Genomic DNA, 229,031 nt, shown 5'->3' with positions numbered 1-229,031 from the left:
GCCGTGCGTCGCCCGGCGTGGGCGGCCGTCTCGCCGCCGCGGGGCGGCTGGGCGCACGCGGGCGACGTCGATGCGGAGGCGGTGCGCTCGCTCGCCGCGCAGGCGGCGGCCGACGTCGAGGCCGCGCTGCCGCGCTCGCCCGGCGAGGCGGTGCGGCGCCGCGCGGAGCGCGCGGTCTGGGCGCGCGCGGTCGACCCGAGCGGGCTGACCGCCGGGCAGGCGGCGGCGCTCGTGGCCATGCGCTTCCTCGGGGAAGCGCCGGTGCGGATCACCGAGGCCGGCGGGTGGATGCGCGCCTCGGGGCACGCCGGCGAGGTGCTCGCCCGCTAGCCGGACGCGGCGTCAGTCGAGGCCGAGCAGCTCGGCGAGCCCCTCGGGCACGAGCGTGAGGTCGGGGTCGGCGCGGTGCTCGGCGGTCAGCCACCACACCGGATGGCCGGCGTCGGTCGTGCACGGCAGGATCGCCTCCGCATCGACGTGCACCTCGAAGACGAACACGATCTCGTGGCGCAGGCCCTGCGGCAGCCGCAGGGGGCTCTCGAGCACGCCGAGCAGCCGCGGCTCGACCGCCTCGAGGCCGAGCTCCTCGCGCAGCTCCCGCACCACCGCATCCGCCGCCCGCTCGCCGAGGTCGATGCCGCCGCCGGGCGGCCGGGCGTAGGTGCGCCCCTCGACGCCCGCGCTCGTGACGAGCAGCCGCCCCGCGGCGTCGCGGATGGCCGCGACCGCGATGGCGCGCGGCCCGTCGTGGGTGCCCGAGATCTGCAGCCTCACGGCGTCACAGCACCGCGAGCTCGGGGATGGCGCCGAGCTCCTTCGCCAGGCCGCCGCCGTTCGACGACCACACCCACGGGTGCATCGACCGCGTCTCGGCGTGCTTGCGGCCACCGGCCAGCACCGCCTCCTGCGTCGACAGGGCTCGGATCGCCACGGCGCGCACGTTCTGCGGGTGGGCGTTCGCGAACTCGCCGTAGAGCTCCTCGTCGTGCTGGCCGTCGTCGCCGACGAGCAGCCACTGCATGTGCGGGAACTCGCGCGCGAGCCGCCGCAGCTGCGCGCGCTTGTGCTCCTTGCCGGAGCGGAAGAAGCGGTCGTGCGTGGGCCCCCAGTCGGTCAGCAGCAGGCTGCCCGCGGGGTAGAGGTTGCGCGAGAGGAAGCGCGTGAGCGCGGGCGCCGCGTTCCAGGCGCCGGTCGAGAGGTAGATGAACGGGCTGCCGGGATGCTGCTGCGCGATGCGCTCGTAGAGCACCGCCATCCCGGGGACCGGCGTGCGCCCGTGCTCGTCGAGCACGAAGGCGTTCCAGGCGGCGAGCAGCGGCCGGGGGAGCGACGTCACCATCACCGTGTCGTCGATGTCGCTGACGATGCCGAAGCGCGTGGCGGGATCGACGACGAAGACCGGCGCGACGACGGGCGCAGAGCCGGGCACCGACACCGTCACCTCCTGCCAGCCGGGATCGAGGCGGATGGGCACGATGGCGTCGAGCACGCCGCCGCGGTCGGCGGTCACCACGTGCCGCACGCCCCCGCCCTCGATCGTGACGTCGACGTCGTTCAGGGAGAGCGACGTGAACGAGCGCCAGCCGCGCACGTCCTCGTACTGCGCGCCGCGCTCGCCGCCGGGCTCCACGAGCAGCACGCGCGCGAGCACGCGCACCCAGCCGTCGCCGCCGTACCCGGGGTAGGCGACGATCGCGGGCAGCCGGCCGGCGCGCAGCGCGATGGCCTCGCGCTGCTCGTGCAGCCAGTCCTCGACGCGCGCCGCGGTGTGCTTGATCGGCTCAGGGATGCGCGCGAGCGGATCGAGCTCCTCCATGCGTGACCTCCCGAGCCGTGGATGCGACTCGACCCTACTCGGTGGGCGCGGGCGCGATGAGGTCAGGCCCCTGCTCGCGCACGCTGCCCACCCGTCGGTCGACCGGGTGCAGCGCGAGCGAGGCGACGACGTCCGGCGCCTCGGCGACGACCGCCTCGAGGGCGGCCTCGCCGTCCTCGGTCGGGTCGAGCCACGCGTCGCGCAGCTCGGGCGAGACCACGAGCGGCATGCGCTCGTGGATGCCGGCGAGCTGCCCGGCCGAAGCCGCGGTGAGGATGCTGGTCGAGAGGAGCCACGTGCCGTCGGGCTGCTTCCACCACGCGTACAGGCCGGCGAACGCGATGGGCGCGTCGCCGTGGATGTAGAACGGCGTCTTCTCGTCTCCGGCGCGCCGCCACTCGTACCACCCGTCGGCCGGCACCAGCGCGCGCCGCTCGCGCACCGCATCCCGGAACATCGGCTTCGAGGCCGCGGTCTCGCTGCGGGCGTTGAAGGCGCGCTGGCCGACGGAGACGTCGTCGGCCCACGCGGGCACGAGCCCCCAGCGGGCCGACTCGAGCCGTCGCGCGGGCGGCGCGTCGTCGCGCGGCCGAGGCTCGACGACGATCGGCACCTGCGTGGTCGGCGGGATGTTCCAGCTCGGCTCGGGCAGGTCGGCGCCCGCCTCGTCGATCTCGAAGAGCGCCACGAGGTCGGGCGTGGGGGTGGCGAGGACGTAGCGGCCGCACATGGATGAAAGGGTCTCACCTCGCGGCGCCGCCATGCGAGATGATGTGCCCATGAACGATCGCAGCGACGACGGGCCGTCAGTCCCGTCGGTCACCGTCCGCCACGAGCCGGTGCAGGCCCGGGCGGCGCAGCGCGTCGAGGCGCTGCTCGACGCCGCGGCGGCGGTCGTCGTCGAGCACGGCATCGAGCACCTGACGACCGCGCTGGTCGCCGAGCGCGCCGGCGCGTCGATCGGCACCGTCTACCGCTACTTCCCCGACCGCGTCGCGGTGCTCGTCGCGCTCGCGGAGCGCAACCACGAGCGGATGCGGCACGCCGTCGGGCGGGTGCTGGCGATGCCGCACGAGACCTGGCAGGAGGCCGCGGAGGCGCTGTTCGACACGATGATCGAGATCTTCCGCGAGCTGCCGTCGTTCCGCTCGCTGCGCGCGGGCGAGGGGCTCGACCTCGGTCCGCAGCACCGCGAGCCGGTCGCGCCGCAGTTCGCGGCGGTCGTCGAGGCCCACGTGCGGGAGCGCTGGGGGATCGAGCTCGACGACGCCGGCCGCATCGACCTGGAGAAGGCGATCGGCGGGCTCGACGCGCTCGTGACGTACGCGTTCCTGCACGACGCCGACGGCGATGCGCGCTACCTCGAGCTCGGCCGCGAGTGCGCGCTCCGGCACCTCACGGCCGCCTTCGGCGAGGCCTGAGCGACCCCTCCCTCGGGGACCCGGGAGGTATCAGACAGCGCTCGGCGTGTCTTTGCCGATCGATGGGCGACCGGCGTTGAATGGAGGGTGTCGAAAGGCGGCCCATGCCCATCGTTCCCCTCGCGCAGGAGCTCGATCCGCTCGTCCTGTCCCAGTGGCAGTTCGGGCTGACGACGGTCTACCACTTCCTGTTCGTGCCCATCACCCTGGGCATGGTCTGGCTCACGGCGGGCTTCCAGACCGCGTGGGTGCGCACCGGCAACGTCGAGCACCTGCGGCTGACGCACTTCTTCGGGAAGCTCTTCCTCATCAACTTCGCGATCGGCGTCGCGACGGGCATCGTGCAGGAGTTCCAGTTCGGCATGAACTGGTCCGACTACTCGCGGTTCATCGGCGACGTCTTCGGCGCCCCGCTCGCCTTCGAGGGGCTCATCGCCTTCTTCTTCGAGGCGACGTTCATCGGCCTGTGGATCTTCGGCTGGAACCGGCTCTCGCCCAAGGTGCACCTGCTCACGATCTACATGACGGCGCTGGGCACGATGGCGAGCGCCTACTTCATCCTCGCGGCGAACGCCTTCATGCAGAACCCCGTCGGGTTCGTGATCAACGAGGACCGGCAGCGCGCCGAGCTGACCGACATCGGCGCGGTGCTCACCAACCCCGTCGCGCTCGCGTCGTTCCCGCACACGATGTTCGCCTCCGTGATGGTGGCGGGCGCGGTGATGGTCGGCGTCTCGGCCTGGCACCTCAAGCGCGGCCAGCACACCGGGATGATGCACCGGTCGCTGCGCGTCGGCCTCTGGAGCGTCGTCGGCGGCGGCATGCTCACCTTCATCACCGGCGACATGGTGTCGCTCGCGATGGTCGCCGCGCAGCCGATGAAGATGGCCGCTGCCGAGGCCCTCTACGACACGGCCTCCGGCTACGACGCATCCTTCTCCCTCTTCAGCCTCGGCACGCCCGACGGCGAGCACGAGATCTTCTCGGTGCGCGTACCCTACCTGCTCGCGCTGCTGTCGACGCACGACCCGCTCGGCACCGTCGAGGGCATCAACGATCTGCAGGCCGAGTACACCGCCCTCTGGGGCGAGGCCGACTACACGCCCATCATCTGGGTCACGTACTGGTCGTTCCGCTGGATGATGGGCCTCGGCTTCCTCTCGTTCGGCATCGCGCTCGTGGGCCTGTGGCTCACGCGCAAGGGCCGCGTCGACCTGCCGCGCTGGGTGTGGACGGTCGCGATCTGGAGCCTGCCGCTGCCGCTGCTGGGCATGACCGTCGGGTGGATCTTCACCGAGATGGGCCGGCAGCCGTGGCTCGTCTTCTCGCAGATGCGCACCGAGGACGGCGTGAGCCCGGGCGTCACCGGCGGCGAGGTGCTCACCTCGCTCATCGCCTTCACCCTCATCTACGGCATCCTCGGCGTCATCGAGTTCCGCCTCATGCAGCGCGCGGCCCAGCGCGGCCCGGCCGACGCCCCCGAGCTCGACGAGACCGGCAGGCCCGCGCAGCCGGTGACGGTCTACTAGGAGGCGGCGATGGACCTCTCGCTCATCTGGTTCCTGCTCATCGGGTTCATGTTCGTCATGTACTTCGTGCTCGACGGCTTCGACTTCGGCGTCGGCATGAGCCTGCCCGTGCTCGGGCGCTCCGAGACCGACCGGCGCCGCATCATCAACGCCATCGGGCCGGTGTGGGACCTCAACGAGACCTGGCTCATCGTGGCCGGCGCGAGCCTCTTCGCCGCGTTCCCCGAGTGGTACGCGACGATGTTCTCGGGGTTCTTCCTCGCGCTCCTCGTGCTGCTGCTCGGCCTCATCGTGCGCGCGGTGTCCTTCGAGTTCCGGCATCAGCGCGACTCGGCCCGCTGGCGCGCGGGCTGGGACCTCTGCATCGTCGTCGGCTCCGCCATCCCGGCGCTGCTGTGGGGCGTCGCGTTCGCGAGCCTCGCCCAGGGCCTGCCGATGGAGCCGCACCAGGGCGGAGCGCTCATGACCGGCGGCCTGCTGTCGCTGCTGAGCCCCTACGCGCTGCTCGGCGGCATCACGACGCTCGGGCTCTTCCTGGCGCACGGCGCCGTGTTCCTCGCGCTCAAGACCGACGGCGACCTCAAGCAGCGCGCGCACGCGCTCGCCGGCCGGGCGCTGCTCGGCACCGGCGTCGTCGCCGTCGTGTTCCTCGCGTGGACGGTCGCCCAGAACCCCACGCCGCTCGTCGTCGTGCTCTCGGCGCTCGCCGCGGTGGCGCTCGTGGGCGCCTGGCTCATGAACGGCGTGGGCCGCGACGGGCGCGCGTTCGCCCTCACCGCCGCGACCGTCGCCTTCGCCGTGCTCGCGCTCTTCGGCTCGCTGCTGACTCGCGCGGGCGGGCCGTTCGTCATGCCGGCGTCGAACCCGACCGCCGACTTCGTCGGGCTCACCGTCGCGAACGCCTCCTCGAGCCCCTACACGCTCGAGGTGATGACGTGGGCGGCGCTCATCTGCCTGCCGCTCGTGCTGGCCTACCAGGCGTGGACCTACTGGGTCTTCCGCCGGCGCGTCACCGTCGCGGCCGTCGAAGCGGCAGCGCACTGACCGAGCCGAGCCTCCCGATCGCCGACGTGCCGAGGGCCCACCGGCCGCAGCCGCCCGCGCGCGCCAGCCGCGCCCCGCTCGATCCGCGCCTGCTGCGGCACGCCCCCGGCGCGCGAGCTCACCTGCTGCGGGAGGGGGTCGTCGCGCTCGTGCAGACGGGCGCGATCGTCGCGTTCGCGTGGTTCGCGGGGCACGCGATCGGCGCCGTCGTGCAGGGAGCGCCGCCGGCGTCGGTCGTGCCCGACGTCGCGCTCGCGGCGGTCGCCGTGCTCGTGCGGGCCGCGACCGCGTGGCTGTCGGGCTCCCTGGCGCCGGCAGCCGCCGCGCGAGTGCAGTCGCAGCTGCGCACCGCGGCGCTCGCGCGCATCGGCGAGCACGGCAGCCCCGCCGGGGCCGCCGACACCGCGACGGCGCTCGGCCGGGGGCTCGCTGCGCTCGACGGCTGGTTCGGCCAGTTCCTGCCGCAGCTCGTGCGCACGGTCGTCGCGACGCCGATCGTGGTCGCGGCGCTGTGGCTGCAAGACCCCTTCAGCGGCATCGCGGTGCTGCTGTGCCTGCCGCTCATCCCCGTCTTCATGGTGCTCATCGGCCTCGCGACCGAGCGGCTGCAGCGCGAGCAGTGGGCGTCCACCGCCAAGCTCGCCCGCTCGTGGCTCGACACCCTCGAGGGGCTCGCGACGCTGCGGCTGTTCGGCCGCGACCGGCGCGCGGCCGCGCGCGTCGACGCGCTGAGCGACCAGCACCGCGAGCGCACGATGGCGGTGCTGCGCGTCTCGTTCGTGTCGTCGATGGTGCTCGAGCTCGCCGGTGCGCTCTCGGTGGCGCTCGTCGCCGTCTCGGTCGGCATCCGACTCGTCGAGGGCGACATCGCGCTCGGGCTCGCCTTCAGCGTGCTCATCCTGGTGCCGGATGCGTTCTGGCCGGTCCGGCAGGTCGGGGCCGCGTACCACGCGTCGACCGAGGGCCTCGAGGCGTCCCGCGCGGTGCTCGACCTCATCGAGGCGCCGGCGAGCACCGTGCGGCCGGCGCCCGCCGCGGGGCCCGGCCTCGTCGTCGAGTCGCTCGAGGTGCGCCGCGGGGAGCGCTGGCTGCCGCCGGTGTCGCTGCGCGCGATGCCCGGCGAGCTCGTGGTGCTCGCCGGGGCGTCGGGCGCGGGCAAGTCGAGCGCCTTCGCGGGGCTGCTCGGCCTCGCCCCGGCGCGCGGCCGGGTCGGCCTCGACGGCGCGGTGCCGGATGCGTCGGCGCTGGCCTGGGCGCCGCAGGGCGCCTGGGACGCCGTGGTGACCGGCACGGTGCGCGACAACGTCGCGCTCGGCCGGCCCGACGCATCCGGCAGCGCCGCCGGATCCGACAGCGCCGCCGAAGTCGACCGCGCCGTCGAGGCCGCGCTCGCCCGCGCCGGCATCGCCGTCGACCTGCAGGCCCGGCTCGAGCCGGCGACCGGCGGCTCGCTGGGGCTCTCGGGCGGCCAGGCGCAGCGCGTGGTGCTCGCGCGGGCGCTCCACCGCGTCGCGACCGGCGCCGCGGTGCTGCTCGCCGACGAGCCCACGAGCGCGCTCGACGCCGACAGCGAGCTGCGGGTGCTCGAGGGGCTGCGCGCGGCGGCCGACGACGGGGCGATCGTGCTCGTCGCGAGCCACCGGCCCGCGGTGATCGCGGCCGCCGACCGGGTCGTGCGACTGGGCGCGGAGGTGGCCGCGTGACCGGCCGCGAGGTGCTCAGGACCCTCGGCCAGCGGCGGCGCATGGCCGGCGGCATCGCGGCGGCGGCGCTCACCGCGACGCTCGCGATCGCGCTCATGGCCACCGCCGGCTGGCTGCTCGCCGCCGCGTCGTCCCAGCCGCCGATCCTGCACCTGCAGATGGCGATCGTGGGCGTGCGCGCCTTCGCCATCGGGCGCGCCGCCGGTCGCTACCTCGAGCGGCTCGTCTCGCACGAGGCGGCGTTCCGGATGCTCGGCTCGGCCCGGCGCGCGGCCTTCGACCGGCTGCGGCCGGTGGCCCCTGTCGGGGTCGGCCGCTCGAGCGAGCTCATGCCGCGGCTCGTGGGTGACGTCGACCGGCTGCAGGACTGGCCGCTGCGCGTCGTCGGGCCGCTGACGGCGAGCGGGATCGCGGTCGGGCTCGCGATCGCCACCGTCGCCTGGATCCTGCCCGCAGCCGGGGCGGCGCTGCTCGTTGCCGTGGTCGTCGCGGGCGGGCTCGCGGCGCTCGTGACCGCGCGCATCGCCGGCAGCGCCGACGCGGCGCTCGGGCCGCTGCGGTCGCGGCTCGAGGCGGCGCTCGTCGACCACGTGCGCGCCCTCGACCTGCTGCGCGCCTACGGTGCGGAGCGCGAGCGGCGCCGCGCGCTCGAGGCGCTCGACGCCGAGCTCGTGCGCCGCGCCCGCCGGCACGCGCTCGCCGCCGGGGCGGGAGCCGGGCTCATCGCGCTCGCCGCCGGCGGCAGCGTGCTCGCCGCCGTGCTCATCGCGGCCCCGGCGGTCGCGGAGGGCGGCCTCTCGGGCCCGCTCGCCGCGCTCGTGGCGCTCATCGGGCTCGCGGTCTTCGAGGTGTGGGGCGCCGCGCCGCCGGCGGTGATCGCCTGGCGCGAGTCGCACGCCGCCGCCGAGCGGGTCGCCGAGGCACTGCCCGATGACGCCTCGGCGGCCGCCGTGCCCGCCGACGGCGGAGACGCGGTGCCGCCGTCGGGCGCGCTCGAGCTCTCCGGCCTGCAGGCCGCGTGGCCCGGGCGCGCACCCGCCTTCCGGCCGGTCGACCTCGTCGCGCAGCCGGGCGAGACGGTCGCGGTCGTCGGCCCCTCGGGCGCCGGCAAGTCGACCCTCGCGCTCGCGCTCGTGCGGCTGCTCGAGTCGACCGGCGGCTACCGCATCGGCGGGCGCGATGTGCGGGGCATCGACCCGGACGCGCTGCGTCGCTCGGTGCTGCTGGTCGAGCAGCGCCCGCACATCTTCGACGAGGACCTCGAGCAGAACCTGCGCTTCGCCCGCGACACCGCCGACGACGCCGAGCTGTGGGCGGTGCTCGAGCGGGTCGGCCTCGCCGACTGGGCGCGCGAGCGCGACGGGCTCGCGACGCAGCTTGGGGAGCGCGGCGGCCTCGTCTCCGGCGGGCAGGCGCAGCGCATCGCGCTCGCCCGCGCGCTGCTCGCCGACGTGCGCGTCCTCGTGCTCGACGAGCCCACCGCATCCGTCGACCGCGAGCTCGCCGAGCCGATGCTCCGCGACATCCTCCAAGCTGCCCGCGGCGACGGCCGCATCGTGCTCGCCATCAGCCACGCGCCCCTGCCGGCCGACCTCGTCGATCGCACGGTCGCGGTGCGCGCCGCGTGAGCGCGGGGCGGGCTCAGTCCTCCATGTGGCGCGCCTCGCCCCGCGAGACGAGGTGCTTCACGAGCCACACGAGCAGCAGGAACGCGACGACCGCCCCGACGAGCACGAAGCCGGCGCCGTGGAGCTCGTCGGCGAGCTCGCGGTACGTGCCGCCGGCGAGCCAGCCGGCGGTGGCGTAGGCGCTCGCCCACAGCACGCATGCGGGGAGCGTCCACGCGAGGAAGCGCCGGTACGGCATGCCCGCGCCGCCGACGATGAGCGGCACGAGCGAGTGCGCGACCGGCAGGAACCGCGAGAGGAAGATGGCGATCCCGCCGCGGCGGGAGAGGTAGCGCTCGGTGCGGCGCCAGCGCTCGGAGGCGCGCGGCCAGCGGCGGGCGAGCCACCGGTCGATCGACGGCCCGAGCCACCGGCCGATCGCGAAGCCGATGGTCTCGCCGCAGAGCGCGCCGACCACGGTCGCGCCGATGAGCGCGAGCCACCACGGCCACTCCTCGACGGCGAGCGCCGCGATGATGACGATCGTGTCGCCGGGCACCACGAGCCCCAGCAGCACGCTCGTCTCGAGCAGGATCGCGAGCCCGGCGATCAGGGTGCGCAGCCACGGGTCGATCGAGCCGATCGTCTCGAGCGCGACGTCGATGAGGTCGTCGATCACGGCCGGCCCGCCGGCCTCGTGCGGGCAGCCTCGAGGCGCGCCCGCCAGGCGGCGGCCCGGCTTCCCGAGCCGGTGTCGACGGGGGCGAGCGCGGGGCCGCCGTGCCATGCCGACACGACGCGGATGCCGCGCAGCGCGTTCGCGAGCCACACCTCCGCGCCCGCGAGGTCCTCGGGCCGCGCCCGCTCCTCGCGCAGCGCGACGCCCGCCTCCCGGGCGAGCTCGGCGAGCACCGCGGCGGTGACCGACGGCAGCCGCGGGATCGCGGCATCCGGCAGGCGGAGCGCGTCGCCGCGCCACCACACGAGCGCCGACCAGGCGCCCTCGGCGACGAGCCCCTCGTGCGTGAGCACGGGCTCGACGTCGGCGCCCACGCGGGCCCGCTCCTCGGCCTGGAGCTCGCCGAGCGCGGCGAGGTCGGGGCCCTTGCGCAGCGGCAGCGTGCGCGGGTCGCGCGACGCGGTGACGACCTCGACCGTGCCGCCCGCGGGCGGCGGCGTGCGGAGGCGCAGGCGGATCCCGGCGGGGGTCAGGTCGAGGCGCGGCGACCAGCGTCCGACGGGCACGAGCTGGGCGACGGCGTCGGCCGCGGCGAGCGCGTCGTGCCGGCTCCCGCCCGCGTCGGCCACGGCATCCGCGAACCGCGCGCGGTGCCGCTCGAACGCCAGCACCGCGCCGTCGACGCTCAGCCACGAGTCGGCGGCGAGGGTGGCGCCGACCGGCTCGTCGACGGGGGAGAAGCGGGTGCCCGTCCAGGCGCGCACGCCGCCGTCCCCGCTCATAGGATGCACCTTATGCCAGCGACCTCTGCGGCTCTCCTGCCGCACCTCGGCGCTCGGTGGACGGCTCCGGTCGAGACGAGCGCGGAGGCGGCGTTCGCCGCCCTCGAGGCCGCGGCGGCCGACGTCGTGTGGCTCGACTCCTCCTCGTCGGGCGCCCATGTGATCGGCACGGGCGAGCACGTGCTCGTCGTGCGCGACGGCGCCGCGACGCTCGACGGCGAGCCGCTCGAGGCCGCCGACGCGGTGGCGGCGCTCGAGGCGGCACGCGCCGTGCTGCCGGGCGCGTGGGTGGGCTGGCTCGGCTACGAGGCGGGGGTGCGGATGCTCGGGCTCGAGCCCGCCGCGGGCCGCTTCCCCGAGGCGGCGTGGCTGCTGCTCGACCGGTGGGTGGTGGTCGAGGGCGGGCGAGCCCAGCTGCAGTCGCGGCTCGGCGAGCCCTGGGCGCTGCCGCCCGCGCCGCCGGTCGCGCTGCCACCGATCGCGCACGTCGACGCGCATCGGCTGCGCTGGCGCGACGACGACGCCGGCTACGCCGAGAAGGTCGAGCGCTGCCGCGAGCACATCCACGACGGCGACTCGTACGTGCTGTGCCTCACGACCGCCATCGAGGCGCCGCCGCTCGACATGGTCGCGACGCACGCGCGGCTGCGCGCCGCGAGCCCCGTGCACCACGGCGGGCTGCTGCGCATCGCCGGGGTGACGCTCTCGAGCGCGAGCCCCGAGACGTTCCTCCGCGTCGAGCACGGCGTCGCCACCACGCGGCCCATCAAGGGCACGCGCCGCCGCGGCGCCGACGACGACGCGGCGCTCGCGACCGAGCTGTTCGAGAGCGAGAAGGAGCGCGCCGAGAACGTCATGATCGTCGACCTGTGCCGCAACGACCTGCAGCGCGTCTGCGTGCCTGGCACCGTCGAGGTGACGAGCCTGCTCGGCGTCGAGACCTACCCAACGGTGCACCAGCTCGTCTCCACGGTGCAGGGCCGGCTGCTGCCGGGCCGCGGGCCGCTCGACGCCGTGCGCTCGCTCTTCCCCGCCGGCTCGATGACGGGCGCGCCGAAGCGCCGCACGGTCGAGCTGCTGCAGGCGCTCGAGGGCGCGCCGCGGGGCGTGTACGCCGGATGCTTCGGGCTGGTCGCCGGGGAGTCGTGCCAGCTGGCGATGACCATCCGGGGCGTCGTCGCCGACGCGGCGGGTGCCCACATCGGCGTCGGCGGCGGTGTGACGGCGCTGTCGGAGGCGGCGTTCGAGGTCGACGAGCTGCACGTGAAGGCCGCCGCGATGCTCGCGTCGCTCGTGCCGCTCGGCGCCTGAGCCGCGCGCGCTCGGGGCCGCGCTCAGGCGGCGCGGAGCGACTCGGCCAGGTCGACGAGCTCGTCGAGCTCGACCGTCCAGCCGGCGGCGAGCGCGCGCAGCGCCTCACGGCGCGTCGCGTCGTCGCCCTCGAGCGGGAAGCCGTGCTCGACGAGGTGCACCTGCGTCGAGCCGTCGACGTCGCGCAGGGTGATCTCGACCGTCGACGCCCGCTCGGAGAGGATGCCTTCGGCCCAGTCGAAGACGAAGCGCGACTCGGGGTCGAGCTCCTGCACGCGCGCGGCGAGCACGACCTCGCCCGACCACGCGAAGCGGCCGGTCGCGCCGGCCACGACGCCGTCGGGGAAGGCGGCGATGTCGCCGAGCCAGCGGGCGAGCAGCTCGGGCTCGGTGAGGCAGCGCCAGACGGCGCTGCGCGGCGCGTCGACGGCGACGATGCGGGTGACGCGCGCTCCGGGCACGTCGACGGTCGCGGGCGGGTTCTCGAACTCCGGCACCGACGACCTCCCTCCGAGGCTCGCTGCCCCGCTCGCGCTCGATTGTGTCACGAGGTGCCCGGCACGGGTCGCCGTAGACTCGGAGGATGTGCGGCCGCAACCGGCCGACGCCACCCAGGAGCCTTCAGTGACCGACGAGACCTACGACTTCGCCCGCATCCAGCAGCGTTGGCTGCCCGTGTGGGATCGCCTGCGCCCCTTCGCGACCGACGACGAGACCGACGCCCGGCCGCGCAAGTACGTGCTCGACATGTTCCCGTACCCCTCCGGCGACCTGCACATGGGCCACGCCGAGTCGTACGCCTACGGGGACGTGCTCGCGCGCTACTGGCGCCAGCAGGGCTTCAACGTGCTGCACCCGATCGGGTGGGACTCCTTCGGCCTGCCGGCCGAGAACGCGGCGATCAAGCGCGGCGTCGACCCCAAGGCCTGGACCGAGTCGAACATCGAGCAGCACAAGCGCTCGATGCGGCAGTACGCGACCGCGTTCGACTGGGACCGCATCCTGCACACCTCCGACCCGGCGTACTACAAGTGGAACCAGTGGCTGTTCCTCGAGCTGTACAAGGCGGGCCTCGCGTACCGCAAGCCGTCGAACGTCAACTGGTGCCCCAAGGACCAGACGGTGCTCGCGAACGAGCAGGTCATCGACGGCCGCTGCGAGCGCTGCGACACCCCGGTCGTGAAGAAGAAGCTCACGCAGTGGTACTTCAAGATCACCGACTACGCCGACCGGCTGCTCGACGACCTCAACCAGCTCGAGGGCCGCTGGCCCGAGAAGGTGCTGCGCATGCAGCGCAACTGGATCGGCCGCTCCGAGGGCGCCGAGGTCGAGTTCGAGATCGAGGGCCACCACTCGCGCGTGCCGGTGTTCACGACCCGGCCCGACACCCTCTACGGCGCCACGTTCATGGTGGTCGCCCCCGACTCCGACCTCGCCGCCGAGCTCGTCGCGGGCGCCCCGGCGGAGGTGCGGATGCGGTTCCAGGCCTACCTGGACGACGTCGGCCGCATGACCGAGATCGACCGCCAGAGCACCGAGCGCGTGAAGACGGGCGTCGACCTGCAGCGCTTCGCCATCCACCCGCTCACGGGGGAGCGGCTGCCCGTGTGGGCCGCCGACTACGTGCTCGCCGACTACGGCCACGGCGCCGTGATGGCCGTGCCCGCGCACGACCAGCGCGACCTCGACTTCGCGCGCGTGTTCGACCTGCCCGTCAAGGTCGTGGTCGACACGAACGCGCCGGTCACGGGGGTCATGCCGGCGATTCCGCTCGACGAGCACGGCAACGCCGTGCTGCCCGACGACCTGCCCGCGCTCGACCCGAAGACGACCGGCGAGGCGCTCACGGGCGACGGCCGCATGATCAACTCGGGCGAGCTCGACGGGATGTCGAAGCAGCACGCGATCGGCCGCATGGTGCAGCTGCTCGAGGCGAAGGGCGTCGGCCGGGCCGCGAAGTCGTTCCGGCTGCGCGACTGGCTCGTGAGCCGGCAGCGCTACTGGGGCACGCCCATCCCCATCGTCCACACGGCCGACGGGCAGGAGGTGCCGGTGCCGCTCGAGCAGCTGCCCGTGACGCTGCCCGACTCGGCGGGCCTCGACCTGTCGCCGAAGGGCACGAGCCCGCTCGGTGCCGCCGACGACTGGGTGAACGTGCCGTCGCCGATCGACGGCAGCCCGGCGCGCCGCGACCCCGACACGATGGACACGTTCGTCGACTCCTCCTGGTACTACCTGCGGTTCCTGAGCCCGAACGACGACACCCAGGCCTTCGACCCGCGCCAGGTGGAGCGCTGGGCGCCCGTCGACCGCTACGTGGGCGGCGTCGAGCACGCCATCCTGCACCTGCTGTACGCGCGCTTCATCACGAAGGTGCTGTTCGACCTCGGCCACGTGCCGTTCACCGAGCCGTTCGAGTCGCTGCTCAACCAGGGCATGGTGATCCTCGACGGCGCGAAGATGTCGAAGTCGAAGGGCAACCTCGTCACGCTCTCGGAGGAGCTCGAGCAGTTCGGCGTCGACGCCATCCGCCTGTCGATGAGCTTCGCCGGTCCCCCCGAGGACGACATCGACTGGAAGGACGTCAGCCCCACCGGCGCGCAGAAGTTCCTCGCGCGCGCCTGGCGGCTGTCGAAGGAGCCGCTCGCGCGGGCCGGCACCGACCCGAAGCCGGGCGACCGCGCGCTGCGGCGCGAGACGCACCGGTTCCTCGCGGATGCGCCGGGCCTCATCGAGAGCCTGAAGTTCAACGTCGTCGTCGCGCGCCTCATGGAGCTGACGAACGCCACCCGCAAGGCGGTCGACTCCGGTCCCGGCGCCGCCGACCCGGCGGTGCGCGAGGCGGTGGAGACGATCGCGCTCGGCCTGTCGCTCTTCGCGCCGTACACGGCCGAGGACATGTGGGCGAACCTCGGCTTCGAGCCGTCGATCGCGAACGCCGGCTGGCGCAAGGCCGACCGCTCGCTGCTCGTGGAGCAGTCGGTGACGGCCGTCGTGCAGGTGAACGGCAAGGTGCGCGACCGCGTCGACGTGCCCGCCGACATCGCCGACGCCGACCTCGAGCGCACCGCGCGCGAGCTGCCGGGCGTCGTGCGCTCGATCGGCGACGCCGAGGTGCGCCACGTCGTCGTGCGGGCCCCGCGCCTCGTGAACTTCGTGATCGGCTAGGGGCCCGGCTCCGCTGGTCGAGCCGCGCGGCGCAGCAGCGCGAGTCGAGACCACCCGCGCCGCCTCCGCTGGTCGAGCCGCGCGGCGCTTCCTCCGTTGGTCGAGCCGCGCGGCGCTTCCTCCGTTGGTCGAGCCGCGCGGCGCAGCCGCGCGAGTCGAGACCACCCACCCCGCCTCCTCCACAGCCTCCCGCCCCGCCCGCACCCGCCGGCGGGGCGCGGCCGTACCGTGCCCGGATGGCCAGTGGGGATGGGCGGCTCGCGGATGCGCGCTGGCGGCTGGGCGCAGGGGCCGCCGTGCTGCTCGTGCTCGGCGCCGTCGCGGGCGGCGTCGCGCAGCGGATGGTCGTCGACGCGCAGCCGGCCGCGATCGTGCCCGCGCCGGTCGCGACGGCCTCCGCCGAGCTCGTCGTCGACGTGCAGGGCGCGGTGGCGGAGCCCGGCGTCTACCGCCTGCCGGCGGGCGCCCGCGTGCTCGACGCCGTCGCCCGCGCCGGCGGCACGGTCGACGGGGCCGCGCCCGGCGCGCTCAACCTCGCGCGGGCGGTGGTGGACGGCGAGCAGCTGGTGGTGCCGACCGCCGAGGAGCAGGCGGCGCTCGCCTCGGCCGCGCCGGAGGAGGGCGGGCTCGTCTCGCTCAACCGCGCCGACCAGTCGGCGCTCGAGACCCTGCCGAGGGTCGGACCGTCGCTCGCGACCGCGATCGTCGCGCACCGCGACGAGCACGGCCCCTTCACCGACGTCGCGCAGCTCGACGACGTGCCGGGCATCGGGCCGGCGCTGCTCGCGACCCTCACGCCGCTCGTGACGCTGTGAACGCGAGCCCGGGCTGATGCGCGACCTCCGGCTCGCGCTGCCGGTCGCTCTCGCGTGGGCGGTGCTGGCGGCGCTCAGCCCGCACGCGGCGGCGGTCGGCCCGGCGGCGGTCATCTGCGCGCTCGTGGCCGGCGCGTGCCTGCTCGGCGCGCGTGGGGCATCCGCGCGCCGTCCCGACAGCCGCCTCGCAGCGGCGCTCCGCTCCGCGGGTGTCGGGGCGGCGCTCGCGGTGCCGCTGCTCGCCGGCGCCGACGCGGCGGCCGCGGCCGCGCTCGACGAGTGCGACGCCCTGTCGCTGCTGGTGCTCGGCGAGGCGGCGCCCGCCGAGGTGCTTGTCACCGGGTGCGACGGCGGCGGCATCGTGGGCAGCGCCGTGCTGCTGCGCACCGAGGCGCCGCTGCGGATCGGCGCGACCGCGACCGGCGGCTGCGACGCGTGGCTCGACGGCATCCGCTGGCTCATCACGTGCGAGCGGCTCGAGGGCGAGGAGCCGCCGCCGTGGGCGTCGTGGGCGGGAGCGCTGCGTGACGGCCTGCTCGGCGCCTCGGCGCAGCTGCCCGGCATGGGCGGCGAGCTGCTGCCGGGGCTCGCGATCGGCGACGAGCGGCGCGTGAGCCCCGTGCTGCGCACCGCCATGCTCGACGCGGGGCTCAGCCACCTCACCGCCGTCTCCGGCGCCAACTGCGTCATCGTCGTGGGGGCGGCGTTCCAGGCCGCCGCTGCGGCCGGCGCGCGCCGCTCGGTGCGGGTCGCCGTCGCGGGCGCTGCGCTCGCGGGGTTCGTCGTGCTCGTCACGCCCGAGCCGTCCGTGGTGCGGGCCGGCACGATGGCGGCGATCGCGCTCGTCGGCATCGTCACCGGACGCCGCGCCGGCGCCATCGCCCTGCTGGCGCTCGCGGTGCTCGTGGTGCTCGCCGCGCAGCCGCACCTCGCGACGAGCGCGGGCTTCGCGCTCTCGGTGCTCGCCACCTGCGGCCTCATCGTGCACGCCCGCCCGATCGCCGCCTGGCTCGCGCGCGCCGTGCCCATGCCCCTCGCCGCGCTCATCGCGGTGCCCGCCGCGGCGCAGCTGTGGTGCCTGCCGGTGCTCGTCGGCCTCGACGCGCGCGTGAGCGTCGTCTCGGTGCTCGCCAACCTGCTCGCGGGCCCCGCGGCGCCGATCGTCACGGTGGTCGGCCTCGCCGCGTGCCTCGCCGCGCCGCTCGCGCCGGCGGTCGCGACGGGGCTCGCGTGGATCGCGTGGCTGCCGGCCGCGTGGATCGCGCAGGTCGCGATGGTCGCGCAGCAGCTCCCGGCGGCGCAGACGCCCTGGCCGGCCGCGCCCTGGGGCGTGGCCGCCGCATCCGCCATGCTCGCGCTCGTCGTCGCCGCGCACGCGCGGGGTCGGCTGGGGCGCGGCATCGCGGCGGCGCTCGTCGTCGCGCTCGTCGCCGGCTCGACCGCGGCGTGGCCCGCCGTGCGGCTCGGCGCGCTCGCCGACTGGCGCATCGCGCAGTGCGACGTGGGGCAGGGGAGCGCCACGGTCGTGCGGCACGGCGGCGCGGTCGTGCTCGTCGACGCGGGCCAGGAGCCGGCGCGCATCGACGGGTGCCTTCGGATGCTCGGCGTGCAGCGGATCGACCTGCTCGTGCTCACGCACTTCGACGCCGACCACGCCGGCGGGGCGCCCGCGCTCGTGGGCCGGGTGGGGCTGCTCGTGCACGGGCCGGTCGACGATCGCGCCGCCCCGCTCGTCGCCGAGCTCGCGGCGGCGGGCGCCGCGACGCAGGAGGCGCGCCGCGGCGACGCCTGGCAGGCGGGGGAGGTGCGGGTGGATGCGCTGTGGCCGATGGGCGAGCTGGAGCCCGGCAACGACGCGAGCGTCGCCGTCGCCATCGACCTGCCGGGCGAGGGCCTCGAGCTCGTCGTGCTGGGCGACCTCGGCGCCGAGGCGCAGTCGCGGCTGCTGCGCACCGGGGTGCCGCGGGCCGCCGTCGTGGTCGTCGCGCACCACGGCTCGGCCGACCAGCTGCCGGCGCTCTACGGCCGTCTGGGCGCCGCCGTCGGGCTCGTCGGCGTGGGCGAGAACGAGTACGGCCACCCGACGGATGCCGCGCTCGCGGTCGTGCGGGACGCGGGCGGCGTCGTGCTCCGCACCGACGAGCTCGGCACCGTCGCGCTGTCGGTCGGCGGCGAGCAGGCCGGCGAGGTGCGCGTCTGGTCGGAGCGCGTGGGCGCCCCGCCGTAGGCTGGGGGCATGGCGGCGAGCATCCCGAAGATCGGCTGGGAGCAGATCTCTCCCGCGCCGCTCGTGCTGGTCTTCGGCAAGGAGTCGTACCTCGCGGGCCGCGCCCTGCAGCGGCTCCGCGCGCTGCTGCTGCTCGAGGATCCCGAGCTCGAGGTGCACGACGTCGACGCCGGCCAGTACAGCGACGGCGCACTCGAGCTCATCGCGAGCCCCTCGCTGTTCGACGAGCCGCGCCTCATCCGCGTCGAGAACGGCGTCAAGGCGACCGACGCGTTCATCGCCGACGCCCTGCGCTACCTGGCCGCGCCCGTCGACGGCACGACCCTCGTCATCCGCCACGACGGCTCGACCGTGCGCGGCAAGAAGATGCTCGACGCCATCCGCTCCACGCCGGGTGCGATCGAGGTGGTGTGCCAGCCGCTGAAGCGCGACGAGCTCGTGCCGTTCGTGCGGGCCGAGCTCCGCCTGCTCGAGCGCGACGCGACGCCCGGGGCGATCGCCGCGCTCGTCGACGCGTTCGCGTCCGACATCGCCGAGCTCGCGAACGCCGTGCGCCAGGTGGCGCAGGACACCGACGGCACCGTCACCGAGCAGGTCGTGCGCACCTACTACGCCGGTCGCGTCGAGACGACGGCGTTCGCGGTGGTCGACGCCGTGATCGCCGGCGATGTCGCGCGCGCCCTCGTCACGCTGCGGCAGGCGATCGCCACGGGCGCCGACCCGGTGCCGATCGTCGCCGCGTTCGCCATGCGCTACCGGCAGCTCGCGAAGGTCTCGGGCGCCGGCGGCGGCGACGGGCAGGCGGCGCGGCAGCTCGGCATGCAGGACTGGCAGGTGCGCAACGCCCGCCGCGACCTGCGCGGCCTCTCCGACGCGCTGCTGTGCGACGCGATCGAGGCGATCGCGCACGCCGACGCCGCGGTCAAGGGCGCGGAGCGCGACCCGCAGCACGCGGTCGAGCGCCTCGTGCGGCAGCTCGCGATCCGCCAGGCGGCCTGAGCACCGCTACGCCGATCCGCTCCAGGGCGCCGGCACGAGCACCCAGATCGCGACCGCGGGGCGGTCCTCCTCGACGCGCCACGTGTGCGGCTCGCGGCCGGGCAGCGTGAGCGCGTCGCCGGCGCGCACGACGACCGTGCGGTCGGCGAAGCGCACCGACAGCGTGCCCTTGACGACGTGGAGCACCTCGACGTCGCAGCTGATCGTGTAGAGCTCGCTGCCGCCGTGCGCGTCGGGCTCGAGCTCCGATCGCAGCACCTGCAGGCCCTCCTGGCTGCGGGGGGAGAGCATCCGCTCGTCCGCGCCGAACCCGCCGAGGTTGATCCTGGGCGCGTCGGCGTAGGAGATCAGCTGCACGTCGGGCTCGGCGAAGAGCGCGCCGACGGGCAGCGACAGCACCTGGCACAGCTGCACCAGGGTCGAGACGCTCGGGGAGGTCTCGTCGCGCTCGAGCCGGCTGAGGAAGCCCTTCGAGAGCCCCGTGCTCGTCGCCACCTGGCTGAGCGACATGCCCTGCGAGGTGCGGACCGCCCGCAGCTTCGCGCCGATGGCGAGCGCGGTCTCGTCGGCCGAAGGGTGGATCGCGCGCATGCTGCTCCTGCCTCGCCGGCCGTCCGCTTGACGCGGTCGGGGCCCCGGCGTACCGTGTGGTCAATCGTTGCGCCCAGAGTATCGAAAGTTGTCTAGCATGCAACCCTCTCCGAACGCCGCCAAGAGCCCGCGCGGACCGGTCGACGCGAGCGCCGTACCGCGCTTCGCAGGCATCGCGACCTTCGCCCGGCTGCCGCGCCTCGACGAGGTGGGGCGCGCCGACATCGCCGTCGCGGGCGTGCCGTTCGACAGCGGCGTGAGCTACCGCCCCGGCGCGCGCTTCGGCCCCGCGCACGTGCGCGAGGCGTCGCGGCTGCTGCGGCCGTACAACCCGGCGCAGGACGTGTTCCCCTTCGCCTCGCAGCAGGTCGCCGACGCGGGCGACCTGGTCGCGAACCCCTTCGACATCGCCGCGGCGGTCGCCGAGATCGAGGCCGGCGCGCGCGAGCTGCGCCGGCACGCCGACCGCCTCGTCGTCATCGGCGGCGACCACACGATCGCGCTGCCGCTGCTGCGCGCGGTGCACGCCGAGCACGGCCCCGTCGCGGTGCTGCACTTCGACGCGCACCTCGACACCTGGGACACGTACTTCGGGGCGCCCGTCACGCACGGCACCCCGTTCCGCCGCGCCTCCGAGGAGGGGCTCATCGACCTGACGGCGAGCATGCACGTCGGCACCCGCGGGCCGCTCTACGACAAGGACGACCTCGAGGACGACGAGCGCCTCGGATTCGCTGTCGTGACGAGCGAGTTCGTCGAGGAGCACGGCGCGGGGGCCGCGATCGAGCGGATCCGAGGCAGGGTGGGCGACGCGCCGCTCTACATCTCGATCGACATCGACGTGCTCGACCCGGCGCACGCGCCCGGGACCGGCACGCCCGAGGCGGGCGGGCTCACGAGCCGCGAGCTGCTGCGCATGCTGCGGGCGCTCGCCGACCTCCGGATCGTCGGCGCCGACGTCGTCGAGGTCGCTCCCGCCTACGACCACGCGCAGCTCACGGCCGTCGCGGCCAGCCACGTCGTCTACGAGCTGCTGAGCGCGATGGCGCCCCGCGAGGGAGCGTCCCGTGCGCACGCCTGATCGCGCCGAGGTCGAGGCGGCGGCCGACGCCATCGTCGAGGCGTTCGCCGCCACCGACGGCCCGCGCTACTTCGCCGCCTTCGCCGCCGACGCATCCTTCGTCTTCCACACCGAGCCGGCCCGGCTCGACGACCGAGCCGCGTACGAGCGCCTCTGGCAGGAGTGGGTCGACAGCGGCTGGCGCGTGGTCGCGTGCAGCTCGAGCGACCGCCTCGTGCAGCCGCTGCCGGGCGCCGCCGTCTTCACCCACACCGTCGACACGACCGTCGAGACGGGCGAGGGCCGCGAGTCGTACCGCGAGCGCGAGTCGATCGTCTTCGCCGTCGACGGCGACCGCCTGGTCGCCGTGCACGAGCACCTCTCGCCGCTCGGCTGAGACCCACCGACCCACCGCTGAAGGAGACCGATGTCGCTCTACTCCCGCCTCGAACGCCGACTGCAGGCGAACGCCGACGACGCCGGGCCGGTGCGCGGCACCTACGGCTCCGGGCGCATGCTCATGATCTGGCTCGCCGCCAACCTCGTCGTCACGACGCTGCTCACGGGCACGCTCTTCATCCCCGACGTGCCGTACGGCCTCGTGCTCGGCCTCATCATGGGCGGCACGGTGCTCGGCGCCGCCGTGCTCGTGCTGGTCGGCGCGATCGGCACTCGCACGGGCCTGCCGACCATGGCGCTCACCCGCGGGCCGTTCGGCATCCGCGGCAGCCTGCTGCCGCTCGCCGCCAACGTCGTGATCCTGATGGGGTGGAGCTGGGTGCAGGCGATGCTCGCCGGCATCTCGCTCGACTACATCGTCGCCTCCGTCACCGGCTTCTCGAGCCCGGTGATCTTCGCGGTGCTCTGCCAGACGATCGTGGTCGTGCTCGCGATCTTCGGCCACGCGGGCGTCGCCCGCGTCGAGCCGTGGTTCGCCGCCGTCATCCTCGCGATCGCCGCCTACGTCTTCGTCGTCGCCTTCTCGTCGTTCTCGCCGGCCGAGTTCGCCGCGATCCCCGGCACCGCCGAGCCGTTCTACACCCCGGGCCTGGTCTTCGACGTCGTGCTCGCGACCGCCATCTCGTGGACGGTGCTCTCGGCCGACTTCAACCGCTTCGCGCGCACCACGCGGGGAGGCGCGATCGGCTCGGGCATCGGCTACACGCTGTCGACGGTGACGGCGATGACGCTCGGCGCCACCGCGATCGGCTACGTCGTGCTGAGCGGCGGCGAGGCCGTGCCGTTCGACCCGGTGACCGTGATCGACCCGTTCGGCGCGATCTTCGCCGTCGCGATCTTCCTGTCGGTGATGGCGACGAACACGATGGTCGTCTACGGCATGGTGACGTCGGTCGTGAACGCGATCCCGGGCCGCCGCATCCCGTTCCTCGCGACCGCCCTCGTGCTCGGCGTCATCTCGATCATCGGCGCGACGTTCTTCGGGCTCCTCGAGCAGTTCACGACCTTCCTCGTGCTCATCAGCGCGCTCTTCGCACCCGTGTTCGCGATCATGATCGTCGACTACTACCTGCTGCGGCGCCGCTCCTACGACGCCGACATCCTCCGCCCGAGCGGCGGTCGCTACTGGTACCGCGGCGGCGTGAACTGGCTCGCGATCGGCAGCTGGGCGGTCGGCGCGACGCTCGCCTACGTGTGGGCGTACGTCTGGCCGCTGCCGATCGGCGCGACCGTGCCGGCCTTCGCCGTCACCTTCCTGCTCTACCTGTTCGTCTCGCTGCCGGGCCGCTCGAAGGGCGGGGCGCCGGCGCCGCACCTCGCCGAGACGGCGGATGCGCGCTGACCCGGCGGGCGCACCGGGGTCGCGCGCGCAGGCGAGCGGCCTGATCGACCTCAGCCACCCGATCGAGCAGGGCATGCCGGTCTACCCGGGCGATCCCGAGGTGCGCATCGCGCCGGCGCTGACGGTCGCGGCCGACGGCGTCGACGTGGCGCGGCTCGAGCTCGGCTCGCACACCGGCACGCACGTCGACGCGCCCTCGCACACGGTGCCGGGCGGGCGGACGATGGCGGAGGTGGCGCTCGACGAGCTCGTCGGCGACGCGATCGTGCTGCGCGTGCCGGGCCTCGGCGACGGCGAGCGCATCGACCTCGAACGGCTGGAGGCCGTGGCACCGCTGCCGGAGCACCTCCCGCCGATCGTGCTGCTCGACACCGGCTGGGCGCGATGGTTCGGCGATGCGCGGCGCCTCCGGCACCCGTCGCTCGCGGCGGAGGCCGCGGCCGAGCTGCTGCGCCGGGGCATGCGCGTGCTCGCCGTCGACACGCTGAGCCCCGACCCGACAGGGGAGGCGGAGGCGTCGTTCCCGGTCCACGAGGCCGTGCTCGGCGCCGACGGCCTCATCGTCGAGAACGTGCGCGGGCTCGAGCTCGTGCCTGATCGCGTGCGCGTGGGCTTCTTCCCGCTGCGGCTCGCCGGCGACGGCGCCCCCGTGCGCGCGGTCGCCTTCCCCGCCTGACGCCGCCCGGCGCATCCGATCGCCGGAGCCGCCACTCGATCGCCGGAGGCGCCACTCGATCGCCGGAGGCGCCACTCGATCGCCGGAGGCGCCACTCGATCGCCGGAGGCGCCACTCGGTGGGTGGGGGATGGGCCGGCGCGGTCAGGGCGGGCACGGGCGCGCACGACGAAGGGGGCCCCGTCCGGGACCCCCTCGCGTGCGTGCGGCTCAGCTCAGAGCGACGCGACCTGCTTCGCGATGGCCGACTTGCGGTTCGCGGCCTGGTTGCGGTGGATGACGCCCTTCGAGACCGCCTTGTCGAGCTTGCGGTTCGCCGCGGCGACCTTGACCTGCGCGGCCTCCTTGTCGCCGGCGGCGATGGCCTTGCGGGCCTCGCGCACAGCGGTCTTGAGCTCGCTCTTGACGGCGCGGTTGCGGAGGGTCGCCTTCTCGTTGGTGAGGATGCGCTTGATCTGCGACTTGATGTTCGCCATGGTGTCCTGTCCTGGTTCGAAGCGTGGTTGGCGGCGGCTCGTGCTCGTCAGAGCCCCGCCGCGACCCGACCCCGCGCGACGGGCGCGCAGGAGAAGGGGAAGCCAACGGATGACTCTACCAGCGGCCGCGGCCCGCTCGCAACGCGGCCGACCGCATCCGCTGTGGAAGAATGGGACCTTCCGCACCCAGCTCCACCGAGCCCATCCCGACGAGAAGGACCCGTGAGCCCCCGAGCCTCCAAGGCACTCGAGCCTGCCTCGACCGATCCGGCGAGGATCCGCAACTTCTGCATCATCGCCCACATCGACCACGGCAAGTCGACCCTCGCCGACCGGATGCTGCAGCTGACGGGCGTCGTCGACGACCGCTCGATGCGCGCCCAGTACCTCGACCGCATGGACATCGAGCGCGAGCGCGGCATCACGATCAAGTCGCAGGCTGTGCGCATGCCGTGGGAGCTCGACGGCGAGACCTTCGCGCTCAACATGATCGACACCCCGGGCCACGTCGACTTCACCTACGAGGTGTCGCGCTCGCTCGCCGCGTGCGAGGGCGCGATCCTGCTGGTCGACGCGGCGCAGGGCATCGAGGCGCAGACCCTCGCGAACCTGTACCTCGCGATGGACAACGACCTCGAGATCATCCCGGTGCTCAACAAGATCGACCTGCCGGCAGCCGATCCCGAGAAGTACGCGGCCGAGATCGCGCGGCTCATCGGCGGCGACCCCGACGACGTGCTGCGCGTGAGCGGCAAGACGGGGGAGGGGGTGGATGCGCTGCTCGACCGGGTGGTCCGCACCGTCCCCGCGCCGGTCGGCGACGTCGACGGGCCCGCGCGCGCGATGATCTTCGACTCCGTCTACGACGCCTACCGAGGCGTCGTCACCTACGTGCGCATGGTCGACGGCACGCTGCGGCCGCGCGAGCAGGTGGTGATGATGTCGACCGGCTCCAAGCACGAGGCGCTCGAGATCGGCGTCTCGAGCCCGGAGCCCATCCCGTCGAAGGGGCTGAGCGTCGGCGAGGTCGGCTACCTCATCACGGGCGTGAAGGACGTGCGCCAGTCGAAGGTCGGCGACACCGTCACGACCGTGAAGTCGCCCGCGACGACGCCGCTCAAGGGCTACGCCGACCCGAAGCCGATGGTGTTCTCGGGCCTCTACCCGATCGACGGCAGCGACTACCCGGTGCTGCGCGAGGCGCTCGACAAGCTGAAGCTCTCCGATGCCGCGCTCGTCTACGAGCCCGAGACCTCGGTGGCGCTCGGCTTCGGCTTCCGCTGCGGCTTCCTGGGGCTGCTGCACCTCGAGATCATCACCGAGCGCCTCGAGCGCGAGTTCAACCTCGACCTCATCGCGACCGCGCCGAGCGTGGTCTACCAGGTGCAGACCGAGGACCGGCAGACCCACATCGTCACGAACCCGAGCGAGTTCCCCGACGGCAAGATCCACTCGGTCATCGAGCCGATGGTGCGGGCGACGATCCTCGCGCCGAAGGACTACGTCGGCGCGATCATGGAGCTCTGCCAGACGCGCCGCGGCACGCTCGGCGGCATGGAGTACCTCTCGGAGGACCGCGTCGAGCTGCGCTACCGGCTGCCGCTCGGCGAGATCGTCTTCGACTTCTTCGACCAGCTGAAGTCGCGCACGCAGGGCTACGCCTCGCTCGACTACGAGCTCGACGGCGAGGAGGAGGGCGACCTCGTGAAGGTCGACATCCTGCTGCAGGGCGAGCAGGTCGACGCCTTCAGCGCGATCGTGCACCGCGACAAGGCGTACGCCTACGGCGTGCTCATGGCGGGCAAGCTGCGCGAGCTCATCCCGCGCCAGCAGTTCGAGGTGCCGATCCAGGCCGCGATCGGCGCGCGCATCATCGCCCGCGAGACGATCCGTGCGATCCGCAAGGACGTGCTCGCCAAGTGCTACGGCGGCGACATCACGCGCAAGCGCAAGCTGCTCGAGAAGCAGAAGGAGGGCAAGAAGCGCATGAAGATGGTCGGTCGCGTCGAGGTCCCCCAGGAGGCGTTCATCGCCGCGCTCTCGACCGGCGAGACGAAGAAGGACGCGAAGTGAAGGACGGATCGCAGTGAAGCCCATCCACGAGCGCGCCACCAACTACGGCGCCGTCGGCGCGACCGCCCACTTCGACTTCTCGCGCTTCCCCCCGAAGGGCTTCGAGGTCATCCAGCGCCGCGCGCGCATCGGCCACGGCCGGCCGCGCTACGACGCGGCCGTCGCGGCGCTGCGCACCTGGAAGGTGCAGCGGCTGTCGGGCATCGAGGTCGACGTCGTCGGCTCGGAGGAGGGCACCGTCTACCGCCCCGTCGGCTTCGACGGCACGGAGGCGACCCGTGCGGCGAGCATCGAGCCGCAGCAGGACTTCGGCCCCGACGGCGAGCCGTTCCTGCAGCCGGGCGACTCGATCGACCAGCGCGTGCGCGTGCTCGGCATGCAGATCCACGCCCCGATGCGCGTCATCGCGATCGAGGACGAGGAGAGCAGCCACGGCGTGATCCTCGGCACCCTCGAGGGGCACCCGGAGGCGGGCGAGGAGCGCTTCACGATCGAGATCGTCGAGGACGAGACCGTCTTCCTGCACTTCCGCGCGCTCGTGCGCGACGCGAAGTGGTGGGTGCGGCTCGGCTCGCCGATCGCGCGCGCGATGCGCCGCCGCTACCACGACCGCTACATGGACGTGCTGCGGTCGATCGACGTCCGCTGACGATGGGCAGGCTGCCGGAGGGCGAGACCGCGCCGGCCGACGGCGCGCTGCCGCAGGGCACCGCGGTCGACGCGCCGTTCGGCGTCTACGTGCACGTGCCGTTCTGCTCGGTGCGCTGCGGCTACTGCGACTTCAACACCTACACCGCCGACGAGCTGCGGGGCGCGACGCGCGCGGGCTACCCGGCCGACGTCGCCGCCGAGCTCGCGCTCGCCGGCCGCGTGCTCGGGGCGCTCGGCCCGGTGCGGCCCGCGCAGACGGTGTTCTTCGGCGGCGGCACGCCCACGCTGCTGCCGGCCGACGACCTCGTGGGCATGCTCGCCGGGGTCGCGGATGCGTTCGGCCTGGCCGAGGGCGCGGAGGTCACGGTCGAGGCGAACCCCGACTCGATCGACGCGGGCGGGCTCGCGCGGCTGCGCGACGGCGGCGTCACGCGGGTGTCGTTCGGCATGCAGTCGGCGGTGCCGCACGTGCTCGCGGCCCTCGACCGCACGCACGACCCGGCGCGCGTGCCGCAGGTCGTCGCGTGGGCCAGCGACGCTGGGCTCGAGGTCAGCCTCGACCTCATCTACGGCGCGCCCGGGGAGTCGCAGGACGACTGGCAGCGCTCGCTCGACGCGGCGGTCGCGATGGGCCCGGACCACGTCTCGGCGTACGCGCTCATCGTCGAGGAGGGCACGGCGCTCGCCCGCCGCATCCGGCGCGGCGAGCTCGTCGCGCCCGACGACGACGCGCAGGCGGCGATGTACGAGGCGGCGGATGCGACGCTCGGCGCAGCGGGATACACCTGGTACGAGGTCTCCAACTGGGCCCGCGGCGACCGCGTCGCCCGGCACAACCTCGCCTACTGGCGCGGGCACGACTGGTGGGGCTTCGGCCCCGGAGCGCACAGCCATGTCGGCGGCGTGCGGTGGTGGAACGTCAAGCACCCGGCGGCGTACCGCGACCGGCTGCTGGCCGGCGCATCGCCGGCGCTCGCGCGCGAGGTGCTCGACGACGAGACGCGGCGCGTCGAGCGGGTGCTGCTCGAGTCGCGCATCGCCGAGGGGCTCCCGATCGCGCTGCTCGACGACGAGGGCAGGCGCGCGGTCGCGGGGCTCGTCGCCGAGGAGCTCGTGGACGGCAGAGCCGCCCTCGCCGGCCGGGTGGTCCCGACGCTGCGAGGGCGGCTCCTGGCCGACGCCGTGGTGCGCCGGCTGCTGCCCTGAGCGGGCCTACTTCACCATCCGCCAGTTGAACGGGTAGCGGTACGAGCCGCCGCCGTTGACGCGCATCGCGCCGATGATCGAGAAGATCACCTGCAGCAGCGCCGGCACCCAGTAGATGCTGAGCAGCAGGAAGCCGATGCCGATGATGCTCGTGAGCGTGCCGATGACGATGAGGCCCACGGCGAGGATCGTCATGAAGATGCCGAAGTTCAGCGCCTCCTTCGACTCCTGCTTCGCGAAGGCGCTGCGGTCCTTGTAGATCATGTAGACGATGAGCGGGCCGATCCAGCCGCCGAAGCCGCCGGTGACGATGGTCGAGAGCCCCGACAGGTGCCCCCACATCCCGGCGTTCTTCTCGTCGACGGGCGACATCGGCGCGGAGGTCGCGTACTGCGGCTGGCCGGGCGCGCCGTACTGCGGCTGCCCCTGCTGGGGCGGGCCGTACCCGGGCTGCGGCTGCCCGTAGCCAGGCTGCCCGTAGCCCGCGCCCTGCTGGCCGGGAGCGCCGTAGACCGGCGCGCTGCCGGGCTGGGCGAACGGCTGCTGCGGGCCGCCCTGCTGGCTGTAGCCGCCCGGCTGCTGCGGGGCCGACGCGCCCTGGCCGGGCTGCGCCCACGCGGGCGGAGCCTGCGGCGCGGACGGCTGGCCGAGGTGGCTGCCCTCCGGCTGGTGCTGGCCGTGCTGCCAGTCCTGGCCGACCGCGGGCTCGTCGTCGGGCGTCCCGCTGAAGGCGGGCTGGCCGGGGGCCTGGTCGGCCGCCGGCGCGGTGAAGGACTGGGCGGGCTGGCCGACGCCGGGCGTGCCGGGCGCGGCGGGCGCGCTGGGGGCCGCGTGCTGCTCGTCCGTCACGGAGAAGCCCTCGGCGGGCTGGTCCGCGGGATCGTGCTGCCCCTCGCGGCGCGGAGCGTTGGGATCGGACATGACGTGCCTCTCGTGTCAGTTCGGACGGCACGCTGGGGCGTCCCGCTGTGCACATTGTGCGCCCGGGTGGCTGGGGATGGCATCCGAACCGCCGCGACCGGCCCCTCGGCGCGAGGCGGTAGGATTGGCAGTCAGCAGACGGGAGTGCCAGCGCGCGGGCGAGCGCCGCCGCGGCAGGGACGACGGGCGGTCGCCCGGACGACGAGGGGAGCGCGGCATGGTCTCGGATCGCGGCCTCGAGGTGCTGCGCGCGATCGTGCAGGACTACGTGGCGCTGCGGGAGCCCGTGGGCTCGAAGTCGATCGTCGAGCGGCACACCTTCGGCGTCTCGGCGGCCACGATCCGCAACGACATGGCGCTCCTCGAGGAGGAGGAGCTGATCGTCGCCCCGCACACCTCCTCCGGCCGGGTGCCGACCGACAAGGGCTACCGCGTCTTCGTCGACCGGCTGCAGCGCATGCAGCCGCTCACGGCGGCGCAGCGCGCCGCGATCCACCGCTTCCTCGACGAGTCGGTCGACCGCGACGACGTGCTCGCGCGCACCGCGCGCCTCCTCTCGCAGCTGACGAACCAGGTCGCGCTCGTGCAGGTGCCGCTCCGCCGGCCCGCGGCCGTGCGCCGGGTCGAGCTCGTGGCGATCGCCGAGACGCGGCTGCTCGCCGTGCTCATCCTCGACTCCGGTCGCGTCGAGCAGCGCCTGCTCGACGCGCAGCAGGCGATCGAGCCCGAGCAGGCCACGGCGCTCGGGCGGGCGTTCACCGAGACGCTCGCCGAGCTGCCGCCCAAGGAGGCCGCGTCCCGCCTCGCCGGCGCTGCCGCATCCGCCCCCGCATCCATCGCCCGCGCGACCGCCGCGGTCGCGCAGACGCTGACCGAGATGCTGCAGGCGGCGGGCGGCGACCGCATCGTGATCGCGGGCGCCTCGAACCTCGTGCGCGAGGAGCGCGACTTCCAGGGCACCGTGACCCCGGTGCTCGACGCGATCGAGGAGCAGGTGACGCTCCTGCGCCTGTTCCACGAGATGGGCGCCGAGGGCGAGGTCGCGACCCGCATCGGGCGCGAGCTCGCGGGACCGCTGGGGGAGGCGTCCGTCGTCGCCTCGACCTACAGCGCCGACGACAGCGAGGGGCACGTGGGCGTGCTGGGCCCGACCAGGATGGACTACGCAGGGAACATGGCCGCGGTGCGCGCAGTTGCGCGCTACCTGACGCGGCTGCTGAGCGAGGACTGAGTGACCGACCACTACGAGACCCTCGGCGTCGCACGCGACGCCGGCCAGGACGAGATCAAGAAGGCGTACCGGCGGCTCGCGCGCGAGCTGCACCCGGACGTCAACCCGAGCGCCGACGCGGCCGAGCGGTTCAAGGACGTCACGCACGCGTACGACGTGCTGGGCGACCCGCAGTCGCGCGCCGAGTACGACCGCGGCCCGAGCCTCGGCGGCGGTGCCTTCGGCTTCGGCGACATCTTCGAGCAGTTCTTCGGCGGCGGGCGCTCGGCCGGGCCGCGCTCGCGCCGGCAGCCGGGGCAGGACAGCCTGCTGCGCGTCGACCTCGAGCTCGCCGACGTCGTGTTCGGCGTGCACCGCGAGCTGCGCGTGCAGACCGCCGTGCTCTGCGAGACGTGCGACGGCGCGTGCACCGCACCGGGCACGAGCGAGGAGCGCTGCACGATGTGCGGCGGCTCCGGCCACGTGCAGCGCCAGGTGCGCTCGCTGCTCGGCAACGTCGTCACCACCCAGCCGTGCGCGGTCTGCCAGGGCTTCGGCAGCGTCATCCCGCAGCCGTGCCCCACGTGCGCCGGCCATGGCCGCATGCGCGCCGAGCGCACGATCCCGGTCGACATCCCCGCGGGCGTCGACACGGGCCTGCGCATCCAGCTCCCCGGGCAGGGCGAGGTCGGCGAGGCCGGCGGTCCCGCGGGCACGCTGTACCTCGAGGTCAACGTGCGCCACCACGACGTCTTCAGCCGCGCGGGCGACGACCTGCTCGGCACCCTCGAGGTGTCGATGCCGGATGCGGCGCTCGGGGCGCGCGCGACTGTGGAGGGCATCGACGGGCCGGTCGACGTCGAGGTGCGCGCCGGCACGCAGTCGGGCGACGTCATCACGATCGACGACCGCGGCGTGACGCGGCTGCGCGGCGCCGGCCGGGGCGACCTGAAGCTCGGCGTGCAGGTCGTGACGCCGTCGCGCATCGACCGCCGCACCGAGGAGCTGCTGCGCGAGCTGCGGGAGCGCACGAAGGCGCCCGCGCCGCACCTGGCTGCGTTCAAGCAGGGCCTGTTCGCGAAGATGCGCGACCGCCTGCGCCTCTGATGGCCCACTGCTACTGGCACGACGCGCTCGCCGGGAGCGCGGCGGGCGACGTCGTCACGCTCATCGGCGAGGAGGCCCACCACGCCGCGGTCGTCTCCCGGATGCGCCGCGGCGAGCGGGTGCTCGTGAGCGACGGCCGGGGTGTGCTCGCGGAGGGCGTCATCGAGCGCGCCGAGCCGCGCGCGGTCGACGTCGTGCTGCACCGGGTCGAGGAGGTCGCGGCGCCGCGCCCGCGCATCGGCCTCGCGCAGGCGCTCGCGAAGGGCGACCGCGCCGAGCTCGCGGTGCAGGCCTCGACCGAGCTCGGCGTCGACGCGATCGTGCCCTGGCAGGCGCGGCGCAGCGTCGTGCAGTGGCGGGGCGAGCGCGGCGACAAGGCGCTCGAGCGCTGGCGCCGGGTGGTGCGCGAGGCGGGGAAGCAGGCGATCCGTGCGCGGCTGCCGGAGGTGGCGGGCGTCGTCGACACGGAGGGCCTCGCCGCGCTCGCCGGCGACTGGCGGCTCGTCGTGCTCGATCCGGCCGCGCCCGGCTCGATCGCCGACGTGCCGGTCGACCGCGACGTGCTGCTCATCGTGGGCCCCGAGGGCGGCATCGATCCGGCCGAGCTCGAGCGGCTCGACGCGGCGGGCGCCGTGCGGGCGCGGATGGGCGACCACGTGCTCCGCACGTCGACGGCGGGCCTCGCGGGCATCGCGGCGCTGTCGATGCGACTCGGCCGCTGGTGAGCGGGCCGCGGGTAGGCTGGGCCCATGGCTGAGCAGACCGTGTTCGAGAAGATCGTCGCGCGCGAGATCCCGGCGGAGATCGTGCTCGAGAACGACCGCATCATCGCCTTCAGCGACATCCACCCGCAGGCGCCGATGCACGTGCTGGTGGTGCCGAAGACGGCGCGCTACCGCGACGTCGTCGAGCTCGCCGCCGGCGACCCGGAGCTGCTCGCCGAGATGGTGCAGATGGCGCAGGCCATCGCCCGGGAGCGCGCCGCGGGCGACTTCCGGCTCGTGTTCAACACCGGCGAGCTGGCGGGCCAGACGGTCTTCCACGCGCACGCGCACGTGCTCGCCGGCTCGCTCGGAGAGGGCTCGCTTGCCTGACGCTTCCCAGTCGATCGAGATCGACGGCATCGAGATGGTGCGGCTGCTCGGGCCGCAGGACCGGCTGCTCACGCGCCTCGAGCGCGAGCACCCCGACGTGCGGGTCGCGGTGCGCGGCAACCTCGTCACGCTCGAGGGGCCGGAGGACGACGTGCAGGTCGCGACGCGGCTCGTGCAGGAGCTCGTCGACCTCGTGCGCCAGGGCGCGAACCTCAGCCAGACCGAGGTCTCCGAGGGCTCGCGCATCCTCCGGCAGGACTCCACGCGCAGCCTCTCCGACGCGATCGGCGAGGTCATCCTCACCTCGCGCGGCAAGTCGATCCGCGCGAAGACCGAGGGGCAGCGCTCCTACGTCGAGGCGATCGACCACCACACCATCGTCTTCGGCATCGGCCCCGCCGGCACCGGCAAGACCTACCTCGCGATGGCGAAGGCGGTGCAGGCGCTCCACCGCAAGGAGGTCAGCCGCATCATCCTCACGCGCCCGGCGGTGGAGGCGGGCGAGCGGCTGGGCTTCCTGCCCGGCACGCTCACCGACAAGATCGACCCCTACCTGCGGCCGCTCTACGACGCGCTCAACGAGATGATGGACCCCGAGCTGGTGCCGAAGCTGCTCGCCACCGGGGTCGTCGAGGTCGCGCCGCTCGCCTACATGCGCGGGCGCACCCTCAACGACTCGTTCATCGTGCTCGACGAGGCGCAGAACACGAGCCCGGAGCAGATGAAGATGTTCCTCACGCGCCTGGGCTTCGGCTCGAAGATGGTCGTCACGGGCGACGCGACGCAGGTCGACCTGCCCGCCGGCACGTCGGGGCTCCAGGTCGCGCAGCAGGTGCTCGGCCGCATCGACGACATCCACTTCGCCATGCTCACGAGCGCCGACGTCGTGCGGCACACGCTCGTCGGCGAGATCGTCGACGCGTACACCGAGCACGACCAGCGGGCGATGGCGCGCCAGGCGCGGCAGTCGCAGCAGTCCCACCACGCCCGCCGCGGGAGGCACTGATGGCGATCGACCTGCTCAACGAGACCGAGGCGACCGTCGACGAGGCGCAGCTCGTGCGGCTCGTCGCCTTCGACCTCGAGAAGCTCTTCGTGCACCCCGACGCCGACGTGTCGCTCGTGCTCGTCGACGTGGCCGCGATGGAGCAGCTGCACGTGCAGTGGATGGACGAGCCCGGCCCCACCGACGTCCTGTCGTTCCCGATGGACGAGCTGCGGCCCGGCTCGCACGACCGCCCGACGCCCGCCGGGCTGCTCGGCGACATCGTGCTGTGCCCCGAGGTCGCGCAGGCGCAGGCGGCCGAGGCCGGCCACAGCCTCATGGCCGAGCTCCGCCTGCTCACCACGCACGGCCTGCTGCACCTGCTCGGCTTCGACCACGCAGAGCCCGCCGACCGCGACGAGATGTTCACGCTGCAGGACCGGCTCCTCGCCGGCTTCGAGGAGCACGACCGGGCCACGCCGGGGCGCATGCCCTGATGTTCGAGACCGTCCTGTTCGTCGTCGCGGCGCTGCTCATCGCGTTCGGCGCCTGGCTCGCCGCGTGCGACGCGGCGCTCGGCGTCGTCTCGCGCGCCGAGCTGCAGATGTCGGCGATGACCGCCCGCCGCTCCCGGGCGATGCTCGCGATCGCCGACGACCTGCGGGGCCACCTGATGACCCTGCAGTTCGGCCGCATCATGTGCGAGACGATCGCGGCGGTGCTCATCACCCTCGCCGTCGACTCGCTCGTGACCGAGTGGTGGATCACGTTGGCTCTCGCCGCGGGCGTCATGATCGTCGTCTCGTTCGTGCTCGTCGGCACGAGCCCGCGCGCCGTCGGCCGCACGCACGCGATCGCGCTGCTGCGCGCATCCGCCGGCTTCCTGCGCTTCTGGCGCGTGCTCATGGGGCCGGTCGCGATCCTGGTGGCGACGGTCGGCGACAAGGTCACGCCCGGCCGCCAGCGCGAGACGGCGTTCACGACCGAGGCGCAGCTGCTGTCGATGGTCGACGCGGCCGCCGAGTCCGACGTGCTCGAGGACGACGACCGCGAGCTCATCCACTCCATCTTCGAGTTCAACGAGACGCTCGTGCGCGAGGTGATGGTGCCGCGGCCCGACATGATCGTGGTCGACCGCGACACGACGGCGACGGATGCGCTGCGGCAGTTCCTCGACAACGGCCTGTCGCGCATGCCGGTGGTGGGGGAGTCGACCGACGAGGTCGACGGCATCCTGTACCTCCGCGACGTGGTGCGCAGCCGCACCTGGCGGCCCGACGCCACCGAGACCGCGGGCGAGCTCGCGCGGCCGGCGCTGCTCGTGCCCGAGTCGAAGAAGGCCGACGACACGCTCGCGCTCATGCAGGCCGAGCGCGTGCACGTCGCGATGGTCGTCGACGAGTACGGCGGCATCGCCGGCCTCGTCACGCTCGAGGACCTCGTGGAGGAGCTCGTCGGCGAGATCCACGACGAGCACGACCGCGGGCGCAGCGAGGTCGTGGAGGCGGGCGACGACGTGTGGCGCGTCTCGGCCAGGCTCCAGATCGACGAGCTCGGCGACCTGTTCGACCTCACGCTGGACGACGAGGACGTCGACACCGTCGGCGGGCTCGTGCAGAAGGAGCTGGGGCGCATCACCGAGGTCGGCGACGTCGTCCACGTGCACGGCCTGCGGATCGAGGTGCGCTCGCTCGACGGGCGCGGCCGGAACGCGGGCGAGATGGAGGTGTCGCGCCAGGTCGCGGCCGCCGCGGAGCCCGAGGGGGCAGCATGACCGAGCAGCAGCAGGGCCCGCATCGCAGCGGGTTCGTCACCTTCGTCGGCCGGCCGAATGCCGGCAAGTCGACGCTCATGAACGCGCTGGTGGGCGAGAAGATCGCGATCACCTCGTCGAAGCCGCAGACGACGCGGCACGCGATCCGCGGGGTCGTGCACCGCGACGACGCGCAGCTCGTCATCGTCGACACCCCGGGCATGCACAAGCCCCGCACGCTGCTCGGCAAGCGCCTCAACGCGGTCGTGCAGACGACGCTCGGCGACGTCGACGTCATCTGCCTCTGCGTCCCGGCCGACGAGCCGCTCGGCCCGGGCGACCGCTACATCGACCAGCAGCTCGAGGGCTTCCCGCGTGCGCGCAAGGTCGCGGTCGTGACGAAGACCGACGCCGCCTCGCGCGAGCGCGTCGCCGCCCAGCTCCTCGCGGTGACCGAGCTGCGCGAGTGGGATGCCGTCGTGCCGCTCTCGTCGGTCGCGGGCACCCAGCTCGACGTGCTCGTCGACGCGCTCGTGGGCCTGTTGCCGGAGGGCCCGCCGCTCTACGAGGCCGAGACGACGACCGAGGAGCCGCTCGACGTGCGCATCGCCGAGCTCGTGCGCGAGGCCGCGCTCGAGGGCGTGCGCGACGAGCTGCCGCACTCGATCATGGTGACCATCGACGACATCGTGCGCCGCGAGGACCGCGACCTCACCGACGTCTACGCCAACCTGTGGGTCGAGCGCGACAGCCAGAAGGGCATCATCATCGGCCACAAGGGCTCGCGGCTGCGCCAGGTCGGCGCGGATGCGCGGGCCGAGATCGAGCGCATCGTCGGCACGCAGGTGCACCTCGACCTGCGCGTCAAGGTCGCGAAGGAGTGGCAGGGCGACCCGAAGCAGCTCGGCCGCTTCGGCTTCTGACCCGGGCGCGCCACGTCACGAGCGCGATCGCGGCGATGAGCACCGCGATCGCCGACAGCACGATGCCCATGCCGGCGACCGGCGTCCAGCCGCTCTCGAAGCCCAGCACGACGGCGCGGTCAGGGTCGGCCGGGTCGACCGCGACCTCCACCGCGTCGCCCGCGCGCGCGACCTGCTCGTGGTCGGACTTCGCGACGACCGTGCGCTCGACCCCGTCGTGCCCGCGGTAGGCCACCACCACGTCGCGCTGCGACGCGCGCTGCGAGTCGGACGCCTCCACGACGGTGCCCGCGACCCGGTCGCCGGACGCGGCGAGCGCCTCGTCCGCCGCCACGCCGAGCTGGCCGACGACGAGCAGCGCGGGTCCCAGCAGCGCGAGCGCGGTCAGCAGTCGTCGGGGGCGGGGTCGTCGAGCGGGCTGCGGCACCGGGCGAGCCTACCTGCGGCCGAGCGGCAGAGCGCTCAGGCCGCGGCGCGGAAGAGGTAGTTGCGCGTGCCGAGCACGACGCGCTCCGCGGGCTGCCAGCCGTCATCGCGCCACGTGGCCATCGCGTAGCCGCGCTCGCGCAGCAGCGCCGCGACCTCGTCGGCGGTGCGGCCGTAGCGCGCGAGGTGGCGGTCCTCGATCTCGAGCAGCAGCGACGGCATGTCGCGCTCGAGCACCGCGGCGGCGCCGTGCAGCACCTCGGGCTCGAAGCCCTCGACGTCGGCCTTGATGAAGTGCACGCGCTCGATCGACCGCGCGGCGCACACGTCGTCGATGGTGGTGACGGGCACGTGGATGCGCCGGGTGGCGCCCGGGCGCGCCGGCACGGTCGTGGCGAGGCCGTCGGCGAGGTGCGCGTGGCCGCTGATCGTCAGGCCGAAGCGCACCGGCAGCACGAGCGGCAGGTGGCCGGCGGTGCGGCCCATGCCGGAGTCGGAGAGCCGGATGTGGCCGGCGCCGGTCGCGCGGCGCGCGGCCGACAGCAGCGCCCGCGGGCGGGGCTGGGGCTCGAAGCTGTGCACGGCGCCGTCCGGGCCGACGAGGTCGGCGAGCGGGATCGAGTACATGCCGTAGGCGGCGCCCACGTCGAAGCAGACGTCGCCGCGGCGCACGAGGTGGTGCAGGCCGCGGATCTCGGGCTCGACGAGCCGCAGCCGGGCGGCGGCGCGCATCCCGGCGGCGGCCACCGCGAGCCGGCTGTGCGCGCGGGTGCGCTCCGGCCGGTCGGGGGCCGTCTCGATCGCGGTGTCTTCCACGTGCCCTCGATCCTGGTCGGGAGCTGCACCGGTGCAGCGAGGCAGAGCCTATCCGGCGCGGCCGCACGCGCGCGCCAGGCGCGACCGGCCCGCGCGGGCGGCCTCCGCCGAGCGGATGATTCCCGGCGGGCGGGCCCGGCCCGCGCCCGACGCCGCCCTACGCTGGCGTGCGTGACCACCGCATCCGCCGTCGACCCCCGGCGCCCCGCCGGCGGCGGGCGCCTCGACCGGCGCACGCTCCGCGCGGATGCCATCCTCGCCGCGGTCACGCTCGCCCTCCTCGGGCTGCCGATGGTGCTGATGGCGGCGCTGCCGATCGACACCCCGTGGCTGCTCGCGGCGGTCGTCGCTGTCGCCATGGTCGGCGCGATCCTCGTGCGCCGCGCCCGCCCGGTGCTCGCGCTCGCCGCGCTCACCGCGCTCGGGGCCGTGCACGTGCTGCTCGCCGCGCCGCTCTTCCCGGTCTGGTTCGCGGTGCTCGTCGTGCTCTACTCGGCGGGCCGCTTCTCGCGCTGGCCCGGCCGGCTCGCAGCCTTCGCTCTCGCGCTCGCCGCGTCGCTGCTCGCGTCGTGGTGGGTGACCACCACGGGCGGGTTCGCGTCCCCCGGCGCGGCCGCGAGCGAGGTCGTGCGCCTCACGGCGATCCTCTGGATCCCGCCGATGCTGCTGTTCTCGATGGCGATCCTCGTCGGCTGGGGCGTCGCGGCGGCCGCCCGCACCGAGGCGGCGACGGTCGTCGCGCAGGTGTCGCAGCGGCGCGCCGACCAGGAGGAGGAGCGGGCGGCGCTCGCGCGCGACATGCACGACGTCGTCGCCCACTCGCTCGCCGTCGTCATCGCACAGGCGAACGGCGCGCGCTACGCGGCCGATCCGGCCGTGAAGGACGCCTCGCTCGAGACGATCGCCGGCACGGCGAAGCACGCGCTCGGCGACGTGCGGCTGCTGCTCGAGCAGCTGCGCCACAGCGAGGCGCCCGACCCGATCGCGTCGCTCGACGGCGTCGACGTGCTGGTCGAGCGGATGCGCGCGGCCGGCCTCGACGTGCGGCTGGAGCGGGCGGGCGGCCCGGTCGCGCTGCCGCGCACGGCCGACATCGCCGCCTACCGGATCCTGCAGGAGGCGCTGACGAACGCGCTGCGGCACGGCGACCGCGCCCAGCCGGTGCACGTGCGCCTGCTCGGCGGCGCCGGCGCGGTGATCGACGTGCACAATCGGATGCTCGCGATGCCCGGCCGCGCGGGCCACGGCGTTCGCGGGATGCACGAGCGCGCGCGGCTCGCCGGCGGAGAGCTGTGGTCGGGCATCGACGACGGGTGGTTCCGCGTGCGGGCGGCGTTCCCGGCGGGCATGCAGCACCCGTTGGCTGCCCCGGCGCAGGGAGGCCGCGCATGATCCGGGTGCTCATCGTCGACGACCAGGCGCTGTTCCGCAGCGGCATCCGCATGCTCGTCGAGTCGCAGCCCGACCTCGTGTGCGTCGGCGAGGCGGCCGACGGCGCGCAGGCCGTGCGCCTGGCCGACGAACAGCAGCCCGACGTGATCCTCATGGACGTGCGCATGCCCGTGCTCGACGGCATCTCGGCGACCGACCGGATCGTGCGGGCGCGGCCCGGCGCGCGGGTGGTGGTGCTGACGACGTTCGACCTCGACGAGGCCGCGGCGCGCGCGATCCGCGCCGGCGCATCCGGCTTCATCCTCAAGGACGCGGAGCCCGAGCTCGTGCTCGCGGCGATCCGCACGGTGCACGCGGGCAACGAGGTCGTCGCCGCGAGCGCGACCCGCGAGCTGTTCAAAGCGTTCGGCCGGCAGCGCCAGGCGGCGCCGGCCGCGTTCGCCGGGCTCACCGAGCGCGAGCGGCAGATCTTCTCGCTCGCGGCGAAGGGGCTGTCGAACACCGAGATCGCGCGCACCGAGTTCGTCTCCGAGGCGACGGTCAAGACGCACATCTCGCGCATCCTCGCGAAGCTGGGGCTGCGCGACCGCGTGCAGCTCGTCGTCTTCGCGTACGAGCACGGGCTCGCGGGCGAGGCGGCGTAGTCCCCGTCCCCGCGCCCGAGCGGCCGCGGCATCCTGCCCCGCGGATGGCGAGGGGTGTAGCCTGGACCCATGCAGAGCGTGCTGCTCCTTCCTCGCCGCGACGAGGCCTGAACCCCGGGCTTCCTCGTCGCGGAGGTCGTCCTGCCCGGACTTCAGGAGCAAGCGACAGGAGCGATCGATGAAGAACATGCAGCAGCCGTCCGGGATGCCGGCGCACCGCTACACCCCCTACCACGAGCAGATCAAGGTCGACCTGCCCGACCGCACGTGGCCCTCCACGCGCATCGAGCGCGCGCCCCGCTGGTGCGCCGTCGACCTGCGTGACGGCAACCAGGCGCTCATCGACCCGATGACGCCCGACCGCAAGCTCGAGATGTTCCAGCTGCTGGTGCGGATGGGCTACAAGGAGATCGAGGTCGGCTTCCCGTCGGCGAGCCAGACCGACTTCGACTTCGTGCGCAAGCTCATCGACGAGCGGCTCATCCCCGACGACGTCACCATCCAGGTGCTCACGCAGTGCCGCGACCACCTCATCCGCCGCACCTTCGAGTCGATCGACGGCGCGAAGCAGGCGATCGTGCACATCTACAACTCCACGAGCGCGCTGCAGCGCGACGTGGTGTTCCGCTCCGACCGCGAGGGCGTGAAGCAGATCGCGATCGACGGCGCGAAGCTGTGCCTCGAGCTCGAGGGCATGCTGAGCGGCACGCAGGTCTTCTACGAGTACAGCCCCGAGTCGTACACCGGCACCGAGCTCGACTACGCGCTCGAGGTCTGCAACGCGATCATCGAGGTGCTCGACGCGCGCCCCGAGCGGCCCGTCATCATCAACCTGCCGGCGACCGTCGAGATGTCGACCCCCAACGTCTACGCCGACTCGATCGAGTGGATGCACCGCCACCTGGCGCGGCGTGAGTCGGTCATCCTGTCGCTGCACCCGCACAACGACCGCGGCACGGGCGTCGCCGCGGCCGAACTCGGCTACATGGCCGGCGCGGACCGCATCGAGGGCTGCCTGTTCGGCAACGGCGAGCGCACCGGCAACGTCGACCTCGTCGCGCTGGGCCTCAATCTGCTGACGCAGGGCATCGACCCCGAGATCGACTTCTCCGACCTCGACGGCATCCGCCGCATCGCCGAGCACTGCAACCAGCTGAAGGTGCACGAGCGCAGCCCGTGGGCCGGCGACCTCGTCTACACCGCGTTCTCGGGATCGCACCAGGACGCGATCAAGAAGGGCTTCGAGCGGATGGCCGCGGACGCGGCCGCGCAGGGCCGGAGCGTCGACGAGATCACGTGGGCCGTGCCGTACCTGCCGATCGACCCGAAGGACGTCGGGCGCAGCTACGAGGCCGTCATCCGCGTGAACTCGCAGTCGGGCAAGGGCGGCGTCGCCTACCTGCTGAAGTCCGACCACGGGCTCGACCTGCCGCGACGCCTGCAGATCGAGCTGTCGAACATCGTGCAGTCCCGCACCGACAGCGAGGGCGGCGAGGTCTCGAGCGCCGACATCTGGCACATCTTCACCGACGAGTACCTGCCCGCCGGGCCGCACACCGCGGCCGAGCGGTGGGGCCGCTTCGAGCTGGTGGCGTTCGAGACGACCTCCTCGAACGACGGCGCGACGACCCTCACGGCGCGGCTCCGCGACGGCGAGAGCGTCCGCGAGGTGCGCGCCGCCGGCAACGGGCCGATCGACGCGATGCTGTCGCTGCTGCGCGAGGAGGGCGTCGAGGTGACGCTCACCGACTACGTCGAGCACACGATGGGCGCGAGCTCCGACGCGACGGCCGCCGCCTACATCGAGCTCGAGGTCGCGGGCGAGCGCGTCTGGGGCGTCGGCCTCGACCCGAGCTCGACGTCGGCGGCGCTGCGCGCGATCGTCTCGGGCGTCAACCGGGGCCTCCGCATCCACGACCGCAGGGCGATCCCGGTCGGCTGACCCGTGCCGACCTACCGCGACGAGGGAGTCGTCCTCCGCACCCACCAGCTGGGGGAGGCCGACCGCATCGTCACGCTGCTGACGCGCGAGCACGGCAAGGTGCGGGCGGTCGCGCGCGGCGTGCGGCGCACCTCGTCGCGGTTCGGCGGCCGGCTCGAGCCGTTCATGGTCGCCGACCTGCAGCTCGCGGTCGGCCGCAGCCTCGACATCGTCACGCAAGCGGTGACCCTCGGCTCCTACGCGCCGGTCATCGTCGCCGACTACCGCAGCTACACCGCCGCGACCGCGATGGTCGAGACCGCCGACCGGCTCACCGACGAGGACGGCTCGCGCCAGCAGTACCTGCTGCTCGTGGGTGCGCTGCGGTCGCTCTCACGCGGCGAGCACGACCCGTCGCTGACCCTCGACTCGTACCTGCTGCGCGCCCTCTCGGTCGCCGGCTGGGCGCCGTCGTTCGCCGACTGCGCCGTCACGGGCGAGCCGGGGCCGCACCGCGCGTTCGTGCCGCAGCTCGGCGGCATGGTCGCCGACCACGCGGCGCCGCCCGGGGCGATGCGCATCGACGCGCCGACGCTCGCGCTGCTCGGCGCCCTGCTCACGGGCGACTGGGCCGCGGCCGAGGCGACCCCGCCGGGCGTCCGCACCCGCGCATCCGGCGCCGTCGGGGCCTACGTGCAGTGGCACCTCGAGCGGGGCCTGCGCTCGCTCGAGCACGTCGACCGAGGAGCCAGGTGAGCGAGACGCGGCCCATCGACTGGACGGGCGAGCAGCCGCCCGCGTACCCGGCCGGCAGCCTGCCCGCGCACGTCGCGATCATCATGGACGGCAACGGGCGCTGGGCCAACGCCCGCGGCCTCACGCGCACGCAGGGGCACGCAGCCGGCGAGGAGCGCCTGCTCGACGTCGTCGCGGGCGCCCTGCAGGTCGGGGTGCAGCACCTGTCGGTCTACGCCTTCTCGACCGAGAACTGGAAGCGCAGCCCCGACGAGGTGCGCTTCCTCATGGGCTTCAACAAGGACGTGCTGCGTCGCCAGCGCGACCAGCTCGACGCGTGGGGCGTGCGGGTGCGGTGGGCGGGGCGCCGGCCGCGCCTGTGGCCGTCGGTGATCCGCGAGCTCGAGGAGGCCGAGCGGCGCACCGCGGGCAACACCGCGATGACCCTGCAGATGTGCGTCAACTACGGGGGCACGCACGAGATCGCGGATGCGGTGCGCTCGATCGCCGAGGACGTCGCGGCCGGGCGGCTCAAGCCCTCCGCCGTCGACGACCGGCTCGTGCGCAGCCGCATGTACAACCCGGACGTGCCGGACGTCGACCTCTACATCCGCTCCTCCGGCGAGCAGCGCATCTCGAACTTCCTCACGCTGCAGGGCGCCTACGCCGAGATGGTCTTCCTCGACCGGCTGTGGCCCGACTTCACGCGGCGCGACCTGTGGCACGCGCTCGACCAGTACACGGGGCGCGACCGGCGCTTCGGCGGCGCGGTCGACGCGCCGCAGCCGACCGGCTGAGCGGCGCTCAGCCCGCGGCGAGCAGGCGCTTGCGCCAGGGGTGGTCCTCGGCGATGCGCTCGGCGAGCCACGCGCGGGCCTCGGCGTCGAGGGCCGGGAGCGCCTCGTCGAGCCAGGCGACGTCGGCCTGCTCGGCCGCGGCGTACGCGAGCACGATCTGCGGCTTGGCGTAGCGGATGCCGTCGACCGCCATCAGCGCGTCGTCGAGCGGCATCGTGACGGCGGTGTCGCGGCGGAAGCGCCAGGACTCGCTGTCGCTCGGGTCGAGCAGCACCTCGTACTCCCACTGCCCGTAGGCGCTGCGGCGCAGCCAAATGCTCGTGGTGCCGAGCGGCAGCACGTCGGAGTCGTGGGGGAGGAGCGGCTTCAGCGCGCCCTGGAAGGCGCACCACAGCTGCCACTTGCCGCCGAGCCAGCCGCGCAGCAGGCTCAGCTCGCTGCGGGGGATGACGAGGTCGATGTCGCCGTGCGGGCGGCTGCGCTCGAGCGCGCGGTCGAGGGCCCAGCCGCCGCCGATCCACCAGGTGCCGGAGTAGCCGTCGAGGAGCTCGGCCGCGTCCGCGGGCCAGCGCTCGGCCCAGGCGCCATAGAGCTCTCGCTGCTCATCGCTCTGCATCGGCCCTCCTCGCCGAGTCCTTCGGGGCGCTCGCGCCCCAAGCCTCGACCCTATCCCAGCACCGCATCCGCGCATCGCCCCCATGCGCGAGGCACAGCGACCGGGAGCGCCTCGCCCGCTCGGTAGAATCGAGGTTCACGTGCCGCGCCCCAGCCAGGGGCGCCCGGCCGATACCGAGGAGCATCCGTGGCCCAGAACCGACTCGACGCCGTCATCAACCTCGCGAAGCGCCGTGGCTTCGTGTTCCAGGCGGGCGAGATCTACGGCGGCTCCCGGTCGGCGTGGGACTACGGCCCCCTGGGCGTGGCGCTCAAGGAGAACATCAAGCGCCAGTGGTGGAAGACGTTCGTGCAGGGCCGCGACGACATGGTGGGCCTCGACTCGTCGATCATCCTGCCGTCGGCCGTGTGGCAGGCATCCGGCCACGTCGCCACGTTCACCGACCCCCTCGTCGAGTGCCTGCAGTGCCACAAGCGCCACCGCCAGGACCACCTCGAGGAGGCGTACGAGGCGAAGAAGGGCCGCGCCGCCGCCTCGATGGACGAGATCACGTGCCCCGACTGCGGCACGACGGGCAAGTGGACCGAGCCGCAGCTCTTCTCGGGCCTCATGAAGACGTACCTCGGCCCGGTCGACAACGAGGCGGGCCAGCACTACCTGCGCCCCGAGACCGCGCAGGGCATCTTCGTGAACTTCTCGAACGTGCTCACCGTCTCGCGCAAGAAGCCGCCGTTCGGCATCGGCCAGGTCGGCAAGGCCTTCCGCAACGAGATCACGCCCGGCAACTTCATCTTCCGCACGCGCGAGTTCGAGCAGATGGAGATCGAGTACTTCACGCACCCCGACGAGGCCCCCGCGTGGTTCGACCGCTGGGTCGAGGCGTGCTGGGACTGGTTCGTCGACCTCGGCGTCGACCCGGCCAACATGCGCCGCTTCGACGTGCCCGAGGAGGAGCGCGCGCACTACTCGGCCGGCACGATCGACGTCGAGTACCGCTTCGGCTTCCAGGGCTCGGAGTGGGGCGAGCTCATGGGCATCGCGAACCGCACCGACTTCGACCTCTCGTCGCACTCGGAGGCCTCCGGCAAGGACCTCGTCTACTTCGACCAGGCCACCGGCGAGCGCTACACGCCGTACGTCATCGAGCCGTCGTTCGGCCTCACGCGCAGCCTCATGGCGTTCCTCGTCGACGCCTACGAGGAGGAGGAGGTGCCCAACAGCAAGGGCGGCACCGACACCCGCACCGTGCTCCGGCTCGACCCGCGCCTCGCGCCCGTCAAGGTCGCGGTGCTGCCGCTGTCGCGCAACGAGCAGCTCTCGCCGCTCGCCCGCGACATCGCCGCGCGGCTGCGCAAGCTCTGGGCGATCGACTTCGACGACGCCGGCGCGATCGGCCGCCGCTACCGCCGGCAGGACGAGGTCGGGACGCCGTACTGCGTCACCGTCGACTTCGACTCGCTCGAGGACGGCGCGGTGACGGTGCGCGAGCGCGACTCGATGGCGCAGACCCGCGTCGCGATCGACGACCTCGAGGCGCACCTGGCCCAGGGGCTCGTCGGAGCGTGACGAGCACCGTGAGCACGACCCCGGCGCTGTCGATCGGGCCCATCGCCCTCGACACGCCGGTCGTGCTCGCGCCCATGGCCGGCATCACGAACACCGCGTTCCGGCGGCTCTGCCGCGAGTTCGGCGCCGGACTGTACGTGAGCGAGATGATCACCTCGCGCGCGCTCGTCGAGCGCACGCCCGAGACGATGCGCCTCATCAGCCACCACGAGTCCGAGACGCCGCGGTCGGTGCAGCTGTACGGCGTCGACCCGCGCACGGTCGAGCAGGCCGTCGGCATCCTCGTCGACGAGGACCGCGCCGACCACATCGACCTCAACTTCGGCTGCCCGGTGCCGAAGGTCACGCGCCGGGGCGGCGGCAGCGCGCTGCCGTGGAAGCGGGAGCTGTTCGGCGCGATCGTGCAGCGCGCCGTCGCGCGCGCCGGCGACATCCCGGTGACCGTCAAGATGCGGAAGGGCATCGACGACGACCACCTCACCTATCTCGACGCCGGGCGCATCGCCGAGGACGCCGGCGTCGCGGCAGTCGCCCTGCACGGTCGCACCGCCGCCCAGCACTACTCGGGCACCGCCGACTGGGCCGCGATCGCGCGCCTCAAGGAGGCGGTCACCTCCATCCCCGTGCTCGGCAACGGCGACATCTGGCAGGCCGAGGATGCGCTGCGGATGGTGCGCGAGACGGGCGTCGACGGCGTCGTGGTCGGCCGCGGCTGCCTCGGCCGCCCCTGGCTCTTCGGCGACCTCGCGGCCGCGTTCGCCGGCAGCGACGCCCGGCACCGGCCGAGCCTCGGGCAGGTGGCGGATGCGTTCCGACGGCATGCGGAGCTGCTGGTCGAGTTCTTCGGCGAGGAGGACCGCGCCTGCCGCGACATCCGCAAGCACGTCGCCTGGTACTTCAAGGGCTACCCCGTCGGCGGCGACGCGCGTCGCGCGCTCGCGGCGGTCGAGTCGCTCGCGCAGCTCGACGAGCTGCTCGGCGGGCTCGACCGCGGCGTGCCCTACCGCGCCGAGGGCATCGAGGGGCAGCGGGGTCGCGCCGGCAGCCCCCGGCGCCCGGCGCTGCCCGACGGCTGGCTCGACAGCCCGGAGCTGAGCGCGGCGCAGCGGGCGGCGCTCATCGAGGACGAGAGCGACACCCGTGGCGGCTGAGCCGCGCCGGGCGGCGCCGAAGGGGTACGGCGACCACGACGTCGAGCGCTGGCTGCCCGAGACGCACACCTCCGCGCGCACCGACTTCGCGCGCGACCGGGCGCGGCTGCTGCACTCGAGCGCATTCCGGCGGCTCGGGCAGAAGACGCAGGTGCTCTCGCCCACGATGGGCTTCGACGACTCGCGCACCCGCTTGACGCACTCGCTCGAGGTGGCCCAGATCGGCCGCGAGATCGCCGCCGAGCTCGGGCTCGACCACGACGTCGTCGACACCGCGTGCCTCGCCCACGACATCGGGCATCCGCCCTTCGGCCACAACGGCGAGAAGGGCCTCAACGAGTGGGCGCTGGCGATCGGCGGCTTCGAGGGCAACGCGCAGACGCTGCGCGTCATCACGCGGCTCGAGCCGAAGGTGATCGACGGCCGCCCCTACGGGCTCAACCTGACGCGCGCGAGCGTCGACGCCGCGTGCAAGTACCCGTGGCCGGCCGCGACCGACGTCCACGACGCATCCGGCCGGGTGAAGTTCGGCTTCTACGCCGACGACCGCGACGCGTTCGAGTGGATGCGCCTGGGGGCGCCCGAGGGCAGGCCGAGCATCGAGGCGCAGGTGATGGACCTCGCCGACGACATCGCCTACTCGGTGCACGACTTCGAGGACGCCGTGGTCGGCGGCTACGTCGACGTGGCGAAGCTGCAGAGCCGCGTCGGCCACGACGAGCTCGTCTCGATGATGCTCACGTGGGTGGGGCCGGAGTTCACACGCGACGAGCTGCTCGCCGCCTTCGACCGGCTCGACGACCTCGACACGTGGCTGCGCTCGTTCGACGGCTCGCGGGCCGACCACGCGCGCCTCAAGAACCTCACGTCGAAGCTCATCGGGCGGTTCGCGAACGCGGCGATCCGGGCGACGCGCGAGAGCCACTCGGGGCCGCTCGCGCGCTTCGGCGGCACCGTCGAGGTGCCGCGCGAGGTGCGTGCCGAGATCGCGGTGCTCAAGGGCACGGCCGCGAGCTTCATCCTCGCCGAGCGCCGGCAGCCGATCTACGCGAGCCAGCGCCGCATCCTGCAGGAGCTGTGCGACGCGCTGCTGCGCATCGGCCCCGCCGCGCTCGACCGGGCCCACGCCGACGACTGGCGCGCCGCATCCGACGACGCCGGGCGCGCCCGCGTGGTGGTCGACCAGGTCGCAAGCCTCACCGACCGCGGCGCCTTCGCGTGGCACGAGCGCCACGTCGGGGACTGAGGGGGAGCGATGGCGGGCCGGATCCGACGCGCGGACATCGACGAGCTGCGCTCGCGCATCTCGATCGTCGACGTGGTCGCCGAGCACGTCACGCTGAAGACCGCGGGCGTCGGCAGCATGAAGGGGCTGTGCCCGTTCCACGACGAGCGCACGCCGTCGTTCCACGTGCGGCCGGCCGTGGGCCGCTACCACTGCTTCGGCTGCGGCGAGGACGGCGACGCCTTCCAGTTCGTGATGGCGATGGACCACACGTCGTTCCAGGAGACCGTGGAGCGCTTCGCCGCGCAGCTCGGCTACACGCTCCACTACGAGGACGGCAAGCCGCAGGAGGAGACGAGCGGGCGGCTGCGGCTGCTCGAGGCGTCGAAGGCCGCCGAGGCGTACTTCCGCGAGCAGCTGCTGACGCCGGGCGCGGCGCTCGGGCAGCGCTTCCTCGGCGAGCGCGGCTTCGACCTCGCCGCGGCCGAGCGCTTCGGCGTGGGCTTCGCGCCCGCGTCGTTCGACGCGCTGAAGTCGCACCTGCGCGGCCGCGGCTTCACCGAGGCCGAGCTGCTCGGCGCGGGCCTGCTGAGCGAGGGCCAGCGCGGCAGCTACGACCGCTTCCGCGGCCGGCTCATCTGGCCCATCCGCGACGTGGCCGGCGCCACCGTCGGGTTCGGCGCGCGACGCCTGGCCGACGACGACAAGGGCCCGAAGTACCTCAACTCGCCCGAGACGCCCATCTTCCGCAAGAGCCAGGTGCTCTACGGGCTCGACCTCGCGAAGCGCGACATCGCGCGCGGCCACGAGGCGGTCGTCGTCGAGGGCTACACGGATGTCATGGCGTGCCACCTCGCGGGCGTGACGACCGCGGTCGCGACGTGCGGCACCGCCTTCGGCGTCGACCACATCAAGGTGCTGCGGCGCGTGCTCGGCGACGTCTCGACGACCGACACCCGCGCGCTCGGCCGCGTCGTGTTCACCTTCGACCCCGACGAGGCGGGGCAGCAGGCGGCGGCCCGCACCTTCGCCGAGGAGCAGCGCTTCGCGGCGCAGACCTTCGTCGCGGTGCCGCCCGAGGGCCTCGACCCGTGCGACCTGCGCCTCGAGCGCGGCGACGACGCCGTGCGGCGGCTCGTGCAGCAGCCGCGGCCGCTGTTCGAGTTCATGCTGCGCCGCATCGTCGCCCAGCACGACCTCGAGACCGTCGAGGGGCGGGTCGCGGCGATGCGGCGCGCGGCGCCGGTGCTGCAGTCGATCCGCGACCGCGCACTCGCCGACGGCTACATGCGCACGGTCGCCGGCTGGCTCGGCGTGAGCCCCGAGGAGGTGCGCGCCGCCGTGCGGCAGACGGGGCCGCGGCCCACGCCGGGCGCGGGCGACGCCGGCCGCCCCGGCGGCGCGCCCGCGCATCCGCCCGCCGACGTGGCGCTCGGCCAGCTCGAGCGCGACCCGGCGTCGCGGCTCGAGCGCGACGCGGTCGCCGCGATGCTGCAGCAGCCGGCGGTGCTCGGCCGCGACCTGGCCGCGCGCGGCGCCTCCGCGTACGTCGCCAACCCGTCGCTCGCGGTCGTGCGCGACGGGGTGCTGGCCACGCTCGACGCGTTCGAGGCGAGCGACTTCTCGGAGCGGGTCGCGCAGGCGGTGCCGGCGGAGCTCGTGCCGCTCGTGCGCGCGCTGGCGATGTCGCCCATCCCGCAGACGTCGAAGGAGGGCGTCACCGCCTACGTGCGCGGCATCGTCGGCTCGCTCGTCGACCGCGACATCCTGCGGCGGAAGGCCGAGCTGCTCGGCAGCCTGCAGCGCCTCGGCGCCACCGACCCCGAGGCGTCGAAGCGGCTGCAGGAGCAGCTGCTCGCCCTCGAGCGCGAGCGGCGGTCGCTGCGCGCGGAGTAGCGCCTACGGCACGAGGAAGTTGATCTGGAAGTGCTCGAGCACGACCTCGTCGATGTGCTCGATGCCGCCCGTGTCCGGACCGCACGCGGCGCGGATCGCGCTCGTGGTCTGGCTCGACTGGAAGTTGCGCGCGAACCACGCCTCGGTCGAGCCGTCCTCTCGCTCCTCGAAGAGCGACAGCAGCACCACCGCGACGCCCTGCGACGCCGAGGGGGCCAGCTGGAACGTGTCGGCGTCCCAGTCGTCGGGCGAGCTGTCGGTGAGCGCAGCCAGCGTCGCCTCGGAGCTCTCGACCTCGTCGGTCGAGTCGATGTCCTGCTGGCCCTGGTAGGCCCAGAAGGTGCAGCCGGTCGCGCTCTCGACGACGTGGATGGTCGGGCCGAGCGGGAAGTCGGAGTCGGGCTGCGGTGCGAACGCGCTGTCGGTGGTGATGCTCGTCTCCCAGCCGGGCAGCGTGCCGGGCTCGAGCACGTCGCCCACCTCGAGCAGCTCGGGGAGCGCGCCGGCGTCGGGATCGGTGCCGGGCTCCGTCGACTCGGTCGGCGCGGGCGCCGGCTCGCTCGGCTGCGGCACCGACGGCGAGGGGTCGTCGATGACGGGCGGCACGTCGGGCGGGAGCGGCACGCAGCCGGCGAGCGCGAGCGCGGCCGCGGCGGTGAGGACGAGCGGCGCGAGGCGCGGGCGGCGGGGAAGAGAGGACATCGATGCTCCAGGCTCGAGCGGGCATGATGCTGGCACCGTAGCGCGGATCCCTGCAGGAACGGCAAGAACCTCGCCGTGCGACCCGCTGGCACGGCAAAGGCCCCGCCGTTCGGCGGGACCTTCTCGCTCCCCGAGATGGACTCGAACCATCAACCTGCCGGTTAACAGCCGGCTGCTCTGCCAATTGAGCTATCGAGGATCGCTGTGGGAGCGACGACAAGCGTAGCATCCCGTCCGGGCGGGGGTCACATCGGCGGGCGCCTCAGCCCTCGAGGTCGTCCTCGCCCGGCATCCAGGTCAGCCCCTCGACGCCCCACTTGTTGCGCTTGATCGCCTTCTGCACGCCCTTCGTGCCGAACGCATCCAGCCGGTCGGCGTAGAGGATGCCGTTCAGGTGGTCGAACTCGTGCTGCAGGATGCGCGCGAGCCACCCGGAGGCCTCGAGCTCGTAGTGCTCGCCGCGCTCGTCCTGGGCCCGCAGCAGCGCCCGCTCGGCGCGCAGCAGCGCGAAGCGCTCGCCGGGGATCGAGAGGCAGCCCTCCTCGTCGTCCTCGTCGGGGAGGCCGACGGGCAGCGGCGAGATCCACAGCTCCGGGTTCGCGGCGACGCCGCGCGTGCGGACGCCGTCGGCGTCGGTCCAGTCGTAGACGAACAGGCGCTTCGCGAGCCCGATCTGCGGGGCGGCGAGGCCGACGCCGGGCGCGGCCTCCATGGTGGCGAACATGTCGGCGACCAGCGCGGCCAGCTCGTCGTCGAAGGCGCGCACGGGGTCGGCGACGCGGTGGAGGACGGGCTCGCCCGTGATGCAGATGGGCAGAACGGTCATGTCGTCCAGGGTATCGACGGCTGCGGCGGTAGGTTCATCGGGTGCTCTTCACCGCCCTCGACGATCTCGCCGCAGAGATCTCGCTGACGCCGATGCAGGCGCTCGGGATCCCGGTCGCGATCGTGGGAGCGGTGTTCCTGTCGGTGGGCACGCAGTTCCAGCACCGCGGCGTCGGGCACTTCGAGGGCGGCGACCAGCGCGGCGCCCACCTCGGCGGCTCGGCGATGCTGCGCCTCGTGCGCAACCCCGCCTGGGTCGTGGGCACGCTGCTGCTCGGCCTGGCGATCGTCATGCAGCTGGGCGCGCTCGCCCTCGCGCCGCTCATCGTGGTGCAGCCGCTGGGCGCCGTCGCGCTCGTGGTCACCGCCATCCTCAACGCACGCCTGGCCGGCATCCGGCTCGACCACCGCACGATCCGGGCGATCGCGCTGTGCCTGACGGGCATCGGCATCTTCGTCACCGTGGCGGCCATCTTCGCCGTCGAGCGGCCCATCCGCGACCAGCAGCTGCTGACGGTGCTCGCCCTGCTCGTCGTCGCGCTCGCCGGGCTCGGCGCCGCCTGGTGGTGGTTCCGGCACCGCGCGAACGCGTTCTTCTACATCCTGGCCGCCGGCGTGCTCTACGGCTTCGTGGTGACGCTCTCGAAGATCGTCATCAACCGCATCATCTCCAGCCAGTTCGACTGGCTCACGATCGTGTGCGCCGTCGCGCTCGTGATCGCGATGCTCGTGGGCAGCTACGCCGTGCAGCTCGCGCACGCCTCCGGACCGCCCGACCTCGTCATCGCCGGACTCACCGTCATCGACCCGCTCGTCGCCGTGCTCATCGGCGTCACGGTGCTCGGCGAGGCCTCGGCGACCCCGCCGTGGGCCGTCATCGTGTTCGCCGCCGCAGGAGCGATCGCCGTCACGGGCGTCCTCCAGCTCGCCAGGCACCACCCACAGATCCGGACGCTGTCGACAGCGCCCGAGGAGGACCAATGACCGACCGGCCCCTGCGCATCCTCATCGCCACCGACACGTTCGCGCCCGACGTCAACGGCGCCGCGAAGTTCACCACCCGGCTCGCCGCGCGCCTCACCGCCCGCGGGCACGAGGTGCACGTCGTCGCGTCGGCGCTCGGCCGCGGCCGCCACGGCACGCGCGTCGAGGAGCACGAGGGCCAGCGCTTCAGCGTGCACCGCCTGCGGTCGCTGCTGTACCCGGGCCACGAGTGGCTGCGCTTCGCGTCGCCGTGGCGGGTCTGGCAGAACGCGGCGTCGCTGCTCGACGCGCTGCGGCCCGACGTCGTGCACTTCCAGTCGCACCTCGTGCTCGGCCGCGCGTTCTCGACCGAGGCCAAGAAGCGCGGCATCCGGGTCATCGGCACGAACCACCTGATGTTCGAGAACCTGATGGACCACTCCAACATCCCGCGCGCCCTGCACGCGCCCGCGGTCGACTTCGCCTGGGGCGACGCGGCGACGGTCTTCGGCCGGTGCGACGTCGTCACGACGCCGACGCGCCGCAGCGCCGACTACCTCGAGCGCAAGACCGGGCTCACCGGCGTGCACGCGATCTCGTGCGGCCTGCCGGGCGACGAGTACACGCCCAACCCCGAGCGCCAGCACGGCCGCATCGTCTTCGTCGGCCGCGTGACGACCGAGAAGCGCCTCGACACGCTCGTGCGGGCCGTCGCGCAGCTGCCCGACGACCTCGACTGGCACCTCGACATCGTCGGCGGCGGCGACCAGATCGACGAGCTCGCCGCGCTCGCCCGCGACCTGCACGTCGCCGACCGCGTCACGCTGACGGGCTTCGTGAGCGACACGGAGCTGCGCGAGCGGCTGCGCGCCGCCGAGGTCTTCGCGATGCCGTCGACGGCCGAGCTGCAGTCGATCGCGACGATGGAGGCGATGGCGACGGGCCTGCCGGTCGTCGCCGCCGACGCGATGGCGCTGCCGCACCTCGTGCGCGACGGCGCGAACGGCTGGCTCTTCCGGCCCGACGACGCGACCGACATGGCCGAGAAGCTCGAGCGCGTGCTGCGCCTGAGCGACGAGGAGTACGGCGCGTTCCAGCGCCACAGCCTCGAGATCGTCGCGCCGCACGACATCGAGACGACGATCACCGCCTTCGAGCGCCTCTACCGCGGCGAGGACATCCGCGACCCCGAGACCCGCGTGGAGCTCGCCGACTAGGATCGGCGGATGGGCCGGGAGGCCTCGGGGCGGTAGCTCAGCTGGTCAGAGCAGGGGACTCATAATCCCTCGGTCACGGGTTCAAGTCCCGTCCGCCCTACCGTGAAGACCCGCGCCGCGCTCAGCGGCGCGAGAGAAGATGCAGCCATGATCGACGAGGAGCTCCGAGCCGCGATGCGCGCGCGCCGCGAGGCGGCCGCTGCATTCCACCGCGATCGCCGGGACGGCGTCCCGGACCCCGCGTCGGTCGAGGAGCGCTTCGCTGAAGCTGTCGGCGCCGACCGAGCACCCGCGCTGTGGGAGCGGATCGCTGAGCTCTGGCGAGAGGCGCGAGCGGTGCCCGACCCGCCCGGCCCGATGCTGACCGTCTACGCGCCCCTGCTGCAGGCCTGGGCCGAGAGCCATCCCGAGGTGGACCCGGGGGAGCTCTCCCACATCGTCCACGCGCTGCTGTTCGAGCACCGGTAGGGCGACGCGGGCGCTGCGCGCCCCTACCGCTTCGTCGCGGAGGCGTCGATGCAGATGACGCCCTGGTTGCCGTCCTGGTCGGCGATCACGGTGAGCGATGGCGCGTCGCTGTCGTCGGCGACGGTGCCGCCCGCGGCGAGGGCTGCCGCGATGCGCTCCTCGGCCGCCTCGGGCGCGACGTAGACCTCCAGGTGGAACCGCTGCCGCGAGCCGGCGTGCTCGAGAGCATCGCCGAACCAGAGGTTCGGCACCCGGCCCGACGCATCCCGGATCTCGTCGCTCGGGGAGCCGTGGCCCTGCGCGTCGGCACGGCCGGTGAGGAGCGCCGCCCAGACCGGCGCGATCGCCGCCGACTGCGCGGTGTCGAGGCCGAGCTCGATGACGCTCACCGCGGCGGGGTCGGCCGTGAGTCGATGCTCGGCCGCGACCTCGGTGATCCGCCGCGCGAGCTCGACGTCCTGCTGCGTCACCCACTCGACGAGGTGCTCGGTGCCCTCGCCGTCGCGGTAGACCGCGTCGTCGCTGCTGAGCTTCAGGTCGACGTGCCCCTGCCCGATCGCGACGCTCGGGTGGTGCCCGACCGCATCGCCGGCCTCGCCCACCGCCGCGACGAAGCGCGCGCCGGTGCTGAAGCCGTCCACCAGGTAGCGGGCGTGGAGCCCCTGCGCGAGCTTGCGCCAGTCGGTCAGGTCAGCGGCGGCGATCTGCTCGCCCGTGAGCATGTCCATGGAGCGCGACACTACCCCCGGCGGCATCCCCAACGCGAACACTGTTCCTAGTCCGCGTCGGGGGGTTGCGCAGGATCGCCCTCGAGCCCCCTGCCGCGCGCCCGCGAGCACGTACGGTCGCCCCATCCCGCGCCTGCGGGGTACAAGCGCGAGAAGAGAGTCCCCATGCGTGTCCCCTCCCTGCTGGCCGCGACCGCGGTCGGCCTGGCACTGGCTCTGACGAGCGTCGCGCCCGCGCACGCCGGCCCGGCCGACCGCCAGATCGCCTGCTCCGGCCTCGGCGGCACCCTGAGCGGCAACGGCGCCAACCAGGTCTGCACCGTCATCAGCACGGTCGTCGTCGCCGACGTCCCGTCCGGCGAGCCGACCGTCGCCTACAGCGCCGACCGCCCCGTCGGCGACGCCGTCACCGTCGACACGTCGCTGCCCGTGCGGCAGCCCGATCCGTCGGTCGCGTTCGACGAGCGCGACGCGGGCGAGGCGACCGTCGTGCGCACCGAGCGCTCCGGCACGCCGGTCGTCACCGAGGAGGAGCGCGACGCGGCCCCCTCGACGAGCGAGGACGTCATCGTGCTCGGCACCCCGAGCTCGACCGACCGCACCGTGCTGGGCGCGTCGACGACGACGCAGGCGCCGGCGACGGTCGACTGCCGCCGGGTGAACGACGCTCGCGCCGCGAGGCCCGTCGAGCGGTGCGAGCGCGCGGTGCTGACGACCGTCACGACCCCGACGACCATCGTCACGACCACCACCACGCCGCGAGAGCTCGTCACGACCTCCACGCAGCCGCGCGAGAGCCTCATCACCACCATCACGCCCTGGACCGAGGTCTTCACGACCACCCAGCCGCGCCAGTCGTGCACGACGACGACCTACGCGACCCTCATCGACACGGAGACGACGCAGCAGACCGAGCGCACGCAGACCACGACCCAGCCGACCACGACGACGACGACCGTCACGACGGCGGTCTACGGGTTCCCGCGCGGCACGGACGTGCCCACGTCCGTCTCCTCGAGCGACGCCGTGACGACGGCCGCCGGCACACCCGAAGTGACGGAGGCCGTGGTGCCCGGCACCCCCGTCGTCACGACCGGCGTACGACCCGGGGCCGACGAGGCCGACGTCGAGTGCGACCCGATCGCGCCGATCGTCACCGCCGTCGACGGCGCCACCCGACAGCAGGTCGAGACGGGGGTCGAGGCGGCGGATGCGATCGTGACCGTGACGAGCGCGACGATCGACCCGCTCGTCGTCGACACCGAGTCGCCCGGCGCACCGGTCGTCACCACGTCGGTCGAGGGCATCGGCGAGACCTGCATGGCGACGCCCGCGGTCGCCGAGCAGCGCCGCAACCGCTGCTGACCCGGCGGCCCTGGGTTCCGCCATGCCACGTCGAGGGGCCTCCGCGCGCGCGGGAGCCCCTCGACGTGGCCAGCGGTCGTCGCCGCTTCAGCAGGTCTGGTACCGCGCCACGCGCTCCGACAGCGTCGGCGTCCCTCCGACGAGCGTCACATCCGGACGCTCGAGTCGCTCGATCTCGTCGATCACGATCGCGTGGACGCACGAGCGTGGGGCGAGGAGCAGCGGAATCGCCTCAGAGCCGGCGACCGCCGAGGCGGCGAGAGCATCGGGGAACAGCTCGCCGGACGCCACGTAGCCGGAGTCGGACGGCGCCGCGAGCTCCTGGCTCAGTCGAACTGCGGTCTCGTAGCGGTTCGCGCCGGCGATGCGGTCGATGGTGCGCCCGTCGTCGAGGCGCGCTGCGGTGAGATCGTCGACGGAAGGCGTGCCGCCGACCACTGTGACGTGCTGCACCCCGAGGGAGCCGAGCGCGCTCAGCGTGCTGGCGGGCGGCTGACGGTCTCCGTGCACGAGCAGCACCGGCGCGTCACGCGACGCGGCCAAGGGGCCGGCCGCCAGCGCATCCGGGAAGTTCCGTCCCGTTGCGACGAGCGCCTGCGTCGCGCCGCGGAACGCGTGCTCGGCGATCCTCGCGCTCGTCTCGTAGCGGTCGGCGCCTTGGATGCGCGTCACCGCGGCGAACTGCGCGAGTTGCTGCTCGACGGCCACTGACACCGTCGGGGTGCCGCCGACGAGCACGATCGACCGCGGCGCAAGGCGGCGCAGCTCTGCCGCGGTGGCGGCCGGCAGAGCGTCGCGCTGCGTCAGCAGCAGAGGCGCCTCGACGTGCGCGGCCGCTGCGGCTGCGCTCGGGGCGTCGGCGAAGACCTGGCCACTGGCGATGTAGACCTCCTCCGCACCGCCTGGGTAGTGCCGGCTCGACAGGCGGGCCGCTGTGTCGTAGCGATCGGACCCGGCGATCCGCGCCGGCACCGCGAGTCGCTCCACCCGGACGACGGCGCACTGCGGGAGGGAGTCCTCGCCCGCGGCGAACCCGAGCGCGGTCGCGCACACTCGGTGCGGCCCGTTCGAAGCGACGATCGACCAGGAGAAGCCGTGCGCGCCGGGCACGCCGTACGGAGCGAGGCTCGGCGAGGGGCCGGATGCCCGTACCGTGTCGCGGTGCACGCCGTTCGCCGACATCGCCACGGCGACCTGCTGGTAGACGTCGCTGCCGTCGAACGCCCAGCCCGAGAGCGTGATCGTGTCGTTCCGCACGGTCGCGGTCAGGCTTGCGGAGGCGTCGAAGCGGGCGTACGCGGCGTCGGTCGTCGTCGCGCCGCTCGCGAACCCTGCGAGGAAGCGCGCGCCGATCTGCCTGCCTGCGGGGTTGTGGTGGGTCCAGTCGCCATCGGTGAGCTGGAAGGACGTCGGCGTCATGCCGGCTGCGATCCGCTGCCGGTCGGTGGGGGTGGGGAAGATGCCGGCATCAGCCAGGGCGCCGTTGAGCAGGTACTCACCGAAGGGCGCCACGTGATCGCCGTAGGTCGCGCGGATGGCGGCATTGATCCTGACCCGGGCAGCGCCGTACTGAGAGCTGGTGCCGCCCCAGGCCGGAGACAGCGTCGCCACCCAGTAGGGCGCGCTGGAAGTGGCACGGTGCGCGGCGACCATCGCCGCGGTGTCGCGCAGCACCTGATCGACTTCGAGCACGTTGTTGACGCCAGGGCTGATGATCGAGACCGCGCCCGGCTGGGGAACCTCGAGCGAGACGATCGCCGTGCCTGTGGGTACCGTCGTCGCGCTGCCAGCGCTTGCGCGGACGAAGCGCCACTCAGCTCCGCCAGTGCCGCGCAGCAGCACGCCCTCCACGCCGGCGATGCTCGACCGCATGGTCAACCGGTCGAAGCGCTCGACGGAGACCGGCAGACCGCCGGGAGCGCCGATCTCGACGGCTCCGCTCGCGGGGATGGTGAGCGCACGTGCTGTCGACAGCCGGTAGGCGCCCATCTTCACTGCGATGGCGTACGAGCGGTGGCTCCCGACGGCGAAGTTGACGACGTCCAGCCCGGCGGGGAGCTCCTGCTGCAGCGGGGCCGGCGGGGCGGTGCCGCACATGTGGAAGATGATGGAATCGCCGTAGCACTGCACCGCGCTCGACGACTGCGCCGTGGCCGGCGGTGCCTGGGCCGCGACGAGGACAGATGCGGCCACGGCGGATGCCGCAACCCAGGTCAGAAGGCGCCGGAGCATGCTGAGTCTCTCTCACTTGGTCTCCTTCACTGTAGGGGAGCCCAGCGAGAGAGGCCAGGAGAGCGCGCCCGCACCACGCGGGCTCGAGGCGGCCGAGCGGCCGCCGAGCCGAACGCCGCCTGTCAGCGGAAGTCGTCCAGGTCGACGAAGCGGTAGCCGCGTGCCTCGACCTCGCGGATGATGGCCGGCAGCGCATCCGCATCGAGCGTGCTGCCGTCGGTCGGGTGCGAGCCGACGTGCATGAGCACGATCTCGCCGGGCTGCAGGTTCGCGAGCACCCGGTTCAGCACCGTCGTCGAGCTCTGGCCGCCGGAGGTGCCCTGCCAGCCGAGCGTGTCGACGGTCCACCGCACCGAGCCGTAGTCGAGGCACGTCATGATCGACTGCGTCCGCGCATCCCTCGCCCCGAAGGGGAACCGGAACCAGGGCCGCGGGTCGACGCCCGCCGTCGCGCGGATGGAGGTGTCGGCCGAGACGATCTGCGACCGCACCGCGGCGCTCGAGAGCGTCGTGAGGTCGGGATGCGTCTGCGTGTGGTTGCCGATCGGGTAATCGCGCCCGATCTCGGCCGCGCGGGCCGGGAACGACTGCGCCCAGGCGCCGGTGAGGAAGAACGTCGCGGGCGTGTCGGTCGAGCGGAGCGTCGACAGGATCGACGCGACCGCGTTCGCGTTGGCCCCCGCGTCGAAGGTGAGCGCGACGACCCGCTGCGACGTCGGCAGCTCGGTCCACTCCGTGCCGCCGAACGACAGCGGCACGCCGGGCTCGGTGCGGGCCGAGTGCGTGCTGAGCACCCCGTCGCCGCAGCGCCCGTAGATCGACGAGCGCGTCGCCGCGCCGGAGCCCGGCACCTCCTTGAGGTACCAGGTCGTGCCGCGCACGACGCCGATGCCGGTGCGGCCGTCGCCGTTCCAGTCGCCCGTCACCGGGATGTCGCCCGCCATGCCGTAGCCGAAGGCGAGGTCGGCGCCGCCGCCGCTCGCGGCGTTCCGCAGGTACCAGCCGCCCGCGCGCACGACGCCGATGCCGTCGCCCGCCGCGCCGTCCCAGTCGCCCGCGACCGGCGTGTCGCCGGGGCGGCCGAACGAGAAGGTGGCCTCTGCGACGCCGCTCGAGAGGCTGCTGCGCAGGTGCCACGTGCCGCCGCGCACGATGCCGATCCCGGTGCGGCCGTCGCCGTCCCAGTCGCCGACGACGGGCTTGTCGCCGTCCCGGCCGAACGAGACGACGATGTCGGCCGAGCCGCCGCTCAGGCTGTTGCGCAGGTACCAGGTGCCCGCGCGGAAGACGCCCGGCGTGCGGGACCCGTTGTCGTCCCAGTCGCCCATCACCTGCACGTCGGAGCTGCGCCCGTAGGTGAACGTGGGGCCGCCGGCGACGTGCCACTCGGAGCCGCGCGCGACGACCTGGCGGTCGGGCTCCGCGGCGACGGCCGGCAGCGCCGGCGACAGCAGGAGGGCGGCGACGGCGGCGACCGCCAGCGGCCGTCGGATGGACTTCCTGACGGCCTGCATCCTGTGCTCCTTCGGCCCGGTGGCTCTCATGATCCGCCTGGCCCCTGGCGCGGTCAAGATGCCGCCGCGGCCGTGCCGCGGCCTAGCATCGAGCCATGCCGCCGACCACGCCGTACCTCGCCGTCGACCTCGAGCGGATGCAGGTCAACATCGCGCGCGTGGCCGACGCCGCGTCGGCGCGCGGCCTCGCGCTCCGGCCCCACGCCAAGACCCACAAGACGATCGAGATCGGCCGGATGCAGGTGGCGGCGGGGGCGCACGGGCTCACGGTGGCCACGATCGGCGAGGCCGAGGTCTTCGCCGCCGCCGGGCTCGACGACCTCTGCATCGCCTACCCGCTGTGGATCGACCCGCCGCGCGCGGCGCGCCTCAGCGCCCTCGCCGCCCGCGGCGCCGCGATCTCGATCGGCGTCGACTCGGTCGCCGCCGTCGAGCGCGTCGCGCGGGCCGGCCTCGCCGGGCGCATCGCCGTGCGGGTCGAGGTCGACGCCGGCCACCACCGCTCCGGCTGCGCGCCGACCGAGGCGGGCGCGGTGGCCGCGGCGGCGGTGCAGGCCGGCATCGAGGTGGAGGGCGTGTTCGCGTTCCCCGGCCACGCGTACGCGCCGGGCGCCCGCGCGGAGGCCGCCCGCCAGGAGGCCGAGGCGCTCACCGTCGCCGTGCACAGCATGCGCGCGGCCGGCGCGACGCCGCTCGTGGTCTCGGGCGGCTCGACGCCGAGCTTCGCCGCCGCGCTCGAGATCGACTCGCCGGTCACCGAGCTGCGGCCGGGCGTGACCGTCTTCGGCGACGCGCAGCAGTGGGAGCTGGGCGCCATGGACGCGGCCGAGATCGCGCTGACCGCGCACGCCACCGTCGTCTCGCATGCCGGCGGCAGGCTCGTGCTCGACGCGGGATCGAAGGTGCTCGGCCCCGATCGCGCCCCCTGGGCCACGGGGCACGGGCGGCTGCTCGACCACCCCGACGCACGCATCGTGCAGCTGAGCGAGCACCACGCGGTCGCGGAGCTGGGGGAGGGGGATGCGCTCCCGCCGCTCGGCGCGACCGTGCGGCTGGTGCCGAACCACGTGTGCATGGCCGTCAACCTCGTCGACGAGCTGCACGTCTTCGACCGCGCGGGCGACGTCGAGCCGTCGGCCACGTGGCGCGTCGCAGCCCGCGGCCGCAACAGCTGAGGCGGCGCGCCCGCGCTCAGGGGCTCAGCGGCGCAGCGCCGCGATGGTTCGGGCGAGGCGCTCGATGCCCTCGCCGGTCGCCGGCCGGCCGTCGCGCTCGAGCGCCAGCAGCGGCACGCTCGTCGCGCCCGCCTGCGCGAGCGCGGCCGCGAGCCGCGCGACCTCGTCGGCCGACGCATCCGCCGGCACCTGCGAGAACTGCACGATCGCCGCCGGCACGGTGAGGCCGGCGGCCGCGCGCGCGGCGCGCACGGTCTCGACCGCCGCGCGCGTCGTCTCGACGGCGCCGGGATCGCCCAGGTCGCCGGCGAGGATCACGCCGTCGCCGAGCTCGCCCGCGAGCGCGAGGGTCTTGGGACCGCCGCCGCCGATGAGCAGCGGCGGCGCCTCGGCCGGCGGCCACCGCAGCTGCACGCGGTCGAGCCGCACGTAGCGGCCCTCGACCGACAGCTCGTCGCCGGCGAGCAGCGCCCGCAGCGCCTCGGCGTGCTCGCGCAGCAGCGCGAGCGGCGACGCGGCGCGCACGCCCGCCTGCCCCATCCACTCGAGCACGCCGTGGCCGATGCCCGGCAGGAAGCGGCCGGGGAACATGCGTGCGAGCGTCGCGACCTCCATCGCGGTCAGCGCGACGGCGCGGAGCGGCACCGGCATGAGCCCGAGCCCGACGCGCAGCCGCTCAGTGGCCGCGAGGACTGCGGCCGCGGGCGACACGCCCGACTCGGCGAAGCAGTCCTCCCACAGCCACACCTCGCCGACGCCGAGGCCCTCGGCAGTGCGGGCGAGCGGCACGATGCGCTCGGGCGGCACGTCGGGCGGGAGGATGAGGCCGAGCGCGGGGAGGGCGTCCATGGTGCGACCCTACGGCCGGCGCCTGACATCGGGCGAGCGCCCGGCGGCTCCGGCGCGGGAGTCCGCGTCGGCACCCGTCGGTAGGGTGGAGGCATGACCGAGACTGCCGTGCAGGCCGCCGCCGACGACGCCCGCAGCGCCTACGCCGCGTTCCGCCAGAAGCGCGATCAGGGCGTGCGGGGCCCGCAGGGCGCGATCGCGCTCGTGACGACCGCGTGGGTCTCCGAGCCCACCTCGATCGAGGGCGTGCCGGGCACCTGGGCGCCGTCGCCGACCGCCGACGGCCTGCAGGTGACGGCGGATGCGACGGCCGGGATCATCGTCGACGGCCAGACCGTCGACGGCGACGCGATCGTCTACAGCCACGACTCCATGACGCCCAGCTCGGTGCGCTTCGACGACCGGCGCACCGCCTTCGTGATCGGCCCCGACTTCCACGGCCGCTTCGCGCTGCGGGTGTGGGACGCCGAGGCCGCCGACGAGCGCGGCTTCACCGGCATCGAGGCCTACGACTTCGACCCCGCGTGGGTGAAGCACGGCACCTTCGAGCCTGTCGAGGGCGGCGTCGAGTTCGAGCACGGCAAGACGCAGGGCGGCTCGCTCCGCCGGGCCGTCTCGCCCGGCACGATCCGCTTCGAGCACGACGGCGCCGAGGTCGAGCTGCTGGCGCTGCCCGACGGCGACAGCCTCCAGATCGTCTTCGCCGACGCCACCACGGGCGACGAGACCTACGAGGTGGGCCGCTTCCTGTTCGTGAAGCCGCGCCACGACGGCTCGGTCGACCTCGACTTCAACCGGGCCATCGTGCCGCCGTGCGCGATGAGCGACCAGTTCAACTGCCCGATGCCCCCGGCGGGCAACCGGCTCCCGTTCCCGATCCGCGCCGGGGAGCGGCGGCCCGCCTTCGGCAAGGGGTGACCGCGCCCGGGGAATGACACGGTTGTCACTCCCGGCAGGCGTATGAGAGGATCGCTGGCATCGTCCGGATCGTTCGACCGATGGGGAAGTCGTATCGAACGAGGGAGAGACGATGACTGCTGCGAACACGCTCAGACGACGTCCCGCGACCACGACGGGGGTCGTCTGGATCCACGCGTCCCAGCGCGCCCTGCGCACCCACCTCGAGTGGGCGGTCGGCAGCGCCGTCGGCGACGCGCTCCGATTCGTCTGGCAGAGCCAGCCCGCGGAGCCCGGCGCCGAGCGCAGCGAGGTACACTGGTCGGGACCGGTCGGCACGGGCGCGGCGATCGCGAGCGCGCTCGCCGGCTGGCGCGACGTGCGCTTCGAGGTCACCGAGGATCCGGTGCCGGGCTCCGACGGCATGCGCTGGATGCACGCGCCGCAGCTCGGCATCACAGCCGCGCGCATCGACGCCGCAGGCTCCGTCGTCGTGCCCGAGGACCGCATCCGCGCCGCCATCGAGGCCGCGGGCCCCGACGCGCGCGCCCTGCTCGCCGAGCTCGACGACGCGATGGGCGGCCCGTGGGACCGCGACCTCGAGGCCTACCGGCACGCCTCCGACGCGTCGCCGGTCGTCTGGCTGCACCGCGTCGGCTGAGCCTCTCGGCTCCCCGGAACGGCTGAGGGCCCCGCTGCGTACAGCGGGGCCCTCGGCGTCGGCGGCCGGCGTCAGATCGAGCGGATCGCGATCACCGCGTTGTGGCCGCCGAACCCGAACGAGTTCGAGATCACGAGCTGCGGCTCGTCGCCGAGCGGCATCGGCTCGGCCGAGATGCGCAGCGGCGCGTCCGGGTCCTGCTCGGTGACGTTGATCGTCGGGGGCGCCTGGCGCTCGACGATCGCGAGCGTCGCGAACATCGCCTCGAGCGCACCCGTGCCGCCGAGCAGGTGGCCGTGGGCGGCCTTCGTGGCCGAGACGGGGATCTCGCGGATGCGCTCGCCGAAGATGCGGTGCATCGCGCGCACCTCGGCGACGTCGCCGACGGGCGTCGACGTCGCGTGCGCGTTGATGTGGGTCACGTCGTCGGCGGTCGCGCCGGCCGCGTCGAGCGCGAGCTGCACGGCACGGCTCGCGCCGAGGCCCTCGGGCTCGGGGGCCGTGATGTGGTGCGAGTCGGCGGTCACGCCGCCGCCGGCGAGCTCGGCGTAGATGCGGGCGCCGCGCGCGAGCGCATGCTCCTCGGTCTCGAGCACGAGCGCCGCCGCGCCCTCGCCCATGACGAACCCGTCGCGGGTGACGTCGTAGGGGCGGGATGCGGTGGCCGGGTCGTCGTTGCGGCGCGAGAGCGCCTGCATGGAGGCGAAGGAGGCGATGGTGATCGGGTGGATCGCCGACTCGCTGCCGCCGGCGATCACGACGTCGGCGAGGCCGGCCTGCAGGTGCTCGTAGGCGTTCGCGATGGCCTCGGTGCTCGAGGCGCACGCGGAGGCGACCGTGCGGGCGTAGGCGCGAGCCTCGAAGTGCATGGAGACGGCCGCGGCGGGGGCGTTCGGCATGAGCATGGGCACCGTCATCGGCATGACGCGCCGCGGGCCCTTCTCGCGCAGCGTGTCCCACGCGTCGAGCAGCGTCCAGACGCCGCCGATGCCGGTCGAGAAGTCGACGCCGAGACGCTCGGAGGGCACGTCGGGGGAGCCGGCGTCGGCGAAGGCCTCCTTGGCCGCGACGAGCGCGAGCTGGCTCGACGGGTCGAGGCGCTTGGCGACGGGGCGCTCGAGCACCGTGTCGGGGCGCACCTTCGCCTCGGCGGCGAACGTGACCGGCAGGTCGTACGTGGCCACCCAGTCGTGCTCGAGGCTGCGCGCGCCGGAGTCGCCGGCGAGCAGCGCCTCCCAGCTCTCGCGGGCGGTGCCGCCGAGCGGCGACGTGGCGCCGATGCCGGTGATGACGATCTTCTTCGTCATGGCTCTCCTCGCAGATGCAGCGTGCGGCCGGTCGCCCGGCCGCACGCGTGGTCTCGGCCCGTGGGGGCTCAGGCCGCCTGGGCGCCCGTGATGTAGTCGACGGCGTCCTGGACGGTCTTGAGGTTCTTGACCTCGTCGTCCGGGATCTTCACGTCGAACTTCTCCTCGGCGTTCACGACGATCGTCATCATCGAGATCGAGTCGATGTCGAGGTCGTCGGTGAACGACTTCTCGAGCTGCACGTTCTCGGTCGCGATGCCGGTCTCGTCGTTCACGAGGTCGGCGAGCCCTGCCAGGACCTCGTCCTTGGTGTAAGCCATCGGGTTGTCTCCTTCTGTCTGGTGGACGGGTTGCAGTCTAGGGGAGGACCACGACCTGGGCGCCGTATACGAGGCCCGCGCCGAAGCCGATCTGCAGCGCCAGCCCGCCCGACAGCTCGGGGTGCTCCTCGAGGATGCGGTGCATCGCGAGGGGGATCGACGCGGCCGACGTGTTGCCGGTCGTGGCGATGTCGCGGGCGATGACGACGGAGTCGGGCAGCTGCAGCTGCTTCGCGAACTCGTCGATGATGCGCATGTTCGCCTGGTGCGGGATGAACGCGGCGAGGTCGGCCGGCTCGACGCCGGCGGCGTCGAGCGTCTCTCGCGCCTTCTTCGCCATCTCCCACACCGCCCAGCGGAAGACCTTCTGGCCGTCCTGGCGCAGCGTGGGCCACGGCTCGCCGTCGCGCATCGAGCCGAGCGAGTTCGTCATCCGGATGGTCTCCCAGTGGGAGCCGTCGGAGCCCCACACCGAGGGGCTGATGCCCGGCTCGTCGGCGGCGCCGATCACGACGGCACCGGCGCCGTCGCCGAGCAGGAAGCTGATCGAGCGGTCGGTCGGGTCGATGATCTCCGAGAGCTTCTCGACGCCCACGACCAGCACGTGCTCGGCCATGCCGCTGCGCACGAGCGCGTCGGCCTGGGCGACGCCGTAGGCGTAGCCGGCGCAGGCGGCGGAGATGTCGAACGCGGGGGCGGGCGTGGCGCCGAGCCGCGCGGTCAGCAGGGCAGCCATCGAGGGCGTCTGCACGGTGTTGCTGATCGTCGAGACGATGACGGCGTCGATCTGCGAGCCCGTCAGGCCCGCGCGTTCGAGCGCCTCGCGCGAGGCGGTCTCGGCGAGGTCGACCGCCTGCACGCCCTCGCCGGCGCGCACGCGCGTGACGATGCCGGTGCGCTGACGGATCCACTCGTCGGAGGAGTCGATCGGGCCGACGAGCTCCTCGTTCGGCACCACGACCTCGCCGCGGGCGGCGCCCACGGAGAGGATGCGCGACCCGGCGCGGGTGGGGAGGCTTGCGAGGGTGGTCATGCTGCGGCTCCGCTCTCGAGCAGCCGGACGGCTGCGGGCAGGTCGTCGGGGGTGGTGATGCCGACCGCGGGCACGCCGCGCAGGCCGCGCTTCGCGAGCCCGACGAGCGCGCCGGCGGGGGCGAGCTCGACGATGCCCGTGACGCCGGCCTCCTGGAAGGCGGCCATGCAGCGGTCCCAGCGCACCGGGCTCGAGACCTGGCCGACGACCAGGTCGAGGAAGTCGGTGCCGGATGCGACGGCGCTGCCGTCCCGGTTCGTCCAGAGGGTGGTGGTCGGGTCGGAGGCCCGAGTGGCGGCGGCGCGCGCGCGGAAGCGCTCGACGGCGGGGGCCATGTAGCTCGTGTGGAACGCGCCCGCGGTCTGCAGCGGGATGACCCGCGCGCGCTCGGGCGGCGCCTCGGCGAGGGCCGCGAGCGCGTCGAGCGCGCCGGCGACGACGATCTGCCCGCCGCCGTTGTAGTTGGCCGGCTGCAGGCCGAGCTCGGCGAGCCGGGCCTCGAGCGCGGCCTCGTCGGCCCCGAGCACCGCGGCCATGCCCGTCGGGGTCTCGGCCGCCGCATCCGCCATCGCCCGCGCGCGCTCGCCGACGAGCGCCATCGCGTCCTCCGCCTCGAGCACCCCCGCGGCCACGGCCGCGGTGATCTCGCCGACGGAGTGCCCGGCGACGCCGCCCGCGAGGCTGGCGCTCTCGCCGAGCGCGTCGAGCGCGAGGATGCCGGCGGCGACGATGAGCGGCTGCGCGACGAGCGTGTCGCGGATGGTGTCGGCGTCGCTGACCGTGCCGTGCTGCACGAGGTCGACGCCGGCCGCCTCGCCGAGCGCGGCGAGCCGCTCGGGCACGCCCGGCAGCTCGAGCCAGGGGGAGAGGAAGCCGGGCTTCTGCGAGCCCTGGCCGGGAGCGACGATGACGATCACGTGCCTCATCCTCCCACCGCGCCCTTGCCGCGGACGGCATGGCGCGTCGGCTGCGGCGCACGCTGGGCGCGCTCCCGCGAGGCGTCGTGGATGGCGCCGAGGATGATCGCCGTGTGCAGCGCGAGCGCCTCCCTGGCGCCCGTCGCGTCCCAGCCGATGATCTCGCTGATGCGCTTCAGGCGGTAGCGCACGGTGTTGGGGTGCACGAAGAGCTCGCGCGCGGTCGCCTCGAGCGAGCGGCCGGTGTCGAGGTAGCACGCGAGGGTCGCGAGCAGGTCGCTCGAGTGGTCGCGCAGCGGCTGGTAGATGCTGCGCACGAGCTCCTGCCGGGCCAGCGGGTCGCCGGCGAGCGCCCGCTCGGGCAGCAGGTCGTCGGCCCGCACCGGGCGGGGCGTGCGCCGCCACGCGTCGGCGACGGCGAAGCCCGCGAGCGCCGCCTTGGCGCTGCGCGCCGCCTCGACGATGCTCGGCACGGCAGGGCCCAGCACCAGGTGGCCGTCGCCGAACGCCTCCGCGAGCTGCTCGGCGACCGCGATGAACTCGATCGGGCCGCTCGGGCCCTCCTCGTCCTCCGCGGCGGCGCGGCCGATGACGACGACGAGCCGGGAGCCCTGCACCCCGACCAGCACGTCGCATCCGGCATGCCTGGCCCGGCGGCGGATGATGTCGACGTCGAGCTGGCGCGGTGCGAGGCCCACGAGCACCGCGCACTCGCCGCGCCCGTGCCAGCCGAGCGCGGCCGAGCGGCTCGGCAGCTCGTCGTCGTGCTCGCCGGTGAGGATCGAGTCGACCACGAGCGCCTCGAGCCGGGCGTCCCACAGGCCGCGCGACTCGGCCGCGCGGGCGTAGACGTCGGCCGCCGCGAACGCGATCTCCCGCGAGTAGCGCAGGATCGGCTCGCGCATCGCCGGGTCGGCGTCGCCGATGCGCTCCTCGAAGACCGAGACCACCGTGCGGATCAGCTGCAGCGTCTGCTGCAGGCTCACGCTGCGCAGCAGCTCCCGGGGCGCCGCCGCGAAGACGTCGGCGGCGATCCACGGCTGCGCCTCGGGATCCTCGTGCCAGGCGATGAAGGACGAGATGCCCGACTGCGCGACGAGCCCCACCGCGCTCCGCCGCGAGGGCGGCATCGTGCGGTACCAGGGCAGCCGGTCGTCGAGCGCCCGCGTCACCTGCGTCGAGAGGTCGCCCGAGATGCGCCGCAGCCACGCGAGCTGCTGCGCCTGGAGCTCCGCCGCGGCGTCCAGCGCCGTGGCCTAGGCGTCCCCGCCGACGGTGCCCGACTCGCCGGCGTTCACGTCGTGGAGGCTGTACTTGTCGATCGCCTGCTGCACCATGCCGAGCGGCACCTTGCCCTGCTTCGCGAGCGCGTCGAGCGCGCGCACCACGACCGAGTGGCTGTCGATCGTGAAGAAGCGGCGGGCGGCGGCGCGGGTGTCGGCGAAGCCGAAGCCGTCGGCGCCGAGCGTCGCGTAGTCGCCGGGCACCCACTCGCGGATCTGGTCCGGGACCGCCCGCATGTAGTCGGTCGTGGCGACGAAGGGGCCCTCGGCCTCCGACAGGCGCTGCGTGACGTACGGCACGCGCGCCTCGCCCTGCGGGTGCAGGAAGTTGTGCCGGTCGGCGTCGAGGCCGTCGCGGCGCAGCTCGCTCCACGAGGTGACCGACCAGATGTCGGCCGAGACGCCCCAGTCGCTGCCGAGCAGCTCCTGCGCGTGGTGCAGCCACGGCAGCGCGACGCCCGAGCCGAGCAGCTGCACCTTGACCGGGTGGTGGTCGCTCGTCGAGACGCGGTGGATGCCGCGGCGGATGCCCTCCACGTCGACGTCGGCCGGCTCGGCGGGCTGCACCATCGGCTCGTTGTAGACGGTGAGGTACACCATGACGTCCTCGGGCGATTCGCCGTACATGCGCTCGAGGCCCATCTGCGTGATGTGCGCGATCTCGTAGCCGTAGGCCGGGTCGTAGGCGAGCACCGACGGGTTCGTCGACGCGATGAGCGGCGAGTGGCCGTCGGCGTGCTGGGTGCCCTCGCCCGCGAGCGTCGTGCGGCCCGCGGTCGCGCCGATGAGGAAGCCGCGCGTCATCTGGTCGGCGGCCGCCCAGATCGAGTCGCCGGTGCGCTGGAAGCCGAACATCGAGTAGAAGACGTAGATCGGCACGAGCGGCTCGCCGTGCGTCGAGTACGACGTGCCGGCCGCGATGAACGCGGCCATCGCGCCCGCCTCGTTGATGCCGACGTGCACGATCTGGCCGTCGGGCGCCTCGCGGTACTTCAGGAGCAGGTCGCGGTCGACCGAGGTGTAGTTCTGGCCCTTGGGGTTGTAGATCTTGGCCGTCGGGAAGAACGCGTCGATGCCGAACGTGCGCGCCTCGTCGGGGATGATCGGCACGATGCGCTCGCCCCAGCCCTTGTCGCGCAGCAGGTCCTTCAGCAGCCGCACGAACGCCATCGTGGTGGCGACCTGCTGCTTGCCGGAGCCCTTCTTCGGCATGTCGTAGGTCTTCGCCTCGGGCAGCGGGATGATCGTGTGCTTCGCGCGGCGCTCGGGCGTGAAGCCGCCGAGCTCGCGCCGGCGCTCGAGCATGTACTGGATCTCGGGCGAGTCCTGGCCGGGGTGGAAGTACGGAGGGTTGTACGGGTCGGCCTCGAGCTGCTTGTCGGAGATGTCGAGCTGCAGGTAGTCGCGGAAGGTCTTCAGGTCGTCGAGGGTGAGCTTCTTCATCTGGTGCGTGGCGTTCCGCGCCTCGAAGTGCTTGCCGAGGCCGTAGCCCTTGATCGTCTTCGCGATGATGACGGTCGGTTGGCCCTTGTGCTCGCTCGCCGCCTTGTAGGCCGCGTAGACCTTGCGGTAGTCGTGGCCGCCGCGCTTGAGGCTCCAGATCTCGTCGTCGGTCATGTCCTTGACCATCTCGGCGGTGCGCGGGTCGCGGCCGAAGAAGTGCTCGCGCACGAACAGGCCGGACTCGGCCTTGTACGTCTGGTAGTCGCCGTCGGGCGTGACGTTCATGAGGTTGCGGAGCGCGCCGTCGTGGTCGCGGGCGAGCAGGTCGTCCCACTCGCGGCCCCAGACGACCTTGATGACGTTCCAGCCGGCGCCGCGGAAGAACGACTCCAGCTCCTGGATGATCTTGCCGTTGCCGCGCACCGGGCCGTCGAGGCGCTGGAGGTTGGCGTTGATGACGAAGTTGAGGTTGTCGAGGCCGTCGTTGGCGGCGAGCTGCAGCGCGCCGCGCGACTCGACCTCGTCCATCTCGCCGTCGCCGAGGAAGGCCCACACCTGCGAGTCGGCGGCGTCCTTGATGCCGCGGTTCGCGAGGTAGCGGTTGGCCTGCGCCTGGTAGATGGCGTCGATCGGCCCGAGGCCCATCGACACGGTCGGGAACTGCCAGAACTCGGGCATCATCCGCGGGTGCGGGTACGAGGGCAGGCCGTGCGGCGCCTTCGACTTCTCCTGGCGGAAGCCGTCCATCTGCGCCTCGGTGAGGCGGCCCTCGAGGAACGCGCGGGCGTACATGCCGGGGGAGGCGTGGCCCTGGTAGAAGATCTGGTCGCCGCCGCCGGGGGCGTCGTAGCCGCGGAAGAAGTGGTTGAGGCCGACCTCGTACAGCGACGCGGAGGACGCGTACGTCGAGATGTGGCCGCCGACGCCGATGCCGGGCGCCTGCGCGCGGTGCACCATGATCGCCGCGTTCCAGCGGATCCAGCGTCGGTAAGTGCGCTCGATCTGCTCGTCGCCGGGGAACTCCGGCTCGCTCTCGGGCGCGATGGTGTTGATGTAGTCGGTGGTCGGCACCATCGGCACGCCCAGGTGCAGCTCCTTGGAGCGCTTGAGCAGGCTCAGCATGATCTCGCGGCCGCGCTGGGGGCCGTTCGCGGCGACCAGCTGCGAGAGCGACTCCTGCCACTCAGCGGTCTCGCTGGGGTCCGTGTCGTCCGTGTGGCCCGAGTAGGGGTCCTGGTCGTTCAGCACCGATGCTCCTGACGTCGTCTCCTGCGGCACCCCTGGGTGCGTGGCGCTCGCCCGTCCACTCTAGCCACCGGGCCGATCCCGCCAGCGCGCCCTCGTCGCCGCGCCCGCGACGCCTCTGCCAGCATGGAGCGCATGGCACTCCAGATCGGCGACGAGGCTCCCGACTTCACGCTCACCGACCACACCGGCGAGGCCGTCACGCTCTCGGAGCTGCGCGGCAGGCCGGTCGTGCTCGTCTTCTACCCGCTCGCCTTCACGGGCCGATGCACGGGCGAGCTCTGCTCGATCCGCGACGAGCTCGCCGACTTCACCGGCGCCGACGCCGAGGTGCTCGCGATCTCCGTCGACACGGCGGCGTCGCTCGCGGTCTTCGCCGAGCAGGAGGGGTTCGACTTCCGCCTGCTGAGCGACTTCTGGCCGCACGGCGCCGTCGCGCAGTCGTACGGCGCGTTCCTGCCCGAGCGCGGCATAGCGACCCGCGCGACCTACGTCGTCGACCGCGACGGCCGCATCGCGGCGCACTTCCGGGTCAGCACCTCCGAGTCGCGCGACATGGATGCGTACCGGGATGCGCTCGCGCAGGTCGCGTGAGACGGTAGAGCACCCCGGAGCCTGTAGCTCAGCTGGCAGAGCGCCACGCTTACACCGTGGATGTCGGCGGTTCGATCCCGTCCAGGCTCACCGAGCGCAGCCCGGCCCGCCCGCCGGGCCGCGTCGGCGCATCCGTCCCGCGTCCCTAGGATGGAGCGCATGACGAGCGTCGCCGATGTCCAGCGCGCGGTCGAGTCGCTCTGGCCCGCCGCGACCGCCGAGGACTGGGACGCCGTGGGCCTCGTCGCGGGCGACCCGGTCGACGAGGTGCGGCGCGTGCTGCTGGCCGTCGATGCCGTCGAGGCCACCGCGGCCGAGGCGATCGCGCGCGGCGCCGACCTGCTGCTCGTGCACCACCCGCTGCTGCTGCGCGGCGCGACGAGCGTCGCCGCGACGACCCCGGCCGGACGCGTCATCACGCGGCTCGTGCGCGAGCGCGTCGCGCTCCTCGCGGCCCACACGAACGCCGACGCCGTCGACCGCGGCACGAGCGGCGAGCTCGCCTCGATGCTCGGGCTGCAGGGCGCGACCCCCATCGTCGTGAACCGCGTCGACGACGCGAAGGGCCTCGGCCGCGTCGGCGACCTGCCCGAGCCCGTCGCGCTCGGCGACCTCGTGCGCACCCTCGCGGGCCTGCTCCCGCCGGTGGCTGGCGGCGTGCGAGCGGCGGGCGACCCGGCCCGCCGGGTGCGCCGCGTCGCGATCTGCGGCGGCGCCGGCGACTCGCTGCTGCGCGAGCGCGCGGTCGCGGACGCCGACGTCTACATCACGAGCGACCTGCGCCACCACCCCGCCTCCGACGCGCGCGAGCGGCACGCGGCCGGCGAGGGGCCCGCCCTCGTCGACGTCTCGCACTGGGCGAGCGAGTCGCTGTGGCTGCGGCCCGCCGCCGAGCAGCTGAGCGCCGCGCTCCCGGGCGTCGAGGTGGTCGTGAGCGAGACCAGGACAGACCCATGGGACTTCGCGGTCCCGCAGGAGGAGCACGCATGGCACTGAAGGCGACGAACGGCGACCAGCGGCTGCTGCTGACGCTGCAGGACGTGGACACCCGGATCATGCGGCTGCTGGCGAAGCGGCGCGCGCTGCCGCAGACCAAGCGCATCGAGGAGCTCGACGCGCAGCTCGCGGTGCTCGACCGGGCGGTGCTCGACCGGCTCGGCGCGCTCGACGACGCCTCGGCCGAGGTCCGCCGCATCGAGAGCGACGTGCAGCTCGTCGAGGCGCGCCTCGCGAAGGACCGCACGCGGCTCGAGACGGTGACCGACTCGAAGACGGCGACCGCGACCGAGCACGAGATCGTCACGCTCGAGCGCCGCCGCAGCACGCTCGAGGACCTCGAGCTCGAGGCCATGCAGGCGCAGGAGGACGCGGAGGCCGCGCTCGCCGCGGCGCGCGCCGAGGCCGGCGCCGCGCGCGCCGAGCGCGAGCGGCTCGCCGCGGAGCGCGACGAGCAGGCCGCGGGCATCGAGGCGGAGCTCGCCGAGGCGCGGGCCGAGCGCGACGAGCGGGCGGCCCCCGTGCCGGCCGACCTGCTGGCGCTGTACGAGCGCCAGCGCGAGCGCTACGGCATCGGCGCGACCCTGCTGCAGCGGCGCACGTCGGTGGCCTCCGGCGTCGAGCTCACGGCCTCCGAGCTGCACCAGATCCGGCAGGCGCCCGACGACGAGGTCATCCTCGACCCCAACTCCTCGGCGATCCTGGTGCGCACCGAGGACAGCGGCATCTAGGGTCGCTGCCGCGGGGATGGTCGCGATGCGTGTCGTGGACGTCGCCGATCGGGCGGCCTTCGACGCCTTCGTGCGGCTGGGCCTCGACACCCACGGCGGGCGGGCGGTGCCGCTGCGCGAGCGCCGCCTGCGCGACTGGTTCCGCGGCACCTCCTCGCATCCGCATCCGGTCTCGCTCCTCCTCGCGCTCGACGGCGAGCGGCCCGTCGGCCGCGCGGTCGTGCATCGCGACGACCGGCTCGACGCGCGCCTCGGCACGCGCGCGCAGGTGTTCGGCGCCATCGCCGCGACCGACGCGCCCGTCCTGCACGCGCTGCTCGACGAGGCCGATCGGCGCGCGCGCGCGAGCGGCGCGTCGGAGCTGTTCGGTCCGGCGCAGCTGCTGCCCGCCCAGTCCGGGGGCGCGGTGACGGGGGCGTTCGAGGAGCGCGGGTTCCTGGATGCGCCGTGGAACCCCGCGTGGGTGCCCGAGGCGCTCGAGGAGCGCGGGATGCGCCGCTGGTACGAGGCCGACACCTGGATCGTCGACGTGGTCGACGAGGAGGGGCCGAGCGACGCCGAGCTCGACGCGGCCGGGATCCGCATCGACGAGGTGACGCGCGTGGGGCTCGCGCAGGGCATGCGCGCCCTGCTGCCGCTGCTGAACGACTCCTTCGCGCAGCTGCCGTACTTCACGCCGCTCAGCAAGGCCGAGCTCGATGAGTGGACGGCCGGCATGTGGCTGCTGCACGAGGAGGGGCTGTTCCTCATCGCCCGCGACGAGGACGAGGTGCCCGTCGCCTTCATGCTCGCGGTGCTCGACGCGAGCCCCCTGCTGCAGCGCTCCGGCGGCCGGCTCGGACCGAGCGAGACCTGGTCGCTCGTCGCGCACCGGCGCGAGCTGCGGCGGGAGGCGGTGCTCGTGGTGCAGGGCGCCCGGCACGACGCGCAGGGTCGAGGCATCGTCACGCTCCTGAGCCGCCGCCTGCACGCCAACCTCGCCGAGATCGGCTGCGCGACGCTGCGCTCGACGCAGATCGGTCGCCTCAACCTCGGCTCCGCGCGCCAGTTCGCGCGCTTCGGCGGCCGGCCGCTCCACTCGACGGCCTACTACCGGGGCCCGGTCAGCGGCTGACGACGGCGCCGCGCGGTACCCTGGGGGCAGCGAATCGGTCGGCCAGGCGGCCGCGTCGCGGCGGTGGCCTAAGGGCCCCTGCCGCGCCGAGGAACGTCCGGGCTCCGCAGAGCAGGGCGGTGGATAACGTCCACCCGGGGCAACCCGCGAGAAAGTGCAACAGAGAGCAGGTCCACCTGCCGGGGTCTCGATCCCGGCAGGCCAGGAGTGAAACGGTGGGGCAAGAGCCCACCAGCGTCGCGTGCGAGCGCGGCGGCTAGGCAAACCTCGCCCGGAGCAAGACCAGACAGCGGATCACGGGGCTGCTCGTCCCATCCGCGGGTAGGTCGCTAGAGGGCTGCAGCGATGCATCCCCGAGAGAGATGGCCGTCCACGACAGAACCCGGCGTATCGGCCGGCCGGTTCGCCCTCGTCCGTCGAGCTTCCCCGAGCGCCGGGATCCCCCTCCGGGAACCCGCGATGCGGGGAAGCCCGACGTCGGTTCGAGCGGGGCGTCAGACGCCGCGCGCGAGCGCCGCGGCGCCGATGATGCCCGCGTTGTTGCGCAGCATCGCCGGCACGATCGGGGTGTCGAGGTGCAGCAGCGGCAGGAACATCTCCGAGGACTTCGAGACGCCGCCGCCGACGACGAACAGGTCGGGCGAGAAGATGAACTCGAGGTGGCTGTAGTAGCGCTGCAGGCGCGCGGCCCACGCCTCCCAGCTGAGGCCCTCGGTCTCGCGCGCCCGGTTCGACGCGCGAGTCTCGGCGTCGTGGCCGTCGAGCTCGAGGTGCCCGAGCTCGGCGTTCGGGATGAGCACGCCGTTGTAGATGAGCGCACCGCCGATGCCGGTGCCGAGCGTCGTCATGATCACGAGGCCCGACGCATCCTTCGCCGCGCCGTAGTGGTCCTCGGCGAACCCGGCGGCGTCGGCGTCGTTGACGAAGTGGATGTCGCGGCCGAGCGCCTGCTCGAACAGCCGTTCCGCCTCGAGCCCGATCCACGCCTTCGAGACGTTCGCGGCGCTCATCGTGCGGCCGTGGCGCACGATCGCGGGGAAGGTCACGCCGATGGGCGTGTCGGCCTCGACCTCGAGACGCCCCACGAGCTCGACCACCGCGTCGCGGATGTCGTCGGGCTCGCCGCCGACCGGCGTCGGCACCTTGACCCGGTCGCTCAGCAGCGTGCCCTCCGCCACGTCGACGAGGGCTGCCTTCACGCCGGTGCCGCCGATGTCGACGCCGACTGCCATGTGCTTGGACTTGGTCACGGCGACGATCCTGCCACGGATCGGATCACGCCGATGGCAGGGTGAGGATCTCGGCGCCCGTCTCGCGCACCACGATCGTGTGCTCGAACTGCGCGGTGATCGAGCGGTCCTTCGTGACGACGGTCCAGCCGTCGTCCCAGCCCTCCCACTCGTGCGTGCCGAGGGTGAGCATCGGCTCGATGGTGAACACCATGCCGGGCACGATCTCGGTGTCGTACCGGTCGGTGTCGTAGTGGGGGATGATGAGGCCCGAGTGGAACGACGTGCCCACGCCGTGGCCCGTGAAGTCGCGCACCACGCCGTAGCCGAAGCGCTTCGCGTACATCTCGATCGCGCGGCCGATCACGTTGACGCGGCGGCCGGGCATCGCGGCGCGGATGCCGCGGCGGAGCGCCTCCTCGGTGCGCTCGACGAGCCGCGCGACCTCGTCGGAGGCCTCGCCGACGACGAAGGTGCGGTTCGAGTCGCCGTGGACGCCGTCCTTGAACGCGGTGATGTCGATGTTCACGATGTCGCCGGCCTCGAGCACCGTGTCGTCGGGGATGCCGTGGCAAATGACCTCGTTGACGCTCGAGCACACCGACTTCGGGTAGCCGCGGTAGCCGAGCGTGGAGGGGTAGGCGCCGTGCCGGGTGACCCAGTCGTGGCCGATCGCGTCGAGCTCGTTGGTCGTGATGCCGGGTCGCACGGCCCGGCCGACGGCGGCGATCGCGTCGGCGGCGATCGTGCCGGCCGCGCGGATGCGGTCGATCGTCGCCTCGTCGTAGACGTCGCCCCCGACGTGCTTCGCGGGCGCCGGCCGCCCGACGTACTCGGGCCGGGCGATGGATGCGTCGACCCGGCGCTCGGGGCCGATGCGGCCGGGGATGAGGTGACCTCCAGCGTCCTTCGGCATAGTGTCCATCCTAGGCAGACGGTTCCATCCCACCCGAGGAGGACGGCATGGCGGAGTACTGGTACAACCTCGAGACGGGCGTCGTCGAGGAGGGCATGGTCTCTCCCGGCTACGACCGGGCCGGGCCCTTCTCCTCCCGCGAGGAGGCCGCGCGGGCGCCCGAGATCATCGCGCAGCGCTCGCGCGAGTGGGCCGCGGAGGACGCCTCCGACGACTCGTGGGGCGGGGGCTCCGAGGGCGGCGCCGAGGCACCGGAGGACGACCCGGCGCAGCGCTGACGCCGTGGCCCTCGCGCACCTGCTCGTCGGGCTGAACGGCGCCGGCAAGAGCACGCTCGCGCGATCGATCGCGAAGCGTGACGGCGCGGTGCGCGACTGGAACCAGTGGAGCCGAGCGCGGCGCGCGCAGTGGCGGGACGCAGTGCTGACGGCCGGCCACATCCCGTGCTGCACCACGTGAGGACCGGCCTCGAGGAGTCGGTGCAGCGTGCGCGAGTGCGAGCTGGGCGACGCAGACGTGGAAGGCATGCGCGTGGTGGCTGAGCGCTCGATCGGGCTGAGCGCCTCCTCGAGCGGCAGGGGCGGCCGACGGCCCGCTCAGCCCGATCGAGCGCGCGGCGTCATCGCGCGGTGACCGCCCGATCGCTGCTCAGGCCGCCGCGAGCACCTTCCGCAGCGTGCGCAGGTTGCGCGTCGTGACGCGGTCCTTCGCAGTGTGCTCGAGCGCCTTCGCGAACGGGCTCGTGAGCGTCGTGCCCTTCGGGTTCGACCAGTAGACGACCCCGGCGCCGGCCGCGATCGCCTCGCCGTCGCCGGCCTCGAGCGCGGCGAGCTCGCGCGCGACGCCCGGCTCGAGCTCGAGCACCACGTAGGGCGTGTGCGCGTCGTCCTCCGCGTGCGGGTAGGCGTCGACGATGCGCTGGAGGTCTGCCGTCGGCAGGCCGAGCACCCGGATGCGCCTGCCGTACCGCGCCTCGAGGCCGCGCTCGGCCGCCTCGGCGGCCGCCGGCGCATCCGTCGCCGTCACGAGCGCGTTGCCGCTCGCGAGCACCGTGCGCACCTCGCCGAGGCCGGCCTCCTCGAGCACGGCGCGGAGGTCGGCCGAGCGCACCGAGACCCCGCCGACGTTCACGCCGCGCAGCAGCAGGGCGACGCGCACGTCGCTACTCGTACTCGTGCTCGGGCGCCGGGTACTCGCCCGACGAGACGTCCTCGCGGAAGGCGTTCGCGGCGTCCTCGAGCGTCTGCGCGAGCTGCGCGTACTGCTTGACGAAGCGGGGGATGCGGCCGGTCGTGAGCCCGGCCCAGTCGGTCCAGACGAGCAGCTGCCCGTCGCAGTGCGGGCCCGCGCCGACCGAGATCGTCGGGATCGTGAGCGCCTCGGTGACGGCTCGCGCCGCCTCGGAGGGCACCATCTCGAGCACGACGGCGAAGGCGCCCGCCTCCTCGACGGCCCGCGCGTCGCGCAGCAGCTGCGCCGCGCCGCGGTCGCCTCGGCCCTGGATGACGTGGCCGCCGAGCCCGTGCTCCGACTGCGGCGTGAAGCCGATGTGCGCCATCACCGGGATGCCGGCCTCGACGATGTGGCGGATCTGCTCGGCCGAGCGCTCGCCGCCCTCGAGCTTCACGGCATGCGCGCCCGTCTCCTTCATGAAGCGGATCGCGGTGTGCACCGCCTCGCGCGGGTTGGTCTCGTACGAGCCGAACGGCAGGTCGGCGATCACGAGCGCCCGCTTCGCGCCGCGCGCGACCGCGCGGGTGAGGGGGATGAGCTCGTCGACGGTCACGGGCAGCGTGGTGTCGTAGCCGAAGACGGTGTTGCCGGCGGAGTCGCCCACGAGCAGGAAGTCGATGCCCGCGCGGTCGAAGATGCCCGCCGTGAGGTGGTCGTAGCTCGTGAGCCCGGTGATCTTCACGCCGTCGCGCTTCGCCTGCTGGAAGTGCCGGATGCGCACGCGCTTGGGCCCTGCCGAGCCGCCGCCGTAGGGGGCTGCCTGCTCCTGTGCGCTGTCGCTCGCTGCCATGCCCCGAGCCTAACCGCACGCCCGGCCGCGACCACTAGCCTGAGGGGAGGTCAACAGGGGGGACGCGGATGGACAAGCAGCGGGACTTCGTGCTTCGCACGATCGAGGAGCGCGGCGTGAAGTTCGTGCGGCTGTGGTTCACGGATGTGCTCGGCACGCTGAAGTCCGTCGCGATCGCGCCCGCCGAGGTCGAGGGCGCCTTCACCGAGGGCCTCGGCATCGACGGCTCGTCGATCGAGGGGCTCTCGCGCTCCTCCGAGGCCGACGTCATCGCGAAGGCCGACCCGTCGACGTTCCAGATCCTGCCCTGGCGCGGCGAGATCGACCCGACCGCGCGCATGTTCTGCGACATCTCGACCCCCGACGGCCAGCCCGCCGCGGCCGACCCGCGGCACGTGCTGAAGCGCACGCTCGCGAAGGCCGCCGATCGCGGCTTCAGCTTCTACACGCACCCCGAGTGCGAGTTCTACCTGCTGAAGTCGGCTGACGTCGCGCACCCCGAGCCCGTCGACCGCGCCGGCTACTTCGACAACGTGCCCGGCGGCACCGCGCACGACTTCCGCCGCGCGAGCGTGCGCATGCTCGAGGACATCGGCATCTCGGTCGAGTTCAGCCACCACGAGGCGGGCCCGGGCCAGAACGAGATCGACCTGCGCTACGCCGACGCGCTCTCGACCGCCGACAACATCATGACCTTCCGCACCGTGGTGAAGGAGGTCGCGATGCAGGAGGGTGTGTACGCGACCTTCATGCCGAAGCCGTTCGAGGGCCAGCCCGGCAGCGGCATGCACACGCACATGTCGCTGTTCGAGGGCGAGCGCAACGCCTTCCACGACCCGGCGGGCGAGTACCGGCTGTCGAAGGTGGGCCGCCAGTTCATGGCGGGCCTGCTGCACCACGCGCCCGAGATCACCGCCGTCACGAACCAGTTCGTCAACTCCTACAAGCGCATGTGGTCGGGCGACGAGGCCCCCAGCTACGTCAGCTGGGGCCACAACAACCGCTCGGCGCTCGTGCGCGTGCCGCTGTCGAAGCCGAACAAGGCGCAGTCGGCCCGCGTCGAGTACCGCGGCCTCGACTCCGCGGCGAACCCGTACCTCGCGTTCTCGGTGCTGCTGGCCGCGGGCCTCAAGGGCATCGAGGAGGGCTACGAGCTGCCCGACGAGGCGATCGAGGACATCTGGCAGCTCTCCGACCGCGAGCGGAAGGCGCTCGGCTACAAGCCGCTGCCCGCGAGCCTCGACCGCGCGATCGGCGCGATGGAGGAGTCGGAGCTCGTCGCCGAGACGCTCGGCGAGCAGGTCTTCTCGTTCTTCGTGCGCAACAAGCGCGAGGACTGGCAGCGGTACCGCGCGCAGGTGACCCGGGTCGAGCTCGAGTCGAACCTGCTCTCCCTGTAGCGCATGCGCGTCCCCTCGCCGCGGACCCGCCTGGCGCAGCTGGGCTTCCGCGAGCCGAGCCGCGCCGAGGCGTGCCTCGACGAGCTGCCGGAGGGGCTCACGGGCCTCGTCGAGGAGTGCTCGCGCGCCGCCGACCCGGACACGGCCCTGCAGATGCTCGTGCGCCTCGTGCGGGCCGGGATCGATCTGTCGGCCGCGACGGGCGACGAGGCGTCGCGCGCGTCGCTCATGCGGGTGCTCGGTGGTTCGCTCGGCATCGCCGAGCACCTCGAGCGGCACGCCGAGGACCTCGACGTCGCCGCTCGCCCGTCGGCGCCCGCGGGCGCCGACGACTACCGCCGGAGCCTGCTCGAGGCGGTCGACGCCGCAGACGGCGTCGCGCGCACGCCGAAGGACGCCGCCGTCGCCGCGATGCGCGGCCGCTACCGCCGCCACCTGACCGAGCTCGTCGCGTGGGACCTGGGGCTGCCCGACCCGGTGGAGCACGTCGAGCGGGTCTCGACGGCGCTCGCCGACCTGGCCTCCGCGGCGCTCGAGGCGGGACTCGCGATCGCCCGCGCCGCCGCGAGGGAGCGCTTCGGCGAGCAGGCCGACGGCGTGCGGCTCGCGGTCATCGGCATGGGCAAGACCGGCGCGCGCGAGCTCAACTACCTGAGCGACGTCGACGTGATCTGGGTGCACGAGGCGGACGGCGTCGACGACCCCGCCGCGACCCAGATCGCCACGCTGCTCGCGCGCGAGACCGCTGCGGCGTGCGCGCAGTTCCAGGCGGCGCCGCCGCTGTGGGAGGTCGACGCGAACCTGCGCCCCGAGGGCAAGGACGGCGCGCTCACCCGCACGCTCGCCTCGCACGTCGCCTACTACGACCGGTGGGCGAAGTCGTGGGAGTTCCAGGCGCTGCTCAAGGCGCGCGCGATCGCCGGCGACCGGCAGCTGGGCGCCGCCTACGAGGAGGCCGTGCGCGCGAAGGTGTGGGAGTCGTCGGGCCGCGAGGGCTTCGTCGAGTCGGTGCAGCGCATGCGCGAGCGCGTCACCGAGCACATCCCCGCCGACGAGGTGCCCCGGCAGCTGAAGCTCGGGCCCGGGGGCCTGCGCGACATCGAGTTCACCGTGCAGCTGCTGCAGCTCGTGCACGGCGCCGACGACGAGAGCCTGCGCCAGCGAGGCACGCTCGAGGCGCTCGACGCGCTGGCCGCGCGCGGCATCATCGGGCGCGCCGACCGCGACGAGTTCGGCGCCCACTACCGGTTCCTGCGCGTGCTCGAGCACCGCATCCAGTTCTGGCGCATGCGCCGCACGCACCTCATGCCCGTCGAGCAGGACGAGCTGCGGCGGCTCGCGCGCACGGCGGGGCTCGCGGATGCGTCGGCCCTCGACGAGCGGTGGCAGGCGGTCCGGCGCGCGGTGCGCACGCTGCACGAGCGGCTGTTCTACCGGCCGCTGCTCGGCGCGGTCGCGTCGCTCGCGCACGACGACGTGCGGCTCACGCCCGAGCACGCCGCGCGCCGGCTGCGCGCCTCCGGCTACGTCGACGCGAAGGGCGCGCTCGGGCACATCGCCGAGCTCACCGGCGGCGTCAGCCGGCGCGCGCAGATCCAGCGGCTGCTGCTGCCGGTGCTGCTCGGCTGGTTCGCCGAGGGCGTCGATCCCGACATGGGCCTGCTGTCGTTCCGGCGGCTGAGCGAGGCGCTGGGGGAGAGCCCCTGGTTCCTGCGCATGCTGCGCGACTCGCCCGTCGCCGCGCGGCGCCTGACGCGGCTCCTCTCCTCATCGAAGCTCATCGGCGCGCTCATGGAGCGCATCCCCGAGGCCGCATCGTGGCTCGACGACGACGACCAGCTGCGGCCGCGCTCCGAGGAGGCGCTGCGCGACGAGGCCGCCGCCGTGCTCGCCCGCCATGCCGGCGACGCCGACGCGCTGCGGCAGGCGCTGCGCACGCTGCGCCGGCGCGAGCACCTGCGCGTCGCGATGGCGAGCGCGCTGCAGCGCATCGACGAGTCGGCGGTCGGCGCGGCCCTCACCGGCATCGCCGCGGCCCTCGTCGACGCGGCCATCGCGCTCCACCGGCCCGAGGGCCTGCGGCTCGCGACGATCACCATGGGGCGCACGGGCGGCCGCGAGATCGGCTTCGGCAGCGACATCGACGTCATGCACGTCGTGCGCGGCGAGGGCGACCCGGTCGCAGCCGCGACCGCCGTCATCCGCCGCGTGCAGGAGACGCTCGCCGACCCGACGCTGCCGTTCGAGATGGATGCGGGGCTGCGGCCGGAGGGCCGTCAGGGCCCGCTCGTGCGCACGCTCGAGAGCTACCGCGCCTACTACGAGCGCTGGTCGGAGCCGTGGGAGGCGCAGGCGCTGCTGCGGGCGCGCCCCTTCGCCGGCGACGCCGTGCTCGCAGGCGAGCTCATGGCCGTCATCGACGAGCGCCGCTACCCGGCCGACTTCCCGGCGTCGTCGGTGCGCGAGGTGCGCCGCATCAAGGCGCGCGTCGAGGCCGAGCGGCTGCCGAGGGGCGCCGACCGGCGCCGGCACCTGAAGCTCGGCGACGGCTCGCTGAGCGACGTGGAGTGGCTCGTGCAGCTGCTGCAGCTGCGGCACGCCGGCCGCGAGGAGAGCCTGCGCACGACGTCGACGCTCGAGGCGCTCGCCGCGGCGGCGCGCGCCGACCTGGTCGGCGAGCGCGACGCCGAGACCCTGCGGGCCGCGTGGAGCCTGGCCACGCGCATCCGGAACGCCCTCGCGCTCGCACGCGCCCGCTCGACCGACCTGCTGCCGGTCGACCGCGACGAGCTCGAGGCGGTCGCGCGCCTGATCGGCATGCCCGCGCACTCCGCGCAGGCGCTCGAGGAGGAGTACCTCGCGACGACGCGGCGCGCGCGCCGGGTCTTCGACCGGCTGTTCTACGAGGACTGATCCACCGCTCGCGCGGCCGGCGTCGAGGAGCGACGCCTATCCTGGCGCGATGCTCTTCATCTTCGGCTTCGGCGGCAAGCAGCGCGACCTCGGCCCGGGCGCGACGCGCACGTGCCCGCGCTGCGGCAACACGACCGTCTGGTCGCGGGTGCAGACCTTCCAGCAGTTCACGCTGTTCTTCATCCCCATCGCCCGCTGGCGCCGCCGCGAGCTCGAGGTGTGCGGCATCTGCGGCGAGGCCGTCGCGCTCTGAGCGCATAGAGGGGCCGGGTCCCCCCAAGGAACCCGGCCCCCGTCAGTGCGCCGCGACGGCGTCAGACCCCGTAGTAGAGCTCGAACTCGAACGGGTGCGGACGCTGCGCCATCGGCAGGATCTCGTGCTCGCGCTTGTACGCGATCCAGGTGTCGATCAGGTCCTTCGTGAACACGTTGCCCTCGAGGAGGAACTCGTGGTCCTGCTCGAGCGCGACGAGCGCCTCCTCGAGCGTGCCGGGCACCTGGGGGATGTCCTTGGCCTCCTCGGGCGGCAGCTCGTAGAGGTCCTTGTCGACCGGCTCGTGCGGCTCGATGCGGTTCTTGATGCCGTCGAGGCCGGCCATCATCTGCGCAGCGAACGCGAGGTACGGGTTCGACGCGGCGTCGGGAGCGCGGAACTCGATGCGCTTCGCCTTCGGGTTCGAGCCGGTGATGGGGATGCGGATGGCCGCCGAGCGGTTGCCGGCCGAGTAGACCAGGTTGACCGGCGCCTCGAAGCCCTTGACGAGGCGGTGGTACGAGTTGATCGACGGGTTCGTGAACGCGAGGACAGCCGGCGCGTGCGCGAGCAGGCCGCCGATGTACCAGCGGGCGACGTCGGAGAGGTTGCCGTAGCCGTTCTCGTCGAAGAAGAGCGGCTTGCCGTCGAGCCACAGCGACTGGTGCGTGTGCATGCCCGAGCCGTTGTCGCCGAAGAGCGGCTTCGGCATGAACGTCGCCGTCTTGCCCCACTCCTCGGCCGTGTTCTTCACGATGTACTTGAAGGCGAGGATCTCGTCGGCCGCCTTCACCATCGTGTTGAAGCGGTAGTTGATCTCGGCCTGGCCGCCGGTGCCGACCTCGTGGTGGCTGCGTTCGACCTGCAGGCCGATCGCCTCGAGCTTCAGCACGATGTCGTCGCGCAGGTCGGCCTGCTTGTCGACCGGCGAGACGGGGAAGTAGCCGCCCTTGTACGGGGTCTTGTTGGCGAGGTTGCCGCCCTCCTCGACGCGACCGGTGTTCCAGGCGCCCTCCTCGGAGTCGACCGAGAAGAACGACTGGTTCTGCGTCACCGAGTAGCGCACGTCGTCGAAGATGTAGAACTCCGCCTCGGGCGCGAAGAACGCGGTGTCGGCGATGCCGGTCGAGGCGAGGTACTGCTCCGCCTTGTGCGCGACCTGGCGCGGGTCGCGGTGGTAGATCTCGCCCGTGCGCGGGTTGTAGATGTCGAAGATCATCACGAGCGTCTTGTGCTCGCGGAAGGGGTCGACGTACGCGGTCGTCACGTCCGGGATGAGCTGCATGTCGGACTCGTGGATGTTCGCGAAGCCGCGGATCGACGAGCCGTCGAACAGCTGGCCGACCGTGAAGAACTCCTCGTCGACCGTCGACGCGGGGATGTTGAAGTGCTGCTGCACGCCCGGCAGGTCGGTGAAGCGGATGTCGAGGAACTTCACCTCCTCGTCCTTGATGTAGGCGAGGACCTCGGAGGAATCCTTGAACATGATGCTCCTGACTTGCGGTTGGGGGTGGGCGAACGCCGTGCCTTCGACGCTACGCAGGAGCCGTTGCCCGCCGGTGACGCCGATGTTTCGGCGGTGTTACGTCAGCGGGGGCGGCCGGGCCGCACCCTGCGCGGGTCGATGCCCTTGGGGATGGGCAGGTTCGCCTGGCCGAGCGACGTGAGCCGGTTCGCGACCGCCATCACCTCGGCGCGCGACAGCGTGCGCTTCAGGCGGCGCATCGTGCGCGTCAGGCGGCGCAGCGGCGTGGTCGAGTCGGGGCCGATCTCGACGACGTGGATCGGCACGTTCGGCACGATCCGCTTGACCTTGCGCTGCTCGTCGGCGAGCAGGCGGGCGACGCGCTCGCGCGGCCCCTCCGCGATGAGCACGACGCCGGGCTTGCCGACGGCGCGGTAGATCGCGTCCTGCGTGCGCGGGTTCACGGCGACGGGCATCTCGCTCGTCGTCCAGTTGCCGCGCAGGCCGTTCTTCAGCACGGCGCCGACGGCGCCGGGGCGGCCCTCGATCTGCGCGAACGCGATCTTCTCGGCCCGCCAGGTGAGCACCATCATCATCAGCATCAGGCCGATGAGCACGCCGGAGATGATCCAGAGCACGAAGAACAGCGGGTCCTGGCGCAGCACGATCGCGAGCACCGTGACGAGTGCGATCGGGCCCAGCAGCGCCAGCAGCATCAGCGGCAGCGCGGCCCGGTCGTTCCTGCGGGTCATCTGGAAGATCGACCACATCGTCTTGAGCCTGCCGGGCTCCTTCTCGCTGTCGCGTGCCATGCCGTCCAGGATACCGGCGCGGGAGCGGCCCGCTCTCCACAGGCGGTCGCGCGCAGGCCCCGGCGCCGCGCGCCCCGGTGGCATGGTCGCCGCCGTGGACGACGAGGGAGCGACGGGGCCGGCGACGATCGCCGGGCTGCAGCTGGTGCGGGCGCTGCGGCACGACGGCGAGCGCGAGGCGTGGGTGGCGGCGGATGCGTCGGGCTCGGCGGTCGAGGTGCATCGCAGCCGGGCGGGTGCCGACGACGCGCTCGCCAGGGAGGCCGAGGCTGTGCTGGCCGCCGCGCATCCGCACCTCGTGCCCATCCTCGACGTCGCGACCGACGGGGGAGCCGTGGTCATCCGCCCCCTGCTGCCGCGCGACCTGGCCGCCTGGCTCCTGCAGCGCGGTGCACCGGCGCCCGGCGAGGCGGTGACGGCGCTCGCGCCGGTCGCGGCCGCGTTGGCCGCGCTGCACGCGGTCGGCGCCGCCGTCGACGGGTTCGGCGCGCAGGACGTGCGGCTCGATCCCGACGGCGCCCCGCTCCTGCTCGCGGCGGGCGCGCGGGTCGAGACGGCGAGGCCGACCGAGGCGTGGCGCGACGCGAGCCCCGCGGTCGCCGCGGACGTCGACGCGTGGCGGCGCCTCGCGGCGACCGTCGTCGAGGCGGCCGGCGCCGCGCTGCCGGCGGCGGTCGAGACCGCCCTCGAGCGGCGCGACCTCGCCGTCGCGGGCGACGCGCTGCTCGCGGCCTGGCCCGGGCTGCCGCTCGCGCTCGATCCGCCGCTGACGCGCGGCGAGGCCGAGCATCGCGCCGGAGCCCGCGGCGCCCAGAGGCACGGAGCCGGGCTGCGCCGCCGCGACCGCGCGGGCGGCGTCGACGCGCTCTGGTCGCGGGCCGCGCTGCTGCTCGACCGCGCGGCGGCGCGGGGCGGCCCGCTGCTCGAGCGCGCACGCGGGGCTGCTGGCTCGGTGCGCCCGAGGTTCTGGGCGGTCGCGGGCGCGAGCGCCGTCGCGGGCGCGATCGCGCTCGGGCTCGCGCTGCCGGCGGGCTCGGCCGGCGCAGACGCGCCGTCCGACGATGCCACTGCCGCGACCGCGCCGACCGAGCCCGCGAGCACCGCGCCGACCGAGCCGTCCCGCGCGCCCGACGCGCCCCATGCCGCCGATGCAGCAGCGGGCGCCGTGACTGCGGATCCGCTCGCGGGAGCGGCCGCCCTGCTCGCCGAGCGGGAGGCGTGCCTCGACGCCGGCGACGCCGCGTGCCTCGTCGGCCTGCACGAGCCCGACAGCCCGCAGCTCGTCGCCGACGAGCCGTGGCGGATGCCCGACGACGGGCGCCTCGAGGTCGTGCAGCAGCTGGGCGACGCGTGGCTGCTGCGGGTGGTCTCCGAGACGGCACCGGCCTCGGTGCTCGCGATGAGCACCGAGGCCGGTTGGGTGCTGCGCGACGCGTGGTCGGCGCAGCCGGGGTCTGGCTAGACCTCGAAGGCGCCCTCCTCGAGCCGGGCCTTGACCTGGCCGAGGTAGCGGGCCGCGTCGGCGCCGTCGATGATGCGGTGGTCGTACGACAGGGCGAGGAACACCATCGAGCGGACCGCGATCGAGTCCTGGCCGTCGACCTGCACGACCACGGGGCGCTTCACGACCGTGCCGACGCCGAGGATGGCGCGCTGCGGCTGGAACACGACCGGGGTGTCGAACAGCGCGCCGCGCGAGCCCGTGTTCGTCAGCGTGAACGTGCCGCCGGCGAGCTCGTCGGGGCTCAGCTTGTTGTCGCGGGTGCGCTGCGCGAGGTCGGCGATCTCGGCCGTCAGCTCGCGGATGCTCTTCGAGCCCGCGTCGCGGATGACCGGGGTCAGCAGGCCCCGCTCGGTGTCGACCGCCATCGAGAGGTTCTCGGTGTCGGGGTAGGTGATCTGCTCGCCGTCGTCCGTGGCGTTGATCAGCGGGTGCGACTTGAGCGCCTCGACCGCCGCCTGCGTGAAGAACGGCAGGAACGTGAGCTTCTGCCCGGTCTCCTCCTGGAAGGCCGCCTTCTTGGCATCGCGGAGCTTCGCGACCTTCGTCACGTCGACCTCGACCACGGTGGTGAGCTGGGCGAGCGTCTGCATCGACTCGACCGCGCGCTTCGCCACGACCTTGCGCAGCCGCGACATCGGTGCCGTGGTGCCGCGCAGCGGCGACACCTCGACCTCGGCGGCGGATGCCGCGGGGGCCTCGGCCGCGGCCGGTGCCTCGGCGGGCTTCGCCTCGGCGGCGGCCAGCACGTCCTCCTTGCGGATGCGCCCGCCCACGCCGGAGCCGGTCAGGCTCGCCAGGTCGACGCCGCGCTCGTTCGCCAGCTTGCGCACGATGGGCGTGACGTACGGCGAGCCGGAGGCGCTTGGTGCCGGTGCTGCCGGTGCCGGTGCCGCGGCGGCCGGAGCCGCGGGTGCGGGGGCTGCCGGGGCCGGCGCTGCCGGCGCCTTGGGCGCGGCGGGCTGCGCGGGCGCTGCCTTCGGCTCCTCGGCCTTCGGCTCAGCCTTGGGCTCCTCGGCCTTCGGCTCCGCCTTGGGCTCCTCGGCCTTCGGTGCCTCGGCCTCGGGAGCCTTGGCGGGCTCGGGCTGCTCGGTGGAGGGCTCAGCGGGCTCGGCCTGCGGGGCCGGTGCTGCGTCCTGCGCCTGCGCGGAGCCGTCGGCGTCGGCCGGCGGCTCGTCGGTCTTCGGCTCGTCGGCCGGCGCGGCAGCCGCTCCGCCCACGCGGGCGATGACGGCGCCGACGTCGACGGTGTCGTCCTCGTCGGCGAGCAGCTCGGTGATGGTGCCGGCGACGGGCGAGGGCACCTCGGTGTCGACCTTGTCGGTCGAGACCTCGACGATGGGCTCGTCGACCGCGACCTCGTCGCCCACGGCCTTGAGCCAGCGGGTGATCGTGCCCTCGGTGACGCTCTCGCCGAGCGCGGGGAGCGTGATGTCGGTGCCGCCGCCGGCTGCGGGCTTCGCCTCGGCCGCGGGCGCCTGCTGCGGGGCCTCCTCGGCCTGCTCCGCCTCCTGCGAGGGCGACTCCTGCGCCTCGGCGGCGGACTCCTCGTCGGCCTCCTGGTCCGCCTCGGGATCGGTGCCCTCGGTGGCGGTCTCGGCGGCGGGCTCCTCGGCCGGTGCCTCCTCGGCGGGGGCCTCCTCGGCCGGAGCCTGCTCGGCCGGTGCGTCGCTCGCGTCGCCGACGCGCGCGATGACCGCGCCGACCTCGACGGTGTCGTCCTCGTCGGCCAGGATCTCGGTGATGGTGCCGGCGACGGGCGAGGGCACCTCGGTGTCGACCTTGTCGGTCGAGACCTCGACGATGGGCTCGTCGACGGCGACCTCGTCGCCCACGGCCTTGAGCCAGCGGGTGATCGTGCCCTCGGTGACGCTCTCGCCGAGGGCGGGAAGCTGGATGTCAGTCATGCGGTGATCTCCTGTGGCTCGATCAGATGGCGTGGAGGGGCGTGCCGGCGAGCTTCAGCATCGTTTCGCCGAGGGACTCGTGCTGCGTCGGGTGCGCGTGGATCAGCTGCGAGACATCCTCCGGGTACGCCTCCCAGTTGACGATCAGCTGCGCCTCGCCGATCAGCTCGCCGACGCGGCGGCCGATCATGTGCACGCCGACGACGGGGCCGTCCTTCACGCGCACCGCCTTCACGCTGCCCGTCGTGCCGACGATCTCGCTCTTGGCGTTGCCGCCCAGCGAGTACTCGTAGCTCTCGACCTTGTCGTCGCCGAACTCCTCCTTGGCCTTCGCCTCGGTGTAGCCGATGGACGCGACCTCGGGGTCGGAGTAGGTGACCTTCGGGATGTTGCGGTCGTCGACGAGCCGCGGCGACAGGCCCGCGATCTCCTCGGCGACGAAGATGCCCTGCTGGTAGCCGCGGTGCGCGAGCTGCAGGCCCGGGACGATGTCGCCGACGGCGTAGACGCCGGGCACGGAGGTCTGCAGGCGCTCGTCGACCGTGACGAAGCCGCGGTCGAGCTGCACGCCGACCTCCTCGTAGCCGAGGCCGGCCGTGACGGGGCCGCGGCCGACGGCGACGAGCAGCAGGTCGGCGTCGATCGTCTCGCCGCTCTCGAGCGAGACGTGCACGCCCGAGTCGTCCTGCGTCACGCCGGAGAAGCGCGCGCCGACCTTGAACTGGATGCCGCGCTTCTTGTAGGCGCGCTCGAACTGCTTCGAGACCGACTCCTCCTCGTTCGGGACGAGGTGGGGGAGCCCCTCGATGATCGTCACCTCGACGCCGAAGGAGCGCCAGACGCTGGCGAACTCGACGCCGATCACGCCGCCGCCGAGGATCGCCGCGCGCTGCGGGATCCAGTCGAGCTGCAGCGCCTGCTCGCTCGTGATGACGTTGCCGGTGATCTCGAGGCCCGGGAGCGTCTTCGGGTAGGAGCCCGTCGCGAGCACGATGCTCGAACCGGTGAGGGTCTGGTCGCCGACCTGCACGGTCGTGGGGGAGGTGAGCTTGCCCTCGCCCTCGAACACCGGGATGCCCTTGGCCTTGATGAGGCCCTGCAGGCCCTTGAACTTCTTGGAGACGATGCCCTCGCGGAACGCGGTCACGCGCTGGATGTCGATGCCCTTGAGCTCCGCGTCGACGCCCGCCTCCTCGGAGTCGCGCACGACGTCGGCGACCTCGGCCGAGTGCAGCATCGCCTTCGTGGGCACGCAGCCCTTGTGCAGGCAGGTGCCGCCGAGCTTGTCCTTCTCGACGATCGCGACGGTCTTGCCGAGCTGCACGGCGCGCAGCGCCACGGCGTAGCCCGCGCTGCCTCCGCCCAGGACGACGATGTCAAAGCTCTGATCGGACACGCACTCGCTCCTTATGATCCTTCGTCGCCGCGCCGGTGGGCGCGGCGGTGCAGGGCAGTTCTTGCCCGTGCCAGCCTAGTCGGAAGCACCTCGGAGTTCGTCGATCACTCGGCCGAGCGCGACATCTTCGACAGCATGCGCAGCAGCCCGCGCACGGTCACGCCCGTCGCGCCCACCGGGGTGAAGCCGAAGGCGGAGCCGGTGTTGGTCGAGGGGCCGGCGATGTCGAGGTGCGCCCACGGGATGCGCGCGCCGTCGCGCTCGCCGATGAACTCGGCGAGGAAGGCTGCCGCCAGCAGCATGCCGCCGGCGCGGTTGCCGACCTTGGCGTTCGCGAGGTCGGCGACCTCCGAGTCGAGCATCGGCAGCATCTCCTCGGGGATGGGCATGGGCCACAGCTGCTCGCCCACCTCGCGGCCCGCGCGCACGACGGCGTCGACGAACGCGTCGTCGTTGCCCATCACGCCGCTGACGCGGTTGCCGAGCGCGATCTGCTGCGCGCCGGTGAGCGTCGCGACGTCGATGATCGCGTCGGGCATCGCCTCGCTCGCGAGCACGAGCCCGTCGGCCATCACGAGGCGCCCCTCGGCGTCGGTGTTCGTGACCTCGACCGTGGTGCCGCCGCGCATGGTGATCACGTCGTCGGGGCGCGTCGACGTCGACGAGACGAGGTTCTCGGCGAGGCACAGGTGCGCGGTGATGCGGATGGGCAGCTGGAGCGCCGCCGCGGCGACGACGACGGCGTGCACCGTCGCGGCGCCGGTCATGTCGTACTTCATGTGCTGCATCGACGCGGCGGGCTTCAGCGAGAGGCCGCCGGAGTCGAAGGTGATGCCCTTGCCGACGAGCACGACGTGGCGGGTGGCGTTCTCGGGCGCGTGCTCGATCGTCACGAGCCGCGGCGGGCGGCTCGAGCCCTGGCCGACGGCGAGGATGCCGCCGAAGCCCTCGCGCCGGAGGCGCTCCTCGTCGCGCACCACGACGCTCAGGCCCGCGGCCTCGCCCTCGGCGACCACGCGGTCGGCGAACTCGACGGGGCTCAGGAGGTTGGGCGGCGTGTTGGCGAGGTCGCGCGTCGTCCACACCGCCTGCGATGCGGCCTGCGCCATGGCGACGACCGTCTCGGTCACCTCGGCCTCGCCGGCGACCACGGCGATCTCGAGCACGCCGGGCCGCTGGTCGCGCTTCAGCCCGGTGTAGCGGTACGCGCCGAGCGCCGCGCCCTCGAGCACCGCGAGCACGTCGTCGGTCGTCGTCACCGGGAGCGCGAGCGCGAGCGACGGCACGTCGCGGAGCGCGCGCACCGCGGCGCCGGCGACCTCGCGCAGCCGTGCCGACGAGAGGTCGTCGCCGAGGCCGACGAAGGCGACGGCACGGCCGTCGACGACGGCTCGGGTCACCTGCTCCCGCTTGCCGGTGATGCCCAGGCCCGAGAGCAGCTCGGGGTCGAAGCCCTGGGCGGCGGGCTCGTCGCCGGCGGTGACGCCGTGCACGGTGAGCTCGGCGGTGGCGTCTTCGGGGCGGGCGATGATCGAGAGCGCGGGGATGGGCATGGGTCACGAGGATACCGGCGACGTCGGGCTCCCCGTCCGCCGCCCATCACTAGGCTGGAGCCGTGTTCGAACCGCACGAGCTGACACTGGCCCTCGAGGACCTCGAGACGGTGCCGCGCGGGCTCGACCTCGTGATCGCGATCCACGGCTTCGTCGACGCCGGCGCCGCGGCCGAGGCCGCCGCCGCCGCGATCCTCGACACCCTCCCGCACCGAGGCATCGTCGAGTTCGACACCGACCTCCTCATCGACCACCGCTCGCGCCGGCCGCGGATGCTCTTCAACGAGGACCACATCGAGGAGTACCTGCCGCACACGCTCACGGTGCTGCTGGTCGAGGACGACGCGGGGGCGCCCTTCCTGCTGCTGACGGGCCCGGAGCCCGACTGGATGTGGGAGCGCTTCACCGACGCCCTGCTCGAGCTGCTCGAGCACCTCGAGGTGGCGTCGACGACGATCATCACCTCGATCGGCATGCCCGTGCCGCACACGCGCCCGCTCGTCTCGACGGTCTCGGGCAACCGCACGGAGCTGATCGAGCAGTACTCGGCCTGGCGCCCAGTCTCGTCGGTGCCCGCGTCGGTCATCCACCGGATCGAGCACCGCCTGCAGGGCTCGGCTCCCGTGGCGACCTTCACGGTGCTCGTGCCGCACTACGTGGGGGAGTCCGGCTCGGCCGGGCCCGCGCTCGCCGCGCTCGAGGGGGTGACGAGCGCGACCTCGCTCGCCTTCCGCACCGAGGAGCTGCGCACCGCCGACCGCGAGTTCCAGCAGCTCGTCGCGCAGCAGATGGAGACGAACGAGGAGCTGCAGCGCGTCGTGCGCACGCTCGAGGCCCGCTACGACGCGTTCATGGCGCAGACGTCGGTGCGGTCACCGCTCACCGACGAGGACGGCTCGCTGCCGAGCGCCGACGAGATCGCCGAGGAGCTCGAGCGCTACCTGCAGGAGCGCCGGCGGCCGGGACCGGATCCGCTGGCATGAACAGCGCCCGCTCCTGGCTGGTCTGGGGAGTCGGCGCGATCGCCTACATGATGGCGATCCTGCACCGCTCGTCGCTCGGCGTGGCCGGCCCCGCCGCCGCGGAGCGCTTCGAGGTGGCCGCGACCCTGCTCGCGACGCTCGGCGCGGTGCAGGTGGGCGTCTACGCCGCGATGCAGGTGCCCGTCGGCGTGCTGCTCGACCGCTTCGGGCCGCGCGTGCTCATCGCCTCCGGCGCCGCGATCATGGTCGGCGGCCAGGCGATGGTGGCCCTCGCCGAGGACCTGCCGCTCGCGATCGCGGGCCGCGTGCTGCTCGGCATCGGCGACGCCGCCACCTTCATCTCGGTCATCCGGCTGCAGTCGGGGTGGTTCCGCGGGCCGATCGTCGCGCAGATGTCGCAGTGGACCGCCACGACCGGGCAGGTCGGGCAGCTCATGTCGGCGATCCCGTTCGTGTGGCTGCTCAACGAGATCGGCTGGCGGCTCTCGTTCGGCACCCTCGCGGTCGCAGGTGCCGTCATCCTCGTGCTCGTCCTGCTCGTGGTGTTCGACGCGCCGCGCGGCGGGGCGCCGGCGACCGGTTCAATCGACGTCCCCGAGGGCTGGTGGCCGCGGCTGCAGGCGGCGTTCCGCCAGCCCGGCACGCGGCTCGGCTTCTGGACGCACTTCTCGCTGCTCGCCTCGACGAACGTCTTCCTGCTGCTGTGGGGCTTCCCGATGCTCGTCGACGGGCTCGGCTACTCGCAGCCGGACGCGGCTCGGCTCATGACGGTCGTGGTGGTCACCGGCATGGTCGTCGGGCCGATCGTGGGCATCGCGACGGCGCGCTTCCCGCTCCGCCGCTCGACGCTCGTGCTGTGCATCGTCGGCATCGTCGCGCTCACATGGGCCGTCGTGCTCGTGTGGCCCGGGCATCCGCCCACCTGGCTCGTCGTCGTGCTCGTCGTCGTGCTCGGCATCGCCGGCCCGGGCTCGACCGTCGGCTTCGACTTCGCGCGCACCTTCAACCCGCTGCGCGTGCTCGGCTCGGCCAACGGCGTCGTCAACATCGGCGGGTTCCTCGCGTCGTTCGCGATCATGCCGGCGGTCGGCATCATCCTCGACGTCGTGCACTCGGTGCGCACGGCAGCGGGGGAGCAGGTCGGGCTCTACGACTGGGACGCGTTCCGCATCGCGCTCTCGTCGCAGTTCGTCGTGCTCGCGCTCGGCTTCGCGATGGTGGTGCGGATGCGCCGCATCACGCGCTCGAGGCTGCGCGAGGAGGGCATCGAGGTCGCGCCCGTGTGGCAGGCGATCGCCCGCCGGATGCGCCGTCGCGGGCACTGAGGCGGCGCTCCCGGCGCTCGGGGAATGCGCATGCCACATGCAGCGCTATACTGTCAAGACCGACCCAGTCGAGACCGGCGCCCGCCGCCGGACTTGACATGGGTCATTCGACTGCCCTCAGTCCGGATCGCGCACGATCCACGACGGGGCCAGGCGCCCGAGACCCACCGGAGGACGCATGCCAGCCAAGGAGACCACCGCGAGCTCGCGCCGCAGCACCGCGAAGGCCGCCGAGCCCGAGCAGGCCACCGGCGCCGAGGCTCCTGCCGCGAAGGCGCCGGCGAAGGCCGCCGCCACCAAGACCGCCGCCGCCAAGGCGCCGGCGAAGACCGCTGCCGCGAAGACGACCGCTGCGAAGGCGCCGGCCGCGAAGACGACCGCTGCGAAGGCGGCCGCTGCGAAGACCACGGCCGCGAAGACCACGGCCGCCAAGACGACCGCCGCGAAGGCGAAGGCGACCCGTGCCAAGGCCGGTGAGGCCGACGGGACCGAGGTCGTCGACGCCGCCGCGGCCAAGCCCGCGCGCGGCGGGCGCCGCAAGGCCGCCGAGCCCGAGGTCGAGGAGACCGAGGAGGTCGCCGAGGAGGCCGAGGCCGAGGAGGAGGAGGAGGAGGTCCACGTCGAGAAGCTGCCGACGGGCGCCCTGCGCCTCTCGGGCGACGACGACGAGCCCGCCGCCACCCAGATCACCGGCGCCACCGCCGATCCGGTCAAGGACTACCTGAAGCAGATCGGCAAGGTCGCGCTGCTGAACGCCGAGCAGGAGGTCGACCTCGCCATGCGCATCGAGGCGGGCCTGTTCGCCGAGGAGAAGCTCTCGCTCGAGCCCGACCTCGACTGGCAGCTCAAGCGCGACCTCACGCGCATCGCCCGCGACGGCCAGCGCGCCAAGAGCCACCTGCTGGGCGCCAACCTGCGCCTCGTGGTCTCGCTCGCGAAGCGCTACACCGGCCGCGGCATGCAGTTCCTGGACCTCATCCAGGAGGGCAACCTGGGCCTCATCCGCGCGGTCGAGAAGTTCGACTACACGAAGGGCTTCAAGTTCTCCACGTACGCGACGTGGTGGATCCGCCAGGCCATCACCCGCGCCATGGCCGACCAGGCGCGCACGATCCGCATCCCGGTGCACATGGTCGAGGTCATCAACAAGCTCGCCCGCGTGCAGCGCCAGATGCTCCAGGACCTCGGCCGCGAGCCGAGCCCCGAGGAGCTGGCCCGCGAGCTCGACATGACCCCCGAGAAGGTCATCGAGGTGCAGAAGTACGGCCGCGAGCCCATCTCGCTGCACACGCCCCTCGGCGAGGACGGCGACAGCGAGTTCGGCGACCTGATCGAGGACACCGAGGCGGTCGTGCCCGCCGACGCGGTGGGCTTCACGATGCTGCAGCGCCAGCTCGAGTCGCTGCTCGACTCGCTCTCGGAGCGCGAGGCGGGCGTGATCCGCATGCGCTTCGGCCTCGGCGACGGCATGCCCAAGACGCTCGACCAGATCGGCGACACCTTCGGCGTGACGCGCGAGCGCATCCGCCAGATCGAGTCGAAGACGATGGCGAAGCTGCGCCACCCCTCGCGCTCGCAGCAGCTGCGCGACTACCTGGAGTAGGCCGCACCGGCATCCAGCGCCCGCAGGCCGCCCCGTTCGCCGGGGCGGCCTGCGTCGTCTCCGGGGCCGCTCATGCTCTAACATGGAGTGTTGCCCCCAAGAAGGAGAAGTCATGACCCACGCCCGTCCCGCGGTCGTCCTCGCGGCCCTCGCCGCTGCATCCGTCGCCCTCGTCGGCTGCTCCTCGGGCTCCGAGCCCGCCGCGAGCGGCGAGCCGAGCTCGACCGGCCTCACCCTCGAGCAGGTGCAGGAGGCGGGCGTGCTCGTCGTCGGCACCGAGGGCACCTACTCGCCGTTCTCGTTCCACGAGGGCGGGGCGGGCGAGCTGACCGGCTACGACGTCGAGGTGATCACCGCGGTGGCGGAGGAGCTGGGCGTCGAGGTGGAGTTCCAGGAGACCCAGTGGGACGCGATCTTCGCGGGCCTCGACTCCGGCCGCTTCGACGTCATCGCCAACCAGGTCTCGATCACGCCCGAGCGCCTCGAGCGCTACGAGTTCAGCACGCCGTACACCTACTCGCCGGGCGTGCTGATCGTGCCCGAGGGCAGCGACATCACCGGCTTCGACGCGCTCGAGGGCCGCACGAGCGCCCAGTCGCTCACGAGCAACTGGGCCGAGGTCGCCACCGACGCGGGCGCCGACGTCGAGGAGGTCGAGGGCTTCGCCCAGGCCGCCGAGCTGCTGCGCCAGGGTCGCGTCGATGCCACGATCAACGACCGCCTGACCTTCCTCGACTACGAGCAGTCGCAGGGCGGCGAGACGGGCCTCGAGGTGGTCGCCGAGACCGAGGAGGTCAGCGAGAGCGCCGTCGCGTTCCGCGCCGGCAGCGAGTCGCTCGTAGCCGCGGTCGACGAGGCGCTCGCCGCGCTCGCCGCCGACGGCACGCTCGCCGAGATCTCGGAGCGCTACTTCGGCGAGGACGTCTCGCAGCCGTGACGGGCGCACCTCGCGGACACCGGCCCCGGCGCTCGCCGGGGCCGCGTCCGTGCGCGCGCCGAGCCTCTAGGCTCGCGTCGTGAACTGGCAGCTCGTGCTCGACTCGCTGGGGCCCATCGCCCTCGGCGCGATCACCGGCACCATCCCGCTCACCCTCGCGTCGTTCTCGCTCGGCCTCCTGATCGCGATCGGGATGGCGCTCATGCGCATCTCGGGCATCGCGTGGCTCTCGGCCGTCGCGCGCGGCTACATCTCGGTCATCCGCGGCACCCCGATGCTCGTGCAGCTGTTCGTGATCTTCTACGGCATGCCGCAGATCGGGATCACGCTCGACCCCTGGCCGAGCGCGATCATCGCCCTCTCGCTCAACGTCGGCGGCTACGCGGCCGAGATCATCCGCGCCGCGATCCTCTCGATCCCGCGCGGGCAGTGGGAGGCCGCGGCGATGGTGGGCATGTCGCGGGGCCAGGCGCTCTGGCGCATCGTGCTCCCGCAGGCGGCGCGCGTGTCGGTGCCGCCGCTGTCGAACACCTTCATCTCGCTCGTGAAGGACACCTCCCTCGCGTCGGTGATCCTCGTCACCGAGCTGTTCCGCGTGGCGCAGCGCATCGCCGCGCCGAGCGGCGAGTTCCTCACGATCTACATCGTCGCCGCCGTCGTCTACTGGGTCATCTGCCTCGTGCTCGCCGGCGGGCAGGACCGCCTCGAGAGGAGGCTCGACCGCTATGCCGTCTGAGCACACCGACGCCGCCGCCGACGGCCTCCTGCTGTCGGCGCGCGGGCTGCACAAGTCGTTCGGCGAGAACCACGTGCTGCGCGGCGTCGACCTCGACATCGCGCCCGGCACCGTCCACGCGCTCATCGGCCCGTCGGGCTCCGGCAAGACGACGGTGCTCCGCTCGCTCAACGGGCTCGAGACGCCGGACGCCGGGAGCCTGCGGATCGGCGACCTCGCGATCGACTTCGCCCGGCCGCCCGGCCGGCGCGAGCGCGCGGCGCTGCACCGCGCATCCGCCATGGTCTTCCAGCAGCACCACCTGTTCCCGCACCTGACGGTGCTCGGCAACGTCACGATCGGGCCCGTGCGCGTGCAGGGCCGCGACCGCGACGAGGCCACGGCGGATGCGCTGGCGCTGCTCGACCGCGTCGGCCTGCGCGAGAAGGCGGACGCCTACCCGTCGTCGCTCTCCGGCGGCCAGCAGCAGCGCGTCGGGATCGTGCGCGCGCTCGCCCTCGCGCCGTCGATGCTGCTGTTCGACGAGCCCACCTCGTCGCTCGACCCGGAGCTCGTGGGCGAGGTGCTCGCGGTCATGACCGAGCTGGCCGCCGACGGCTGGACGATGGCGGTCGTCACGCACGAGCTCGGCTTCGCGCGCGAGGTCGCCGACGAGGTGTCGTTCTTCGACGAGGGCGTCGTCGTCGAGCGCGGTGCGCCCGCGCAGCTCTTCGGCGACCCGCGCCACGAGCGCACGAAGCGCTTCCTGCAGCGGCTGCAGGGCCCCTTCGGCGGGTAGCGAGCAGCCCCCGCACGCGGAAGCGGCCCGCCCCACGAGGGGACGGGCCGCTTCGCGGTCTGCGTCAGCGCTCGGCGAGCTTCGCGCTCTCGTCGTGCCACACGAGCGCGACGGGCTCGAGCGCCTCGCGGTGCTTCGCGGCGTGGTGCGCGCAGAAGAGCAGCGTGCCGCTCGCCATGGTCGCTCGGACGTATGCCTGGGCGCCGCAGCTGTCGCAGCGGTCGAGCGCGCTGAGCGGCGCGTTCGCCTCGTCGGCCTCGAGCGTCGCGGTCTGGGTGTCGTTCACGGTGCCCTCCTTCTTCGTCCTGACCTCCATCGTGGCACGGGAGTCTGTCAGATCCCGGTCATCCGGCCATCGGTTCGCCAGCGGCGCAACGCCCGTCCGCGCCGCGCGCCCTGCCGTTCCGCGGGCCCGCGCGGCCTTAGGCTGGCGGGCGGCGCCCACTCGGCCGGTCGCAGACCGCTGCAGCCCGGGCGCGTCGAGCGAGGATTGGGGGATCGGTTGGCAGCTGCGGCATCCGACTACTCGGCGCGGCACCTGACGGTGCTCGAGGGGCTCGAGGCGGTGCGCAAGCGCCCGGGCATGTACATCGGCTCGACCGACTCGCGCGGCCTGATGCACTGCCTGTGGGAGATCATCGACAACTCGGTCGACGAGGCGCTCGGCGGCCATGGCGACGCGATCACGGTCGTGCTGCACCGCGACGGCTCCGTCGAGGTGCGCGACACCGCCCGCGGCCTGCCGATCGACGTCGAGCCGCGCACGGGCCTCACGGGCGTCGAGGTGATCTTCACGAAGCTGCACGCCGGCGGCAAGTTCGGAGGCGGCGCCTACAAGTCCTCCGGCGGCCTCCACGGCGTCGGCGCATCCGTCGTCAACGCCCTCTCGGAGCGCCTCGACGTCGAGGTCGACCGAGACGGCGCGACGTGGGCCATGTCGTTCCACCGCGGCGAGCCGGGGGAGTTCCTCGACGAGGGTGAGCCCTCGCCGCACGCGACGTTCCTGCCGTTCGTGGATGCGTCGCGGCTGCGCAAGGTCGGCAAGGTCGCGAAGGGCGTCACGGGCACGCGCGTGCGCTACTGGGCCGACCCGCAGGTGTTCACGAAGGGCGCCGACTTCCTCGCCGACGAGCTCTCGCGCCGGGCGCGCCAGACGGCGTTCCTCGTGCCGGGCCTCGCGATCCGGATCATCGACGACCGCGCCGACGAGCGCGTCGTGCACGACTTCAAGTACGACGGCGGCATCAGCGAGTTCGCCGAGTACCTCGCGCCCGACCCCGCGCTCACCGCGACGTGGCGCCTGACCGGCGAGGGCGACTTCCAGGAGACGATCCCGGTGCTCGACGAGGCGACCGGGCACATGGTCACCCGCGAGGTCGACCGCACGTGCGAGGTCGACATCGCGCTGCGCTGGGGCACCGGCTACGACACCGTCGTGCAGACGTTCGTGAACATCATCGCGACGCCCAAGGGCGGCTCGCACCTGGCCGGCTTCGAGCAGTCGCTGCTCAAGCTCATCCGCGACCAGGTCGCCGTGAACGCGCGCAAGCTCAAGGCGGGCACCGACAAGGTGGAGAAGGACGACGCGCTCGCCGGCCTCACCGCCGTCGTGACGGTGCGGCTGCCCGAGCCGCAGTTCGAGGGCCAGACGAAGGAGGTGCTCGGCACGCCCGCCGTGCGCCAGATCGTCGCCCAGGTGGTCGCGCGCGAGCTTGGCGGAATCCTCACCTCGTCGAAGCGCGACGAGAAGGCGCAGGCCGCGCAGGTGCTCGAGAAGGTCGTCAGCGAGATGAAGGCGCGCATCTCGGCGCGCTCGCTCAAGGAGACCGCGCGGCGCAAGAGCGCGCTCGAGTCGTCGTCGCTGCCGGTGAAGCTCGTCGACTGCCGCTCGAACGACGTCGCGCAGACCGAGCTGTTCATCGTCGAGGGCGACAGCGCGCTCGGCACCGCGAAGCCCGCGCGCGACAGCGAGTTCCAGGCGATCCTGCCCATCCGCGGCAAGATCCTCAACGTGCAGAAGGCGTCGGTCGCCGACATGCTCTCCAACGCGGAGTGCGCGGCGATCATCCAGTCGATCGGGGCGGGATCCGGCCGCTCGTTCGACATCTCGGCCGCGCGCTACGGCAAGATCATCATGCTGTCGGACGCCGATGTCGACGGCGCCCACATCCGCACCCTGCTGCTCACGCTCATCCACCGCTACATGCGGCCGCTCATCGACGAGGGGCGCGTCTTCGCGGCCGTGCCGCCGCTGCACCGCGTGCTCGTCAAGCACCGCGGCAAGCCGGACGAGGCCGTCTACACCTACTCGGACGCCGAGCTGCACCGCACGCTCGCGCGGCTCAAGAAGGCCGGCAAGGGGTGGCACGAGCCGCCGCAGCGCTACAAGGGCCTCGGCGAGATGGACGCCGACCAGCTGGCCGAGACGACCATGGACCGCTCGCGCCGCACCCTGCGCCGCGTCACGATCAGCGACGCCGAGCGGGCGAGCGAGGTCTTCGAGCTGCTCATGGGCAACGACGTGGCGCCGCGGCGCGAGCTCATCGTCACGTCGCAGGTCGACCGCGACCGCATCGACGCCTGAGGCGCGCGCGCTCGGAGCGCGGCGCCGACGCCGACTGGGGCGGATGCGCACGACCGGGGCGGGCACGCCGTGCCCGGTCGGGCGCAGTCGCCCCAGTCGCGGGTGGTGAGGCGCTGCTGAGCAGCGGTGAGCCGGCTACGCGCCGAGCCGCGACCCGACCGCGCCGATCGCGCCGTCGACCGAGACGCCGGAGCCCGCGCGCGCCGCGCCGCCCGGCGGCAGCTGCCGCTGGGAGCCGTCGGCGCCGACCGCGAGCGGCGAGGGCCCGGCCCACGCGAGGCTCAGCCCGACCTCGCCCTTCAGCAGCCGGTGCGCCTGCACGCCGCCGGTGCCGCGCCCCTTCGGCGGGAACTCGGCGAGGTCGGAGACCTTCACGCGCGGCTCGTCGAGCCCCGCGAGCGTCTCGGCGGCCTCGGTGACGGTGACGACCTCGGCGCCCTCGGCCACGGCGCCGGCGAACCGCACCGTCGCATCCGCCTTGAGCCCGATGCCCTTCATGCCGCCGGCGCCCGGCCCCTGCGGGTTCACCTGGCCGGCGGGGAAGCGCAGCAGCTGCGCGTCGGTCGTGATGAGCACGATCCAGGCGTCGTCGGGCGCGGGCGCGATGCCCACGACCCGGTCGCCGGGCTTCAGCGCGATGACGCTCTCGCGGTCGCGGTCGCGCAGCTCGGCGGGCCGGATGCGCTTGACGATGCCCTGCGCCGTCGCCACGAGCCACGGCTCCTCGGTCGAGAGGTCGATGAGCGCGACCGCCTCCTCGCCGCGCTCGAAGGCGCCGAGGTCGCGCACCTTGACGCCCGCGGTGAGGCCGACGGATGCGGGCGGCACCGAGGGCAGGTCGGCTGGCGTCAGGCGCAGCACGGCCCCCGACGACGTCACGAGCCCGAAGGCGCCGCGCGTGGTCGAGGCGACCTCCGAGCGGATCGCGTCGTGGCGGCTGCGGCGCGCGGGCGCGGGGATGGGCTCCTCGCCGTCGACCCGCACGAGCCGGCCCGTGACCGACATGACGACGCGCGTCGGCGCATCCGCGATCTCGAGGCTCGCCGCCGCCGCGCGCGCCGCCGCCGAGCGGCCGGTCGCGGCCTGCTGGCCGTTCGCCTCGGTGAGCATCGTGCGGCGGGGCGTGCCGAAGCGGTCGGCGACCTCGTCGAGCTCGGCCGCGACCACCTCGTGCAGCGCCGCCTGCGTGCCGAGGATGCGCTCGAGCTCGGCGATCTGGGCGAGCAGCTCGTCGCGCTCGGCCTCGAGCTCGATGCGGCTGAACTTCGTCAGGCGCCGCAGCCGCAGCTCGAGGATGTGCTCGGCCTGCACCTCGGTGAGGTCGAAGACGTCCTGCAGCCGCCTGCGCGCCTGCTCGCCGTCGTCGGAGGTGCGGATGACCTGGATGACCTCGTCGATGTCGAGCACCGCGATGAGCAGGCCCTCGACGAGGTGCAGGCGGTCGCGCCGGCGCTGCAGCCGGTACTCGCTGCGGCGGCGCACCACGCCGACGCGGTGCTCGAGGTAGACGCGCAGCAGCTCGCGGAGCCCCAGCGTCTGCGGCTTGCCCTCGACGAGCGCGACGTTGTTGATCGAGAAGCCGTCCTCGAGCGGTGTGTAGCGGTAGAGCTGCTGCAGCACGGCATCCGGGTCGAAGCCCGTCTTGATGCCGATCACGAGCCGCATGCCGTGCTTGCGGTCGGTGAGGTCCTGCACGTCGGCGAGGCCCTGCAGCTTCTTCGACTGCACGCCGTCCTTGATCTTCTCGATGATCCGCTCGGGGCCGACGAGGTAGGGCAGCTCGGTGATCACGATCTGCGTCTTGCGGCCCTGCCGCTCGACCGACGCGCGCGCCCGGGTGCGGAACGAGCCGCGGCCGCTCTCGTACGCCTCGCGGATGCCGTCGAGGCCGACGATCACGCCGCCGCCGGGCAGGTCGGGCCCGGGCACGTGGCGCATGAGGTCGGCGACGGATGCGTCGGGGTGCGCGAGCAGGTGCTTGGCCGCCTGCACGACCTCGACGAGGTTGTGCGGCGCCATGTTGGTGGCCATGCCGACCGCGATGCCGCTCGCGCCGTTGACGAGCAGGTTCGGGTAGGAGGCCGGCAGCACGTCGGGCTGCTGGTACGAGTTGTCGTAGTTGGGGACGAAGTCGACGACGTCCTCGTCGAGGCCCTCGGTGAGCGACAGGCCGGCCGCGGCGAGGCGCGCCTCGGTGTAGCGGGGCGCGGCGGGCCCGTCGTCGAGCGAGCCGAAGTTGCCGTGCCCGTCGATGAGCGGCAGCCGCAGGCTGAACGGCTGCGCGAGGCGCACGAGCGCGTCGTAGATCGCGGTGTCGCCGTGGGGGTGCAGCTTGCCCATCACGTCGCCCACGACGCGCGCGCTCTTCACGTGGCCCTTCTCGGGGCGCAAGCCCATCTCGGACATCTGGAAGAGGATGCGCCGCTGCACGGGCTTCAGCCCGTCGCGGGCGTCGGGCAGCGCGCGGGCGTAGATGACGGAGTAGGCGTACTCGAGGAACGAGTCCTGCATCTCGGCAGCGACGTCGATGTCGTCGATGCGCTCCGCGGTCGCGGCGCCGTCGGAGGGCTCGGTGGTGGGCGTGGCAGTCATAGGCTGACGGAATGCTACCGACCAGGGCGCCAGGATCCCGGAGCCTTGCCGACGTTCTCGCGAGCTCGGCGCAGGCGATGCGCGGCGAGCGGAACGCGCTCGGCCTGCCTGCGGTGGCGGGTGCGGTCGTGCTGCTCGTCGACGGCCTCGGGGCCGCGCAGCTCGGCCAGCGGGCCGGCCACGCGCGCACGCTCGCCGGCGCCCCGGGCGGCTCGCTCGACGCGGGCTTCCCGTCGACGACCGCGGTGTCGCTCGCGAGCCTCACGACGGGCGCGCTCGCCGGCGAGCACGGGCTGGTCGGCTACGACGCGTTCGTGCCCGGCCACGGGGTGCGCAACCAGCTGCGCGACTGGGGCGGGCCGATGGATCCGGCGCGGTGGCAGCGCCGCCCGACGCTCTTCGAGTCGACCCGCTCGGTGGTCGTCGCCGAGGCGAAGCACGCCGACAGCGGCTTCACCCGCGCGGTGCTGCGGGGCGCCGAGTACCGCGGGGCGCGCGCGCTCGCCGACCGGTTCGCGCTCGCAGAGCGCGCCGCGCGCGAGCGGAGCCTCGTCTACCTCTACGTGCCCGAGCTCGACCGCGCGGGCCACGAGTCCGGCTGGCAGTCCGACGACTGGATCGACGCGCTCGAGGAGCTCGACGGCCTCGTCGCGGGCCTCGTCGCCACGCTGCCGCGCGACGTGGGCCTCGTCGCCACCGCCGACCACGGCATGGTCGACGTCGACGCATCCGCCCACCGCATCGTGCCGCGCGAGCTGCTCGCGCGGGTGACCGACGTCGCGGGGGAGCCGCGCTGCCTGCAGCTGCAGGTCGACGGCGAGGCGGATGCGGTGGCCGACGACTGGCGCGCGTGGCTCGGCGACGGCGCGTGGGTCGCGACGCGGCAGCAGGTGATCGACGCGGGCTGGCTCGGCGAGGTGCATCCCGAGGTCGCGCCGCGCCTCGGCGACGTGTTCGTCGCCGCGCGCGGGCGGGCGGCGATCTACGTCGACGAGCTCGACCCCGCGCGCGGCATGGTCGGCCAGCACGGCTCGCTCACGCAGGACGAGCTGCGCGTGCCGCTGCGGCGCTTCGGCGCCTTCGCGTGAGGCGCCGGGGCTAGAACCGCACGACCTGCCGGATCGCCCTGCCGTCGGCGAGCGTGTCGAGCGCCTCGTTGAGGTCCTCGAGCGCGATCTCGCTCGTCACGAGCTCCTCGACGGGCAGCCGGCCCTCGCGCCACAGCTGCTCGTAGCGCGGGATGTCGCGGGAGGGCACGGCAGACCCGAGGTACGAGCCGACGACGGTGCGCGCCTCGGCCGTGAACGTCAGCGGCGAGAGCGACGCCCGGGCGTCCGGATGCGGCAGGCCGACGGTCACGGTCGTGCCACCTGGCGCCGTGAGGGCGAACGCCGTCTCGAACGCCTTCGGGTGCCCGGCGGCCTCGATCACGACGGGTGCGCGCAAGCCCTGCGCGACGGCGTCGTCGGGGGAGAGCGCCACGTCGGCGCCGAGCTCGAGCGCGCGCTCGAGCTTCGCGGGCACCGCGTCGACGCCGATGACCCTGCCGAGCCCGAGCGATGCGGCGGCGAGCAGCGCCGCCATGCCCACGCCGCCGAGCCCGACGATGACGATGTCGTCGCCCTCGCGCGGCCTGCCGGCGTTGACGACGGCGCCGCCGCCGGTGAGCATCGCGCAGCCGAGCACCGCGGCGACCTGCGGCGGCACGTCGGCGCCGACGGGGACGACGGAGCGGCGGTCGAGCACGGCGTGGGTGGCGAAGGCGGAGACGCCGAGGTGGTGGTGCACGTCGTGCCCGTCCTCGTGCAGGCGCCGGCCGCCGCTGAGCAGCTCGCCGGCGCCGTTCGACGCCGAGCCCCGCTCGCACGGCAGGCGGCCGTCGGTCGCGCAGGCCGCGCACTCGCCGCAGCGCGGCAGGAACGTGGTGACCACGCGGTCGCCGACCGCGACGTCGTCGACGCCCTCGCCCACCGCCTCCACGATCCCCGCGGCCTCGTGGCCGAGCAGCATGGGGACGGGGCGCGGGCGGGCGCCGTCGACGACCGAGAGGTCGCTGTGGCACAGGCCCGCCGCCTCGATGCGCAGCAGCAGCTCGCCCGGGCCGGGCGGGTCGAGCTCGAGCTCGACGAGCTCGAGCGGCCGTGAGTCGGCGAAGGGGCGCTCGGCGCCGATCGTGCGCAGCACCGCGCCGCGGATGTGCATCAGCGGCCGTCCCAGCCGGCGACCGAGCCGTCGGGGCTCGCCTCGCGCACGACGAGCGTGCAGTCCTTGCCGCCGAGGCCGTCGTCGAGCAGCCGCTGCAGCTGGTCGCGGATGAGCGTCGCGGCCGGCACGTGCACGCCCGCGGCCTCGGCGCCCGCGACGGCCAGCGTGACGTCCTTGTGGCACAGCATCGCCGAGAAGGACGCGTCGAAGTTGTGGTTGGCGGCGGCGCCCGGCACGACGCCCGGCACCGGGTACCAGGTGCGCAGCGCCCACGAGTCGCCGGACGAGACGCGAGCGACGTCGAAGAAGGCCTTCGGGTCGAGGCCGAGCCGCTGCGCGAGCTGCGAGCCCTCCGACATCGCGAGGATCGAGACGCCGAGCATCATGTTGTTGACGAGCTTCGCGGCGATGCCGTGCGTGGCCTCGCCGACGGCGAAGACGTTGCCGGCCATGGGCGTGACGATCGCCTTCGCGTCGGCGACGTCGGCCTCGTCGCCGCCGAGCATGAACGTGAGCGTCGCCGCCTCGGCGCCCTGCGTGCCGCCCGAGACGGGCGCATCGACGAAGCGGAACCCGCGCGAGCCGGCCTCGCCGTGGCACCACTGCGAGGTCTCGATGTCGACGGTCGACGTGTCGAGGATGAGGGTCCCGGGCGCGGCGTGCTCGAAGACGCCGTCGGGGCCCTCGAGCACCTGCCGCACGTGTTCGCCCTTGGGCAGGCTCGTGATGACCACGTCGGCGCCCTCGACGGCCTCGGCGACGCTCGCGACGGGGGTGATGCCGTGCTCCGCGGCGCTCTCGCGCAGCGCGTCGACCACGTCGTACCCGCGCACCTCGTGCCCCGCGGTGACCAGGTGGGAGGACATCCGGCTGCCCATGTTGCCGAGTCCGATCCAGGCGATTGACGTCATCGTCGATTCCTTCCTCAGGTGGTGCCCCAACGCTATCCCGTCGGACGCGGAACGGGCGGCGAGGTCGCCCTCGCCGCCCGTCGCGTCATGCGCTCCGATCAGTGGATCAGACCGTGCCCTTCTCGGCCAGCACGCGGCGGCGGTCCTCGTCGTCGACGTCGTGCAGCGAGATGCCCTTCGTCTCCTTGAGCGCCAGCACCGCGATGAGCGTGATGCCGCAGGCGATCACGAGGTAGATCGCGACCGGGATGTGGCTGCCGAACTGCCCGAGCAGCCAGGTGGCGATGATCGGCGCGAGCGAGCCCGCGACGATCGACGTGACCTGATAGCCGAGCGAGACGCCCGAGTAGCGCATGCGCGTCGGGAAGAGCTCGGCCATGATCGCCGGCTGGCCGGCGTACATGAGGGCGTGGAACAGCAGGCCGATGATGATGCCCAGCAGGATGACGATGTCATTGCCGGTCTCGAACATCGGGAAGGCGATGAAGCCCCACGTCGCGCCCAGGAGCACGCCCGCCATGTACATGGGCTTGCGGCCCACGCGGTCGGTGAAGCGGCCCACGATCGGCACGAAGATGAAGTGCGCGATGTGCGCGATCGCCATCAGGCCGAGGATGCGGGACACGTCGTACTCGAGGTACGTGCGCAGGTACACGATCGAGAACGTGACGACCAGGTAGTAGAGGACGTTCTCCGCGAAGCGCAGGCCCATGGCCGTCAGCACGCCCTTGGGGTAGCGCTTCAGCACCTCGAGCACGCCGTACGACTTCGACTTCGACTCGGCGACCTCGGCCTTGACCTCCTGGAAGATCGGCGCGTCCTCGATGCGGGTGCGGATGTAGTAGCCCACCGCGACGATGACGACCGACAGCCAGAACGCGATGCGCCAGCCCCAGCCGAGGAAGTCCTCGTCCGAGAGCGTCCACTGCAGGACGAGCAGCACGATCGTGGCGAGCAGGTTGCCGGCCGGGACCGCCGCCTGCGGGAACGACGACCAGAAGCCGCGCTCCTTGTTGGGCGAGTGCTCGGCCACCAGCAGGACGCCGCCGCCCCACTCGCCGCCGACCGCGAAGCCCTGGAAGAAGCGCAGGACCACGAGCGCAGCGGGTGCGAAGTAGCCGATCTGGTCGAACGTGGGCAGGCAGCCCATCAGGAACGTCGCGACACCCACCAGGATGATCGCGAACTGCAGCAGCTTCTTGCGGCCGTACTTGTCGCCGAAGTGGCCGAAGACGATGCCGCCGAGCGGACGGGCGACGAAGCCCACCGCGTAGGTCAGGAATGCGCTGATGATGGGGAAGTACGGATCATCGCTCGCGGGGAACATGATCAGGTTGAAGACGATCGTCGACGCCGTGGCGTACAGGAAGAACTCGTACCACTCGACGACCGTGCCCGCCATGGCGGCCGTGACGACCTTGCCCAGGCCCTCGCGGGAATTGTCGCGCTTGGTGTCGTGCGCGGGTGCTGTCATGCCTACCTCCTCGTAGGGTGCACGGGACTGTGCGCGGTGAATCTAACATGACGTCTCGTTCAGGTGAGACGCATGGGGCGCGACACACCGAGAGGCGGGCACCCGGTCGCCCGGATGCCCGCCTCTCGTGGTGCGGCGCTCAGTCGTCGGAGCGCGACCCGAAGACGATCTCGTCCCAGCTCGGCATCGAGGCGCGCGATCCGCGCTTCTTCGAGCCGACCGGGCCGGTGCCCGTCGCGCGCTGCGGACGGGCCTCCTCCTGGGGCTCGGGCCTCGGCGCCTCGGCCTCGAACAGGCCCGGCTCGGTCTCGGCGGTGCGCAGCGCCGCCTCCCGCTCGCTGCGGCGACGGCGGAGGGCGTCGAGCAGCTCGGCGGTGTGGTTCGGCTGCGCGGATGCGGCGGGCCGGTTGATCGCGGCGGCCTGCACGTTCTCGGGCTGGCTGCCGACCTCGCCGGTGCGGCGGCGCAGCCACGGGTTGTCGGCCTTCGTCGGCTCCTTGGCGCGCTCGTCGGCGGCGCCCTCGGTCGCCGTCGACGACGCGACGGCCTCCTCGAGGCCCACGCCCGGCTCCACCGGCGCCGGAGCCTGCCGCACCGCGCCGCGCTGGATCCGGAACGCATCCGAGTCGAAGCGGCCGGTGTCGGCGGCGTCGGCGCGCTGCGAGATGGGGGGAGCGGGCTGGCTCGGCGCGCGCTCGCCCGCGGGTGCGGGAGCGGACGGCGCCGCGGACGGCGCGGGAGCAGGCTCGGGCGACGCCGGCCGCGACTGGCGGTCGATGGCGCGGAGCCTGGGCACGAGCACGCTCGACGCGTCGCCCGTCTGGCTCAGCGAGACCGCCTCCTTGCCGCGGGGCGTGAGGGTGGCCTTCTTGGGCTCGTAGCCCCAGACGGCCTCGTGCTGCATGCCCTCGGTCGTGAAGCGCAGGCGCACGGTCCACGCGCCGCCCTCCGTGTCCTTCCACGAGGCCCACGAGCGGTCGGAGGCGCGCAGGTCGTCGAGGCGCTCCTCGATCGCGGCGCCGAAGGTCGTCTCGCCCGCGAGCGGGTCGATGTCGCCGGATGCGACGGGGATGGAGAGCGCGGAGTCGAGCACGTGCGCGCGCTCGGCGATGACCGGCCCCTCGAAGCGCTCGACGTAGGCGAGCTCCTCGCCCGTGGAGGAGGCGACCTCCTCGGCGGACATGCCGCCGCGGATGAGCGACTGGATGTCGCGCGGGCTCGCCTTGCGCTCGCGGTGGGGCACCGCGGCCTGCGGCCTGCGGTGCTCGGGGAGTGCATCGACGGGCACGCTGAAGCGCTCGCCGGAGTCGGACTCGAGGATGAGCACGCCGTCCTCGACGCCGATGACGCTCAGCTGCTGCATGATTCGTCGATCCTTCCTGGCGGTGTCGGTGGGCGCCAGCATCCCACGCGCCGACGGCCCGCGCCGGGAATGGATCGGGCGCGCCGCACGTTCCGCCTCAGACACCGCTCGACGCCCATGTCGGCACCCGGTTGCGCACCGATATCTGATTTGCCAAGGTGATCGGATTCGTGCAGACTGTGCGCCGACGCCGCCCACCACACCCCCAGCAAGGACTCTCGATGGCCACCGATTACGACGCCCCGCGCAAGACCGACGACGAGAACGAGTCGATCGAGGCGCTCAAGGAGCGCGTGCCTGCGAAGAGCGTCTCCACTGACGAGGACGCCGACAACCCGGGCAGCTTCGACCTCTCGGCGGCCGACCTCGCCGACGTCGAGCTCGACGTCGTCGTGCTCCCGCCGCAGGAGGACGAGTTCACGTGCGTGAGCTGCTTCCTCGTGAAGCACCGCCTGCAGTTCGACCACGAGACGAAGCTCGGGCCGATCTGCCGCGAGTGCTCCTGACCGAGCTCTCCTGACGCGAGCGGTGCCCTCGGGCGCCGCTCGCGTCTCGCGTTCCCGGCTCCTGTCGCCCGCGCGAGAGCGGCTACGCCGACGCGCGCGCCGCGTCGATCGCCGCGGCGAGCCGCCCCGGCCGGCGCGAGCTCATCACCCACGACGGGGTCGGGTCGCTCTCGTCGTCGACGGCGACGCGCACGAGCCCGCGCGTCCACGGCGAGATCACGTGGTGCGACGCCGGGTCCCACTCGGCGCGCATCGCCGCGCGCGCCTCGTCGCCGCGCAGCGCCTCGGGGGCACCGAGGAGCGCGGTCGCGATCCGCGCCCTGCCGGCGTGCAGCATCCCGTCGCGCACCTCGACCACGGGCGCGCCGACCCACAGCGCCGTCACGATGCCGAGGTAGAGCACGGCCGCGACGCCCACCCCGACGCCGAGGTCGACCGGTAGGAAGACGAGCAGCGCGGCGGGCACGATGAGCAGCAGGAGCAGCGGCAGCCACCAGGGCGGCGTGAGCCGCTCGCGGTACGACGACGAGGCGGGATCCATGCCCCCATCCTCTCGCGCGCCGAGCGCTCCGGTTCCCGACGCCCATCCGCCTCGGCTAGCCTCGACTGCGATGCAGCAGGTCGACGTCCTCATCACCGGATCGCCGGTGCCCTCCTACGCGCACCCGGGCGACGCCGGTGCCGATCTCCATGCCGCCGAGGCGGTGACGCTCGAGCCCGGGCAGCGCGCGCTGGTCGGCACGGGCGTCGCGATCGCGCTCCCGGACGGCTACGCGGCGTTCGTGCACCCCCGCAGCGGCCTCGCCGCCAAGCACGGGATCACGATCGTCAACGCGCCGGGCACGGTCGACGCGGGCTATCGCGGCGAGATCAAGGTCAACCTGCTCAACACCGGCGGCGAGCCGCATCGCATCGAGGTGGGCGACCGCATCGCCCAGCTCGTCGTGCAGCGCGTCGAGCGCGTGCGCTTCGTCGAGGTGGAGCGCCTGCCGGGATCGGATCGGGGGGAGCGCGGGCACGGATCGACCGGCCGCGGCGCCGCCCCGGAGGGGATCGCACGATGACCGACACCACTGACGCCCAGGGCGAGCCGCTCGACGACGAGGCGCTCGTCGACAAGAGCGCTCCCGAGGACCGAGCCCAGGCGGGCCCGCTCGACGAGTCCGAGGCGCCCGTGCGCCCCTACGTCGACCTCGGCGGCCTGCGCATCGTGCCGCGCCCCGGCATGCAGATGCGCCTCGAGGTCGAGGAGCGGACGAAGCGCATCGTCGCCGTCACCCTCGAGCACGAGGGCTCCACCGTGCAGCTGCAGCCCTTCGCCGCGCCTCGCAGCGAGGGCATCTGGGCGCCCGTGCGGCAGGTGCTGCGCACGCAGCTCGAGCGCCAGGGCGCGACCGTCGACGAGGCCGAGGGCCTGCTCGGCCCCGAGCTCCGCGCGCGCCTGCAGTCCGGCCCCGACGGGGCGCCGCGCGCGGTGCGCATCATCGGCGTCGACGGGCCGCGCTGGATGCTGCAGGGCCTCATCGGCGGCCAGGCCGCGGTCGACGACGAGCAGGCCGCGAAGGCGATCGAGCTGTTCCGCTCGACGGTGGTGTGCCGCGGCGCCCAGCCGATGCCGCCGCGCGACCTCATCCCGCTGAACGCGCCGAAGCCGGTCTGATGGCGATGCCGCCGGGGGAGCGGGAGCCGTCCTTCTCCGAGCAGGTGGGCGCGGCCATCCGGGGCTCCAAGCTCGGCCACCTCGACCCATCCGCCAGGCCCACGCCCGGCGCGCTGCTCGGCGCGATGGGCGGCGTGCGCGGGCTCGTCGAGTCGCTCCTGCCCGGCATCCTCTTCCTCGCGATCTACGCGACCACCCGCGAGGTGTGGCTCGCGGTCGTCGTGCCGCTCGTCGTCTCGGTCGGCTTCGTGGCGTGGCGCGTGCTGCAGAAGGGGCAGCCCGTGCTCGCGTTCGCGGGCCTCGTCGGCGTCGGCATCTCGGCCGCGGTCGCGCTCATCACCGGGCAGGGCGAGGACAACTTCCTCTGGGGCTTCACCGTCAACACGATCGTGGTGCTCGTGCTGCTCGTCAGCATGCTGCTGCGCCGCCCGCTCGTCGGCGTCATCGCCGGCGCGCTCACCGCGAAGCCCCACGCGTGGCGCACGGAGCGCGCGAAGCGCGCCGTCGCCTGGCGGGCCACCATCCTGTGGCTCGCGGTCATCGCCGCGCGGCTCGCGATCCAGGTGCCGATGTACCTCGCCGCGGACGCAGGCGCCGCGGGCGCCGTCGAGGCGCTCGCCGCGACGAAGCTCGTGATGGGCGTGCCGCTCTACCTCGCCGCGCTGTGGGTGACGTGGCTCATGGTGCGCACCGTGCTCGACGACGACACGCCTGCGCAGGCGGAGGAGCCGTCGGAGCGCTAGGATATCTTGACGTCAAGATATCTCGCCCTGCACCCCTGGAGTACGGCGGTGCGAGGCTTACACTCGAGGCGCGGCCAGCGCATCCCGTGAAGACCCTGAGGAGTCACGATGGCGAATCCGAACAGCTTCGACAGCAAGGACACGCTGTCGGTCGGCGACACCGACTACACGGTGTACCGCATCGACAAGGTCGAGGGGCACGAGCGGCTGCCGTTCAGCCTCAAGGTGCTCCTCGAGAACCTGCTGCGCACCGAGGACGGCGCGAACGTCACGAAGGAGCAGATCCAGTCGCTCGGCTCGTGGGTCGCCGACTCCGAGCCCTCGACCGAGATCCAGTTCTCCCCGGCGCGCGTCGTCATGCAGGACTTCACCGGCGTGCCCTGCATCGTCGACCTCGCCACGATGCGCGAGGCCGTCGCCGAGCTCGGCGGCGACCCCAAGAAGATCAACCCGCTCGCCCCGGCCGAGCTCGTCATCGACCACTCGGTGATCGCCGACCTCTTCGGCACCGCCGACGCGCTCGAGCGCAACGTCGAGATCGAGTACCAGCGCAACGGCGAGCGCTACCAGTTCCTGCGCTGGGGCCAGACGGCGTTCGACGACTTCAAGGTCGTCCCGCCCGGCACCGGCATCGTGCACCAGGTCAACATCGAGAACCTGGCGAAGGTCACCTACTCGCGCGAGTTCGGCGGCGAGCTCACGGCCTACCCCGACACCGTCGTCGGCACCGACTCGCACACCACGATGGTCAACGGCCTCGGCGTGCTCGGCTGGGGCGTCGGCGGCATCGAGGCCGAGGCCGCGATGCTCGGCCAGCCCGTCTCGATGCTCATCCCGCGCGTCGTCGGCTTCAAGCTCACCGGCTCGATCCCCGCCGGCGTGACGGCGACGGATGTCGTGCTCACGATCACCGACATGCTCCGCAAGCACGGCGTGGTCGGCAAGTTCGTCGAGTTCTACGGCACCGGCGTGGCCTCCGTGCCGCTCGCCAACCGCGCGACGATCGGCAACATGAGCCCGGAGTTCGGCTCGACGGCCGCCATCTTCCCGATCGACGACGTCACGCTCGACTACCTGCGCTTCACCGGCCGCAGCGAGGAGCAGGTCGCGCTCGTCGAGGCGTACTCCAAGCAGCAGGGCCTCTGGCACGACCCGGCGGTCGAGCCGACCTACTCGGAGTACATGGAGCTCGACCTGTCGACGGTCGTGCCCTCGATCGCCGGCCCGAAGCGCCCGCAGGACCGCATCGAGCTGACCAACGCGAAGCAGCAGTTCTCGGCCGACCTGCAGAACTACGCGACGGCGCCCGAGCAGGCGGCGGAGCCCGAGAAGGACGTCGTCGACGAGGCCGTGGAGGACACCTTCCCCGCCTCCGACCCCGCGTCGTTCTCGGCCGACACCGACGAGGAGCTCGTCGCCCCGACGCCCGCGGCCCCCACGGGCGTGCCGACGGCATCGCGCATCTCGCAGCCGGTCACGGTCGAGGTCGACGGCGAGACCTTCGAGCTCGACCACGGCCACGTCGCGATCGCGGCGATCACGTCGTGCACCAACACGTCGAACCCGTCGGTGATGCTCGCCGCCGGCCTGCTCGCGCGGAACGCGGTCGAGAAGGGCCTCTCGTCGAAGCCGTGGGTCAAGACGACGATGGCGCCCGGCTCGAAGGTCGTCACCGACTACTACGAGAAGGCCGGCCTCTGGGGCGACCTCGAGTCGCTCGGCTTCTACCTCGTGGGCTACGGCTGCACGACGTGCATCGGCAACTCGGGCCCGCTCAAGGAGGAGATCTCCGCGTCGGTGAACGACAACGACCTCGCCGTGACCGCGGTGCTCTCGGGCAACCGCAACTTCGAGGGCCGCATCAACCCCGACGTGAAGATGAACTACCTCGCGTCGCCGCCGCTCGTGATCGCCTACGCGCTCGCCGGCACGATGGACTTCGACTTCGACACCCAGCCGCTCGGCAAGGGCAAGGACGGCAAGGACGTCTTCCTCGCCGACATCTGGCCCTCGGCCGACGAGGTGCAGGCGACGATCGACTCGTCGATCGACACCGAGATGTTCACGACGCAGTACGCGGCCGTGTTCGACGGCGACGAGCGCTGGCAGAACCTGCCGACGCCGGCCGGCGACGTCTTCGAGTGGGACGAGCAGTCGACGTACGTGCGGAAGCCCCCGTACTTCGAGGGGATGACGATGGAGACGACCCCGGTCGCCGACATCACCGGCGCCCGCGTGCTCGCGAAGCTCGGCGACTCGGTCACGACCGACCACATCTCGCCCGCGGGCAGCATCAAGGCCGACAGCCCGGCCGGCCGCTACCTCACCGAGCACGGCGTGGACCGCAAGGACTTCAACTCCTACGGCTCGCGCCGCGGCAACCACGAGGTGATGATCCGCGGCACGTTCGCGAACATCCGCCTGAAGAACCTGCTGCTCGACGGCGTCGAGGGCGGCTACACGCGCGACTTCACGACCGCCGACGGCGAGCAGGCCTTCATCTACGACGCATCCGCCAACTACCAGGCGCAGGGCACCCCGCTCGTCGTGCTGGGCGGCAAGGAGTACGGCTCGGGCTCGAGCCGCGACTGGGCCGCGAAGGGCACGAGCCTGCTGGGCGTCAAGGCCGTCATCACCGAGTCGTTCGAGCGCATCCACCGCTCGAACCTCATCGGCATGGGCGTCGTGCCGCTGCAGTTCCCGGTCGGCGAGACCTGGGAGTCGCTCGGCCTCGACGGCACGGAGTCGATCTCGATCACGGGCCTCACCGAGCTGAACGAGGGCCGCACCCCGAAGACGGTGCGCGTCGTCGCCGAGCCGACCGAGCACAGCCCCGAGGGCAAGCAGACGGTCGAGTTCGACGCGGTCGTGCGCATCGACACCCCGGGAGAGGCCGACTACTACCGCAACGGCGGCATCCTGCAGTACGTGCTGCGCTCGCTCGTCTGAGCACCATCGATCGACGGCCCCGGGCTCCGCTATGAGCCCGGGGCCGTCGGCGTCCGCGGAGCCGTCGCCGCGTAGACTCGAGCGCATGAGCCTGCTCGATCGGATCCGCGGCCCGAGGGACCTCGACGGGCTCTCCCAGCACGAGCTCGAGGCGCTCGCCGCCGAGATCCGCGCCTTCCTCATCCGCGAGGTCTCGCGCACCGGCGGCCACCTCGGCCCGAACCTCGGCGTGGTCGAGCTGACGATGGCCATGCACCGCGTCTTCCGCTCGCCGCGCGACGCGTTCGTCTTCGACACCGGCCACCAGTCGTACGTGCACAAGCTGCTCACGGGTCGGCAGGACTTCTCGCGCCTGCGCCAGAAGGGCGGCATCGCGGGCTACCCGCAGCGCGCCGAGAGCGAGCACGACATCGTCGAGTCGAGCCACGCATCCTCCTCCCTGTCGTGGGCCGACGGCATCAGCCGCGCCTTCGACATCACCGGCCAGCACGACCGCTCGGTCGTCGCCGTCGTGGGCGACGGGGCCCTCACCGGCGGCATGACGTGGGAGGCGCTCAACAACATCTCCGACGACAACAGCCGCCGGCTCGTCATCGTCGTCAACGACAACGGGCGCTCCTACGCACCGACGATCGGCGGCATGGCCCGCTTCCTCAACGGGGTGCGCACGCAGCGCTCGTACCGCAGCCTGCGCGGCACCTCCGAGCGGCTGTTCTCGCACCTCGGCCGGCCCGGCCGCGCGATGTACCGCGGCGTGCGCGGGGCGACCCACGGCTTCCTCACGCGCTTCGTCAACAACGAGGTGCTCTACTCCAACCTCGACATCAAGTACCTCGGGCCGATCGACGGCCACGACCTCGAGGCGCTCGAGGAGGCGCTCACCCAGGCGCGCGACTTCGCGGCGCCGGTCATCGTGCACGTCATCACCCAGAAGGGCCAGGGCTTCGACCTCGCCGTCAACGACGAGGCCGACCAGTTCCACGCCGTCGGGCAGATCGACCCGGAGACGGGGGAGTCGCTCTCGAGCGCGGGCCGGCCCGCCTGGACCTCGGTGTTCGCCGACGAGCTCGTCTCGCTCGCGCGCCGCGACGACCGCATCGTCGGCATCACCGCCGCGATGCTGCGCCCGACCGGCCTCGACCGGCTCGCGGCGCTCGACGCCTCGCGCGTGCTCGACGTCGGCATCGCCGAGCAGCACGCGGTCACGACCGCCGCGGGCCTCGCGTTCGGCGGGCTGCACCCGGTGGTCGCGATCTACGCGACCTTCATGAACCGCGCCTTCGACCAGGTGCTCATGGACGTCGCGCTGCACCGCGCGGGCGTCACCTTCGTGCTCGACCGCGCCGGCGTCACCGGCCCCGACGGCCCGAGCCACCACGGCATGTGGGACCTCGCGCTGCTGCAGTTCGTGCCCGGCATCCGTCTCGCCGCGCCGCGCGACGCTGCCCGCCTCGAGGAGGAGCTGCGCGAGGCGGTCGCCGTCGACGACGGCCCCACGGTCATCCGCTACCCGAAGGGCTCGGTGCCGAACCAGCTCGACGCGGTGCGCCGCACCGACGACGGCGTCGACGTGCTGGTGGAGGCGCCGCACCGCGACGTGCTCATCATCGCGATCGGCGCGTTCGCGCACCTCGGCGTCGACGTCGCCGAGCGCGTGCGCGCGCAGGGCATCGGCGTCACGGTCGTCGACCCGCGCTGGGTCGTGCCGGTCGCGGCCTCGATCGTCGAGATGGCGCGCGACCACCGCATCGTCATCACGCTCGAGGACGGCGTGCGCGTCGGCGGCATCGGCACGCGCGTGCGGCAGGAGCTGCGCGCCGCCGGCGTCGACACGGCGGTCGACGAGCTCGGCCTGCCCGACGCGTTCATCGACCACGCGGAGCGCGGCGAGATCCTCGAGGAGGCCGGGCTCTCGGCCCAGGCGATCGCCCGGAACATCGTGCAGCAGGTGCTCGGGACGGGGCGCGTGCCGGTCGCGCGACCGCTGCCCGGCGAGCCCGAGCTGCGCATCGACGCCGACGACGCCGTGGACGGCGCGAGGCGCACGACCGACTGACGGCTCTCCACAGGCGGGCGGGCGCGGCGCGCGCCCGAGCGGCCGGATGCGGTTCCCTGCCGCGCATGGACGACACCGCCTCCTCCGCGTCCGATCCCGGGCGCGGGCCCAGCCGACCCATCCGCGCGCGCGACGCCGACGACCTGCTCGAGGTCGCGCGCGGGCTCGTGCAGCACGGCCTCGTGCGCCGGCTCTGGATCCTGCTCCTCACCCCGGGGGGCACGCTGCTGCCGCAGCTGCAGCAGGTCGACGGCATCCCGGTTAGCCCGGACGCCTACGCCGTGCTCGCGCTCCGCGGGCTCCTCGGCCGCATCGCGGAGCCCGAGCGCGAGATCGCCGTCGTGCTCGAGCGGCCCGGCGCCGCTCGGCCGACGCCCGACGACTGGGCGTGGCACGACGCCGTCGCGCGGGCGGCGCGCGGCCAGGCGCTGCCGCTGCGCTCGGTGCTGCTCGCGCACAGCGCCGACGTCGACCTGATGGAGCCCGACCCGCCGCCGCGTACGCTGGCGGCATGACGTGGCTGCGCGCCCCCGGGGCCGAGGACGACAAGCGCTCGATGGGCGTGGTCGGCGTCGTGACGGGCTCCGAGCGCTACCCGGGCGCCGCCGTGCTGGGCGTCGAGGCGGCGTGGCGCACGGGCGCCGGCATGGTGCGGCTCTGGGCGCCCCGGCGCGTGCAGGACCTCGTGCTCGCGCGGCGGCCGGAGACGGTCTGCCACGCGCTCGACGAGGCGCCCGCCGACGTGCGCGCGTGGGTGCTCGGCTCGGGGCAGGACGCGCGCGAGCGCGGCCCGGCGCTGCGATCGCTCCTGCTCGAGGCGCTCGGCTCCGGCGCCCCGTGCGTCGTCGACGCGGGCGCCCTCGACCTCGCCGCGCGGCACGCGGGCCCCGTCGTCGCGACGCCGCACGCCGCAGAGCTGCGGCGGTCGCTCGCGGGGCTCGGCATCGACGAGGACGACGAGCGGATGCGCGCGGCGCGGCTCGCCGACGCGCTCGGCGCCGTCGTGGTCGAGAAGGGCGCCGCGACGCGCGTCGTCGCCCCCGGCGGGCGCTCGGCCACCGTGCAGGCGCCGACGCACCGGCTGGCGACGGCCGGCACCGGCGATGTGCTCGCGGGACTGCTCGGCGCGATGCTCGCCGCGCGCGCCGACGACGCCGCCGATCCCGCGACGCTCGCGCGCATCGCCGCCGCGGGCGTCGAGCTCCACGGCGAGGCTGCCGCGGCCGCGGCAGCCGGAGGCCGCCCGATCACCGCGCTCGACGTCGCCGAGCACCTGCCCGGCGCGGTGGCGGCGCGGCTCAGTCGCTGACGGGCCGCAGGAAGCCCGTCACGACCAGCTCGCGCACGCGCGGCAGCAGGTCGGCGGCGAGGATGCCCGCGTCGACCTCGAGGAGCGCCGCGATCGCATCGACGAGCGTGCCGACGGGCAGCTCGCCGTCGCACGCGCCGACGAGCCCGGCGAGCGCCGTGTCGACCGACACGGTGCGGCCGAGCCCGCCGCCCTGGCGCAGCTCGATGACCGTCGGCCCGCTCGCGCCGGGGCGCTGGTGGCGCACCTCGGTGACGTCGGGGGCGACGTGCAGGTGCTCGGCGGCCAGTGCCGCGTCGTCGAGCCCGGCGAGCCACTCGCCCGCGGCGAACGCCTCGGCGAGGTGCGCGCCGGCGCGCTCGAGCGCGATCGGCTGCGGCAGGCGCTCGAACCGCGCCGTGCACCGCCCCGCCGGCGGCGACTGGAGGGCGAGCCAGCCCATCCCGACCGCGTCGACGCCGCGGTGCTCGAAGTCGTCGAGCCAGGCGCCGAGCAGCCGGTCGTGGTCGGGGTCGCGGGGGAGCGTGCCGCCGTCGCGCAGCCAGAGCGCCGCGTACTGGGCCGGGTCGAGCGTCTCGCGCTCGATCGCCCAGACGTCGAGCGACGCATCCGCCCACTCCTCGACGCGCGCGAGCCCGTCGCGGCCCCCGACGGCCTCCCAGTTGCCGAGCAGCCGCGCTGCGCCGCCGGGCTGCAGGTGCGCGCCGAGCCCCTGCACGACGGCCGCCATGAGCGCGTCGCCCGTGCGCCCGCCGTCGCGGTACTCGTAGGCCGGCACGCCCTCGGCGCGCGGCGCGATGACGAACGGGGGATTGGATGCGACGAGGTCGAAGCGCTCGCCCTCGACCGGCTCGTAGAGCGATCCCAGGCGCGTCTCGATGCCGTCGACGCCGTTGAGCGCCGCGTTGAGGCGGGTGAGGTGCAGCGCGCGCTCGGAGACGTCGGTGGCGACGACCCGGTCGGCGAGGCGCCGAAGGTGCAGCGCGATCACGCCGCAGCCGGTGCCGAGGTCGAGCGCGGTGCCGCAGCGCACGGGCGGCAGCAGTGCCGCGAGCGTGCGCGCCGCGCCGCCGACGCCGAGCACGTGGTCGGGCCGCAGCCGCGAGACGCCCGAGAGCTCGTCGAGGTCGCTCGCGATCCACCACTCGCCGACGCCGAGCGCGTCGCGGAACGGCGTCGGGCGCACGGCGAGCAGCGGCCGTGCCGTCCCGCCCTCGACGGCGACGAGGCCGAGCGCGACCGCGCCGTCCACGCCGAGCTCCGGCAGCGCATCCGCGAGCTCCGCCGTCGGCACGCGGTCGCCGAGCACGAGCGCGCGCAGCAGCGTGGAGCGCGGGCCGGGCGAGCGCAGCGCGGCGCGTCGCGCGGGCGCGGCCATCATCCGGCCGAGCGCCGCCTGCGCGGCGTCGCCGACGAGCGCGGCGACGCCCCCGCCCGTGAGATCCGCTGCTGCGAGATCACGGGCGAGGGCGTCGACGAGGGTGCGTTCCACCGTGCCAGTCTGCCGGAGTCCTGGGGCTCGGGTCGTGAGCCTCAGGCCTTCGGGCCGGCGATCGGCGGCTGGTGGAAGGTGCCGCCGAACACGCGCCCGGAGGCGCCGACGCGGTCGAGGTACGGCGTGATGCCGCCCATCTGGAACGGCCAGCCCGCGCCGAGGATCATGCACAGGTCGATGTCCTCGGCGGCCTCGACGACATGGTCGTCGAGCATGCGCTTGATCTCGTCGGCGAGGCCGTCCTCGATGCGCACGCGCAGCTCGTCGGCCGAGAGCGCGACGGCGCCCGCGGGACGGTGCTTCGCCACGATCCTCCGGGCCCGCTTGTCGATCCCCTTGACCTCGCCCTTGCCGTCCTTCTCGAGCAGGATGCCCTGCTCGGCGAGCTCGTGCAGCGCCTGCGACTCGAAGAAGCGGTCGGGGAAGGCGCCGTGGTGCGTGTCGAGCACGTGCGCGCCGACCTTGAGCCCGACGAGGTCGAGCAGCACGAACGGATCCATCGGGAAGCCGAACGCGCGCTGCGCCTCGACGACGTCCTCGAAGGAGGAGCCCTGCTCGACCGCGTGCATCGCCTCGCCGAGCAGCTTCGCGAGCACCCGGTTGACGACGAACCCGGGGGTGTCGCGCGTGATGACGGCGTTCTTCTTCAGGTCCTTCGCGACGCGCATCGCGGTCGCGAGGGTCGCGTCGTCGGTCGCGGGCGTGCGCACCACCTCGATGAGCGGCATGACCGCCACGGGGTTGAAGAAGTGGAAGCCGACGAGGCGCTCGGGGTGCGCGAGCCGCGCGCCGATCTGCTCGACCGACAGGCTCGAGGTGTTCGTCGCGATGACGGCCGTCTCGGACAGGTGCGGCTCGACCTCGGCGAAGACCTGCTGCTTGACGCCCAGCTCCTCGAACACCGCCTCGATCACCCAGTCGCAGCCGGCGAAGTCGGCCTTGTCGACCGTGCCGGAGATGAGCGCGCTGAGGCGCTGCTGCTCGTCGGTGGTGATGCGGCCCTTGCCCGCGAGCGCGTCGATCTCGCCGCGGATGCGCGCCACGGCCGCGTCGACGCGGCCCTGGTCGAGGTCGGTGATGACGACCGGCACTTGCAGGCGCCGCAGGAACAGCAGCGCGAACTGGCTGGCCATGAGCCCGGCGCCGATGATGCCGACCTTCGTCACCGGCTTCGCGAGCGCCGCGTCGGGCGCGCCGGCCGGGCGCTTCGCCCGCTTCTGCACGAGGTCGAAGGCGTAGATCGAGGCCACGAACTGGTCGCCCGGGATGAGGTCGGCGAGCGCCGCGTCCTCGGCGGCGAAGCCGGCCGCGCGGTCGTTCTTCCTGGCCAGCTCGATCACGTCGAGGGCGCGGTAGGGCGCGAGGGCGACCTTCCCGATCCGCTTCTCGAGCGTCTCGCGCGCGATCTTCAGGGCGATCGGCCACTTCACCGTGCGCTCGAGCGTGCCGGGCACGTGCGGGCGGTCGACCTTCGCGCCGCCCAGCACCCCGTCGGCCCAGCGGAGCGACGACTCCAGGAAGCTCGCGGGTCCGAACATCGCGTCGGCGATGCCGAGCTCGAGCGCGTCCGCGGGCTTCAGCACGCGCTGCTTCAGCGGGTTCTCGATGATCACCTTGAGCGCCCGCTCGATGCCGATCAGGTTCGGAAGGATCGTCGCGCCGCCCCAGCCGGGCACGAGGCCGAGGAACGTCTCGGGCAGCGCCACGGCGGGAGCCGCCGAGCTGATGGTGCGGTAGTCGGCGTTGAGCCCGATCTCGAGCCCGCCGCCGAGGGCGAGGCCGTTGATGAAGACGAACGTCGGCACGGGCGCCTCGTGGAGGAGGCCGAGCACGCGGTGGCCGAGCCTCGGCAGCTCGGCGGCCGTCTCGCGGTCGGGCAGGCTGCCGACGTTCGACAGGTCTGCGCCGGCGGCGAGGAAGTAGGGCTTGCCGGTGACCGCGATCGCGTCGACCTCGCCGGCGGCGCCGCGGGCGCGCTGCGCCTCGAGGGTGTCGCCGAGCTCGAAGAGCGTCGCGGGGCCGAGGGTCGAGGGCCGCGTGTGGTCGCGCCCGTTGTCGAGCGTGATGAGGGCGAGCGTCCTGCCGGAGGCGAGCTGCACGTCGCGCACGTGGCTGTGCGTGACGACCTCGTCGAACTCGGCGGCCGCGAGCCGCGGGAACTCGTCGCGGATGGCCATCAGATGCCCTTCCCGTAGCGCTTGTGGTGGGGGTTCTCCCAGATGACGGTGCCGCCCTGGCCGAGGCCGACGCACATCGCGGTGATGCCGAAGCGCACGTCGGGGCGCTGCTCGAACTGCCGCGCGAGCTGGAGCATGAGGCGCACGCCGGAGGAGGCGAGCGGGTGGCCGATCGCGATCGCGCCGCCCCACGGGTTGACGCGCGGGTCGTCGTCGGCGATGCCGAAGTGGTCGGTGAACGAGAGCACCTGCACGGCGAACGCCTCGTTCAGCTCGAACAGGCCGATGTCCTCGATCGACAGCCCGGCCTTCTTGAGCGCCTTCTCCGTCGAGGGCACCGGGCCGATGCCCATGATGTCGGGGTCGACGCCGGCGAAGCCGAACGAGACCATCCGCATCTTCGTCGTCAGCCCGTGCTCCTTCGCGGCGGCGGCCGAGGCGATGATCGACATCGTCGCGCCGTCGTTCAGGCCGGATGCGTTGCCCGCGGTCACGCGGCCGTGGTCGCGGAACGGCGTCTTCAGCCCCGCGAGTCCCTCCATCGTCGTCTCGGGGCGCGGCGCCTCGTCGGCCGTCGCGAGCCCCCAGCCGGCGGCGGACTGCGTCGCGACCGGGATGAGGTCGTGCTGGATGTGGCCGGCGGCGAGCGCCGCGGCGTACTTCTGCTGCGACCCGAGCGCGAAGCGGTCGGCCCGCTCCTTCGTCAGGTGCGGGAAGCGGTCGTGGATGCGCTCGGCCGTCTTGCCCATGTTGAGCGCGTCCATCGAGACGAGCTTCTCGGCGACGAAGCGGGGGTTCGGGTCGGCGTCGAGGCCCATCGGGTGCCGGCCCATGTGCTCGACGCCGCCGGCGACGGCGATGTCGTAGGCGCCGAAGGCGATGCCGCCGGCGACCGCGGTGACCGCCGTCATCGCGCCCGCGCACATGCGGTCGATCGCGTAGCCGGGCACCGAGACGGGGAGCCCCGCGAGCATGCCGACGGTGCGGCCGAGGGTCAGGCCCTGGTCGCCGGTCTGCGTGGTCGCGGCGACCGCGACCTCGTCGATGCGCTCGAGCGGCAGGCTCGGGTTGCGCTCGAGCAGCCCCGTGAGCGCCTTGACCGCGAGGTCGTCCGCTCGGGTCTGCCAGTACATGCCCTTCTCGCCCGCGCGCCCGAATGGGGTGCGGACGCCGTCCACGAACACGACGTCGTCGTCAGCCACGATGCCTCCTGATTGGGGTGATTGCGGCACCAGTGTAGGAACGCGCCCCCGGGCCCGACGCGGCGGTTGCCGCTTCCTACGACGAGGGCTCGGAGGGCTGGGCGGGCGCTTGGTCTGGCTCTACAAACGCGGCGGCGATCCTCTGTGCGGTCGCGGCAACCTGCCACGGGCGCGCATCGCGGGCCCGGAGCGCCGCGGCGACCGCCGCCTCGGTGGGCTCGATCGGCTCCCACGCGACCCGCCGCAGCGCATCCGGGGTGAGCAAGTTCTCGGCCGGCATCGCGAGCTCCTCGGCCACCGCCTGCACGGCGGCGCGGGCGCGCTGCAGGCGCAGGTCGGCCTCCGGGCGCCGGCTCTTCCAGAACCGGGGCGGCGGTGGCTCGTCCGAGCGCACGCGCAGCACCGGCAGGTCGTCGCTCGCGCGGCCGGCCTCGATCGCCGCCCACCAGCGGTCGAGCTCGCTGCGGCTCGCGCGACCGGTGAAGTCCTTGCGCGCGGCGAGGCGGCCCTTCGCCTCGACGTCGGCCATGGCGGCGGCGAGCAGCGAGCGGTCGGGCACGAGCCGCCCCGGCGCGGTGTCGGTGTCGCGGGCGAGCGCGTCGCGGGCGAGCCACAGCTCGCGGGCGACGGCGAGCTGGCGGCGGTCGCGGATCGCGTGGATGCCCGAGAGCCTGCGCCACGGCTCCTCCGCGGGGGGCTTCGGCCGGCGGGCGAGCGCGTAGGCGAACTCCTGCTCGGCGATCTCCTGCTTGCCCTGGGCCTCGAGCTCCGCCGCCAGCGCGTCGCGCGCATCCGGCAGCACCTCGACGTCGAGCGCCGCGTACTCCAGCCACGAGCGGGGGATGGGCCGGGCCGACCAGTCGCTCGCGCCGTGCTCCTTGCGCAGGCGCAGGCCCACGAGCCGCTCGGTGACGGCGGCGAGGCCGACGCGCTCGAAGCCCGCGATCCGCGCGCCGAGCTCGGTGTCGAACAGGGTGGCGGGCTCGAGGCCGACCTCGCGCAGGCACGGGAGGTCCTGGCTCGCGGCGTGGATGATCCACTCCTCGCCGCCGATCGCGTCCTGGATCGGCGACAGGTCGTCGATCGCGGTCGGGTCGATGAGCACGGTGCCGGTGCCGCGCCGGTGGAGCTGCACGAGGTAGGCCTTCGCGGTGTAGCGGAAGCCGTTCGCGCGCTCGGCGTCGACGGCGACCGGGCCCTCGCCCGCGTGCAGCCGCTCGGCCGCGCGAGCTAGCGCATCCGCGTCCTCGATGACGTCGAGCGGGCCGGACGCCACCGCCTCGGGCAGCTCAGCCACGCGTGCGCCTGTGCGCGTCGAGGCCCGCGGCGCCCGGCTGCACCGGCAGGCCGGCGATCGCGCAGAGGAGGTCGGTCCAGGCGGTGAGGTGCGCGCCGAAGTCGTGGCCGGTCGGCGTCCACGACGCGCGCAGCTCGATCTGGGCGCCGTCGCCCTGCGCGGCGAGCTCGCCGAAGCCGCTCGAGAGGATCTTGGTCGCGGTGCCCGACTCCGAGTGGTACTCGGCGCCGCGCTGCTCGAGCGCCTCGAGCAGGTAGGTCCACGTGACCTCGGCGAGGAACGGGTCGACGCCGATCTCGGGGTCCTGCGAGGCCTGCGTGAAGCTGACGATGCGGAAGTCGCCGCCCCAGGCCTCGGGCTCCTCCGGGTCGTGCATGAGGATGAAGCGGCCGGTGCCGAGGTCGGAGTCGCGGCCGTGGCTCGTCACGCCGACGTCGGCGGCGATGGCGAACGAGAAGGGCGCGATGCGGCCCGGCGCCGGGATCTCGCGCACCGAGAGCTCGGAGCGCAGCTCAGCCCTGCGCAGCTGGTCGATGGCAGCGCGGAAGGCCTCCGGCTCGGGGGCGGGGGCTGCACTGCTCGTGTCCACCCGGCAAGACTACGATCGCACCGTGACGACCCGAGCGAGGCGCGCCGCCGCATCCACCCGCCCCGCGAGGCTCGCGATGGCCGCAGGCGGGGTGGTGGTCGCGGGCGCCGCCCTCGCCGTGACCGGTGCCTCCGCGGCGCTCGCCTCCATGCTCGTCACCCCGCCGCGAGAGCTCGTCGACGACATCCGGGTGCTCGGCCTCGACGAGCGCGGCGTGCGGCTCGGGCGCACCCCCGACACGGGGCTGCCGGGCCTGTACGCGCTGTGGGTGGGGGAGCGGCTCGTGGTGCTCGGACCCGTCGTGGCCGAGGACGCGCACAGCGTCGTTCGGGCGGTCGACGCGGGCGCCCGCGAGGTGCTCGACGGCGTGGACTCCGCGCGGTGGTCGGGCTATGCCGTGCATCGGCCCGAGGAGGTGGCGGATGCGGTGGAGACCGTCGACGTCGCCACCGAGGTGGGCCCCGCGCCCGCGTGGATCATGGGCGACCAGTCGGCCGCCACCTGGTGCATCCAGGTGCACGGCCGCGGCGTCACGCGACGCGAGACGATCCGGGCCGCGCCCGTGTTCCTCGAGCGCGGCATGCCCGTGATGGCGGTCTCCTACCGCAACGACACCGAGGCGCCGCCGAGCGGCGACGGCAAGTTCCGGCTCGGGCTCGACGAGTGGCGCGACGTCGACGACGCGATCGGCTTCGCGGTCGCGCGCGGCGCCCGCCGCATCGTGCTCATGGGCTGGTCGATGGGCGGCCAGATCGCGCTGCAGCTCGCCCGCCGCTCCCGGCACCGCCGCCGCATCGTGGGGCTCGTGCTCGACTCGCCGGTGGTCTCGTGGCGCGCCACGCTGCTGCTGCAGGTCGCGATCGCCAAGATGCCCGCCTGGCTGGTCGACACCGCCGTGGGCCTCCTCGAGTCGCCCGCGGCCGCGCTCAGCGGCAGCCGCAGCCTCGACTTCGACGAGCTCGACAACGTGCTGCACGCCGACGCCCTGTCGCAGCCCATCCTGCTGCTCCATTCGGCCGACGACGGCTTCGTGCCGGCCGACGCCTCCCGGGCGCTCGCCGAGGCGCGGCCCGACATCGTCGACTACCGGGAGTGGCGGACGGCCCGGCACACGAAGCTGTGGAACCTCGACCGGGCGCGCTACGAGCAGCAGATCCGCGGCTGGCTCGACGAGCACCGGATCGCGCCGCTCGACTGAGTCAGCGCTCCCGCACCTGCCGCTGGATGCGTCCGAGCATCCCGGCCATGCCGCGCAGGCGCAGCGGCGAGATCACGCGGTCGAGGCCGAGCAGGCGCGGCATGTCGGCGGGCACCGCGAGCACCTCGTCGCGGCTCGCGCCCTCGAGGCCCTGCGCGAGGATCGAGGCGAAGCCCCGCGTCGTCGGCGCCTCCGCGGGCGCGGTGGCGTGCACGTGCACCGCGTCGTCGACCTCGACGAACAGGTAGACGGGCGACTGGCACTCGGCGACGCGCTCCAGGAGGTCGGGGTGGTCGGCGTAGCGCTGGGGCAGCTCGGGCAGCTCGTCGGCGAACTCGAGCAGCAGCTGCAGCCGGTCGCGCTCCTCGACGGCCTGGAAATCGTCGACGGTGCGCTGCAGGGCGGGCGTGAGCGTCATCGCGCGGGCACCTCGCCGGGCTCGGACCCGACCACGATCGGCACGCCCACGAGCGAGCCCCACTCGGTCCAGGAGCCGTCGTAGTTGCGCACCTTCGGCAGGCCGAGCAGGTGCGTGAGCACGAACCAGGTGTGGCTCGAGCGCTCGCCGATGCGGCAGTAGGCGATCACGTCGTCGGCGTCGCGCAGGCCGGCGCCGTCGAGGTAGACGGCCTCGAGTTCCTCGCGCGAGCGGAACGTGCCGTCCTCGTGCACGGCGCGGCCCCACGGCACGCTCGCGGCGCTCGGGATGTGCCCCGCGCGCAGCGCGCCCTCGTCGGGGTAGGCCGGCGCCGTGGTGCGCTCGCCGGAGTACTCCTCGGGGCTGCGCACGTCGACGAGCGGGCGGCCGAGGTGCGCGAGCACGTCGTCGCGGAAGGCCCGCAGCGTGCGGTCGTCGCGCGCCACGACCGGGTAGTCGACCGCGGGCCGACGCGAGGGCTCCCGCGTGAGCTCGCGGCCCTCCGCGATCCACTTGTCGCGCCCGCCGTCCATGATGCGCGTGCGATCGTGCCCGTAGAGCGCGAAGACCCAGAGCGCGTACGTCGCCCACCAGTTGGCCTTGTCGCCGTAGAAGACGACGGTGGTGTCGCGCCCGATGCCCTTCTCTCCCAGCAGGCGCGCGAACGACTCGGGGGTGAGGTAGTCGCGCATCACCGGGTCGTTGAGCTCGGTGTGCCAGTCGACCTTCACCGCGCCCGGGATGTGGCCGACCTCGTAGAGCAGCACGTCCTCGTCGGACTCGACCACCACCACGTCGGGGTCGTCGAGGTGCGCGGCCACCCACTCGGTGGAGACCAGGCGCTCCGGCGCGGCGTACTCGGCGAAGCGGGGCTCCGACTCGGTCATGGCGACTCCTTCCGCGCCGCGCGCGCACGCGGCTGTCCTGCCTGACTAGGCTCGTCCGGGGGAACGCCATCCTCCCACCGAAACTTCCCCGGACGCCGACGCGTCGACGAAGGAGCGCCCATGCCAGCACCGATCTCGCTCGTCGAGCGCCGCCCCGAGGCCAGCGCGGAGCAGATCGTCGCGGGCCTCACTCCGCCGCCGCAGTTCGACGGCGCGACGTTCGAGTCGTACCGGCCCGACCCCGCGCATCCGTCGCAGGCCGAGGCGCTCGAGCAGATGCAGGAGCTCGTGACGGCGTGGACGTCGCCGAAGCGCTCCCTGTTCCGCAAGGCGCCCGAGGTGCGGCCGGGCATCTACCTCGACGGCGGCTTCGGCGTCGGCAAGACGCACCTGCTCGCCTCGCTGTGGAAGGCGATGCCCGGGCCGAAGGTGTTCGGCACGTTCATCGAGTACACCGCGCTCGTCGGCGCGCTCGGCTACGCCGAGACGGTGCGGGCGCTGCAGGGCTCGCGGATCGTCTGCATCGACGAGTTCGAGCTCGACGACCCGGGCGACACGATGGTGATGACCCGCCTGCTCGGCGAGCTCGTCGCCGGCGGCTCGAAGCTCGCGGCCACGAGCAACACGCCGCCGAACGCGCTCGGGGAGGGCCGGTTCGCGGCCTCCGACTTCCTGCGCGAGATCCAGGCGATCGCCGACCGCTTCCAGATCATGCGGATCGACGGCGACGACTACCGCCACCGCGACATCACCGGGCACGCCCCGGTCACGCCCGACGACCGCATCGAGGCGGAGCTCGCGGGCCTCGACGGCACGGTCGCGGTCGACGACTTCCGCGCGCTCGTCGCGCACCTGTCGAAGGTGCACCCGTCGCGCTACATCGGGCTCGTCGAGGGGCTGCAGGGGCTGGGCCTGCGCGACGTCGAGGTGCTGCACGACCAGAACGACGCGCTGCGGTTCGTCGCGCTCGTCGACCGCCTCTACGACGCGCAGGTCGTGCTGCGGGCGAGCGGCACGAGCCTCGACCGCGTCTTCAGCGAGGAGATGCTCGGCGGCGGCTACCGCAAGAAGTATCTGCGTGCCATCTCGCGCCTCGTGGCGCTGGCGAACGAGACCGCCTAGCCGACCCCGTCGGTGCGCCGCAGGTACTCCTCGGCGTCGCGGGCGCGGATCTCGGCCGTCTCGACGTCGGGGTAGCGGCGGTTCAGGAGCGCCAGGTAGGTCGCGCCGAGGATCGCCGCGATGAGCGAGCCGGCGAGCACGCCGAGCGTGCCCTCGGTGATGAGCTCGGGGGTCGTGCGGTGGGCGAGCTCGTTCATGAGCAGCGCGACCGTGAAGCCGATGCCGCCGAGCAGGCTGATGCCGAGCAGCTCGCGCAGCAGCACGCGGCCGCCCTTCGGCACGCGCAGCGCCCACTGGCCGAGCAGGCCGGCCGCCGTGATGCCGATGAGCTTGCCGAGCGGCAGCGCGACGACGATCGCCCAGAAGACGGGGCTGAGCTCGCCGAGCGGCACCTGCGGGATCATCACCGACGCGGCCGTGAACGCGAACACCGGCAGCACGATGCCGTTCGTGAACGGCTCGAGCTTCTCGCGCGCCGACTCGGCAGGGGCGGGGGAGAGCACGAGGCCGAGCGCGACGCCCGCGATGGTGGCGTGGATGCCGCTCATCGCGACGAGCCACCACGTGACGGCGGCGACCACGAGCAGCAGGATGCGCAGCGGCCAGCTGCCGCGCTTGCCGCGGTAGGCGCGGCCGAGCAGCGAGAAGGCGACGACGCCGACCGCGGCGAGCCCGAGCAGCGGCAGCGAGAGCGACTCGGTGAAGAAGACCGCGATGAAGAGGATGCCGATGAGGTCGTCGATCACCGCGAGGGCGAGCAGCAGCGCGCGCACGCGCGACGGCAGGCGCTTCGCGACGAGCGCGAGCACGCCGAGCGCGAAGGCGATGTCGGTCGCGGTGGGGATCGGCCAGCCGCGCGCGCCGTCGGCGCCGGCCAGGTTCAGGTAGATGAGCGCCGGCACCGCGACGCCGCCCAGCGCGGCGATGGTCGGCACCGCGGCCTTCGAGACGCTGCTGAGGTCGCCCTGCGTGAACTCGTAGCGCAGCTCGATCGCGACGACGAAGAAGAACACGACGAGCAGCCCGTCGGTCACCCAGTGCGCGGCCGAGAGGTCGAGCCCGAAGACCGTGAACGGCAGGTGCATGTGCTTCAGCGCGTCGAGGCCCGGGCCGAGGCCGGTGTTGGCGATGACGAGGCCGAGGATCGCCGCACCGAGGAGGAGCATCGCCGACACCTGCGGGTTCCTGATCCACGTCATGGGATCCATCCTGGCATCCGGCCGCATGCCCGCCGTCGCCCGAAACGCGCCCGAAACACGGTCGCGCATCCGTAACCGAGACGAAACGCGACCGCGCCCGCCGGCGAAACCGCGCGGGGGGATCCTCAGAGCAGTCCCTTCCCGCGGATACCCCCAAGGAGCACCTCATGGATGCAGGCAGCATGGCCTTCGGCGTCGTCGCGACAGCACTCGTGCTGTTCATGACGCCCGGCCTCGCGTTCTTCTACGGCGGCCTCGTGCGCGCCAAGAGCGTCATCAGCATGATGATGATGTCGTTCGGGGCCATCGGCCTCGTCGGCACCCTCTGGATCCTGTACGGATTCAACATGGCGGCCGTCGAGTCGCCGCTGCAGTTCTCGGGCAACCCGTTCAGCGACCTCGGCCTCGCCGCCCTCGCCGCGGGCGAGAGCGCGAACACCGACCTGATCGGCGTCGCCTACGGCTCGACCTTCGCGATCATCACGGTCGCCCTCATCTCCGGCGCCATCGCCGACCGCGCCAAGTTCGGCGCCTGGATGCTCTTCGCCGGCGTCTTCGCCACCCTCGGCTACTTCCCGATCGCCGCGTGGGTGTGGGGCGGCGGCTGGGCCTACTCGCTCGGCGAGATGCTGGGCCTGCCCTCTGTCATCGACTACGCCGGCGGCACGGCGGTGCACATCAACGCCGGCGCGGCGGCCCTCGCGCTCACCTTCGTGCTCGGCAAGCGCATCGGCTTCACGAAGGGCGCCCACAAGCCGCACAACGTGCCGTTCGTGATCCTCGGCGCGAGCATCCTGTGGTTCGGATGGTTCGGCTTCAACGTGGGTGCGGAGTGGCTCAACGGCCTCGGCAACGCGGGACTCATCACGCTCAACACGCTCGGCGCGACCGCCGCGGCGATCTGCGCCTGGCTGCTCGTCGAGAAGCTGAAGGACGGCAAGCCCACCTCCGTCGGCGCCGCCTCGGGCGCCGTCGCGGGCCTCGTCGCCATCACCCCGGCCTGCGCCAACCTCACGCCCGGCTGGGCGCTGCTGCTCGGCGTCATCGCGGGCGCCGTCTGCGCCCTCGCGGTGGAGCTCAAGTGGAAGCTCGGCTTCGACGACTCGCTCGACGTGGTCGGCATCCACCTCGTCGGCGGCCTCATCGGCACGCTCTACCTCGGCTTCTTCGCGACCGAGACGGGCCTGTTCCTCGGCGGCGGTCCCGGCCAGCTGGCCGTGCAGGTCATCGCGGCCGTGGGCGTCATGGTCTACGCCTTCGTCGTCGCCTTCGTGATCGGCTTCGCGATCGAGAAGACGATCGGCTTCCGCGTCAAGAACGAGGACGAGCTGGCCGGCGTCGACCAGATCGTGCACGGCGAGGACGCGTACGGCTACGAGCTGGAGCGCGACCGCGTCTGACGCGCTCGAATCGGAGGAGGGGCCGGCGGGAGCCGGCCCCTCCTCTCGTTCGTGCGTCAGAGGGCGACGGAGCCGCGCACGCGGTGACCGGTCGCGATCGACTCGCCGGAGGTCGTCGACCGCGGGGAGAGCAGGAACGCGACGAGTGCGGCGATCTGCTCCGGCGACGACTCGCCGGGCTTCCCGTGCGCGACGTCGTCGGCGGGCTCGGCGGTGACCGGGCCCGGGTTCACGACGTTGACGGCCACGCCCGTGCCGGCCAGCTCGTCGGCGAGGTGCTTCGCCGCGATGATGAGCGCGGCGTTGCGCACCGAGCCGGTGATGCTGCCCGTGATCAGCGCGTTCTGGCCGCTCACGCCCACGATGCGGCCGAAGCCGGCGTCGCGCATCGGCGCCTTCGCGGCGTTCGCGAGCCGCAGGAACGTCATCGCCTTCGCGTCGACCGCCTCCACGACCTGCGCGGGGTCGGAGCTGCGGGCGGGGTCGAGCGTCTGCGCGGGCGGCGCGGCGGCGACGACGAGGCCGTCGAGGCGGCCGTGCTGCTCGAGCACGCTCGCGACGGCGCCGGCGACGGATGCGTCGTCGGCGGCATCGAGGCGGAGGTCGGCGCCCTCGCCGCGGGCGGCGGTCAGCACGGTCGCGCCCTCGGCGCGCAGCACGTCGGCGACGGCGCCCCCGATGAGGCCGGTGCCTCCGACGACGAGGACGACACGGTCGTTCAGCTGGAGATCCATGGCTCGACGCTAACGGGCTGAGGGCGTTCGTGGGGGACATCCAGGCTCCGGGCGTAGCGTCGCCCGCGAACCGATGCGCGGGCATCGAGCCCGCCGAGAGGAGCGATGATGCACCACGGACAGGAGCACGAGCACGAGCACGGCGCCGGCGGCGCGGAGGTCGGCAGCCACGCGGCCCACGTGGCCGAGCTGGAGGCGTGCGCCGCGGCGTGCCGCGACTGCGCCCGCGCCGACCGGCAGGAGGGCATGGACGACTGCGCGGTGATGTGCGAGGCGTGCGCCGACCTCTGCGAGGTGACGGCGCGCATCCTCTCCCGCGAGGTGCCGCTGCCGCAGGAGGCGCGCGACGCGCTGCTGGCCGCGTGCGCCGCGGTCTGCCGCGCCTGCGCGGCCGAGTGCCGACGGCACGACGCCGAGCACTGCCGGGCGTGCGCCGAGGCGTGCGAGCAGTGCGCCCAGGCGTGCGAGGCGGCCTGAGCCGCGCCCGAGCGGATACGACGAAGGCCCCGGCGGATCGCCGGGGCCTTCGGTCTCGGTGGGCGATACCAGACTCGAACTGATGACCTCTTCCGTGTGAAGGAAGCGCGCTACCAACTGCGCCAATCGCCCGTGCCGCGCGAAGCGGACCGCACAAGTCTGCCACATCCGCGGGCGCGCGCGTGACCATCCCCGGGCGTCCGGCGGCGGATGCGCGACACGTGCGGGGCGATTTGGACATGCGGCTCGAGCGCGGGTATAGTCATGCGAGTGCTCAGCGATGAGCCCCGCGGATGTGGCGCAGTGGTAGCGCATCACCTTGCCAAGGTGAGGGTCGCGAGTTCGAATCTCGTCATCCGCTCGACAGCAATGTCATGAGAGTCAATCTCACACCACCTGGTGGGGTGGCCGAGTGGTGAGGCAGCGGCCTGCAAAGCCGTCTACGCGGGTTCGAATCCCGTCTCCACCTCGAGCACCCACTGAGGGCGATTGGCGCAGCGGTAGCGCGCTTCCCTGACACGGAAGAGGTCACTGGTTCGAACCCAGTATCGCCCACAGAGCAGAAGGCCCCGGTCTACGCCGGGGCCTTCGTCATACCCGCCGGATGAGGGCCTCCTCACGCGCGCCTCACGCGCCTCGGCGGCCGCAGTCGATAGACATGACGGCACCCGGCAGACAGGAGCGGCGATGCCCCGCACACGACGCGACCTCCTCGGCCTCCGCGCGCTCGTCGGCCACCGCCCGTCGCTCACCGTGCTGCTGATGCTGCTGGGCGCCGACGTCATGTTCTTCGCCGGCCACCTGCGCGCGAGCCGCAGCGAGTTCGAGTCGTCGCTGTCGTTCGTCGACATCGAGTACGGCCACCCCGAGGCCTTCCAGTCGCTGCAGTGGCTCTGGGCGATCGGGCTCGTGGTGCTGATGGCCGTCGTCTCGCGCCGGTGGCCTGTGCTCGGGCTCCTGCCACTGCTGGGCTTCTTCCTGCTCACCGACCGCTACTCGCTGCACGAGCGCGGGGGAGCGGCGCTCGTGCAGTCGCTCTCGCTGCAGGGCGCAGCGGGCCTACGCGGGCAGGACCTCGGCGAATTGATGGTGCTGGCCGCAGCCGGGCTCGTGATCCTCCCCGGCCTCGTGCTCGGCATCCGCGCCGCCCGGCGAGCGGAGCGCCGCGACCTCGCGCGCACGCTCGGCATCGCCGGCATCATCCTGTGCTGCGGCGTCGTGCTCGACGCCGTCCACATCCTCGTCATCGCGGAGCCGAAGACCGGTGACGCCTTCGGCCTGATCGAGGACGGTGGCGAGATGCTCGGCGCATCGCTGCTCGTCGCGCACCTGTTCCGGATGTGGCTGCAGCCGGCGGCGGCCGCGGCACCGGTCGCCGCCGAGCCCGCGCTGCCGGAGCCGGTGTCCGTGCAGGGGTGAGGCGGCGATCTACGATGGTCTGGTGACCACCGGATTCGACCTCTTCTCCGACCGTGCCGTCGTCGCCATGCGCGTCGACGGCGAGCTGCAGGACCTCGCGCGCGAGGTGACCGAGACGGCGACGGTCGAGCCGGTGACGATCGACAGCCCCGACGGCCTCGACATCCTCCGCCACTCCGCCGCGCACGTGCTCGCGCAGGCCGTGCAGCGCGTGAACCCCGAGGCGCGGCTCGGCATCGGCCCGCCCGTGCAGGACGGCTTCTACTACGACTTCGACGTCGCCGAGCCCTTCTCGAGCGACGACCTGAAGGCCCTGCAGAAGGAGATGGAGCGCATCGTCAAGGCGGGGCAGCGCTTCGTGCGCCGCACCGTCACCGACGACGAGGCACGCGCCGAGCTCGCCGACGAGCCCTACAAGCTCGAGCTCATCGGGCTGAAGGGCGGCGCGGCGACGGCCGCCGAGGGCGCCTCGGTCGAGGTCGGCGCGGGCGAGCTCACGATCTACGACAACGTCGACCCGAAGTCCGGCGAGGTGGCCTGGAAGGACCTCTGCCGCGGCCCGCACCTGCCGTCGACGCGGCTCATCGGCAACGGCTTCGCGCTCATGCGCGTCGCGGGCGCCTACTGGCGCGGCAAGACCGACCTGCCCCAGCTGCAGCGCATCTACGGCACCGCATGGCCGTCGAAGGACGAGCTGCGCGCCTACCAGCAGCGCCTCGAGGAGGCCGCGAAGCGCGACCACCGCAAGCTCGGGCGCGAGCTCGACCTGTTCTCCTTCCCGGAGGAGGTCGGCTCCGGACTGTCGGTGTGGCACCCGCGCGGCGCGATCGCGCGCGGCGAGATGGAGCAGCACGCGCGGCGCCGGCACATCGAGCAGGGCTACAGCTACGTCTACACGCCGCACATCACGAAGCGCGACCTCTTCGTCACCTCGAACCACCTCGTCACCTACGGCGAGGGCATGTGGCCGCCCATCCACATGGACGAGGAGCGCGACGACGAGGGCAACGTCACGAAGCCGGGCGTCGACTACTACCTGAAGCCGATGAACTGCCCGATGCACATCCTCATCTACAAGGAGCGCTCGCGCAGCTACCGCGACCTGCCGCTGCGACTGGCCGAGAACGGCACCGTCTACCGCAACGAGCTCTCGGGCGCGCTGCACGGCCTGACCCGCGTGCGCGGCTTCACGCAGGACGACGCGCACCTGTTCGTCACCCCCGAGCAGCTCGAGGAGGAGACCGCGAAGGTCCTCGAGTTCGTGCTGTCGCTGCTGAGCGACTTCGGCCTCACCGACTTCCGCCTCGAGCTGTCGATGCGCGACGACGAGAAGGAGAAGTGGATCGGCGACGAGGCCATCTGGGAGACGGCGACGGATGCGCTGCGGCGCGTCGCGCGCTCGACCGGGCTCGAGCTCGTGGAGGAGCCGGGCGAGGCCGCGTTCTACGGCCCCAAGATCGACCTCAAGGTGACCGACGCGATCGGCCGCTCGTGGCAGCTGTCGACCGTGCAGCTCGACTTCAACCTGCCCGAGCGCTTCGAGCTCGAGTACGCGGCCGCCGACGGCTCGAAGCAGCGCCCGATCATGATCCACCGCGCGCTCTTCGGCTCGATCGAGCGGTTCTTCGCGATCCTGCTCGAGCACTACGCGGGCGCGTTCCCGGTGTGGCTCGCCCCCGTGCAGGTCGTGGGCGTGCCGGTCGCCGAGGACTACGCCGACTACCTCGACGAGGTGGCGGCGAAGCTGCGCGCGCGCGGCGTGCGGGTCGAGGTCGACCGCAGCGACGAGCGGATGCAGAAGAAGATCCGCACGCACACGCTCATGAAGGTGCCGTTCCAGCTCATCGCCGGCGGCCAGGACCGCGACGCGGGCAGCGTCTCGTTCCGCTTCCGCGACGGCACGCAGGACAACGGCGTGCCCGTCGACGAGGCGGTGCGCCGCATCGTCGAGGCCATCGAGACGAAGGCGCACGTGTGACCGACGAGCCGCGCGACCTCGACGAGCCGGCGGAGCGGGCGGCCGTCCACCGCGACGCGCTGCCGGCCTTCGACCCGGCGGAGCCGCAGGAGCCGCCGCTCGTCGCGGAGCACTCCTGGGGCGCGCCGACGCAGATGTCGAGCGAGCTCCCCGGCGTCCCCGACCACTTCCAGCGGCTCTGGACGCCCTACCGGATGGTCTACATCCAGCAGGGGCAGATGCCCGAGGAGGACGCCTGCCCCTTCTGCCGCGCACCCGAGCTGCAGGACGACGAGGGCCTCATCGTGCACCGCGGCGAGACCTGCTTCGTGCTGCTGAACCTCTTCCCGTACAACACCGGCCACCTCATGGTCTGCCCGTACCGGCACGTCGGCATGTACGACCAGGCGACGACCGACGAGGTCGCCGAGATGGCCGTCCTCACGCAGACGGCGATGCGCGTGCTGTCGCAGGTGACGCGCTGCCAGGGCTTCAACATCGGCATGAACCAGGGCCGCATCGCCGGCGCCGGCATCGCCGACCACCTCCACCAGCACATCGTGCCCCGATGGTCGCTGGACTCGAACTTCTTCCCGATCATCGCGAAGACGAAGGCGCTGCCCATCCTGCTGGAGGACATGCGCCAGGACATCCAGGCGGCCTGGCCGGCCTGATCGCCCGATCATCCCGGCACCGCACGAAAGGCACCGATCATGACCGAGACCACCACCGGCTCGGCCCGCGTCAAGCGCGGGCTCGCCGAGATGCTGAAGGGCGGCGTCATCATGGACGTCGTCACCCCCGAGCAGGCGCGCATCGCCGAGGACGCCGGCGCCGTCGCCGTCATGGCGCTCGAGCGCGTGCCGGCCGACATCCGCGCGCAGGGCGGCGTCGCCCGCATGTCCGACCCCGACCTGATCGACGCGATCAAGGCCGAGGTCTCGATCCCGGTGATGGCGAAGGCCCGCATCGGCCACTTCGTCGAGGCACAGGTGCTCGAGGCGCTCGAGGTCGACTACATCGACGAGTCCGAGGTGCTGAGCCCGGCCGACTACGTCAACCACATCGACAAGTGGCCGTTCACGGTGCCGTTCGTCTGCGGCGCGACGAACCTGGGCGAGGCGCTCCGCCGCATCACCGAGGGCGCGGCGATGATCCGCTCGAAGGGCGAGGCCGGCACCGGCGACGTCTCCGAGGCGACGAAGCACATCCGCACCATCAACCAGGAGATCCGCCGGCTCACGTCGATGTCGAAGGACGAGCTCTTCGTCGCGGCGAAGGAGCTGCAGGCGCCGTACGAGCTCGTCGCCGAGGTCGCCGAGGCGGGCCGCCTGCCCGTCGTGCTCTTCGTGGCCGGCGGCGTCGCGACGCCCGCCGACGCGGCGATGATGATGCAGCTCGGCGCCGACGGCGTCTTCGTGGGCTCGGGCATCTTCAAGTCCGGCAACCCCGAGGCGCGCGCCGCCGCCATCGTGCGCGCGACCGCCTCGTACGACGACGCGAAGGCGATCGCGGATGCGTCGCGGGGCCTCGGCGAGGCGATGGTCGGCATCAACGTGGCCGACCTGCCCGCGCCGCACCGCCTCGCCGAGCGCGGCTGGTGACCGCGCGCCGGCCCCGCGTCGGCGTCCTCGCGCTCCAGGGCGACGTGCGCGAGCACGTCGCGGTGCTCGAGGCGCTCGGCGCCGAGGTGGCGCTCGTGCGCACCCCGGCGCAGCTGGCGCAGGTCGCGGGGCTGGTGCTGCCGGGCGGCGAGTCGAGCGTGATCGACAAGCTGTCGCGGCTGTTCGAGGTGCGGGAGCCGATCATCGAGCGGATCGCGGGCGGCATGCCGGTGTACGGCACGTGCGCGGGCATGATCCTGCTCGCCGACCGCATCCTCGACGGGCTGCCGACCCAGCTGTCGTTCGGCGGCCTCGACGTCGACGTGCGCCGCAACGCCTTCGGCAGCCAGGTCGACTCCTTCGAGGCGGAGCTCGCGGTGCCCGCGCTCGGCGACGAGCCGGTGCGCGCGACCTTCATCCGCGCGCCCGCCGTCGAGCGCGTCGGCGCCGCCGCGACGGCGCTCGCCTCGGTCGACGGCCGCGTCGTCGCGGTCGAGCAGGGGCCGCTGCTCGCGACCGCCTTCCACCCGGAGGTCGGCGGCGAGCTGCGCTTCCACCGCCGGTTCCTCGACCGCGTGCGCGCCGCCGGTGCGTGAGCGCGTGCCCTGGCAGGCGCTCTGGATCTCGCTCGCCATCATCTGGGGCTCCTCCTTCCTGCTCATGAAGCTGGGGCTCGAGGCGCTGCACCCGATGCAGATCGCGACGCTCCGGATCGGCATCGCGGCGGCGACGCTCCTGCTGCTCGCAGCGGCGATGCGCACGCGGCTGCCGCGCGACGCGGGCACGTGGGGTCTCCTGGCCGTCTGCTCGCTCTTCCTCACCGCGATCCCGTTCACCGCGTTCGTGCTCGCCGAGACCCGCATCTCGTCGAGCCTCGCCGGCCTCGGCAACGCGATCACGCCCGTCGCGACGGTGCTGTTCGCGCTGCTGCTGCTGCCGAGCGACCGGCTCACGCCGCGCAAGCTCGCGGCGGTGCTGCTCGGCCTCGTGGGCGTCGTGCTCATCGCGCAGCCGTGGACGGCCGCGGCCGGCCCCGACCTCATCGGCTTCGCGATCGCGGTCGCGGGCGGCGCGTCGTACGGCGTCGGCTGGACGCTGAACCGGCGCCTCCTCGCCCACCGCGAAGTGCCGGGCATCGCGCATCCGACCGCGCTCATGGTGACGGGGCTCCCGATGGTGCTCGTCGCCCTGCTGATCTGGAGCGGGCTCGAGGGCTGGTCGCCCGTCGCCGCGCATTCGCCGGAGGCCCTGCCGCTCGCGCTGCTCGCGGTCGCGGCGCTCGGCGTCGTCGGCACCGGCATCGCCTACATCCTGCAGTTCGAGGTCGTGCGCGCCGTGGGGCCGACGGTCTCGGCGACCGTGACCTACCTCATCCCCGTCGTCGCGGTCGGCCTCGGCGTGCTCGTGCTGGGGGAGCGCCTCGGCGTGTGGGAGGTCGTGGGGGCCGCGGTCGTGATCGGCGCCGGCATCCTCGTCGGGCAGCGGCCCCGGGTGCGCGCCGTCGCTGCTGGTTGAATCGGGGCGTGCAGCTCTACTCCAGCCGTCCCGTCGCCGCGGCCTGGCAGGTCGTCGCCGACCTCGCCGCGATCACGACGATCGCCGTCAGCGTCTGGATCGCCCTGCAGGTGCGCGACGCGATCGCCTCGCTCGGCGGCTTCGGGCGCCAGATCGAGGACGCCGGCACCGGCTTCTCCACGACGCTCTCCGACGCCGGGGATGCGCTCGCGCAGGTGCCGCTGATCGGCGACGGCGTCGCGCAGCCCTTCCGCGACGCATCCGGGTCGGCCGACGACCTCGCCGCCGCCGGCACCGCGCTCACGAGCACGATCGAGCTGCTCGCCGCGACCGTCGGCACGGCGCTGTGGCTGCTGCCGACCCTGCTCGTGCTGCTCGTGTGGCTGCTGCCGCGGCTGCGCTTCGCCACCCGGGCCCGCGCGAGCGCCGCGCTCGCGCGCACCCGCGAGGGGCGCGACCTGCTGGCGCTGCGCGCCGTCGCGACCCAGCCGACGCGGCGGCTGCTCGCGACCGTCGCCGATCCGGTCGCCGCGATCCGCACGGGCGACGAGCCGGGCCTGCGGGCGCTCGCCGCGCTCGAGCTGCGGAGCGCCGGGGTGCGCGTCGCGGTGGCGGGACCGGGACCCGGGACGGGCCCCGGCGCTGGCGTCGCAGCGGCGACCCGAAAGGGTCGCCGCCCATAGCTCCAGCGCGCGCGTAGGATGGGGCGTCCCCCTTCACGCGACCAGGAGAGCAGCATGTCCGGACACTCCAAGTGGGCCACGACGAAGCACAAGAAGGCCGTCATCGACGCCCGGCGCGCGAAGTCGTTCGCGAAGCTCATCAAGAACATCGAGGTCGCCGCGAAGATCGGCGGCGCGGATCTCTCGGGGAACCCGACGCTCGTCGACGCCGTGCAGAAGGCGAAGAAGACGAGCGTCCCCAACGACAACATCGACCGCGCGATCAAGCGCGGCGCGGGGCTGACCGGCGAGTCGATCGACTACACGACGATCATGTACGAGGGCTACGCCGGCGGCGGCGTGGCGCTCATGATCGAGTGCCTCACCGACAACAGGAACCGCGCCGCCGCCGAGGTGCGCGTCGCGATGACCCGCAACGGCGGCACGATGGCCGACCCTGGCTCGGTCGCCTACAACTTCAGCCGCAAGGGCGTCGTGTCGATCACGAAGGCCGACGGCGTCACCGAGGACGCGATCCTCGAGGCCGTGCTCGACGCCGGCGCCGAGGAGGTCGTCGACCAGGGCGGCGGCTTCGCGGTGCTCTCGGAGGCCGGCGACCTCGTCGCCGTGCGCTCGGCGCTCCAGGACGCGGGCATCGACTACGACTCGGCCGAGGCGGAGTTCGTGCCGAACCTCAAGGTCGAGGTCGACGTCGAGACGGCGCGCAAGGTGCTGCGCCTCATCGACGCGCTCGACGACCTCGACGACGTGCAGAACGTCTACGCGAACCTCGACCTCTCCGACGAGGTGCAGGCGCAGCTCGACGAGGACGAGTAGTCCCGTGCCGGCGTCGGTGCGCGTGCTCGGCGTCGACCCCGGGCTGACGCGGTGCGGCGTCGGCGTCGTCGACGTCGAGCGGCGCACGCCGACCCTCGTGCACGTGGAGGTGCTGCGCTCCGACGCCGACGAGGCGATCGAGCTGCGGCTGCTGCGCATCGCGCGAGGCGTCGAGGCGGCGATCGACGCCCACCGCCCCGATGCGATCGCGCTCGAGCGCGTGTTCGCGCAGGCGAACCTGCGGAGCGTCATGGGCGTCGCGCAGATCTCGGGCATCGTGCTGCGCGCCGCCGCCGAGCGGGAGCTGCCGGTGGCGCTGCTGACGCCGAGCGAGGTCAAGGCGGCCGTCACCGGCTACGGCGCGGCCGACAAGCGGCAGGTGGGGGAGATGGTGCGTCGCCTGCTGCGGCTCGAGGCCGCGCCGAAGCCGGCGGACGCCGCCGACGCGCTCGCGATCGCGATCGCCGAGGGCTGGCGCACGCGCGCGCCTCGCGCGGAGCACTCGACGCCCGCGCAGCGGGCCTGGGCGGCGGCGGAGTCGGCTGCGCGCGCCCGGCGCTGATCAGCCCTTGTGCAGGCCGCGGCGGCCGATCTCGACCGCGCCCAGCGTCGACAGGATGAACATCGCCAGGCCCGCGGTGAAGATGATGCCCTCGATGCCCTCCGCGCCGATCGAATAGCTCATCACGACGAACGAGCCCACGAGCAGCAGCATGAGGATCAGGAACTGGACGTAGCGCATGGGATCTCCGTGTCGAGCGATCGGCGGGCCCCTTCAGGCTACCAGCGCGCACTCGGGCATCCGGCGCGCCAGGCGGCCGGCGTCCGGTGCCAGGCCTAGGCTCAGGGGGTGATCTCCAGGCTCGACGGCACCGTGCTCGCCGCGCGCGGGCAGCGCCTCGTCGTCGGCGTCGGCGGCGTCGGCCTCGCCGTCGCGGTGACCCCCCAGACCTCGCTGACCGCCCGCGCCGGGAGCTCGGTCGCGCTGCACACGCACCTCATCGTCCGCGAGGACGAGCTCTCGCTCTACGGCTTCGAGACCGAGGCCGAGCTCGACGCGTTCGAGCTGCTCATCGGGGTCTCGGGCGTCGGCCCGAAGTCGGCCCTCGGCGTCCTCGCGCACCTCACCCCCGACGCGCTCGCCCGCGCGGTCGACGCGCAGGACGAGCGCGCGTTCAAGGCCGTGAGCGGCATCGGCCCGAAGACGGCGAAGCTCATCATCCTGCAGCTGAGCGGCAAGCTCGCTGCACCGGTGGCGGCGCCCGCGGCGCCGGGGTCGGATGCGCGGGCCGACGTGCTCACGGCCCTCACGGGCCTCGGGTGGCCCGAGCGCACCGCCGCCGACGCCATCGAGCGGGCGGCCGTCGCGGCGCCCGAGGCGGCCGGCACGACCGGCGCGCTGCTGCGCGCCGCCCTCGCCATCCTCGGACCGGGCGCGCGCCCGTGAGCGACCCGCTGACCGACCCGGCCGCGACGCCGGACGAGATCGCCTTCGAGGGGGCGCTGCGCCCCACGAGCCTCGCCGAGTTCGTCGGCCAGCCCAAGGTGCGCGGCCAGCTCGAGGTGCTGCTGCAGGCGGCGCGGATGCAGGAGCGCACGCCCGACCACATCCTGCTGGCCGGGCCGCCCGGGCTCGGAAAGACCACCCTCGCGACGATCATCGGCGCCGAGACCGGGCGGCCCATCCGCTACTCCTCGGGCCCCGCCATCCAGCATGCCGGCGACCTCGCCGCGGTGCTGTCGGCGCTCGTCCCCGGCGAGGTGCTGTTCGTCGACGAGATCCACCGCATGGCGCGCTCCGCCGAGGAGATGCTGTACCTCGCGATGGAGGACTTCCGCATCGACATCATGGTCGGCAAGGGCGCGGGCGCCGCCTCGATCCCGCTCGAGCTCGCGCCGTTCACGCTCGTCGGCGCGACCACGCGCTCCGGCATGCTGCCCGCGCCGCTGCGCGACCGCTTCGGCTTCACGGCCCACCTCGAGTTCTACGACCCGGCCGACCTCGAGCGCGTGCTCGCGCGCTCCTCGCGGCTCATGGACCTCACGATCGAGCCCGCCGCGCTCGCCGAGCTCGCCGGTCGCTCGCGCGGCACGCCCCGCATCGCGAACCGCCTGCTGCGCCGCGTGCGCGACTGGCTGCTCGTGCACGAGGGCTCGAGCGACCTCGAGGGCGTGCGCGCGGCGCTCGAGCTGTACGACGTCGACGAGGCCGGGCTCGACCGCATCGACCGCGCCGTGCTGCACGCCATCGCCCACCGCTTCACCGGCGGCCCGGTGGGGCTGTCGACGCTCGCGGCGGCCGTGGGGGAGGAGGCCGACACCATCGAGTCGGTCGTCGAGCCGTTCCTCGTGCGCGAGGGCCTCATCGGCCGCACGCCCCGCGGCAGGATCGCGACCCCGACGGGCATGCGGCACGCGGGCGCGCAGACGCAGGACGCGACGCTCGACGGGGTATGATGGGCCCTTGGTGCTGCGCGCAGCCGCGCAGGACGAACCACCCCTGAGAGGCCCCTTCCGACGATGCTGTTCCTGCAGACGACGACCACCGCCCAGCAAGGGTTCCCGATCGACCCGCTGACGCTCATCATGCTCGTCGTGCTCGCGGCGATGATCTTCTTCATGTTCCGCAGCAACAAGAAGCGCAAGGCCCAGGCCGAGGAGCTGCAGTCCCAGATGGTCCCCGGCGCCGAGGTGATGACGAACTTCGGCCTCTTCGGCGAGCTCACGGCGATCGACGAGGAGCGCAACGAGGCGCTCATCGAGATCGCGCCCGGCACCATCGTGCGCGTGCACCGCCAGACCCTCGCCCGCGTGGTCGACGACCACGCCGAGGTCGTCGAGGACCGCCGGATCGACGAGGCCGGCGACGCGGACGAGCCGCGCGACCGCGCCTGATCCGTGGCGAAGGCTCGTTCGCGGGGCGCCCGCGCGCTCATCTGGCTGGTGGTGCTGATCGCCGGCCTCGTCGGCGTCAACTTCTCCGCCGTGCAGTGGGGCGGCGGCTCCTGGACCCCGCAGCTCGCGCTCGACCTCGAGGGCGGCACGCAGATCGTGCTCGCGCCCGTCGTCGCCGAGGGCGCGCAGGTCACCCAGGAGCAGCTCGACCAGGCGGTGGCGATCATCCGCCAGCGCGTCGACGCCTCCGGCGTCTCCGAGGCCGAGATCACCACGCAGGGCGGCCGCAACATCGTCGTCGCCATCCCCGGCGAGCCCGACGCGGCCACGATGCAGCGCATCCAGGCGAGCGCCAAGATGGAGTTCCGCCCGGTGCTGCAGTCCGCCGCCGCGAACGTGCCCGGCGAGACGCCCGCGCCGAGCGAGAGCACGCCGCCGGCCGAGCCCGCCGCGACCCCCGAGAACGCGTGGGACCAGGCGTGGATCACCCCTGAGCTGCAGGCCGAGTTCGACGCCTTCCAGTGCGCCGACGTCGACACCACGACCGTCGCGCCCGCCGACGAGCCCTTCATCACGTGCTCGACCGACCAGACGGCGCGCTTCATCCTCGGCCCGGTCACGGTCGAGGGCTCCGACATCGCCGACGCGCAGGTCTCGGCCGCGACGAACTCGCAGGGCCAGGCCACGGGCGGCTGGGCCGTCAGCCTCGAGCTCGACGGCGAGGGCCCGGCCGGCTTCGAGGCGACGACGCGCGCCATCACCGGCCTGCCCGAGCCGCAGAACCAGTTCGCGGTCGTGCTCGACTCGACCGTGCTCATGCCCATCTCGTCGAACGCCATCATCACCGACGGCAACGCGCGGATCACGGGCGGCTTCACGCAGGAGGCGGCGCAGGGCCTCGCCGACCAGCTGCGCTTCGGCGCGCTGCCGATCGGCTTCGAGGTGCAGTCGAACGAGACGATCTCGGCGACGCTCGGTGCCGACCAGCTGCGCGCGGGCCTGCTTGCCGGCCTCATCGGACTCATCCTCGTCGTCGTGTACTCGGTCTTCCAGTACCGCGCGCTCGGCCTCGTGGTCGTCCTGTCGCTCGGCATCGCCGCGATCCTCACCTACCTCACGGTGACCTTCCTCTCGAGCACCGAGGGCTACCGGCTCTCGCTCGCCGGCGTCGCCGGCCTCGTGATCGCCATCGGCATCACTGCCGACTCCTTCATCGTCTACTTCGAGCGCATCCGCGACGAGCTGCGCGAGGGCAAGCACCTCACGAGCGCGCTCGAGACCGGCTGGAAGCGCGCCTTCCGCACCATCCTGGTCTCGGATGCGGTGAGCTTCCTCGCCGCCGTGATCCTGTTCCTGCTGTCGGTGGGCAACGTGCGCGGCTTCGCCTTCACGCTCGGCATCACGACGTTCATCGACATCGTCGTCGTCGCGCTCTTCACGCATCCGCTCCTGCGCCTGCTCTCGCGCACGAGCTTCTTCTCCTCCGGCCACCGCTGGAGCGGGCTCGACCCGCAGGCGCTCGGCGCCGTCTACCGCGGCCGCGCGAAGTTCCGCGAGCCGGTCGCGGCAGGCAGGGGAGCCCGGTCGGCGAAGGAGGCGCAGAAGCGCCAGACGATCGCCGAGCGCAAGTCGGCCATGGCCGCCTCGAACGGCAAGGAGGACTGATGGCCTCGCTCACCAGCGTCGGCAACGAGCTCTACACCGGGGAGCGCTCGCTGCCGGTCGTCGCCAAGCGCAAGCTGTGGCTGTCGATCGCGGTCGGCATCCTCATCGCGCTCGCGCTCGGCACCATCATCCGCGGCGGCTTCGTCTTCGGCATCGAGTTCACGGGCGGCAGCGAGTTCCGCGTCACCGGCATCTCGGAGGCGTCGACCGACGGCGCGGCGGAGGCCGTCGAGGCGATCGCGCCCGAGGCCGAGGCGCGCGCCGTCACGCTCGGCTCCGACACCGTGCGCGTGCAGACCGACGCCGTGTCGGAGGAGCAGGCCGCCGAGATCCGCGCCGCGCTCGCCGACACCTACGGCGTCGACAGCGGCGAGGTCGCGTTCTCGTTCATCGGCCCGTCGTGGGGCGCCGACATCTCGCAGCAGGCGCTGCGGGCGCTCGTCGTCTTCCTCGTGCTCGTGTCGATCGTGCTCGCCGTCTACTTCCGCACCTGGAAGATGTCGGTCGCCGCGCTCGCGTCGCTCGCCTTCGACCTGCTGGTCACCGCCGGCGTCTACGGCATCATCGGCTTCGAGGTCACGCCCGCGGCCGTCATCGGCTTCCTGACGATCCTCGGCTACTCGCTCTACGACACGGTCGTCGTGTTCGACAAGGTGCGCGAGAACACCGCGCCCGGCACGAGCGGTGAGCTGCTCGACAACATCAACCTCGCCGTCAACCAGACGCTCGTGCGCTCGATCAACACCTCGATCGTGGCGACGCTGCCGATCGCGGCGGTGCTCTTCATCGGCGCCCTGCTGCTCGGGGCCGGCACGCTCCGCGACATCTCGCTCGCGCTCTTCATCGGCACGATCGTCGGCACGTGGTCGTCGATCTTCGTCGCGGCCCCCGTCTATGCTCAGCTCAGGCAGCACGACGCGATCGCCGAGGTCACGGAGAAGCCGCGGAACGAGCGCGGGGCGGTCGTCTGAGCCGACGGGGAGGAGCGAGATGAGCGACGCCCAGCAGACCTCGGGCGGCTTCCGCACGCTGCTGCCCTTCCTCTTCTCGCGCTCCCACCGCGCGGGCGCCGTCGACGAGCTGATCCGCACGGTCAAGTCGCAGCACCCGAAGGGCGACACCGGGCTCATCCAGCGCGCGTACATCGTCGCCGAGGAGGCGCACCGCGGCCAGTACCGCAAGTCGGGCGAGCCGTACATCACGCACCCCGTCGCGGTCGCGCAGATCCTCGCCGACCTCGGCATCGGCGCCATCACCGTCGCCGCCGCGCTGCTCCACGACACCGTCGAGGACACCACCTACACGCTCGAGCAGTGCCGCGCCGACTTCGGCGACGAGATCGCGATGCTCGTCGACGGGGTGACGAAGCTCGACAAGCTGAAGTACGGCGAGTCGGCCCAGGCCGAGACCGTGCGCAAGATGGTCGTCGCGATGTCGAAGGACATCCGCGTGCTCGTCATCAAGCTCGCCGACCGGCTCCACAACGCGCGCACGTGGGGCTTCGTCTCGGATGAGTCGGCGCAGCGCAAGGCCCGCGAGACGATCGAGATCTACGCGCCCCTCGCGCACCGCCTCGGCATCCAGACGATGAAGGTCGAGCTCGAGGACCTCTCGTTCGCGGTGCTGCAGCCGAAGGTCTACCTCGAGATCAAGAACCTCGTCGAGGCGCGCGCGCCCGAGCGGGAGCGGTACCTCGAGGAGGTCGTGTCCGGCCTCAGCGAGGACATGAAGTCGCAGAGGATCCGCGGCCGCATCGCGGGGCGCCCCAAGCAGTACTACTCGATCTACAACAAGATGCGGGTGCGCGGCCACGACTTCGCCGACATCTACGACCTCGTCGGCGTGCGCGTGATCGTGCAGTCGGTGCGCGACTGCTACGCGGTGCTCGGCGCGATCCACGCGCGCTGGCAGCCGATGCCGGGGCGCCTCAAGGACTACATCGCGACGCCGAAGTTCAACCTCTACCAGTCGCTGCACACGACCGTCATCGGCCCGCGCGGCCACCACGTCGAGATCCAGATCCGCACCGAGGAGATGCACCGCCGCGCCGAGTACGGCGTCGCGGCGCACTGGAAGTACAAGCAGGGCGGCGGCGCGATGTCGTCGACCGACATGGCGTGGCTCGCGCACATCAACGACTGGCAGGAGGAGACGACCGACCCGGGCGAGTTCCTCGACTCCCTGCGCTTCGAGATCGGCGCGAAGGAGCTCTACGTCTTCACGCCGAAGGGCAAGGTGATCGGCCTGCCCGCCGGCGCGACCCCCGTCGACTTCGCCTACGCGGTGCACACCGAGGTCGGCCACCGCACGATGGGCGCGAAGGTCAACGGCCGCCTCGTGCCGCTCGACACGAAGCTCGCGACCGGCGACATCGTCGAGGTGCTGACGTCGAAGAACCCGGATGCGGGGCCCAGCCAGGACTGGCAGGGCTTCGTCACGTCGCCCCGCGCGCGCAGCAAGATCCGCCAGTGGTTCCAGCGCGAGCGCCGCGACGAGGCCGTCGAGGTCGGCAAGGAGGCGATCGCGAAGGCCATGCGCCGGCACGACCTGCCGCTGCAGAAGCTCATGGGCCGCGATGCGTTCGCGCAGGTGGCGGCGCAGCTGAAGTACGACGACGTGACGGCCCTGTACGCCGCCGTGGGCGAGGGGCACGTCTCGACGCAGTCGGTGCTCGAGAAGGTCGTGTCGGCGATCCGCGTCGACGAGGCCGCGGACGACGACGCGCACGTGACGGTGCTGCCGAGCAAGGCGCCGAGGCCCGCGTCGAGCGCCTCCGGCGTGCTCGTGCGGGGCGCCGACGACATCCTCGTGAAGCTGTCGAAGTGCTGCACGCCCGTGCCGGGCGACGAGATCGTCGGCTTCGTCACGCGCGGCCAGGGCGTGAGCGTGCACCAGCGCAGCTGCCCGAACGTGCAGGGCCTGCTCGCCGAGCCCGAGCGCATGATCGAGGTCGAGTGGGCGGCGACGTCGAAGGGGCTGTTCCTCGTGAACATCCAGGTCGAGGCGCTCGACCGCTCGGGGCTGCTGAGCGACATCACCCGCGTGCTTACCGAGCACCACGTCAACATCCTCTCGGCGAGCGTGCACACCGGCACCGACCGGCTCGCGATCAGCCGCTTCGCGTTCGAGATGGGCGACGTGACGCACCTCGACCACGTGCTGAACGCGGTGCGCCGCATCGACGGCGTCTACGACGTCTACCGCATCACGACGGGCTGACGGACGACGAGGGGGCCGGCGCCATCGGCGCCGGCCCCCTCGTCGTCATGCTGCGTCAGCCTGCGGCTGCGACGACCTCGAGCCACGAGCGCTTCGTCTGCAGCTCGGCCTCGAGCTCTGCCTTGCGGCGCGCATCCGTCGTGTCCGCGATCTCGGCCTCGAGCTTCTCGATGGCCTCCTCGAGCTGGCCGGCGAGGCCCTCGGAGCGCGCCTTGCGCTCGGGGTTCGACGCCTTCCAGTGCTGCTCGTCGAGCTCGCGCACGTGCGTCTCGATCTTGCGCATGCGGTCCTCGACCTCGCGCAGCGCCTCGCGGGGCACGCGGCCGATCTCGTCCCAGCGGCGCTGCACGCCGAGCAGGGCCTCGCGCGCCTTGGCGCGATCGGTGATCTCGAGGATCGGCGTCGCCTCCTGGAGCAGCGCGCGCTTGGCGGCCAGGTTCTCGGCGTACTCCTCGTTGTCGACCGCGGCCTGCTCGGCCTTCGCGGCGAACAGCACGTCGCCGGCCTCCTTGAACTGGGCCCACAGCGCGTCGTCGATCTTGCGGCCGGCGCGGCCGGCTGCCTTCCACTGGTCGAGCAGCGCGCGGTAAGCGGGGATGCCGTCGACGCCCTTCGGCGCGAGCGCCTGGGCCTGCTCGACGAGCGCCTGCTTGCGCGCGCGGACGTCCTTGTGGGATGCGTCGAGGTCGGCGAAGAAGCGGCGGCGGGCGGTCTCGAGGGTCGAGCGCGCGTCGCGGAAGCGCTTCCAGAGCGCGTCGGCCTGGCCCTTCGACAGCCGCGGGCCGTCCTTCTGCAGGCGCTGCCAGTCGGCGAAGAGCACGTCGACCTGCTGCATGGTCTGCTTCCACTGCACGTTCTCGAGGTCGCCGCTCGCGAGCTGCTCGATCGCCTCGACGACGCGCGTGCGCTCGGCGATGGCCTCGTCGACCTCCGCCTTGCTCGCGGCCTGCTGCTTCGCCTCGAGCTCGCCGAGCTCGCCGCGGAGCGCGTCGAGACGGCTGAGCAGGGACGGGATGTCGCCGACCGCGGGCGCCTCGAGCACGGTCGCGTGGAGGTGCGAGGCGGCCTTCGCCACGTCGCGGGCGCTCGCGCCGCCGCGGATGCGCTGCTCGAGCAGGCGGACCTGGCCCTCGAGGTCGGCGAACTTGCGCTCGAAGTAGCCGAGCGCCTCCTCGGCCGTGACGTCGGGGAACTGGCCGACGACGCGCCATCCGTCGCCGTCCTTGACCGCGACCGTGCCGGCGGCGTCGACCCGGCCGAGCTCGCGCTCGATGACCGGCTCGCCCATGACGGGCGCAGCGGGCTCCTCGGCGGGAGCCTGCTCCTCAGCGGGAGCCTGCTCCTCGGCGGCAGGCGCCTCCTGCTCGGTGGCCGCAGCCTCCGCGGGCGCCTCCTGCTCGACGGGCGCCTCCTCCTCGGCAGCGGGAGCCTCCGGCTGGGCGGGAGCCTCCGGCTCGGCGGGCTGCTCCACCTGCTCGGCGGGCGCCTCCTGCTCGGGGGCGTCCTGCGGCGCGGCAGGCTGCTCCGACGCGGCGGGGTCGATGGGCTGGGTGGGCTCGGGCATGACGGAGTCTCTCGTACGAGGGGACGGGCAGGTAGAGCGTAGCGCGGGCTACTGCAGGACGAAGTCCTCGATCGTGACCGGCTCCGCGGGCGCGCCGTCGGGCACGCCGCCCGCCGTGCCCTTCGCGATGACGGCCTCCTGCAGCTCGTCGAGGCCGCCGGTGACTCGGCCGATCACGCTGTAGCCGCCGGCGGAGTCGGAGGGGATGCTCGTGTCGCCGTAGACGATGAAGAACTGGTGGCCGTTCGAGTCGGCGTTGCCCGACTGGCGGGCCATCGCGATGGTGCCCTCGACGTAGAGGTCGTCGGCGGGCGCGTTCTCGACCGGGCCGTACATGTAGGTCGGGTCGCCGCCGCCCTGGCCGTCGACCGAGCCGCACTGCAGCACCGAGAATCCCTCGCTCGTCGTGAGGCGGTGGCACGTCTTGCCGTCGTAGTAGTCGCGCTGCGCGTCGGCGAGCACGGCGGAGACGGCCTGGGGGGCCGCGGCGCCGTCGAGCTCGACGTCGAGCTCGACGCCGTTCACCGTGAGCGAGCCGGTCCACGTGCGTCCCTCGGCGAGCGAGGGGTCGGGCACGGTGGACTCGGCCGCGGGCGCGGTCGCGCTGGGCGTCGGCGCCGCGGTATCGGCCGGGTCCGCGGGAGCGGGGCGGGTGGCGATGAGCGCCGTGCCGCCCGCGAGCACGACGAGCGCGAGGGCGGCCCCGATGAGGGAGTCGCGGCGCTGCCGGCGCTGCCGGCGCTCGTGCACGGCCTGCCGCGCGCGGTAGTCGCGGACGCGCCGCTCCTGCTCCTGCTTCGTGACCACGGGCTCTCCTCTGCCGCTCGCGCACCCGCTCGGTGCGGCGTTCAGGCTACCGGGTCGTGTGGGCGGCGCCGCCTAGGCTGGGGGCATGGCAGGAGGGACGACAGCGCCGCTCGCCGTGCGCATGCGCCCGACGAGCCTCGACGACGTCGTCGGCCAGCGCCACCTGCTCGGCCCCGGCTCGCCGCTGCGCCGGCTCGCCGCGCCGAGCGAGGGCGCGAGCGGCCAGAGCGTCATCCTCTGGGGTCCTCCCGGCACGGGCAAGACGACGCTCGCGCAGTCGATCGCGCACTCCTCCGACCGCCGCTTCGTCGAGCTGAGCGCCGTCACGGCCGGCGTCAAGGACGTCCGCCAGGTGATGGAGGCGGCGCTGAACGACCGCGACCTCTTCCAGCGCTCCACCGTGCTCTTCCTCGACGAGATCCACCGCTTCACCAAGGCCCAGCAGGACGCGCTGCTGCCGGGCGTCGAGCAGGGCTGGGTCACGCTCATCGCCGCGACGACCGAGAACCCGTCGTTCAGCGTCATCAGCCCGCTGCTGTCGCGCTCGCTGCTGCTGACGCTCGAGCCGCTCGGCGACGACGACATCGCCGAGCTCGTCGACCGCGCGATCGCCGACCCGCGCGGCTTCGACGGGCGCATCGCGCTCGACGACGAGGCCCGCGCGCAGCTCATCCGGCTCTCCTCCGGCGACGCCCGGCGCGCGCTCACGGCGCTCGAGGCCGCCGGCGCCCACGCGCTCGAAGCCGCGGGTGAGGGCGTCGCGGATGCGCCGACGACCGTCACGGCCGAGGCCCTGGCGAGCGCCGTCGACCGCGCGCTGCTGCGCTACGACCGGCAGGGCGACGAGCACTACGACGTCATCTCGGCGTTCATCAAGTCGGTGCGCGGCTCCGACCCCGACGCGGCGCTCCACTGGCTCGCCCGCATGATCGAGGCGGGGGAGGACCCGCGCTTCATCGCCCGGCGCATCATCGTGCTCGCCGCCGAGGACATCGGGATGGCCGACCCGCAGGGCCTCGTGGTGGCGACCGCCGCCGCGCAGGCGGTGCAGATGATCGGCATGCCCGAGGGGCGCATCCCGCTCGCCGAGGCGGTCGTCTACCTCGCCACCGCGCCGAAGTCCAACCGCTCCTACCTCGGCATCGACCGCGCCATCGCCGACGTGCGCTCGGGCGACATCGGCCGCGTGCCGACGCACCTGCGCGACGCCCACTACCCGGGCGCCAAGCGGCTCGGCCACGGCAAGGGCTACCGCTACGCGCACGACGCGCCGGCCGGCGTCGCGACCCAGCAGCACCTGCCCGACCCGCTCGTGGGGCGCCGCTACTACGAGCCGGGCGCCCACGGCTACGAGCGCGATGTCGCCGCTCGCCTCGAGCGCATCCGCCGCATCCTCTCCGGCGACGCCTGACCTCTGGTAGCCTGGTCGCTGGTCCTCTGGCAGCCCGGCTGCCGACGCAGGACCCGCACCCCTCCTTAGGTCCCGGCACTCGGCCGGGACAGCCGCTCGCGCGGCAGCGACTCAGCGAAGGAAGTCATGTCCACGAAGTCCCGTACCCGGTCGAAGACGCGCCTCTCGCGCGCCCTCGGCATCGCCCTCACGCCGAAGGCGGCGCGCTACCTCGAGAAGCGCCCCTACGGCCCCGGCCAGCACGGCCGCACCAAGCGCAAGGCCGATAGCGACTACGCCGTCCGCCTCCGCGAGAAGCAGCGCCTGCGCGCCCAGTACGGCATCCGCGAGGCGCAGCTGCGCAACACCTTCAACGAGGCCCGCCGCCAGTCCGGCCTGACGGGTGAAAACCTCGTCGAGCTGCTCGAGATGCGCCTCGACGCGCTCGTGCTCCGCTCGGGCTTCGCCCGCACGATGTCGCAGGCCCGCCAGATGGTCGTGCACCGCCACATCATGGTCGACGGCCAGCGCGTCGACCGCCCCTCGTTCCGCGTGAAGGAGGGCCAGCTCATCCACGTGCACCAGCGCAGCGAGGGCATGGAGCCCTTCCAGGTCGCGGCCGCAGGCGGCCACGCCGGCGTGCTCCCGCCCGTCCCGCCGTACCTCGACGTGCAGCTCGACCGCCTCCAGGCCCGCCTCGTGCGCCGCCCGAAGCGCGCCGAGGTGCCCGTCGTCGCCGACGTCCAGCTCGTCGTCGAGTACTACGCCGCTCGCTGATCCGAGCGCATCGAGGAGGGGTCGCCAGCCGGCGGCCCCTCTTCGTCGTTAGACTGTCCGAGCCCGTGCGCCGATCCGGCGCGGGGCGAAGCGAGACACGAGGGGGACCCGCTGTGAAGAAGCTCCTGTTCCTGGCCGTCGGCGTCGTCATCGGCGTCTTCGCCGCCCGCCGCATCGAGGAGACCGAGAAGGGCAAGGCGTTCCTCGACAACGTCGACTCGCGCGGCCGTGAGTTCACGGACGCCGTCAAGGACGGCTACCAGGCACGCGACCGCGAGCTGCGAGGCGAGTGACGACACCCGATCCGAGCCCGGGCGCTGCGCGCCCGGGCTCGTCAGGCCCCGACGGGGCTGGAAAGACCTGACCCCATGCAGACCGCAGAGATCCACAGCCGCTTCCTGAAGCACTTCGAGGCCAAGGACCACACCATCGTCCCCTCGGCGTCGCTCGTCAGCGACGACCCCGCGATCATGTTCACGATCGCCGGCATGGTGCCGTTCATCCCCTACCTCTCCGGCCGGGTGCCCGCCCCCTGGCCGCGCGTCGCCGACGTGCAGAAGTGCATCCGCACCCTCGACATCGAGGAGGTCGGCCGCACGCCCCGCCACGGCACCTTCTTCCAGATGGCCGGCAACTGGTCGTTCGGCGACTACTTCAAGCGCGAGGCGATCGCCTACGCGTGGGAGCTGCTCACCGGCTCCGAGGCCGACGGCAAGTTCGGCTTCGACCCCAAGGACCTCTGGGTCACCGTCTTCGAGACCGACGACGAGGCCGAGCGCCTCTGGCTCGAGGTCACCGACGTCGACGCGTCGCGCATCCAGCGCCTCGGCCTCGAGGACAACTACTGGATGACCGGGCAGCCCGGCCCCGCCGGCCCCGACTCCGAGATCTTCTTCGACCTCGGCCCCGAGCACGGCCCCGACGGCGGCCCCGCGACCGGCAGCGACCGGTACGTCGAGATCTGGAACCTCGTCTTCATGCAGGACGAGATCGCCGACGTGCGCTCGAAGACCGACTTCACGATCGTGCGCGAGCTGCCGAACAAGAACATCGACACCGGCATGGGGCTCGAGCGCGTCGCGTTCCTCAAGCAGGGCGTGCAGAACATCTACGAGATCGACCAGGTGCGCCCCGTGCTCGACGTCGCGGGCGAGCTCTCCGGCCGCCGCTACGGCGCCGCCACCGAGGACGACGTGCGGATGCGCGTGGTCGCCGACCACGTGCGCTCGTCGCTCATGCTCATGGGCGACGGGGTGACGCCCGGCAACGACGGCCGCGGCTACATCCTGCGCCGCCTCATGCGCCGCTCGGTGCGCTCGATGCGCCTGCTCGGCGTGCACGAGGCGACGTTCCCGGCGCTGTTCGAGGCGAGCTACCGCGCCATGGTGACCGCGTACCCCGAGCTCGAGGCCGCCTACCCCCGCATCGCGCGGCTCGCGGTGAACGAGGAGGAGACGTTCCTCCGCACCCTCGAGTCGGGCTCGACGGTGCTCGACCTCGCGATGTCCGACGTGCGCCGCGACTCCGGCCACGTCGTGCCGGGCAAGACGGCGTTCCTGCTGCACGACACCTACGGGTTCCCGATCGACCTGACGATGGAGATCGCCGAGGAGGCGGGCCTCGAGGTCGACCGCTCGACGTTCGAGACGCTCATGAGCGAGCAGCGCACGCGGGCGAAGGCCGACGCGAAGTCGCGCCGGCGGCAGCTCGCCGACCTGTCGGTCTACTCGGAGCTGCGCGCGAAGGGCGAGACGGCCTTCCTCGGCTACGACGAGCTGCAGGCCGACGGCGAGGTCATCGGCATCATCGCCGACGGCGCCCAGGTGCAGCGCGCGGGCGTCGGCGACGAGGTCGAGGTCGTCCTCACCGCCACGTCGCTCTACGCGGAGTCGGGCGGCCAGGACAGCGACCAGGGCACGCTCGTCGGCTCCGGCTTCGAGGCCGACGTGCTCGACGTGCAGCGCCCGGTGCAGGGCCTCATCAGCCACACGGTGCGGGTGACGTCGGGCGAGCTCGCCGTCGGCGACCTCGCGCACGCGGCCGTCGACCCGCTCTACCGGCGCGCGGCCAACCAGGCGCACTCCGCGACGCACGTCGTGCACGCGGCGCTGCGCCAGCTGCTCGGCCCCGACGCGGCCCAGTCGGGCTCGTACAACAAGGCCGGCTACATGCGCCTCGACTTCTCCTGGTCGAGCGCCCTCTCGAGCGACATGCGCCAGGAGCTCGAGGGCATCGCGAACTCGGCGATCCGCGACGACCTGCCGGTCGAGACGCGCGTCATGCCGATCGACGAGGCGAAGTCGCTCGGCGCCATGGCGCTGTTCGGCGAGAAGTACGGCGACACCGTGCGCATGGTCGACATCGGCGGCCCCTGGTCGCGGGAGCTGTGCGGCGGCACCCACGTGGGCGCCTCCAGCCAGATCGGGCTCATCTCGATCACGAGCGAGTCGAGCGTCGGCTCGACCAACCGGCGCGTCGAGGCCGCCGTGGGCCCGGATGCGTTCCGCCAGCTGGTCGCGGAGCGCACGCTCGTGAGCGAGCTCACCGGCATGCTGAAGACGCCGAAGGAGCAGCTGCCCGGCCGCATCCAGGAGCTCGTGACCTCGCTCAAGGCGGCCGAGAAGCGCATCGCCGAGTTCGAGTCGCAGCAGCTGGCCGGCCGCGTCGGACCGATCGCCGAGGCCGCCGAGGCGGTCGGCGCGCTGCGCTTCGCCTCGGTCGACCTGGGCCGGATCGGCTCCGCCGACGACCTCCGCTCGGTCGCGTCGCAGGTGCGCGAGCGCCTCGGCGCCGACCCCGCGGTCGTCGCGATCGGCGGCGCGGTCGACGGCCGCCCGGCGATCGTGGTCGCCACCAACCAGGCCGCGCGCGATGCGGGCGTCGTCGCGGGCCCGCTCGCCAAGGCGGCCGCGGGCGCGCTCGGCGGCGGCGGCGGCGGCAAGCCCGACATGGCGCAGGGCGGCGGGCAGGATGCGGCCGCGATGCCCGCGGCGATCGCCGCCGTGCGCGAGGGGCTCCGCCGCTGAGCGCGGCGACGGCGATGCGCCGGGGCGTCAGGATCGGCGTCGACGTGGGCCGCGCCCGGGTCGGGGTCGCCAGGTGCGACCTCGACGGGCTGCTCGCGACGCCGGTGGAGACCATCCAGCGCGCCGACGTCGACCCCGTCGCACGCCTCGCCGCGATCGCCGAGGAGCTCGGCGCGATCGAGGCGGTCGTGGGGCTGCCGATCTCGCTCTCCGGCGCCGACACCCCGAGCACCCAGGACGCGCGCGACATGGCCTCCGCGCTCGCGCGCTCGCTGCCCGTGCGGCTCGTGGACGAGCGGCTCTCGACCGTCACCGCCTCGGCGGGCATGCGCGCGGCCGGCAGGTCGTCGCGCCAGCAGCGCCAGAGCATCGACCAGGCCGCGGCCGTGGTCATCCTGCAGCACGCACTCGACAGCGAGCGCACCGCCGGGCGGGCGCCCGGCGAGGTGCTCACCGACGGCGGCGCAGCCGCCCCCATGGAGGACTGAGATGGCTGGACGTCGCGCGCGGGAGCGCAGGGCCCGAGGCCGCCGCAGGCTCATCGGCTGGAGCATCGCGCTCGTGGTGGTCGTCGGCGCGATCATCGCCGCAGTGGTCGTGGTGCCGCGCCTGGTCGACCGCTTCAGCGGCCCCGAGGACTACGCAGGCCCCGGCACCGGCGAGGTGATCGTGCAGGTGCAGTCGGGCCAGAACGGCTACGACGTCGCGGCTGAGCTCGCCGAGCAGGACGTCATCGCGAGCGCGGAGGCGTTCACCGACATCCTCGTCGCCCACCCCTCGATCCAGCTGCACCCGGGCGCGTACCGCGTGCAGCAGCAGATGTCGGCGCAGGGCGCGCTCGACGCGATCCTCGACCCCGCGAACAAGGTCGAGCTGCGCGTCACCGTGCCCGAGGGCTACACGCTGCCGCAGGTCTTCGAGCGGCTGGAGCGCGACCTCGGGATCCCGCAGGCCGAGTTCGTGCAGGCGAGCGGCGACCTCGCGCAGTTCGACCTGCCCGACGACGCGACGACGCTCGAGGGCTGGCTGTTCCCGGCCACGTACACCTTCGACGACGGCGTCACCGCGCCGGCCGTGCTGCAGGCGATGATCGCGCGCCAGACGCAGGCCCTCGACGCCGCCGGCGTCGCCGAGGCCGACCGCCAGCGGGTGCTGACCTTCGCGTCGCTCGTGCAGCGCGAGGCGCGGCTGCCCGACGACTTCGGCCGCGTGGCCCGCGTCTTCCAGAACCGGCTCGACATCAACATGCCGCTGCAGTCCGACGCGACCGTCGCCTACGGCACGGGCAACCTGCACGTCGTGACGACGACCGCCGAGGAGCGGGCCGACACCGAGAACCCGTACAACACGTACGCGCGCCCCGGGCTGCCGGTCGGCCCGATCGGCGCCCCCGGCGACACCGCGCTCCAGGCGGCGCTCGCGCCGACCGAGGGGGACTGGCTCTACTTCGTCACGGTCAACCCGGAGACGGGCGAGACGGTCTTCTCGGAGACCTACGGCGAGCACCTGGCCGCCGTCGAGCAGTTCCAGCAGTTCCTGCGCGACAACCCGGGCTGGGGCGGCTGACGTGGCGGCCGTCGGCGGCGCGGGCGGCACCCGCCGCCTCGCCGTCGTCGGACAGCCGGTCGCGCACTCGCTCTCGCCGGTGCTGCAGGGCGCGGCCGCGCGGGCGCTCGGCCTCGACTGGGCGTACGAGCGGCGCGAGGTCGCGCCCGGCGCGCTCGCGGGCTTCGTCGCCGGGCTGGATGCCGCGTGGCTCGGGCTCTCGGTCACCGCGCCGCTGAAGGGCGAGGCGGCGGCGCTCGCATCGGCGCTCGACGAGCGCGCGACGCTCACGGGAGCCGCGAACACGCTGCTGCTCGGCGCGCGCGTGCGGGGCTGGAACACCGACGTCGGCGGCATCGTCCGGGCGTTCGCGGATGCGGGGCTCGGCTCCGTGCGGACGGGCGGGATCGTGGGCGCGGGCGCTACGGCCCAGTCGGCGCTCGTCGCGCTCGCCGAGCTCGGCGCCGAGCGCGTGGTCGTGGCCCTGCGGAGCCCGCACAAGGCCGAGGCGCTCGTGGCGCTGGGGGAGCGGCTCGGCGTGCTCGTCGCGCCCCAGGGCCTCGAGGAGCCCCTGCCCGCCGTCGACGCCGCCGTCTCGACGCTGCCCGCGGCGGCGCCGGCCGCGCCGGACTTCGACGCGCCGCCTGCAGTGCTGCTCGACGCCGACTACGCCCGCGCCGACGGCTCGCGCTACCGCGGCGCGGTCCCCGCCGGGCAGCTGCTCGACGGCCGCGAGATGCTGCTCCAGCAGGCGGTGCTGCAGGCCCGCATCTTCGCGCTCGGCGAGGTGGAGGCGCCCCTGCCCGAGGAGGCGCGCGTCGTGACGGCCATGCGCGCGGCACTGGAGGCATCCGCGGGTCTGGAAGAATCGTGACCATGCTGCGCTGGCTCACCGCCGGGGAATCCCACGGCCCCGAACTCATCGCCCTCCTCGAGGGGCTCCCCGCCGGGGTGCCGATCACCGCCGAGCAGATCCAGGCCGACCTGCAGCGGCGCAAGCTCGGCGCGGGCCGCGGCGCGCGCATGAAGTTCGAGCAGGACGAGCTGTCGATCTCGGGCGGCATCCGCCACGGTCGCTCGCAGGGCGGCCCCGTGGCGCTCCGCATCGGCAACACCGAGTGGCCGAAGTGGACCGAGGTCATGGGCGCCGCGCCGCTCGAGGGCGAGCTCACGGGCGCGCGCGCCGCGAAGCTGACCCGGCCGCGGCCCGGCCACGCCGACCTCGTGGGCATGCAGAAGCACGGCTTCGACGAGGCGCGCCCCGTGCTCGAGCGGGCGAGCGCCCGCGAGACCGCCGCTCGCGTCGCGCTCGGTGCCGTCGCGCGCGCGTTCCTCGGCGAGCTCGGCGTGCGGCTCGTCAGCCACACGCTCTCGATCGGGCCCGTGCGCGTGCCGGACGACGCGCCGCTGCCGACCGCCGACGACGTCGACCGGCTCGACGGCGACGAGCTGCGCTGCCTGCACCCGGCCACGAGCGCGGCGATGCTCGCCGAGGTCGAGGACGCCCGGCGCTCGGGCGACACGCTCGGCGGCATCGTCGAGGTGCTCGCGTACGGCCTGCCGCCGGGCCTCGGCTCCTACGTGCACTGGGACCGCCGCCTCGACGGACGGCTCGCACAGGCGCTCATGAGCATCCAGGCCATCAAGGGCGTCGAGGTCGGCGACGGCTTCGAGACCACGCGGCGGCGCGGGAGCGTCGCGCACGACGAGCTGCTCGTCGGCGACGGCGGCGTCACGCGCGAGACCGTGCGCGCCGGCGGGATCGAGGGCGGCATGTCCACCGGCGGCGTGCTGCGCGTGCGCGCGGGCATGAAGCCCATCGCCACCGTGCCTCGGGCGCTCCGCACCGTCGACGTCGCGACCGGCGAGGCGGCGCAGGCGCACCACCAGCGCAGCGACGTCTGCGCGGTGCCGGCCGCGGGCGTCGTCGCCGAGGCGATGGTCGCGCTCGTGCTCGCCGACGCGGTCGTCGAGAAGTTCGGCGGCGACTCGGTCGCCGAGACGCGCCGCAACCTCGACGCCTACCTCGCCGCCATCCCCGAGCAGCTGCGCACGACGCCGTGACGGCCGACGGGCCGCGGCCGGGCGACGAGGCCGGCACGACGCCGCCGGTCGCGCTCATCGGGCCGATGGCCGCCGGCAAGTCGTCGCTCGGGCGCAAGCTCGCCACCCGGATCGGGCGCACCTTCGTCGACACCGACCGGCTGGTCGCGCTCGAGCACGGCCCGATCCCGGGGATCTTCGCCGAGCACGGCGAGCCCGCCTTCCGCCGGTGGGAGGCCGACGCCGTGCGGCACGCGCTCACGCCCGGCGCCGTGGTGGCGCTCGGCGGCGGCGCCGTGCTCGACGCGGGCACCCGCGCGCTGCTCGAGCACGCGACGGTCGTGCTCGTCACCGTCGACGAGCGCGCCGCCGAGCGGCGCATCGGCGGCGGCGGCCGGCCGCTGCTCGCCGACGGCATGGCGGCGTGGCGGCGCATCGCCGAGGAGCGCGCGCCGCTCTACCGCGAGCTCGCCGACGTCGAGCTCGACACATCCAGGACACCGATGGCCAAGCTCGTCGACCGGCTCGAGGCCTGGCTCGCCGAGCGCGGGCTGTGAACGCACATGAGGGGGAGCCGATGACCACCATCCGCGTCGAGACCGAGGCGCCGTACGACGTGCACGTCGGGCGGGGCATCCTCGTCGAGCAGGTGCGCGCGTCGCTCGGCGACGCGCAGCGGCTGCTCGTCGTGCACCAGCCGGCCATGAGCCGCATCGCCGACCACCTGAAGTCGGAGCTCGGCATCGAGGTGCTGCTCGCGGAGGTGCCCGACGCCGAGGCCGCCAAGCGCATCGAGGTCGCGCAGTTCCTGTGGCAGATCCTCGGCCAGGCCGAGTTCACCAGGACGGATGCGGTGCTGGGCCTCGGGGGCGGCGCCGTCACCGACCTGGCCGGCTTCGTCGCCGCGACGTGGCTGCGCGGCGTGCGGGTCCTCCAGGCGCCGACGAGCGTGCTCGGCATCGTCGACGCCGCCGTCGGCGGCAAGACCGGCATCAACACCGAGCAGGGCAAGAACCTCGTCGGCGCGTTCCACCACCCGGCGGCCGTCGTCGCCGACCTCGAGCTGGTCGACTCGCTCCCGCGCAACGAGCTGCTCACCGGCTTCGCCGAGATCGTGAAGGCCGGCTTCATCGCCGACCCGCGCATCCTCGAGCTGCTCGAGGGCTCGCTCGCGGCCGCGACCGACCCCGCCGCCCCGGAGTTCCAGGAGGTCGTGGCGCGCTCGATCGCGGTGAAGGCGCGGGTCGTGGCGAACGACTTCCGCGAGCACGGCGAGCGCGAGTTCCTGAACTACGGGCACACGCTCGGGCACGCGATCGAGCACACCGAGCGCTACCGTTGGCGGCACGGGGCGGCGGTCTCCATCGGCATGGTGTTCGCGGCGGAGCTCTCGCGGCTCGCCGGGCGCCTGCCCGAGTCCGTCGTCGACCGGCACCGGGCCATCCTCGAGTCCCTCGCGCTCCCGACCACCTACCCGGTCGGGCGCTGGCAGACGCTGCTCGGCACGATGCGCAAGGACAAGAAGACGCGCGGGTCGATGCTGCGGTTCGTCGTGCTCGACGACGTCGCGAAGCCGCGGATCCTCGAGGGCCCCGACGACAGCCTGCTGTTCATGGCCTACCAGTCGCTCGCCGACTGACGTGCGGCAGACTGGCCGCATGCGCATCCTCGTCCTGAACGGGCCGAACCTCGGCCGGCTCGGCACCCGCGAGCCCGACGTCTACGGCACGGCCACGCTCGCCGACGTCGCGCCGCTCGTCGAGGCCGCCGGCAACCCCGAGCGACCGGTCGAGGCGGAGGTGCGCCAGACGGACGACGAGGCCGAGCTCGTCGGGTGGATCCATGAGGCCGTCGACACCGCGACGCCCGTGATCCTGAATCCCGCCGCGTTCACGCACTACTCCTACGCGCTCCGCGACGCGTGCGCGCAGCTGCAGGGCGTCGCGCCGCTCGTCGAGGTGCACATCTCGAACCCGCACGCGCGCGAGACGTTCCGCCACACGTCGGTCGTGTCGGCCGTCGCGACGGGCGTCATCGCCGGCTTCGGCCTCGACGGCTACCGCCTGGCCGCCCTCGCGATCGCCGCCCGCTAGAATCGTCTGTCGGTCCGCTGAGGGCCCCACTCACCCCCACGGAACGGAACCCCATGGCAACCACGAACGACATCAAGAACGGCGCGGTGCTGAACCTCGACGGCCAGCTCTGGAGCGTCATCGAGTTCCAGCACGTGAAGCCCGGCAAGGGCGGCGCGTTCGTGCGCACCAAGCTGCGCAACGTGCGCAGCCAGAAGGTCGTCGACAAGACCTTCAACGCCGGCACGAAGATGGAGTTCGCGACCGTCGACCGCCGCGACTACCAGTTCCTGTACAACGACGGCCAGGACTTCGTGTTCATGGACAACGACACGTACGAGCAGCTGCCCATCCCGGCCGCGACCGTCGGCGACGCCGCGAAGTACCTGCTCGAGAACGGCACCGCCGCCATCTCGATGCACGAGGGCGAGGCGCTGCAGGTCGAGCTGCCCGCGTCGGTCGTGCTCGAGATCACGTACACGGAGCCCGGCCTGCAGGGCGACCGCTCGAGCGCGGGCACGAAGCCCGCGACGGTCGAGACGGGCGCCGAGATCCAGGTGCCGCTCTTCGTCGAGCAGGGCACCCGCGTCAAGGTCGACACCCGCGACGGCAGCTACCTCGGCCGCGTCACCGACTGACGTGGGCGACGAGACCTACCCCTCCCGCCGCAAGGCCCGCAAGCACGCGGTCGAGGTGCTCTACTCGGCGCAGGCGCGCGACGAGTCGCCGGAGGCCGTGCTGCGCGACACCGCGGCCCGGCTCGGCTGGGCGAAGCACCCGTGGTTCGCGTTCGCGCGCGAGATCGTCGCGGGCGTCGCCGACGAGCAGGCGGGCATCGACGAGCTGATCGCCTCCTCGAGCGAGCACTGGCCGATCGACCGCATGCCGCGCACCGACCTCGCGATCCTGCGCGTCGGCGCATGGGAGCTCGAGCACGAGACGGCGCCCGCGAGCGTCGTCGTCTCGGAGGCGGTGCACCTGGCGAACGAGCTCTCGACAGAGCGCTCGGGCGCGTTCATCAACGGCGTGCTGGGGCGGATCGCGGCGCAGCGCGGCTGAGCGGGGGCGGCCGGGCGCCGTCGTAGGGTGACCTCGGGCGGCCGGCGGACATGTCGGGCCGTCGAGAGCATCCCATGCGCCGCTCACCGTTCCGCGTGCTGACACCGGTCGTCGGCGTCCTGGCGCTCGCGTCCGCGCTGCTGGTCGTGCCCTCCTCGCCTGCCGTCGCCGTCGACCCGGGTGCGCCGGCGCCCGGCAGCATCGAGGAATGCCTGGTGCGCTCGGCCATCGTGCCGGTCGACGCCGAGCCCTCGGAGCAGCCCGCGCAGGTGCGCGAGGCGGCGCTGCGCACGCTGCAGCACGCGCTGCTGTCGCGCCACCCCGATGCGCTCGGCGCAGCCGACCTGCTCCGCGCACCCGACGGCGAGGGCGCGGGCATCGCGCTGCTCGCGGCGACTCCCTTCGCCGGCGAGCTCGTCGCCGAGGAGATCGCCGCCCTGCCGTCGCACCTGCGCTCGGCCGTCACCGACGACGACGTCGACGTCATCGGCGTCGCAGCCCAGCCGCTCCGCGCGCTGTGCGGCGCGCTCGACCGCGCCGTCGGTGCGGACGGGGCGACTGCCGACGCCCTCGTCTCGGCAGCGGTCGACCACCGGAGCGCCGTGCTGCGCCTCGGCGTCGACCGGTCCGGGGCGCTCCGCGCCGCCCCGGCGCGCGCGGGCGCGATCGAGGCGCTTCCGGATGCGTCGGCGGGCGAGGGCGCGGAGCCCGCGGGAGCCGACCTGCTCTCGGCCCTCGGGCTCTGGGGGCTCGGGGTGCCGGTCGAGATGGTCGCGGACGTCGCCGACGAGCCGGTCAGCCGGCTGCACGACTCGGACGGCTACGGCGGCGGCAACGCGATCCGCGTCGGCGGGCTCGCCTGCACGACCGGCTTCGCGGTGCGGACGGCCGACGGCGCCCCCGCGGTGATGAGCGCGGGCCACTGCCCGTCCCCGATCGGCTCGAACGGCGCATCCGTCGTCAGCGGCCACGCGAGCCAGCTGTGCGGGTGGGGGAGCGGTGCAGGCATCGGCCGGGTCTCGCAGAACCTGCTGTCGACCGGCTCCAAGGTCGACTCGATGGTGGTCCGCACGGGATCGGCGAGGCCCACCATGTGGCTCGGGAGCGCGTGCGCCGGGTCCGGCGAGACGGCGGTCCACGGGGCCGGCCAGGTGGGTGCGGGCCAGCAGGTCGGCTTCTCGGGCGCGCGGCAGGGCGAGCAGTACGCGACCCGCACCTCCGAGCCGACCGGCTGCTACGACTTCGGCTACTGGGCGTGCTCGGTGCAGCGCGCGATGTCGTCGCGCTCGACCTACGCCTGCCTGCCCGGCGACTCCGGCGGGCCCGCGTTCCGTCACCGCGCCGGCGGCGGCGTCATCGCGCTCGGTCTCATCACCGCCTCCGGCTACGACCTCGGCATCAACCGGTGCAGCTGGGTCGACATGGGCACGGCGCTGCACCTCAGCGGCGCGGCGATCATGACGCACGCCTCGCTCACCATGGCGCCGCCGGCCCGCATCGCAGGCGCCGACCGCTACCAGACCGCAGCGCTCATCGCGCAGCACGGCTACCCGGACGGCGCCGCGCAGGTCTACATCGCCAGCGGATCGCGCTTCGCCGATGCGCTGAGCGCCGGGGCGGCCGCGGCCCACGTGCGCGCGCCGCTGCTGCTCACCGCGCGAGACCTGCTGCCGTCCTCCGTGCGGCGAGAGCTCGCCAGGCTCGCGCCGAATGCGATCGTGCTGATCGGAGGCGAGCCGTCGGTGTCTGCCGAGGTCGAGGCCGAGCTCGCGGCGATCGCGCCCGTCACGCGGATCGGCGGCGCTGACCGCTACGAGACGAGCGCCCTGCTGGCTGCGCATGCGTTCCCCGAGGGAGCGGACCACGCGTTCGTCGCCACGGGCCGATCCTTCCCGGACGCACTGGCGGCGGGGCCCGCTGCCGCCCGCAGCCACGCGCCCGTGCTGCTCGTCGACGGCCGGACGCCCACCGCGGGAGCGGGCACGCTCGATGCGCTCTCGACCCTGGGCACGACGGAGGTGATCGTCGTGGGCGGCACGCCATCGGTGAGCGACGCCGTCGCCGCGTCGCTGCGGGACGGTCGGACGGTGAGCCGCATCGCCGGCGCCGGCCGCTATCAGACGGCGATCCGCGTGAACGCCGGGTTCGGCGCCCGCCCGCCCGCGATGTACGTCGCGAGCGGCGAGCGGTTCCCGGACGCCCTCGCGGCGGCTGCGGTGGCCGGAGCGCGCGGGGCTCCGCTCTACCTCACGCCGGGCTCGTGCCTCCACGCCGGACTCCCCGCGGAGCACACCAGGCTCGGCCGGCCCGGGGTCGTGCTGCTCGGCGGCACGCCCACGCTCGCCCTCGACGTCTCCCGATACGAGCTCTGCGGCTGACGAAACGGCAAGATTGCAGATCCTGCATCTGCGTGTCAGACTGGAGGCCCCCAGCACCTCGAGAGGATCCTCGTGCCCTTCCGTCCCCTCGCCTCGATCGTCGGCGCGCTCGCGCTCGTCGGCGGCCTCCTCGTCGCACCCACCACGGCCTCGGCCGCCCCCGCGGCCGCACCCGACGCATCCGTCGTCCAGTGCCTCGCGCGCTCGGCGATCGTGCCCGTCGCGGTCGAGCCCGAGACCACGCCGGAGGTCGGTCGCACCGCGGCGCTCCGCAGCCTGCAGCAGGCCCTGCTCGCCGCCGACCCCGACGCGCTCGCCTCGGCGCAGCTGCGCCAGGACGCCGAGGGCGACGTCGTCGGCATCGACGTGCTCGAGGCGGTCGCCGGCAGCGCTGCCGCCCTCGTGCCCGCCGTGATCGCCGGGCTGCCGGCCGAGGCCCAGGCGCTCGTGTCGAGCGCCGACGTGACCGCCGTCGGCACCGTGGACCGCAGCCTCCGCGCCCTGTGCGAGGGCTTCGACCGCGCGCTCGCCGCCGCGACCGGCTCGGGCGACGCCATCGTGTCGGCGGCGATCGACCACGAGCGCGCCGCGCTGCGGCTCGGCGTCGACCGCCTCGACGCATCCGCGATCGCGCCGACCGCCGCGCGCGAGCTCGACGGCCTGCCCACGGCGGCGTCCGGCGACGAGCCGGCACGGGCCGAGACCCTGCTCGAGACCATGGGCCTCGCCGACCTCGGCGTGCCCGTCGACGTGGTCGCCGACGTCGCCGACGAGGCTGCCGCATCGCGCCTCGACGACCGCGACGGCCACGGCGGCGGCATCGGCATCCTCGTGGGCGGCACCGTCGCGTGCTCGAGCGGCTTCGGCGTGCGGCTCGACGACGGCAGCCCCGCGATCATGAGCGCCGGCCACTGCGCCGCGCCCGACGGCGCCAACGGCCAGTCGGTCACGCACGGCTTCGCCGCGTCGCTCTGCGGCGGCTACGCCGGCAACGGCGCCCGCATCGGCACCATCTCGCACAACCAGCTGCAGTGGAGCTACGTCGACTCGATGGTCGTGCGCACGCAGTTCGCGACGCCCACGATGTGGCTCGGCGCCGGCTGCACCGGCTCGCGCGAGGTCGCCGTCGAGGGCATCGGCGTCATCGCCGGCAGCGGCTCGGTCGGCTTCTCGGGCGTGCGCCACGGCGAGCGCTACGCGACCCGCACGAACGAGCCGGTCGGCTGCTACGACTTCGGCTTCCTGGCCTGCGCCGTCTACCGCTCCATGTCGGCGAGCCCCGACTACGTGTGCGAGCCCGGCGACAGCGGCGGCCCCGTCTTCCAGCACCGCGGTGACGGCACCGTGCGCGCGGTCGGCCTCATCACCGCCACCGGCGCACCCATCGGCATCAACCGCTGCAGCTACACCGACGTCGCGACCGCCCTCTGGGCCACCGGCGCGTCGATGATGACCCGCACGCCGAGCACGGTCGCCGACACGAGCCGCATCGCCGGCGACGACCGCTACGCGACCTCCGCCGAGATCGCGCGCGCCGGCTACCCGAACGGCGCGGGCCGCGTCTTCATCGCCGGCGGCGAGGGCTTCGCCGACGCGCTGAGCGCCGGCGCCGCGGCCGCGCGGCTGCGCGCTCCGCTGCTGCTGACGCAGCGCGACGCGCTGCCGACGCCCGTGCGGGCCGAGCTCGTGCGGCTGCGCCCGACCCAGATCGTCGTCGTCGGGTCGACCCCGTCGGTCTCGGCCGCGGTCGAGCGGCAGCTCGCCGACATCGCGCCGGTCACCCGGCTCGGCGGCGCCAACCGCTTCGAGACGAGCGCGATGATCGCGCAGTTCGCCTTCCCGGCGGGCTCCACGTCCAACGCGTTCATCGCCACCGGCCGCAACTTCCCCGACGCGCTCTCGGCGGGACCGGTCGCGGCGCTCCGCGGCGCGCCCGTGCTGCTCGTCGACGGCACGAGCGGATCCGTGCACGCCTCCGGCCTCGCGGTCATGCAGCGGCTCGGCGTCCGGCGCGTGACGGTGATCGGCGGCGAGCCGTCGGTCTCGGAGGCGCTCGTCGACTCGCTGCGCGCCACCCGCACCGTCGAGCGGATCGCCGGCGCCAACCGCTACCAGACGGCCGCCCTCGTGAACGCCGCGTTCGGCGCCACGCCCAGCCGGATGTACCTCGCGAGCGGCGAGCGGTTCCCGGATGCGCTCGCCGCGAGCGCCGTCGCGGGCGCCCAGCGGGTGCCGCTCTACCTCACCGGCGCGTCGTGCGTCGTGCCCGAGGTGCAGGCGGAGCACGTGCGGCTGGGAGCGCCGCCGGTCGTGCTGCTCGGCGGCTTCCCGTCGCTGCGCGGTGCGGTGCTCGAATGGGCGCCCTGCGTGTGAGGGGAGCCCGGCGCGCATCGCCGACCCGGTAGGGTGGAGGCATCAGACAACCTTGAAGCCCGTCCTGTGAGGCGGAGAAGGGAGTCAGCATGACTTCAGCGCGCACCGTGCTCGGGCCCGACGAGATCGCCAGGGCCCTCACGCGCATCGCCCACGAGATCCTCGAGGCGAACCACGGCCCCGACGGCCTCGTGCTGCTGGGCATCCCTACCCGCGGCGCGTACCTCGCGCAGCGCCTCGCCGACCGGCTCGCCGAGATCACCGGCGACGACTTCTCCGGCCGCGTCGGCGCCCTCGACGTCACGATGCACCGCGACGACCTACGCGCGACGCCCACGCGCGCATCCCACCCCACGCGCATCCCCGCCGCCGGCATCGACGACCGCGTCGTCGTGCTCGTCGACGACGTGCTCTACTCCGGGCGCACGATCCGCGCGGCGCTCGACGCGCTCGCCGACCTCGGCCGGCCGCGCGCCGTGCGGCTCGCGGTGCTCGTCGACCGCGGCCACCGCGAGCTGCCCATCCGCGCCGACTCGGTCGGCAAGAACCTGCCGAGCGCGCGCAGCGAGCACGTCTCGATCCTGCTCGACGAGGTCGACGGGCGCGATGCCGTGACCATCGAGGGGGGTGCCGCATGAAGCACCTGCTGACGGCCGCGATGCCGCGCGACGAGGCGGTCGCGCTGCTCGACCTCGCGGAGGACATGCACCAGATCCAGGACCGCGAGGTGAAGAAGCTGCCGGCGCTGCGCGGCCGCACCGTCGTGAACCTGTTCTTCGAGGACTCCACCCGCACGCGCTCGTCGTTCGAGATCGCCGGCAAGTGGCTCTCTGCCGACGTGATCAACGTCTCCGGCAAGGGCTCGAGCGTCTCGAAGGGGGAGTCGCTGCGCGACACCGGCCTCACGATCGCGGCGATGGGCGTCGACGGCGTCGTGGTGCGCTCCGGCTCGTCGGGCGCGCCCACGCAGCTCGCCGACTGGATCGGCCGCCCCGTGGTCAACGCGGGCGACGGCACGCACGAGCACCCGACGCAGGCGCTGCTCGACGCCTTCGCGCTGCGCCGCCGCATCCACGGCGGAGCCGTCCGCGGCCGCGGCCTCGACGGCGTGCGCATCGCGATCGTCGGCGACATCGCCCACTCCCGCGTCGCGCGCTCCAATGCGCTGCTGCTGCCGGCGCTCGGCGCCGAGGTCACGGTCGTCGGCCCGCCCTCGCTGCTGCCCGTCGCCGCCGCCGACGGCACGCGGCTGGGCGTGCGCGCCGAGACGAGCCTCGACCGCGTCATCGCCGAGCGGCCCGACGCGCTCATGCTGCTGCGCGTGCAGCTCGAGCGGCAGGCCGGTCGCGTCGCGCCGAGCGCGGGGGAGTACATCACCGGCTGGTCGCTGACCGACGAGCGCCTCGCGCGCCTCGGCGACGCGCACATCATGCACCCGGGCCCGATGAACCGCGGGCTCGAGCTCTCGAGCCGCGCCGCCGACAGTGACGCCTCCACCATCCTCGAGCAGGTCACCGCCGGCGTCTCCGTGCGCATGGCCGTGCTCTACTCGCTCCTCGCATCCGACCACCCATCTGCCGTCGACGGAGGCACCCGATGACCACGCTGCTCACCGGCGCCCGAGTGCTCGGCGGCGAGGTCCGCGACCTCGCCATCGAGGGCGGCGCGCTCGTCGACCCAGCGACCGTCGACCGCGACGCGGCCGAGACGGTCGACGCATCCGGCCTCGTCGCCCTGCCGGGGCTCGTCGACCTGCACACCCACCTGCGCCAGCCCGGCGGCGAGCAGGCCGAGACCGTCGCCACCGGCGTGCGCGCCGCGGCCGCGGGCGGCTACACGTGCGTGTTCGCGATGGCGAACACGAGCCCGGTCGCCGACACGCCCGCGGTCGTCGAGCAGGTGCACCGCCTCGGGCTCGAGGCGGGCCTCGCCACGGTGCGGCCGATCGGCGCCGTCTCGGTCGGCCTCGCGGGGGAGCGGCTCGCCGACCTCGGCATGCTCGCCGGCAGCGCCGCGCGCGTCACGGTCTTCAGCGACGACGGCCACTGCGTCGCCGACGCCGAGCTCATGCGGCGCGCGCTCGAGCACGCCGCCGCGCTCGACGCGGTGATCGCCCAGCACGCGCAGGACCCCGCGCTCACCCGCGGTGCCGTCATGCACGAGAGCCCGCTCGCCGCCGAGCTCGGGCTCACCGGCTGGCCCTCGGCCGCCGAGGCGTCGATCGTCGCGCGCGACGCGATGCTCGCCGAGGCCGCGGGCGCCCGCCTCCACGTCTGCCACGTCTCCACCGTCGAGACGGTCGAGGTCGTGCGCCAGGCGAAGGCGCGCGGCATCGCCATCACCGCCGAGGTCACGCCGCACCACCTGCTGCTGACCGAGGAGCTCGTGCGCGGCTACGACGGCCGCTTCAAGGTCAACCCGCCGCTGCGCGCCGACCGCGACGTGCAGGCGCTGCGCGAGGCGCTCGCCGACGGCACGATCGACATCGTCGCCACCGACCACGCGCCGCACGCGCCCGAGGCCAAGCAGACGGCGTTCGCGGATGCCGCCTTCGGCATGGTCGGGCTCGAGACGGCGCTCGGGGTGGTGCAGCAGTCGATGGTCGAGACCGGCCTGCTCGACTGGGCCGGCGTCGCCCGCGTCATGTCGACCGCGCCCGCCGCGATCGGGCGGGAGCCCGGCTACGACGCGCCGCTCGCGATCGGCTCGCCCGCGCACGTCGTGCTCGTCGACCCCGGCGCCCGCGCCGTCGTCGAGGCGTCGAGCCTCAAGGGCCGGTCGGCGAACTCGCCGTTCCTCGGCGTCGAGCTGCCCGGCCGCGTGCTGCACGTGTGGCACGGCGGCCGCCGCACGGTCGCCGACGGCGAGGTCGTGACGGGCGGGGCCGCATGACCAAGGAGCTCTTCGCGCTGCTGAGCGCCGCGTTCGTCGCCGTGCTCGCGATCGCCGCCGTGCTCGGCGTGCTCGCCCACCGGCGCCGCCAGCGCGACATCGAGGCGCCGGCCGGCTGGATCGACGTCGCGCCGCAGCTCGTCGTCGACGCGCTCTACGTGGCCACGACCCGCGCCGGCGAGCCGTACCAGCGCATCTTCGCCCACGGCCTCGGCTTCCGCGGCCGCACGCGCCTCGCGATCGACGCGGTCGGCGTGCAGCTGCTCGCCGACCGCACCGAGATGCGCATCCCCGCCGGCCGCATCCGCGCCGTCGAGCGCGCCACCTGGACCATCGACCGCGTCGTCGAGCCCGGCGGCATCATCGTCATCGCCCACGCGCTCGGCGCCGACGTCGACACCTACCTCCGCGTGATCGGCGACGACAGCGCTGCCTTCGCGGCGCTGCACGCGCTCGCCGCCCCGGCCGCGCCGACGACGACGAGCGCGCAGCAGACCCAGTCCACCCAGCAGGCAACCGGGGAAGGAGCCACCCCATGACCGCACCCGCTCCCGCGGCCCTCGTCCTCGAGGACGGCACGATCCACCGCGGCACCGCCTACGGCGCGACCGGCGTCGCGCTCGGCGAGGCCGTCTTCGCGACCGGCATGACCGGCTACCAGGAGACGCTCACCGACCCGTCGTACGCGGGCCAGATCGTCGTGCAGACCGCGCCGCACATCGGCAACACCGGCGTGAACGCCGAGGACGCCGAGTCGCGCCGCATGTGGCCCGCCGGCTACGCCGTGCGCGCCGCGAGCCGCACCGTCTCGAACTGGCGCGCCGAGGGCAGCCTCGACGCGCAGCTCGAGCGCGACGGCATCGTCGGCATCGCCGGCGTCGACACCCGCGCGATCACCCGCCGCCTCCGCGACGCCGGCTCGATGCGCGCGGGCGTCTTCTCGGGCGACGCGCTCGCCGACGACGCCACGATGCTCGCGGCCGTGCGCGAGAGCCCGCAGATGGCCGGCCGCAGCCTCGCCGACGTCGTGACGACGCCGGAGGCCTACCGGCTGCCCGCGACGGGCGAGCCGATCGGCACGCTCGCCGTGCTCGACCTCGGCGTCAAGGCATCCACCCTCCGCTTCCTGCAGGAGCAGGGCTTCGACCTCGTCGTGCTGCCGCAGAGCGCCACGCTCGAGGAGGTGCTCGCCCACGAGCCGATCGCCGCGTTCTACTCGAACGGCCCCGGCGACCCCGCCGCGAGCGACAGCCAGGTCGAGCTGCTGCAGGGGCTGCTGCGGGAGGACCTGCCGTTCTTCGGCATCTGCTTCGGCAACCAGCTGCTCGGGCGCGCCCTCGGCTTCGGCACCTACAAGCTGCCCTTCGGCCACCGCGGCATCAACCAGCCGGTGCTCGACAAGGCCACCGGCCGCGTCGAGATCACGAGCCAGAACCACGGCTTCGCGGTCGACGCGCCGCTCCACGAGGAGCTCGCGAGCCCGGCGGGCTTCGGTCGCGTCGAGGTGAGCCACTGGTCGCTCAACGACGAAGTGGTCGAGGGCCTGCGCGCGCTCGACATCCCCGCCTTCAGCGTGCAGTACCACCCCGAGTCGGCCGCGGGCCCGAACGACGCCCGCCACCTCTTCTCCCGGTTCCGCGAGCTCGTGCTCGAGCACCGCGCCGCGACCGCCACCCACTCCGAGCAGAAGGACGCCTGATGCCCAAGCGCGACGACATCCGCTCCGTCCTCGTCATCGGCTCCGGCCCGATCGTCATCGGGCAGGCCGCCGAGTTCGACTACTCCGGCACGCAGGCCTGCCGCGTGCTGCGCGATGAGGGCGTGCGCGTCATCCTCGTCAACTCCAACCCGGCGACGATCATGACCGACCCCGACTTCGCCGACGCCACCTACATCGAGCCGATCACGCCCGAGGTGATCGAGACGATCATCATCAAGGAGCGCCCCGACGCGATCCTGCCGACGCTCGGCGGCCAGACGGCGCTCAACGCGGCGATCGCCCTCCACGAGCAGGGCATCCTCGCCCGCCACGGCGTCGAGCTCATCGGTGCGAAGGTCGACGCGATCCAGCGCGGCGAGGACCGCATGCTGTTCAAGCAGCTCGTGCTCGACTCCGGCGCCGACGTCGCCTCGAGCGCCATCGCGAAGTCGGTCGACGACGCGCTCGCGTTCGCCGAGGAGTACGGCTACCCGGTCGTCGTCCGCCCCTCGTTCACGATGGGCGGCCTGGGCTCGGGCTTCGCGCACGACGAGGCGGAGCTCCGCCGCTTCGTCGGCGACGGCATCCACTCGTCGACGATCGGCGAGGTGCTGCTCGAGGAGTCGATCCTCGGGTGGAAGGAGTACGAGCTCGAGCTCATGCGCGACACGGCCGACAACACGGTGGTCGTCTGCTCGATCGAGAACGTCGACGCCGTCGGCGTGCACACGGGCGACTCGATCACGGTCGCGCCCGCGCTCACCCTCACCGACCGCGAGTACCAGCGGCTGCGCGACATCGGCATCGACATCATCCGCCGCGTCGGCGTCGACACCGGCGGCTGCAACATCCAGTTCGCCGTCGACCCGGCCACCGGCCGCGTCATCGTCATCGAGATGAACCCGCGCGTCTCGCGCTCCTCGGCGCTCGCGTCGAAGGCGACCGGCTTCCCGATCGCCAAGATCGCCGCGAAGCTCGCGCTCGGCTACCGACTCGACGAGATCCAGAACGACATCACGCGCGTCACGCTTGCCTCGTTCGAGCCCGCGCTCGACTACGTCGTCGTGAAGGTGCCTCGCTTCAACTTCGAGAAGTTCCCGGCGGCGGATGCGACGCTCACGACGACCATGAAGTCGGTCGGCGAGGCGATGGCCATGGGCCGCACCTACGCGCAGGCGCTGCAGAAGGCGCTCCGGTCGCTCGAGAAGAAGGGCTCCTCGTTCCACTGGGAGGGCGAGCCCGGCGACGCCGCGGCGCTGCTCGAGACCGCGAGCATCCCCACCGACGGCCGCATCGTCACGCTGCAGCAGGCGCTGCGCGCCGGCGCGACGGTCGAGCAGGCGCACGAGGCGACGGGCATCGACCCGTGGTTCCTCGACCAGATGGTGCTCATCAACGAGGTCGCCGACGAGGTGCGCGAGGGCGAGCTCGACGAGCGCCGGCTGCGGCTGGCCAAGGAGCACGGCTTCTCGGACGCGCAGATCGCGCAGCTGCGCGGCCTCGAGGAGGCCGAGGTGCGCGAGGCGCGCTGGGCGATGGGCCTGCGCCCCGTCTACAAGACGGTCGACACGTGCGCGGGCGAGTTCCCGGCCGTCACGCCGTACCACTACTCGAGCTACGACCTCGAGACGGAGGTCGTGCCCTCCGACCGCCGCAAGGTGATCATCCTCGGCTCCGGCCCGAACCGCATCGGCCAGGGCATCGAGTTCGACTACTCGTGCGTGCACGCGTCCTTCGCGCTCGCCGACGCGGGCTTCGAGACCATCATGGTCAACTGCAACCCCGAGACGGTCTCGACCGACTACGACACGAGCGACCGGCTCTACTTCGAGCCGCTCACGCTCGAGGACGTGCTCGAGATCGTGCACGCCGAGCGCGGTGCGGGCGAGCTCGTCGGGGTCATCGTGCAGCTCGGCGGGCAGACGCCGCTCGGCCTCGCGCGGGGCCTCGAGGCCGCGGGCGTGCCGATCCTCGGCACCACGCCCGACGCGATCGACGCGGCCGAGGAGCGCGGGCGCTTCCAGCGCATCCTCGACGCGGCCGGCCTCGTCGCGCCGCGGAACGGCACCGCCACGACCGAGGCGCAGGCGGTCGAGATCGCCGAGCGCATCGGCTACCCGGTGCTCGTGCGCCCCTCGTTCGTGCTCGGCGGGCGCGGCATGGAGATCGTCTACGACACCCCGAGCCTGCACGGCTACTTCGACCGCATCGCGGCGCACGGCATCGTCGGCCCCGACGCGCCGCTGCTCGTCGACCACTTCCTCGACGACGCCGTGGAGATCGACGTCGACGCGATCTACGACGGCGAGGAGCTCTACGTCGGCGGCATCCTCGAGCACATCGAGGAGGCGGGCATCCACTCGGGCGACTCGTCGTGCACGCTGCCGCCGGTCGGCCTCGGCCGGGCGCAGCTGCACGAGATCCGCGACGCCACGCTGCGCATCGCCGAGGGCCTCGACGTGCGCGGGCCGATCAACGTGCAGTTCGCCTACGCGACCGGCGTGCTGCACGTCATCGAGGCGAACCCGCGCGCGAGCCGCACGGTGCCGTTCGTGGCGAAGGCGCTCGGCACGCCGATCGCGAAGGCCAACGCGCGCGTGCTCGCCGGCGCGACGATCGCGGAGCTGCGGGCCGAGGGCATGCTGCCCGAGCAGGACGGCACGATCCTGCCGATCGACGCGCCGGTGGCGGTGAAGGAGGCCGTGCTGCCCTTCCGCCGCTTCCGCACCGCCGACGGCCGCATGGTCGACTCGCTGCTCGGCCCCGAGATGCGCTCGACCGGCGAGGTGATGGGCATCGACCGCGACTTCCCGACCGCGTTCGCGAAGAGCCAGGCCGCCGCCTACGGCGGGCTGCCGACCTCCGGCACCGTCTTCGTCTCGCTCTCCGACCGCGACAAGCGGCAGGCGGTGCTGCCGATGCACCGGCTGCAGCAGCTCGGCTTCACGATCATCGCCACGACGGGCACCGCCGAGGTGCTCGCGCGCAACGGCATCCGCGTGCAGACGGTGCGCAAGCACTCGGAGGCGGGCGACGAGCCGTCGATCGTCGACCTGATCGACGCCGGCGAGGTCGACATCATCATCAACACGCCGACCGGCGGCGCCGCGCGCGCCGACGGCTACGAGATCCGCGCCGCGACAGTGGCGGGCGACAAGGCGCTGTTCACGACGGTGTCGCAGCTGGGCGCGGCGGTCGCGGCCATCGAGGCCGCGCGCGAGCCCTTCGAGGTGACGAGCCTGCAGGAGTACCACGCGCGGCGGTCGGCGTGACGTTCGCCGCGCGCCTGCGGGCGGCGGTCGCCCGGCACGGCGCGCTGTGCGTCGGCATCGACCCGCACCCGGCGCTGCTGTCGTCGTGGGGCCTGCCGACGGATGCGTCGGGGGCCGAGCGGATGGGCCGCGCGGTCGTCGAGGCGGCGGCAGGGCGCGCGGGCGTGGTCAAGCCCCAGGTGGCGCTCTTCGAGGCGCACGGGGCCGCAGGGCTCGCGGCGCTCGAGCGCGTGCTCGCCGACGCGCGCGCGGCGGGGCTGCTCACGATCGCCGACGCGAAGCGCGGCGACATCGGCTCGACGAACCTCGGCTACGCCGCGGCCTGGCTCGAGCCCGGCTCGCCGCTCGAGGCCGACGCGCTCACCGTGAGCCCCTACCTCGGCGTCGGCGCCCTGACGGGCGCGTTCGAGGCGGCGGAGCGCGCCGGCAAGGGGCTCATCGTGCTCGCGGCGACCTCCAACCCCGAGGGCGCGGCGCTGCAGCGCGCCCGGCTCGAGGACGGCCGCACGGTCGCGCAGGCGGTCGCCGAGGAGGTCGCCGCCCGCGGCGCGGGCCACGGCCTCGTGATCGGCGCCACCGTCGACCGCGCTGCCTTCGGGCTCGCCGACGCCGCGATCGCCGCGACGCCGGTGCTCGCACCCGGCTTCGGGGCGCAGGGCGCGCGGCTCGCCGACCTCGACGCCCTCTTCCCGCCAGACGCGCTCGTGCTCGCGAGCGCCAGCCGCAGCATCCTCGCCGCAGGCCCCGACGGCATCGCCCGGGCGATCGACGCGGCGCGCGCCGAGCTGCCGCGGTGACGCTGCCCGATCCCGCCGCAGCGGGCAGGGCGGCGGTCGAGGCGCGGCGCGCCCGCGCGGCCGTGAAGCGCGCGCTGCGCGCCGGCCAGCGCGGGCCGCGCGACGTCGCCGAGCGCGCGTGGCAGGAGCCGGAGAGCCCCGAGGGCCGGCTGCGCGTGCCGGAGTACCTCGGGGCGCTCCGCGGCATGGGTCCGAAGCGCGTCGAGCAGCTGCTCGCGACGCTCGGGATCGCCGAGGGCAAGCGGCTCGGCGGGCTCGGCGGTTTGCAGCGCGAGCGCGTTCGCGGTTGGCTTGCCGACGTGGATCCCTCGCGTCGCCCCCGTCTCATCGTGCTCGCCGGTCCGACCGCGGTCGGCAAGGGCACGGTCGCGCAGTACGTGCGCGAGCACTTCCCGCAGATCCGCCACTCGGTGAGCGCCACGACGCGCGCACCGCGCCCCGGCGAGATCGACGGCGTGCACTACTCGTTCGTCTCCGACGCCGAGTTCGACCGGATGGTCGACGAGCGGGAGTTCCTGGAGTGGGCGACGGTGCACAACCAGTCGCGCTACGGCACGCCGCGCTCGAGCGTGCAGGCGGCGCTCGACGCCGGCGACTCGGTGCTGCTCGAGATCGACCTGCAGGGCGCGCGCCAGGTGCGCGAGTCGTTCCCGGACGCGGTGCTGCTGTTCCTCGCGCCGCCGTCGTGGGACGAGCTCGTGCGCCGTCTCGTCGGACGCGGCACCGAGACGGAGTCGGAGCGCGAGCGCCGGCTCGAGACCGCGAAGGTCGAGCTCGCGAGCCAGCCGGAGTTCGACGCGACCATCGTGAACACCGACGTCGCCGAGGCCGCCCGCGAGGTCGTGGAGCGCATCCTCACCGCGGAGGCGGACAGCGGAGCGTGAGGCGATCCCGGGGCCCGGGACGGGCCCCGGCGCTGGCGTCGCGGCGACGGTCCGAAAGGACCGTCGCTCCCAGCTCCGGCGCGCGATAGGATGGTGGATTGCGCCGTGTCGGCGCACGATCTTCGCGGGCGGCGCCCGCACCACCACGAGTCGCAGGAGGCACCCATGCGCACCAAGGGCATCATCAACCCGCCGATCGACGAGCTGCTCGACAAGGTCGACTCGAAGTACCAGCTGGTCATCTTCGCGTCGAAGCGCGCGCGCCAGATCAACGACTACTACACCGACATCCACGAGGGCTCGATGTTCGACAACGTCGGCCCGCTCGTCGACGCGACGATCGAGGACAAGCCGCTCTCGATCGCCCTGCACGAGATCCACCGGGACAAGCTCGTCCTGACCAAGGACGAGGTGGCCTCGGCCTGATGCGCGTCGTCGTCGGCGTCTCCGGCGGGATCGCCGCGTACAAGGCCGCACTCGCCATCCGCGAGCTCGTGCAGGCGGGCCACGACGTGCACGTCGTGCCGACCGCGTCGGCGCTGCGCTTCATCGGGCGGCCGACGCTCGAGGCGCTCAGCCGCAACCCCGTCTCCGACGAGGTCTTCGACGACGTCGCCGCCGTGCGGCACGTCGCGCTCGGCCAGTCGGCCGACCTCATCATGGTGCTGCCGGCGACCGCCAACACGATCGCGAAGCTCGCGACCGGCCTCGCCGACGACCTGCTCGGCACCACGGTGCTCGCCTCCCGCGCGCCGCTCGTGATCGCCCCGGCGATGCACACCGAGATGTGGGAGCACCCGGCGACGCAGGCCAACGTGCGCACGCTCGCCGGGCGCGGCGTGACGGTCGTCGGACCCGTCGCGGGAGAGCTCACCGGCGGCGACCGCGGCCTCGGCCGCATGGCCGAGCCGGCCGACGTCGTCGCCGCGGCCCTCGAGGTCGCCCGAGCCGCGGCAGCCGAGCCGCGCCCGCTCGCGGGCCGCAGCGTCGTCATCTCGGCGGGCGGCACCCGCGAACCCATCGACCCCGTGCGCTTCCTCGGCAACCGCTCGAGCGGCGCGATGGGCGTCGCCCTCGCCGCAGCCGCGCACGCCGCCGGCGCCGACGTGGTGCTCATCGGGGCCAACCTCGACGTCGCGCCGCCTGCGGGCGTCGAGGTCGTGGCCGTCGAGACGACCGCCCAGCTGCGCGACGCGATGCTCGCCCGTGCCGACGCCGACGTGGTCGTGATGGCCGCCGCGGTCGCCGACTACCGCGTCGACGGCGTCGCCGACGAGAAGCGGTCGAAGGAGTCGTGGGGCGACGCGCCCACGATCGTGCTGTCGCTCAACCCCGACATCCTCGCCGAGCTCGCCCGTGCGCCCAGGGACGGGCTCGTCGTCGGCTTCGGCGCCGAGACCGAGCCCGACGACGAGGCGCTGCTGCGCCGCGGCCGCGAGAAGCTCGCCCGGAAGGGCGCCGACCTCCTCGTCGTCAACCGCGTCGGCCACGACGCGGGCTTCGGCGACGTCGAGACGCGCATCCGCGTCCTCGACGCCTCCGGCGTCGTCGCCGACGCCTCCGGCAGCAAGGCGTCGGTGGCCCGCGCCATCATCGAGACGATCGCCGAGCGCCTTCCCGCGCCGAGCGCCGCAGACACCGCACAGGAGCCCCAGTGAGCCTCAGGCTGTTCACGTCGGAGTCGGTGACCGAGGGTCACCCCGACAAGATCTCCGACCAGATCTCCGACGCCGTCCTCGACGCGATGCTCGCGCAGGACACCGAGGCGCGCGTCGCGGTCGAGACGCTCGTCACGACCGGCCTCGTGCACGTCGCCGGCGAGGTGCGCACGACCGGCTACGTCGACATCGCCTCGGTCGCGCGGCGCGTCATCGTCGACATCGGCTACGACTCGAGCGAGGTGTCGTTCGACGGCAACTCGTGCGGCGTCACCGTGTCCATCGGCGAGCAGTCGCCCGAGATCGCGACCGGCGTCGACACCGCAGTCGAGGCGCGCGACGGCTCCGTCGACCCGCTCGACCGCGACGGCGCCGGCGACCAGGGCATCATGTTCGGCTTCGCCACCGACGAGACGCCCTCGTTCATGCCCGCGACCGCGTGGGCCGCGCACCGGCTCGCCGAGCGCCTCGCCGCCGTGCGGCGCTCGGGCGAGATCGACTTCCTGCGGCCCGACGGCAAGACGCAGGTCATGATCGGCTACGACGGCTTCCGGCCGGTCAGCGTCGACACCGTGCTCGTCTCGACGCAGCACGCGCCCGGGGTCACGAACGACGACATCCGCGCCGCCGTGGTCGAGCACATCATCGACCCCGTCGTGGGCGAGCTCGGCCTCGACACGAGCGCGATGCGCGCGATCGTCAACCCCTCGGGCTCGTTCCTGACCGGCGGCCCGAAGGGCGACGCGGGGCTCACGGGCCGCAAGATCATCGTCGACACCTACGGCGGCGCCGCTCGCCACGGCGGCGGCGCGTTCAGCGGCAAGGACCCGTCGAAGGTCGACCGCTCGGCCGCCTACGCGCTGCGCTGGGTGGCGAAGAACGCCGTCGCCGCAGGCCTCGCGAAGCGGCTCGAGGTGCAGGCGGCCTACGCGATCGGCATGGCGCAGCCCGTCGGCCTCTACGTCGAGTCGTTCGGCACCGGCGTGCTCGACGACGCGGCGATCGGCGAGGCCATCCAGCAGGTCTTCGACCTGCGGCCGGGCGCGATCGTGCGCGACCTCGACCTGCGCAAGCCCAAGTACCGCCAGACGGCGGCCTACGGCCACTTCGGCCGCGACCTGCCGGACTTCACCTGGGAGCGGCTCGACCGCGTCGACGACCTGCGCGCCGCCGCAGGGCTCTGACTCCCGTGACGGCGCGGTACGCGCGGGTCGTCGTCGACTCGCGGCTGCCGCAGCTCGACCGGCTGTTCGAATACCGCATCCCGCCCGCGCTCGAGGGCGTCGCGCCCGGCGTCCGAGTGCGCGTGCCGCTGCGCGGCGACCGCACGGCCGCCGGCTACGTCGTCGAGGTGGCGGATGCGCGTGCCTGGGAGGGCGAGGTCGCCGACATCGAGGCGGTGGTGTCGCCCGTCCCCGTGCTGCGGCCCGAGGTCTGGGCGCTCGCGCGCGCCGTGGCCGACCGCGCCGCGGGCGGCGCCGCCGACGTGCTGCGCGTCGCGATCCCCGGCCGCCAGGCCAGGGTCGAGAAGGCGTGGCTCGCACGTGCGGCGGAGGGCGCCGCGGCGGAGGCTGCCGAGCCGGCCGCGACCGAGGGCGCCGAGCTGACCGAGACGGACGCATCGCCCGAGCCGGACGCGCCGCCCGAATCGCCCGCACCGCTCGAGCCGGACGACGCATCCGCCCCGCTGCTGCCGGGCCTCGTCGAGGCGCGCCGCAAGGTGGCGCTCGAGTGCGCCGGGGGCGTCGCCGAGGTGCCGGTCGCCGGCGGCGGCACGGCGTGGGTGGGCCGCTGGGCGGTCGCGCTCGCCGGGCTCGCCCGGCAGGCCGTCGAGCGCGGCGAGCAGGCGATCCTCGTCGTGCCCGACCACCGCGAGCAGCGGCAGCTGCGGCTCGCGCTCGAGGCGGCGGTCGGCGAGGAGCGCGTCGTCGAGCTCGATGCGCGGCAGCGCAACCCCGAGCGCTACGCGGGCTTCCTGCGCTGCGTCGACGGGGGCGGCCTCGCGATCATCGGGCCGCGCTCGGCCGTCTACGCGCCGGCCGCCGACCTCGGCCTGCTCGTCGTCTGGGAGGACGGCGACCCGCTGCTCGCCGAGCCGCTCTCGCCGTGGGTGCACGCGCGCGACGCGGCACTCGTGCGGCAGGGGCAGACGGGCTGCGCGCTCGTGATCGCCGGGCACGCGCGCTCGACCGACGCCGAGCGGCTCGTCGAGGTCGGGTTCCTCGAGCACGAGCGGGTCGGCGCGCACCGCGTGCGCGTGCTGCCGACCGCGCTCGCCGACGACGGCAGGCGGGTGCCCGCGGCGGCCTTCCACGCCGCGAGGGAGGCGCTCGCCTCGCGCCCCGTGCTCGTGCAGGTCGCCCGGCCCGGCCACGCGCCGGGCCTGCGCTGCGGCGACTGCGGCACCCGGGCGCGCTGCGCTGCGTGCGGCGGCCCGCTCGGCCAGCGCACGCGCGGCGGCCAGCCCGGCTGCCGGCTCTGCGGCCGCCTCGCGGCGGCCTGGCGATGCCCGTCCTGCCACGGCATCCGGCTCGTCGAGGTCGGCCGCGGCTCGACGCGCATCGCCGAGGAGCTCGGCCGCGCGATCCCCGGCGTGCCCGTCGTCGTCGCCGACGGCGAGCACGAGCGGCTCACGCTCGACGCCCGGCCGCGCATCGTCGTGGCGACGCGCGGCGCCGAGCCGGTCGCCGACGGCGGCTACGGCGCCGTGCTGCTGCTCGACGGCGACTCGCTGCTCGCCCGCGAGGGCCTCCGGGTCGCCGAGGAGGCGGTGCGCCAGTGGGCGACGGCGCGCGCGCTCGCCGCCGAGGGCGCGACGGTCGTGCTCGCCGGCGTCATCGGCCCGACCGTCGGCGCGCTGACCGGCGACACGACGGTGCCGTTCGCGAAGGCCGAGCTCGCCGAGCGCCGGAGCCTCCGGTTCCCGCCCGCCGTGCGCACCGCATCCGTCGTGGGCCACCCGGACGCCGTCGCCGAGGCGCTCGAGGCGCTGGCCGGCATCGAGCACCTCGACGTGCTCGGGCCCGTGCCGGCCGAGGGCGCGCCGGGCGACCGGCTCGAGCGCGCCATCGTGCGCTTCGCGTACGCCGACGGCGCGCACGTCGCGGGCGTCGCGCGCGGGCGGGTGCTCGCCGCGGCCGCCCGGCCCAGGAAGCCCGGGGCGCCGCCCCGGCTCCGCATCCGGTTGGATGATCCCGAGCCCTTCGACGGCCTCTGACCCCCACGCGAACGGAACCCATGCGCATCGTCTTCGCCGGCAGCCCCGCCGCCGCAGTCCCCAGCCTCGAGGCGCTCGCGCGCGCCCACGAGGTGGCCGCCGTCGTCACGCGCGCCGCCTCGCCGCAGGGCCGCAGGCGCGTGCTGACGCCGACGCCGGTCGCTGCACGTGCCGCCGAGCTCGGGCTGCCGGTGATCGAGGCCGACCTCCTCGACGCCGCGGCGACGACCGCGATCGAGGCGCTCGGTGCCGAGCTCGGCGTGATCGTGGCGTACGGCGGGCTCGTGCGCGAGCCGCTGCTGTCGGCGCCGGCGCACGGCTGGATCAACCTGCACTTCTCGCTGCTGCCCGACTACCGCGGCGCCGCGCCCGTGCAGCGCGCGCTCATCGACGGCCGCAGCGTCACGGGCGTGAGCGTCTTCCGGCTCGTCGAGGCGCTCGACGCGGGACCGGTGGTGCGGATGCGCGAGGCCGGGATCCCGGAGGGCGCGACCGCGGGCGCCCTGCTCGAGCAGCTCGCCGAGCTCGGCGCCCACGAGCTCGTCGAGGCCGTCGACGCGATCGAGGCCGGCACCGCCGTCTTCGAGGAGCAGACGGGGGCGCCGAGCTTCGCGCCGAAGCTCACGCTCGCCGACGGCGCGCTCGACCTCGCCGCCACCGCGCCCGCCGTGCTCGCGCGCTGGCGCGGCGTGACGCCCGAGCCCGGCGCGCACGCGGTCGTCGACGGCGAGCGCGTGAAGCTGCTGGCGCTCGCCCGCTCAGGCGCGGAGCCCATGCCGCCGGGCCGGGCGGTGCTCGCGGGCCGCGCCGCGATCGTCGGCACCGGCAGCGCCCCGCTCGAGCTGCGCGAGGTGCAGCCTGCCGGGCGGCGGCCGATGCCGGGTGCCGACTGGCTGCGCGGCCGCGGCGGCAGCGCCGACTTCGAGGTGGCGTCGTGAGCCAGGAGCGGCAGCACGCGCCCGGCGCCCGCGAGGTGGCGCGCGACGTGGTGCTCGCGGTCGACCAGGACGACGCCTACGCCAACCTGCTGCTGCCCGCCCGCATCCGCGAAACGCGGCTCACGCCCGCCGACGCGGCGTTCGCGACCGAGCTCGCCTACGGCACGCTCCGCTGGCAGGGGCAGCACGACGCGCTCATCGCCGACGCGGCGGGCCGGCCGATCGACCAGATCGACCCGACGACGCTCGCGACGCTCAGGATCGGGTCGCACCAGCTCAGCCGCATGCGCACCCCGGCGCACGCCGCCGTGCACGAGACGGTCGCGCTGCTCGGCCGCCACCGCGGCAGGGCCGGCTTCGCGAACGCGGTGCTGCGCCGGCTCGCGGAGGTGCCCGCCGAGGAGCGCCTCGCGCGGCTGACGGCAGGGCTCGCCGACGACGAGCGGCTCGCGCTCGAGACCGGCCACCCCGCCTGGGTGCTGCGGGCGCTCCGGCGCTCGCTCGACCGCGAGGGCGCCGCCGACGAGCTCGGCGCGCTGCTCGCCGCCGACAACGACCCGCCCGCCGTGCAGCTCGTCGCGCTGCCGGGGCTCGCCGATCCCGCCGACCTCGACCTGCCGGCGACCGCGAGCCCGATCGGCCGCGTCGCGCCTCCGGGCGACCCCGCGCGCCTGCCGCAGATCGCCGGCGGCAGCTGGCGGGTGCAGGACTCCGGCTCACAGCTCGCGGCGCTCGCGCTCAGCCGCGCCCGCCCCGTCGCGGCGGGGGAGCGGTGGCTCGACCTGTGCGCGGGCCCCGGCGGCAAGGCGGCGCTCCTCGCCGCCGAGGCGGCGGCGTCGGGCGCGCGCCTCGAGGCCAACGAGGTCGGGCCGCACCGCGCGAGGCTCGTCCGCGAGGCCGTGCGCGCGATCGAGCCGCGGCCGCAGGTCGTCACGGGCGACGGCCGCCGCTACGGCCGGGGCGAGACCGAGGGCGCCTTCGACCGGATCCTGCTCGACGCGCCGTGCACGGGCCTCGGGGCGCTCCGCCGGCGGCCCGAGGCGCGCTGGCGCAAGCAGCCCTCCGACGTGCCCGGCCTCGCGGCGCTGCAGGGCGAGCTGCTCGAGGCGGCCGCGCGCGCCGTCGCGCCCGGCGGCCTCATCGCCTACGTGACCTGCTCGCCGCACCTCGCCGAGACGCGCGCGGTCGTCGACCGGGCCGCGGCGCTCGGGCTCGTGCCCGTCGACACCCGCGCCGTGGTGCGCGAGCTCTCGCCGGGCATCGAGCTGGGCGAGACGGGCGACGCGGTGCAGCTGTGGCCGCACCGCAACGGCACCGACGCCATGTTCGTGCAGCTGCTGACGACCGCCCCCGACGCGGCCGTGGCCGAGGCGGCACCGGCCGGTCGATAGGCTGGAGCCCATGGTCAGGATCCACCCCAGCATCCTCTCGGCCGACTTCGTCAACCTCGAGCGCGACCTCGAGCGCATCGCGAGCGCCGACGGCGTGCACCTCGACGTCATGGACGCGCACTTCGTGCCCAACCTGACGTTCGGCCTGCCCATGGTGCAGCGCATCGCCGAGGTGACGAGCCTCCCCATCGACGTGCACCTCATGATCGACGACCCCGACACGTGGGCGCTGCAGTACGCGATCGACGGCGTCGACTCGGTCACCTTCCACGCCGAGGCCACGCGCGACGCGGTCGCGCTCGCGCGGGAGCTGCGGGCGCGCGGCGCGCGGGCGGCCATCGCGCTGAAGCCCGGCACCGCCGTCGACGACGTGCTCGAGCACCTGCGCGAGTTCGACATGGTGCTCGTCATGACGGTCGAGCCCGGCTTCGGCGGGCAGTCGTTCATGCCCGAGATGATGCCGAAGCTCCAGGAGCTCCGCGGGCGCGCCGACGAGCTCGGCATCGAGCTCGCGCTGCAGGTCGACGGCGGCATCACCGCCGACACCCTGCCGATCGCCGCGGCCGCCGGCGCCGACGTCTTCGTGGCCGGCTCCGCCGTCTACGGGCACGCCGACCCGGCCGAGCGCACCCACGCCCTCCGCCTGGCCGCGGCCCCGCAGCCCGGTAGCCTGGACCGGTGAAGACCTTCGACGAGCTGTACGCCGAGCTGGAGCAGACGCTCGCCGAGCGCCGCGAGGGCTCCGGCACCGTCGCCGCCGTCGACGCGGGCGTGCACACGATCGGCAAGAAGATCGTCGAGGAGGCGGCCGAGGTCTGGATGGCCGCGGAGCACGAGACCGACGAGGACGCCGCCATCGAGATCTCGCAGCTGCTGTACCACCTGCAGGTGCTCATGCTCGCGAAGGGCATCACGCTCCAGGACGTCTACCGACATCTCTGACGCGTCGCACCCCGTTCGCAGCAGCACACGTCAGTCGTGAAGGAACCCATGCTCAAGATCGCCGTGCCCAACAAGGGCTCGCTGGCCGAGACGGCCGCCTGGATGCTCGCGGAGGCCGGCTACCGCGGCCGCCGCGACGGCAAGGAGCTCATCGTCGTCGACGCGCGCAACGAGGTGGAGTTCTTCTACCTCCGGCCGCGCGACATCGCCACCTACGTCGGCTCGGGCGCGCTCGACGTCGGCATCACCGGCCGCGACCTGCTGCTCGACTCCGGCTCCGACGCCGTCGAGGTGCAGGGCCTCGGCTTCGCGCACTCGACGTTCCGCTTCGCGGGCCCCGCGGGCCGCTTCGGCTCGGCGGCCGACCTCGCCGGCGTGCGCATCGCCTCCTCCTACACCGGGCTCGTCGAGCAGCACCTCGCCGGGCACGGGGTGCGCGCCGAGCTCGTGCGCCTCGACGGCGCCGTCGAGTCAGCCGTGCGGCTCGGGGTGGCGGATGCCGTGGCCGACGTCGTCGAGACGGGCGCGACGCTGCGCGCCCAGGGCCTCGAGGTCTTCGGCGAGCCGATCCTCTCGAGCGAGGCCGTGCTCATCTCGAACGGCGCCGGCGGCGCCGAGAAGCCGGGCATGGCGACCCTCAAGCGGCGCCTCGACGGCGTCATCGTGGCACGCGACTACGTGCTCGTCGACTACGACATCGAGCGCTCGCGCCTCGACGCGGCCATCGGCGTCGCCTCGGGCTTCGAGAGCGCGACCGTGAGCCCGCTGCACGACCCCGAGTGGGCGGCCGTGCGCGTCATGGTCCGCCGCGACGAGACCAACCACATCATGGACGCGCTCGCCGACGTCGGGGCGCGCGCGATCATCGTGACGCGCATCCACGCGGCTCGGATCTGACGCCGTGCTCGCGACCCGCGTCATCCCCTGCCTGGACGTCGCGCACGGCCGGGTGGTCAAAGGCGTGCAGTTCCAGGGCCTCACCGACCAGGGCGACCCGGTCGAGCTCGCGGCGCGCTACGCCGAGCAGGGCGCCGACGAGCTGACCTTCCTCGATGTGAAGGCGACCGTCGAGGACGCCGGCACGATGCTCGAGGTCGTCGAGCGCTGCGCCGAGCAGATCTTCATCCCCCTCACCGTCGGCGGCGGCGTGCGCAGCCGCGACGACGTCGCGCGCCTGCTCGCGCACGGCGCCGACAAGGTGGGCGTCAACTCCGCGGCGATCCGCGACCCGGGGCTCATCGACCGCATCGTTGCCGACTTCGGCTCGCAGGTGCTCGTGCTGTCGCTCGACGTGCGGCGCGCCGCCGACCAGCCCTCGGGCTTCGAGGTGACGACGCACGGCGGCTCTCGCGGCGCGGGGCTCGACGCGCTCGCCTGGGCGCGCGAGGGCGTCGAGCGCGGCGTCGGCGAGCTGCTCGTGAACTCGATCGACGCCGACGGCACGAAGCAGGGCTTCGACCTCGAGCTGCTGCGCGCGGTGCGCGCGGTGGCGACGACCCCGGTGATCGCCTCGGGCGGCGCGGGGGAGCCGGCGCACTTCGCGCCCGCGGTCGGGGCGGGCGCCGACGCGGTGCTCGCCGCGAGCATCTTCCACAGCGGCCAGTGCACGATCGGCGAGGTCAAGGACGCGATGCGCGCGGCGGGGGTGACGGTGCGATGACGGCGACGCCTACGGACGACGGGAAGCGCATCCCGCCGTTGAAGAAGGACGCCGACGGGCTGGTGGCCGCGGTCATCCAGGACGACGCCACCGGCGACGTCCTGATGGTCGGCTACATGGACGACGAGGCGCTGCGCCGCACGGCGACCGAGGGCCGCGTGACCTTCTGGTCGCGCTCGCGCCAGGAGTACTGGCGCAAGGGCGACACCTCCGGCAACATCCAGGTGCCGCGCTCGATCGCGCTCGACTGCGACGGCGACGCCCTGCTCATCCGGGTCGACCAGACGGGGCCCGCGTGCCACACCGGCGCCCGCTCGTGCTTCTTCACGCCGATCGAGCTGGGGGAGCGGCCGTGACCGGCTCCACCGACCGGGCCGGCTTCGAGGCGCTGCTCGAGGGGCACCGGGTCGTGCCGGTCGTGCGCGAGGTCTTCCTCGACGCCGAGACGCCCGTCGGCGTCTACCGCCGGCTCGCCGCCGGTCGACCGGGCACGTTCCTGCTCGAGTCGGCGCAGCAGGGCGTCTGGAACCGCTACTCGTTCGTGGGCGTCGAGTCCTTCGGCACGCTCACGGCCGACGGCGACCGCGTCGAGTGGCGCTCCGACCGCGTCAGCCGCGAGCGCCTGCTCGGCGACGACGCGCCGCGCACCGGCCTCGAGACCGTCGAGCACGTGCTGCGCCGCTGGGCGACGCCGCGCATCGACGGCCTCCCGCGGCTCACGAGCGGCCTCATCGGCCACATCGGCTGGGAGGCGGTGCGCGAGCTCGAGCGCCTGCCGCAGCCGCCCGCGCGCGAGGTCGACGTGCCGGCGATCGCGATGTCGCTCGCCGCCTCGCTCGTGGTGCTCGACCACCGCACGGGCGCCGCGCACCTCGTCGCGAACGTGCTGAACGACGGGCACGAGGGCGCGGATGCGCTGTGGCGCGACGCGCAGGACCGGCTCGACGCGCTCGAGGCCGGCCTGCAGCGCGACGCACCCGGTTCGGTCGCGGCCCTCGACCGCGGCGCCGCCCCCGACGCGCGGGCACGGGTCGCAGCCGACGCGTTCCGCGCCATGGTCGAGACGTCGAAGCGGCACATCGTCGACGGCGACGTCTTCCAGGTGGTGCTCTCGGCGCGCTTCGACCTCGAGACCGACGCCGAGCCGCTCGAGGTGTACCGCGTGCTGCGCATGCTGAACCCATCGCCGTACCTGTACCTGCTCTCGCTCGAGGACGCCGACGGCGGCGCCTACGCCGTCGTCGGGTCGAGCCCCGAGGCGCTCGTGACCGTGCACGACGGCAGCGCCACGATGCATCCGATCGCCGGCAGCCGTCCGCGCGGCGACGACGCGGTCGCCGACCGCGCGCTCGCCGACGAGCTGCTCGCCGACCCGAAGGAGCGCAGCGAGCACGTGATGCTCGTCGACCTCGCCCGCAACGACCTCGCGAAGGTCTGCGCGCCGGGCACCGTCGCGGTGACCGAGCTCATGGCGATCGAGCGCTTCAGCCACATCATGCACATCGTCTCGACCGTCGAGGGCCGGATGCGCGAGGACGCGACCGCGGTCGACGCCTTCCGCGCGACGTTCCCGGCCGGCACGCTGTCGGGCGCGCCAAAGCCGCGGGCGCTCGAGCTGATCGACGAGCTCGAGCCCGCGCAGCGCGGCGTCTACGGCGGCGTGGTCGGCTGGCTCGACCTCGCGGGCGACGCCGACCTCGCGATCGCGATCCGCACGGTCACGATGCGCGACGGCGTCGCGCACGTGCAGTCGGGCGCGGGGCTCGTCGCCGACAGCGACCCCGACGCCGAGCTGCAGGAGGTGCGGGCGAAGGCCGCGGCGCCCCTGCGCGCGGTGGCGGTCGCCTCCACCATGCGGCACCGGCCGTGAGCGAGGCGGCGGGCGCCCGGCGCGGGCCGAGCGGCCGCGTCGTCGCGGTGCTCGCGCTGCTCGTGGCCGGCGCGCTCGGCCTGCTCGGCGCCACGCAGCCGTGGGCGACCGTCGCGCTCGTCGACGGGCGGATGCTCGCGACCGCGGGGCAGGAGATCGCCGGCGGCCTGACGATCCTGTCGCTCGCGACCGTGGCGCTCGCGCTCGTGCTGCCGCTCGCGGGTCGCGTCTGGCGCCTGGTGCTCGGAGCGCTCGCGCTCGCGCTCGGCGTACTGATGGCCGTGCACGCCGCGGGCGCGGTCGCCGGGGTCGGGCCCGCGCTCGAGGCGCTCGTCGCCGAGGCGACGGGCCTCGCCGGCACGGCGCAGCAGGCGGAGGTCGCCGAGCTCGCGACGACCGGCTGGTCGAGCGCCGCCATCGCGGGCGGCGCACTCGCCGCGCTCGCCGGCGTCTGGGTGCTGCTCACCGCGCACCGGTGGCCCGCGCGGGCCCCCCGCACCGCCCGCTACGAGCGCACCGGCTCCGGGCTCGCGTGGGACGCCATGGACGACGGCGAGGACCCGACTCGGTAGACTCGAGGCAGGCGCGCGGCGCGCGCCGAGCAGATCGACCTGAGGAGCACCGTGAGCGCACGCACCGGCATCACCGACGACCACGCAGCCGAGCTGCACATCGCCGACTACGACCCCGCGTTCGTCGACCCCGGCCACGGCAACTCGCGCGCCGCGTGGATCAGCGTCATCGTCATGCTCGTCGCGATCACCCTCGGCACGCTGTTCTTCTTCCTCGACATGCCGATGCTCGTGTGGGCGAGCGCGGGCCTGCTCGTGATCGGCGCGGTGCTGTGGCCGATCCTGACGCGGGCCGGCCACGGGCCGACGGCCCACTGAGCGTGCTCGACGCGCTCACCGCGGGCGCGCTCGAGGACGCGGCGCGACGCCGCGAGAGCCTGCCGCTCGAGCGGCTGCAGGCGATCGCCGAGCGCACGCCCGCGCCCCTCGACGCCGCCCGGATCCTCGGCACGCCGAAGGCCGACTCGCCGGGTCCCCACATCATCGCCGAGGTGAAGCGGGCGAGCCCCTCGAAGGGCCCGCTCGCCGACATCCCCGAGCCCGCATCGCTCGCCGCGCGCTACGCCGCCGGCGGCGCGAGCGCCATCAGCGTGCTCACCGAGGAGCGCCGCTTCCTCGGCTCCCTCGACGACCTCCGCGCCGTGCGCGCCGCGGTCTCGGTGCCGGTGCTGCGCAAGGACTTCATCGCCGACGAGTACCAGCTGCTCGAGGCGCGCGCGTTCGGCGCCGACCTCGTGCTGCTCATCGCCGCGTCGCTCGAGCCCGCGCGGCTGCGGCAGCTGCACCGCGAGGCCGAGGGCCTCGGCCTGTCGGTGCTCGTCGAGGTGCACGACGAGCGCGAGATCGACGCGGCCCTCGGTGCCGAGGCGCGCATCCTCGGCGTCAACACCCGCGACCTCAAGACGTTCGCGATGCACCCCGAGCGCTTCGCGGAGCTGCGCGCGCGCATCCCCGCGGGCACCGTCGCGGTCGCCGAGTCGGGCGTGCGCACCGCTGCCGACGTCGCGCGCTACCGGCAGGACGGCGCCGACGCCGTGCTCGTCGGCGAGGCACTGGTCACCGACGGCGACCCCGAGTCGCGCGTCGCGGAGTTCGGGAGGGCAGCATGAGCGCATCGCAGCAGTCCCCGTCGCTGCGGGAGCAGCACGGGCCGTGGTTCGGCGCCTACGGCGGCGTCTTCATGCCGGAGCCGCTCATGGCGGCGATCGACGAGCTGGCCGAGTGCTACGCCGAGTGCAAGGCCGACCCCGCCTTCCAGGCCGAGTTCGCGCGCCTGTCGCGCGACTACACCGGCCGCCCGTCGCTGCTCACCGACGCGACGCGGCTCAGCGAGCAGGCCGGCGCCCGCATCCTCCTCAAGCGCGAGGACCTCAACCACACCGGCAGCCACAAGATCAACAACGTGCTCGGGCAGGCGCTCGTCGCGCAGCGGCTCGGCAAGACGCGCCTGATCGCCGAGACCGGCGCCGGCCAGCACGGCGTCGCGACCGCGACGGCGGCCGCGCTGTTCGGCATGGAGTGCGTCGTCTACATGGGCGAGGTCGACACGGAGCGCCAGGCGCTCAACGTCGCCCGCATGCGGCTGCTCGGCGCCGAGGTGGTGCCGGTGAAGAGCGGCTCCCGCACGCTGAAGGACGCGATCAACGAGGGCCTGCGCGACTGGGTCGCGAACGTCGACAGCACCCACTACCTCATGGGCACCGTCGCCGGCCCGCACCCGTTCCCCGAGATGGTGCGCGACTTCCACCGCGCCATCGGCGACGAGGCGCGCGAGCAGACGATCGCCCTCACCGGCGGGCTCCCGGATGCGGTGCTCGCGTGCGTGGGCGGCGGCTCGAACGCGATGGGCATCTTCCACGCCTTCCTCGACGACGCCGACGTGCGCCTCATCGGCCTCGAGGCGGCCGGCGACGGCGCCGAGACCGCCCGCCACGCGCTCTCGATCGAGCGCGGCGCGCCGGGGCTGCTGCACGGCATGCGCACGTACCTGCTGCAGGACGACGAGGGCCAGACGCTCGAGTCGCACTCGATCTCGGCCGGCCTCGACTACCCGGGCGTCGGCCCGGAGCACGCGTGGCTGCACGACCTCGGCCGCGCCGAGTACCAGCCGGTGAGCGACACCGAGGCGATGGATGCGTTCCTCGCGCTCACGCGCGCCGAGGGCATCATCCCCGCCATCGAGTCGGCGCACGCCATCGCGGGCGCGCTGCGGCTCGCGAAGGAGCAGCCGGGCTCGACGCTGCTGGTGTCGCTGTCGGGCCGCGGCGACAAGGACGTCGCGACCGCCGGGCGCTGGTTCCACCTGCTCGACGAAGGGGCGCAGCAGCTGTGAGCCGCACCGAGGACGCCATCCGCGCGAGCGGCAGCCGCGCGCTGATCGGCTACCTGCCGGTCGGCTTCCCCGACCTCGCCACGAGCATCGAGGCGGCCGTCGCGATCGCCGAGGCCGGCTGCACGGCGATCGAGCTGGGCGTGCCCTACTCCGACCCCGGCATGGACGGCCCGGTCATCCAGGCCGCGACCCAGTCGACCCTCGAGCGCGGCTTCCGCCTCGAGGAGCTCTTCGAGGCCGTCGCGGCGATCACCGCCCGCACGAGCGCGCCGGTGCTCGTGATGACCTACTGGAACCCGGTGCTGCGCTACGGCGTCGACCGCTTCGCCGAGCGGCTCGCCGCCGCGGGCGGCGCGGGCCTCATCACGCCCGACCTCACGCCCGAGAACGGCCGCGACTGGCTCGAGGCCGCCGAGCGGCACGACCTCGACCGAGTGTTCCTCGCGGCGCCGTCCTCCTCCGACGCGCGCATCGACGCGGCCGTCGCTGGCTCGCGCGGCTTCGTCTACACCGTCTCGACCATGGGCACGACCGGTGCGCGGAACGACGTCGACCTCGCCGCGCGGGCGCTCGCCGACCGCATCGCCGCCCGCGCCGCATCCGCCGGCACCGAGGCGCTGCGGTGCGTCGGCCTGGGCATCTCGACCGCCGAGCAGGTGCGCGACGTGCTCACCTACGCCGACGGCGCGATCGTCGGCTCGGCGCTCGTGCGGGCGCTCGGCGCCGGCGGCGTGCCCGCCGTCCGCGAGCTCGCCGCCTCCCTCGCCGCCGGTACACTCGACGACGGCCCGGCCTTCGCAGGCACTCAGGCCGCCGACGCAGCGCCGGCCGCCGGCGCGCCGGCCCCCAGCACGCCGGCCCCCAGCACAGGGTCGACCCACAGCACAGAGAAGGGCGCTTCCGCGTGACACCTCTCCTCCAGAGCATCCCGAGCCCGCCGCCCGAGTGGCAGCAGGTGCCGATCGGGCAGTGGCTGTACAGCATCGGCCTGACGTTCGTGCCGGCCGGCTGGGGCATCCAGACCTACGCGCTGTGCATCCTCGCGGGCATCGTCGTCGCCGCGGTGCTCACCGGCTGGCGCCTGCGCCAGCGGGGCGTCGAGGCCGGGTACGTCATCGACATCGCCGTCTGGGCCGTGCTGCTCGGCATCGTCGCCGCGCGCGTCTTCCACGTCGTCTCGCACCCCGACGACTACTTCGGCCCCGGCCGCGACCCGCTGAGCGCCCTCTACATCTGGGAGGGCGGCATCGCGATCTTCGGCTCGCTCATCGGCGGCGCCATCGGCATCTGGATCGGCTGCCGCCAGACCGGCCTGCGGTTCACGACGTTCGTCGACGCGCTCGCGCCCGGGCTGCTGCTCGCGCAGGCCTTCGGCCGGCTCGGCAACTGGTTCAACCACGAGCTCTTCGGCCAGCCCACCGCGCTGCCGTGGGGCCTCGAGATCGAGGCGACCAACCCCGCGTTCCCCGTGGGCCTGCCCGAGGGCACGCTCTTCCACCCGACGTTCGCCTACGAGATCGTCTGGAACGTGCTCGGCGCGGCGCTGCTGCTGTGGATCGACCGCAGGCGCGACGTGCAGTGGGGCCGCCTCGTGGCGCTCTACCTCATCTGGTACGGCGTGGGCCGCTCGATGTTCGAGACGATCCGCGTCGACCCGTCCGAGCTCATCCTCGGCATCCGCACCAACGTGTGGATGGCGTTCCTCGCGATCGCGGTCGGACTCGTCGTCTGGATCGTGCAGACGCGACGCCACCCGGGCCTCGAGCCCTCGCCGTGGCAGCCAGGGCGCGAGCCGGGCACGCAGGAGGGCGTAGACTCGGATGTCTACACCGAGCTCCCCGAGTCCCGCACCCAGGACGAGGCCGAGCCCGCCGCAGATCCCGCGGTCGTCACCAGGTAGTCCTGCGCGCTCCTCGCGCGCCGCGGGCCGACGGCGTCCCGCTCCCACCGCAGCAGCAGCTGAAGGAGCACCATGCGAGCACCCAGCGAGCCCCCGTTCGGGGGAGACCGGTTCCAGGGGATGGGCGCGCCCGCGGCGACGGGCATGTACGACCCGCGCCATGAGCGCGACTCGTGCGGCCTCGCCATGGTCGCGACCACCCGCGGCACCGCCGGGCACGACATCGTCGCGCTCGCGCTCGACGCGCTGCGCAACCTCGAGCACCGCGGCGCGGTCGGCTCCGACGCGGGCACCGGCGACGGCGCCGGCATCCTGACGCAGATGCCGGATGCGTTCCTGCGGGCCTCGGTGCCGTTCCCGCTGCCCGAGGCGGGGGCGTACGCCGCCGGGCTCGCCTTCCTGCCGCTCGACGACGCCCACCGCGCGCGCGTGAAGGAGCAGCTGCAGGAGATCGCCGGCCAGGAGCGCCTGCGGGTGCTCGGCTGGCGCGAGGTGCCGACCGTGCCCGACGCGCTCGGCAAGCTCGCGCGCAGCGCGATGCCCGCGATCGAGCAGGTCTTCGTCGCGTCTGCCGGCTCGCCCGTGTCGGGCATCGAGCTCGACCGGCTCGCGTGGCGGCTGCGCAAGCGCGTCGAGCGCGAGGTGGGGGAGTACCTGCCGTCGCTGTCGAGCCGCACCATCACGTACAAGGGCATGGTGACGACGCTCCAGCTGGAGCCGTTCTACCCCGACCTGTCCGACGAGCGCTTCGAGACGAAGCTCGCGATCGTCCACTCCCGCTACTCGACCAACACGTTCCCGTCGTGGCCGCTCGCGCAGCCGCTGCGGATGATCGCGCACAACGGCGAGATCAACACGGTCGAGGGCAACCGCAACTGGATGCGCGCGCGCGAGTCGCAGCTCGCGAGCGAGCTGCTCGGCGACCTGCGGCCGCTGAAGCCGATCGTCACGCCCGGCATGAGCGACTCCGCCTCGTTCGACGAGGTGCTCGAGCTGCTCACGCTCGCCGGCCGCTCGCTCCCGCACGCGATCATGATGATGGTCCCGCAGGCGTGGGAGAACCAGCCCGACATGCCGCAGGAGCTGCGCGACTTCGCCGAGTACCACTCGCTGCTCATGGAGCCGTGGGACGGGCCGGCGGCGATCAGCTTCACCGACGGCAGCCTCGTCGGTGCGACCCTCGACCGCAACGGCCTGCGCCCCGGGCGCTGGCTCGAGACCTCCGACGGGCTGTTCGTGCTCGCCTCGGAGACCGGCGTGCTGCCGATCGAGCCGAGCCGCGTCGTGCGCCGCGGGCGCCTGCAGCCGGGCCGGCTGTTCCTCATCGACACCGAGGCGGGCCGCTTCGTGCCCGACGAGGAGGTCAAGCAGCAGCTCGCCGCGATGGAGCCGTGGGGCGAGTGGCTCGAATCGAGCCGCATCCACCTCGCCGACCTGCCCGACCGCGAGCACGTCGCGCACACCGCCGCATCCGTCACCCGCCGCCAGCGCACCTTCGGCTACACCGAGGAGGAGGTGCGGATCCTCATCGCGCCGATGGCGAAGACCGGCGCCGAGCCGCTCGGCGCGATGGGCTCCGACACCCCGATCGCCGTGCTCGCCGAGCGACCGCGGCTGCTGTTCGACTACTTCAAGCAGGCGTTCGCGCAGGTGACCAACCCGCCGCTCGACTCGCTGCGCGAGTCGATCGTGACGAGCATGTCGATGGGGCTCGGCCCCGTGCGCAACCTGCTCACGGCCACGCCCTCGCACGCGAGCCAGATCATCCTCGACTTCCCCGTGATCGACAACGACCAGCTGGCGAAGATCCGCTCGATCGACCGCACGCCGGGCTCCCGCCGCACGGTCGTCGTGAAGGGGCTCTACCGCGTCGACGACGGGCCCGAGGCGATGGAGCGGCGGCTCGAGGCGATGTGCCGAGAGGTCGACGAGGCGATCGCCGAGGGCGCGCAGTTCATCGTGCTCTCCGACCGCGACTCGACCGACCAGCTCGCGCCCATCCCGACGCTCCTCATGACGAGCGCCGTGCACCACCACCTCATCCGCGCATCCACCCGCATGCGGGCCGGCATCGTCGTCGAGGCCGGCGACGTGCGCGAGGTGCACCACGTGGCGCTGCTCATCGGCTACGGCGCGAGCGCCGTCAACCCGTACCTCGCGATGGAGACCGCCGAGCAGCTCGCCCTCACCGGCCAGCTCGGCGCCGACGTCGACACCGCGGTGCGCAACCTCATCAAGGCGCTCGGCAAGGGCGTCACGAAGATCATGTCGAAGATGGGCATCTCGACCGTCGGCTCCTACGGCGGCGCGCAGGCGTTCGAGGCGATCGGCCTCTCGCAGCAGCTCGTCGACCGCTACTTCACCGGCACCCACTCGCCGCTCGGCGGCGTCGACCTCGACGTCATCGCCGAGGAGAACCGGCTGCGGCACCGCTCCGCCTACCCGGACGAGCGCGCGCCGCTCGCCCACGAGCGCCTCGCGACCGGCGGCGAGTACCAGTGGCGCCGCGACGGCGCGCCGCACCTGTTCAACCCCGAGACGGTCTTCAAGCTGCAGCACTCGACGCGCACGGGCCGCTACGACGTGTTCCGCGAGTACACGCGGATGGTCGACGACCAGGCGACAGAGCTCAAGACGCTGCGCGGCCTCATCGGCCTCCGCACCGACGCGGCCCAGCCCATCCCGATCGACGAGGTCGAGCCGGTCTCCGAGATCGTGAAGCGCTTCTCGACCGGCGCGATGAGCTACGGCTCCATCTCGCAGGAGGCGCACGAGACGCTCGCGATCGCGATGAACCGGCTCGGCGCGAAGTCGAACACCGGCGAGGGCGGCGAGACCGAGGAGCGACTGCTCGACCCCGAGCGGCGGAGCGCCATCAAGCAGGTCGCCTCCGGCCGCTTCGGCGTGACGAGCATGTACCTCACGCACGCCGACGACATCCAGATCAAGATGGCGCAGGGCGCGAAGCCCGGCGAGGGCGGCCAGCTGCCGCCGGGCAAGGTGTACCCGTGGGTCGCCTCGACCCGGCACGCGACGCCGGGCGTGGGCCTCATCTCGCCCCCGCCGCACCACGACATCTACTCGATCGAGGACCTCAAGCAGCTCATCTTCGACCTGAAGCGCTCCAACCCGCGCTCGCGCGTGCACGTCAAGCTCGTGTCGCAGTCGGGCATCGGCGCGGTCGCGGCGGGCGTGGCGAAGGCGAAGGCGGATGTCGTGCTCGTCTCCGGCCACGACGGCGGCACGGGCGCGAGCCCGCTCAACTCGCTGAAGCACGCGGGCACCCCGTGGGAGATCGGCCTCGCCGAGACGCAGCACACGCTCATGGTCAACGGCCTGCGGGAGCGCGTCAGCGTGCAGGTCGACGGCCAGCTGAAGACCGGCCGCGATGTCATCATCGGCGCGCTGCTCGGCGCAGAGGAGTTCGGCTTCGCCACCGCCCCGCTCGTGGTCTCGGGCTGCATCATGATGCGGGTCTGTCACCTCGACACGTGCCCGGTGGGGGTCGCGACGCAGAACCCCGTGCTGCGGCAGCGCTTCACGGGCAAGCCGGAGTTCGTGGTGCAGTTCTTCGAGTTCATCGCGCAGGAGGTGCGAGAGATCCTCGCGTCGCTGGGCCTGCGCACCCTCGACGAGGCGATCGGCCGCGGCGACCTGCTGCAGGTCGACCGGGCGGTGGCGCACTGGAAGGCCGACGGGCTCGACCTCGCGCCCGTGCTCGCGCAGCCCGACGGCGCGCACGGCGCGCCCCGGCGCACGACCGCGCAGGACCACGAGCTCGACGAGCAGCTCGACAGCCGGCTGCTCGCGCAGCTCGAGCGCGCGATCGACGCGGGGGAGCGGCTCGAGCTCGACCTCGAGATCGCCAACACCGACCGCGCGGTCGGCACGATGCTCGGCAACGCCGTCACGCTGCGGGCCGGCGCGCGGGGCCTCGAGCCCGGCACCGTCGACCTGACGCTCCGCGGCTCCGCCGGCCAGTCGCTCGGCGCCTTCGTGCCGCGCGGCATCGCGCTGCGCCTCGTCGGCGACGCGAACGACTACGTCGGCAAGGGCCTCTCCGGCGGCCTCATCACCGTGCGCCCGCCCGAGGACGCGGCGCTCGTCGCCGAGGAGAACGTGATCGCCGGCAACGTCATCGGGTACGGCGCCACGAGCGGCGAGCTCTACCTCCGCGGCATCGTCGGCGAGCGGTTCCTCGTGCGCAACTCCGGTGCCACCGCCGTCTGCGAGGGCGCGGGCGACCACGCGCTCGAGTACATGACCGGCGGCACCGCGGTCATCCTGGGCTCCACCGGCCGCAACGTCGGTGCCGGCATGTCGGGCGGCGTCGCCTACGTGCTCGACCTCGACGAGCGGCTGCTCAACCAGGACTCGTTCCACCAGGGCGAGCTGCGCGTCGAGCAGCCGGGCGAGGAGGACGAGATCGAGCTGCGCGCGATCCTCGCCCGGCACGTCGAGCTGACCGGCTCGACGGTGGCGCAGGCGGTGCTCGACTCCGGCCTCGCCGGCATCTCGAAGATCGTGCCGCGCGACTGGGCGATGGTGCAGTCCATCCGCCTCGACGCGCAGGCGCAGGGGGTCGACCCCGACTCGGACAACATCTGGCGGCGGATCCTGGAGGTGACCGGTGGCTGACCCTCGTGGCTTCCTGAAGGTGACGGAGCGCGAGCTCCCGAAGAAGCGGCCCGTGCCCGTGCGCATCCTCGACTGGCGCGAGATCGGCGAGCCCGGCGACAAGGCGGTGCTGCGGCGCCAGGCGAGCCGCTGCATGGACTGCGGCGTGCCGTTCTGCCACCAGGGCTGCCCGCTCGGCAACCTCATCCCCGAGTGGAACGACCTCACGTGGCGCGGCGAGGGGCGCGCCGCGAGCGACCGGCTCCACGCGACGAACAACTTCCCCGAGCTCACCGGGCGCCTGTGCCCGGCGCCCTGCGAGTCGTCGTGCGTGCTCGGCATCAACCAGCCCGCGGTGACGATCAAGTCGATCGAGCAGACGATCGCCGACGAGGCGTTCGCGAACGGCTGGACCGAGCCGCACCCGCCCGCGCGCCTCACGGGCAAGACGGTCGCCGTGGTCGGCTCCGGCCCCGCGGGCCTCGCGGCGGCGCAGCAGCTCACGCGCGCCGGCCACACGGTCGCCGTGTACGAGCGCGACGACCGCATCGGCGGCCTGCTGCGCTACGGCATCCCCGACTTCAAGCTCGAGAAGCGCACGCTCGAGGCGCGGCTCGCCCAGATGCAGGCCGAGGGCACGCGCTTCCGCGCGGGCGTCGAGATCGGCCGCGACATCACGTGGGAGCAGCTGCGCGACCGCTTCGACGCGATCGTCGTCGCCACGGGCGCCCCCGTCGCCCGCGAGCTGCCCATCCCCGGGCGCGAGCTCGACGGCGTGCACCTCGCGATGGACTACCTGGTGCACCAGAACCGCGCGGTCGCCGGCACCGTCCCCGCCAACCAGATCACCGCGACGGCCAAGCACGTCGTCGTCCTCGGCGGCGGCGACACCGGCGCCGACTGCATCGGCACCGCGCACCGGCAGGGCGCGCTGTCGGTGACGAACCTCGCGATCGGCGTGCAGCCGCCGAGCGAGCGCCCCGAGCACCAGCCGTGGCCCGTGCATCCGACGCTCTTCGAGGAGCAGTCGAGCCACGAGGAGGGCGGCGAGCGCAGCTACCTCGTCTCGACCGTCGAGTTCCTCGCGAACGCCGCGGGCGAGGTGCGCGCCCTCAAGGTCGCAGACACCGAGATCGTCGACGGCACGCGCCGCCCGAAGGCCGGCACCGAGCGCGAGATCCCCGCTGACCTCGTGCTGCTCGCGCTCGGCTTCACGGGGGCGGATGCGTCGATCGGCGAGGCGCTCGAGGTCCCGTTCGAGCGCGGCGTGCCGCAGCGCGGCGCCGACTTCGCGACCGGCACGCCGGGCGTCTTCGTCGCCGGCGACGCCGGCCGCGGCGCCTCGCTCATCGTGTGGGCGATCGCCGAGGGCCGCGCCGCCGCCGCCTCGGTCGACGCCTACCTCGAGGGCGAGACGGCGCTGCCGTCGCCCGTGCGCGCGACCGACCGCCCCTTCGCGGCAGTGTGACCCGCGCCGTGCCGAGCCGCCCGTGTGGCGCGCTCGGCGCGGCGACCTGGGAGTATGGAGACGTCCGCGCCGATCCCACCCAGGCGGCGCGCCGATGAAAGCGAGCTGACGATGAGAAGAGCCAAGATCGTCGCGACGTTCGGCCCGGCACTGGCCGGCTATGAGCAGACGAAGGCCGCGATCGCGGCCGGCGTCAACGTCGCGCGCATGAACCTGAGCCACGGAGACCACACCGTCCACGAGGGGGTGTACGCCGACATCCGCAGGGCGAGCGACGAGCTGGGGATCCCGGTCGGCATCCTCGTCGACCTGCAGGGGCCGAAGATCCGCCTCGGCAAGATCCCCGGCGGCCCGTACGACCTCGCCGAGGGCGACCGGTTCACGATCACCACCGACGAGGTCGAGGGCGACGGCCAGCGCGCCGGCACCACGTTCACGGGCCTTCCGGCCGACGTGCAGCCGGGCGACCCGCTGCTGATCGACGACGGCCGCATCGTGCTGCGCGCGGTCGAGGTCACCGACAACGACGTCGTCACCGAGGTCGTCGTCGGCGGGCCGGTGAGCTCGAACAAGGGCATCAACCTGCCCGGCGTCGCGGTCAACGTGCCGGCGCTGAGCGAGAAGGACGAGGACGACCTGCGCTGGGCGCTGCAGCTGGGCGCCGACATCATCGCCCTCTCCTTCGTGCGCGACGCGAAGGACATCGAGCGCGTGCACGAGATCATGGCGGAGGAGGGCAGGAAGCTGCCCGTCGTCGCGAAGATCGAGAAGCCGCAGGCGGTCGAGAACCTCGCCGACATCATCGACGCGTTCGACGCGATCATGGTCGCCCGCGGCGACCTCGGCGTCGAGCTGCCGCTCGAGCAGGTGCCGCTCGTGCAGAAGCGCGCGGTCGAGCTGGCCCGCCGCTGGGCGAAGCCGGTCATCGTCGCCACCCAGGTGCTCGAGTCGATGATCGAGAGCCCCCGCCCGACGCGCGCCGAGGCGAGCGACTGCGCCAACGCGATCCTCGACGGCGCGGATGCGGTGATGCTGTCGGGCGAGACGAGCGTGGGCAAGCACCCGATCGTCACGATCAAGACGATGGCGCGCATCATCGAGGCGACCGAGGAGGACGGCCTCGGCCGCATCCCCCCGCTCGGCACGAAGCCGCGCACGCAGGGCGGCGCGATCACGCTCGCCGCGCTCGAGGTCGCGGAGTTCGTCGAGGCGAAGGCGATCGTCGTCTTCACCGAGTCGGGCGACTCGGCGCGCCGCATGTCGCGCCTGCGCACCTCGATCCCGATGTTCGGCTTCACGCCCGACCCCGAGATCGAGTCGCGCATGCAGATGATCTGGGGCATGCAGACGCACCTGGTCGACCGCGTGACGCACACCGACGAGATGATCGCGCAGGTCGACGACGTGCTCATCGGCAAGCGCCTCGCGCAGGTCGGCGACAAGGTCGTGGTGATCTCGGGCATGCCGCCCGGCACCTCCGGCTCGACGAACGACCTGCGCATCCACCGGGTCGGCGACGTGCACGCCGACGCCGTGCCGGCGTACCACGGCAAGCGCCGCATCGAGGTCGTGCACCAGTCGGTGCCGCACCCCGCGGAGGCATAGCCGCCTGCACCTCGCGAAGCCCGGCCGGTCCAGTGGACCTGCCGGGCTTCGTGCCGGTGGTGGGACTCGAACCCACACTCCTCGCGGAAGCGCAGTTTGAGTGCGCCGCGTCTGCCTGTTCCGCCACACCGGCGAGAGCCGGGGCATCTGCCCGGTCGGCCGAACACTAGGCTAGTGCTCATGACCGACGACCTCTTCGCCGAGCCCCAGATCGACGCGGCTGCCGCACCGACCGCATCCTCCGCACGCCGGGTGCTCGTCGCCGAGGACGAGTCGCTCATCCGCCTCGACATCGTCGAGACGCTGCAGGCCGCCGGCTTCGAGGTCGTCGGCGAGGCCGGCGACGGCGAGCGCGCCGTCGAGCTCGCCACCGAGCTCGAGCCCGACCTCGTCGTCATGGACGTGAAGATGCCGAAGATGGACGGCATCACCGCCGCCGAGCGCATCGGCGCCGCGAAGATCGCGCCCGTCGTGCTGCTCACCGCCTTCAGCCAGAAGGAGCTCGTCGAGCGCGCAGGCGAGGCCGGGGCGCTCGCCTACGTCGTGAAGCCGTTCACGCAGAACGACCTGCTGCCGGCGATCGAGATCGCGCTCGCGCGCTGGGACCAGATCCGCGCGCTCGAGGCCGAGGTGACCGACCTCTCCGACCGGTTCGAGACCCGCAAGCTCGTCGACCGCGCGAAGGGCCTGCTCAACCAGCGCATGGGCCTGGCCGAGCCGGAGGCGTTCCGCTGGATCCAGAAGGCGTCGATGGACCGCCGCCTGACGATGGCCGAGGTCGCCCAGGCCGTCATCGAGCAGCTCGGCACCCCCAAGAAGTAGCCGCCCGCCGCCGGCGCCCTCCCCGCGGCGCCCGCCCCCGTGTGAGTGGCGCCTCGCGCGATCGAGTGGCGCCCCGCACGACCGATTGGCGCCCCGCGTGATCGAGTGGCGCCGCGCGCGATCGAGTGGCGCCTCGCGCGATCGAGTGGCGCCTCGCGCGATCGAGTGGCGCCTCGCGCGATCGAGTGGCGCCTTGCGCGATCGAGTGGCGCCTTGCGAGATCGAGTGGCGCCTTGCGAGATCGAGTGGCGCCGCCTGCGATCGCGCGGCGCCCCGACGCCACCGCATCCGTTCTCCACAGCCGGACCGTCCGGGGCCGCAACGGATGCTCGACGGCGTCACCATGCGAGCCATGGACACCCCTCACGGCTTCACCGTCCGTACCGGCCTCGAGCGCGGCTACTCCGCGGCGGAGCTCCGGTCGATGGCCTTCACCGCACCCGCGCGCGGCGTCCGCATCACCGCGGCGATCGGCGACGAGGGCCGCGCGCTGCTCGAGGCCGTGCGCGCGCTCGCACAGGACGACCAGTTCTTCTCGCACACCACCGCCGCACGCATCCACGGGATGCCGCTCCCAGGTCGCTTCGAGCAGGAGGCGCGGGTGCACCTCGCCTCGCCCACGGGACGCGCCCGGATGCACCGGCCCGGCGTCGTCGGCCATCGGCTGAAGTCGGCGACGACGGAGGTCGACGGGATGCGCGTGGAGGCTCGAGCCGATGCCTTCGTCCACCTCGCGACGCTCCTGACCGTCGAAGAGCTCGTCGCCGTCGGCGACTGGCTGGTGTCGCGGAAGCGGCGCGAGGCGATGGCGCTCGAGGAGCTCACGGAGGCGCTGCGCAGATATGCCGGCGCGCGCGGCTTGAACCGCGCACGACGCGCGCTCGCGCTCGTGCGCGTCGGCGCGGAGTCGCCGCGGGAGTCGCTGGTGCGGCTGCTGATCCTCCGAGCGCTGCCGGAGCCGGTGCTCCAGCACGAGGTCCTCGATGCTGCAGGCTGCTTCGTGGCGCGCCTCGACCTCAGCTGGCCGCACCTGCGGCTCGGCGTCGAGTACGACGGGGAGCACCACGAGGATCCGGAGCAGCGAGCCCGCGATGCCGTCCGGCTCGCGAGGCTGCGCGCGGAGGGCTGGTGCATCATCACGGTCACCCGCGACGACCTGGCCGACGGCGGAGAGGCGCTGCTGCGCACGATCGTCGCTGCGCACCGGCGGTACTCCTCCTGGGAGGCGGCCTGATCGCGGCGAGCCGGCACTCGATCGCGGGAGGCGCTACTCGATCGCGGGAGCCGCCACTCGATCGCCGGAGCACTCGATGACGGGAGGCGCCTCTCGATCGCGGGAGTCGCCACTCGATCGCGGGAGGCGCCACTCGAGCGCGGGAGGCGCCACTCGAGCGCGGGAGGCGCCACTCAGTCGCGGGAGGCGCCACTCGAGGGGCCGGGCGCGGTCAGCGGTCCTTCACGAAGTTCGTGATGCGGATCGTCGAGGCGCGCCTGCCCTCGTCGTCGCGGCAGACGATCTCGTGCACGGTCATCGACCGGCCGAGGTGCAGCGCGGTGCACTCCGCCGTCACCCAGCCGCTCGTGATCGAGCGGGTGTGCGTCGCGTTGAGGTCGACGCCCACGGCGTACCGGCCGGGGCCGGCGTGGATGTTGGCGCTCACGGAGCCGAGCGTCTCGGCGATCACGCAGTAGGCGCCGCCGTGCACGAAGCCGACCGGCTGGCGGTTGCCCTCGGCCGGCATCCGCGCGACCGAGCGCTCGGCCGACAGCTCGAGGAACTCGATGCCCATGCGCTCCGCGAGCTCGCCGCCCGGCCTGCCCTCGCGCTCCTGCAGCAGTCGCTGCGCGGCCTCGTCGGGCTGGATGGGCTGGGTCACGCGGGTCTCCTGTGCTCGGCGGCCGTGTCGGTGACGCGGGCTAGGCTGACTGCCGTGTCGGACACGAAGCCTACCCTCATGGTCATCGACGGCCACTCGCTCGCGTTCCGGGCGTTCTTCGCCCTCCCGCTCGAGAACTTCGTCAACTCGGAGGGGCAGCACACCAACGCCATCCACGGGTTCCTGTCGATGCTGCTCAAGCTGCTGCAAGACCACAGGCCGACGCACCTCGCGGTCGCGTTCGACATCTCGCGCTTCTCGTTCCGCACCCGCGAGTACGCCGAGTACAAGGGCACGCGCGACGAGACGCCCAAGGAGTTCAAGGGCCAGGTGCCGCTGCTCGAGCAGGCGCTGCACGCGATGGGCGTGCGCACCCTCTCGAAGGAGGACTACGAAGCCGACGACATCCTCGCGACGCTCTCGGTGCAGGGCGCGCAGGCCGGCATGCGCGTCTTCGTGGTCTCGGGCGACCGCGACACGATCCAGCTCGTCGACGACGACGTGACGCTGCTCTACCCGTCGGTGCGCGGCGTCTCCGAGCTGAAGCACTACACGCCCGAGTCGGTGCGCGAGCGCTACGGCATCGAGCCCGCGCAGTACCCCGAGATCGCGGCGCTCGTGGGCGAGACGAGCGACAACCTCATCGGGATCGACAAGGTCGGCGAGAAGACGGCCGTCAAGTGGATTACGCAGTACGGCACGGTCGAGAACCTGCTCGCGCACGCCGACGAGATCAAGGGCGTCGTCGGCAACAACCTCCGCGAGCAGCGCGATCGCGCGGAGCGCAACCGCCGCCTCAACCAGCTGCTCACCGACGTCGAGCTGGGCGTCAGCCTCGACGAGCTCACGCGCGGGCAGGTCGACGAGGCGAAGCTCCGCGACGTCTTCCAGCGCCTGCAGTTCCGCACGCTGCTCGACCGCGTGCTCAAGCAGGAGGGCAGCGGCGAGTCGGCCGCGGCGCTCGAGCCGCAGGTGCAGGCGCCCGCGGTGCAGAAGCTCGTCGACGAGGAGCTCGACCTGTGGCTCGCGCGCGCGGCCGGCACGGTCGCCGTGTCGATCGCCGGCGACGGCGCGGGCGGCATCGCCGGCTTCGGCGTCGCGACCGAGGGCGCGAGCGCGTACGTGCCGTACAAGGCGGGCACGGCCGACTACGACGGATTCGCGGCCTGGCTCGCGTCGGACGCCCCGAAGGCGCTCCACGACGTGAAGGCCTCGATCAAGCTCCTCGAGCGCGCAGGGCTGTCGCTCGGCGGCGCCGCGCACGACACGCGCGTGGCCGCCTGGCTCGCGACGCCGACCGCCCCGCCGAAGACCTTCGAGCTCGACTGGCAGACCGAGGCGCTGCTCGGGGCGACGCTCCCGGCGCCCGACCCGAACCAGCTGGTGCCCGAGATCGAGCCGGAGGAGCTCGGCACCGTCGCGTGGCTCACGGGCGAGGTGGCGCGCGCGCAGCGGCCGCGGCTCGACCCGGGCACGCTCGGCGTGCTCGACGACATCGAGCTGCCGCTCATGCCCGCCCTCGTGCGCATGGAGCAGCAGGGCGTGCAGATGGACCGCGCGGTGCTGCAGCGCATCCTCGACAGCATGCGCGAGCAGGCGGCCGGCCACGCCGAGGCCGCCTATGCCGAGATCGGCCACGAGGTCAACCTCGGCAGCCCGAAGCAGCTGCAGGCCGTGCTCTTCGAGGAGCTCGACATGCCCAAGACGCGCGCGACGAAGACGGGCTACTCGACCGACGCGCAGGCGCTCGCCGACCTGCAGGAGACCAACCCGCACCCGTTCCTGGGGCTCCTCCTGCAGCACCGCGAGACGACGAAGCTCGCGCAGATCATCGAGACGCTGCTGCGGGCGATCCAGGACGACGGGCGCATCCGCACCCGGTACGACCAGACCGGCTCCGCATCCGGCCGCCTGTCCTCGAACGACCCGAACCTGCAGAACATCCCGGTGCGCACCGAGGTGAGCCGCGAGATCCGCTCGGCCTTCGTACACGGGCCGGAGTTCGAGACGATGCTCACCGCCGACTACTCGCAGATCGAGATGCGCATCATGGCGCACCTCTCCGGCGACGAGGGGCTCATCGAGGCGTTCCTGTCCGGCGAGGACCTGCACCGCTTCGTCGGCAGCCGCATCTTCGGCGTCGACCCCAGCGAGGTCACCGCGCTGCAGCGCGTGAAGGTCAAGGCGATGAGCTACGGCCTCGCCTACGGGCTGAGCGCCTTCGGGCTGTCGAAGCAGCTGCGCATCTCGCAGGCCGAGGCGAAGCAGCTGATGCTCGACTACTTCCAGCGCTTCGGCGGCATCCGTGACTACCTGCGCGGCGTGGTCATGCAGGCGAAGGACGACGGCTATACGACGACGATCTTCGGCCGCCGCCGACCGTTCCCCGACCTCACCTCCTCCAACCGCGTGCTGCGCGAGAACGCCGAGCGGCAGGCGCTCAACTCGCCGATCCAGGGCTCCGCCGCCGACATCATCAAGCGGGCCATGATCGCGATCGACCGGCGCATCATCGACGAGGGGCTCGGCTCGCGCATGCTGCTGCAGGTGCACGACGAGCTCGTGTTCGAGGTGGCGACGGGGGAGCGCGAGGCGCTCGAGGCCATCGTGCGGGCCGAGATGGGCGGTGCCGCTGAGCTGTCGGTGCCGCTCGAGGTGCAGGTCGGGGTCGGGCCGAACTGGGACGCGGCCGCGCACTAGCGCGGAGGTCGGCCGCGCGGCCGGAGGGCGGTCGCGGTGCCGATGATGCCGCACAGCAGCAGGCCGGCGACGAGCACCGTCGTCCACACGCCGCGCGGCGTCGTGAGCGCGTGGCTGCCGCCGCCGATGAGGGGCACGGTGGCCGCGACGCCGACGACGAGCAGCAGCGCGGTCACGAGGCACGCGACGCGCACCGCCCGCGGGCCGATGGAGCCGAGCGCGAAGCCGCCGAGCACGAGCGCGGCGGCGACGCCGATCGCCCCGCCGCCCAGGCCCTGCGTGAGCAGGCTCTCGAGCGCCCCGGGCCGGAGCAAGGGCAGCACCGCGAACGCGAGGGGCCCGAGCCCGAGCAGCCACGCGCGCTCCGCACTGCGGGTGTGGAGCGCAGGCGCGAGCCCGATGCACGCGCCGGCGATCGCCCCCGGCAGCAGGATCGCGCCGACTGTCCACCACGTGAAGACGGAGGTCGTGCCGACGAGCTCGACCATGTAGGCCCGGAGCGAGGCTGCCCAGGTGAGCCCGACGAGCGCGCCGACCGCCGTCGCGCCGAGCTGGTGCGCGACGCCGTGCGAGCGCCTGCGCCCGGTCGATGCCGAGGCGTCGACGCCATCGGTCGTCTGCATGGGCGGCTCCCAACGGCTGCGCGGCGCTCCGCAGCGCGTGCTCCTGCGGCTCGCACGATCCTCCGCCGGACTCGCGCTGTCAATCCCGCCGGTCCCACGCCGCCTGAAGAGCCCAGCCGGCGCGCCTAGGCTGGCGCCATGACTCACGACGCACTCCAGTACGGCCTCTTCGTCCCGCAGGGCTGGCGGCTCGACCTCGTCGGCATCGACCCCGCCGACCAGTGGGGGCGGATGCTCGACGTCGCGAAGCGCGCCGATGCCGGCGCGTGGGACTCGATCTGGGTCTACGACCACTTCCACACGACGCCGCAGCCGACCGGCGAGGCCACGCACGAGGCCTGGACGCTCATGGCCGCGCTCGCCGCCACGACGAGCCGCGTGCGGCTCGGCCAGATGTGCACGTGCATGGGCTACCGCAACCCCGCCTACCTCGCGAAGGTCGCCGCGACCGTCGACGTCATCTCCGGCGGCCGGCTCGAGTTCGGCATCGGCGCCGGCTGGTACGAGCACGAGTGGCGCGCGTACGGCTACGGCTTCCCGGGCGTCGGCGACCGCATCTCGGCGCTCCGCGACGGCGTGCAGATCATCCAGCGCCTGTGGGCCGACGGCGAGGCGACGATCGAGTCGCAGACGTACGCGGTCGACGGCGCGATCTGCCGCCCCCAGCCGCTGCAGACCGGCCGCGACGGCCGGCCGCGCATCCCCACGTGGATCGCCGGCGGCGGCGAGCAGCGCACGCTGCGCTACGCGGCGAAGTGGGCCGACGCGACGAACTTCGGCGGCAGCCCCGAGCAGTTCGCCCGCAAGCGCGACGTGCTGCTCGGGCACCTCGAGCGCGAGGGGCGCGACCCCGCCGAGGTGCGCCTGACCTCGAACCTCAACATCGTCGTCCGGGAGACCGAGGCGGAGGCGCGACGCGTCGTCGACGAGGTGAACGCGCGCGCCGACTCGGCGATGCCCGCCGAGCACGCCGGCACCGGCTTCTCGACGAAGGGCGCGGTCGTCGGCACGCCGCAGCAGGTGCTCGACCACGTGGGCGCGCTGCGCGAGGCGGGCCTCGGCACGCTCATCGCCTACATGCCGGAGGTCGCGTTCGAGCAGGACGGCATCGAGCTGTTCGAGCGCGAGGTGATGGGGCGCCTCGTCTGACTAGGCTGTCGCCATGACTGACGAGACCGCCGGCGCTCCGTCGCGCCCGCAGACCGAGATCGACCGCATCGCCGAGGCCTACGTGCACAGGGCGGCGGCGCTGAACCCCGAGATCAACGTGTACGTCGGCCTCGAGGGCGACAAGGCCGGCTACGGCGACTACTCGCCCGAGGGCCGCAGGGCCGACGCCGAGCTCGCTCGCGAGACGCTCGCCGCGCTCCAGGCCGCCGAGCCCGCCGACGACGTCGACTGGGTGACCAAGACCGACCTGTCGCGCGAGCTGCAGCTGGAGCTCGACGTCGAGGCCTCCGGCTGGGGCGACCGCGACCTGAACAACCTCGCGAGCCCGGCCTCGGGCATCCGCGACATCTTCGACCTGATGTCGACCGCGACCGAGGACGACTGGTCGACGATCGCCGAGCGCATGCGCAACGTGCCGGCCGCGATCGACGGCTACATCGCGTCGCTGCGCAACGGCATCGCGACGGGCAACACGCCCGCCGCGCGCCAGATCGACAACGTGCTCGAGCAGTTCACCGACTACGCGCCCGGGAAGGGCTTCTTCCACGAGTTCGCCGGGTCCGCGAAGGCGGGGGAGGCGGAGCTGCCCGAGTCGCTCCGCAGCGACCTCGCGGCCGCGGCTGGCGAGGCGACCGAGGCGCACGCGCGGCTCGCCGAGTTCCTGCGCTCCGAGCTCGCCGCATCCGCCAACCCCGTCGACGCCGTGGGCCGCGAGTTCTACTCGCTCATGTCGCGCCGCTTCCTCGGCGCCGAGGTCGACCTCGACGAGACCTACGCGTGGGGCATCGAGGAGCTCGAGCGCATGCGCACCGAGCAGGAGGCGATCGCGCACGAGATCAAGCCGGGCGCCTCCGTGCAGGAGGCGATCGCGTTCCTCGACCAGGATGCGAGCCGCAAGCTGCACGGCACCGACGCGCTCAAGGCGTGGATGCAGGCGACGAGCGACCGCGCGATCGAGGAGCTCGGGCGCAGCCACTTCGACATCGCCGAGCCCATCACGGCGCTCGAGTGCATGATCGCGCCGACCCAGACCGGCGGCATCTACTACACGGGCCCCTCCGACGACTTCTCGCGCCCCGGCCGCATGTGGTGGTCGGTGCCCGAGGGCGTCACGGAGTTCGACACCTGGCGCGAGCTGACGACCGTCTACCACGAGGGCGTCCCGGGCCACCACCTGCAGATCGCGCAGGCGACCTACAACCGCAAGCAGCTGAACCTCTGGCGGCGCGCGTTCGCCGGCACCTCCGGCCACGCCGAGGGCTGGGCGCTGTACGCCGAGCGGCTGATGGAGTCGCTCGGCTACCTCGACGACCCGGCCGACCGCCTCGGCATGCTCGACGGGCAGCGGATGCGCGCGGCCCGCGTCGTGCTCGACATCGGCGTGCACCTCGGCAAGCCGCGCCTCGACGGCACGGGCGAGTGGGACTTCGACTACGCCTTCGAGTTCATGCGCTCGAACGTGAACATGAACGAGCCGTTCGTGCGGTTCGAGGTGAACCGCTACTTCGGCTGGCCCGGGCAGGCGCCGTCGTACAAGATCGGCCAGCGCATCTTCGAGCAGATCCGCGATGCCGCGAAGGACGCCGAGGGCGACGCGTTCGACCTGAAGCGCTTCCACATGCGCGTGCTGAACATCGGCGGCGTCGGGCTCGACACGCTGCGCGAGGCCGTGCTGCGCGGGGCATGAGCGCACGCGACGCGGCGGCCGGGCTGCGCGAGCCGGTCGACCACTTCGACCAGCTCGCGCAGCTCGAGCGCGCCGCGCTCGGGCCGCACGCGGGTGAGCCGATGCGCGTGTGCGAGGCGGCCCGCGCCGCCTCGCTGCGGCTGCAGGCGGAGGAGCCTGCGGCCCCGGAGCGCGGCATGCTCGCCCGCCTGCTCGGCGGCGGCCGCGCCGAGCGCGAGCACGAGCGGCGCATGGACGCCTGGGACGAGGCGCTCGACGCCCTCGAGGCAGAGACCGAGGCGGCGATGGCGCGCTGGCGCGCGAGCGCCGACCCGGCGCTGCTGGCCGCGGCGACCGCCGACCGCGGGCTGTTCGACGCCGAGCTCGCGGCGGGCACGGCCGCCGAGCCGATCGGCACCATGATGGTGCGGTCGGCGCTCGCGCACGACTGAGCCGGGCTCAGCCCTTGTCGGCGTCGAGGCGCATGCCGCGCCGCCCGAGCTCGAAGCGGAGCGCGTCGACCACGCGGGCGAACTCCCGGTCGTCGGCGAAGGGGCCCGCGTGCAGCGCGACCTCGGGAGCGCCGTGGGGCAGCAGCAGCACCGACCGGTGCGCGTCGAGCCCGGTCCGGCGGCCGATGGCGCGGCCCACCTCCCGGCCGGCGACGTCGCCGAGGGTGAGCGTGGGTCGCAGCCGCACGCCGTGCCAGCGCACCGCGACGCGCTGCAGCGCCTCGTAGGGCACGAGGCCGGCCGGCCCCTCGACGCCTGCGGGACCGACGGCGAGGAGCGTGGCGCCGAGCGGGAAGCGGCGCTCGACGTGGTGCACGACGCCCGCCGACCAGACGGCGAGCGCAGCGATCAGCGCTGCGCAGACCATGCCGACACCGCCGAGCGCGAGCAGCGCGAAGCGGCCGAGGCCCAGCGGATCGACGCCCGTCAGGCCGCCCACGAGCGCGCCGCCGAACCAGAGCGCGGCCCAGGCCGCCGTGACGCCGGCGCCGATCGCGAGCACGCGGTAGACGCGCGCGACCGGGCGGCGCCGCTCGGGGTCGACGACGATGCGGAGCGAGGAGCCGTCTGCGATGAGCACCCGCCGAGGATAGCCATCCCGGCTCCGCGGAGCGGGTTGTCGGGGGTGGCGGCGCCCGTGTAGGATCGCTGGGTCACGCGTGTGACGCATCACCCATCCGAACCGCCGCCGAGCATCCGCATGCCCGTCGGCCCGAGATCCCCCAATAAGGCACCTTGAACTCTATGACCACTGCAACGACCAAGGCTCCCAAGCAGGTCGCTGTGAACGACATCGGCTCGACCGATGACTTCATGGCCGCCGTTGAGAAGACCCTGAAGTTCTTCAACGACGGCGACCTCATCGAGGGCACCGTCGTCAAGATCGACCGCGACGAGGTCCTGCTCGACGTCGGCTACAAGACCGAGGGTGTCATCCCCTCGCGCGAGCTCTCCATCAAGCACGACGTCGACCCGACGGAGGTCGTCGAGGTCGGCGACACCGTCGAGGCGCTCGTCCTCCAGAAGGAGGACAAGGAGGGTCGCCTGATCCTCTCGAAGAAGCGCGCGCAGTACGAGCGCGCCTGGGGCGACGTCGAGCGCATCAAGGACGAGGACGGCGTCGTCACTGGCACCGTCATCGAGGTGGTCAAGGGCGGTCTCATCGTCGACATCGGCCTGCGCGGCTTCCTGCCGGCCTCGCTCATCGAGCTCCGCCGCGTGCGCGACCTCACCCCGTACCTGGGCCAGGAGATCGAGGCCAAGATCCTCGAGCTCGACAAGAACCGCAACAACGTGGTCCTGTCGCGCCGGGCGCTGCTCGAGGAGACGCAGTCCGCATCGCGCGGCCAGTTCCTCCAGTCGCTGCAGAAGGGCCAGGTCCGCAAGGGCGTCGTCTCGTCGATCGTCAACTTCGGCGCCTTCGTCGACCTCGGCGGGGTCGACGGCCTCGTGCACGTCTCCGAGCTCTCGTGGAAGCACATCGAGCACGCGTCGGAGGTCGTCGAGGTGGGCCAGGAGGTCACCGTCGAGATCCTCACCGTCGAGCTCGACCGCGAGCGCGTCTCGCTGTCGCTCAAGGCGACGCAGGAGGACCCGTGGCAGATCTTCGCCCGCACCCACGCCATCGGCCAGGTCGCACCGGGCAAGGTCACGAAGCTCGTCACGTTCGGCGCGTTCGTGCGCGTCGCGGACGGCATCGAGGGCCTCGTGCACATCTCCGAGCTGTCGGCCCGCCACGTCGAGACGGCTGACCAGGTCGTCGCGGTCGGCGACGAGGTCTTCGTGAAGATCATCGACATCGACCTCGAGCGCCGCCGCATCTCGCTCTCGCTGAAGCAGGCGAACGAGGGCGTCGACCCCGAGGGCACCGACTTCGACCCGGCGCTCTACGGCATGCTCGCCGAGTACGACGAGCAGGGCAACTACAAGTTCCCGGAGGGCTTCGACCCCGAGACGAACGAGTGGAAGGAAGGCTTCGAGTCGCAGCGCGAGGCCTGGGAGGCCGAGTACGCCGCAGCGCAGACGCGCTGGGAGGCGCACAAGGCGCAGGTCGCCGCTGCTCGCGACGCCTCCGTGCTCTCGAACGACGTGCCCTCGGGCGCCCAGTCGTTCGGCGGCAGCTCCGAGGAGTCGTCCAGCGCCGGCACGCTCGCCGACGACGAGGCCCTCGCCGCACTCCGCGAGAAGCTCACGGGCTCGAGCGAGTAGTCGATCGCACCACGAGCGGGCCGCATCCTCCGGATGCGGCCCGCTCCGCGTTGCGGGGCATGCCAGGATCGGAGGCATGCCCGCCGACGACGCGATCCCGCACGCCCTCGAGTACGCCGACCGCTGGCTCGCCTACCGCCGCTGGCGGCTGCGCATCCCGGGCGTGCAGGCGGCGGTGCGCATCGGGGGCGAGCTCGTGCTCGACACGGCGCACGGCGTCGCCGACGAGGCGACGGGCGAGGCGCTCACGAGCGCGCACCGCTTCCGCATCGCCTCCCACTCGAAGGCGCTCGCCGCGATCGTCGCGATGCGGCTCGTCGACGAGGGCCGCCTGCGCCTCGACGACGAGGCGCAGCAGCACGCGCCGGCGCTCCGCGGCACCGACGCCGGCAGGCTGCTCGTGCGGGAGCTGCTCTCGCACGGCGGCGGTGCGGTGCGCGACGGCGACGACGTGGGCTTCTGGCACCTCGCGGGCCCGTTCCCCGACCACGACGGCCTGCTCGCGATCGCGAGGTCCGGCGTCGAGCGGATCCCCGCATCCGTCGAGTTCAAGTACTCCAACGTCGGCTTCGGGCTGCTCGGGCTCGTCGTCGAGGGCGCGACCGGCGTGCCCTACGCCGACGCCTTCGCGCGCCTGCTCGCCGAGCCGCTCGGCCTCGCCGCGACCGCGGCCGACCTCAACGACGGCGACTCGCCGCTCGTGACCGGCCACTCGGCGCTGCACTCGGCGACCGAGCGCACGGCGCTCGGCAGCCCCGCGGCACGAGCCCTCGCAGCCGCGACCGGCGCGGTGTCGACGGCGGCGGAGCTGACGGATGCGCTGCGGACGGTCGTCGACGCCGACGGCCGGCTGCTGAGCGCCGCCGCCCGCAGGCGCATGCGGCAGCAGCACTGGTCGACGACCGGTCGCGACGGGGGCGCGGGCGGCTATGGCCTCGGCCTCATGCTGCGCGAGGTCGACGGACGCACCTGGGCGGGCCACGGCGGCGCCTGGACGGGCCAGGCGACGCGCACGCTCGTCGACGCGGAGCGCGACGTGGTGGTGAGCGTGCTGACGAACGCGATCGACGGCCCGGCGGAGGAGCTCGCGGTCGGGCTCGCGCGGCTCGTGCACGCGGCGCTCGAGGGCACCGACGCCCCGATCGAGCGCGCCCGCTCGTTCGAGGGGTCGTTCGCGAGCGTCTGGGGCCGCGTCGACGTCGTCGAGCTCGGCGGGCGCCTGCTCGGCGTCTCGCCGACGGCCGCCGACCCGATGGCGGCGGTCGACGAGCTCGAGCCGCTCGACGACGACCGGGTGCGCATCCGCGCCGCGACGGGCATGGGCTCCGGCCACGAGACCGCGATCGCGGAGCGGGGCGCCGACGGCCGCGTCGCGCGGTGGCAGGGCGCCTGGCGCATGGACGCCGTCGAGGCGGTGCCGGCCTAGCCGTCGGCCATGCGCTCGGTCGCCGGCCGCAGGTCGGCGTTGCGCCGCCTCCGCGCGCTCCGCCACACCGACCAGCCGAAGAGGCCGAGGAGCAGCAGCGCGACCACGACGAGCAGCGGCGCGACGATCGCGAGCAGCGACATGCCGACCGCGCCGACGTCCTCGATCGTCGACACGACAGGGGCGGCCGCACCGGCGGTCGCGATGTTCGCGGCGGGCCGGAGCGCCGTCTTCCCCGCGTGCACCGTGAGCGCGATCACGGCGCCGACGAGGATCGGCACCCACTGGTGGGTCGAGAAGAACTCCGCCGGGTCGGTGACCGCGACGGTGGAGGCGGTCGACGACGAGCCGAAGACGAGCCCGCCGGCCGTGGGCCGCACGATCGTCTGGATGACGTCGTTGACGCTGTCGACCGCGGGGATCTTGTCGGCGACGACCTCGACGACGAGCAGCACGGCGATGATGCCGAGCACCCAGCCGTTCGACAGCCACGCCCATCCCTCGGGCAGCTGCATCGCATCCGGGAAGAAGCGGCCCGCCACCCCGACCGCGAGCAGCGGGATGTAGGCGTTCATGCCGGCCGCAGCCGCCAGCCCGGACCCCGTCAGGAACTCCAGCACGATGCCTCCTCGCCGCGACCCGGTCGGCCGCTCGCGCCGATCGTAGCGGCGGGGCCCGGGCGTGCGCCGAAGCGAGCCGCGGCGCGGTAGCGTCATCCCATGATCGCGGCGGTCATCCCAGCGCGCACCGGCACGGTGCGCCCCGACCGCACGCGCGAGCGCGCGACCGCCGTCAACCAGCTGCTGCTGGCCGCCGCGACGCTCGTCGCGTGCGGGCTGGTGGTCGTGCGCGGCGGCGTCTCCGACGCCGACCTGCTCTTCACGGGCGTGCTGCTCGTCTTCGCGCTCACGGTCGCCGCGCTCGTCGTGCCCTGGAACCGCGTGCACCCGGCGTGGGTCGCGCTCATCCCGATCGGCGATCTGGTCGCCATCTACATGCTGCAGATCGCCGACCCCGCGTCCGAGCTGTGGCTGCTCTGGCTCGTGCCGGCCACCTGGCTCGCGACGGTCGGCGGCTGGCGGGGGCTCGTGATCGGCGCCGGCGGCTCATCGCTGCTGTTCTGGACGGCGCTGCTGTTCTCCGACGACCTGCCGAACCGCGTGCACATCTACCTCGGCCCGATCGCGATCGTGACCGCGGCCGTCATCGCCTTCGTCGGCGCGCGTCGGGCCGCGGCGCAGCGCGCGCTGCTCGACGAGCAGGCGGAGTACCTCGACCACGCGGTCGAGCGCGCCCGGCGGCAGGAGGATGCGGTGAGCGAGCTGCTCGACGCGGTCGACTTCGGCGTCGTGCGCATCGGCGCGGACGGCTCCATCTCGATCGAGAACGATGCGAACGCCCGCCTGACGGCCGTGGGTGAGGGCGGGCAGATGTTCGGGCCCGACGGCGTGACGCCCATCGAGCCCGGCATGACGCCGGCGGCCCGAGCGCGCCGCGGGGAGACGTTCGAGAACGAGCTGTCGTGGATCGGCCCGCCGGGGGAGAACCGTCGCGCGCTGCAGTCGACCGCCCGGCGGCTCCTCGACGTCGACGGGGCCGACGCGGGCGCGATCCTCGTCACGCGCGACGTCACGGCCGAGCAGACCGCGGTGCACATGCGCGACGAGCTCGTCGCCTCCGTCTCGCACGAGCTGCGCACGCCGCTCACGAGCGTGCTCGGGCACCTCGACCTCGCGCTCGACGGCGGCGACGTCGGCCCGCAGGCGCGCCGCAGCCTCGAGATCGCCGAGCGCAACGCCTCGCGCCTCCTCGTGATCATCGGCGACATCCTCGCCGCGACCGCCGACGGGCCGGGACGGTTCGACGTGCGCCCGGTGCGCGAGGACCTCTCGGCCGTCGTGGTGGCGTCGGTCGAGGCGCTCGAGCCGCGCGCCGCGGCGCGCAACATCGTCGTCGACACGTCGGGCATCGAGCCCGTGCACGCCGACATCGACCCCATCCGCATCCGCCAGGTGGTCGACAACCTCGTCGGCAACGCGGTCAACTACCACACGGGCGACGGGCTCATCGAGGTCGGGGTCACCTCCGACGACAAGCACGCGTGGCTCGTGGTGCGCGACGACGGGCCCGGCATCCCGGAGGACGCGCTGCCGCACCTGTTCGAGCGCCGCTACCGCGGCGCCACGGCGCGGGCGCCGGGCAACGGGCTCGGCCTCACGATCAGCAGGGACCTCGTGCGTGCGCACGGCGGGGAGATCACCGTCCAGAGCGAGCCGGGGAGCGGCGCGACCTTCGTGGTGCGCCTGCCTCTGCGCAGGAGCGGAGTGCAGGCATGACCCTCGACCCGGACACCGTCCGCCTCATCACCGCGCTCGTCGTGCACGTCGCGGGCGGCCTGTTCGTGCTCGAGACGATGGTCCGCAAGGACGACCGCGCCGGCCGCGTCTGGGCGCTCGGGTTCATCGGCGGGATGATCGCGACCGAGGCCTTCATCGTCTACACCGTGAGCGAGGGCAGCTGGTGGCCGCTCGCGATCGGCAACGCCGCCTGGGTCGCGTGCCTCGGGCTGCTGTGGCTCGGCTGCCGGGTCTTCAACGGCCGGGCCGCGCGGCGTCCCGCCTACGTGCTGGGCGCGACCGTGGCGCTCGTGTTCCTCGCCGCGCTCATCGACGTGCCGCTCGAGGGCGCCTGGTCGGGCGCCTGGGTGATGTTCGCCGCGAACGCCGCCTTCGGCGCGCTCGGCGCGTTCGAGACCTTCCGGCGGGGCGCGATGCGCCGCACCCGCACCGCGCTCGGCCTCGGCGTCGTGCTCGCGCTCGCGTCGGTGTTCCAGGCGGTGCGGCTCGTGAGCGCCGTCACGCTCGGCACCGAGCACCCGGTGTTCCAGGAGTGGGTGAGCAGCGGCCTGGCAGGGGTGGCCACGATCTGCCTGGCGATCGTCGCCGTGACCGTCGCATCCGTCCTCCGCGCCGAGCAGGTGCGCCTGCGCGGCACCGAGGATTCGACGCTCATGGCGATCGCACCCGACGGCGTGCTGCTCGCGCCGTCGTTCTCACGGGTGCTCGGCGGCCGGCTCATGCGCGCCAACCGGCGCGCGGAGCTGTTCGGCGTGCTCGTGGTGCGCATCGACGCGCTCTCGCGGATCGCCACCGCCTTCGGCGCCGACGAGGCCGACCACGTGCGGCAGGCTGCCCGCGCCGCGGTGCGCCGCCTGTCGCCGACGACGGCGGCGCTCGGCACCGACGATCACGGCATCCTGATGCTCGCCTTCCAGCCCTCGTCGCCCGCCGACGCGCGCCAGCTCGCCGCGCGCATGCACCGCGCCATGCTCGACCAGATGCGCACGGCGGGCGTGCCCGTCGTGCCGCCGATCGGCATGGGCGTGAGCCTCACGAGCATCACCGGCTACGACCGCGAGGCGCTCATCGAGGCGGCGCGCTCGGCGGCGCGGCGCGCCATGGCGAGCGACGACGTGACGGTCGTGGTCGCCGGTGAGGACGACGAGACCGATCAGGCGCTGGGTCAGGCGGTGCGGCGGTAGCCGACGCCGCGCACGGTCTCGATCCAGCGGGGCTCCGAGGGCGACTCGCCGAGCTTGCGGCGCAGGTTGGCGACGTGCACCTCGATGGCGCGCGCGTCGTGCTCGCTGAGGAAGTGGTCGGGCTCGCCGCGCTCGCCGCGCAGCATGCCGGCCAGCTGCAGCTTGCTGACGACGCGGCGGCCGGAGCCGAGCAGCATGCGCAGGATGTCGAACTCGCTGCGCGTCAGCTCGACCTCGGCGCCGTCGAGCTCGACGACGCGCGCGCCCGGCTCGAGCCGCAGGCCGCGGTGCACGAGCGGGGCGACGCCCGGCTCGTCCTCGGCCCAGGGGGCCGACGAGGCGTGCGCGGGGCTCGGCGCCACCTGGTGGGGGCCGGTGTGGTCGGAGACGCCCTGGCCCCAGCCCTGCGGCGGCTGCGGCGCCGACGGCGGGGGAGACGGATGCGTCGAGGCGATCGCGCGGGGCCGGCGCATCATCGCCTCGATCCGGGCCCGCAGCTCGCGGGGCCGGAAGGGCTTCACGATGTAGTCGTCGGCACCGGTCTGCAGGCCGACGAGCGTGTCGATCTCGTCGCCGCGCGCGGTGATCATGACGAGGTAGGCGGTCGTCAGGCTGCGGATCTGGCGCGCGGTCTCGAAGCCGTCGATGCCGGGCATGTTGACGTCGATCGTGACGACGATCGGGTCGTGCTCGCGCACGAGCTCGACGCCCGCGGCGCCGTCGGCGGCGGTGTGGACGGTGAACCCGCCCTGCGTGAGGACCTGCGCGAGCAGCTCGCGGATGTCCTCGCCATCCTCGATGACGACGGCGACGTCCTCGTCCACGGGGCCTCCCAGGTCTCGCATCGCGCTCTTGGGTGCGACAGCGGTCATGCTACCTTCTGCGGTCCTCACGGAGACCACCTCCTCGTCGAGCGGGTCGATCCCGGCTCACACGAGCCGGCGCGCCGGCGGCGCCGCCGGCGACTTCGCGAACAGGACCACGGCGAGCAGGAGCCCGGCCGCGGCGAGCAGGGGGAGGCCGAGCTTCGGCTCCAGCACCGAGGCGGCGACGGCGCCGATGCCGGGGACGCGGAGCGTCGGGGCCCAGGCCTCCGCGCCGACGCGGTGCTCCGAGACGCGCTCGGTGGCGTCCGCCGCCGTGGTGAGGCTCCATGAGCCCGGGGCGAGCGCCTCCACGGCGACGATCCGCTCGGGCAGGAGCGTGCCGCCGCTCGGGACGCTGACGACGTCGCCCTCGGCGAGGTCGGCGGTGGGCACGCGCGTCGTGACGAGCAGGTCGCCGGCCGCGTACGAGGGCTGCATGGCGCCGGTCGCGACCACGACGGGGTGCGCGAGGCCGGCGAGCGCGGCGGCCCAGAGCACGGCGGCGACCGCGGCGGCGGCCGCGAGCAGCGCGAGCGTCGCGATGGCGATGCGTCGGAGGGCGATCACGGCGCCTCCTTCCCTGGGACGCTCGTGACGCTACGGCGGGCGCCTCAGCAGGCGCGGACGCCGCGGCGCAGTGAACGCTTGAGGTTGACTCAGGAAACGCCGTGGGAGACTGCTGCTATGCCCCTCGTCGCGCTCACCGGCGGCATCGCCTCCGGCAAGTCCACCATCGCCGGCCGCCTCGCCGAGCTCGGCGCGGTCGTCGTCGACGCGGATACCGTCGTGCGCGAGCTGCAGCAGCCGGGGGAGCCCGTGCTCGCCGCGATCGCGGAGTCCTTCGGCCCGCAGGTGCTGCGCGCCGACGGATCGCTCGACCGCGCGGCGCTCGGCGCCGTGGTGTTCGCCGACGACGCGGCCCGCCGCCGCCTGAACGCGATCGTGCACCCGGCCGTCTCGGCCGAGTCGGGCCGCCGGTTCCGCGCGGCGCTCGCGGCCGACCCCGCGGCGGTCGTGGTCTACGACGTGCCGCTGCTCGTGGAGGCGCGCCCCGACGACCCCTGGGACCTCGTCGTCGTCGCCCACGCGCCCGAGGACATCCGGGTGCAGCGGCTCGTGGCGCTGCGCGGCATGACGGAGGCGGATGCGCGGGCGCGCGTCGCGTCGCAGGCGAGCGACGAGCGCCGGCTCGCCATCGCCGACGTCGTGATCGACACCGGCGGGGACCTCGATGCGACGGTCGCGCAGACCGATGCGCTGTGGCGACGGCTCTCGCAGGAGCCTGTGGGCGGCCGCTCGTAGGCTGGAGGCATGGAACCGACCCGTGCCGTGCGGCCGTTCGAGGTCATCAGCGAGTACCAGCCGAGCGGCGACCAGCCGAAGGCCATCCGCGAGCTCGCCGACGCGCTCGGGCGCGGCGAGACCGACGTGGTGCTGCTCGGCGCGACGGGCACCGGCAAGAGCGCGACCACCGCGTGGCTCGTCGAGCAGGTGCAGCGGCCCACCCTCGTGCTCGCCCACAACAAGACGCTCGCCGCGCAGCTCGCAAACGAGTTCCGCGAGCTGCTGCCCAACAACGCCGTCGAGTACTTCGTCTCGTACTACGACTACTACCAGCCCGAGGCGTACATCCCGCAGACGGACACCTTCATCGAGAAGGACTCCTCGCTCAACGCCGAGGTCGAGCGGCTGCGGCACTCCGCGACGAACGCGCTGCTGTCGCGGCGCGACGTGATCGTCGTCTCGACCGTCTCCTGCATCTACGGCCTCGGCACGCCCGAGGAGTACCTCGAGGCGATGGTGGCGCTGCAGGTCGGCATGCGCGTCGACCGCCAGGCGCTGCTGCGCCGGTTCGTCGCGATGCAGTACCAGCGCAACGACGTCGCGTTCACGCGCGGCACCTTCCGCGTGCGCGGCGACACGATCGAGATCATCCCGATGTACGAGGAGCACGCGATCCGCATCGAGCTCTTCGGCGACGAGATCGAGGCGCTGTCGACGCTCCACCCGCTCACGGGCGAGGTGCTCGAGACGCACGACGCGGTGTCGATCTTCCCCGGCAGCCACTACGTGGCCGGCAACGAGCGCATGCACCGGGCGATGGAGCGCATCCGCGACGAGCTCGACGGCCGCCTGAAGGAGCTCGAGCGCGAGGGCAAGCTGCTCGAGGCGCAGCGGCTGCGCATGCGCACGACGTTCGACCTCGAGATGATGGAGCAGATCGGCTTCTGCTCGGGCATCGAGAACTACTCGCGCCACATCGACGGCCGCGGGCCGGGGGAGCCGCCGCACTGCCTGCTCGACTACTTCGCCGACGACTTCCTCGTCGTGATCGACGAGTCGCACGTCACCGTGCCGCAGATCGGCGCCATGTACGAGGGCGATGCGAGCCGCAAGCGCTCGCTCGTCGAGCACGGCTTCCGGCTCCCGAGCGCGCTCGACAACCGGCCGCTGAAGTTCGACGAGTTCCTCGAGCGCACGCCGCAGAAGGTCTACCTGTCGGCGACGCCGGGCAAGTACGAGATGGGCCTCGCCGACACGGTCGTCGAGCAGATCATCCGCCCGACGGGCCTCGTCGACCCGAAGCTCGTCGTCAAGCCCACGAAGGGCCAGATCGACGACCTGCTCGAGGAGATCCGCGTGCGCGCCGAGCGCGACGAGCGCGTGCTCGTGACGACGCTGACGAAGAAGATGGCCGAGGAGCTCACCGAGTACTTCACGGAGGCGGGCGTGCGGGTGCGCTACCTGCACTCCGACGTCGACACGCTGCGGCGCGTCGAGCTGCTGACGCAGCTGCGGCAGGGCGTGTTCGACGTGCTCGTCGGCATCAACCTGCTGCGCGAGGGCCTCGACCTGCCGGAGGTGTCGCTCGTCTCGATCCTCGACGCCGACAAGGAGGGGTTCCTGCGCTCGTCGACCTCGCTCATCCAGACCATCGGCCGCGCCGCCCGCAACGTGTCGGGCGAGGTGCACATGTACGCCGACCGCATCACCGACTCGATGCGCCTCGCGATCGACGAGACCGACCGCCGGCGCGCGGTGCAGGTCGCGTACAACACCGAGCACGGCATCGACCCGACGCCGCTGCGGCGCCGCATCGCCGACATCACCGAGGTGCTCTCGCGCGAGCAGGCCGACACCGACGAGCTGCTCGCCGGCACCAAGCGCGGTGCGCCGACGCCGAGGCTCGCGCGCGACCGCTCCGATCTCGACGGGCCGGCGCAGCTGGAGGCGATCATCGCCGACCTCACGGCGCAGATGACCGAGGCGGCGGGCGAGCTGAAGTTCGAGCTCGCGGCACGCATCCGCGACGAGCTGCACGACCTGAAGCGCGACCTGCGGCAGATGCGTCAGGCCAGTTAGGGAAGGGGCCATTGCTGGCCCCTTCCTGGCCTGACGCCGAGGCCCGTCCCGGGCCGAGGGGGGAGCGCCGCGCCGAGGCCCGTCCCGGGCCGAGGGGGCGAGCGCCGCGCCGGGGCCCGTCCCGGGCCGAGGGGCCAGCTAGCCGCTCACCTCACCGCCGCCCCATCCGCGAGTACGCGCCCAGCACGCGCCGCTCCGAGTCGACGAGGTAGCGCTCGAGCTCCTCGGCGGCGCGGGCGGGCCCCTCGTCGGTGAGCGCCTCGAGCACGGTGCGGTTCTTCGCCACGAACGGGCGGTGCAGCGACTCAGGGTCGTCGATCGCGAGGAACGCGAGGCGCAGCTCCGCCGCGAGCTGGTCGTGCGCGCGCGTCAGGCGGGGGCTGTCGGCGAGCGACACGAGCGCCGCGTGGAACGCCATGTTGGCGCTGCCCACGACCGTCCAGTCGGCCCGGCCCAGCGCATCCTCGGCCCGTTCGAGCGCCGCGCGCATGGCGGTCACGCCGGGATGCAGCGACGACGCCTCGCGCAGCACGCCGCCCTCGATGAGCCGGCGCGCGCGGTAGATGTCGATGACGTCGGCGGTCGTGGGGGAGGCGACGGAGACGCCGCGGTGGGGCACGTGCTCGACGAGCCCGTGCTGGGCGAGCACGCGGAACGCCTCGCGGAGCGTGTTGCGGGAGACGTCGAGCCGGTCGGCGAGGGACGCCTCGGAGAGCCGCTCGCCGGGCGCGAACGCGCCCTGGATGATCTGCTCGCGCAGGGTGTCGGCGAGGGTCGTCCCGTGGTCGCTCATAGTCGGATGCTACGGCGCGATGCAACGAGGACGAAACATTCCGGACCCAGATTGTTCAACAATCGTTGCGACAATGTCCTACGGAAGCTACGCTCTGGTCTGCGCTCCCCGCGCAGCAGAGCCCTTCGACGGAGATGGGGATCCGATGACCGACGCACAGCACACGACCGCCGGCGAGGCCGACGCGGGCACGAGGGCCAAGGCCTTCGCGAAGAGCCGGAGGGGCCCGATCCTCGGCGCCATCTTCCTCATGGCGACCTCGGCCATCGGCCCGGGCTTCATCACGCAGACCGCGACCTTCACCGCCCAGCTCGGCGCGGCGTTCGCGTTCGCGATCCTCGCCTCGGTGCTCATCGACTTCGCCGTGCAGATGAACATCTGGCGCATGATCACCGTCTCCGGCAAGCGCGCCGGCGACCTCGCGAACAGCGCCCTGCCCTACTCGGGCCACGTGCTCGGGGTGCTCATCATCATCGGCGGCCTCGCCTTCAACATCGGCAACATCGCGGGCGGCGGCCTCGGCCTCAACGCCCTGCTGGGGCTCGACCCGAAGATCGGCGGCCTGCTCACGGGCCTCCTGGCGATCGGCATCTTCCTCTTCAAGCGCGCGGGCCGCGTCGTCGACATCGTCGTCATGGTGCTCGGCATCGGCATGATCGTCATGACCGTCGCCGTCGCGATCGCGTCGCAGCCGCCGGTGGGCGACGCGCTGCGGCAGACCTTCGTGCCGGACGAGCTGAACTTCGCCACGATCACGACCATCGTCGGCGGCACGGTCGGCGGCTACATCACCTACGCCGGCGCGCACCGCTACCTCGAGTCGGGCCTCATCGGCCCCGACCACGTGCAGGGCGTGCACCGCGCATCGATGCAGGGCATCCTCGTCACCGGCGTGATGCGCTACGTGCTCTTCCTCGCCATCCTCGGCGTGGTCGCGTCGGGCGTCACCCTCGACCTCTCGGGCCAGGCCGCCAACCCGGCCGGCCAGGCGTTCGGCGTCGTGCTCGGCGACGCGGGCCTGCGCATCTTCGGCTTCATCTTCTGGGCTGCCGCGATCACCTCGGTGATCGGCGCTGCGTTCACCTCTGCGACGTTCATGTCGGTCTTCTCGAAGCGCCTCGCCTCGGGCTGGCCGCTGCAGCTCGCGACGGTCGCGTTCATCGTCGTGTCGCTCATCGTCTACCTGCTCATCGGCACGGCGCCCGCGGCGATCCTGGTCTTCGTCGGCGGCTTCAACGGGCTCATCCTGCCGATCGGCCTCGCGATCTTCATGTACATCGGCTGGTTCCGCCAGCGCGACGTGCTCGGCGGCTACCGCTACCCGCGCTGGCTGCTGATCGTCGGCACGCTCGCGACGCTGCTCAGCCTCTACATGGGCATCATGTCCATCGGGCCGATCTTCGCCTTCCTGGGCGTCGGCGTCTGAGCGGGAGGAGCGGCATGACCACGATCGACCTCAACAGCGACCTGGGCGAGAACGTGCCCGACCGGGTCGTCGGCGACGACGAGGCGATGCTGCGCGTCGTCACGAGCGCGAACGTCTCCTGCGGCTTCCACGCAGGCAGCCCCCAGGGCATCCGCGCCACCCTCGCGGCCGCGGTCGCGCAGGGGGTCGCGATCGGCGCGCACCCCGGCTATCGCGACTACGAGGGCTTCGGCCGGCTGCCGATGGACGTCGACTCGGCGACCCTGCAGGCCGAGGTCGAGTACCAGCTGGGTGCGCTGCAGGCGCTCGCGTCGGCGGTCGGCGGGCGTACGGTCTACGTGAAGCCGCACGGCGCGCTCTACAACGCGATCGCGCGCGACGAGCGCCAGGCGCAGGACGTCGTCAACGCCATCCGCGCGATCGATCCCTCGCTCGTGCTGCTCGGCCTCGCGGGCGGCGTGCTGCTCGACGTCGCCGAGCGGGCCGGCATCGCCACCGCGGCCGAGGCGTTCGCCGACCGGGCGTACACGCCGGAGGGGCTGCTCGTGTCGCGCACCGAGCCCGGCGCGGTGCTGCACGACCCGGCGCTCGTCGCGGTCAGGATGGTGCGGCTGGCGCAGGAGGGCGTCGTGCGCGCCGTCGACGGCACCGACGTCGCCGTGCGGGCCGAGTCGATCTGCGTGCACGGCGACAGCGAGGGCGCGATCGCGATGGCCGAGGCCACCCGCTCGGCGCTCGAGGCGGCGGGCGTCACGATCGCCCCGTTCGCCGGGGGCGCGCGATGAGCGCGCGCGCCTCCGAGGCGCAGCTCGCCGAGGCGCGCGCGGCGCGCGCCGCCTTCCGCGGCGGCGCCGTCGCCCCGACGAGCGGCGTCGCGCACGGGCTCGTGCAGGCGAACCTCATCGCCGTACCGGCCGACTGGGCGTTCGAGACCCTGCTGTTCGCGCAGCGCAACCCCAAGCCGTGCCCCGTGCTCGAGGTGCTGGAGGCCGGCCGCACCGAGTCGAGCCTCGCGCCGGGCAGCGACCTGCGCACCGACCTGCCCGCCTACCGCATCTGGCGCGACGGCGAGCTCGCGGAGGAGACCACGGATGCGTCGGCGGCGTGGGAGGAGCACCCGGACCTCGTCTCGTTCCTGATCGGCTGCTCCTTCACCTTCGAGGCGGGACTCGCCGACGCCGGCATCCCGATCCGCCACCAGGAGCTCGGGCGCAACGTGCCGATGTACCGCACCTCGGTCGACTGCGCGCCTGCGGGTCGCCTGCGGGGCGAGCTCGTGGTGTCGATGCGGCCGATCCCCGCCGCGCGCGTCGCCGACGCCGTGGCGATCTCCGGCCGGTTCCCGGCCGTCCACGGCGCGCCCGTGCACGTCGGCGACCCGGCGTCGCTCGGGATCGCCGACCTCGGCGCGCCCGACTTCGGCGATGCGCCCGAGCTGCGCGACGGCGAGCTGCCGGTGTTCTGGGCCTGCGGCGTCACGCCGCAGGCGGCGATCATGACGTCGCGCCCGCCGTTCGCACTGACGCACGCGCCCGGCCACATGCTCATCACCGACGTGCCCGACGCGGCGTACGCGCTGTGAGCGCGGCGCAGGGGGCTCGGCGGTGAGGGTGCTGCCCGCCGCCGACACGGCGCTCCTGCTCGAGGCGGCCGACCTCGACGAGGCCATGCGGCTGCTGCCGGCGCTCGTCGCCGCCCGGCTCCCCGGCGTCACCGAGCTCGTGCCGGCCGCGCGCACGGTGCTCGTGCGCTTCGATCCGACGCTCGTCGACGCCCGGGCGCTCTCGGAGCGGCTGCTCGCGGTGGCTCCGGAGGAGTCGCGCGCGGCGGGCCTCGGCTCCGTCGTGATCCCGGTGCGCTACGACGGCGAGGACCTCGCCGAGGTCGCGCAGGTGCTCGGCGTGAGCGAGGACGAGCTCGTCGCTCGGCACCAGGCGGCCACTTGGACCGTCGCCTTCACCGGCTTCGCGCCGGGCTTCGGCTACCTCGTCGGCGACGACCCGCTCTTCGACGTGCCGCGCCGTCCGTCGCCCCGCACGCGCATCCCCGCCGGCTCCGTGGCCCTCGCGGGCCGCTTCTCGGGCGTCTACCCGAAGGAGAGCCCGGGCGGCTGGCAGCTGATCGGCCGCACCGACGCGCAGATGTGGGACCTCGACCGCGACCCGCCCGCGCTGCTCGCGCCCGGCACGGCGGTGCGCTTCGAGCGCGTCGACCGCGAGCTCGCCGCACCCGCGGCGCCGCGGCGCGACGCCGTGACGGCCGCGCACGCGGTGGAGGTCGTGCGGCCCGGCGTGCAGCTGCTCGTGCAGGACCTCGGCCGGCCCGGCCTCGCGGCCCAGGGCGTCTCGGCCTCCGGCGCCGCCGACCGGGGCGCGCTGCGCGAGGCGAACCGCGCCGTCGGCAACCCGCCCGGCACCGCCGGGCTCGAGCTCGCCGGCGGGGGAGCGGTGCTGCGGTTCCGCGGCCCCGCCGTGGTCGCGCTCGCCGGCGCCCACGCCGAGGCGTCGCTCGAGACGCCGCACGGCCCGCACGCCGTCGAGCCCGAGCGTGCCGTCGCGCTCGACGACGGCGACGAGCTGCGCATCGGCGGCCTGCACGACGGCCTGCGCACCGTGATCGCCATCCGCGGCGGCATCGCCCTCGACCCGGTGCTCGGCAGCCTCGCGACCGACACGCTCGCCGGGCTCGGCCCCGCGCCGCTCGCAGCGGGGGACGCGCTGCCCCTGCACGGCCCGGCCGGCGGCACGGCGGCGGTCGAGCGCACCCGGGCCCCCCGCATCCGCCTGCCCCGCCCGGGCGACGTCGTCGAGCTCGGCATCGTGCTGGGCCCGCGCTCCGACTGGTTCGCCGACGACGCCCTCGCGGCGCTCGTCGAGCAGGAGTGGCTCGTGACGCCGCGCTCCGACCGGGTGGGCGTGCGCCTCGAGGGCGCGACGCCGCTCGAGCGCTCCCGCGAGGGCGAGCTCGAGAGCGAGGGCGCGGTGACCGGCGCCATCCAGGTGCCGCCCGACGGCCAGCCGGTGCTCTTCCTGCCCGACCACCCGCTCACGGGCGGCTACCCGATCATCGGCGCGGTCGTCGACCGCGACCTCGACCTCGCCGGGCAGCTGCCGCCGGGCGCCCGCATCCGGTTCCGCATCGCGGTGCCGCCCCACTGACCAGGAGGACGACGTGGAGAAGATCCTGATCGCCAATCGCGGCGAGATCGCCGTGCGCATCGCGCGCGCCTGCGCCGAGGCCGGCTACCGCTCGGTCTCCGTGTACGCCGACCAGGACGTCGACGCGATGCACGTGCGGCACGCCGACGAGGCCGTCGCGCTCGAGGGCACGACCGCCGCCGAGACGTACCTCAGCATCGACGCGCTGCTCGCGGCCGCCCGCACCGCCGGCGCCGACGCGGTGCACCCCGGCTACGGCTTCCTCTCCGAGAGCGCCGCGTTCGCGCGCGCCGTCGAGGAGGCGGGCCTCACGTGGATCGGGCCGACGCCCGAGAGCATCGACGCGCTCGGCGACAAGGTCACGGCGCGCCGCATCGCGCAGGAGGCGGGCGCGCCGCTCGCGGCCGGCACCGACCGGCCGCTGGCCGACGCCGACGAGGCGGTCGCGTTCGCGCGCGAGCACGGGCTGCCGGTGGTCGTGAAGGCGGCGTTCGGCGGCGGCGGCCGCGGCCTGAAGGTCGCGCGCACCATCGACGAGGTCGCGGATGCGTTCGGCTCGGCCACGCGCGAGGCGATCGCGGCGTTCGGCCGCGGGGAGTGCTTCATCGAGCGCTACCTCGAGCGGCCGCGGCACGTCGAGGCGCAGGTGCTCGGCGACGGCGCGGGCGGCGTGGTCGTGGTCGGCGACCGCGACTGCTCGCTGCAGCGGCGCAGCCAGAAGCTCATCGAGGAGGCGCCCGCGCCCGGTCTCACCGACGCGCAGCGGGCCCGCATCCACGACGCGTCGCGCGCGATCTGCGCCGCCGTCGACTACCGCGGCGCGGGCACGGTCGAGTTCCTCCTGGGAGCCGACGGCACCATCTCGTTCCTCGAGGTGAACACCCGGCTGCAGGTCGAGCATCCGGTCACCGAGGCCGTCACCGGGGTCGACCTCGTGCGCGAGCAGCTGCGCATCGCCGAGGGGCTCGGCCCGTCGATCCGCGAGACGCCCGCGCCGTCGGGCCACGCGATCGAGCTGCGGCTGAACGCCGAGGACCCGGGCCGCGGGTTCCTCCCGAGCCCGGGCCTCGTCGAGGCGCTGCGGGCGCCGGCGGGCCCGGGCGTGCGCTGGGACGCGGGCGTCGAGGCCGGCGACCGCGTCGAGGCGGCGTTCGACTCGCTCGCGGCGAAGCTCATCGTGCACGCGCCCGACCGCGACGCCGCCCTCGTGCGCATGCGCCGGGCGCTCCGCGAGCTCGAGGTCGTCGGCGTCGCCACCGTGGCGCCGTTCGCCGAGGCGGTGCTCGACGAGCCGGCCTTCTCGACCGGGGGCTTCGCGGTCTCGACGCAGTGGATCGAGGCCGACCTCATGCCGCGCCTCGAGCCCCAGCTGCGGCCCGCGCCCGCCCCCGGCGCCCGACTGCGCCGCGTGGCGATCGAGGTCGACGGCCGCCGCGTCGTGCTCGGGCTGCCCGACGGACTGCTCGCGGCGCCCGGCGGCTCGGCGTCGGCGGCGGAGCCCGCCGCGCCGGCCGCGGACGCCTCGGCGGTGACGGCGCCCGTGCCGGGCACGCTCGTGCGATGGCTCGTGGAGGACGGGGCTGCGGTGGAGTCCGGCCAGGCCGTCGCGGTCGTCGACGCGATGAAGATGGAGACGCGCGTCGCCGCGCACCGCACGGGCACGCTGCGGCGCCTCGCCGAGGAGGGCGCGTCGGTGGCCCTCGACGAGCCGATCGCGCGCGTCGAGGCGTGAGCCAGGACGCCGTCGGGGGATGAGCCGAGCGCGAACACGGGCCGCCGTGTGGGTGGCCGCTCGTAGACTCGTCGGGTGACGACCAGGACCACGAACACCTCCGAGCTGCACGTGCGCGGCGCGCGCGAGCACAACCTCAAGGACGTCGATCTGCGCATCCCGCGCGACGCGCTGGTGGTGTTCACGGGGCTCTCCGGCTCCGGCAAGTCGTCGCTCGCGTTCGACACCATCTTCGCCGAGGGGCAGCGCCGCTACGTCGAGTCGCTGTCGGCCTACGCGCGACAGTTCCTCGGCCAGGTCGACCGCCCCGACGTCGACTTCATCGAGGGGCTGAGCCCGGCGGTGTCGATCGACCAGAAGTCGACCAACCGCAACCCGCGCTCGACCGTCGGCACCATCACCGAGGTGTTCGACTACATGCGCCTGCTGTGGGCGCGCATCGGCGTGCCGCACTGCCCCGTCTGCGGCGAGCGCATCCAGCGCCAGACGGTGCAGCAGATCGCCGACGAGCTCATGGAGCTGCCTGAGCGCACGCGCTTCCAGATCCTCGCGCCGGTCGTGCAGCAGAAGAAGGGCGAGTTCGTCGACCTGGTGCGCAACCTCGTCGCCACCGGCTACTCGCGCGCCGTCATCGACGGCGAGCTCGTGCAGCTCGCCGACGCGCCGGCGCTCAAGAAGCAGCAGAAGCACGACATCGCCGTCGTCGTCGACCGGCTGGTGGCCGAGCCCGGCATGCTCACGCGCCTGACCGACTCGCTCGAGACCGCCCTGCGGCTCGCCGACGGGCTCGCGACGATCGACTACGTCGACCTCGAGGAGGACGACGAGGGCCGGCGCCGCACCTTCAGCGAGAAGCTCTCGTGCCCGAACCGGCACCCCGTCGCGCTCACCGAGATCGAGCCGCGCACCTTCTCGTTCAACGCCCCGTTCGGCGCGTGCCCCGAGTGCACCGGCATCGG

The 229,031-nt window shown here is 73.7% G+C and carries 208 protein-coding genes, 8 tRNA genes and 1 other RNA gene (2 of these 217 running past the window's edge); 155 read left to right on the top strand and 62 right to left on the bottom strand.

Annotated features, from left to right (window positions below; genetic code table 11):
* Positions 1-330: the 3' portion of a hypothetical protein gene (locus FQ330_RS07465; protein WP_146356403.1), read on the top strand. Its footprint begins 285 nt before the window's first position; the window shows 330 of its 615 coding nt (coding positions 286-615); its start codon lies off the left edge, out of view; the stop codon is at positions 328-330.
* A gap of 12 nt (positions 331-342) precedes the next feature.
* Here the strand turns inward: FQ330_RS07465 and FQ330_RS07460 are convergent, their stop codons facing one another.
* The 3 genes from FQ330_RS07460 to FQ330_RS07450 are packed head-to-tail and all read right to left on the bottom strand — an operon-like array spanning position 343 to position 2,546.
* Positions 343-774: an NUDIX domain-containing protein gene (locus tag FQ330_RS07460; protein WP_225792737.1), complete on the bottom strand. Its 432-nt coding sequence runs from the start codon at positions 772-774 to the stop codon at positions 343-345.
* A 4-nt stretch (positions 775-778) separates the two neighbouring features.
* Positions 779-1,816 (bottom strand): App1 family protein, encoded by a 1,038-nt coding sequence (locus tag FQ330_RS07455; protein ID WP_128189625.1) that lies wholly within the window; start codon positions 1,814-1,816, stop codon positions 779-781.
* A 34-nt stretch (positions 1,817-1,850) separates the two neighbouring features.
* A complete protein-coding gene (locus FQ330_RS07450) occupies positions 1,851-2,546 on the bottom strand; it encodes an SOS response-associated peptidase (protein ID WP_146356401.1) in 696 nt (231 codons plus the stop codon).
* Between the two features lie 49 nt (positions 2,547-2,595).
* Here FQ330_RS07450 and FQ330_RS07445 point away from each other — a divergent pair, with 49 nt between their 5' ends.
* The 5 genes from FQ330_RS07445 to cydC all read left to right on the top strand — a co-directional run bounded on the left by FQ330_RS07445 (position 2,596) and on the right by cydC (position 9,141).
* On the top strand, positions 2,596-3,237 hold the full coding sequence (locus FQ330_RS07445; protein WP_192575870.1) for a TetR/AcrR family transcriptional regulator: 642 nt from the start codon (positions 2,596-2,598) through the stop codon (positions 3,235-3,237).
* Positions 3,238-3,341: 104 nt separating this feature from the next.
* Complete coding sequence (locus FQ330_RS07440; protein ID WP_146356397.1) at positions 3,342-4,766, top strand: cytochrome ubiquinol oxidase subunit I; 1,425 nt, start codon at positions 3,342-3,344, stop codon at positions 4,764-4,766.
* A 9-nt stretch (positions 4,767-4,775) separates the two neighbouring features.
* Complete coding sequence (gene cydB / locus FQ330_RS07435) at positions 4,776-5,810, top strand: cytochrome d ubiquinol oxidase subunit II (RefSeq protein WP_128189621.1); 1,035 nt, start codon at positions 4,776-4,778, stop codon at positions 5,808-5,810.
* Positions 5,811-5,836: 26 nt separating this feature from the next.
* A complete protein-coding gene (gene cydD / locus FQ330_RS07430; RefSeq protein WP_146356395.1) occupies positions 5,837-7,513 on the top strand; it encodes a thiol reductant ABC exporter subunit CydD in 1,677 nt (558 codons plus the stop codon).
* Positions 7,510-9,141, top strand: coding sequence for a thiol reductant ABC exporter subunit CydC (gene cydC / locus FQ330_RS07425; protein ID WP_146356393.1), 1,632 nt, complete (start codon positions 7,510-7,512; stop codon positions 9,139-9,141). Before cydD ends, cydC begins: the two co-directional genes overlap by 4 nt.
* 13 nt (positions 9,142-9,154) lie before the next feature.
* Here cydC and FQ330_RS07420 read toward each other — a convergent pair whose 3' ends face one another.
* Complete coding sequence (locus tag FQ330_RS07420) at positions 9,155-9,799, bottom strand: DedA family protein (protein WP_310124796.1); 645 nt, start codon at positions 9,797-9,799, stop codon at positions 9,155-9,157.
* Entirely contained in the window at positions 9,796-10,581 is a 786-nt protein-coding gene (locus tag FQ330_RS07415) for an aminotransferase class IV (RefSeq protein ID WP_146356391.1), read from the bottom strand. Before FQ330_RS07415 ends, FQ330_RS07420 begins: the two co-directional genes overlap by 4 nt.
* Before the next feature lie 12 nt (positions 10,582-10,593).
* Between FQ330_RS07415 and FQ330_RS07410 the strand changes: the two genes are divergently transcribed.
* Positions 10,594-11,892 (top strand): anthranilate synthase component I family protein, encoded by a 1,299-nt coding sequence (locus tag FQ330_RS07410; RefSeq protein ID WP_146356389.1) that lies wholly within the window; start codon positions 10,594-10,596, stop codon positions 11,890-11,892.
* A 23-nt stretch (positions 11,893-11,915) separates the two neighbouring features.
* Here the strand turns inward: FQ330_RS07410 and FQ330_RS07405 are convergent, their stop codons facing one another.
* Positions 11,916-12,389 (bottom strand): SRPBCC domain-containing protein, encoded by a 474-nt coding sequence (locus tag FQ330_RS07405; protein WP_128189615.1) that lies wholly within the window; start codon positions 12,387-12,389, stop codon positions 11,916-11,918.
* 88 nt (positions 12,390-12,477) lie between these two features.
* Between FQ330_RS07405 and leuS the strand changes: the two genes are divergently transcribed.
* The 4 genes from leuS to holA all read left to right on the top strand — a co-directional run bounded on the left by leuS (position 12,478) and on the right by holA (position 19,101).
* Positions 12,478-15,060 (top strand): leucine--tRNA ligase, encoded by a 2,583-nt coding sequence (gene leuS / locus FQ330_RS07400; protein WP_225792736.1) that lies wholly within the window; start codon positions 12,478-12,480, stop codon positions 15,058-15,060.
* 236 nt (positions 15,061-15,296) lie between these two features.
* Positions 15,297-15,875, top strand: coding sequence for a ComEA family DNA-binding protein (locus FQ330_RS07395; protein ID WP_146356385.1), 579 nt, complete (start codon positions 15,297-15,299; stop codon positions 15,873-15,875).
* 16 nt (positions 15,876-15,891) lie between these two features.
* Entirely contained in the window at positions 15,892-18,102 is a 2,211-nt protein-coding gene (locus tag FQ330_RS07390) for a ComEC/Rec2 family competence protein (protein WP_146356383.1), read from the top strand.
* A 9-nt stretch (positions 18,103-18,111) separates the two neighbouring features.
* On the top strand, positions 18,112-19,101 hold the full coding sequence (holA, locus tag FQ330_RS07385; RefSeq protein WP_146356381.1) for a DNA polymerase III subunit delta: 990 nt from the start codon (positions 18,112-18,114) through the stop codon (positions 19,099-19,101).
* Positions 19,102-19,107: 6 nt separating this feature from the next.
* On the opposite strand, the gene FQ330_RS07380 is transcribed toward holA, so the two are convergent.
* Positions 19,108-19,692 (bottom strand): helix-turn-helix domain-containing protein, encoded by a 585-nt coding sequence (locus FQ330_RS07380; RefSeq protein WP_146356379.1) that lies wholly within the window; start codon positions 19,690-19,692, stop codon positions 19,108-19,110.
* 97 nt (positions 19,693-19,789) lie between these two features.
* On the opposite strand from FQ330_RS07380, the gene speB reads away from it, so the two are divergent.
* The 4 genes from speB to FQ330_RS07360 are packed head-to-tail and all read left to right on the top strand — an operon-like array spanning position 19,790 to position 23,229.
* Positions 19,790-20,773, top strand: coding sequence for an agmatinase (gene speB, locus FQ330_RS07375; protein WP_146356378.1), 984 nt, complete (start codon positions 19,790-19,792; stop codon positions 20,771-20,773).
* Entirely contained in the window at positions 20,760-21,149 is a 390-nt protein-coding gene (locus tag FQ330_RS07370) for a nuclear transport factor 2 family protein (RefSeq protein ID WP_146356376.1), read from the top strand. The genes speB and FQ330_RS07370 overlap by 14 nt, the downstream gene beginning before the upstream one ends.
* 30 nt (positions 21,150-21,179) lie before the next feature.
* Positions 21,180-22,553: a purine-cytosine permease family protein gene (locus tag FQ330_RS07365; protein ID WP_146356374.1), complete on the top strand. Its 1,374-nt coding sequence runs from the start codon at positions 21,180-21,182 to the stop codon at positions 22,551-22,553.
* A complete protein-coding gene (locus tag FQ330_RS07360; protein ID WP_146356372.1) occupies positions 22,543-23,229 on the top strand; it encodes a cyclase family protein in 687 nt (228 codons plus the stop codon). The genes FQ330_RS07365 and FQ330_RS07360 overlap by 11 nt, the downstream gene beginning before the upstream one ends.
* A 214-nt stretch (positions 23,230-23,443) precedes the next feature.
* Here FQ330_RS07360 and rpsT read toward each other — a convergent pair whose 3' ends face one another.
* Entirely contained in the window at positions 23,444-23,704 is a 261-nt protein-coding gene (gene rpsT, locus FQ330_RS07355; RefSeq protein WP_128188623.1) for a 30S ribosomal protein S20, read from the bottom strand.
* A 222-nt stretch (positions 23,705-23,926) separates the two neighbouring features.
* Between rpsT and lepA the strand changes: the two genes are divergently transcribed.
* From lepA to hemW, 3 genes are read left to right on the top strand one after another with little or no spacing between them, the layout of a single operon-like run.
* Positions 23,927-25,777: a translation elongation factor 4 gene (lepA, locus tag FQ330_RS07350; RefSeq protein ID WP_128188624.1), complete on the top strand. Its 1,851-nt coding sequence runs from the start codon at positions 23,927-23,929 to the stop codon at positions 25,775-25,777.
* A gap of 13 nt (positions 25,778-25,790) precedes the next feature.
* Positions 25,791-26,426, top strand: a complete 636-nt coding sequence (locus FQ330_RS07345) for a DUF1990 family protein (protein ID WP_128188625.1) — start codon at positions 25,791-25,793, stop codon at positions 26,424-26,426.
* Between the two features lie 2 nt (positions 26,427-26,428).
* Positions 26,429-27,634, top strand: coding sequence for a radical SAM family heme chaperone HemW (gene hemW, locus FQ330_RS07340; protein WP_146356370.1), 1,206 nt, complete (start codon positions 26,429-26,431; stop codon positions 27,632-27,634).
* 6 nt (positions 27,635-27,640) lie between these two features.
* On the opposite strand, the gene FQ330_RS07335 is transcribed toward hemW, so the two are convergent.
* Positions 27,641-28,555: a DUF4870 domain-containing protein gene (locus FQ330_RS07335; protein ID WP_146356368.1), complete on the bottom strand. Its 915-nt coding sequence runs from the start codon at positions 28,553-28,555 to the stop codon at positions 27,641-27,643.
* A gap of 217 nt (positions 28,556-28,772) precedes the next feature.
* Here FQ330_RS07335 and hrcA point away from each other — a divergent pair, with 217 nt between their 5' ends.
* From hrcA to era, 8 genes are read left to right on the top strand one after another with little or no spacing between them, the layout of a single operon-like run.
* Entirely contained in the window at positions 28,773-29,786 is a 1,014-nt protein-coding gene (gene hrcA, locus FQ330_RS07330; protein ID WP_128188628.1) for a heat-inducible transcriptional repressor HrcA, read from the top strand.
* Positions 29,787-30,872 carry a DnaJ C-terminal domain-containing protein gene (locus tag FQ330_RS07325; protein WP_146356366.1) on the top strand — a complete coding sequence of 362 codons (1,086 nt, stop codon included), beginning with the start codon at positions 29,787-29,789 and terminating at the stop codon, positions 30,870-30,872. It abuts the gene before it with no gap.
* Positions 30,872-31,597: a 16S rRNA (uracil(1498)-N(3))-methyltransferase gene (locus tag FQ330_RS07320; protein WP_146356364.1), complete on the top strand. Its 726-nt coding sequence runs from the start codon at positions 30,872-30,874 to the stop codon at positions 31,595-31,597. Before FQ330_RS07325 ends, FQ330_RS07320 begins: the two co-directional genes overlap by 1 nt.
* A 24-nt stretch (positions 31,598-31,621) precedes the next feature.
* Positions 31,622-31,966: a histidine triad nucleotide-binding protein gene (locus tag FQ330_RS07315; protein WP_128188631.1), complete on the top strand. Its 345-nt coding sequence runs from the start codon at positions 31,622-31,624 to the stop codon at positions 31,964-31,966.
* A gap of 34 nt (positions 31,967-32,000) precedes the next feature.
* Positions 32,001-32,972 (top strand): PhoH family protein, encoded by a 972-nt coding sequence (locus FQ330_RS07310; protein ID WP_128188677.1) that lies wholly within the window; start codon positions 32,001-32,003, stop codon positions 32,970-32,972.
* Positions 32,972-33,448, top strand: a complete 477-nt coding sequence (ybeY, locus tag FQ330_RS07305; protein ID WP_146356362.1) for an rRNA maturation RNase YbeY — start codon at positions 32,972-32,974, stop codon at positions 33,446-33,448. Before FQ330_RS07310 ends, ybeY begins: the two co-directional genes overlap by 1 nt.
* Complete coding sequence (locus FQ330_RS07300; RefSeq protein ID WP_146356360.1) at positions 33,448-34,725, top strand: hemolysin family protein; 1,278 nt, start codon at positions 33,448-33,450, stop codon at positions 34,723-34,725. Before ybeY ends, FQ330_RS07300 begins: the two co-directional genes overlap by 1 nt.
* On the top strand, positions 34,722-35,627 hold the full coding sequence (gene era / locus FQ330_RS07295; protein ID WP_146356358.1) for a GTPase Era: 906 nt from the start codon (positions 34,722-34,724) through the stop codon (positions 35,625-35,627). Before FQ330_RS07300 ends, era begins: the two co-directional genes overlap by 4 nt.
* Here era and FQ330_RS07290 read toward each other — a convergent pair.
* Together FQ330_RS07290 and FQ330_RS07285 are read right to left on the bottom strand one after the other, a co-directional pair.
* Positions 35,569-36,054, bottom strand: a complete 486-nt coding sequence (locus FQ330_RS07290) for a DUF3592 domain-containing protein (protein ID WP_146356357.1) — start codon at positions 36,052-36,054, stop codon at positions 35,569-35,571. The genes era and FQ330_RS07290 overlap by 59 nt on opposite strands.
* Before the next feature lie 35 nt (positions 36,055-36,089).
* The gene (locus FQ330_RS07285) at positions 36,090-36,869 is read right to left on the bottom strand and encodes an FkbM family methyltransferase (protein ID WP_146356355.1); all 780 of its coding nucleotides are present in this window, start codon (positions 36,867-36,869) and stop codon (positions 36,090-36,092) included.
* Between the two features lie 171 nt (positions 36,870-37,040).
* On the opposite strand from FQ330_RS07285, the gene FQ330_RS07280 reads away from it, so the two are divergent.
* From FQ330_RS07280 to FQ330_RS07260, 5 genes are all read left to right on the top strand, one after another.
* Positions 37,041-38,261, top strand: coding sequence for a sensor histidine kinase (locus FQ330_RS07280; protein WP_146356353.1), 1,221 nt, complete (start codon positions 37,041-37,043; stop codon positions 38,259-38,261).
* Positions 38,258-38,905, top strand: coding sequence for a response regulator (locus FQ330_RS07275; protein WP_146356350.1), 648 nt, complete (start codon positions 38,258-38,260; stop codon positions 38,903-38,905). The genes FQ330_RS07280 and FQ330_RS07275 overlap by 4 nt, the downstream gene beginning before the upstream one ends.
* Positions 38,906-39,083: 178 nt before the next feature.
* Complete coding sequence (gene leuA / locus FQ330_RS07270; protein WP_146356348.1) at positions 39,084-40,847, top strand: 2-isopropylmalate synthase; 1,764 nt, start codon at positions 39,084-39,086, stop codon at positions 40,845-40,847.
* Between the two features lie 3 nt (positions 40,848-40,850).
* Positions 40,851-41,582, top strand: a complete 732-nt coding sequence (recO, locus tag FQ330_RS07265) for a DNA repair protein RecO (protein WP_146356346.1) — start codon at positions 40,851-40,853, stop codon at positions 41,580-41,582.
* Positions 41,579-42,358, top strand: coding sequence for an isoprenyl transferase (locus FQ330_RS07260; protein ID WP_146356344.1), 780 nt, complete (start codon positions 41,579-41,581; stop codon positions 42,356-42,358). Before recO ends, FQ330_RS07260 begins: the two co-directional genes overlap by 4 nt.
* A 7-nt stretch (positions 42,359-42,365) precedes the next feature.
* Here FQ330_RS07260 and FQ330_RS07255 read toward each other — a convergent pair whose 3' ends face one another.
* Complete coding sequence (locus FQ330_RS07255; RefSeq protein WP_146356342.1) at positions 42,366-42,974, bottom strand: nucleotidyltransferase domain-containing protein; 609 nt, start codon at positions 42,972-42,974, stop codon at positions 42,366-42,368.
* Positions 42,975-43,160: 186 nt separating this feature from the next.
* On the opposite strand from FQ330_RS07255, the gene FQ330_RS07250 reads away from it, so the two are divergent.
* Genes FQ330_RS07250 through dnaG form a run of 4 tightly spaced genes read left to right on the top strand, consistent with a single transcriptional unit; the run spans position 43,161 to position 48,812 of the window.
* Positions 43,161-44,540: a glycine--tRNA ligase gene (locus tag FQ330_RS07250; protein ID WP_146356340.1), complete on the top strand. Its 1,380-nt coding sequence runs from the start codon at positions 43,161-43,163 to the stop codon at positions 44,538-44,540.
* The gene (dusB, locus tag FQ330_RS07245) at positions 44,537-45,691 is read left to right on the top strand and encodes a tRNA dihydrouridine synthase DusB (protein WP_146356338.1); all 1,155 of its coding nucleotides are present in this window, start codon (positions 44,537-44,539) and stop codon (positions 45,689-45,691) included. The genes FQ330_RS07250 and dusB overlap by 4 nt, the downstream gene beginning before the upstream one ends.
* Entirely contained in the window at positions 45,681-46,937 is a 1,257-nt protein-coding gene (locus FQ330_RS07240; RefSeq protein WP_146356336.1) for a deoxyguanosinetriphosphate triphosphohydrolase, read from the top strand. The genes dusB and FQ330_RS07240 overlap by 11 nt, the downstream gene beginning before the upstream one ends.
* Before the next feature lie 9 nt (positions 46,938-46,946).
* Entirely contained in the window at positions 46,947-48,812 is a 1,866-nt protein-coding gene (gene dnaG, locus FQ330_RS07235; RefSeq protein WP_146356334.1) for a DNA primase, read from the top strand.
* Between the two features lie 3 nt (positions 48,813-48,815).
* Here the strand turns inward: dnaG and FQ330_RS07230 are convergent, their stop codons facing one another.
* The 3 genes from FQ330_RS07230 to def form a co-directional block, all read right to left on the bottom strand.
* Positions 48,816-49,514: a hypothetical protein gene (locus tag FQ330_RS07230; protein WP_146356332.1), complete on the bottom strand. Its 699-nt coding sequence runs from the start codon at positions 49,512-49,514 to the stop codon at positions 48,816-48,818.
* A gap of 126 nt (positions 49,515-49,640) precedes the next feature.
* Positions 49,641-49,713, bottom strand: a tRNA-Asn gene (locus FQ330_RS07225).
* A 63-nt stretch (positions 49,714-49,776) separates the two neighbouring features.
* Positions 49,777-50,340, bottom strand: coding sequence for a peptide deformylase (gene def, locus FQ330_RS07220; RefSeq protein WP_128188648.1), 564 nt, complete (start codon positions 50,338-50,340; stop codon positions 49,777-49,779).
* A 41-nt stretch (positions 50,341-50,381) separates the two neighbouring features.
* Between def and FQ330_RS07215 the strand changes: the two genes are divergently transcribed.
* From FQ330_RS07215 to FQ330_RS07200, 4 genes are all read left to right on the top strand, one after another.
* Positions 50,382-51,323 carry a DMT family transporter gene (locus FQ330_RS07215; RefSeq protein WP_225792735.1) on the top strand — a complete coding sequence of 314 codons (942 nt, stop codon included), beginning with the start codon at positions 50,382-50,384 and terminating at the stop codon, positions 51,321-51,323.
* Entirely contained in the window at positions 51,320-52,519 is a 1,200-nt protein-coding gene (locus FQ330_RS07210) for a glycosyltransferase (RefSeq protein WP_146356330.1), read from the top strand. Before FQ330_RS07215 ends, FQ330_RS07210 begins: the two co-directional genes overlap by 4 nt.
* A gap of 26 nt (positions 52,520-52,545) precedes the next feature.
* Positions 52,546-52,619 (top strand) — tRNA-Ile (locus FQ330_RS07205).
* Between the two features lie 47 nt (positions 52,620-52,666).
* Positions 52,667-52,987, top strand: a complete 321-nt coding sequence (locus FQ330_RS07200) for a hypothetical protein (RefSeq protein WP_146356328.1) — start codon at positions 52,667-52,669, stop codon at positions 52,985-52,987.
* A 23-nt stretch (positions 52,988-53,010) separates the two neighbouring features.
* Here FQ330_RS07200 and FQ330_RS07195 read toward each other — a convergent pair whose 3' ends face one another.
* Positions 53,011-53,715 carry a VOC family protein gene (locus FQ330_RS07195; RefSeq protein ID WP_146356326.1) on the bottom strand — a complete coding sequence of 235 codons (705 nt, stop codon included), beginning with the start codon at positions 53,713-53,715 and terminating at the stop codon, positions 53,011-53,013.
* Positions 53,716-53,880: 165 nt separating this feature from the next.
* Between FQ330_RS07195 and FQ330_RS07190 the strand changes: the two genes are divergently transcribed.
* Positions 53,881-55,080, top strand: coding sequence for a hypothetical protein (locus FQ330_RS07190; protein WP_146356324.1), 1,200 nt, complete (start codon positions 53,881-53,883; stop codon positions 55,078-55,080).
* An 87-nt stretch (positions 55,081-55,167) separates the two neighbouring features.
* On the opposite strand, the gene FQ330_RS07185 is transcribed toward FQ330_RS07190, so the two are convergent.
* Both FQ330_RS07185 and FQ330_RS07180 read right to left on the bottom strand, forming a co-directional pair.
* Positions 55,168-57,273 carry a cell wall-binding repeat-containing protein gene (locus FQ330_RS07185; protein WP_192575869.1) on the bottom strand — a complete coding sequence of 702 codons (2,106 nt, stop codon included), beginning with the start codon at positions 57,271-57,273 and terminating at the stop codon, positions 55,168-55,170.
* Between the two features lie 161 nt (positions 57,274-57,434).
* Positions 57,435-58,826: a polysaccharide deacetylase family protein gene (locus tag FQ330_RS07180; RefSeq protein WP_192575868.1), complete on the bottom strand. Its 1,392-nt coding sequence runs from the start codon at positions 58,824-58,826 to the stop codon at positions 57,435-57,437.
* Between the two features lie 95 nt (positions 58,827-58,921).
* On the opposite strand from FQ330_RS07180, the gene FQ330_RS07175 reads away from it, so the two are divergent.
* The gene (locus FQ330_RS07175) at positions 58,922-60,001 is read left to right on the top strand and encodes an alanine racemase (RefSeq protein ID WP_146356318.1); all 1,080 of its coding nucleotides are present in this window, start codon (positions 58,922-58,924) and stop codon (positions 59,999-60,001) included.
* Positions 60,002-60,025: 24 nt separating this feature from the next.
* Here FQ330_RS07175 and FQ330_RS07170 read toward each other — a convergent pair whose 3' ends face one another.
* Complete coding sequence (locus FQ330_RS07170; RefSeq protein ID WP_146356316.1) at positions 60,026-60,850, bottom strand: LLM class flavin-dependent oxidoreductase; 825 nt, start codon at positions 60,848-60,850, stop codon at positions 60,026-60,028.
* Positions 60,851-60,943: 93 nt separating this feature from the next.
* Between FQ330_RS07170 and FQ330_RS07165 the strand changes: the two genes are divergently transcribed.
* Together FQ330_RS07165 and FQ330_RS07160 are read left to right on the top strand one after the other, a co-directional pair.
* Entirely contained in the window at positions 60,944-61,768 is an 825-nt protein-coding gene (locus FQ330_RS07165; protein WP_146356315.1) for a DUF1684 domain-containing protein, read from the top strand.
* A gap of 112 nt (positions 61,769-61,880) precedes the next feature.
* On the top strand, positions 61,881-62,408 hold the full coding sequence (locus tag FQ330_RS07160) for a DUF3145 family protein (protein ID WP_128188654.1): 528 nt from the start codon (positions 61,881-61,883) through the stop codon (positions 62,406-62,408).
* Between the two features lie 71 nt (positions 62,409-62,479).
* Here the strand turns inward: FQ330_RS07160 and FQ330_RS07155 are convergent, their stop codons facing one another.
* The 6 genes from FQ330_RS07155 to aceE form a co-directional block, all read right to left on the bottom strand.
* Positions 62,480-63,715, bottom strand: a complete 1,236-nt coding sequence (locus FQ330_RS07155; protein WP_146356313.1) for a beta-ketoacyl-[acyl-carrier-protein] synthase family protein — start codon at positions 63,713-63,715, stop codon at positions 62,480-62,482.
* Positions 63,716-63,783: 68 nt separating this feature from the next.
* Complete coding sequence (locus tag FQ330_RS07150) at positions 63,784-64,035, bottom strand: acyl carrier protein (RefSeq protein ID WP_128188656.1); 252 nt, start codon at positions 64,033-64,035, stop codon at positions 63,784-63,786.
* A gap of 37 nt (positions 64,036-64,072) precedes the next feature.
* A complete protein-coding gene (locus FQ330_RS07145) occupies positions 64,073-65,068 on the bottom strand; it encodes a beta-ketoacyl-ACP synthase III (RefSeq protein ID WP_146356311.1) in 996 nt (331 codons plus the stop codon).
* On the bottom strand, positions 65,065-65,985 hold the full coding sequence (locus FQ330_RS07140) for an ACP S-malonyltransferase (protein ID WP_146356309.1): 921 nt from the start codon (positions 65,983-65,985) through the stop codon (positions 65,065-65,067). The genes FQ330_RS07145 and FQ330_RS07140 overlap by 4 nt, the downstream gene beginning before the upstream one ends.
* A gap of 5 nt (positions 65,986-65,990) precedes the next feature.
* Positions 65,991-67,157 carry a PucR family transcriptional regulator gene (locus FQ330_RS07135; protein ID WP_225792734.1) on the bottom strand — a complete coding sequence of 389 codons (1,167 nt, stop codon included), beginning with the start codon at positions 67,155-67,157 and terminating at the stop codon, positions 65,991-65,993.
* Between the two features lie 84 nt (positions 67,158-67,241).
* Entirely contained in the window at positions 67,242-69,959 is a 2,718-nt protein-coding gene (gene aceE, locus FQ330_RS07130; protein ID WP_128188660.1) for a pyruvate dehydrogenase (acetyl-transferring), homodimeric type, read from the bottom strand.
* Between the two features lie 132 nt (positions 69,960-70,091).
* On the opposite strand from aceE, the gene FQ330_RS07125 reads away from it, so the two are divergent.
* From FQ330_RS07125 to rnpB, 6 genes are all read left to right on the top strand, one after another.
* Positions 70,092-70,550 carry a peroxiredoxin gene (locus FQ330_RS07125; RefSeq protein WP_146356307.1) on the top strand — a complete coding sequence of 153 codons (459 nt, stop codon included), beginning with the start codon at positions 70,092-70,094 and terminating at the stop codon, positions 70,548-70,550.
* Between the two features lie 17 nt (positions 70,551-70,567).
* Positions 70,568-70,640: transfer RNA gene (locus FQ330_RS07120), tRNA-Val, on the top strand.
* 60 nt (positions 70,641-70,700) lie between these two features.
* Positions 70,701-71,546 (top strand): Nif3-like dinuclear metal center hexameric protein, encoded by an 846-nt coding sequence (locus FQ330_RS07115; protein WP_404799852.1) that lies wholly within the window; start codon positions 70,701-70,703, stop codon positions 71,544-71,546.
* Positions 71,537-72,277 (top strand): zinc ribbon domain-containing protein, encoded by a 741-nt coding sequence (locus tag FQ330_RS07110; RefSeq protein WP_146356305.1) that lies wholly within the window; start codon positions 71,537-71,539, stop codon positions 72,275-72,277. Before FQ330_RS07115 ends, FQ330_RS07110 begins: the two co-directional genes overlap by 10 nt.
* Positions 72,278-72,302: 25 nt before the next feature.
* Positions 72,303-73,391: a hypothetical protein gene (locus tag FQ330_RS07105; RefSeq protein WP_146356303.1), complete on the top strand. Its 1,089-nt coding sequence runs from the start codon at positions 72,303-72,305 to the stop codon at positions 73,389-73,391.
* 34 nt (positions 73,392-73,425) lie between these two features.
* Positions 73,426-73,797: RNase P RNA component class A (rnpB, locus tag FQ330_RS07100), an RNA gene on the top strand.
* An 88-nt stretch (positions 73,798-73,885) separates the two neighbouring features.
* On the opposite strand, the gene ppgK is transcribed toward rnpB, so the two are convergent.
* Together ppgK and map are read right to left on the bottom strand one after the other, a co-directional pair.
* On the bottom strand, positions 73,886-74,641 hold the full coding sequence (ppgK, locus tag FQ330_RS07095) for a polyphosphate--glucose phosphotransferase (RefSeq protein ID WP_404799851.1): 756 nt from the start codon (positions 74,639-74,641) through the stop codon (positions 73,886-73,888).
* Between the two features lie 25 nt (positions 74,642-74,666).
* Complete coding sequence (map, locus tag FQ330_RS07090; RefSeq protein WP_146356301.1) at positions 74,667-75,536, bottom strand: type I methionyl aminopeptidase; 870 nt, start codon at positions 75,534-75,536, stop codon at positions 74,667-74,669.
* 47 nt (positions 75,537-75,583) lie between these two features.
* Here map and FQ330_RS07085 point away from each other — a divergent pair, with 47 nt between their 5' ends.
* Together FQ330_RS07085 and FQ330_RS13290 are read left to right on the top strand one after the other, a co-directional pair.
* Positions 75,584-75,814 carry an SPOR domain-containing protein gene (locus FQ330_RS07085; protein WP_146356299.1) on the top strand — a complete coding sequence of 77 codons (231 nt, stop codon included), beginning with the start codon at positions 75,584-75,586 and terminating at the stop codon, positions 75,812-75,814.
* Between the two features lie 4 nt (positions 75,815-75,818).
* Entirely contained in the window at positions 75,819-75,995 is a 177-nt protein-coding gene (locus FQ330_RS13290; protein WP_192575867.1) for a hypothetical protein, read from the top strand.
* A 189-nt stretch (positions 75,996-76,184) separates the two neighbouring features.
* Here FQ330_RS13290 and FQ330_RS07080 read toward each other — a convergent pair whose 3' ends face one another.
* Both FQ330_RS07080 and panB read right to left on the bottom strand, forming a co-directional pair.
* Entirely contained in the window at positions 76,185-76,694 is a 510-nt protein-coding gene (locus FQ330_RS07080; protein ID WP_146356297.1) for a DUF1697 domain-containing protein, read from the bottom strand.
* A gap of 4 nt (positions 76,695-76,698) precedes the next feature.
* Positions 76,699-77,559, bottom strand: a complete 861-nt coding sequence (panB, locus tag FQ330_RS07075) for a 3-methyl-2-oxobutanoate hydroxymethyltransferase (protein WP_128188671.1) — start codon at positions 77,557-77,559, stop codon at positions 76,699-76,701.
* A gap of 68 nt (positions 77,560-77,627) precedes the next feature.
* On the opposite strand from panB, the gene FQ330_RS07070 reads away from it, so the two are divergent.
* From FQ330_RS07070 to FQ330_RS07060, 3 genes are read left to right on the top strand one after another with little or no spacing between them, the layout of a single operon-like run.
* A complete protein-coding gene (locus tag FQ330_RS07070; protein ID WP_128188672.1) occupies positions 77,628-78,959 on the top strand; it encodes a glutamine synthetase family protein in 1,332 nt (443 codons plus the stop codon).
* Positions 78,960-78,962: 3 nt separating this feature from the next.
* On the top strand, positions 78,963-81,872 hold the full coding sequence (locus FQ330_RS07065) for a bifunctional [glutamine synthetase] adenylyltransferase/[glutamine synthetase]-adenylyl-L-tyrosine phosphorylase (protein WP_146356295.1): 2,910 nt from the start codon (positions 78,963-78,965) through the stop codon (positions 81,870-81,872).
* A gap of 49 nt (positions 81,873-81,921) precedes the next feature.
* Entirely contained in the window at positions 81,922-82,125 is a 204-nt protein-coding gene (locus FQ330_RS07060) for a zinc-ribbon domain-containing protein (protein WP_128188674.1), read from the top strand.
* Positions 82,126-82,186: 61 nt separating this feature from the next.
* On the opposite strand, the gene glnA is transcribed toward FQ330_RS07060, so the two are convergent.
* On the bottom strand, positions 82,187-83,611 hold the full coding sequence (gene glnA / locus FQ330_RS07055; protein ID WP_128188675.1) for a type I glutamate--ammonia ligase: 1,425 nt from the start codon (positions 83,609-83,611) through the stop codon (positions 82,187-82,189).
* A 101-nt stretch (positions 83,612-83,712) separates the two neighbouring features.
* Complete coding sequence (locus FQ330_RS07050; RefSeq protein ID WP_128188676.1) at positions 83,713-84,402, bottom strand: DUF4191 domain-containing protein; 690 nt, start codon at positions 84,400-84,402, stop codon at positions 83,713-83,715.
* Positions 84,403-84,496: 94 nt separating this feature from the next.
* Between FQ330_RS07050 and FQ330_RS07045 the strand changes: the two genes are divergently transcribed.
* The gene (locus FQ330_RS07045) at positions 84,497-85,864 is read left to right on the top strand and encodes a hypothetical protein (protein ID WP_146356293.1); all 1,368 of its coding nucleotides are present in this window, start codon (positions 84,497-84,499) and stop codon (positions 85,862-85,864) included.
* Here FQ330_RS07045 and sucB read toward each other — a convergent pair.
* From sucB to FQ330_RS07030, 3 genes are all read right to left on the bottom strand, one after another.
* Positions 85,861-87,810, bottom strand: a complete 1,950-nt coding sequence (gene sucB / locus FQ330_RS07040; RefSeq protein ID WP_146356291.1) for a 2-oxoglutarate dehydrogenase, E2 component, dihydrolipoamide succinyltransferase — start codon at positions 87,808-87,810, stop codon at positions 85,861-85,863. The two genes, FQ330_RS07045 and sucB, sit on opposite strands and share 4 nt — an antisense overlap.
* Positions 87,811-87,832: 22 nt before the next feature.
* On the bottom strand, positions 87,833-89,206 hold the full coding sequence (gene lpdA, locus FQ330_RS07035; protein WP_128190499.1) for a dihydrolipoyl dehydrogenase: 1,374 nt from the start codon (positions 89,204-89,206) through the stop codon (positions 87,833-87,835).
* 104 nt (positions 89,207-89,310) lie between these two features.
* Positions 89,311-90,759: a leucyl aminopeptidase gene (locus FQ330_RS07030; RefSeq protein WP_128190498.1), complete on the bottom strand. Its 1,449-nt coding sequence runs from the start codon at positions 90,757-90,759 to the stop codon at positions 89,311-89,313.
* A 62-nt stretch (positions 90,760-90,821) separates the two neighbouring features.
* On the opposite strand from FQ330_RS07030, the gene FQ330_RS07025 reads away from it, so the two are divergent.
* The 6 genes from FQ330_RS07025 to FQ330_RS07000 all read left to right on the top strand — a co-directional run bounded on the left by FQ330_RS07025 (position 90,822) and on the right by FQ330_RS07000 (position 97,121).
* The gene (locus tag FQ330_RS07025; protein WP_128190497.1) at positions 90,822-91,742 is read left to right on the top strand and encodes a PAC2 family protein; all 921 of its coding nucleotides are present in this window, start codon (positions 90,822-90,824) and stop codon (positions 91,740-91,742) included.
* Positions 91,739-93,067: an MFS transporter gene (locus FQ330_RS07020; RefSeq protein ID WP_128190496.1), complete on the top strand. Its 1,329-nt coding sequence runs from the start codon at positions 91,739-91,741 to the stop codon at positions 93,065-93,067. The genes FQ330_RS07025 and FQ330_RS07020 overlap by 4 nt, the downstream gene beginning before the upstream one ends.
* Positions 93,068-93,245: 178 nt before the next feature.
* Positions 93,246-94,670, top strand: coding sequence for an RNA polymerase sigma factor (locus FQ330_RS07015; protein ID WP_146356289.1), 1,425 nt, complete (start codon positions 93,246-93,248; stop codon positions 94,668-94,670).
* Positions 94,671-94,782: 112 nt separating this feature from the next.
* The gene (locus FQ330_RS07010; RefSeq protein ID WP_128190641.1) at positions 94,783-95,607 is read left to right on the top strand and encodes an amino acid ABC transporter substrate-binding protein; all 825 of its coding nucleotides are present in this window, start codon (positions 94,783-94,785) and stop codon (positions 95,605-95,607) included.
* A 79-nt stretch (positions 95,608-95,686) separates the two neighbouring features.
* Complete coding sequence (locus FQ330_RS07005) at positions 95,687-96,343, top strand: amino acid ABC transporter permease (protein WP_146356287.1); 657 nt, start codon at positions 95,687-95,689, stop codon at positions 96,341-96,343.
* A complete protein-coding gene (locus FQ330_RS07000; RefSeq protein WP_146356285.1) occupies positions 96,333-97,121 on the top strand; it encodes an amino acid ABC transporter ATP-binding protein in 789 nt (262 codons plus the stop codon). Before FQ330_RS07005 ends, FQ330_RS07000 begins: the two co-directional genes overlap by 11 nt.
* 64 nt (positions 97,122-97,185) lie before the next feature.
* Here FQ330_RS07000 and FQ330_RS06995 read toward each other — a convergent pair whose 3' ends face one another.
* Positions 97,186-97,407 (bottom strand): DUF7455 domain-containing protein, encoded by a 222-nt coding sequence (locus FQ330_RS06995; RefSeq protein ID WP_128190644.1) that lies wholly within the window; start codon positions 97,405-97,407, stop codon positions 97,186-97,188.
* Between the two features lie 216 nt (positions 97,408-97,623).
* Here FQ330_RS06995 and FQ330_RS06990 point away from each other — a divergent pair, with 216 nt between their 5' ends.
* Entirely contained in the window at positions 97,624-99,705 is a 2,082-nt protein-coding gene (locus FQ330_RS06990; RefSeq protein ID WP_146356283.1) for a DNA gyrase/topoisomerase IV subunit B, read from the top strand.
* Positions 99,706-99,840: 135 nt separating this feature from the next.
* Here FQ330_RS06990 and FQ330_RS06985 read toward each other — a convergent pair whose 3' ends face one another.
* On the bottom strand, positions 99,841-102,297 hold the full coding sequence (locus FQ330_RS06985; protein WP_146356281.1) for a DNA gyrase/topoisomerase IV subunit A: 2,457 nt from the start codon (positions 102,295-102,297) through the stop codon (positions 99,841-99,843).
* A gap of 77 nt (positions 102,298-102,374) precedes the next feature.
* Here FQ330_RS06985 and FQ330_RS06980 point away from each other — a divergent pair, with 77 nt between their 5' ends.
* Positions 102,375-103,385: an alkaline phosphatase family protein gene (locus FQ330_RS06980; protein ID WP_225792733.1), complete on the top strand. Its 1,011-nt coding sequence runs from the start codon at positions 102,375-102,377 to the stop codon at positions 103,383-103,385.
* A gap of 10 nt (positions 103,386-103,395) precedes the next feature.
* Here FQ330_RS06980 and FQ330_RS06975 read toward each other — a convergent pair whose 3' ends face one another.
* The 4 genes from FQ330_RS06975 to sepH all read right to left on the bottom strand — a co-directional run bounded on the left by FQ330_RS06975 (position 103,396) and on the right by sepH (position 108,250).
* Positions 103,396-104,499, bottom strand: coding sequence for an alcohol dehydrogenase catalytic domain-containing protein (locus tag FQ330_RS06975; protein WP_146356277.1), 1,104 nt, complete (start codon positions 104,497-104,499; stop codon positions 103,396-103,398).
* Positions 104,499-105,413, bottom strand: a complete 915-nt coding sequence (locus tag FQ330_RS06970; RefSeq protein ID WP_146356275.1) for an NAD(P)-dependent oxidoreductase — start codon at positions 105,411-105,413, stop codon at positions 104,499-104,501. The genes FQ330_RS06975 and FQ330_RS06970 overlap by 1 nt, the downstream gene beginning before the upstream one ends.
* A 106-nt stretch (positions 105,414-105,519) precedes the next feature.
* On the bottom strand, positions 105,520-106,887 hold the full coding sequence (locus FQ330_RS06965; protein WP_146356272.1) for an MFS transporter: 1,368 nt from the start codon (positions 106,885-106,887) through the stop codon (positions 105,520-105,522).
* 139 nt (positions 106,888-107,026) lie between these two features.
* The gene (sepH, locus tag FQ330_RS06960) at positions 107,027-108,250 is read right to left on the bottom strand and encodes a septation protein SepH (protein WP_192575866.1); all 1,224 of its coding nucleotides are present in this window, start codon (positions 108,248-108,250) and stop codon (positions 107,027-107,029) included.
* Positions 108,251-108,471: 221 nt separating this feature from the next.
* Here sepH and FQ330_RS06955 point away from each other — a divergent pair, with 221 nt between their 5' ends.
* Positions 108,472-108,756: a DUF4193 domain-containing protein gene (locus FQ330_RS06955; protein ID WP_128190050.1), complete on the top strand. Its 285-nt coding sequence runs from the start codon at positions 108,472-108,474 to the stop codon at positions 108,754-108,756.
* Between the two features lie 82 nt (positions 108,757-108,838).
* On the opposite strand, the gene FQ330_RS06950 is transcribed toward FQ330_RS06955, so the two are convergent.
* Positions 108,839-109,297 carry a DUF3093 domain-containing protein gene (locus tag FQ330_RS06950; RefSeq protein ID WP_192575865.1) on the bottom strand — a complete coding sequence of 153 codons (459 nt, stop codon included), beginning with the start codon at positions 109,295-109,297 and terminating at the stop codon, positions 108,839-108,841.
* Between the two features lie 70 nt (positions 109,298-109,367).
* Between FQ330_RS06950 and dut the strand changes: the two genes are divergently transcribed.
* From dut to FQ330_RS06915, 7 genes are all read left to right on the top strand, one after another.
* Complete coding sequence (dut, locus tag FQ330_RS06945; protein ID WP_225792732.1) at positions 109,368-109,820, top strand: dUTP diphosphatase; 453 nt, start codon at positions 109,368-109,370, stop codon at positions 109,818-109,820.
* Complete coding sequence (locus FQ330_RS06940; RefSeq protein WP_146356266.1) at positions 109,817-110,416, top strand: DUF3710 domain-containing protein; 600 nt, start codon at positions 109,817-109,819, stop codon at positions 110,414-110,416. The genes dut and FQ330_RS06940 overlap by 4 nt, the downstream gene beginning before the upstream one ends.
* Positions 110,416-111,159 carry a DUF3159 domain-containing protein gene (locus tag FQ330_RS06935; protein ID WP_146356264.1) on the top strand — a complete coding sequence of 248 codons (744 nt, stop codon included), beginning with the start codon at positions 110,416-110,418 and terminating at the stop codon, positions 111,157-111,159. Before FQ330_RS06940 ends, FQ330_RS06935 begins: the two co-directional genes overlap by 1 nt.
* Before the next feature lie 108 nt (positions 111,160-111,267).
* A complete protein-coding gene (locus FQ330_RS06930) occupies positions 111,268-114,108 on the top strand; it encodes an aconitate hydratase (RefSeq protein WP_146356262.1) in 2,841 nt (946 codons plus the stop codon).
* A gap of 85 nt (positions 114,109-114,193) precedes the next feature.
* A complete protein-coding gene (gene dxs / locus FQ330_RS06925; protein ID WP_128189138.1) occupies positions 114,194-116,164 on the top strand; it encodes a 1-deoxy-D-xylulose-5-phosphate synthase in 1,971 nt (656 codons plus the stop codon).
* Between the two features lie 65 nt (positions 116,165-116,229).
* A complete protein-coding gene (locus tag FQ330_RS06920) occupies positions 116,230-116,679 on the top strand; it encodes a hypothetical protein (protein WP_146356260.1) in 450 nt (149 codons plus the stop codon).
* Complete coding sequence (locus FQ330_RS06915) at positions 116,676-117,473, top strand: ADP-dependent NAD(P)H-hydrate dehydratase (protein ID WP_146356258.1); 798 nt, start codon at positions 116,676-116,678, stop codon at positions 117,471-117,473. The genes FQ330_RS06920 and FQ330_RS06915 overlap by 4 nt, the downstream gene beginning before the upstream one ends.
* On the opposite strand, the gene FQ330_RS06910 is transcribed toward FQ330_RS06915, so the two are convergent.
* The 5 genes from FQ330_RS06910 to FQ330_RS06890 form a co-directional block, all read right to left on the bottom strand.
* A complete protein-coding gene (locus FQ330_RS06910; protein ID WP_146356256.1) occupies positions 117,463-118,965 on the bottom strand; it encodes a DUF7059 domain-containing protein in 1,503 nt (500 codons plus the stop codon). The two genes, FQ330_RS06915 and FQ330_RS06910, sit on opposite strands and share 11 nt — an antisense overlap.
* Positions 118,966-119,006: 41 nt before the next feature.
* On the bottom strand, positions 119,007-121,145 hold the full coding sequence (locus FQ330_RS06905; RefSeq protein WP_128189142.1) for a 3-hydroxyacyl-CoA dehydrogenase NAD-binding domain-containing protein: 2,139 nt from the start codon (positions 121,143-121,145) through the stop codon (positions 119,007-119,009).
* Positions 121,145-122,329, bottom strand: coding sequence for a thiolase family protein (locus tag FQ330_RS06900; RefSeq protein WP_396131274.1), 1,185 nt, complete (start codon positions 122,327-122,329; stop codon positions 121,145-121,147). Before FQ330_RS06900 ends, FQ330_RS06905 begins: the two co-directional genes overlap by 1 nt.
* Positions 122,330-122,423: 94 nt before the next feature.
* Entirely contained in the window at positions 122,424-123,644 is a 1,221-nt protein-coding gene (locus FQ330_RS06895; protein ID WP_225792731.1) for a ribonuclease D, read from the bottom strand.
* Positions 123,637-124,233: a DUF3000 domain-containing protein gene (locus FQ330_RS06890; RefSeq protein WP_128189143.1), complete on the bottom strand. Its 597-nt coding sequence runs from the start codon at positions 124,231-124,233 to the stop codon at positions 123,637-123,639. Before FQ330_RS06890 ends, FQ330_RS06895 begins: the two co-directional genes overlap by 8 nt.
* Positions 124,234-124,255: 22 nt before the next feature.
* Here FQ330_RS06890 and FQ330_RS06885 point away from each other — a divergent pair, with 22 nt between their 5' ends.
* Positions 124,256-125,431 (top strand): alpha/beta hydrolase family protein, encoded by a 1,176-nt coding sequence (locus FQ330_RS06885; protein WP_146356254.1) that lies wholly within the window; start codon positions 124,256-124,258, stop codon positions 125,429-125,431.
* 1 nt (position 125,432) lies between these two features.
* Here FQ330_RS06885 and FQ330_RS06880 read toward each other — a convergent pair whose 3' ends face one another.
* Together FQ330_RS06880 and FQ330_RS06875 are read right to left on the bottom strand one after the other, a co-directional pair.
* Positions 125,433-125,849 carry a SufE family protein gene (locus FQ330_RS06880; RefSeq protein ID WP_128189145.1) on the bottom strand — a complete coding sequence of 139 codons (417 nt, stop codon included), beginning with the start codon at positions 125,847-125,849 and terminating at the stop codon, positions 125,433-125,435.
* Positions 125,846-126,736 carry a sulfurtransferase gene (locus FQ330_RS06875; RefSeq protein ID WP_146356252.1) on the bottom strand — a complete coding sequence of 297 codons (891 nt, stop codon included), beginning with the start codon at positions 126,734-126,736 and terminating at the stop codon, positions 125,846-125,848. The genes FQ330_RS06880 and FQ330_RS06875 overlap by 4 nt, the downstream gene beginning before the upstream one ends.
* A gap of 120 nt (positions 126,737-126,856) precedes the next feature.
* Here FQ330_RS06875 and zapE point away from each other — a divergent pair, with 120 nt between their 5' ends.
* Positions 126,857-127,858 carry a cell division protein ZapE gene (zapE, locus tag FQ330_RS06870; protein ID WP_146356250.1) on the top strand — a complete coding sequence of 334 codons (1,002 nt, stop codon included), beginning with the start codon at positions 126,857-126,859 and terminating at the stop codon, positions 127,856-127,858.
* On the opposite strand, the gene FQ330_RS06865 is transcribed toward zapE, so the two are convergent.
* Positions 127,855-129,057 carry a Na+/H+ antiporter NhaA gene (locus FQ330_RS06865; RefSeq protein WP_146356248.1) on the bottom strand — a complete coding sequence of 401 codons (1,203 nt, stop codon included), beginning with the start codon at positions 129,055-129,057 and terminating at the stop codon, positions 127,855-127,857. The two genes, zapE and FQ330_RS06865, sit on opposite strands and share 4 nt — an antisense overlap.
* A gap of 167 nt (positions 129,058-129,224) precedes the next feature.
* Here FQ330_RS06865 and FQ330_RS06860 point away from each other — a divergent pair, with 167 nt between their 5' ends.
* A complete protein-coding gene (locus FQ330_RS06860) occupies positions 129,225-130,457 on the top strand; it encodes an ammonium transporter (protein ID WP_128189149.1) in 1,233 nt (410 codons plus the stop codon).
* 56 nt (positions 130,458-130,513) lie between these two features.
* On the opposite strand, the gene FQ330_RS06855 is transcribed toward FQ330_RS06860, so the two are convergent.
* Positions 130,514-131,191 carry an SDR family NAD(P)-dependent oxidoreductase gene (locus FQ330_RS06855; RefSeq protein WP_146356246.1) on the bottom strand — a complete coding sequence of 226 codons (678 nt, stop codon included), beginning with the start codon at positions 131,189-131,191 and terminating at the stop codon, positions 130,514-130,516.
* A 108-nt stretch (positions 131,192-131,299) separates the two neighbouring features.
* Between FQ330_RS06855 and FQ330_RS06850 the strand changes: the two genes are divergently transcribed.
* Entirely contained in the window at positions 131,300-131,668 is a 369-nt protein-coding gene (locus FQ330_RS06850) for a four-helix bundle copper-binding protein (RefSeq protein ID WP_225792730.1), read from the top strand.
* Positions 131,669-131,727: 59 nt separating this feature from the next.
* On the opposite strand, the gene FQ330_RS06845 is transcribed toward FQ330_RS06850, so the two are convergent.
* Positions 131,728-131,800: transfer RNA gene (locus FQ330_RS06845), tRNA-Val, on the bottom strand.
* A gap of 157 nt (positions 131,801-131,957) precedes the next feature.
* Between FQ330_RS06845 and FQ330_RS06840 the strand changes: the two genes are divergently transcribed.
* From FQ330_RS06840 to ruvC, 12 genes are all read left to right on the top strand, one after another.
* Positions 131,958-132,029: transfer RNA gene (locus FQ330_RS06840), tRNA-Gly, on the top strand.
* Between the two features lie 37 nt (positions 132,030-132,066).
* A tRNA-Cys gene (locus FQ330_RS06835) sits at positions 132,067-132,137 on the top strand.
* Positions 132,138-132,151: 14 nt separating this feature from the next.
* Positions 132,152-132,223 (top strand) — tRNA-Val (locus FQ330_RS06830).
* 132 nt (positions 132,224-132,355) lie between these two features.
* Entirely contained in the window at positions 132,356-133,087 is a 732-nt protein-coding gene (locus FQ330_RS06825; protein WP_146356244.1) for a hypothetical protein, read from the top strand.
* A 67-nt stretch (positions 133,088-133,154) separates the two neighbouring features.
* Positions 133,155-135,065: a threonine--tRNA ligase gene (gene thrS, locus FQ330_RS06820; RefSeq protein WP_225792748.1), complete on the top strand. Its 1,911-nt coding sequence runs from the start codon at positions 133,155-133,157 to the stop codon at positions 135,063-135,065.
* A gap of 134 nt (positions 135,066-135,199) precedes the next feature.
* On the top strand, positions 135,200-135,718 hold the full coding sequence (locus FQ330_RS06815) for an HIT family protein (RefSeq protein WP_146356467.1): 519 nt from the start codon (positions 135,200-135,202) through the stop codon (positions 135,716-135,718).
* Positions 135,719-135,757: 39 nt separating this feature from the next.
* Complete coding sequence (pdxS, locus tag FQ330_RS13550; protein WP_225792729.1) at positions 135,758-136,648, top strand: pyridoxal 5'-phosphate synthase lyase subunit PdxS; 891 nt, start codon at positions 135,758-135,760, stop codon at positions 136,646-136,648.
* Positions 136,642-137,244 carry a pyridoxal 5'-phosphate synthase glutaminase subunit PdxT gene (gene pdxT, locus FQ330_RS13545; RefSeq protein ID WP_225792747.1) on the top strand — a complete coding sequence of 201 codons (603 nt, stop codon included), beginning with the start codon at positions 136,642-136,644 and terminating at the stop codon, positions 137,242-137,244. The genes pdxS and pdxT overlap by 7 nt, the downstream gene beginning before the upstream one ends.
* Positions 137,237-138,163, top strand: a complete 927-nt coding sequence (locus tag FQ330_RS06805) for a DMT family transporter (protein WP_225792728.1) — start codon at positions 137,237-137,239, stop codon at positions 138,161-138,163. Before pdxT ends, FQ330_RS06805 begins: the two co-directional genes overlap by 8 nt.
* 8 nt (positions 138,164-138,171) lie before the next feature.
* Positions 138,172-138,846, top strand: a complete 675-nt coding sequence (locus FQ330_RS06800; protein ID WP_146356240.1) for a hypothetical protein — start codon at positions 138,172-138,174, stop codon at positions 138,844-138,846.
* Between the two features lie 54 nt (positions 138,847-138,900).
* Positions 138,901-139,662 carry a YebC/PmpR family DNA-binding transcriptional regulator gene (locus FQ330_RS06795; protein WP_146356238.1) on the top strand — a complete coding sequence of 254 codons (762 nt, stop codon included), beginning with the start codon at positions 138,901-138,903 and terminating at the stop codon, positions 139,660-139,662.
* A gap of 4 nt (positions 139,663-139,666) precedes the next feature.
* Positions 139,667-140,224 carry a crossover junction endodeoxyribonuclease RuvC gene (gene ruvC, locus FQ330_RS06790; protein WP_128189156.1) on the top strand — a complete coding sequence of 186 codons (558 nt, stop codon included), beginning with the start codon at positions 139,667-139,669 and terminating at the stop codon, positions 140,222-140,224.
* Here the strand turns inward: ruvC and FQ330_RS06785 are convergent, their stop codons facing one another.
* Positions 140,225-140,404, bottom strand: a complete 180-nt coding sequence (locus tag FQ330_RS06785) for a hypothetical protein (protein ID WP_128189157.1) — start codon at positions 140,402-140,404, stop codon at positions 140,225-140,227.
* Positions 140,405-140,512: 108 nt separating this feature from the next.
* Here FQ330_RS06785 and ruvA point away from each other — a divergent pair, with 108 nt between their 5' ends.
* The 6 genes from ruvA to FQ330_RS06755 all read left to right on the top strand — a co-directional run bounded on the left by ruvA (position 140,513) and on the right by FQ330_RS06755 (position 147,441).
* Positions 140,513-141,109, top strand: coding sequence for a Holliday junction branch migration protein RuvA (ruvA, locus tag FQ330_RS06780; protein ID WP_146356236.1), 597 nt, complete (start codon positions 140,513-140,515; stop codon positions 141,107-141,109).
* Positions 141,106-142,119 (top strand): Holliday junction branch migration DNA helicase RuvB, encoded by a 1,014-nt coding sequence (gene ruvB, locus FQ330_RS06775; RefSeq protein WP_146356234.1) that lies wholly within the window; start codon positions 141,106-141,108, stop codon positions 142,117-142,119. The genes ruvA and ruvB overlap by 4 nt, the downstream gene beginning before the upstream one ends.
* A 63-nt stretch (positions 142,120-142,182) precedes the next feature.
* Positions 142,183-142,557, top strand: coding sequence for a preprotein translocase subunit YajC (gene yajC / locus FQ330_RS06770; protein ID WP_225792727.1), 375 nt, complete (start codon positions 142,183-142,185; stop codon positions 142,555-142,557).
* Positions 142,558-142,560: 3 nt separating this feature from the next.
* On the top strand, positions 142,561-144,222 hold the full coding sequence (gene secD / locus FQ330_RS06765) for a protein translocase subunit SecD (protein WP_146356232.1): 1,662 nt from the start codon (positions 142,561-142,563) through the stop codon (positions 144,220-144,222).
* The gene (gene secF, locus FQ330_RS06760) at positions 144,222-145,193 is read left to right on the top strand and encodes a protein translocase subunit SecF (protein ID WP_146356230.1); all 972 of its coding nucleotides are present in this window, start codon (positions 144,222-144,224) and stop codon (positions 145,191-145,193) included. Before secD ends, secF begins: the two co-directional genes overlap by 1 nt.
* A 19-nt stretch (positions 145,194-145,212) precedes the next feature.
* Positions 145,213-147,441, top strand: coding sequence for a RelA/SpoT family protein (locus FQ330_RS06755; RefSeq protein ID WP_146356228.1), 2,229 nt, complete (start codon positions 145,213-145,215; stop codon positions 147,439-147,441).
* A gap of 55 nt (positions 147,442-147,496) precedes the next feature.
* Here the strand turns inward: FQ330_RS06755 and FQ330_RS06750 are convergent, their stop codons facing one another.
* Positions 147,497-149,005 (bottom strand): DUF349 domain-containing protein, encoded by a 1,509-nt coding sequence (locus FQ330_RS06750; RefSeq protein ID WP_318655687.1) that lies wholly within the window; start codon positions 149,003-149,005, stop codon positions 147,497-147,499.
* 48 nt (positions 149,006-149,053) lie between these two features.
* Positions 149,054-149,812 carry a peptidylprolyl isomerase gene (locus FQ330_RS06745; protein ID WP_146356226.1) on the bottom strand — a complete coding sequence of 253 codons (759 nt, stop codon included), beginning with the start codon at positions 149,810-149,812 and terminating at the stop codon, positions 149,054-149,056.
* An 85-nt stretch (positions 149,813-149,897) separates the two neighbouring features.
* On the opposite strand from FQ330_RS06745, the gene FQ330_RS06740 reads away from it, so the two are divergent.
* The 44 genes from FQ330_RS06740 (at position 149,898) to pyk (ending at position 200,189) form a co-directional block, all read left to right on the top strand.
* Entirely contained in the window at positions 149,898-151,223 is a 1,326-nt protein-coding gene (locus tag FQ330_RS06740; protein ID WP_128189165.1) for a replication-associated recombination protein A, read from the top strand.
* 126 nt (positions 151,224-151,349) lie between these two features.
* Complete coding sequence (gene rpsD, locus FQ330_RS06735; protein WP_128189166.1) at positions 151,350-151,979, top strand: 30S ribosomal protein S4; 630 nt, start codon at positions 151,350-151,352, stop codon at positions 151,977-151,979.
* Positions 151,980-152,092: 113 nt separating this feature from the next.
* Entirely contained in the window at positions 152,093-152,272 is a 180-nt protein-coding gene (locus FQ330_RS06730; RefSeq protein WP_128189167.1) for a hypothetical protein, read from the top strand.
* Positions 152,273-152,347: 75 nt separating this feature from the next.
* Positions 152,348-155,005, top strand: coding sequence for an alanine--tRNA ligase (alaS, locus tag FQ330_RS06725; protein WP_146356224.1), 2,658 nt, complete (start codon positions 152,348-152,350; stop codon positions 155,003-155,005).
* A gap of 14 nt (positions 155,006-155,019) precedes the next feature.
* A complete protein-coding gene (ruvX, locus tag FQ330_RS06720; protein ID WP_128190504.1) occupies positions 155,020-155,493 on the top strand; it encodes a Holliday junction resolvase RuvX in 474 nt (157 codons plus the stop codon).
* 1 nt (position 155,494) lies between these two features.
* Positions 155,495-156,571, top strand: a complete 1,077-nt coding sequence (gene mltG / locus FQ330_RS06715; RefSeq protein WP_128190503.1) for an endolytic transglycosylase MltG — start codon at positions 155,495-155,497, stop codon at positions 156,569-156,571.
* 1 nt (position 156,572) lies between these two features.
* Entirely contained in the window at positions 156,573-157,424 is an 852-nt protein-coding gene (locus tag FQ330_RS06710) for a shikimate dehydrogenase (protein WP_146356222.1), read from the top strand.
* 2 nt (positions 157,425-157,426) lie between these two features.
* Positions 157,427-158,614: a chorismate synthase gene (gene aroC, locus FQ330_RS06705; RefSeq protein WP_146356220.1), complete on the top strand. Its 1,188-nt coding sequence runs from the start codon at positions 157,427-157,429 to the stop codon at positions 158,612-158,614.
* The gene (locus FQ330_RS06700; protein ID WP_225792726.1) at positions 158,611-159,150 is read left to right on the top strand and encodes a shikimate kinase; all 540 of its coding nucleotides are present in this window, start codon (positions 158,611-158,613) and stop codon (positions 159,148-159,150) included. Before aroC ends, FQ330_RS06700 begins: the two co-directional genes overlap by 4 nt.
* A 20-nt stretch (positions 159,151-159,170) precedes the next feature.
* On the top strand, positions 159,171-160,232 hold the full coding sequence (gene aroB, locus FQ330_RS06695; RefSeq protein ID WP_146356218.1) for a 3-dehydroquinate synthase: 1,062 nt from the start codon (positions 159,171-159,173) through the stop codon (positions 160,230-160,232).
* Between the two features lie 19 nt (positions 160,233-160,251).
* Positions 160,252-160,686 (top strand): type II 3-dehydroquinate dehydratase, encoded by a 435-nt coding sequence (gene aroQ, locus FQ330_RS06690; RefSeq protein ID WP_146356216.1) that lies wholly within the window; start codon positions 160,252-160,254, stop codon positions 160,684-160,686.
* Between the two features lie 53 nt (positions 160,687-160,739).
* Positions 160,740-161,303 (top strand): elongation factor P, encoded by a 564-nt coding sequence (gene efp, locus FQ330_RS06685; protein ID WP_128190031.1) that lies wholly within the window; start codon positions 160,740-160,742, stop codon positions 161,301-161,303.
* A 1-nt stretch (position 161,304) separates the two neighbouring features.
* Positions 161,305-161,724 carry a transcription antitermination factor NusB gene (nusB, locus tag FQ330_RS06680; RefSeq protein WP_128190032.1) on the top strand — a complete coding sequence of 140 codons (420 nt, stop codon included), beginning with the start codon at positions 161,305-161,307 and terminating at the stop codon, positions 161,722-161,724.
* A 74-nt stretch (positions 161,725-161,798) separates the two neighbouring features.
* Positions 161,799-164,102 (top strand): cell wall-binding repeat-containing protein, encoded by a 2,304-nt coding sequence (locus FQ330_RS06675; protein WP_146356214.1) that lies wholly within the window; start codon positions 161,799-161,801, stop codon positions 164,100-164,102.
* Positions 164,103-164,174: 72 nt separating this feature from the next.
* On the top strand, positions 164,175-166,475 hold the full coding sequence (locus FQ330_RS06670) for a cell wall-binding repeat-containing protein (protein ID WP_146356212.1): 2,301 nt from the start codon (positions 164,175-164,177) through the stop codon (positions 166,473-166,475).
* An 89-nt stretch (positions 166,476-166,564) separates the two neighbouring features.
* Positions 166,565-167,113 carry a bifunctional pyr operon transcriptional regulator/uracil phosphoribosyltransferase PyrR gene (gene pyrR / locus FQ330_RS06665; RefSeq protein ID WP_146356210.1) on the top strand — a complete coding sequence of 183 codons (549 nt, stop codon included), beginning with the start codon at positions 166,565-166,567 and terminating at the stop codon, positions 167,111-167,113.
* Positions 167,110-168,075 (top strand): aspartate carbamoyltransferase catalytic subunit, encoded by a 966-nt coding sequence (locus FQ330_RS06660; RefSeq protein WP_146356208.1) that lies wholly within the window; start codon positions 167,110-167,112, stop codon positions 168,073-168,075. The genes pyrR and FQ330_RS06660 overlap by 4 nt, the downstream gene beginning before the upstream one ends.
* Positions 168,072-169,367 carry a dihydroorotase gene (locus FQ330_RS06655; RefSeq protein WP_146356206.1) on the top strand — a complete coding sequence of 432 codons (1,296 nt, stop codon included), beginning with the start codon at positions 168,072-168,074 and terminating at the stop codon, positions 169,365-169,367. The genes FQ330_RS06660 and FQ330_RS06655 overlap by 4 nt, the downstream gene beginning before the upstream one ends.
* Complete coding sequence (locus FQ330_RS06650; RefSeq protein ID WP_146356204.1) at positions 169,364-169,906, top strand: PH-like domain-containing protein; 543 nt, start codon at positions 169,364-169,366, stop codon at positions 169,904-169,906. Before FQ330_RS06655 ends, FQ330_RS06650 begins: the two co-directional genes overlap by 4 nt.
* Positions 169,903-171,066 carry a glutamine-hydrolyzing carbamoyl-phosphate synthase small subunit gene (carA, locus tag FQ330_RS06645; RefSeq protein WP_128190039.1) on the top strand — a complete coding sequence of 388 codons (1,164 nt, stop codon included), beginning with the start codon at positions 169,903-169,905 and terminating at the stop codon, positions 171,064-171,066. The genes FQ330_RS06650 and carA overlap by 4 nt, the downstream gene beginning before the upstream one ends.
* Positions 171,066-174,338: a carbamoyl-phosphate synthase large subunit gene (gene carB, locus FQ330_RS06640; RefSeq protein ID WP_146356202.1), complete on the top strand. Its 3,273-nt coding sequence runs from the start codon at positions 171,066-171,068 to the stop codon at positions 174,336-174,338. Before carA ends, carB begins: the two co-directional genes overlap by 1 nt.
* Positions 174,335-175,135 (top strand): orotidine-5'-phosphate decarboxylase, encoded by an 801-nt coding sequence (pyrF, locus tag FQ330_RS06635; RefSeq protein WP_146356200.1) that lies wholly within the window; start codon positions 174,335-174,337, stop codon positions 175,133-175,135. The genes carB and pyrF overlap by 4 nt, the downstream gene beginning before the upstream one ends.
* Positions 175,132-176,019: a guanylate kinase gene (gene gmk / locus FQ330_RS06630; RefSeq protein ID WP_146356198.1), complete on the top strand. Its 888-nt coding sequence runs from the start codon at positions 175,132-175,134 to the stop codon at positions 176,017-176,019. The genes pyrF and gmk overlap by 4 nt, the downstream gene beginning before the upstream one ends.
* Positions 176,020-176,184: 165 nt before the next feature.
* A complete protein-coding gene (gene rpoZ / locus FQ330_RS06625; protein ID WP_146356195.1) occupies positions 176,185-176,445 on the top strand; it encodes a DNA-directed RNA polymerase subunit omega in 261 nt (86 codons plus the stop codon).
* A complete protein-coding gene (gene coaBC / locus FQ330_RS06620; RefSeq protein ID WP_146356193.1) occupies positions 176,445-177,677 on the top strand; it encodes a bifunctional phosphopantothenoylcysteine decarboxylase/phosphopantothenate--cysteine ligase CoaBC in 1,233 nt (410 codons plus the stop codon). The genes rpoZ and coaBC overlap by 1 nt, the downstream gene beginning before the upstream one ends.
* The gene (gene metK / locus FQ330_RS06615; RefSeq protein ID WP_146356191.1) at positions 177,674-178,861 is read left to right on the top strand and encodes a methionine adenosyltransferase; all 1,188 of its coding nucleotides are present in this window, start codon (positions 177,674-177,676) and stop codon (positions 178,859-178,861) included. The genes coaBC and metK overlap by 4 nt, the downstream gene beginning before the upstream one ends.
* A gap of 5 nt (positions 178,862-178,866) precedes the next feature.
* Positions 178,867-180,894, top strand: coding sequence for a primosomal protein N' family DNA-binding protein (locus tag FQ330_RS06610; RefSeq protein ID WP_146356189.1), 2,028 nt, complete (start codon positions 178,867-178,869; stop codon positions 180,892-180,894).
* A gap of 20 nt (positions 180,895-180,914) precedes the next feature.
* The gene (locus tag FQ330_RS13285; protein ID WP_192575864.1) at positions 180,915-181,832 is read left to right on the top strand and encodes a methionyl-tRNA formyltransferase; all 918 of its coding nucleotides are present in this window, start codon (positions 180,915-180,917) and stop codon (positions 181,830-181,832) included.
* Positions 181,829-183,223, top strand: coding sequence for an RsmB/NOP family class I SAM-dependent RNA methyltransferase (locus tag FQ330_RS13280; RefSeq protein ID WP_225792725.1), 1,395 nt, complete (start codon positions 181,829-181,831; stop codon positions 183,221-183,223). The genes FQ330_RS13285 and FQ330_RS13280 overlap by 4 nt, the downstream gene beginning before the upstream one ends.
* Before the next feature lie 10 nt (positions 183,224-183,233).
* Positions 183,234-183,905, top strand: coding sequence for a ribulose-phosphate 3-epimerase (gene rpe, locus FQ330_RS06600; RefSeq protein WP_146356186.1), 672 nt, complete (start codon positions 183,234-183,236; stop codon positions 183,903-183,905).
* Positions 183,902-184,165 (top strand): phosphoribosyl-ATP diphosphatase, encoded by a 264-nt coding sequence (locus tag FQ330_RS06595; RefSeq protein WP_128189702.1) that lies wholly within the window; start codon positions 183,902-183,904, stop codon positions 184,163-184,165. The genes rpe and FQ330_RS06595 overlap by 4 nt, the downstream gene beginning before the upstream one ends.
* Positions 184,166-184,213: 48 nt before the next feature.
* Positions 184,214-185,062 (top strand): ATP phosphoribosyltransferase, encoded by an 849-nt coding sequence (gene hisG, locus FQ330_RS06590; RefSeq protein ID WP_128189703.1) that lies wholly within the window; start codon positions 184,214-184,216, stop codon positions 185,060-185,062.
* Between the two features lie 4 nt (positions 185,063-185,066).
* Positions 185,067-185,825: an imidazole glycerol phosphate synthase subunit HisF gene (hisF, locus tag FQ330_RS06585; protein WP_146356184.1), complete on the top strand. Its 759-nt coding sequence runs from the start codon at positions 185,067-185,069 to the stop codon at positions 185,823-185,825.
* On the top strand, positions 185,822-186,181 hold the full coding sequence (hisI, locus tag FQ330_RS06580) for a phosphoribosyl-AMP cyclohydrolase (RefSeq protein WP_146356182.1): 360 nt from the start codon (positions 185,822-185,824) through the stop codon (positions 186,179-186,181). The genes hisF and hisI overlap by 4 nt, the downstream gene beginning before the upstream one ends.
* Positions 186,178-187,695 carry an anthranilate synthase component I gene (locus tag FQ330_RS06575; protein WP_146356180.1) on the top strand — a complete coding sequence of 506 codons (1,518 nt, stop codon included), beginning with the start codon at positions 186,178-186,180 and terminating at the stop codon, positions 187,693-187,695. Before hisI ends, FQ330_RS06575 begins: the two co-directional genes overlap by 4 nt.
* On the top strand, positions 187,692-188,267 hold the full coding sequence (locus tag FQ330_RS06570) for a Trp biosynthesis-associated membrane protein (RefSeq protein WP_146356178.1): 576 nt from the start codon (positions 187,692-187,694) through the stop codon (positions 188,265-188,267). The genes FQ330_RS06575 and FQ330_RS06570 overlap by 4 nt, the downstream gene beginning before the upstream one ends.
* Positions 188,268-188,366: 99 nt before the next feature.
* Positions 188,367-188,585: a DUF6704 family protein gene (locus tag FQ330_RS06565; RefSeq protein WP_128189717.1), complete on the top strand. Its 219-nt coding sequence runs from the start codon at positions 188,367-188,369 to the stop codon at positions 188,583-188,585.
* 2 nt (positions 188,586-188,587) lie between these two features.
* Entirely contained in the window at positions 188,588-189,376 is a 789-nt protein-coding gene (gene trpC, locus FQ330_RS06560) for an indole-3-glycerol phosphate synthase TrpC (protein WP_318655686.1), read from the top strand.
* Positions 189,373-190,599 (top strand): tryptophan synthase subunit beta, encoded by a 1,227-nt coding sequence (gene trpB, locus FQ330_RS06555; protein ID WP_146356176.1) that lies wholly within the window; start codon positions 189,373-189,375, stop codon positions 190,597-190,599. Before trpC ends, trpB begins: the two co-directional genes overlap by 4 nt.
* On the top strand, positions 190,596-191,507 hold the full coding sequence (gene trpA, locus FQ330_RS06550; protein ID WP_146356174.1) for a tryptophan synthase subunit alpha: 912 nt from the start codon (positions 190,596-190,598) through the stop codon (positions 191,505-191,507). The genes trpB and trpA overlap by 4 nt, the downstream gene beginning before the upstream one ends.
* Positions 191,504-192,499 (top strand): prolipoprotein diacylglyceryl transferase, encoded by a 996-nt coding sequence (gene lgt, locus FQ330_RS06545; protein ID WP_146356172.1) that lies wholly within the window; start codon positions 191,504-191,506, stop codon positions 192,497-192,499. Before trpA ends, lgt begins: the two co-directional genes overlap by 4 nt.
* A gap of 72 nt (positions 192,500-192,571) precedes the next feature.
* On the top strand, positions 192,572-197,137 hold the full coding sequence (gltB, locus tag FQ330_RS06540) for a glutamate synthase large subunit (RefSeq protein ID WP_404799849.1): 4,566 nt from the start codon (positions 192,572-192,574) through the stop codon (positions 197,135-197,137).
* Positions 197,130-198,584 (top strand): glutamate synthase subunit beta, encoded by a 1,455-nt coding sequence (locus tag FQ330_RS06535; RefSeq protein WP_146356170.1) that lies wholly within the window; start codon positions 197,130-197,132, stop codon positions 198,582-198,584. Before gltB ends, FQ330_RS06535 begins: the two co-directional genes overlap by 8 nt.
* A 111-nt stretch (positions 198,585-198,695) precedes the next feature.
* Positions 198,696-200,189 (top strand): pyruvate kinase, encoded by a 1,494-nt coding sequence (pyk, locus tag FQ330_RS06530; RefSeq protein WP_146356168.1) that lies wholly within the window; start codon positions 198,696-198,698, stop codon positions 200,187-200,189.
* A 51-nt stretch (positions 200,190-200,240) separates the two neighbouring features.
* On the opposite strand, the gene FQ330_RS06525 is transcribed toward pyk, so the two are convergent.
* Positions 200,241-200,322: transfer RNA gene (locus tag FQ330_RS06525), tRNA-Leu, on the bottom strand.
* A 47-nt stretch (positions 200,323-200,369) separates the two neighbouring features.
* Here FQ330_RS06525 and FQ330_RS06520 point away from each other — a divergent pair.
* Together FQ330_RS06520 and FQ330_RS06515 are read left to right on the top strand one after the other, a co-directional pair.
* Positions 200,370-201,011 carry an ANTAR domain-containing response regulator gene (locus FQ330_RS06520; RefSeq protein ID WP_128189714.1) on the top strand — a complete coding sequence of 214 codons (642 nt, stop codon included), beginning with the start codon at positions 200,370-200,372 and terminating at the stop codon, positions 201,009-201,011.
* Positions 201,012-201,363: 352 nt separating this feature from the next.
* Positions 201,364-202,245 carry an endonuclease domain-containing protein gene (locus FQ330_RS06515; RefSeq protein ID WP_192575863.1) on the top strand — a complete coding sequence of 294 codons (882 nt, stop codon included), beginning with the start codon at positions 201,364-201,366 and terminating at the stop codon, positions 202,243-202,245.
* Positions 202,246-202,456: 211 nt separating this feature from the next.
* Here the strand turns inward: FQ330_RS06515 and FQ330_RS06510 are convergent, their stop codons facing one another.
* Positions 202,457-202,876, bottom strand: coding sequence for a PaaI family thioesterase (locus FQ330_RS06510; protein WP_225792745.1), 420 nt, complete (start codon positions 202,874-202,876; stop codon positions 202,457-202,459).
* Between the two features lie 90 nt (positions 202,877-202,966).
* On the opposite strand from FQ330_RS06510, the gene polA reads away from it, so the two are divergent.
* Positions 202,967-205,588 (top strand): DNA polymerase I, encoded by a 2,622-nt coding sequence (polA, locus tag FQ330_RS06505; protein WP_192575873.1) that lies wholly within the window; start codon positions 202,967-202,969, stop codon positions 205,586-205,588.
* On the opposite strand, the gene FQ330_RS06500 is transcribed toward polA, so the two are convergent.
* A complete protein-coding gene (locus FQ330_RS06500) occupies positions 205,585-206,211 on the bottom strand; it encodes a hypothetical protein (protein ID WP_146356162.1) in 627 nt (208 codons plus the stop codon). The genes polA and FQ330_RS06500 overlap by 4 nt on opposite strands.
* A 138-nt stretch (positions 206,212-206,349) precedes the next feature.
* Between FQ330_RS06500 and FQ330_RS06495 the strand changes: the two genes are divergently transcribed.
* Genes FQ330_RS06495 through FQ330_RS06485 form a run of 3 tightly spaced genes read left to right on the top strand, consistent with a single transcriptional unit; the run spans position 206,350 to position 209,499 of the window.
* Positions 206,350-207,360 (top strand): LLM class F420-dependent oxidoreductase, encoded by a 1,011-nt coding sequence (locus tag FQ330_RS06495; protein WP_146356160.1) that lies wholly within the window; start codon positions 206,350-206,352, stop codon positions 207,358-207,360.
* A gap of 13 nt (positions 207,361-207,373) precedes the next feature.
* Positions 207,374-209,068 carry a DUF885 domain-containing protein gene (locus tag FQ330_RS06490; RefSeq protein WP_128190111.1) on the top strand — a complete coding sequence of 565 codons (1,695 nt, stop codon included), beginning with the start codon at positions 207,374-207,376 and terminating at the stop codon, positions 209,066-209,068.
* Positions 209,065-209,499, top strand: a complete 435-nt coding sequence (locus FQ330_RS06485) for a hypothetical protein (protein WP_146356158.1) — start codon at positions 209,065-209,067, stop codon at positions 209,497-209,499. The genes FQ330_RS06490 and FQ330_RS06485 overlap by 4 nt, the downstream gene beginning before the upstream one ends.
* 7 nt (positions 209,500-209,506) lie before the next feature.
* On the opposite strand, the gene FQ330_RS06480 is transcribed toward FQ330_RS06485, so the two are convergent.
* Positions 209,507-210,139 (bottom strand): hypothetical protein, encoded by a 633-nt coding sequence (locus tag FQ330_RS06480; RefSeq protein ID WP_146356156.1) that lies wholly within the window; start codon positions 210,137-210,139, stop codon positions 209,507-209,509.
* A 164-nt stretch (positions 210,140-210,303) separates the two neighbouring features.
* On the opposite strand from FQ330_RS06480, the gene rpsA reads away from it, so the two are divergent.
* Together rpsA and FQ330_RS06470 are read left to right on the top strand one after the other, a co-directional pair.
* Entirely contained in the window at positions 210,304-211,767 is a 1,464-nt protein-coding gene (rpsA, locus tag FQ330_RS06475; protein ID WP_128190114.1) for a 30S ribosomal protein S1, read from the top strand.
* A gap of 76 nt (positions 211,768-211,843) precedes the next feature.
* Positions 211,844-213,193, top strand: coding sequence for a serine hydrolase domain-containing protein (locus tag FQ330_RS06470; protein WP_146356154.1), 1,350 nt, complete (start codon positions 211,844-211,846; stop codon positions 213,191-213,193).
* Here FQ330_RS06470 and FQ330_RS06465 read toward each other — a convergent pair.
* Complete coding sequence (locus tag FQ330_RS06465; RefSeq protein ID WP_225792724.1) at positions 213,190-213,813, bottom strand: DUF4126 domain-containing protein; 624 nt, start codon at positions 213,811-213,813, stop codon at positions 213,190-213,192. The genes FQ330_RS06470 and FQ330_RS06465 overlap by 4 nt on opposite strands.
* A 99-nt stretch (positions 213,814-213,912) precedes the next feature.
* On the opposite strand from FQ330_RS06465, the gene FQ330_RS06460 reads away from it, so the two are divergent.
* A complete protein-coding gene (locus FQ330_RS06460) occupies positions 213,913-215,529 on the top strand; it encodes a sensor histidine kinase (RefSeq protein ID WP_146356152.1) in 1,617 nt (538 codons plus the stop codon).
* A complete protein-coding gene (locus FQ330_RS06455; protein ID WP_128190117.1) occupies positions 215,526-216,734 on the top strand; it encodes a diguanylate cyclase domain-containing protein in 1,209 nt (402 codons plus the stop codon). The genes FQ330_RS06460 and FQ330_RS06455 overlap by 4 nt, the downstream gene beginning before the upstream one ends.
* Here FQ330_RS06455 and FQ330_RS06450 read toward each other — a convergent pair.
* Together FQ330_RS06450 and FQ330_RS06445 are read right to left on the bottom strand one after the other, a co-directional pair.
* Complete coding sequence (locus FQ330_RS06450) at positions 216,716-217,606, bottom strand: response regulator transcription factor (protein WP_128190118.1); 891 nt, start codon at positions 217,604-217,606, stop codon at positions 216,716-216,718. The two genes, FQ330_RS06455 and FQ330_RS06450, sit on opposite strands and share 19 nt — an antisense overlap.
* Before the next feature lie 57 nt (positions 217,607-217,663).
* Positions 217,664-218,167 (bottom strand): S24/S26 family peptidase, encoded by a 504-nt coding sequence (locus FQ330_RS06445; RefSeq protein ID WP_146356149.1) that lies wholly within the window; start codon positions 218,165-218,167, stop codon positions 217,664-217,666.
* Positions 218,168-218,284: 117 nt separating this feature from the next.
* On the opposite strand from FQ330_RS06445, the gene coaE reads away from it, so the two are divergent.
* Positions 218,285-218,902 carry a dephospho-CoA kinase gene (gene coaE, locus FQ330_RS06440; protein ID WP_146356147.1) on the top strand — a complete coding sequence of 206 codons (618 nt, stop codon included), beginning with the start codon at positions 218,285-218,287 and terminating at the stop codon, positions 218,900-218,902.
* 9 nt (positions 218,903-218,911) lie between these two features.
* A complete protein-coding gene (gene uvrB, locus FQ330_RS06435; RefSeq protein ID WP_146356145.1) occupies positions 218,912-220,963 on the top strand; it encodes an excinuclease ABC subunit UvrB in 2,052 nt (683 codons plus the stop codon).
* 151 nt (positions 220,964-221,114) lie between these two features.
* Here the strand turns inward: uvrB and FQ330_RS06430 are convergent, their stop codons facing one another.
* Positions 221,115-221,756, bottom strand: coding sequence for a GntR family transcriptional regulator (locus tag FQ330_RS06430; RefSeq protein ID WP_128190440.1), 642 nt, complete (start codon positions 221,754-221,756; stop codon positions 221,115-221,117).
* A 145-nt stretch (positions 221,757-221,901) separates the two neighbouring features.
* On the opposite strand from FQ330_RS06430, the gene FQ330_RS06425 reads away from it, so the two are divergent.
* From FQ330_RS06425 to uvrA, 6 genes are all read left to right on the top strand, one after another.
* Positions 221,902-223,182, top strand: a complete 1,281-nt coding sequence (locus FQ330_RS06425; RefSeq protein WP_146356143.1) for an NRAMP family divalent metal transporter — start codon at positions 221,902-221,904, stop codon at positions 223,180-223,182.
* A gap of 14 nt (positions 223,183-223,196) precedes the next feature.
* Positions 223,197-223,967 carry a LamB/YcsF family protein gene (locus FQ330_RS06420; RefSeq protein ID WP_146356141.1) on the top strand — a complete coding sequence of 257 codons (771 nt, stop codon included), beginning with the start codon at positions 223,197-223,199 and terminating at the stop codon, positions 223,965-223,967.
* Positions 223,964-224,764, top strand: coding sequence for a putative hydro-lyase (locus FQ330_RS06415; protein ID WP_146356139.1), 801 nt, complete (start codon positions 223,964-223,966; stop codon positions 224,762-224,764). Before FQ330_RS06420 ends, FQ330_RS06415 begins: the two co-directional genes overlap by 4 nt.
* Before the next feature lie 22 nt (positions 224,765-224,786).
* Complete coding sequence (locus FQ330_RS06410; protein WP_146356136.1) at positions 224,787-226,340, top strand: 5-oxoprolinase subunit B/C family protein; 1,554 nt, start codon at positions 224,787-224,789, stop codon at positions 226,338-226,340.
* Between the two features lie 13 nt (positions 226,341-226,353).
* Positions 226,354-228,072, top strand: coding sequence for an acetyl/propionyl/methylcrotonyl-CoA carboxylase subunit alpha (locus FQ330_RS06405; protein ID WP_146356134.1), 1,719 nt, complete (start codon positions 226,354-226,356; stop codon positions 228,070-228,072).
* Positions 228,073-228,147: 75 nt separating this feature from the next.
* Positions 228,148-229,031: the 5' end (the start) of an excinuclease ABC subunit UvrA gene (gene uvrA / locus FQ330_RS06400; RefSeq protein WP_146356132.1), read on the top strand. It continues 1,993 nt past the right edge of the window; only the first 884 of its 2,877 coding nucleotides appear in the window; its start codon is at positions 228,148-228,150; the stop codon falls past the right edge of the window.

This window comes from Agrococcus sediminis (assembly GCF_007923295.1).
GTDB classification, from domain to species: domain Bacteria; phylum Actinomycetota; class Actinomycetes; order Actinomycetales; family Microbacteriaceae; genus Agrococcus; species Agrococcus sediminis.
Note: the sequence above shows the minus strand (reverse complement) of the source record. Positions and strands in the feature narration are given on the sequence as shown.

Coding starts and splice junctions, on each gene's coding strand:
- efp (WP_128190031.1), top strand. CDS start 160,740: ATGGCAACCACGAACGACATCAAGAACGGCGCGGTGCTGAACCTCGAC.
- FQ330_RS07115 (WP_404799852.1), top strand. CDS start 70,701: ATGGAGCGCATGACGAGCGTCGCCGATGTCCAGCGCGCGGTCGAGTCG.
- FQ330_RS06755 (WP_146356228.1), top strand. CDS start 145,213: ATGAGCGACGCCCAGCAGACCTCGGGCGGCTTCCGCACGCTGCTGCCC.
- FQ330_RS07010 (WP_128190641.1), top strand. CDS start 94,783: ATGACCCACGCCCGTCCCGCGGTCGTCCTCGCGGCCCTCGCCGCTGCA.
- pyk (WP_146356168.1), top strand. CDS start 198,696: ATGAGAAGAGCCAAGATCGTCGCGACGTTCGGCCCGGCACTGGCCGGC.
- carA (WP_128190039.1), top strand. CDS start 169,903: ATGACCGCACCCGCTCCCGCGGCCCTCGTCCTCGAGGACGGCACGATC.
- FQ330_RS07125 (WP_146356307.1), top strand. CDS start 70,092: ATGGCACTCCAGATCGGCGACGAGGCTCCCGACTTCACGCTCACCGAC.
- FQ330_RS07440 (WP_146356397.1), top strand. CDS start 3,342: ATGCCCATCGTTCCCCTCGCGCAGGAGCTCGATCCGCTCGTCCTGTCC.
- FQ330_RS07060 (WP_128188674.1), top strand. CDS start 81,922: ATGCTCTTCATCTTCGGCTTCGGCGGCAAGCAGCGCGACCTCGGCCCG.
- FQ330_RS06485 (WP_146356158.1), top strand. CDS start 209,065: ATGAGCGCACGCGACGCGGCGGCCGGGCTGCGCGAGCCGGTCGACCAC.
- mltG (WP_128190503.1), top strand. CDS start 155,495: ATGGCTGGACGTCGCGCGCGGGAGCGCAGGGCCCGAGGCCGCCGCAGG.
- coaE (WP_146356147.1), top strand. CDS start 218,285: ATGCCCCTCGTCGCGCTCACCGGCGGCATCGCCTCCGGCAAGTCCACC.
- dxs (WP_128189138.1), top strand. CDS start 114,194: ATGAGCCTGCTCGATCGGATCCGCGGCCCGAGGGACCTCGACGGGCTC.
- FQ330_RS06860 (WP_128189149.1), top strand. CDS start 129,225: ATGGATGCAGGCAGCATGGCCTTCGGCGTCGTCGCGACAGCACTCGTG.
- polA (WP_192575873.1), top strand. CDS start 202,967: ATGGTCATCGACGGCCACTCGCTCGCGTTCCGGGCGTTCTTCGCCCTC.
- FQ330_RS07395 (WP_146356385.1), top strand. CDS start 15,297: ATGGCCAGTGGGGATGGGCGGCTCGCGGATGCGCGCTGGCGGCTGGGC.
- FQ330_RS06920 (WP_146356260.1), top strand. CDS start 116,230: ATGGACGACACCGCCTCCTCCGCGTCCGATCCCGGGCGCGGGCCCAGC.
- FQ330_RS06520 (WP_128189714.1), top strand. CDS start 200,370: ATGACCGACGACCTCTTCGCCGAGCCCCAGATCGACGCGGCTGCCGCA.
- FQ330_RS06740 (WP_128189165.1), top strand. CDS start 149,898: ATGGCAGGAGGGACGACAGCGCCGCTCGCCGTGCGCATGCGCCCGACG.
- FQ330_RS06935 (WP_146356264.1), top strand. CDS start 110,416: ATGGCGATGCCGCCGGGGGAGCGGGAGCCGTCCTTCTCCGAGCAGGTG.
- FQ330_RS07410 (WP_146356389.1), top strand. CDS start 10,594: ATGCCAGCGACCTCTGCGGCTCTCCTGCCGCACCTCGGCGCTCGGTGG.
- uvrB (WP_146356145.1), top strand. CDS start 218,912: ATGGAACCGACCCGTGCCGTGCGGCCGTTCGAGGTCATCAGCGAGTAC.
- FQ330_RS06905 (WP_128189142.1), bottom strand. CDS start 121,145: ATGGCCATCCGCGACGAGTTCCCGCGGCTCGCGGCCGCCGAGTTCGAC.
- FQ330_RS06965 (WP_146356272.1), bottom strand. CDS start 106,887: ATGACAGCACCCGCGCACGACACCAAGCGCGACAATTCCCGCGAGGGC.
- sepH (WP_192575866.1), bottom strand. CDS start 108,250: ATGCAGCAGCTGAGCGTCATCGGCGTCGAGGACGGCGTGCTCATCCTC.
- FQ330_RS06970 (WP_146356275.1), bottom strand. CDS start 105,413: ATGACGTCAATCGCCTGGATCGGACTCGGCAACATGGGCAGCCGGATG.
- FQ330_RS07275 (WP_146356350.1), top strand. CDS start 38,258: ATGATCCGGGTGCTCATCGTCGACGACCAGGCGCTGTTCCGCAGCGGC.
- thrS (WP_225792748.1), top strand. CDS start 133,155: ATGCGCGTCGACGGCGAGCTGCAGGACCTCGCGCGCGAGGTGACCGAG.
- FQ330_RS07310 (WP_128188677.1), top strand. CDS start 32,001: ATGGTGCGGCTGCTCGGGCCGCAGGACCGGCTGCTCACGCGCCTCGAG.
- FQ330_RS06495 (WP_146356160.1), top strand. CDS start 206,350: ATGACTCACGACGCACTCCAGTACGGCCTCTTCGTCCCGCAGGGCTGG.
- FQ330_RS07105 (WP_146356303.1), top strand. CDS start 72,303: ATGCGTGTCGTGGACGTCGCCGATCGGGCGGCCTTCGACGCCTTCGTG.
- FQ330_RS06930 (WP_146356262.1), top strand. CDS start 111,268: ATGGCGAATCCGAACAGCTTCGACAGCAAGGACACGCTGTCGGTCGGC.
- FQ330_RS06425 (WP_146356143.1), top strand. CDS start 221,902: ATGACCGACGCACAGCACACGACCGCCGGCGAGGCCGACGCGGGCACG.
- yajC (WP_225792727.1), top strand. CDS start 142,183: ATGCTGTTCCTGCAGACGACGACCACCGCCCAGCAAGGGTTCCCGATC.
- FQ330_RS07300 (WP_146356360.1), top strand. CDS start 33,448: ATGTTCGAGACCGTCCTGTTCGTCGTCGCGGCGCTGCTCATCGCGTTC.
- trpB (WP_146356176.1), top strand. CDS start 189,373: ATGAGCGCATCGCAGCAGTCCCCGTCGCTGCGGGAGCAGCACGGGCCG.
- FQ330_RS07000 (WP_146356285.1), top strand. CDS start 96,333: ATGCCGTCTGAGCACACCGACGCCGCCGCCGACGGCCTCCTGCTGTCG.
- FQ330_RS07145 (WP_146356311.1), bottom strand. CDS start 65,068: ATGACCACCCTCGCAAGCCTCCCCACCCGCGCCGGGTCGCGCATCCTC.
- FQ330_RS06515 (WP_192575863.1), top strand. CDS start 201,364: ATGGACACCCCTCACGGCTTCACCGTCCGTACCGGCCTCGAGCGCGGC.
- FQ330_RS07170 (WP_146356316.1), bottom strand. CDS start 60,850: ATGGACGCCCTCCCCGCGCTCGGCCTCATCCTCCCGCCCGACGTGCCG.
- FQ330_RS07365 (WP_146356374.1), top strand. CDS start 21,180: ATGTCGCTCTACTCCCGCCTCGAACGCCGACTGCAGGCGAACGCCGAC.
- carB (WP_146356202.1), top strand. CDS start 171,066: ATGCCCAAGCGCGACGACATCCGCTCCGTCCTCGTCATCGGCTCCGGC.
- FQ330_RS07160 (WP_128188654.1), top strand. CDS start 61,881: ATGACTGCTGCGAACACGCTCAGACGACGTCCCGCGACCACGACGGGG.
- rpoZ (WP_146356195.1), top strand. CDS start 176,185: ATGCGCACCAAGGGCATCATCAACCCGCCGATCGACGAGCTGCTCGAC.
- FQ330_RS07445 (WP_192575870.1), top strand. CDS start 2,596: ATGAACGATCGCAGCGACGACGGGCCGTCAGTCCCGTCGGTCACCGTC.
- aroQ (WP_146356216.1), top strand. CDS start 160,252: ATGCGCATCCTCGTCCTGAACGGGCCGAACCTCGGCCGGCTCGGCACC.
- FQ330_RS06455 (WP_128190117.1), top strand. CDS start 215,526: ATGACCCTCGACCCGGACACCGTCCGCCTCATCACCGCGCTCGTCGTG.
- FQ330_RS07415 (WP_146356391.1), bottom strand. CDS start 10,581: ATGAGCGGGGACGGCGGCGTGCGCGCCTGGACGGGCACCCGCTTCTCC.
- FQ330_RS07230 (WP_146356332.1), bottom strand. CDS start 49,514: ATGTCCTCTCTTCCCCGCCGCCCGCGCCTCGCGCCGCTCGTCCTCACC.
- coaBC (WP_146356193.1), top strand. CDS start 176,445: ATGCGCGTCGTCGTCGGCGTCTCCGGCGGGATCGCCGCGTACAAGGCC.
- FQ330_RS07390 (WP_146356383.1), top strand. CDS start 15,892: ATGCGCGACCTCCGGCTCGCGCTGCCGGTCGCTCTCGCGTGGGCGGTG.
- FQ330_RS07070 (WP_128188672.1), top strand. CDS start 77,628: ATGGACAAGCAGCGGGACTTCGTGCTTCGCACGATCGAGGAGCGCGGC.
- glnA (WP_128188675.1), bottom strand. CDS start 83,611: ATGTTCAAGGATTCCTCCGAGGTCCTCGCCTACATCAAGGACGAGGAG.
- FQ330_RS06795 (WP_146356238.1), top strand. CDS start 138,901: ATGTCCGGACACTCCAAGTGGGCCACGACGAAGCACAAGAAGGCCGTC.
- FQ330_RS06985 (WP_146356281.1), bottom strand. CDS start 102,297: ATGACTGCCACGCCCACCACCGAGCCCTCCGACGGCGCCGCGACCGCG.
- FQ330_RS06950 (WP_192575865.1), bottom strand. CDS start 109,297: ATGGATCCCGCCTCGTCGTCGTACCGCGAGCGGCTCACGCCGCCCTGG.
- FQ330_RS07165 (WP_146356315.1), top strand. CDS start 60,944: ATGACCGAGACTGCCGTGCAGGCCGCCGCCGACGACGCCCGCAGCGCC.
- FQ330_RS07175 (WP_146356318.1), top strand. CDS start 58,922: ATGCCGCCGACCACGCCGTACCTCGCCGTCGACCTCGAGCGGATGCAG.
- pyrR (WP_146356210.1), top strand. CDS start 166,565: ATGACTTCAGCGCGCACCGTGCTCGGGCCCGACGAGATCGCCAGGGCC.
- FQ330_RS06650 (WP_146356204.1), top strand. CDS start 169,364: ATGACCAAGGAGCTCTTCGCGCTGCTGAGCGCCGCGTTCGTCGCCGTG.
- FQ330_RS06850 (WP_225792730.1), top strand. CDS start 131,300: ATGCACCACGGACAGGAGCACGAGCACGAGCACGGCGCCGGCGGCGCG.
- FQ330_RS06470 (WP_146356154.1), top strand. CDS start 211,844: ATGCCCGCCGACGACGCGATCCCGCACGCCCTCGAGTACGCCGACCGC.
- FQ330_RS06460 (WP_146356152.1), top strand. CDS start 213,913: ATGATCGCGGCGGTCATCCCAGCGCGCACCGGCACGGTGCGCCCCGAC.
- leuA (WP_146356348.1), top strand. CDS start 39,084: ATGAAGAACATGCAGCAGCCGTCCGGGATGCCGGCGCACCGCTACACC.
- FQ330_RS06880 (WP_128189145.1), bottom strand. CDS start 125,849: ATGACGCTCACGCCCGCCCTGCAGCGCACCGTCGACGATTTCCAGGCC.
- FQ330_RS13285 (WP_192575864.1), top strand. CDS start 180,915: ATGCGCATCGTCTTCGCCGGCAGCCCCGCCGCCGCAGTCCCCAGCCTC.
- FQ330_RS07450 (WP_146356401.1), bottom strand. CDS start 2,546: ATGTGCGGCCGCTACGTCCTCGCCACCCCCACGCCCGACCTCGTGGCG.
- FQ330_RS07195 (WP_146356326.1), bottom strand. CDS start 53,715: ATGGACATGCTCACGGGCGAGCAGATCGCCGCCGCTGACCTGACCGAC.
- FQ330_RS06675 (WP_146356214.1), top strand. CDS start 161,799: ATGCGCCGCTCACCGTTCCGCGTGCTGACACCGGTCGTCGGCGTCCTG.
- FQ330_RS06980 (WP_225792733.1), top strand. CDS start 102,375: ATGCGCGGCGAGCGGAACGCGCTCGGCCTGCCTGCGGTGGCGGGTGCG.
- cydB (WP_128189621.1), top strand. CDS start 4,776: ATGGACCTCTCGCTCATCTGGTTCCTGCTCATCGGGTTCATGTTCGTC.
- aroB (WP_146356218.1), top strand. CDS start 159,171: ATGACCACCATCCGCGTCGAGACCGAGGCGCCGTACGACGTGCACGTC.
- rpsT (WP_128188623.1), bottom strand. CDS start 23,704: ATGGCGAACATCAAGTCGCAGATCAAGCGCATCCTCACCAACGAGAAG.
- ybeY (WP_146356362.1), top strand. CDS start 32,972: ATGGCGATCGACCTGCTCAACGAGACCGAGGCGACCGTCGACGAGGCG.
- gltB (WP_404799849.1), top strand. CDS start 192,572: ATGCGAGCACCCAGCGAGCCCCCGTTCGGGGGAGACCGGTTCCAGGGG.
- FQ330_RS07210 (WP_146356330.1), top strand. CDS start 51,320: ATGACCGACCGGCCCCTGCGCATCCTCATCGCCACCGACACGTTCGCG.
- holA (WP_146356381.1), top strand. CDS start 18,112: ATGGCGGCGAGCATCCCGAAGATCGGCTGGGAGCAGATCTCTCCCGCG.
- FQ330_RS07200 (WP_146356328.1), top strand. CDS start 52,667: ATGATCGACGAGGAGCTCCGAGCCGCGATGCGCGCGCGCCGCGAGGCG.
- era (WP_146356358.1), top strand. CDS start 34,722: ATGACCGAGCAGCAGCAGGGCCCGCATCGCAGCGGGTTCGTCACCTTC.
- FQ330_RS06500 (WP_146356162.1), bottom strand. CDS start 206,211: ATGCAGACGACCGATGGCGTCGACGCCTCGGCATCGACCGGGCGCAGG.
- FQ330_RS07315 (WP_128188631.1), top strand. CDS start 31,622: ATGGCTGAGCAGACCGTGTTCGAGAAGATCGTCGCGCGCGAGATCCCG.
- FQ330_RS06415 (WP_146356139.1), top strand. CDS start 223,964: ATGAGCGCGCGCGCCTCCGAGGCGCAGCTCGCCGAGGCGCGCGCGGCG.
- alaS (WP_146356224.1), top strand. CDS start 152,348: ATGCAGACCGCAGAGATCCACAGCCGCTTCCTGAAGCACTTCGAGGCC.
- FQ330_RS07335 (WP_146356368.1), bottom strand. CDS start 28,555: ATGTCCGATCCCAACGCTCCGCGCCGCGAGGGGCAGCACGATCCCGCG.
- def (WP_128188648.1), bottom strand. CDS start 50,340: ATGACCGTTCTGCCCATCTGCATCACGGGCGAGCCCGTCCTCCACCGC.
- rpsA (WP_128190114.1), top strand. CDS start 210,304: ATGACCACTGCAACGACCAAGGCTCCCAAGCAGGTCGCTGTGAACGAC.
- hisG (WP_128189703.1), top strand. CDS start 184,214: ATGCTCAAGATCGCCGTGCCCAACAAGGGCTCGCTGGCCGAGACGGCC.
- hisI (WP_146356182.1), top strand. CDS start 185,822: ATGACGGCGACGCCTACGGACGACGGGAAGCGCATCCCGCCGTTGAAG.
- FQ330_RS06815 (WP_146356467.1), top strand. CDS start 135,200: ATGTCGAGCGAGCTCCCCGGCGTCCCCGACCACTTCCAGCGGCTCTGG.
- FQ330_RS07455 (WP_128189625.1), bottom strand. CDS start 1,816: ATGGAGGAGCTCGATCCGCTCGCGCGCATCCCTGAGCCGATCAAGCAC.
- FQ330_RS07360 (WP_146356372.1), top strand. CDS start 22,543: ATGCGCGCTGACCCGGCGGGCGCACCGGGGTCGCGCGCGCAGGCGAGC.
- FQ330_RS06420 (WP_146356141.1), top strand. CDS start 223,197: ATGACCACGATCGACCTCAACAGCGACCTGGGCGAGAACGTGCCCGAC.
- FQ330_RS06940 (WP_146356266.1), top strand. CDS start 109,817: ATGACCGACACCACTGACGCCCAGGGCGAGCCGCTCGACGACGAGGCG.
- FQ330_RS07110 (WP_146356305.1), top strand. CDS start 71,537: ATGGCACTGAAGGCGACGAACGGCGACCAGCGGCTGCTGCTGACGCTG.
- FQ330_RS06865 (WP_146356248.1), bottom strand. CDS start 129,057: ATGACGTGGATCAGGAACCCGCAGGTGTCGGCGATGCTCCTCCTCGGT.
- FQ330_RS07380 (WP_146356379.1), bottom strand. CDS start 19,692: ATGCGCGCGATCCACCCTTCGGCCGACGAGACCGCGCTCGCCATCGGC.
- FQ330_RS06430 (WP_128190440.1), bottom strand. CDS start 221,756: ATGAGCGACCACGGGACGACCCTCGCCGACACCCTGCGCGAGCAGATC.
- FQ330_RS06875 (WP_146356252.1), bottom strand. CDS start 126,736: ATGACCGAGTCGGAGCCCCGCTTCGCCGAGTACGCCGCGCCGGAGCGC.
- FQ330_RS07255 (WP_146356342.1), bottom strand. CDS start 42,974: ATGCAGAGCGATGAGCAGCGAGAGCTCTATGGCGCCTGGGCCGAGCGC.
- panB (WP_128188671.1), bottom strand. CDS start 77,559: ATGGCAGCGAGCGACAGCGCACAGGAGCAGGCAGCCCCCTACGGCGGC.
- aroC (WP_146356220.1), top strand. CDS start 157,427: ATGCTGCGCTGGCTCACCGCCGGGGAATCCCACGGCCCCGAACTCATC.
- rpe (WP_146356186.1), top strand. CDS start 183,234: ATGGTCAGGATCCACCCCAGCATCCTCTCGGCCGACTTCGTCAACCTC.
- FQ330_RS06655 (WP_146356206.1), top strand. CDS start 168,072: ATGACCACGCTGCTCACCGGCGCCCGAGTGCTCGGCGGCGAGGTCCGC.
- FQ330_RS06915 (WP_146356258.1), top strand. CDS start 116,676: ATGACGTGGCTGCGCGCCCCCGGGGCCGAGGACGACAAGCGCTCGATG.
- FQ330_RS07085 (WP_146356299.1), top strand. CDS start 75,584: ATGGCGGAGTACTGGTACAACCTCGAGACGGGCGTCGTCGAGGAGGGC.
- FQ330_RS06450 (WP_128190118.1), bottom strand. CDS start 217,606: ATGACCGCTGTCGCACCCAAGAGCGCGATGCGAGACCTGGGAGGCCCC.
- FQ330_RS06750 (WP_318655687.1), bottom strand. CDS start 149,005: ATGCCCGAGCCCACCCAGCCCATCGACCCCGCCGCGTCGGAGCAGCCT.
- FQ330_RS06855 (WP_146356246.1), bottom strand. CDS start 131,191: ATGGATCTCCAGCTGAACGACCGTGTCGTCCTCGTCGTCGGAGGCACC.
- dut (WP_225792732.1), top strand. CDS start 109,368: ATGCAGCAGGTCGACGTCCTCATCACCGGATCGCCGGTGCCCTCCTAC.
- FQ330_RS07150 (WP_128188656.1), bottom strand. CDS start 64,035: ATGGCTTACACCAAGGACGAGGTCCTGGCAGGGCTCGCCGACCTCGTG.
- dnaG (WP_146356334.1), top strand. CDS start 46,947: ATGGCGGGCCGGATCCGACGCGCGGACATCGACGAGCTGCGCTCGCGC.
- map (WP_146356301.1), bottom strand. CDS start 75,536: ATGCCGAAGGACGCTGGAGGTCACCTCATCCCCGGCCGCATCGGCCCC.
- FQ330_RS06975 (WP_146356277.1), bottom strand. CDS start 104,499: ATGCACATCCGCGGCGCGGTGCTGCGCACGATCGGCGCCGAGCGCCCC.
- hemW (WP_146356370.1), top strand. CDS start 26,429: ATGGGCAGGCTGCCGGAGGGCGAGACCGCGCCGGCCGACGGCGCGCTG.
- FQ330_RS07180 (WP_192575868.1), bottom strand. CDS start 58,826: ATGCAGGCCGTCAGGAAGTCCATCCGACGGCCGCTGGCGGTCGCCGCC.
- pdxS (WP_225792729.1), top strand. CDS start 135,758: ATGACCGAGACCACCACCGGCTCGGCCCGCGTCAAGCGCGGGCTCGCC.
- rpsD (WP_128189166.1), top strand. CDS start 151,350: ATGTCCACGAAGTCCCGTACCCGGTCGAAGACGCGCCTCTCGCGCGCC.
- FQ330_RS07015 (WP_146356289.1), top strand. CDS start 93,246: ATGCCAGCCAAGGAGACCACCGCGAGCTCGCGCCGCAGCACCGCGAAG.
- hrcA (WP_128188628.1), top strand. CDS start 28,773: ATGGTCTCGGATCGCGGCCTCGAGGTGCTGCGCGCGATCGTGCAGGAC.
- FQ330_RS07050 (WP_128188676.1), bottom strand. CDS start 84,402: ATGGCACGCGACAGCGAGAAGGAGCCCGGCAGGCTCAAGACGATGTGG.
- FQ330_RS06660 (WP_146356208.1), top strand. CDS start 167,110: ATGAAGCACCTGCTGACGGCCGCGATGCCGCGCGACGAGGCGGTCGCG.
- secF (WP_146356230.1), top strand. CDS start 144,222: ATGGCCTCGCTCACCAGCGTCGGCAACGAGCTCTACACCGGGGAGCGC.
- FQ330_RS06825 (WP_146356244.1), top strand. CDS start 132,356: ATGCCCCGCACACGACGCGACCTCCTCGGCCTCCGCGCGCTCGTCGGC.
- zapE (WP_146356250.1), top strand. CDS start 126,857: ATGCCAGCACCGATCTCGCTCGTCGAGCGCCGCCCCGAGGCCAGCGCG.
- FQ330_RS07190 (WP_146356324.1), top strand. CDS start 53,881: ATGCGTGTCCCCTCCCTGCTGGCCGCGACCGCGGTCGGCCTGGCACTG.
- speB (WP_146356378.1), top strand. CDS start 19,790: ATGCAACCCTCTCCGAACGCCGCCAAGAGCCCGCGCGGACCGGTCGAC.
- FQ330_RS06785 (WP_128189157.1), bottom strand. CDS start 140,404: ATGCGCTACGTCCAGTTCCTGATCCTCATGCTGCTGCTCGTGGGCTCG.
- FQ330_RS06955 (WP_128190050.1), top strand. CDS start 108,472: ATGGCCACCGATTACGACGCCCCGCGCAAGACCGACGACGAGAACGAG.
- FQ330_RS07065 (WP_146356295.1), top strand. CDS start 78,963: ATGCGCGTCCCCTCGCCGCGGACCCGCCTGGCGCAGCTGGGCTTCCGC.
- FQ330_RS07030 (WP_128190498.1), bottom strand. CDS start 90,759: ATGCCCATCCCCGCGCTCTCGATCATCGCCCGCCCCGAAGACGCCACC.
- FQ330_RS07320 (WP_146356364.1), top strand. CDS start 30,872: ATGGCCCACTGCTACTGGCACGACGCGCTCGCCGGGAGCGCGGCGGGC.
- ruvX (WP_128190504.1), top strand. CDS start 155,020: ATGCGCCGGGGCGTCAGGATCGGCGTCGACGTGGGCCGCGCCCGGGTC.
- FQ330_RS07155 (WP_146356313.1), bottom strand. CDS start 63,715: ATGACGAAGAAGATCGTCATCACCGGCATCGGCGCCACGTCGCCGCTC.
- FQ330_RS07020 (WP_128190496.1), top strand. CDS start 91,739: ATGAACAGCGCCCGCTCCTGGCTGGTCTGGGGAGTCGGCGCGATCGCC.
- sucB (WP_146356291.1), bottom strand. CDS start 87,810: ATGACTGACATCCAGCTTCCCGCCCTCGGCGAGAGCGTCACCGAGGGC.
- FQ330_RS06490 (WP_128190111.1), top strand. CDS start 207,374: ATGACTGACGAGACCGCCGGCGCTCCGTCGCGCCCGCAGACCGAGATC.